The 230,686-nt window shown below is 68.3% G+C and carries 187 protein-coding genes, 7 tRNA genes, 1 pseudogene and 4 riboswitches (1 of these 199 cut by a window edge); of the genes and pseudogenes, 149 read left to right on the forward strand and 46 right to left on the reverse strand.

The window, feature by feature from the left end; all coding sequences use genetic code 11:
- The first annotated feature begins 146 nt into the window (after nt 1-146).
- Genes AA983_RS05530 through AA983_RS05540 form a run of 3 tightly spaced genes read left to right on the forward strand, consistent with a single transcriptional unit; the run spans nt 147 to nt 2,966 of the window.
- Nucleotides 147-749 carry a recombinase family protein gene (locus tag AA983_RS05530; RefSeq protein WP_047311302.1) on the forward strand — a complete coding sequence of 201 codons (603 nt, stop codon included), beginning with the start codon at nt 147-149 and terminating at the stop codon, nt 747-749.
- 1 nt (nt 750) lies between these two features.
- Nucleotides 751-2,151, forward strand: a complete 1,401-nt coding sequence (locus tag AA983_RS05535; protein ID WP_156170228.1) for a Mu transposase C-terminal domain-containing protein — start codon at nt 751-753, stop codon at nt 2,149-2,151.
- On the forward strand, nt 2,148-2,966 hold the full coding sequence (locus AA983_RS05540) for an AAA family ATPase (protein WP_047311303.1): 819 nt from the start codon (nt 2,148-2,150) through the stop codon (nt 2,964-2,966). The genes AA983_RS05535 and AA983_RS05540 overlap by 4 nt, the downstream gene beginning before the upstream one ends.
- A 684-nt stretch (nt 2,967-3,650) precedes the next feature.
- On the opposite strand, the gene mce is transcribed toward AA983_RS05540, so the two are convergent.
- Nucleotides 3,651-4,100 (reverse strand): methylmalonyl-CoA epimerase, encoded by a 450-nt coding sequence (gene mce, locus AA983_RS05545; RefSeq protein WP_047311304.1) that lies wholly within the window; start codon nt 4,098-4,100, stop codon nt 3,651-3,653.
- A gap of 70 nt (nt 4,101-4,170) precedes the next feature.
- Here mce and AA983_RS05550 point away from each other — a divergent pair, with 70 nt between their 5' ends.
- The 4 genes from AA983_RS05550 to AA983_RS05565 all read left to right on the forward strand — a co-directional run bounded on the left by AA983_RS05550 (nt 4,171) and on the right by AA983_RS05565 (nt 8,593).
- Entirely contained in the window at nt 4,171-5,370 is a 1,200-nt protein-coding gene (locus AA983_RS05550) for an acetyl-CoA C-acetyltransferase (protein WP_047311305.1), read from the forward strand.
- A gap of 6 nt (nt 5,371-5,376) precedes the next feature.
- On the forward strand, nt 5,377-6,327 hold the full coding sequence (gene meaB / locus AA983_RS05555; RefSeq protein ID WP_231579544.1) for a methylmalonyl Co-A mutase-associated GTPase MeaB: 951 nt from the start codon (nt 5,377-5,379) through the stop codon (nt 6,325-6,327).
- Between the two features lie 151 nt (nt 6,328-6,478).
- On the forward strand, nt 6,479-8,188 hold the full coding sequence (locus AA983_RS05560) for an FAD-dependent oxidoreductase (RefSeq protein WP_047311306.1): 1,710 nt from the start codon (nt 6,479-6,481) through the stop codon (nt 8,186-8,188).
- Nucleotides 8,189-8,287: 99 nt separating this feature from the next.
- A complete protein-coding gene (locus tag AA983_RS05565; RefSeq protein WP_047311642.1) occupies nt 8,288-8,593 on the forward strand; it encodes a thiamine-binding protein in 306 nt (101 codons plus the stop codon).
- A gap of 38 nt (nt 8,594-8,631) precedes the next feature.
- Here the strand turns inward: AA983_RS05565 and AA983_RS15460 are convergent, their stop codons facing one another.
- The gene (locus tag AA983_RS15460) at nt 8,632-8,772 is read right to left on the reverse strand and encodes a hypothetical protein (RefSeq protein ID WP_156170231.1); all 141 of its coding nucleotides are present in this window, start codon (nt 8,770-8,772) and stop codon (nt 8,632-8,634) included.
- A gap of 288 nt (nt 8,773-9,060) precedes the next feature.
- Between AA983_RS15460 and AA983_RS05570 the strand changes: the two genes are divergently transcribed.
- The 3 genes from AA983_RS05570 (at nt 9,061) to AA983_RS05580 (ending at nt 12,544) form a co-directional block, all read left to right on the forward strand.
- Nucleotides 9,061-9,585 carry an N-acetyltransferase gene (locus AA983_RS05570; protein ID WP_047311307.1) on the forward strand — a complete coding sequence of 175 codons (525 nt, stop codon included), beginning with the start codon at nt 9,061-9,063 and terminating at the stop codon, nt 9,583-9,585.
- A 28-nt stretch (nt 9,586-9,613) separates the two neighbouring features.
- Complete coding sequence (locus tag AA983_RS05575; RefSeq protein WP_082128744.1) at nt 9,614-11,380, forward strand: methylmalonyl-CoA mutase; 1,767 nt, start codon at nt 9,614-9,616, stop codon at nt 11,378-11,380.
- A gap of 99 nt (nt 11,381-11,479) precedes the next feature.
- Nucleotides 11,480-12,544, forward strand: a complete 1,065-nt coding sequence (locus tag AA983_RS05580; protein ID WP_047311308.1) for a co-chaperone YbbN — start codon at nt 11,480-11,482, stop codon at nt 12,542-12,544.
- 153 nt (nt 12,545-12,697) lie between these two features.
- On the opposite strand, the gene pgm is transcribed toward AA983_RS05580, so the two are convergent.
- The 4 genes from pgm to AA983_RS05600 all read right to left on the reverse strand — a co-directional run bounded on the left by pgm (nt 12,698) and on the right by AA983_RS05600 (nt 22,876).
- Nucleotides 12,698-14,341, reverse strand: coding sequence for a phosphoglucomutase (alpha-D-glucose-1,6-bisphosphate-dependent) (gene pgm / locus AA983_RS05585; protein ID WP_047311309.1), 1,644 nt, complete (start codon nt 14,339-14,341; stop codon nt 12,698-12,700).
- 135 nt (nt 14,342-14,476) lie between these two features.
- The gene (gene glgB / locus AA983_RS05590; protein ID WP_047311310.1) at nt 14,477-18,904 is read right to left on the reverse strand and encodes a 1,4-alpha-glucan branching protein GlgB; all 4,428 of its coding nucleotides are present in this window, start codon (nt 18,902-18,904) and stop codon (nt 14,477-14,479) included.
- The gene (gene treS / locus AA983_RS05595; RefSeq protein ID WP_047311311.1) at nt 18,904-20,694 is read right to left on the reverse strand and encodes a maltose alpha-D-glucosyltransferase; all 1,791 of its coding nucleotides are present in this window, start codon (nt 20,692-20,694) and stop codon (nt 18,904-18,906) included. The genes glgB and treS overlap by 1 nt, the downstream gene beginning before the upstream one ends.
- 4 nt (nt 20,695-20,698) lie before the next feature.
- Nucleotides 20,699-22,876, reverse strand: a complete 2,178-nt coding sequence (locus AA983_RS05600) for an alpha-1,4-glucan--maltose-1-phosphate maltosyltransferase (RefSeq protein WP_082128745.1) — start codon at nt 22,874-22,876, stop codon at nt 20,699-20,701.
- Between the two features lie 178 nt (nt 22,877-23,054).
- Here AA983_RS05600 and AA983_RS05605 point away from each other — a divergent pair, with 178 nt between their 5' ends.
- On the forward strand, nt 23,055-23,420 hold the full coding sequence (locus AA983_RS05605) for a hypothetical protein (RefSeq protein ID WP_047311312.1): 366 nt from the start codon (nt 23,055-23,057) through the stop codon (nt 23,418-23,420).
- Entirely contained in the window at nt 23,417-23,878 is a 462-nt protein-coding gene (locus AA983_RS05610; protein ID WP_369798761.1) for a hypothetical protein, read from the forward strand. Before AA983_RS05605 ends, AA983_RS05610 begins: the two co-directional genes overlap by 4 nt.
- A gap of 61 nt (nt 23,879-23,939) precedes the next feature.
- Here the strand turns inward: AA983_RS05610 and glgX are convergent, their stop codons facing one another.
- A complete protein-coding gene (gene glgX, locus AA983_RS05615; RefSeq protein WP_047311313.1) occupies nt 23,940-26,066 on the reverse strand; it encodes a glycogen debranching protein GlgX in 2,127 nt (708 codons plus the stop codon).
- A gap of 33 nt (nt 26,067-26,099) precedes the next feature.
- Here glgX and AA983_RS05620 point away from each other — a divergent pair, with 33 nt between their 5' ends.
- The 21 genes from AA983_RS05620 to ilvD all read left to right on the forward strand — a co-directional run bounded on the left by AA983_RS05620 (nt 26,100) and on the right by ilvD (nt 48,003).
- Entirely contained in the window at nt 26,100-26,627 is a 528-nt protein-coding gene (locus tag AA983_RS05620) for a T3SS (YopN, CesT) and YbjN peptide-binding chaperone 1 (RefSeq protein WP_047311314.1), read from the forward strand.
- Between the two features lie 4 nt (nt 26,628-26,631).
- Nucleotides 26,632-27,420: an enoyl-CoA hydratase/isomerase family protein gene (locus tag AA983_RS05625; protein ID WP_047311315.1), complete on the forward strand. Its 789-nt coding sequence runs from the start codon at nt 26,632-26,634 to the stop codon at nt 27,418-27,420.
- A 5-nt stretch (nt 27,421-27,425) separates the two neighbouring features.
- The gene (locus tag AA983_RS05630; RefSeq protein WP_047311316.1) at nt 27,426-27,953 is read left to right on the forward strand and encodes a hypothetical protein; all 528 of its coding nucleotides are present in this window, start codon (nt 27,426-27,428) and stop codon (nt 27,951-27,953) included.
- Nucleotides 27,954-28,066: 113 nt separating this feature from the next.
- Entirely contained in the window at nt 28,067-28,846 is a 780-nt protein-coding gene (locus tag AA983_RS05635) for an electron transfer flavoprotein subunit beta/FixA family protein (protein ID WP_047311317.1), read from the forward strand.
- A 33-nt stretch (nt 28,847-28,879) separates the two neighbouring features.
- Entirely contained in the window at nt 28,880-29,836 is a 957-nt protein-coding gene (locus AA983_RS05640) for an electron transfer flavoprotein subunit alpha/FixB family protein (RefSeq protein ID WP_047311318.1), read from the forward strand.
- 167 nt (nt 29,837-30,003) lie between these two features.
- A complete protein-coding gene (locus AA983_RS05645; protein ID WP_047311646.1) occupies nt 30,004-31,146 on the forward strand; it encodes a cysteine desulfurase family protein in 1,143 nt (380 codons plus the stop codon).
- Nucleotides 31,146-32,228: a tRNA 2-thiouridine(34) synthase MnmA gene (mnmA, locus tag AA983_RS05650; protein WP_047311319.1), complete on the forward strand. Its 1,083-nt coding sequence runs from the start codon at nt 31,146-31,148 to the stop codon at nt 32,226-32,228. The genes AA983_RS05645 and mnmA overlap by 1 nt, the downstream gene beginning before the upstream one ends.
- A 74-nt stretch (nt 32,229-32,302) precedes the next feature.
- Nucleotides 32,303-33,280, forward strand: coding sequence for a methionine synthase (locus AA983_RS05655; RefSeq protein ID WP_231579545.1), 978 nt, complete (start codon nt 32,303-32,305; stop codon nt 33,278-33,280).
- A 53-nt stretch (nt 33,281-33,333) separates the two neighbouring features.
- Entirely contained in the window at nt 33,334-35,553 is a 2,220-nt protein-coding gene (gene ligA, locus AA983_RS05660; RefSeq protein WP_047311321.1) for an NAD-dependent DNA ligase LigA, read from the forward strand.
- On the forward strand, nt 35,550-35,786 hold the full coding sequence (locus AA983_RS05665) for a glutaredoxin domain-containing protein (RefSeq protein WP_047311322.1): 237 nt from the start codon (nt 35,550-35,552) through the stop codon (nt 35,784-35,786). The genes ligA and AA983_RS05665 overlap by 4 nt, the downstream gene beginning before the upstream one ends.
- A gap of 102 nt (nt 35,787-35,888) precedes the next feature.
- A complete protein-coding gene (gene gatC / locus AA983_RS05670) occupies nt 35,889-36,185 on the forward strand; it encodes an Asp-tRNA(Asn)/Glu-tRNA(Gln) amidotransferase subunit GatC (RefSeq protein WP_047311323.1) in 297 nt (98 codons plus the stop codon).
- Nucleotides 36,186-36,207: 22 nt separating this feature from the next.
- On the forward strand, nt 36,208-37,716 hold the full coding sequence (gene gatA / locus AA983_RS05675; RefSeq protein WP_047311324.1) for an Asp-tRNA(Asn)/Glu-tRNA(Gln) amidotransferase subunit GatA: 1,509 nt from the start codon (nt 36,208-36,210) through the stop codon (nt 37,714-37,716).
- On the forward strand, nt 37,716-39,227 hold the full coding sequence (gene gatB, locus AA983_RS05680; protein WP_047311325.1) for an Asp-tRNA(Asn)/Glu-tRNA(Gln) amidotransferase subunit GatB: 1,512 nt from the start codon (nt 37,716-37,718) through the stop codon (nt 39,225-39,227). The genes gatA and gatB overlap by 1 nt, the downstream gene beginning before the upstream one ends.
- Nucleotides 39,228-39,229: 2 nt before the next feature.
- Complete coding sequence (locus AA983_RS05685) at nt 39,230-39,835, forward strand: class F sortase (protein ID WP_129662797.1); 606 nt, start codon at nt 39,230-39,232, stop codon at nt 39,833-39,835.
- A gap of 154 nt (nt 39,836-39,989) precedes the next feature.
- A complete protein-coding gene (locus tag AA983_RS05690; RefSeq protein WP_047311326.1) occupies nt 39,990-40,661 on the forward strand; it encodes a hypothetical protein in 672 nt (223 codons plus the stop codon).
- 97 nt (nt 40,662-40,758) lie between these two features.
- Nucleotides 40,759-41,493: a class F sortase gene (locus AA983_RS05695; protein WP_052946922.1), complete on the forward strand. Its 735-nt coding sequence runs from the start codon at nt 40,759-40,761 to the stop codon at nt 41,491-41,493.
- A gap of 81 nt (nt 41,494-41,574) precedes the next feature.
- Nucleotides 41,575-42,102 (forward strand): histidine phosphatase family protein, encoded by a 528-nt coding sequence (locus tag AA983_RS05700; RefSeq protein WP_047311327.1) that lies wholly within the window; start codon nt 41,575-41,577, stop codon nt 42,100-42,102.
- A gap of 239 nt (nt 42,103-42,341) precedes the next feature.
- On the forward strand, nt 42,342-44,195 hold the full coding sequence (locus AA983_RS05705; protein WP_047311328.1) for an acetolactate synthase large subunit: 1,854 nt from the start codon (nt 42,342-42,344) through the stop codon (nt 44,193-44,195).
- Entirely contained in the window at nt 44,192-44,704 is a 513-nt protein-coding gene (gene ilvN, locus AA983_RS05710) for an acetolactate synthase small subunit (RefSeq protein WP_047311329.1), read from the forward strand. The genes AA983_RS05705 and ilvN overlap by 4 nt, the downstream gene beginning before the upstream one ends.
- Nucleotides 44,705-44,808: 104 nt before the next feature.
- On the forward strand, nt 44,809-45,843 hold the full coding sequence (ilvC, locus tag AA983_RS05715; protein ID WP_047311330.1) for a ketol-acid reductoisomerase: 1,035 nt from the start codon (nt 44,809-44,811) through the stop codon (nt 45,841-45,843).
- A gap of 321 nt (nt 45,844-46,164) precedes the next feature.
- Nucleotides 46,165-48,003, forward strand: coding sequence for a dihydroxy-acid dehydratase (ilvD, locus tag AA983_RS05720; protein ID WP_047311331.1), 1,839 nt, complete (start codon nt 46,165-46,167; stop codon nt 48,001-48,003).
- A gap of 84 nt (nt 48,004-48,087) precedes the next feature.
- On the opposite strand, the gene AA983_RS14710 is transcribed toward ilvD, so the two are convergent.
- Both AA983_RS14710 and AA983_RS05725 read right to left on the reverse strand, forming a co-directional pair.
- The gene (locus AA983_RS14710) at nt 48,088-49,092 is read right to left on the reverse strand and encodes an acyltransferase family protein (RefSeq protein WP_052946923.1); all 1,005 of its coding nucleotides are present in this window, start codon (nt 49,090-49,092) and stop codon (nt 48,088-48,090) included.
- 9 nt (nt 49,093-49,101) lie between these two features.
- Entirely contained in the window at nt 49,102-50,043 is a 942-nt protein-coding gene (locus AA983_RS05725; RefSeq protein ID WP_052946924.1) for an acyltransferase, read from the reverse strand.
- A 158-nt stretch (nt 50,044-50,201) separates the two neighbouring features.
- Here AA983_RS05725 and AA983_RS05730 point away from each other — a divergent pair, with 158 nt between their 5' ends.
- The 3 genes from AA983_RS05730 (at nt 50,202) to AA983_RS05740 (ending at nt 53,331) form a co-directional block, all read left to right on the forward strand.
- Nucleotides 50,202-51,236, forward strand: a complete 1,035-nt coding sequence (locus AA983_RS05730) for a 3-isopropylmalate dehydrogenase (protein ID WP_047311332.1) — start codon at nt 50,202-50,204, stop codon at nt 51,234-51,236.
- Nucleotides 51,237-51,385: 149 nt separating this feature from the next.
- Complete coding sequence (locus AA983_RS05735) at nt 51,386-52,480, forward strand: branched-chain amino acid aminotransferase (protein ID WP_047311333.1); 1,095 nt, start codon at nt 51,386-51,388, stop codon at nt 52,478-52,480.
- 5 nt (nt 52,481-52,485) lie between these two features.
- Nucleotides 52,486-53,331, forward strand: coding sequence for an HAD family hydrolase (locus AA983_RS05740; RefSeq protein ID WP_047311334.1), 846 nt, complete (start codon nt 52,486-52,488; stop codon nt 53,329-53,331).
- An 11-nt stretch (nt 53,332-53,342) separates the two neighbouring features.
- Here AA983_RS05740 and AA983_RS05745 read toward each other — a convergent pair.
- Nucleotides 53,343-54,231 (reverse strand): annotated as a pseudogene (locus tag AA983_RS05745) (3-methyladenine DNA glycosylase).
- 126 nt (nt 54,232-54,357) lie between these two features.
- Between AA983_RS05745 and AA983_RS05750 the strand changes: the two are divergent.
- The 7 genes from AA983_RS05750 (at nt 54,358) to rdgB (ending at nt 59,709) form a co-directional block, all read left to right on the forward strand.
- Nucleotides 54,358-55,146, forward strand: a complete 789-nt coding sequence (locus AA983_RS05750; RefSeq protein WP_047311335.1) for a fumarylacetoacetate hydrolase family protein — start codon at nt 54,358-54,360, stop codon at nt 55,144-55,146.
- A 127-nt stretch (nt 55,147-55,273) separates the two neighbouring features.
- Nucleotides 55,274-56,071, forward strand: a complete 798-nt coding sequence (gene murI, locus AA983_RS05755) for a glutamate racemase (RefSeq protein ID WP_047311336.1) — start codon at nt 55,274-55,276, stop codon at nt 56,069-56,071.
- On the forward strand, nt 56,068-56,841 hold the full coding sequence (locus AA983_RS05760) for an MBL fold metallo-hydrolase (protein ID WP_047311337.1): 774 nt from the start codon (nt 56,068-56,070) through the stop codon (nt 56,839-56,841). The genes murI and AA983_RS05760 overlap by 4 nt, the downstream gene beginning before the upstream one ends.
- On the forward strand, nt 56,838-57,200 hold the full coding sequence (locus AA983_RS05765; protein ID WP_047311338.1) for a gamma-glutamylcyclotransferase: 363 nt from the start codon (nt 56,838-56,840) through the stop codon (nt 57,198-57,200). Before AA983_RS05760 ends, AA983_RS05765 begins: the two co-directional genes overlap by 4 nt.
- A 52-nt stretch (nt 57,201-57,252) precedes the next feature.
- Nucleotides 57,253-58,284, forward strand: a complete 1,032-nt coding sequence (locus AA983_RS05770) for a S66 peptidase family protein (RefSeq protein ID WP_047311339.1) — start codon at nt 57,253-57,255, stop codon at nt 58,282-58,284.
- A 58-nt stretch (nt 58,285-58,342) separates the two neighbouring features.
- Entirely contained in the window at nt 58,343-59,104 is a 762-nt protein-coding gene (rph, locus tag AA983_RS05775; protein WP_047311340.1) for a ribonuclease PH, read from the forward strand.
- Nucleotides 59,101-59,709, forward strand: a complete 609-nt coding sequence (rdgB, locus tag AA983_RS05780; RefSeq protein WP_047311341.1) for an RdgB/HAM1 family non-canonical purine NTP pyrophosphatase — start codon at nt 59,101-59,103, stop codon at nt 59,707-59,709. The genes rph and rdgB overlap by 4 nt, the downstream gene beginning before the upstream one ends.
- A gap of 6 nt (nt 59,710-59,715) precedes the next feature.
- Here the strand turns inward: rdgB and AA983_RS05785 are convergent, their stop codons facing one another.
- The 4 genes from AA983_RS05785 to bcp all read right to left on the reverse strand — a co-directional run bounded on the left by AA983_RS05785 (nt 59,716) and on the right by bcp (nt 62,490).
- Entirely contained in the window at nt 59,716-60,621 is a 906-nt protein-coding gene (locus AA983_RS05785; RefSeq protein WP_047311342.1) for a hypothetical protein, read from the reverse strand.
- 134 nt (nt 60,622-60,755) lie between these two features.
- Nucleotides 60,756-61,697 (reverse strand): hypothetical protein, encoded by a 942-nt coding sequence (locus AA983_RS05790; RefSeq protein WP_047311343.1) that lies wholly within the window; start codon nt 61,695-61,697, stop codon nt 60,756-60,758.
- 176 nt (nt 61,698-61,873) lie between these two features.
- Nucleotides 61,874-61,955: transfer RNA gene (locus AA983_RS05795), tRNA-Leu, on the reverse strand.
- Between the two features lie 64 nt (nt 61,956-62,019).
- Nucleotides 62,020-62,490, reverse strand: a complete 471-nt coding sequence (gene bcp / locus AA983_RS05800; RefSeq protein WP_047311344.1) for a thioredoxin-dependent thiol peroxidase — start codon at nt 62,488-62,490, stop codon at nt 62,020-62,022.
- An 87-nt stretch (nt 62,491-62,577) separates the two neighbouring features.
- Here bcp and AA983_RS05805 point away from each other — a divergent pair, with 87 nt between their 5' ends.
- Nucleotides 62,578-62,838 (forward strand): DUF3618 domain-containing protein, encoded by a 261-nt coding sequence (locus AA983_RS05805; RefSeq protein WP_047311345.1) that lies wholly within the window; start codon nt 62,578-62,580, stop codon nt 62,836-62,838.
- Between the two features lie 123 nt (nt 62,839-62,961).
- Here AA983_RS05805 and AA983_RS05810 read toward each other — a convergent pair.
- Together AA983_RS05810 and AA983_RS05815 are read right to left on the reverse strand one after the other, a co-directional pair.
- Nucleotides 62,962-63,034 (reverse strand) — tRNA-Lys (locus tag AA983_RS05810).
- A 180-nt stretch (nt 63,035-63,214) separates the two neighbouring features.
- Nucleotides 63,215-63,287: transfer RNA gene (locus AA983_RS05815), tRNA-Lys, on the reverse strand.
- Between the two features lie 211 nt (nt 63,288-63,498).
- Here AA983_RS05815 and AA983_RS14715 point away from each other — a divergent pair.
- The 12 genes from AA983_RS14715 (at nt 63,499) to AA983_RS05875 (ending at nt 76,775) form a co-directional block, all read left to right on the forward strand.
- A complete protein-coding gene (locus AA983_RS14715; RefSeq protein WP_052946925.1) occupies nt 63,499-65,094 on the forward strand; it encodes a YihY/virulence factor BrkB family protein in 1,596 nt (531 codons plus the stop codon).
- An 81-nt stretch (nt 65,095-65,175) separates the two neighbouring features.
- Nucleotides 65,176-65,805, forward strand: a complete 630-nt coding sequence (orn, locus tag AA983_RS05825; RefSeq protein ID WP_047311346.1) for an oligoribonuclease — start codon at nt 65,176-65,178, stop codon at nt 65,803-65,805.
- A gap of 89 nt (nt 65,806-65,894) precedes the next feature.
- Nucleotides 65,895-65,970: transfer RNA gene (locus AA983_RS05830), tRNA-His, on the forward strand.
- A gap of 79 nt (nt 65,971-66,049) precedes the next feature.
- A tRNA-Arg gene (locus AA983_RS05835) sits at nt 66,050-66,123 on the forward strand.
- A 185-nt stretch (nt 66,124-66,308) separates the two neighbouring features.
- Nucleotides 66,309-67,178, forward strand: coding sequence for an iron uptake transporter permease EfeU (gene efeU / locus AA983_RS05840; RefSeq protein WP_047311650.1), 870 nt, complete (start codon nt 66,309-66,311; stop codon nt 67,176-67,178).
- The gene (efeO, locus tag AA983_RS05845) at nt 67,175-68,362 is read left to right on the forward strand and encodes an iron uptake system protein EfeO (RefSeq protein ID WP_047311347.1); all 1,188 of its coding nucleotides are present in this window, start codon (nt 67,175-67,177) and stop codon (nt 68,360-68,362) included. The genes efeU and efeO overlap by 4 nt, the downstream gene beginning before the upstream one ends.
- Before the next feature lie 79 nt (nt 68,363-68,441).
- Nucleotides 68,442-69,704 carry an iron uptake transporter deferrochelatase/peroxidase subunit gene (efeB, locus tag AA983_RS05850; RefSeq protein WP_047311348.1) on the forward strand — a complete coding sequence of 421 codons (1,263 nt, stop codon included), beginning with the start codon at nt 68,442-68,444 and terminating at the stop codon, nt 69,702-69,704.
- 46 nt (nt 69,705-69,750) lie between these two features.
- Nucleotides 69,751-71,466: a dynamin family protein gene (locus tag AA983_RS05855; protein ID WP_047311349.1), complete on the forward strand. Its 1,716-nt coding sequence runs from the start codon at nt 69,751-69,753 to the stop codon at nt 71,464-71,466.
- Complete coding sequence (locus tag AA983_RS05860) at nt 71,463-73,136, forward strand: GTPase family protein (RefSeq protein WP_052946926.1); 1,674 nt, start codon at nt 71,463-71,465, stop codon at nt 73,134-73,136. The genes AA983_RS05855 and AA983_RS05860 overlap by 4 nt, the downstream gene beginning before the upstream one ends.
- Before the next feature lie 163 nt (nt 73,137-73,299).
- The gene (gene ssb / locus AA983_RS14720; protein ID WP_052946927.1) at nt 73,300-73,872 is read left to right on the forward strand and encodes a single-stranded DNA-binding protein; all 573 of its coding nucleotides are present in this window, start codon (nt 73,300-73,302) and stop codon (nt 73,870-73,872) included.
- 122 nt (nt 73,873-73,994) lie between these two features.
- Nucleotides 73,995-75,677 (forward strand): energy-dependent translational throttle protein EttA, encoded by a 1,683-nt coding sequence (gene ettA, locus AA983_RS05870; RefSeq protein ID WP_047311350.1) that lies wholly within the window; start codon nt 73,995-73,997, stop codon nt 75,675-75,677.
- A gap of 375 nt (nt 75,678-76,052) precedes the next feature.
- A complete protein-coding gene (locus tag AA983_RS05875) occupies nt 76,053-76,775 on the forward strand; it encodes a siderophore-interacting protein (RefSeq protein WP_047311351.1) in 723 nt (240 codons plus the stop codon).
- A gap of 1 nt (nt 76,776) precedes the next feature.
- Here the strand turns inward: AA983_RS05875 and AA983_RS05880 are convergent, their stop codons facing one another.
- Nucleotides 76,777-77,376, reverse strand: coding sequence for a GNAT family N-acetyltransferase (locus tag AA983_RS05880; protein WP_047311352.1), 600 nt, complete (start codon nt 77,374-77,376; stop codon nt 76,777-76,779).
- A 76-nt stretch (nt 77,377-77,452) separates the two neighbouring features.
- Complete coding sequence (locus tag AA983_RS05885) at nt 77,453-78,427, reverse strand: acyl-CoA thioesterase II (RefSeq protein ID WP_322612607.1); 975 nt, start codon at nt 78,425-78,427, stop codon at nt 77,453-77,455.
- A gap of 91 nt (nt 78,428-78,518) precedes the next feature.
- On the opposite strand from AA983_RS05885, the gene AA983_RS05890 reads away from it, so the two are divergent.
- From AA983_RS05890 to AA983_RS05900, 3 genes are read left to right on the forward strand one after another with little or no spacing between them, the layout of a single operon-like run.
- Nucleotides 78,519-78,989, forward strand: a complete 471-nt coding sequence (locus AA983_RS05890; protein WP_047311653.1) for a thioesterase family protein — start codon at nt 78,519-78,521, stop codon at nt 78,987-78,989.
- Nucleotides 78,986-79,639 (forward strand): hypothetical protein, encoded by a 654-nt coding sequence (locus tag AA983_RS05895; RefSeq protein WP_047311354.1) that lies wholly within the window; start codon nt 78,986-78,988, stop codon nt 79,637-79,639. Before AA983_RS05890 ends, AA983_RS05895 begins: the two co-directional genes overlap by 4 nt.
- A 20-nt stretch (nt 79,640-79,659) precedes the next feature.
- Nucleotides 79,660-80,706: a Gfo/Idh/MocA family protein gene (locus AA983_RS05900; RefSeq protein ID WP_047311355.1), complete on the forward strand. Its 1,047-nt coding sequence runs from the start codon at nt 79,660-79,662 to the stop codon at nt 80,704-80,706.
- A 100-nt stretch (nt 80,707-80,806) separates the two neighbouring features.
- Here the strand turns inward: AA983_RS05900 and AA983_RS05905 are convergent, their stop codons facing one another.
- The 3 genes from AA983_RS05905 to AA983_RS05915 all read right to left on the reverse strand — a co-directional run bounded on the left by AA983_RS05905 (nt 80,807) and on the right by AA983_RS05915 (nt 83,993).
- On the reverse strand, nt 80,807-82,540 hold the full coding sequence (locus AA983_RS05905; RefSeq protein WP_047311356.1) for a glycoside hydrolase family 13 protein: 1,734 nt from the start codon (nt 82,538-82,540) through the stop codon (nt 80,807-80,809).
- Between the two features lie 68 nt (nt 82,541-82,608).
- Nucleotides 82,609-83,013 carry a globin gene (locus tag AA983_RS05910; RefSeq protein ID WP_047311357.1) on the reverse strand — a complete coding sequence of 135 codons (405 nt, stop codon included), beginning with the start codon at nt 83,011-83,013 and terminating at the stop codon, nt 82,609-82,611.
- A gap of 26 nt (nt 83,014-83,039) precedes the next feature.
- Entirely contained in the window at nt 83,040-83,993 is a 954-nt protein-coding gene (locus AA983_RS05915) for a mechanosensitive ion channel family protein (protein ID WP_047311654.1), read from the reverse strand.
- A gap of 64 nt (nt 83,994-84,057) precedes the next feature.
- Here AA983_RS05915 and malQ point away from each other — a divergent pair, with 64 nt between their 5' ends.
- Complete coding sequence (gene malQ / locus AA983_RS05920) at nt 84,058-86,241, forward strand: 4-alpha-glucanotransferase (RefSeq protein ID WP_047311358.1); 2,184 nt, start codon at nt 84,058-84,060, stop codon at nt 86,239-86,241.
- Between the two features lie 75 nt (nt 86,242-86,316).
- Here the strand turns inward: malQ and pepN are convergent, their stop codons facing one another.
- A complete protein-coding gene (gene pepN, locus AA983_RS05925) occupies nt 86,317-88,887 on the reverse strand; it encodes an aminopeptidase N (RefSeq protein ID WP_047311359.1) in 2,571 nt (856 codons plus the stop codon).
- Nucleotides 88,888-89,102: 215 nt separating this feature from the next.
- Here pepN and AA983_RS05930 point away from each other — a divergent pair, with 215 nt between their 5' ends.
- On the forward strand, nt 89,103-89,567 hold the full coding sequence (locus AA983_RS05930; protein ID WP_047311655.1) for a ribose-5-phosphate isomerase: 465 nt from the start codon (nt 89,103-89,105) through the stop codon (nt 89,565-89,567).
- Nucleotides 89,568-89,675: 108 nt separating this feature from the next.
- Complete coding sequence (locus tag AA983_RS05935; RefSeq protein WP_052946928.1) at nt 89,676-90,806, forward strand: PP2C family protein-serine/threonine phosphatase; 1,131 nt, start codon at nt 89,676-89,678, stop codon at nt 90,804-90,806.
- Nucleotides 90,807-90,930: 124 nt separating this feature from the next.
- On the opposite strand, the gene AA983_RS05940 is transcribed toward AA983_RS05935, so the two are convergent.
- Nucleotides 90,931-91,122: an antitoxin gene (locus tag AA983_RS05940; protein WP_047311360.1), complete on the reverse strand. Its 192-nt coding sequence runs from the start codon at nt 91,120-91,122 to the stop codon at nt 90,931-90,933.
- Between the two features lie 187 nt (nt 91,123-91,309).
- On the opposite strand from AA983_RS05940, the gene AA983_RS05945 reads away from it, so the two are divergent.
- From AA983_RS05945 to clpX, 6 genes are all read left to right on the forward strand, one after another.
- Nucleotides 91,310-91,383, forward strand: a tRNA-Gly gene (locus AA983_RS05945).
- A gap of 114 nt (nt 91,384-91,497) precedes the next feature.
- Nucleotides 91,498-91,571 (forward strand) — tRNA-Pro (locus AA983_RS05950).
- 128 nt (nt 91,572-91,699) lie between these two features.
- Nucleotides 91,700-93,223 carry a trigger factor gene (gene tig, locus AA983_RS05955; RefSeq protein ID WP_082128750.1) on the forward strand — a complete coding sequence of 508 codons (1,524 nt, stop codon included), beginning with the start codon at nt 91,700-91,702 and terminating at the stop codon, nt 93,221-93,223.
- A gap of 283 nt (nt 93,224-93,506) precedes the next feature.
- On the forward strand, nt 93,507-94,094 hold the full coding sequence (locus AA983_RS05960) for an ATP-dependent Clp protease proteolytic subunit (protein WP_047311658.1): 588 nt from the start codon (nt 93,507-93,509) through the stop codon (nt 94,092-94,094).
- A gap of 32 nt (nt 94,095-94,126) precedes the next feature.
- Complete coding sequence (locus tag AA983_RS05965; RefSeq protein WP_047311361.1) at nt 94,127-94,789, forward strand: ATP-dependent Clp protease proteolytic subunit; 663 nt, start codon at nt 94,127-94,129, stop codon at nt 94,787-94,789.
- Nucleotides 94,790-95,021: 232 nt separating this feature from the next.
- The gene (gene clpX / locus AA983_RS05970) at nt 95,022-96,260 is read left to right on the forward strand and encodes an ATP-dependent Clp protease ATP-binding subunit ClpX (protein WP_047311362.1); all 1,239 of its coding nucleotides are present in this window, start codon (nt 95,022-95,024) and stop codon (nt 96,258-96,260) included.
- Nucleotides 96,261-96,351: 91 nt separating this feature from the next.
- Here the strand turns inward: clpX and valS are convergent, their stop codons facing one another.
- The gene (gene valS / locus AA983_RS05975) at nt 96,352-99,033 is read right to left on the reverse strand and encodes a valine--tRNA ligase (protein WP_047311363.1); all 2,682 of its coding nucleotides are present in this window, start codon (nt 99,031-99,033) and stop codon (nt 96,352-96,354) included.
- A 164-nt stretch (nt 99,034-99,197) separates the two neighbouring features.
- Here valS and AA983_RS05980 point away from each other — a divergent pair, with 164 nt between their 5' ends.
- A complete protein-coding gene (locus AA983_RS05980; protein ID WP_047311364.1) occupies nt 99,198-99,785 on the forward strand; it encodes a T6SS immunity protein Tdi1 domain-containing protein in 588 nt (195 codons plus the stop codon).
- 75 nt (nt 99,786-99,860) lie between these two features.
- Here AA983_RS05980 and AA983_RS15640 read toward each other — a convergent pair whose 3' ends face one another.
- Complete coding sequence (locus AA983_RS15640; protein ID WP_082128751.1) at nt 99,861-100,334, reverse strand: excalibur calcium-binding domain-containing protein; 474 nt, start codon at nt 100,332-100,334, stop codon at nt 99,861-99,863.
- A 282-nt stretch (nt 100,335-100,616) separates the two neighbouring features.
- Here AA983_RS15640 and AA983_RS05990 point away from each other — a divergent pair, with 282 nt between their 5' ends.
- Together AA983_RS05990 and glmS are read left to right on the forward strand one after the other, a co-directional pair.
- Nucleotides 100,617-100,877: a hypothetical protein gene (locus AA983_RS05990; RefSeq protein WP_047311365.1), complete on the forward strand. Its 261-nt coding sequence runs from the start codon at nt 100,617-100,619 to the stop codon at nt 100,875-100,877.
- 22 nt (nt 100,878-100,899) lie between these two features.
- Nucleotides 100,900-102,720: a glutamine--fructose-6-phosphate transaminase (isomerizing) gene (gene glmS, locus AA983_RS05995; RefSeq protein ID WP_047311366.1), complete on the forward strand. Its 1,821-nt coding sequence runs from the start codon at nt 100,900-100,902 to the stop codon at nt 102,718-102,720.
- A gap of 76 nt (nt 102,721-102,796) precedes the next feature.
- Here glmS and AA983_RS06000 read toward each other — a convergent pair whose 3' ends face one another.
- On the reverse strand, nt 102,797-103,504 hold the full coding sequence (locus AA983_RS06000; RefSeq protein WP_047311367.1) for an SDR family oxidoreductase: 708 nt from the start codon (nt 103,502-103,504) through the stop codon (nt 102,797-102,799).
- A 360-nt stretch (nt 103,505-103,864) separates the two neighbouring features.
- On the opposite strand from AA983_RS06000, the gene ileS reads away from it, so the two are divergent.
- The 5 genes from ileS to ndk are packed head-to-tail and all read left to right on the forward strand — an operon-like array spanning nt 103,865 to nt 110,393.
- Nucleotides 103,865-107,248, forward strand: a complete 3,384-nt coding sequence (gene ileS / locus AA983_RS06005; protein ID WP_047311368.1) for an isoleucine--tRNA ligase — start codon at nt 103,865-103,867, stop codon at nt 107,246-107,248.
- A complete protein-coding gene (locus tag AA983_RS06010; RefSeq protein ID WP_047311369.1) occupies nt 107,245-108,648 on the forward strand; it encodes a folylpolyglutamate synthase/dihydrofolate synthase family protein in 1,404 nt (467 codons plus the stop codon). Before ileS ends, AA983_RS06010 begins: the two co-directional genes overlap by 4 nt.
- The gene (locus AA983_RS06015) at nt 108,645-109,055 is read left to right on the forward strand and encodes a DUF4233 domain-containing protein (RefSeq protein ID WP_052946929.1); all 411 of its coding nucleotides are present in this window, start codon (nt 108,645-108,647) and stop codon (nt 109,053-109,055) included. The genes AA983_RS06010 and AA983_RS06015 overlap by 4 nt, the downstream gene beginning before the upstream one ends.
- Nucleotides 109,052-109,918: an undecaprenyl-diphosphate phosphatase gene (locus AA983_RS06020; protein ID WP_047311370.1), complete on the forward strand. Its 867-nt coding sequence runs from the start codon at nt 109,052-109,054 to the stop codon at nt 109,916-109,918. The genes AA983_RS06015 and AA983_RS06020 overlap by 4 nt, the downstream gene beginning before the upstream one ends.
- 46 nt (nt 109,919-109,964) lie before the next feature.
- On the forward strand, nt 109,965-110,393 hold the full coding sequence (gene ndk, locus AA983_RS06025; RefSeq protein WP_047311371.1) for a nucleoside-diphosphate kinase: 429 nt from the start codon (nt 109,965-109,967) through the stop codon (nt 110,391-110,393).
- A 66-nt stretch (nt 110,394-110,459) separates the two neighbouring features.
- On the opposite strand, the gene AA983_RS06030 is transcribed toward ndk, so the two are convergent.
- Nucleotides 110,460-111,020 (reverse strand): DUF2087 domain-containing protein, encoded by a 561-nt coding sequence (locus AA983_RS06030; protein WP_047311661.1) that lies wholly within the window; start codon nt 111,018-111,020, stop codon nt 110,460-110,462.
- A 263-nt stretch (nt 111,021-111,283) separates the two neighbouring features.
- On the opposite strand from AA983_RS06030, the gene AA983_RS14725 reads away from it, so the two are divergent.
- The 17 genes from AA983_RS14725 to AA983_RS06115 all read left to right on the forward strand — a co-directional run bounded on the left by AA983_RS14725 (nt 111,284) and on the right by AA983_RS06115 (nt 131,491).
- Nucleotides 111,284-112,318: a putative sugar O-methyltransferase gene (locus AA983_RS14725; protein WP_052946931.1), complete on the forward strand. Its 1,035-nt coding sequence runs from the start codon at nt 111,284-111,286 to the stop codon at nt 112,316-112,318.
- Nucleotides 112,319-112,394: 76 nt separating this feature from the next.
- The gene (locus tag AA983_RS06040; RefSeq protein ID WP_047311372.1) at nt 112,395-113,420 is read left to right on the forward strand and encodes a rod shape-determining protein; all 1,026 of its coding nucleotides are present in this window, start codon (nt 112,395-112,397) and stop codon (nt 113,418-113,420) included.
- A complete protein-coding gene (gene mreC, locus AA983_RS14730) occupies nt 113,417-114,259 on the forward strand; it encodes a rod shape-determining protein MreC (RefSeq protein ID WP_197078969.1) in 843 nt (280 codons plus the stop codon). Before AA983_RS06040 ends, mreC begins: the two co-directional genes overlap by 4 nt.
- A gap of 8 nt (nt 114,260-114,267) precedes the next feature.
- Nucleotides 114,268-114,828 carry a hypothetical protein gene (locus AA983_RS06050; protein WP_156170243.1) on the forward strand — a complete coding sequence of 187 codons (561 nt, stop codon included), beginning with the start codon at nt 114,268-114,270 and terminating at the stop codon, nt 114,826-114,828.
- Entirely contained in the window at nt 114,825-116,906 is a 2,082-nt protein-coding gene (locus AA983_RS06055; RefSeq protein ID WP_052946933.1) for a penicillin-binding transpeptidase domain-containing protein, read from the forward strand. The genes AA983_RS06050 and AA983_RS06055 overlap by 4 nt, the downstream gene beginning before the upstream one ends.
- A 71-nt stretch (nt 116,907-116,977) precedes the next feature.
- Nucleotides 116,978-117,044, forward strand: a riboswitch (cobalamin riboswitch).
- Between the two features lie 121 nt (nt 117,045-117,165).
- A complete protein-coding gene (locus AA983_RS14735; protein WP_156170246.1) occupies nt 117,166-118,566 on the forward strand; it encodes a prenyltransferase/squalene oxidase repeat-containing protein in 1,401 nt (466 codons plus the stop codon).
- Entirely contained in the window at nt 118,544-119,653 is a 1,110-nt protein-coding gene (locus tag AA983_RS14740; protein WP_156170249.1) for a hypothetical protein, read from the forward strand. Before AA983_RS14735 ends, AA983_RS14740 begins: the two co-directional genes overlap by 23 nt.
- Complete coding sequence (locus tag AA983_RS06070) at nt 119,650-120,837, forward strand: energy-coupling factor transporter transmembrane component T (protein ID WP_052946936.1); 1,188 nt, start codon at nt 119,650-119,652, stop codon at nt 120,835-120,837. Before AA983_RS14740 ends, AA983_RS06070 begins: the two co-directional genes overlap by 4 nt.
- A complete protein-coding gene (locus tag AA983_RS06075) occupies nt 120,834-122,546 on the forward strand; it encodes an ABC transporter ATP-binding protein (protein ID WP_231579546.1) in 1,713 nt (570 codons plus the stop codon). The genes AA983_RS06070 and AA983_RS06075 overlap by 4 nt, the downstream gene beginning before the upstream one ends.
- The gene (locus AA983_RS06080; RefSeq protein ID WP_082128754.1) at nt 122,543-123,436 is read left to right on the forward strand and encodes an ECF transporter S component; all 894 of its coding nucleotides are present in this window, start codon (nt 122,543-122,545) and stop codon (nt 123,434-123,436) included. The genes AA983_RS06075 and AA983_RS06080 overlap by 4 nt, the downstream gene beginning before the upstream one ends.
- A 116-nt stretch (nt 123,437-123,552) precedes the next feature.
- Nucleotides 123,553-123,822, forward strand: coding sequence for a 30S ribosomal protein S15 (rpsO, locus tag AA983_RS06085; protein ID WP_047311375.1), 270 nt, complete (start codon nt 123,553-123,555; stop codon nt 123,820-123,822).
- Between the two features lie 168 nt (nt 123,823-123,990).
- A complete protein-coding gene (locus AA983_RS06090; RefSeq protein ID WP_047311376.1) occupies nt 123,991-126,441 on the forward strand; it encodes a polyribonucleotide nucleotidyltransferase in 2,451 nt (816 codons plus the stop codon).
- Nucleotides 126,442-126,575: 134 nt separating this feature from the next.
- Entirely contained in the window at nt 126,576-127,682 is a 1,107-nt protein-coding gene (locus tag AA983_RS06095) for a YihY/virulence factor BrkB family protein (protein ID WP_047311377.1), read from the forward strand.
- Complete coding sequence (locus AA983_RS06100; protein WP_231579547.1) at nt 127,682-129,463, forward strand: alkaline phosphatase D family protein; 1,782 nt, start codon at nt 127,682-127,684, stop codon at nt 129,461-129,463. Before AA983_RS06095 ends, AA983_RS06100 begins: the two co-directional genes overlap by 1 nt.
- Nucleotides 129,464-129,472: 9 nt before the next feature.
- Nucleotides 129,473-130,219: a 4-hydroxy-tetrahydrodipicolinate reductase gene (dapB, locus tag AA983_RS06105; protein ID WP_047311379.1), complete on the forward strand. Its 747-nt coding sequence runs from the start codon at nt 129,473-129,475 to the stop codon at nt 130,217-130,219.
- A gap of 43 nt (nt 130,220-130,262) precedes the next feature.
- Nucleotides 130,263-130,730: an SRPBCC family protein gene (locus tag AA983_RS06110; protein WP_047311380.1), complete on the forward strand. Its 468-nt coding sequence runs from the start codon at nt 130,263-130,265 to the stop codon at nt 130,728-130,730.
- Nucleotides 130,731-130,846: 116 nt separating this feature from the next.
- Complete coding sequence (locus AA983_RS06115; RefSeq protein ID WP_047311381.1) at nt 130,847-131,491, forward strand: DedA family protein; 645 nt, start codon at nt 130,847-130,849, stop codon at nt 131,489-131,491.
- Nucleotides 131,492-131,541: 50 nt separating this feature from the next.
- Here the strand turns inward: AA983_RS06115 and AA983_RS06120 are convergent, their stop codons facing one another.
- The 3 genes from AA983_RS06120 to AA983_RS06130 all read right to left on the reverse strand — a co-directional run bounded on the left by AA983_RS06120 (nt 131,542) and on the right by AA983_RS06130 (nt 134,230).
- The gene (locus AA983_RS06120) at nt 131,542-131,937 is read right to left on the reverse strand and encodes a hypothetical protein (RefSeq protein ID WP_156170252.1); all 396 of its coding nucleotides are present in this window, start codon (nt 131,935-131,937) and stop codon (nt 131,542-131,544) included.
- Between the two features lie 392 nt (nt 131,938-132,329).
- Nucleotides 132,330-133,067, reverse strand: coding sequence for a hemolysin III family protein (locus tag AA983_RS06125; protein ID WP_231579548.1), 738 nt, complete (start codon nt 133,065-133,067; stop codon nt 132,330-132,332).
- A complete protein-coding gene (locus AA983_RS06130; protein WP_047311670.1) occupies nt 133,064-134,230 on the reverse strand; it encodes a CdaR family transcriptional regulator in 1,167 nt (388 codons plus the stop codon). Before AA983_RS06130 ends, AA983_RS06125 begins: the two co-directional genes overlap by 4 nt.
- 133 nt (nt 134,231-134,363) lie before the next feature.
- On the opposite strand from AA983_RS06130, the gene AA983_RS06135 reads away from it, so the two are divergent.
- Nucleotides 134,364-135,482: a ferredoxin reductase gene (locus tag AA983_RS06135; protein ID WP_047311383.1), complete on the forward strand. Its 1,119-nt coding sequence runs from the start codon at nt 134,364-134,366 to the stop codon at nt 135,480-135,482.
- An 88-nt stretch (nt 135,483-135,570) separates the two neighbouring features.
- Nucleotides 135,571-136,734 carry an acyl-CoA desaturase gene (locus AA983_RS06140; RefSeq protein ID WP_047311384.1) on the forward strand — a complete coding sequence of 388 codons (1,164 nt, stop codon included), beginning with the start codon at nt 135,571-135,573 and terminating at the stop codon, nt 136,732-136,734.
- Nucleotides 136,735-136,862: 128 nt separating this feature from the next.
- Here AA983_RS06140 and AA983_RS06145 read toward each other — a convergent pair whose 3' ends face one another.
- The 4 genes from AA983_RS06145 to AA983_RS06160 form a co-directional block, all read right to left on the reverse strand.
- Nucleotides 136,863-137,168 carry an AzlD domain-containing protein gene (locus tag AA983_RS06145; RefSeq protein ID WP_047311385.1) on the reverse strand — a complete coding sequence of 102 codons (306 nt, stop codon included), beginning with the start codon at nt 137,166-137,168 and terminating at the stop codon, nt 136,863-136,865.
- A complete protein-coding gene (locus tag AA983_RS06150; protein ID WP_047311671.1) occupies nt 137,165-137,920 on the reverse strand; it encodes an AzlC family ABC transporter permease in 756 nt (251 codons plus the stop codon). The genes AA983_RS06145 and AA983_RS06150 overlap by 4 nt, the downstream gene beginning before the upstream one ends.
- 101 nt (nt 137,921-138,021) lie before the next feature.
- Nucleotides 138,022-138,504 carry a dihydrofolate reductase gene (locus AA983_RS06155; RefSeq protein ID WP_047311386.1) on the reverse strand — a complete coding sequence of 161 codons (483 nt, stop codon included), beginning with the start codon at nt 138,502-138,504 and terminating at the stop codon, nt 138,022-138,024.
- A gap of 55 nt (nt 138,505-138,559) precedes the next feature.
- Entirely contained in the window at nt 138,560-139,354 is a 795-nt protein-coding gene (locus AA983_RS06160; RefSeq protein ID WP_047311387.1) for a thymidylate synthase, read from the reverse strand.
- 110 nt (nt 139,355-139,464) lie between these two features.
- On the opposite strand from AA983_RS06160, the gene dapA reads away from it, so the two are divergent.
- Both dapA and AA983_RS06170 read left to right on the forward strand, forming a co-directional pair.
- Nucleotides 139,465-140,352 (forward strand): 4-hydroxy-tetrahydrodipicolinate synthase, encoded by an 888-nt coding sequence (dapA, locus tag AA983_RS06165; protein ID WP_047311388.1) that lies wholly within the window; start codon nt 139,465-139,467, stop codon nt 140,350-140,352.
- The gene (locus AA983_RS06170; protein ID WP_047311389.1) at nt 140,349-142,031 is read left to right on the forward strand and encodes a ribonuclease J; all 1,683 of its coding nucleotides are present in this window, start codon (nt 140,349-140,351) and stop codon (nt 142,029-142,031) included. The genes dapA and AA983_RS06170 overlap by 4 nt, the downstream gene beginning before the upstream one ends.
- 407 nt (nt 142,032-142,438) lie before the next feature.
- Here the strand turns inward: AA983_RS06170 and AA983_RS06175 are convergent, their stop codons facing one another.
- Nucleotides 142,439-143,827, reverse strand: a complete 1,389-nt coding sequence (locus tag AA983_RS06175) for an aminotransferase class V-fold PLP-dependent enzyme (protein ID WP_052946939.1) — start codon at nt 143,825-143,827, stop codon at nt 142,439-142,441.
- Between the two features lie 45 nt (nt 143,828-143,872).
- Nucleotides 143,873-143,985: riboswitch (SAM riboswitch) on the reverse strand.
- A gap of 389 nt (nt 143,986-144,374) precedes the next feature.
- Here AA983_RS06175 and AA983_RS06185 point away from each other — a divergent pair.
- The 5 genes from AA983_RS06185 to AA983_RS15160 all read left to right on the forward strand — a co-directional run bounded on the left by AA983_RS06185 (nt 144,375) and on the right by AA983_RS15160 (nt 152,211).
- Complete coding sequence (locus AA983_RS06185; RefSeq protein WP_047311391.1) at nt 144,375-147,110, forward strand: DNA translocase FtsK; 2,736 nt, start codon at nt 144,375-144,377, stop codon at nt 147,108-147,110.
- Between the two features lie 185 nt (nt 147,111-147,295).
- Nucleotides 147,296-147,385, forward strand: a riboswitch (SAM riboswitch).
- Between the two features lie 274 nt (nt 147,386-147,659).
- Entirely contained in the window at nt 147,660-148,205 is a 546-nt protein-coding gene (locus AA983_RS15985; protein WP_225911324.1) for a flavin reductase family protein, read from the forward strand.
- Complete coding sequence (locus tag AA983_RS06200) at nt 148,205-149,338, forward strand: LLM class flavin-dependent oxidoreductase (RefSeq protein ID WP_047311673.1); 1,134 nt, start codon at nt 148,205-148,207, stop codon at nt 149,336-149,338. Before AA983_RS15985 ends, AA983_RS06200 begins: the two co-directional genes overlap by 1 nt.
- A 126-nt stretch (nt 149,339-149,464) precedes the next feature.
- Nucleotides 149,465-150,382, forward strand: a complete 918-nt coding sequence (locus AA983_RS06205; RefSeq protein WP_082128758.1) for an ABC transporter permease — start codon at nt 149,465-149,467, stop codon at nt 150,380-150,382.
- A complete protein-coding gene (locus tag AA983_RS15160; RefSeq protein ID WP_082128759.1) occupies nt 150,379-152,211 on the forward strand; it encodes an ATP-binding cassette domain-containing protein in 1,833 nt (610 codons plus the stop codon). The genes AA983_RS06205 and AA983_RS15160 overlap by 4 nt, the downstream gene beginning before the upstream one ends.
- A gap of 104 nt (nt 152,212-152,315) precedes the next feature.
- Here the strand turns inward: AA983_RS15160 and AA983_RS06215 are convergent, their stop codons facing one another.
- A complete protein-coding gene (locus AA983_RS06215; protein WP_047311395.1) occupies nt 152,316-153,893 on the reverse strand; it encodes a MauE/DoxX family redox-associated membrane protein in 1,578 nt (525 codons plus the stop codon).
- Nucleotides 153,894-154,025: 132 nt separating this feature from the next.
- Here AA983_RS06215 and rimO point away from each other — a divergent pair, with 132 nt between their 5' ends.
- The 4 genes from rimO to AA983_RS06235 all read left to right on the forward strand — a co-directional run bounded on the left by rimO (nt 154,026) and on the right by AA983_RS06235 (nt 157,035).
- Complete coding sequence (gene rimO, locus AA983_RS06220) at nt 154,026-155,498, forward strand: 30S ribosomal protein S12 methylthiotransferase RimO (protein ID WP_047311396.1); 1,473 nt, start codon at nt 154,026-154,028, stop codon at nt 155,496-155,498.
- Between the two features lie 5 nt (nt 155,499-155,503).
- The gene (gene pgsA, locus AA983_RS06225) at nt 155,504-156,127 is read left to right on the forward strand and encodes a CDP-diacylglycerol--glycerol-3-phosphate 3-phosphatidyltransferase (RefSeq protein ID WP_047311397.1); all 624 of its coding nucleotides are present in this window, start codon (nt 155,504-155,506) and stop codon (nt 156,125-156,127) included.
- Nucleotides 156,124-156,651, forward strand: coding sequence for a CinA family protein (locus AA983_RS06230; RefSeq protein ID WP_047311398.1), 528 nt, complete (start codon nt 156,124-156,126; stop codon nt 156,649-156,651). The genes pgsA and AA983_RS06230 overlap by 4 nt, the downstream gene beginning before the upstream one ends.
- Before the next feature lie 90 nt (nt 156,652-156,741).
- Nucleotides 156,742-157,035, forward strand: coding sequence for a helix-turn-helix domain-containing protein (locus tag AA983_RS06235; RefSeq protein ID WP_047311399.1), 294 nt, complete (start codon nt 156,742-156,744; stop codon nt 157,033-157,035).
- 76 nt (nt 157,036-157,111) lie between these two features.
- Here the strand turns inward: AA983_RS06235 and AA983_RS06240 are convergent, their stop codons facing one another.
- The 3 genes from AA983_RS06240 to AA983_RS06250 form a co-directional block, all read right to left on the reverse strand.
- On the reverse strand, nt 157,112-162,061 hold the full coding sequence (locus AA983_RS06240; RefSeq protein WP_047311400.1) for a DEAD/DEAH box helicase: 4,950 nt from the start codon (nt 162,059-162,061) through the stop codon (nt 157,112-157,114).
- A gap of 82 nt (nt 162,062-162,143) precedes the next feature.
- Entirely contained in the window at nt 162,144-162,752 is a 609-nt protein-coding gene (locus tag AA983_RS06245; RefSeq protein WP_231579550.1) for a carboxymuconolactone decarboxylase family protein, read from the reverse strand.
- Nucleotides 162,692-163,582, reverse strand: coding sequence for an SDR family NAD(P)-dependent oxidoreductase (locus AA983_RS06250; RefSeq protein WP_047311401.1), 891 nt, complete (start codon nt 163,580-163,582; stop codon nt 162,692-162,694). The genes AA983_RS06245 and AA983_RS06250 overlap by 61 nt, the downstream gene beginning before the upstream one ends.
- A 111-nt stretch (nt 163,583-163,693) precedes the next feature.
- On the opposite strand from AA983_RS06250, the gene AA983_RS15645 reads away from it, so the two are divergent.
- From AA983_RS15645 to miaB, 4 genes are all read left to right on the forward strand, one after another.
- Nucleotides 163,694-163,927 carry a DUF3046 domain-containing protein gene (locus AA983_RS15645; RefSeq protein WP_182434682.1) on the forward strand — a complete coding sequence of 78 codons (234 nt, stop codon included), beginning with the start codon at nt 163,694-163,696 and terminating at the stop codon, nt 163,925-163,927.
- Nucleotides 163,928-164,211: 284 nt separating this feature from the next.
- Complete coding sequence (recA, locus tag AA983_RS06260) at nt 164,212-165,264, forward strand: recombinase RecA (RefSeq protein WP_369798772.1); 1,053 nt, start codon at nt 164,212-164,214, stop codon at nt 165,262-165,264.
- Between the two features lie 52 nt (nt 165,265-165,316).
- Entirely contained in the window at nt 165,317-166,138 is an 822-nt protein-coding gene (locus AA983_RS06265) for a regulatory protein RecX (RefSeq protein WP_082128761.1), read from the forward strand.
- Nucleotides 166,139-166,150: 12 nt separating this feature from the next.
- The gene (miaB, locus tag AA983_RS06270; protein ID WP_047311403.1) at nt 166,151-167,683 is read left to right on the forward strand and encodes a tRNA (N6-isopentenyl adenosine(37)-C2)-methylthiotransferase MiaB; all 1,533 of its coding nucleotides are present in this window, start codon (nt 166,151-166,153) and stop codon (nt 167,681-167,683) included.
- Nucleotides 167,684-167,712: 29 nt separating this feature from the next.
- Here the strand turns inward: miaB and AA983_RS06275 are convergent, their stop codons facing one another.
- Nucleotides 167,713-168,621 carry a LysR family transcriptional regulator gene (locus AA983_RS06275; protein ID WP_047311678.1) on the reverse strand — a complete coding sequence of 303 codons (909 nt, stop codon included), beginning with the start codon at nt 168,619-168,621 and terminating at the stop codon, nt 167,713-167,715.
- A 64-nt stretch (nt 168,622-168,685) separates the two neighbouring features.
- On the opposite strand from AA983_RS06275, the gene AA983_RS06280 reads away from it, so the two are divergent.
- Genes AA983_RS06280 through dapF form a run of 3 tightly spaced genes read left to right on the forward strand, consistent with a single transcriptional unit; the run spans nt 168,686 to nt 171,857 of the window.
- Nucleotides 168,686-169,945 (forward strand): MFS transporter, encoded by a 1,260-nt coding sequence (locus AA983_RS06280; protein ID WP_082128762.1) that lies wholly within the window; start codon nt 168,686-168,688, stop codon nt 169,943-169,945.
- 55 nt (nt 169,946-170,000) lie between these two features.
- Nucleotides 170,001-170,981, forward strand: coding sequence for a tRNA (adenosine(37)-N6)-dimethylallyltransferase MiaA (gene miaA, locus AA983_RS06285; RefSeq protein ID WP_231579551.1), 981 nt, complete (start codon nt 170,001-170,003; stop codon nt 170,979-170,981).
- Nucleotides 170,982-170,993: 12 nt separating this feature from the next.
- Nucleotides 170,994-171,857, forward strand: a complete 864-nt coding sequence (dapF, locus tag AA983_RS06290; protein WP_047311404.1) for a diaminopimelate epimerase — start codon at nt 170,994-170,996, stop codon at nt 171,855-171,857.
- Nucleotides 171,858-171,958: 101 nt separating this feature from the next.
- Here dapF and AA983_RS06295 read toward each other — a convergent pair whose 3' ends face one another.
- Entirely contained in the window at nt 171,959-172,633 is a 675-nt protein-coding gene (locus AA983_RS06295; protein ID WP_047311405.1) for a class I SAM-dependent methyltransferase, read from the reverse strand.
- A gap of 175 nt (nt 172,634-172,808) precedes the next feature.
- Here AA983_RS06295 and hflX point away from each other — a divergent pair, with 175 nt between their 5' ends.
- From hflX to AA983_RS06340, 9 genes are all read left to right on the forward strand, one after another.
- On the forward strand, nt 172,809-174,293 hold the full coding sequence (gene hflX / locus AA983_RS06300; RefSeq protein WP_047311406.1) for a GTPase HflX: 1,485 nt from the start codon (nt 172,809-172,811) through the stop codon (nt 174,291-174,293).
- Between the two features lie 52 nt (nt 174,294-174,345).
- The gene (locus tag AA983_RS06305; RefSeq protein ID WP_047311407.1) at nt 174,346-177,078 is read left to right on the forward strand and encodes an MGH1-like glycoside hydrolase domain-containing protein; all 2,733 of its coding nucleotides are present in this window, start codon (nt 174,346-174,348) and stop codon (nt 177,076-177,078) included.
- Between the two features lie 119 nt (nt 177,079-177,197).
- Entirely contained in the window at nt 177,198-179,573 is a 2,376-nt protein-coding gene (locus tag AA983_RS06310; RefSeq protein ID WP_047311408.1) for an ATP-dependent DNA helicase, read from the forward strand.
- 127 nt (nt 179,574-179,700) lie between these two features.
- A complete protein-coding gene (gene holA, locus AA983_RS06315; protein ID WP_047311409.1) occupies nt 179,701-180,681 on the forward strand; it encodes a DNA polymerase III subunit delta in 981 nt (326 codons plus the stop codon).
- Nucleotides 180,682-180,885: 204 nt separating this feature from the next.
- Complete coding sequence (rpsT, locus tag AA983_RS06320; protein ID WP_047311410.1) at nt 180,886-181,146, forward strand: 30S ribosomal protein S20; 261 nt, start codon at nt 180,886-180,888, stop codon at nt 181,144-181,146.
- Between the two features lie 229 nt (nt 181,147-181,375).
- Complete coding sequence (leuS, locus tag AA983_RS06325) at nt 181,376-184,240, forward strand: leucine--tRNA ligase (RefSeq protein ID WP_047311411.1); 2,865 nt, start codon at nt 181,376-181,378, stop codon at nt 184,238-184,240.
- 29 nt (nt 184,241-184,269) lie between these two features.
- Nucleotides 184,270-185,196 (forward strand): DegV family protein, encoded by a 927-nt coding sequence (locus tag AA983_RS06330; protein ID WP_052946941.1) that lies wholly within the window; start codon nt 184,270-184,272, stop codon nt 185,194-185,196.
- Between the two features lie 156 nt (nt 185,197-185,352).
- The gene (locus tag AA983_RS06335) at nt 185,353-186,219 is read left to right on the forward strand and encodes a ComEA family DNA-binding protein (protein WP_231579552.1); all 867 of its coding nucleotides are present in this window, start codon (nt 185,353-185,355) and stop codon (nt 186,217-186,219) included.
- The gene (locus tag AA983_RS06340) at nt 186,216-188,594 is read left to right on the forward strand and encodes a ComEC/Rec2 family competence protein (protein WP_047311413.1); all 2,379 of its coding nucleotides are present in this window, start codon (nt 186,216-186,218) and stop codon (nt 188,592-188,594) included. Before AA983_RS06335 ends, AA983_RS06340 begins: the two co-directional genes overlap by 4 nt.
- A gap of 49 nt (nt 188,595-188,643) precedes the next feature.
- Here the strand turns inward: AA983_RS06340 and AA983_RS06345 are convergent, their stop codons facing one another.
- Nucleotides 188,644-189,561 (reverse strand): LysR family transcriptional regulator, encoded by a 918-nt coding sequence (locus AA983_RS06345; protein WP_047311414.1) that lies wholly within the window; start codon nt 189,559-189,561, stop codon nt 188,644-188,646.
- A 69-nt stretch (nt 189,562-189,630) separates the two neighbouring features.
- Between AA983_RS06345 and AA983_RS06350 the strand changes: the two genes are divergently transcribed.
- Nucleotides 189,631-190,470 (forward strand): Sir2 family NAD-dependent protein deacetylase, encoded by an 840-nt coding sequence (locus AA983_RS06350; RefSeq protein ID WP_047311415.1) that lies wholly within the window; start codon nt 189,631-189,633, stop codon nt 190,468-190,470.
- Nucleotides 190,471-190,483: 13 nt separating this feature from the next.
- On the opposite strand, the gene lexA is transcribed toward AA983_RS06350, so the two are convergent.
- Entirely contained in the window at nt 190,484-191,203 is a 720-nt protein-coding gene (gene lexA, locus AA983_RS06355; RefSeq protein WP_047311416.1) for a transcriptional repressor LexA, read from the reverse strand.
- Nucleotides 191,204-191,469: 266 nt separating this feature from the next.
- Between lexA and AA983_RS14745 the strand changes: the two genes are divergently transcribed.
- The 17 genes from AA983_RS14745 to AA983_RS06440 all read left to right on the forward strand — a co-directional run bounded on the left by AA983_RS14745 (nt 191,470) and on the right by AA983_RS06440 (nt 215,351).
- Nucleotides 191,470-191,883 (forward strand): LysM peptidoglycan-binding domain-containing protein, encoded by a 414-nt coding sequence (locus AA983_RS14745; protein WP_197078972.1) that lies wholly within the window; start codon nt 191,470-191,472, stop codon nt 191,881-191,883.
- A 247-nt stretch (nt 191,884-192,130) separates the two neighbouring features.
- Nucleotides 192,131-192,592, forward strand: coding sequence for a transcriptional regulator NrdR (gene nrdR / locus AA983_RS06365; protein WP_047311683.1), 462 nt, complete (start codon nt 192,131-192,133; stop codon nt 192,590-192,592).
- 73 nt (nt 192,593-192,665) lie between these two features.
- Nucleotides 192,666-195,587, forward strand: coding sequence for a vitamin B12-dependent ribonucleotide reductase (locus tag AA983_RS06370; RefSeq protein ID WP_047311417.1), 2,922 nt, complete (start codon nt 192,666-192,668; stop codon nt 195,585-195,587).
- Between the two features lie 170 nt (nt 195,588-195,757).
- A complete protein-coding gene (gene serA, locus AA983_RS06375) occupies nt 195,758-196,954 on the forward strand; it encodes a phosphoglycerate dehydrogenase (RefSeq protein ID WP_047311418.1) in 1,197 nt (398 codons plus the stop codon).
- 190 nt (nt 196,955-197,144) lie between these two features.
- Entirely contained in the window at nt 197,145-199,988 is a 2,844-nt protein-coding gene (locus AA983_RS14750; protein ID WP_052946944.1) for an McrB family protein, read from the forward strand.
- Between the two features lie 8 nt (nt 199,989-199,996).
- Nucleotides 199,997-201,307, forward strand: a complete 1,311-nt coding sequence (locus AA983_RS06385; protein ID WP_197078974.1) for an McrC family protein — start codon at nt 199,997-199,999, stop codon at nt 201,305-201,307.
- A 23-nt stretch (nt 201,308-201,330) separates the two neighbouring features.
- Nucleotides 201,331-202,584, forward strand: a complete 1,254-nt coding sequence (locus tag AA983_RS06390) for a DUF445 domain-containing protein (RefSeq protein ID WP_047311420.1) — start codon at nt 201,331-201,333, stop codon at nt 202,582-202,584.
- 56 nt (nt 202,585-202,640) lie between these two features.
- Nucleotides 202,641-203,801, forward strand: coding sequence for a DUF4185 domain-containing protein (locus AA983_RS06395; protein ID WP_197078975.1), 1,161 nt, complete (start codon nt 202,641-202,643; stop codon nt 203,799-203,801).
- A gap of 75 nt (nt 203,802-203,876) precedes the next feature.
- Nucleotides 203,877-207,731 (forward strand): ATP-dependent RNA helicase HrpA, encoded by a 3,855-nt coding sequence (gene hrpA, locus AA983_RS06400; protein WP_082128764.1) that lies wholly within the window; start codon nt 203,877-203,879, stop codon nt 207,729-207,731.
- 19 nt (nt 207,732-207,750) lie between these two features.
- Nucleotides 207,751-208,188, forward strand: a complete 438-nt coding sequence (locus AA983_RS06405) for an HIT family protein (RefSeq protein ID WP_047311423.1) — start codon at nt 207,751-207,753, stop codon at nt 208,186-208,188.
- A gap of 94 nt (nt 208,189-208,282) precedes the next feature.
- Nucleotides 208,283-209,284, forward strand: a complete 1,002-nt coding sequence (locus AA983_RS06410) for a PAC2 family protein (RefSeq protein ID WP_082128765.1) — start codon at nt 208,283-208,285, stop codon at nt 209,282-209,284.
- 59 nt (nt 209,285-209,343) lie between these two features.
- Nucleotides 209,344-210,036: an EcsC family protein gene (locus AA983_RS06415; RefSeq protein WP_047311424.1), complete on the forward strand. Its 693-nt coding sequence runs from the start codon at nt 209,344-209,346 to the stop codon at nt 210,034-210,036.
- A gap of 102 nt (nt 210,037-210,138) precedes the next feature.
- Complete coding sequence (locus AA983_RS06420) at nt 210,139-210,522, forward strand: YkvA family protein (RefSeq protein ID WP_047311425.1); 384 nt, start codon at nt 210,139-210,141, stop codon at nt 210,520-210,522.
- A gap of 71 nt (nt 210,523-210,593) precedes the next feature.
- Complete coding sequence (locus AA983_RS06425; RefSeq protein ID WP_082128766.1) at nt 210,594-211,580, forward strand: DUF4192 family protein; 987 nt, start codon at nt 210,594-210,596, stop codon at nt 211,578-211,580.
- A gap of 113 nt (nt 211,581-211,693) precedes the next feature.
- A riboswitch (SAM riboswitch) is annotated at nt 211,694-211,803 on the forward strand.
- A 36-nt stretch (nt 211,804-211,839) separates the two neighbouring features.
- Nucleotides 211,840-213,018, forward strand: a complete 1,179-nt coding sequence (locus tag AA983_RS06430) for a homoserine O-acetyltransferase (protein WP_052946945.1) — start codon at nt 211,840-211,842, stop codon at nt 213,016-213,018.
- Between the two features lie 65 nt (nt 213,019-213,083).
- Nucleotides 213,084-213,440 carry a universal stress protein gene (locus tag AA983_RS06435; RefSeq protein ID WP_047311427.1) on the forward strand — a complete coding sequence of 119 codons (357 nt, stop codon included), beginning with the start codon at nt 213,084-213,086 and terminating at the stop codon, nt 213,438-213,440.
- A gap of 258 nt (nt 213,441-213,698) precedes the next feature.
- Nucleotides 213,699-215,351: an RNA polymerase sigma factor gene (locus AA983_RS06440; RefSeq protein ID WP_047311428.1), complete on the forward strand. Its 1,653-nt coding sequence runs from the start codon at nt 213,699-213,701 to the stop codon at nt 215,349-215,351.
- Nucleotides 215,352-215,550: 199 nt separating this feature from the next.
- On the opposite strand, the gene AA983_RS06445 is transcribed toward AA983_RS06440, so the two are convergent.
- The 3 genes from AA983_RS06445 to AA983_RS06455 are packed head-to-tail and all read right to left on the reverse strand — an operon-like array spanning nt 215,551 to nt 219,910.
- Nucleotides 215,551-217,791 carry a DUF3488 and transglutaminase-like domain-containing protein gene (locus AA983_RS06445; protein WP_047311429.1) on the reverse strand — a complete coding sequence of 747 codons (2,241 nt, stop codon included), beginning with the start codon at nt 217,789-217,791 and terminating at the stop codon, nt 215,551-215,553.
- Nucleotides 217,788-218,867 (reverse strand): DUF58 domain-containing protein, encoded by a 1,080-nt coding sequence (locus tag AA983_RS06450; protein ID WP_197078976.1) that lies wholly within the window; start codon nt 218,865-218,867, stop codon nt 217,788-217,790. Before AA983_RS06450 ends, AA983_RS06445 begins: the two co-directional genes overlap by 4 nt.
- Nucleotides 218,868-218,908: 41 nt before the next feature.
- The gene (locus AA983_RS06455) at nt 218,909-219,910 is read right to left on the reverse strand and encodes a MoxR family ATPase (RefSeq protein WP_047311431.1); all 1,002 of its coding nucleotides are present in this window, start codon (nt 219,908-219,910) and stop codon (nt 218,909-218,911) included.
- Between the two features lie 417 nt (nt 219,911-220,327).
- Between AA983_RS06455 and mraZ the strand changes: the two genes are divergently transcribed.
- The 9 genes from mraZ to murG all read left to right on the forward strand — a co-directional run.
- Nucleotides 220,328-220,759 carry a division/cell wall cluster transcriptional repressor MraZ gene (gene mraZ / locus AA983_RS06460; RefSeq protein WP_047311432.1) on the forward strand — a complete coding sequence of 144 codons (432 nt, stop codon included), beginning with the start codon at nt 220,328-220,330 and terminating at the stop codon, nt 220,757-220,759.
- A 152-nt stretch (nt 220,760-220,911) separates the two neighbouring features.
- Nucleotides 220,912-221,883 carry a 16S rRNA (cytosine(1402)-N(4))-methyltransferase RsmH gene (gene rsmH, locus AA983_RS06465; protein WP_047311687.1) on the forward strand — a complete coding sequence of 324 codons (972 nt, stop codon included), beginning with the start codon at nt 220,912-220,914 and terminating at the stop codon, nt 221,881-221,883.
- Nucleotides 221,880-222,584, forward strand: a complete 705-nt coding sequence (locus AA983_RS15650; protein ID WP_052946946.1) for a hypothetical protein — start codon at nt 221,880-221,882, stop codon at nt 222,582-222,584. Before rsmH ends, AA983_RS15650 begins: the two co-directional genes overlap by 4 nt.
- An 82-nt stretch (nt 222,585-222,666) precedes the next feature.
- Nucleotides 222,667-224,478, forward strand: a complete 1,812-nt coding sequence (locus tag AA983_RS06475) for a penicillin-binding protein 2 (RefSeq protein ID WP_047311433.1) — start codon at nt 222,667-222,669, stop codon at nt 224,476-224,478.
- Nucleotides 224,475-225,887: a UDP-N-acetylmuramoyl-tripeptide--D-alanyl-D-alanine ligase gene (gene murF / locus AA983_RS06480; RefSeq protein WP_047311434.1), complete on the forward strand. Its 1,413-nt coding sequence runs from the start codon at nt 224,475-224,477 to the stop codon at nt 225,885-225,887. The genes AA983_RS06475 and murF overlap by 4 nt, the downstream gene beginning before the upstream one ends.
- The gene (gene mraY / locus AA983_RS06485; RefSeq protein ID WP_047311435.1) at nt 225,884-226,972 is read left to right on the forward strand and encodes a phospho-N-acetylmuramoyl-pentapeptide-transferase; all 1,089 of its coding nucleotides are present in this window, start codon (nt 225,884-225,886) and stop codon (nt 226,970-226,972) included. The genes murF and mraY overlap by 4 nt, the downstream gene beginning before the upstream one ends.
- Entirely contained in the window at nt 226,969-228,474 is a 1,506-nt protein-coding gene (gene murD, locus AA983_RS06490; RefSeq protein ID WP_369798765.1) for a UDP-N-acetylmuramoyl-L-alanine--D-glutamate ligase, read from the forward strand. The genes mraY and murD overlap by 4 nt, the downstream gene beginning before the upstream one ends.
- Nucleotides 228,471-229,736: a putative lipid II flippase FtsW gene (gene ftsW / locus AA983_RS06495; protein WP_047311437.1), complete on the forward strand. Its 1,266-nt coding sequence runs from the start codon at nt 228,471-228,473 to the stop codon at nt 229,734-229,736. The genes murD and ftsW overlap by 4 nt, the downstream gene beginning before the upstream one ends.
- Nucleotides 229,733-230,686 carry the 5' portion of an undecaprenyldiphospho-muramoylpentapeptide beta-N-acetylglucosaminyltransferase gene (murG, locus tag AA983_RS06500; protein WP_047311438.1) on the forward strand. Its footprint extends 150 nt past the window's final position, so only the first 954 of its 1,104 coding nucleotides appear in the window; its start codon is at nt 229,733-229,735; its stop codon lies beyond the right edge, outside the window. Before ftsW ends, murG begins: the two co-directional genes overlap by 4 nt.

Below are 230,686 nucleotides of genomic sequence, written 5' to 3' on the forward strand. Positions count from 1 at the left end.
TACAGGTTTATGAGACTTTCAGCGGGTGGTCGGCCTCAGGTTCGCTTCCTGCGTGAACGCGCTCTCGGGATTGTCTTGCGAAGTCGTCTCGACGGAAAGTGCCTCAAGGCGGTGACTTCCAGGACTTTCTGCACCATGCTGGGGGTATGAGGCTTCTGGGATATACGCGGGTGAGCACGGCGACGCAGGACGCGCAGCTGCAAGTCGATGCGCTGGTGGAGGGCGGGGTGCAGAAGCGGGACGTGTTCTCCGATGTGACCTCGGGTAGCCGGACCGCGATCGAGCGACCGGGGATGAAACGTCTGCTGGACTACGCCGAGGACGGCGACACGGTGGTGGTGTGGCGCATCGACCGGCTGGGCCGGTCCCTGCTCGACGTCCTGAATACGGTCACGCTGCTGCGCGGCCAGGGCGTGAAGATCAGATCGGTCTCGGACGGGATCGACCCGGAGACGACATCGGGCCGGATGATGCTGGGCATGCTCGCGACCCTGGCCGAGTATGAGCGCGAGCTGATCACCGAACGCGTCAATGCGGGGATCGCCGCGGCGAAGCAGAACGGCACCCGCTTCGGCCGACCCCCGGTCGACCCGGCCGTGATCGCGGAGAAGCTCGAAATCGCGAGCGATGCCCGCGCGAAGGGCCGCACCGCCGAGGACGCCGCCCGACTCGTCGGCTGGTCCCGGGCGACGCTCTATCGCCATCGGCAGGCGGCCCGTGCCCGCGAGGCCGTCGCCGAGCAGGTGTGAGGTGGACGGGCCGGCGCGGTGGCGCATCCTGCGGCTGCACGTCGAGGACGGTATCCCGCTGAGCGCCCTGGCCCGGGAGACCGGGATCAGCCTGCGCTCCCTGGAGCGCTGGCACGCCCGCTACCGTGCCGACGGGTACGCGGGCCTGGAGACAGGCCAGCGCTCGGACGCCGGCGCCCACCATCTGCCCGGGGAGCTCGTGCGGTTGATCGAGGGCCTGGCGCTCAGCAAGCCCCGGCCCGCGATCGCCACGATCCACCGCAAGGTCACCGACATCTGCGGTACCCGAGGGTGGCCGGTGCCTTCCTACGGGGTGGTCCGCTCGATCGCGGGTGCCCTCGATCCGGGCATGGTCACCCTAGCCCTGGAGGGCGCGGCGTCCTACCGGGACAAGCACGAACTGGTGCTGCGCCGGCACGCCGAGCAACCGAATGCGATGTGGCAAAGTGACCACACGCTGCTCGACATTCTCGTGGTGGGCACCGACGGCAAACCAGTCCGCCCCTGGCTGACGACGATCCTCGATGACTGCTCCCGCGCGATCTGCGGCTACACCGTCTTCCTGGGTGCGCCGTCCGCGATGAACACCGCCCTGGCGCTGCGGCAGGCTATCTGGCAGAAGAGCGACCCCGCGTGGCCGATGTGCGGGCTGCCGGACGTGCTCTATGTCGACCACGGCAGTGACTTCATCAGCCGCCACCTCGCCGGCACCGCTGTTGACCTGCACATCCGGCTGATCCACTCCACCGTCGCCCGTCCCCAGGGCCGGGGCAAGATCGAGCGGTTCTTCGGCACCGTCAACACCGAGCTTCTCGCTGACCTGCCCGGCCACATCACCGAGGGCCATCCCGCGCCGACGCCGAAGCTGTCCCTGGCCGAGCTCGACAGCGCGGTGGAGGGGTTCGTGGCCACCTACAACGACCGGACCCACAGCGAGCTCGGCGCCTCGCCGCGCACCGCGTGGATCGCCGAGGGCTGGCTGCCGCGCATGCCCGAGAGCCTGGAAGACCTCGACGGGCTGCTGCTCACGGTCGCCCAGTCCCGGGTGGTGCGCCGTGATGGCATCCGCTTCCAGGGGCTGCGCTACGTCTCCCCGACACTGGCCGGCTACGTCGGACGGCCGGTGGTGATCCGCTACGACCCGCGCGATATCACTGAGATCCGCGTGTTCGACCACGACGAGTTCCTGTGCAAGGCCGTCAACCAGGACCATCACGACGAGAAGATCAGTCTCAAGGAGATCCAGGCTGCCCGCAACGCGCGCCGTCGCGCCCTGCGCCAAGGCATCAATGAACGCATTGCCGTCGTAGCCGCGCACACCACTGAGACGCCATCGACAGCCGAGCCGCCAGCCCCAGCACCGAAGCGGAAGCTGAAAGTCTACAAGGAGGACTTGAGGTGAGCCAGCGCTTCATCGTGACCAAAGAGCACCGCCGCTTCACCGAGTTCGCCGACGCTGTCCGCCGCGGCCACACCATCGGTCTGTGCTTCGGACCGGCCGGGGTGGGCAAGACACTCTCCGCGCGCCGCTACGCCCACTGGGAGAAGGCCTATGACCTGCTGACCTATTGGGGTCCGCGCGCCGACAGCGACGCCAAGATCTACGCCGCCCTCGCTCGGAGTCGTACCGTGCTCTACACCCCCAGCGTGCTCACCACCCCACGGGTGCTGAAGGATGAACTCGACCAGGCGATCACCCGCACCAATATCTGCATCGAGCAGCATCTGGAGGCAGTCGGTCAGATCACCCCGCAGACGTGGGGCCGACGGCACGGCAGGAACCACGTGCAGCTGGTCATCGTCGATGAGTCCGAACGGCTCCGCCCCACCGCGCTGGAGCTGTTGCGCGATCGCTACGACCGCGACAACATCGCCTCGATCCTGATCGGCATGCCCGGCCTGGAGAAGCAGTTCAGCCACTACCCGCAGTTCTACAGTCGTGTCGGCTTCGCCCACCAATACCGGCCCCTGGGCACGGACGAGCTGCTGTTCGTCCTCCAGCGCCACTGGCGCTCCCTGGGCAAGACCCTCGACCCCGAGGACTTCACCGACGCGCAAGCCATCGCTTCCATCACCCGCATCACCCGCGGGAACTTCCGACTGCTGGAGCGGCTCTTCCCGCAGATCGAGCGCGTCCTGAAGATCAACGAGCTCGACACCATCACCAACGACGTCATCGAAGCCGCCGCCAGCACCCTCGTCATCGGCACCACCTGAACAAAGACCGCCACTGAGCATCGACAGAACACCGCCATTCAACAGCGAAAGTCACACCCTTAGCGATGAGCTCAGGCGTTGCCGTCAGTTGGGACATCCCCCAGCGGCATCAAAAACGACCGTTTTGCTCACCCTGCGCAAGTGAGGGCTTCGGCACAGCCGGCCGTTTAGCCGCCCCACTTCAGTCCGAGCTTTGCCCAGGCCACTTCGGAGTCTTTAGCTCCGAGCCAGGTGACGGCGTAGGGCACCTCGTCAGGCCAACGCGTCACGATCGAGCCTAGGCGTAAACCAAGAAACGATCGCTGCCTGCGCTCCGAAGGGTGAGCGACTGCCACGAAAATTCCGCTCTCGAGCTCTCTGAGGAGTGGCCAGTCCGGACCGTAGTCCTCTTCGGGGGGTTCAGTCGAGCCATCGGGCCATGCCATTAGAAAGAAGGGCCATGGGCGTCCGTTCCACATGGCCCCGACCTCGCAACCAAGGTAGGCACACACGCGGCCATCCCGAGACAACGTGGCAACCCGATGGTGGTACCGGTTGAGGTCTGGGGTGTTGGATGCCGGATCGCTTGTCACAGACCCATTGTGCCGAGCGCCGCTAGCCGTCACGTCCAATGGATGCGCGAGGTAGCTCAAACGAACGTTTTTGATACGACGCCGAGCCTTGGGGTAGAAACGATGGGCTGCCTCAGTGTCCTTCAGCCGCCGGCTCGACGAGTTCGACGAGCACGCCGCCGGCATCCTTGGGGTGGATGAAGTTGATGCGGCTGCCGCCGGTGCCGATCTTCGGCGCGTCGTAGAGCAACCGCATGCCGCGCTCGCGCAGCGTCGCGCTCACCGCGTCAAGGTCTGCGACGCGGTAGGCGAGTTGCTGCATGCCGGGGCCGGAGCGGTCGAGGAACTTCGCGATGCTCGACTCCGGCGACAGCGGCGCGAGCAGCTGGATGTGGCTGTGCGGGGCATCGGCCGGGCCGACGCTCATCATTGCCTCACGCACACCCTGCTCCTCGTTGGTCTCCTCGTGAGCGAGCGTCATGCCGTACGTGTCGCGATAGAAGGCGATCGCGTCGTCGAGGTCGACCACCGCGATGCCGACGTGGTCGATCGCCTCGAACAAATGCGTGAAAGAGCCGGTCATGACCCCACCATATGGTTTGCTGGAAACAGCGTCTTTGGTTAATGACGATTAACTCAATGTGGAGGAAGATATGACCGACACCACCGCCGTCATCGTCGGGGGTGCCCGTACCCCCATGGGTCGCCTGCTCGGCTCGCTCAAGGGTTTCTCGGGCTCCGATCTTGGCGGGATCGCCATCAAGGGGGCCCTCGAGAAGGCCGGCGTCACGGGCGATCAGGTCGACTACGTCATCATGGGTCAGGTGCTCACCGCCGGCGCCGGCCAGATCCCGGCCCGTCAGGCCGCGGTCAAGGGCGGCATCCCGATGAGCGTGCCCGCCCTGACAATCAACAAGGTCTGCCTCTCGGGTCTCGACGCGGTGGCGCTCGCCGCGCAGCTCATCCGCGCCGGTGAGTTCGACGTCGTCGTGGCCGGTGGTCAGGAGTCCATGACCCAGGCGCCGCACCTTCTCGAGAAGTCCCGTGAAGGCTTCAAGTACGGCGACGTGTCGATGCGCGACCACATGGCCTACGACGGTCTGTGGGACGCCTTCACCGACCAGGCCATGGGCAACCTCACGGAGCAGGCCAACTGCGGTGATGCGCAGTTCAGCCGCGAGGAGCAGGACGCCTTCTCCGCGGCGTCGCACCAGAAGGCTGCAGCTGCCTGGCAGAAGGGCTACTTCGACGACGAGGTCGTCTCCGTCGAGATCCCGCAGCGCAAGGGCGAGCCCGTGCAGTTCAAGAACGACGAGGGTGTGCGGGCCGACACGACGGCCGAGTCGCTCGGCAAGCTGCGCCCCGCCTTCAGCAAGGACGGCACGATCACGGCCGGTTCGGCTTCTCAGATCAGCGACGGTGCCGCGGCGCTCGTGGTCATGAGCAAGGCCAAGGCGGAAGAGCTGGGCCTGGAGATCCTCGCCGAGATCGGTGCGCACGGTGTGGTCGCCGGGCCCGACTCCACGCTGCAGAGCCAGCCCGCGCGTGCCATCGCGGCTGCCTGCGAGAAGGACGGTCTCGCGCCCACCGACCTCGACGTCGTCGAGATCAACGAGGCGTTCGCGGCCGTCGGCCTCGCGTCCACCAAGGAACTCGGCCTGGATCCGGAGAAGGTCAACCCGAACGGCGGCGCCATTGCCATGGGCCACCCGATCGGCATGTCCGGAGCCCGTCTCGTTCTCACGCTCGCGCATGAGCTCAAGCGACGTGGCGGCGGTGTCGGCGCCGCTGCGCTCTGCGGTGGCGGGGGACAGGGTGACGCGCTCGTCCTGCGCGTGGCCGCGGAAGGCTGATCAGCCGTGCCGCGCGAGATCGACGTGCCCCAGCTCGTCGCGCAGATGCGCGACGGCAGCAGGCGTGCGCTCGCGCGGCTGCTGACCTGCGTCGAGAACGGACACCCCAAGCTCGAGGAGATCGGAGCAGCCATCGCGCCGCACACGGGCGAGGCGCAGATCATCGGTCTCACGGGGCCGCCCGGGGTCGGTAAGTCGACGTCGACGAACGCGCTCGTCGAGGCCTACCGCAAGGACGGCAAGACGGTGGCCGTCCTTGCGGTCGACCCGAGTTCGCCGTTCTCCGGAGGAGCTCTGCTGGGCGACCGAATCCGGATGGTCGGCCACTCAGGTGATGAGGGCGTGTTCGTCCGCTCGATGGCGACGCGCGGCCACCTCGGTGGTCTCGCGGCCGCCGCTCCGGCGGCCCTGCGGGTGCTCGACGCAGCAGGCTTCGACATCGTGCTCGTGGAGACCGTGGGCGTCGGACAGTCGGAAGTGCATATCGCGGGCCTCGCGGACACGACGATCGTCCTGCTCGCGCCCGGTGCCGGAGATTCCATCCAGGCCGCGAAGGCCGGCGTCCTGGAGATCGGTGATCTCTTCGTCGTCAACAAGGCCGACCGGGACGGTGCGCCAGCGACGGTGCGCGATCTGCGGCACATGATCTCGCTCGGCATGTCGGGTGAACCCGGTGAGTGGCGCCCGGAGGTCGTCTCCACGGTGGCCGAGAAGGCGCAGGGAGTCGAGGACGTCGTCGCGGCCGTCGAGGCACACCGGGCGTGGATGCTCGAGCACGACGAGCTGAGCGTGCGCCGCCGACGTCGGGCCGCGGGCGAGATCGAAGAGCTGGCGGTGCGGCGACTGCGCGAGCGCTGGGAACGCCCCAACGCCGAGGTGAAGCTCGACGATCTCGCTGAGGCTGTCGCTCGAGGGGTTCTGGACCCCTACGCCGCGGCGCAGGCCGTCGCGGGTTGAGGGTGAGGGGCTCGATGCGCGTCCGAAACCGCGCGAGAGCCCATGGCGGCGAGGCGTCTCCAAAGCGAGTTCTGACGTGCGTCGCCTGCCGGTATCAGCTCTGATTCCGCGGAATACCGGGGTTGTCGGCGCCGGTGCCTAGACTTGGAGGATGAAGCCTCGTACGCCCGTCATCATGCTCATCGCGGCCGCTGAGCACGCCGAAGAGATGCGGGACGAATTCGCCCACCGCTACGCTGCCGAGTACGACCTGCAACTCGCCACGACGCTCAGCGAATCGATGACGATGGCGCAGGGCCTCAACGCGCGCGGCATCCCGGTCGCGATGTTCGCCGCGACGACGCAGGTGGGCGACGCGACGGGCCTCGTCACGCTGCAGTGCCTGCATGCCGTCATGCCGGCGGCCAAGCGGGTCATGGTGCGCCTGCGCAGCGAACCGTGGGCGGTGGAGGAGCAGCGCGTCGCGCAGATCAGCGGCCAGATCGAGGCCGCACTCCTGCTGCCGAGCGGCCCGCGCGACGAGGAGTTTCACACCGCCGTCACCGAGTTGCTCTCGGACTGGGGGTGGTCGGCGGGTGGCCCCGAGATCGAGCTCGTCAACATCGTGGCGCCCCCAGGCGACCCCAACGTCGGGGTGCTGCGCGACTTCCTCGACCGCCAGGGCATCCCGATGGGGGTCTGGCCGCCGGAGGCTCCGCACGCAGCCAAGACGCTCGAGATGGCGCGTTCGCAGGGCATCGAGATCGCCTATCCGCTCGTGCGCATCGCCGAGCGCGAGGTTCACGCCAACCCTGACGTCCGTGTGCTCGGGCGCGCCTTCGGCGCCACCGTCGACGAGTTGGGCGAGGGCCACGTCGTCGACCTTGCGATCGTCGGTGCGGGCCCGGCCGGCCTCGCTGCCGCGGTGTACGGCGCGAGCGAGGGGCTGAGCACAGCCGTCATCGAGGCCGATGCCGTGGGCGGCCAGGCCGGCACGAGCTCGATGATCCGCAACTACCTGGGCTTTCCCCGCGGCATCTCGGGCATGCGCCTCGCGCAGCGCGCGCGGTTCCAGGCCACCCGGTTCGGCGCGGGCATCTACTCGGCCACCGAGGTCACCGGTTTCACGCCCGGCTATCGCGGCGAACCGCACGTGCTCGAGACCGACGACGGGCCGGTCCGCGCGCGCGCCGTTCTCATCTCGACGGGCGTGGCCTACCGTCGCCTCGGCGTCGAGGAGGTCGAAGGCTTCGTCGGACGCGGCGTGTACTACGGCGCGGCGTCGTCGGCTGCCCGCGAGTGCGAGGGCGGGCACGTCCTCGTCGTCGGCGGCGGCAACTCGGCGGGCCAGGCCGCCATCCACCTCTCACGCTTCGCGCGCTCCGTAAGCATCGTCGTGCGTCGCGACGGGCTCGCGGAGACGATGTCTGACTACCTCATCCGCGAGATCGAGGCGAACCCGCGAATCGTCGTCAAGACGAATGCGGAGATCGTCGGGGCGAGCGGCACCGATCGGCTGCAGCACGTGACGATCCGCTTCAACGAGAAGGACCAGGAGCTGACGGTTCCTGCCTGCGGGCTGTTCCTCCTGCTCGGCGCGCACCCGTGCGTCGACTGGCTCGACGGCACCGTGGCGCGTGACGCCAAGGGTTTCGTGCTCACCGGTCGTGACGTGCCGCAGGAGTTCTGGCGTGACGGGCTGCCCCCGGAAGCGCTCGCGACGAGCGTGCCTGGCGTGTTCGCCGCAGGCGACATCCGCGCCGGGTCGATGAAGCGCGTCGCCGCGGCGTCGGGTGAGGGCGCGGGGGCCGTGACGCTCGTTCACCACTGGCTCGAGGCCGTCGTGACGGGGACCTGCGACCCGGACGCCTGCGCGAGCTGATCCTGCCGGGCCCAAGACGCGACGCTCGTCGCACGCCGCGCGGGGTGGCCGACGTGCGAACCTGACTGCATCGGTCCCATCACCTTCGAGGAGATCATGATGCTCGTCGCTTTCTCCGTCGCACCGTCGACGACGGACGACCCGGACGGTTCCGTCAGTGAGGCGGTGGCCGCAGCCATCCGCGTGGTGCGTGAGTCGGGCATCCCGAACCGCACCGACGCGATGTTCACGACCCTCGAGGGGGAGTGGGACGAGTGCTTGGACGTCGTGAAGCGGGCCTGCGAAGCCGTCGGAGCCGTTTCGCCCCGGGTCTCACTCGTGCTCAAGGCTGACATCCGGCCCGGTTTCACCGGCCAACTCGACGCCAAGGTCGCGCGCGTCGAGGAGCGACTCACGGGCGAGTGACACCTCGTCGCGCGTGGTGTGCGCCAAGCTCCCGGGCGTCAGTGGCCCGCCTTCGCGAGAACCACCGTGAGGATGGCGGCCTGATGCCGCAACCGCGCGACCGACTCCGGCTGACCGTAGCCGAGAAGACTTGCGGCCCGGGAGAGTTCGTCGATCTCGTGCTGGACGATGTCGAGCACATCGCGTGAGGTGAGTCACACCGTTCGGCCTCTGTCGAGCCGACGCCGATGTCGGGCAACTCGCCCGATCGGACTCCGCGCTTCGTGAGCGGTACGGCCTCGGCATTGTCGATCGCTGCCAGCGTAGAACCCGGAACGTTCGTGGTATCGCAGTCGCGCATTCGCATGGCTGACGTCAGCCTTTCGCGCAATGTCGTGCGCAGATCACTCGTCATGTCGCCAGGCAACGCCCCTCGCGTGAGTGGATGCAAGCTCTTTCGTCAGGGGTTGAGACGTTAGCGTTCTGCCATGAACGACTACTGCGCCGTCGCTGATCGCTACGCCATCCGCCGTCTTACGGCTGACGACGCCGCGGACATCGCGGCCGTGCACATCCGCGTCTGGCGCGAGACCTACCCGGGACTCATGGCACAGGCGGCTCTCGATGCCCTCGACGTCGAGCGCTCCACCGTGAAGTGGCGCCAGATCCTCGGTGGTGACGACTCACCCCGAGTCGTCGGGGCGATCGAACGCGCCACGGGTGCCCTGGCTGGATGGATCACCGTCGGGCAGGCGCGCGACGAGGACGCTCCCGCGCCCACGGAGCTCTGGGTGCTCAACCTCGCCCGCGAGCACCAGGGGACGGGCGTCGCCCAGGAACTCATGAGGCTCGAGCTGGCGGATCGGCCCGCTTACCTGTGGGTGGTCGAGGGCAATGAGCGCGCCATTGCGTTCTACCGCCGCCACGGTTTCGATATCGACGGCGTCAGGAGGGAACAGGACGACGAGGGCAACCGCGATCTGCGGATGACGCGCCCAACTACCGTGAAGTAGGTCACACTCGTGGCGTACCGTGGTCGCCATGAACGCCTACATCGATGCCGACACATCCCACGGCAGCGGCGCGGACGGCGGTGCCACCACCCCGAGCACCGGACGCAGCGCCTGGCAGAAGCGTTATGACGACGCCGTCGCGAAGGGTCTCGTGCGCGACGCCGACTTCACGACCCTCTCGGGCGAGGAGGTCGACCCCGTCTACGGCCCCACCGACGGTGAGGTCGACCCACGGATCGGGTGGCCGGGTGAGTACCCGTACACGCGTGGTCTGCACTCGACCGGGTACCGCGGGCGCCCCTGGACGATCCGTCAGTTCGCCGGCTTCGGCAACGCGAAGCAGACCAACGAGCGCTACCGGATGATCCTCGGCCGCGGCGGTGGCGGTCTCTCCGTCGCATTCGACATGCCGACGCTCATGGGACGCGACTCCGACGAGGAACTCTCCCTCGGCGAGGTCGGCCACTGCGGTGTCGCCATCGACTCCGTCGCCGACATGGAGATCCTCTTCGACTCCATTCCGCTCGGCGACGTCACGACGTCGATGACCATCTCCGGCCCTGCGGCTCCGATGTTCTGCATGTACGTCGTCGCGGCGGAGCGTCAGGGTGTCGACATCGGCACGTTGAACGGAACGTTGCAGACGGACATCTTCAAGGAGTACATCGCGCAGAAGGAGTGGCTCTTCGCTCCGGAGCCGCATCTGCGCCTCATCGGCGACCTCATGGAGTACACCACCGCGAACATGCCGGCCTACAAGCCGCTCTCGGTCTCGGGTTACCACATCCGCGAGGCGGGAGCGACGGCCGCGCAGGAACTGGCCTACACGCTGGCCGACGGGTTCGGCTACGTCGAGCTCGGTCTCTCGCGTGGTCTCGACGTCAACACGTTCGCGCCCGGCCTGTCGTTCTTCTTCGATGCCCACGTCGACTTCTTCGAGGAGATCGCGAAGTTCCGTGCGGCCCGCCGTATCTGGGCGCGTTGGATGAAGGAGGAGTACGGCGCCACGTCCGAGAAGGCGATGTGGATGCGGTTCCACACGCAGACGGCGGGTGTCTCCCTCACGGCGCAGCAGCCGATCAACAACGTCGTCCGCACCGCGGTGGAGGCGCTTTCCGCCGTGCTCGGCGGAACGAACTCGCTCCACACGAATGCCCTCGACGAGACGCTGGCGCTGCCGACGGACGAGTCGGCCGAGATCGCGCTGCGTACGCAACAGGTGCTCATGGAGGAGACCGGCGTCACGAACGTCGCCGACCCGCTCGGCGGCTCGTGGTACGTCGAGGCACTCACCGACAAGATCGAGGCCGAGGCCGAGAAGATCTTCGCTCAGATCCGTGACCTCGGGGAGGCAGGTGCACCGCGTGACGAGGACGGCGCGGTTCGCCACGAGGTGGGGCCGATGACAAGTGGTCTGCTGCGCGGTATCGAGGAGGCGTGGTTCACCGGCAACATCGCCGATTCGTCCTTCCGCTACCAGCAGGCGCTGGAGAAGGGCGACAAGCGCATCGTCGGCGTCAACGCTCACATGGAGACGAACGCCAAGCCGCTGGAGATCCTGCGCATCAGCCACGAGGTCGAGCGCGACCAGGTCGCGTCACTCAAGGAGCGCAAGGCCGGACGCGACGGCGCCGTCGTGCAGGAGAAGCTCGACGCCCTCGTGGCGGCGGCGAAGACCGACGCCAACCTCATCGAGCCGATGCTCGAGGCGGCCCGCGCCGAGGCGACCCTCGGCGAGATCTGTGGGGCTCTCAAGGAGCTGTGGGGCGAGTACCGAGAGCCTGCCGCGTTCTAGTCGAGCCGCCCACGGTGGCACTGTGGCACACCGAACGGACCTCCGTCGCTGGTGCGCCCGAGGTAGGTACGAACCACGTGTTCCTGCAAGAATGCCGGTATGACGAATCAGCCGCTGAACGCCGCGTCACTGCGCGGTGCCGTCGACCTTTCCTCCCTGAAGAAGCCGGTGGGCGCTCCTGCGGGTGCCGCTCGGACGAGCGACACCTCCGGCGCTACGTCGGCGCCTCTGCCGGGCGCCGCTGAGGCGCCTGCGGCGTCGCCTGATGCGCAGGCTGCCGACACGTTCCGTCACGACGGGCTGGTCGTCGACGTCACGACGGACAACTTCCAGGCCCTCGCTCAACAGTCGGTTGCGCACCCCGTCATCGTGGCGATCTGGGCGCGCTCGCAGCCTGCGTCGCAGCAGCCGATCGACGTTCTTGCCCGCGCCGTCCGCAAGCAGGAGGGACGCGTTCTCCTCGGTGTGGCGGATCTCGACGACAGCCCCGAGATCGGGCAGGTCTTCGCGCAGCTGTCACAGCAGGCTGCGCAGCAGGGACAGCCCGGTCAGATCCTCGCGGCGGCCTTCGTGCAGGGCCAGCCGATCCCGATTCCGCCCGTCGTCGAGGACGCCATGGCTGACGAGATTCTCGGCCAGATCGTCCAGATCGCCGTGCAGAACGGCGTGACGGGGCGTGTGCAGGGGTACGACCCGAACGCTGCGCCTACAAGCGACACTGACGAAGGCGCGGACGAAGCCGAGCCGGAACTGCCGCCGCTTCACCAGTTGGCGTACGACGCTATTGAGAAGGGCGACTACGAGGGGGCGCTCGCAGCCTTCGACCAGGCCCTCGAACAGAATCCGAAGGACGAGGAAGCTCGCCTGGCCCGCGGTCAGGTCAAGCTCATGCAGCGCACCCAGGGTGCCGATCTCAACGCTGCGCGCGAGGCTGCGGCGTCGAATCCGGCCGACATCGAAGCGCAGATGACCGTCGCGGACCTCGACCTGCTCGGCGGGCACGTCGAGGACGCTTTCGCGCGCCTCATCGATGTCGTCAAAGCCACGCGTGACGACGAGCGCACCACGGTGCGCGAGCACCTCATCGAGCTTTTCGACGTCGTCGGGTCGACCGACCCACGCGTCAACAAGGCCCGCACCGCGCTGATGTCTGCGCTGTACTGACGACAGCGGGATTGCGCTTGCATGGAGGGAAACAGTGGCACTATTCGTAGACCGGTCCTGTACTGCACAAATGGTGGGGGTCTGGTGAGGGAGATCACCACACACCCACCATTCGTGCGGTCATGCCAGGTGCGACGTATGAATCCGCGAGAGTCAGCTTCCGAGCGCTGCTGACACCACGTCGCGGGCTTCGGCCTGCACCTGGGCGAGGTGCTCCTCGCCCTTGAACGATTCGGCGTAGATCTTGTACACGTCCTCGGTGCCCGAGGGGCGCGCCGCGAACCAGGCGCTGTCGGTGACGACCTTGAGGCCCCCGATCTTCGCACCGTTGCCCGGCGCCTCCGTCAGCTTCGCCGTGATCGACTCGCCGGCGAGCGTGTCCGCGGCGACGGCGTCGGGCGTCAGTGCGCCGAGCTTTGCCTTTTCCTCACGCGATGCGGGTGCGTCCACGCGGGCGTAGGCGGGGGCGCCGTGCTTCGCTGTCAGTTCGCCGTAGAGCTCCGACGGGGATTTGCCCGTTGTCGCCTTGATCTCCGACGCGAGCAGGGCGAGCAGGATGCCGTCCTTGTCCGTGGTCCACACGGAGCCGTCGACGCGGACGAACGACGCCCCGGCCGACTCCTCACCGCCGAAGGGGCCCGAGCCGTCGAGCAGGCCGGGCACGAACCACTTGAAGCCGACGGGCACCTCGACGAGCTTGCGGCCGAGGTCGTCGGCCACACGGTCGATCATCGAGCTGCTCACGAGCGTCTTGCCGATGAATCCTTCGCCCCACTGCGGGCGCGCGCCGCCGTAGAGGTACTGGATCGCGACGGCGAGGTAGTGGTTCGGGTTCATCAGGCCGGCGTCGGGCGTGACGATGCCGTGGCGGTCGGAGTCGGCATCGTTGCCGGTTGCGATGTCGTACTTCTCGCGCTGGGCGATGAGGGAGGCCATGGCGTTGGGGGAGGAGCAGTCCATGCGGATCTTCTCGTCCCAGTCGAGCGTCATGAAGCGCCACGTCGGGTCCACGAGAGGATTGACGACCGTGAGATCGAGCCCGTGCCGTTCGGCGATCTCGCCCCAGTAGGCGACGGCAGCGCCGCCGAGCGGGTCGGCGCCGATCCTCACGCCGGCGTGCTTGATCGCCGCCAGATCGACGACGTTGGGCAGGTCGTCGACGTACGTACCGAGGAAGTCGTACTTCTGCGCCTTCTCTGACGCCTTCGAGAAGGCCACCCGCTTGACACCGGAGAGCCCACCACGGATGTACTCGTTGGCGCGTGCCGCGATGACCTTCGTGGCATCCGAGTCGGCCGGCCCACCGTGCGGCGGGTTGTACTTGAAGCCACCGTCGGCCGGCGGGTTGTGTGACGGCGTGACGACGATGCCGTCGGCCAGGCCGGATCCGTTCGTCAGATCCTTGCCCTTGTTCGCGCGCAGGATGGCGTGGCTGACGGCGGGCGTCGGCGTGTAGCCGTCACGGTGGTCGACGAGCACCGTGACGTCGTTCGCGACGAGCACCTCGAGTGCACTCGCCCACGCAGGCTCGGACAGCGCGTGGGTGTCGCGGCCGAGGAACAACGGGCCGTCGAAGCCCTGCGAGCGGCGGTAGTCGACGATCGCCTGCGTCGTCGCGAGGATGTGCGCCTCGTTGAACGCGGTCTTGAGGCTCGAACCGCGGTGCCCCGACGTGCCGAACGCCACCTGCTGGTCGACGTTCTCAGGGTCGGGCGTCAGCGTGTAGTACGCCGTGACGAGGTGGGGGACGTCGATCAGGTCACGAGGTTCGGCCAACTGGCCCGCGCGGTTGCTCATGCCTTCATCCTGCCCTCTTTGAGCGGCGACGTAAACGCCCGAACCGATGCCCCGAGCGAGGCGGGGCGGACGCGATGAGGCCGGCCGCACCCCTGGCGGGTACGGCCGGCCTCATGCGCTCGATCGAGCGGGTCGTCAGTCGCGCTGACGCGTCTGGCCGGCGGCGTCGCGAGCCTCGTCGTCGGGGCCCCAGCGGCCACCCTCGACGTCCTCGTCGAGGCCGCCACCGGGCGTGCCGGTGATGTCCTTGAGGTGCTCGACGGGCTCGTCACCCGTCTCGTCCTCGCCGGCCGGCGTGAAGGCACGCTCGTGCGCCTTCGACTCGGTCTGCTCGACGTCGAAACCACCCTCGTCCGCGTGGTCGACGGGGTGCGTCGCCGGGACGCCGGTACGCGAACGCGCCTGCTGGTCGTCGGCCGCTCCCTGAGCGTCCTCGGCCTGCGCGCCGCCACGCGAACCGTCGAGCGGCTGATCGAGTGCGCCCGGGTTGCCTGCGGCGTCCTCGAGCGGCGCGCCCGCGATGAGGGCCTCGGACGGCTGCCTGTCGGACGAACTCGTCGCTGCGTTCTGGTCACTCATCGTGTTCTCCTGTCGTGCCGTTGCGGTGGACGATGAATCGGCGCCACCGGCCTGCTCGGTAGCGGTGTGCGCAGGCACCTGGGTCATGTCGGGGCGCGTCGCTGGCTCGAACCACACGACACCGAGCGGCGGCATGGTGATCTCGGCCGAGTACGGCTGACCGTCCCACGGAATTTCCTCCGCGACGACGGAACCGAGGTTTCCGACTCCGGAACCACCGTACGCCTGGGCATCGGTGTTGAGGATCTCGTTCCAGGTGCCCGCGTGTGGCAGACCGACGCGCACGTTCTCGTGCGGCGATCCGGCAAAGTTGGCCGCCACAGCGACGACGGGGCGGTAGCCGTCGGACTCCGCCTCGGCGAAGCGGAGCCACGTGTAGGCGTTGCGGTCGGCGTCGTCGGCGTTGATCCAGCGGAAACCTTCACCCGAGTGGTCGAGAGCCCACAGGGCCGGGCGCTCGCGGTAGGCGCGGTTGAGGTCCTTCATCATCGCGTGCACGCCGTAGTGCGCGGGCTGGTCGAGCAGCCACCAATCGAGGCTGCGACCGTCGGCCCACTCGGCCTCCTGCGCGAACTCCGAACCCATGAAGAGCAGCTGCTTGCCGGGGTGGGCCCACATGTACGCGAGGTAGGCGCGCACGTTGGCGAGCTGCTGCCAGCGATCACCGGGCATCTTGCGCAGCAGGCTGCCCTTGCCGTGCACGACCTCGTCGTGGCTGACGGGAAGGACGAACTGCTCGCTGAACGCGTAGACGAGCGCGAACGTCAGGTCGTGGTGATGATGCTGACGGTAGATCGGCTCACGCGCGACGTAGTCGAGCGAGTCGTGCATCCAGCCCATGTTCCACTTGAGCCCGAAGCCCAGGCCGCCGGTGTCCGTCGAGCGGGTGATGCCCGGCCACGACGTCGACTCCTCGGCGATGATGACGGCTCCCGGCGTGCGCTTGTACGCCGTCGCGTTCGTCTCCTGCAGCAGCTGCACGGCTTCGAGGTTCTCCTGGCCGCCGAACTTGTTCGGCACCCATTCGCCGTCCTTGCGGGCGTAGTTGAGGTACAGCATCGAGGCGACACCGTCGACGCGCAGACCGTCGGCGTGGAACTCCTCGAGCCAGTACAGCGCGTTGGCGACGAGGAAGTTGCGCACCTGCGGGCGGCCGTAGTCGAAGATGTTCGAACCCCACTCGGGGTGCCAGCCCTTGCGCGGGTCCGGGTGCTCGTAGAGCGCCTGGCCGTCGAAACGGGCGAGGGCCCACTCGTCGGTGGCGAAGTGACCTGGCACCCAGTCGAGGATGACCCCGATGCCCTCCTGGTGGAGGCGGTCGACGAGGAACTTGAAGTCGTCCGGGTCGCCGAAGCGACTGTTGGGCGCGTAGTAGCTCGTGACGTGGTAGCCCCAGCTCGGCGGGTAGGGGTGCTCCATGACGGGCATGAACTCCACGTGCGTGAAGCCAAGGTCCTTGACGTAGTTGACCAGGTGTTCGGCGAGGTCACGGTAGCTCTGCCCCTGACGCCAGGAGCCGAGGTGGACCTCGTAGGTCGACATCGGGCCGTGGTGGGGGTCGGTCTCCGCGCGCTTCGTCATCCAGGCCGAGTCGTTCCACTCGTAGTGCGAACTCGTCACCTTCGAGGCGGTGGCGGGCGCCGTCTCGGCGAGGCGGGCCATCGGGTCGGCCTTGGCGCGACGGACGCCGTCGCTGCACAGGATCTCGAACTTGTAGGCGGTGCCCTCGTGCACGTCGGGCACGAAGAGCTCCCACACACCGGAATCGGAGAGCGTGCGCATGCCGTGGCCGACACCGTCCCAGTGGTTGAAGTCGCCGACGACGCGCACGGCCTTGGCGTTGGGCGCCCAGACCGCGAACGACGTGCCGGTGACGTCACCCATGACGCTCGGGTAGGTGCGCACGTGCGCACCGAGCACGTTCCACAACTCCTCGTGACGACCCTCACCGATGAGGTGGAGGTCGATCTCGCCGAGCGTCGGCATGAAGCGGTACGGGTCGTCCCCGCGCTGCTCCGCGCCGTCCTCGTAGGTTGTGAGGATGCGGTAGTCCGGCATGTGCTCGCCCGCGGTGGCGCCCACCCAGATGCCCTCGTGCTCGTGTGTGAGCTCGACGCGCTGATCGCCCATCTCGACGGCGACCGTGCGTGCCATCGGACGCACGACACGGAACGTGATGACGCCGTCGGCGACGTGAGCACCGAGGACGCGGTGCGGGTCGCGGTGTTCACCGGCGAGGACGGCGTTCAACTCGTTCGTGTCGACCGATGCGGGACGCACCTCGCCGCCGGAGCGTGCGGTGTCCATCCCGAGAGCCGAACCGGCCTGAGTCGCCAGCTCCTTGGTTGCACCGACGACGCTGCTCACGACCCCGGTTCCTGCGGCGTCGGGCTTGCTGCCCGGCTCGGCGACGGTGGCGTCATCGGTTGCGGGGACGCCGCGCGTCGTGACGGGCGGGGGAGTGTTCTCGGAGTTCATGGTGCTCCTTTCGTCGGTGCCCGCAGCCGCGTTGCCGATGTGGGCGAGCGGCGTGACGGGGTGCGCGCTCATGGCGTGCACTTCGGAGGCCTGCGGTGCGGCCTCGAGGATCCGGACGACGGCGTTCGCGGGGATGCTGAGCCAATCCGGACGGTTGCGGGCTTCGTAGGAGATCTCGTAGAGCGCCTTGTCGAGCACGAACAGATCGAGCAGGTCGCGGGGGACGGAGGCGCCGGCCTCACGCTCGTAGCCTTCGAGGAACGCCGCCTGCGTCGCGTCGACCCAGGCGCGGCGGTCGCCGTCGGCGCCCGGCTGCTCGTTCTCGATCGTGCCTCCGGCGTAGTCGAAGGAACGCAGCATGCCCGCGACGTCGCGCACGGTGACGTCGGGGTTCGTTCGTTCGTCGAGCGGACGCAGCGGCTCGCCCTCGAAGTCGAGCAGCACCCACCCGCGCTCGGGTACGTCGAGCACCTGACCGAGGTGGTAGTCGCCGTGGATGCGCTGGAACGCCGGCCACGTCGCGCCGCGGCTCGCCTCGATGCGGGCGGAGACGGCCGTCGTGTGCTGCGCCAGGTGCTCGGCCTCGTGGAAGGCAGCGGCCGCGCGCTCGTGCATCTCGTCGACGAGGTCGCTGATGCGGTTCGCGTCGGGCTCGGCCGTCGGCAGAACCTCGGCGAGGGTGCGGTGGACCTCAGCCGTCGTGCGGCCCAGGGCGCGGGCTCCCTCGGTGAAGTCACGGTTGTCACGAGCGGCTTCGAGGGCCTCGCGCCATGCGTCACGCACGTTCGGCAGGAACTCCTGCGCGAACGCGAGGTCGGCCGTCACGCGCTCGCGGCTGTGGCGACCCTCGCTGTACGAGCCGGCCAGCGACGCGTAGAGGGCCGGCACGTGCTGGTTGCCCGCCGCGGTGAGGGCGTTCGTGATCTCGATGTCGGGGTTGGAGCCGACGTGGAGCACGCGGAAGAGCTTGGCGATGAGCTGCGAGCCGTCGTCGAGCGTGTAGATGATCGACGTGTTCGACTGCTCGCCGCTGAGCACCTTCGCGCTGCGCATGCGGGGCAGCCCTGCCCCGCGGGGGCTGGGGCGGCCCTTGACGGTCATCTCGACGACGCCGTCGCTGCGCTCCTCCTCCGTGCCGGCGTTGACCATGACGTCGAGCAGAGCCGCCGCGAACACCGGGTCGTGCGGGCCGTCGTAGAAGTACCGCGTGCCGAGGACGGAGTGCTCGGACGTGCCGATGAGGGCGTGCTCCAACTCCGGTACCCGCTCGCCGCGGTAGGTGACGGGGATCTGGTAGGTCGTGTTCTCGCCGGACGTGACGTCCCGCAGGAACATGATCTCGACGCCGACCTGACCGCTCGGGTCGGCCAGCCGGAAGGCGCTCGTCCGGTGGAACTGCGGCGTGCCCCCCTTGCCCTGGAACCAGCGCTGCTTCGCCGCCCATGGGCCGACGAGGTCGATCTTGCCGGGCTCCATCGAAGCGTTCGAGTGGATCTCGGCCACCATCAGCCGTCCTCCTTGAGCACGTCGAGCAGTTCGGAGGCGTCGGCCTCGGCGCTGCCCTTGGCGGCGGGCAGCTCGGCGTCCGCGCTCACGTCGGACTCGATGGCGAGCCAGTAGAAGCCGCGCGAACCGAGCATGACCTCGAGGGTGCCGTCCTCGCGGACCGCGCCGAAGCCCTGACCGCCGAAAATGTCGGTGAGCTCGGCGCCGGCGAACTTCTCACCGACCGTGATGCGAGCACCCTGCGGGCGCGACGACAGGTTGTTGACGCACAGCAGGTGCTTGGCCGAGTCCTCGGACTTCGCGTCGTCGTCCGACATCGAGCGGGTGTAGGCGAGCACGGCCTCGTTGTCGGCCGGCGTGACGACGAAGTCGCCCATGCCGAACGCCGCGTGGCGCGAGCGTACGGCGAGCATGCCGCGCGTCCAGTGCAGCAGCGAGGAGTTGCTGGCCATCTGCGCCTCGACGTTCACCGTGGAGTAGTTGTGCACGAGGTTCTGGATGACGGGCAGGTACAGCTTTCCCGGGTCGGCCGTCGAGAAACCCGCGTTGCGGTCCGGCGTCCACTGCATCGGCGTGCGGACGGCATCACGGTCGTCGAGCCAGATGTTGTCGCCCATGCCGATCTCGTCGCCGTAGTACAGGCACGGCGAGCCCGGCAGCGACAGCAGGAGCGCGTTGATGAGTTCGATCTCGGCGCGGCTGTTGTCGAGCAGGGGAGCGAGACGGCGGCGGATACCGACGTTCGCGCGCATGCGCGGGTCCGGTGCGTACCAGCCGTACATGGCGGCGCGCTCCTCGTTCGTCACCATCTCGAGGGTCAACTCGTCGTGGTTGCGCAGGAAGGTGCCCCACTGCGTGCCCTTGGGGATCGGCGGGGTGTCGGCGAGCACGTCGATGATCGGCGCGGCCTTCTCCTCGCGCAGCGAGTAGTACAGGCGCGGCATGACGGGGAAGTGGAAGCACATGTGGCACTCCGGATCTTCCTCGGTGCCGAAGTAGTCGACGACCTCGTGCGGCATCTGGTTGGCCTCGGCGAGCAGAACGCGTCCGGGGTACTCCTCGTCGACCATCCGACGAAGGCGCGCGAGGAACTCGTGCGTCTTCGGGTGGTTCTCGCCGTTATGGCCCTCTTCCTCGAAGAGGTACGGCACGGCGTCGAGACGGAAACCGTCGATGCCCATGTCCATCCAGTAGCGGACGATGTCGAACATCTCCTCCTGAACGGCCGGGTTCTCGAAGTTGAGGTCCGGCTGGTGGGAGAAGAAGCGGTGCCAGAAGAACTGGCGGCGCACGGAGTCGAAGGTCCAGTTGGACTCTTCGGTGTCGACGAAGATGATGCGCGCCTCGGAGTACTTCTCGTCCGTGTCCGACCACACGTAGTAGTCGCCGTACGGACCTTCCGGATCCTCGCGGCTCGCCTGGAACCACGCGTGCTGGTCGCTCGTGTGGTTCATGACGAAGTCGGTGATGATGCGGATGCCGCGAGCGTGGGCCTGCGCCACGAGCTCCTGGAACTCGGGCAGCGTGCCGAACTCGGGCAGCACCTGCTTGTAGTCACTGATGTCGTAGCCGCCGTCGCGCAGCGGCGAGGCGTAGAACGGGGGCAGCCACAGGCAGTCGACGCCCAGCCACTGCAGGTAGTCGAGCTTGCCCATGAGGCCGGAGAAGTCGCCAGAACCGTTGCCGGTGGAGTCGCTGAAACCGCGCACGAGCGCTTCGTAGAAGACGGCCTTACGGAACCACTGGGGGTCGTGCTTGAGCCCGGGCTGGTGGAGTCCAAGTCCCTGCATGTCTTCAGAACCGCCTTACGTGGATGATGTGAACGTTTTCGGCGTCCGGTCCGAGCCGGACGAAGTTGTGCTCGCCCCAGTGCCAGGTGGCATCGCTGAGGAGGTCGTGGGCCACGAAGCCCTCGTCGCCGCGCAGGCCGAGCGCTCCCATGTCGAGGTGCACCCAGGTCTCACGCGTGGCGTGCGGGTCGGTGTTGGCCACGACGAGGATCGTGTCCTCGCTGCCGTCGGTCAGCACACGGCGCTTGGAGAAGACAAGGAAGTTCTCGTCGTCGACGCCGTGCCAGCGCAGGTTACGCAGGTGTTCGAGGGCCGGGTGCGCGCGGCGGATCTCGTTGATCCGGCGCAGGTACCAGTCGATCGACTGCCCTTCCTTGGGCCCGCCTGGCAGGTAGTCGTCCCACCCGCGGTTCTTGAACTGGTACTTCTCGTTGTCGATCTGCTCTTGGGCACCCGGCCGGGCGACGCTTTCCATGAGCTCGTAGCCGGCGTAGATGCCGTAGGTGGGCACGAGCGTCGCGGCCAGAGCGGCGCGCAGCTTCCACGCTGCCGGGCCGCCGAACTGCATGTACGGCGTGAGGATGTCGTGCGTCGTCGGCCAGAAGCTCGGACGCATGTAACTCGCGGTATCGCCGATGAGCTCGTCGAGGTACTCGCGGATCTCCCACGGCTGGTGGCGCCACGCGTAGTACGTGTAGCTCTGCTGGAAGCCGATGCGCCCGAGGTTGTGCATCATGGCGGGCTTCGTGAACGCCTCGGCGAGCCAGATGACGTCCGGGTGGTTCTTCGCGACGTCGGCGATGAGCCACTGCCAGAACTCGACCGGCTTCGTGTGCGGGTTGTCGACCCGGAAGATCTTGATGCCGTGGTCGATCCACACCTGCATGACGCGGCGCATCTCGGCGTAGATGCCGGCCGGGTCGTTGTCGAAGTTCAGGGGGTAGATGTCCTGGTACTTCTTCGGCGGGTTCTCGGCGTAGGCGATCGTGCCGTCGCTACGCGTCGTGAACCACTCGGGGTGCTCGGTGACCCACGGGTGGTCAGGCGCGCACTGCAGCGCGATGTCGAGCGCGACCTCCAGGCCGAGCTCCTCGGCGCGGGCGACGAAGGCGTCGAGATCGTCGAAGGTGCCCAGCGACAGCTCGATGGCGTCGTGGCCACCGTCCTTGCTGCCGATGGCGTACGGCGAACCCGGATCCTCGGGGCCGGCCGTCAGCGAGTTGTTCGGACCCTTGCGGTTGATCGCGCCGATCGGGTGGATCGGCGTGAGGTAGACGACGTCGAAGCCCATGTCGGCGACGGCCGGAAGGCGCTCGGCGGCCGTACGCAGCGTTCCGGAGACCCACTTGCCCGTGGCCTCGTCGAAGTAGGCGCCCTCGGAGCGCGGGAAGAACTCGTACCACGCGCCGGACAGGGCGAGCTTGCGCTCCACCAGCCACGGGTAGTCGGGGCTGGGAGAGACGAAGTCACGCAGCGGCAGGCGCTCCATGACCTCCTTGACGCTGAGCGACGTGCCCGCGGCGAGGCGCTCGTCCTGCGGCAGGCTCGTGTCGCGCATCGTGGCGGCCGCGTGCTCGAGCACGCGGGCGTCGTCGTCCGGGTGGTCGTTCGTGGCGAGCGAGCGGTCGAGAACGCGGGCGCCCTCCTCGAACATCACCTCGACGTCGATGCCGGCGGGCACCTTGATCGTGGCGTCGTGCTCCCACGTGCCGTACGGGTCGCTCCAGCCCTCCACACGGAAGTGCCACACCCCCTCGTGGTCGGCTTCGGCCTCGGCGGTCCACAGGTCGAGGCCCGGGTTGACGCAGGTCATGGTGACGATGCGCTCGGCGCCGTGCGGCGAGACCATGACGAGCGAGGCGTTGACGGCGTCGTGACCTTCACGGAAGACGGTTGCGCGCACGGTGAACGGCTCGTCGACGACCGACTTGGTCGGCAGGTTGCCGCCGTCGACGATCGGCATGACGTCGGTGACCGGGATGCGGCCAATGCCTCGCACTCCACCGACCTCGACGTGCGCGGTGGTGGGGGCGTTCGCGGCCGGTTCGGGGCGGTGCTCGGCGGTGTCGGGCGTGTACCGGCCGGTTTCCGGCTCGGCGCTCGCCGGGTTGGCGGCGAGGTCGACGTCGTCGCGCGTGGCGGCGTTCGACGCGCCAGTGGTGTCGGGGGTCGGTTTCGGCATGGGCGATCGGCCCGGCTGAGAAACAGTCACGTGCGTCACGCTACCCAATACCACTGACAACCGCTTCTCGCGCGAGTGGCGGCGAGACGGCCAGCCGCGTGAGACCGGCCTCACATGGGCATTAGCGGAGCTTGCGCCCGGTTCGCGGGCCGAGATGAGGCCCGCCTACGATGACGGGGTGTTCGTCCCCCTGACTGTCGTCGTCCTCGGCGCCACCACCCTGCTCGCGCTGCTCGCCGCAGTCGCGACGGTTCGCGGGCGTCCCATCGACAACCCGATCTTCTATCTCATGATCGCGGTCGAGGTGCTGCTCGTGCTGCAGCTCGTCGTCGGCATCGCGACGTCGGGTTCGGCCGATCCGCGGATGAACACCGGAATCTTCATCGCCTACCTCGTCGGGCTGCTCATCGTCCTGCCCGTCGCAGGATTCTGGGCCATCGCCGAGCGGGAATCGCGCTGGGGGACGGCGGTTCTGCTGCTCGCCGCTGTCGGCCTGGGCATCATGGGCGGCCGCATTCTGCAGCTGTGGAACGGTCACCCGTGACCCCGAGCGACAACGACCCCGCACCGAACGAGACGAAGGACGCGCGCGACGTGACCAGCCGGAACGCCCGAACCGTGAACTCGGGACCGGGACGAATGCTCGTGGCCGTGTACGGCCTGTTCGCGCTCGCCGCGACGGGGCGCTCGATCATGCAGTTGTCCCAGAGCTTCTCGAAAGCGCCGGCCGCCTACCTCCTCTCGGCGCTCGCGGCGATCGTCTACATCGTCGCGACAGTGGCCCTGGCACGCGGTGACCGGACGTCGGTGCGTCTCGCCCGGGCGACGATCGGTTTCGAACTCGCCGGTGTCCTGATCGTCGGGCTGTGGAGTGTGCTCCAGCCCGACGCGTTCCACGACAAGACCGTGTGGTCGCACTTCGGCCAGGGCTACGGGTTCGTGCCCCTTCTGTTGCCGATCATCGGTCTGCTCTGGCTGCGCCGGAGCGCGCCGACCCGCTGACCTGACGCCCGGCGCTCGTCTCAGTCGAGTCGCGAGGGCTCGCCAGTCCGCGGCCGAGCGGTCAGCTCGTCGGAGTGAGGACCAGCATCGTCGGCCCGTTCACCGGCCTGGCAGAACCAGCTGGGATCGTCTCGGGTGCGAGCTGGGCGGGGTCGGGCACACTCGAATCCCACAGCACCTCCCACGCGTTCGCTCCCGCCGATTCGGGCAGGGTGACCTCGTCCCCCGGCCCGTTGTGCAGCACCAGTAGGAGCGACTCCTCGTGCTCGCGTGAGCCGTCGAAGTGGGCCTGCACCGTGTGGACACTCGGGTCGTTCCACTCGTCCGCCGTGAGCGTGCGGCCGTGCGCTCCGAACCACCGCAGGTCCGCCACGTCACTGGCATCGCTCGCGCCGGGGAAGAACGTCGTGTGTCGCAGGACGGAGAAGCGTTCGCGCAGGCTTGTGAGATGACGGGTCGTTGCCACGAGCTGACGCTGGTCGGCGTCGTGATCCCAGGAGAGCCAACTGGTTTCGTTGTCCTGGCAGTACGCATTGTTATTACCGCCCTGGGTGCGGGCGAACTCGTCGCCGGCCGTCATCATCGGGACGCCGGCCGACAGCAACAGAGTGCCGAGCAGGTTGCGCACCGTCCGCAGGCGCGCAGCCCGTATCGACGGGTCGTCGCTCTGGCCCTCGACGCCGTGGTTCCACGAACGGTTGTCGCTCGTGCCGTCGTGGTTGTGCTCGCCGTTGGCCTCGTTGTGCTTCGAGTCGTACGCCGTGAGGTCGGCCATCGGGAAGCCGTCGTGTGCCGTGACGTAGTTGACCCCGGCCTGCGAGCGGCGTAGCGGGCCGGCGAACAGGTCGCGTGATCCGGCGAGGCGCGTCGCGAGATCGGCGATGCCGTGGCCGGGTTGCCCGGCGCCGGCGCGCGCCACGTCCCCGAGCCAGAAGTCACGCACCGTGTTGCGGAACCGGTCGTTCCACTCGCTGAAGCCGGGGGGGAACTGGCCGGTCCGCCAACCGTTCGGGCCGATGTCCCACGGCTCTGCCACGAGCTTGACCTGCGAAAGGACGGGGTCGGTGCGCATCGCCATGAGCAGGGCAGCGTTCGGATCGAAGTCGTCCCCGGGCGCGCGACCCAGGGTCACGGCGAGGTCGAAGCGGAAGCCGTCGACGTGGTAGGTCGTCACCCAGTGGCGCAGCGAATCGAGCACGAGCCGCATCGCGGCCGGGTGTCGGACGTCGACGCTGTTGCCGCAGCCGGTGACGTCGATGTCGCGCCCGTGCTCGTCGAGGCGGTAGTACGCACGGTTGTCGAGGCCGCGCAGTGAGAACGTGGCGCCCTCGTGCCCGCCCTGCTCGGCGGTGTGGTTGTAGACGACGTCGAGGATCACCTCGAGACCCGCGGCGTGCAGGGCCTTGACCATGTCCTTGAACTCGCGAGTCACGGCCTGGGGATCGGTTGCTGACGCGTACGCCGCGTGCGGGGCGAGGAATCCCAGCGTGTTGTAGCCCCAGTAGTTCGTCAGACCGAGCTTCACGAGGTGCGGTTCGTCCGTGAATGCGTGCACGGGCAGCAGCTCCACCGACGTGACGCCGAGCGAGCGCAGGTGTGCGATCGAGGCGGGGTGAGCCAAACCGGCGTAGGTGCCACGCAGGTGCTCGGGCACCTCGGGGTTGAGGCGTGAGAACCCGGCCACATGGGTTTCGTAGAAGACCGTGTCGGCCATCGGCACACGGGGGCCGGACGCATCGTCACCCCAGTCATAGGTCTCGTCGACGACGACCGAGCGCGGCACGTAGGGCGCCGAATCCCGTTCGTCGCGCACGGCGTCGTCGCCGTGGAACGCCTCGTCGACGACGTGGCCGAAAACCTCGGGGCGCCAGGTGACCTCACCGTCGACCGCCTGCGCATAGGGGTCGAGCAACAGCTTGGCCTCGTTGTGGCGATAGCCCTGATCGGGGGCCCAGCGACCGCGAACGCGGTAGCCGTAGCGGGTGCCCAAGCCCGCGTCGTCGCGGAAGATCGCCCACAGGCCACCGCCGACGTCGCTCATCGCGTGACGCGTCTCGTTCTCGCCGTCGAAGAGACACAGCCAGACCCGCTCGGCGTGGCCTGCGTAGACGCAAAATGTGACGCCGCCGCGCTCGAGTGTGACGCCGGGCTTGGGGGGATGAGCGAAGACTCGTGGCGGGGCAGTCATGCGAACAAGGATAAGAGTGGGTAGGTTTGCCGTATGACTGATCCCACAGCGCTTCCGAACTTCGGCCAGCCCACCCCCGCAGCCGGTGGTGACGGCGCGTCCGCATCCCTCACCGACAAGGTCGTCGGTGTGCTGAACGGCTTCGGCTTCAACCCGCAGATCGACTCCGACGGCGACGTCATGTACACGGTCGAGGACCAAAACCTCTTCGTGCGCGTCATGGAGGGCGAGATCGACCTCGTCCGCCTCTTCGGCCAGTGGCAGATCACGGACGACATCACGTCCGACCTCGCCAAGCGCCTCAACGCGGCCAACGACGTCACGCTCAGCCTCAACATCGTCAAGGTCGGCATCGCCCGCGACATGGTCGTTGTCTCCGGTGAGCACCTCGTCACGCCGGACCTCGACCTGCAGATGGTTCTTCCCTCGACGACGCAGATGATCCTGCAGGCCACCCAGCTGTGGCACCAGAGCGTCAACTCCGACGGCCCGCACGCGGCCGAGGGTGGCGTGCCCGCGTTCGCGCAGACGGACGGCGAGCAGCCCACGCCGGAGGCCTGATCGCATGAGCGAGTACGGCCAGTGGATCAAGGTCACGATCGAGGACGGCATCGCCACGATCCGCCTCGACCGACCGAAGATGAACCCGATCGATGCTGACGTCCAGGAGAGCCTGGGGCGCGCCGCGGTCGACATCGGTGCCGACGAGAGCGTGCGCGCCGCGATCATCACCGGCGGCGACAAGGTCTTCGCAGCGGGCGCCGACATCAAGGAGATGCAGGCGTTCGACTACGTCGACATGGTCGAGCGCGCGCACCTCATCCAGGACGCCTACCGCGCCCTGGCGGAACTGCCGATCCCGACGATCGCCGCCATCGAGGGTTACGCCCTCGGCGGCGGATGCGAACTGGCCATGACGTGCGACTTCCGCGTTGCCTCCAAGGAGGCCACGCTCGGCCAGCCCGAGATCCTCCTCGGCCTCATCCCGGGTGCCGGCGGTACGCAGCGCCTCGTCCGGCTCGTCGGGCAGTCCAAGGCCAAGGACCTCGTCTTCAGCGGCCGCTTCGTCAAGGCAGACGAGGCCCTCGAGATCGGCCTCGTGGACGAGCTCGTCGACGCCGGCACGGCGTACGAGGCGGCCCTCGAGCGTGCTCGTACCTACGCGAAGATGCCGCGGATCGCGCTGCGCTTCGCGAAGGAACTGATCAACCGCAGCGCCGACGTCGACCTCGCCACGGGCCTGGCCACTGAGTCGCAGCTCTTCGCCGGTCTCTTCGCCACGAAGGACCGCGAAATCGGTATGGCGTCGTTCGTCGAGCACGGGCCGGGCAAGGCCCGCTTCGAGGGTCGCTGACGGCGATGATCAAGCAATGGAAGGTCGAGCGTGAGTGGCAGGAGCCTTTTCTCGAGGCCCTGCGCGCCCGCGGCGCCTCCCCGCAGGCCTGCGACGCCGCGCTCGGCGAGGTGGACGAGGCCTGCATCCGTGAGAACGCCACGGCGAAGGAGCTCTTCGGAGACCCGGTCGCCTACGGAAAGGAAATCCCTGTGTCCGAGCCCATGACGGCACGCGAGGCGGGCCTTTCCCGCACCCGAGCGCTGCTGCTGGCGATCGCCGGCCTCGTCGGCATGTTCTTCGCTCTGCTCGGCTGGACCGGCATGGTGACCGACGCGACGAAGGTCTGGGGCGCGAACCCCACGATCTGGTTCGTTCTCGGCCTCATCATCGCGGTTGCCGCGGCGGTCGGTGACACCGTTCTCGGGCGTCACGCCGACTTCACGCAGGGCCGGGCCGACGCGGGCTGGACTCTCCTCAACCGGCTCCTGCCGTGGATCATCGTCGCGCTCACCCTCGTCGGCATGCTCGTCGTGAAGCTGACGCACGGCTGAGGCCGCAGGTCTCAGTCACCAAAATCACCTCAACCCAGGACTCGACGATAACGTTACTGATGGGTAACGTGTCGCGAGACGGACCAAGCTCCTACGAAAAGGACGGTAGACGCATGAACATCGTCGTCTGTGTCAAGCACGTTCCCGACGCTCAGGGCGAGCGCGGGTTCTCCGATGACAACACCACCGACCGCGAGAACGTCGACGGTCTCCTCTCGGAGCTCGACGAGTACGCGGTCGAAGCTGCGCTGAAGATCACCGAGGCCGAGGGCGGCGAGGTCACCGCGCTCACCGTCGGCCCGGCCGATGCCGTGGACGCCGTGAAGAAGGCTCTGCAGATGGGCGCCGACAAGGCCGTCCACGTCAGCGACGACGCCATCGCCGGCTCCGACGCCCTCGCGACGTCACTCATCCTCGCCGAGGCCATCAAGAAGGTCGGTCAGCCCGACATCGTCCTGTTCGGTCTGGCTTCCACCGACGGTGGCATGAGCGTTGTTCCGGCCATGGTCGCCGAGCGCCTCGGCCTGCCGCAGGTCACGCAGGTCTCCACCCTCGAGGTCGCCGACGGCAACGTCACCGGTCGCCGTGACTCGGACGTCGCCTCCGAGACGCTCGTCGCCTCGCTCCCGGCCGTCGTCTCGGTCACCGACCAGATCAACGAGCCGCGCTACCCGTCCTTCAAGGGCATCATGGCCGCGAAGAAGAAGCCGGTCGAGGAGATGAGCCTCGGCGACCTCGGTGTCGACGCCGGCCAGGTCGGTCTCGACAACGCCTCGACGAAGGTGCTCGACACGACCAAGCGCCCGCCGCGTGAGCAGGGCGAGGTCATCACCGATGAGGGCGACGGCGGCAAGAAGCTCGTCGAGTTCCTCGCCGGTCAGAAGCTCATCTGATCATCGACCCCACTGACTTAGGAGAAACACACCATGGCTGAAGTTCTCGTCCTGGTCGACCACGTCGATGGCCAGGTCCGCAAGGTGACCGCCGAACTGCTGACGCTCGCTCGTCGCATCGGCACGCCGTCCGCCGTCTTCGTCGGCTCGAACGTCGACGCCGCTCGTCCGCGTCTGGCCCAGTTCGGCGCCGAGAAGGTCTACGTCGTCGACAACGGTGACCTCGACGGTCACCCGGCTCCGCTCGCCGAGGCGCTCGCCGCCGTCGTCGAGCAGGCCTCGCCGTCCGCGATCCTCCTGCCCTCCTCGGGCACGAACAACGAGGCCGCCGCGCGCCTCGCCGTCAAGACCAACTCCGGTCTGACGACGGATGCCGCGAACGTCGAGGCCGGCGACGGTGACGCCCCGGTCACGACGCAGTCGGTCTTCGCCGGTTCCTGGACCCTGAGGTCGCAGGCCACGACGGGCCTGTCGATCATCACGGTCAAGCCGAACTCGACGCCGCCGCAGGCCTCGCAGGCCCAGGCCGCGCCGGTCACGGTCGACGTCTCGGTCTCCGACGCCGCCAAGGGCGCCAAGATCACCGAGCGCAAGGAGAAGGAGAAGTCGGGTCGCCCCGAGCTCACCGAGGCTCCGATCGTCGTCTCCGGTGGTCGCGGTACGAACGGTGACTTCTCGCCGGTCGAGGCGCTCGCCGACGTTCTCGGTGCTGCTGTCGGTGCCTCCCGCGCCGCCGTCGACGCCGGCTGGTACCCGCACACGAACCAGGTCGGTCAGACCGGTAAGCAGGTCTCGCCGCAGCTGTACGTCGCGGCGGGTATCTCCGGTGCCATCCAGCACCGCGCCGGTATGCAGACGTCGAAGACGATCGTCGCCATCAACAAGGACGAGGAGGCGCCGATCTTCGAGCTCGTCGACTTCGGCGTCGTCGGCGACCTGTTCAACGTGCTCCCGCAGGCCACGGACGCGGTCAAGGAAGCCAAGAACTGATCGTCTGATCGTTCTCACCGAGAGCGCCCGGTTCCCCTCGAAAGGGAGCCGGGCGCTCTCGCGTGATTGGGCCCATTTGCACCGAGGCCTAGACTTGTACGGTGCCGAACCGCGTCTACCTCGACCATGCCGCCACCTCGCCGATCTACGCCGAGGTCATCGAAGCGATGGCGAAGCAGATGGCCGTCGTGGGCAACGCCTCGAGCCTGCACACGAGTGGCCGCAACGCCCGCAGCGTCGTCGAGGAATCGCGGGAGCGCATCGCAGCTGCCCTAGGAGCTCGTCCGTCCGAGGTGATCTTCACCTCCGGTGGCACCGAGGGCGACAATCTCGCGATCAAGGGCACCTACCGCGCCACGCGCCGCATCGACGCCGCCCGTGACCGACTCATTGTGAGCGGCATCGAACACCATGCCGTGCTCGACGCTGTCGAGGCACTCGTCGCGACCGAGGACGCCCGCGTCACGTGGGTGGAGCCCGACGCTGACGGGGTAGTCACAGCGCATGCCGTCCGCACGGCGCTCGAAGCCGACGGGGGAGCGGGCACGGTCGCCCTCGTCAGCGTCATGTGGGCGAACAACGAGGTCGGCACGGTGCAGCCCATCGCCGAGATCGGCGCCGTCTGTGCGGAGTTCGGCATCCCGTTCCACACCGACGCGGTGCAGGCCGTAGGTCACCTCGGCGTCGACTTCGGCGCCTCCGGTGCCACGATGCTCGCCCTGAGCGGTCACAAGGTCGGCGGTCCCCAGGGCGTCGGCGCGCTACTCCTGGCGCGCGACGCACGGCTCGATCCGTTGACGCACGGCGGCGGGCAGGAGCGTCAGGTGCGCAGCGGCACCCTGGACGTCGCAGGCATCCTCGGCCTCGCCGAGGCCGTCGAGAAGTCCTGCGCCACGCGTGAGGGTGAGGCCGCGCGCCTCGCGAAGCTGCGTGATCGACTCGTCGAGGGTGCGCTCGCACTCGACCTCGGCGTCTCGGTGAGCGGCTTCTACGAGGCGGGCGACGTGGAGCGTCGCCTGCCGGGCAACGCCCACTTGCGCGTGCCCGGCTGCGACGGCGACTCGATGCTCTACCTCCTCGACGCGGCGGGCGTTGAGTGCTCCACCGGTTCGGCCTGCCAGGCCGGCGTGCCGCGCCCGAGCCACGTCCTGCTGGCCATGGGTATCCCCGAGGAGCAGGCTCGCGGCGCCCTGCGACTCACGCTCGGGCATACATCGACCGATGACGACGTTGACGCCTTCCTGCGGGAGTTGCCGGCGGTCGCCGAGCGTGCCCGCCGTGCCCAGGAAGCAACCCGGAAGGTGTCGTGATGCGCGTCGTCGCTGCAATGAGCGGGGGAGTGGACTCGGCCGTCGCCGCCTCGCGCATGCTCGAGGCCGGACACGAGGTCGTCGGGGTACACCTCGCTCTCTCCCAGTCCGCCGCGACGCTCCGTGAGAGTGCGCGCGGCTGCTGCACGATCGAGGATGCCGGTGACGCGCGCCGTGTCGCCGACAAGCTCGGCATCCCGTTCTACGTGTGGGACATGGCCGAGCGGTTCAAGGCCGACGTCGTCGAGGACTTCGTCGCCGAGTACGAGGCGGGCCGCACCCCCAACCCGTGCCTGCGCTGCAACGAGAAGATCAAGTTCGCCGCCCTGCTCGACAAGGCTTTGGCTCTTGGCTTCGACGCCGTCGCGACGGGCCACTACGCCCAGATCGTCGAGGGTCCGAACGGGCGCGAACTGCACCGCGCCGTCGACATGGCGAAGGACCAGTCGTACGTGCTGGGTGTGCTCGATGCCGATCAACTCGCGCACTCGTTCTTCCCGCTCGGTGACACGACGAAGCCGCAGATCCGCGAGGAAGCCGCCTCCAAGGGCTTCTACGTCGCCAACAAGCCGGACAGCCACGACATCTGCTTCATCGCCGATGGCGACACACAGGGTTACCTCGCGAAGCGTCTCGGCAAGCAGCCCGGCGACATCGTCGACAGCGACGGCGAGGTGGTCGGCCGGCACGACGGTGCCTACGGCTTCACCGTCGGTCAGCGTCGTGGCCTCGGCCTCAAGGTGCCGCGTGAGGACCACGCCAAGCGGTACGTCGTCGATGTCCAGCCGAAGACGAACACGGTCGTGGTCGGCACGGCCGACCTGCTCGGCGTCGACGTCATCGAGGCCGAGCACGCGCGCTGGCCGGGCCCGCCGCCCAGCGGTGAGGTGCGCCTCGGAGCGCAGTTGCGCGCCCACGGCGAGGAGTTCCCCGCGTGGGTCAGCGCTGATGGGGAGCGCGTCACCGTCCGCCTCGACGAGCGCACCCGTGGTGTGGCTCCGGGGCAGTCGGTCGTGCTCTACGAGGGCACGCGCGTCGTCGGGTCGGCCACGATCACGGCGACTTCCCGAGCGCCTCGATGACGATGAGGGCGACGCAGGGCAGCGCGCGCGAGACTGTGTTTCCTCTCGCGAGCGGTGTCGGTTCGTTGCCCGAGATGGGTGCACGCGACGCGGTACGCGCCGTGCGTGATCTTCTCGTCGGCGACGTGCCCGACGGCACCGGCATCCCGTACGTGCCCGAGCAGCCCACCCGTGGGCCCGGCGCGGACATGGTCGGGCGCGGCGCCGATCTGCTCGTCGAGATGTCCGCCGACCTCCAGCCGAGCGGGTGGCGACTGACGCCTCCCGGATCGTCGCGCAGCCGTGACCTCCGCCGCGCCGGGGGATACCTGGGCGAAGACCTCGACGAGGTGGCCGAGGCCTACGACGGATACACCGGACCGCTCAAGACTCAGGTGGTCGGGCCGTGGACGCTCGCCGCTTCGCTGTGGCTGCCGCGCGGCGACCGCGTTCTCAGCGACCACGGGGCGACCCGCGATCTCGGGCAGTCGCTCGCGGCGGGACTCGTTGCTCACCTCGAGCACGTTCGAACACTCGTGCCCGGTGCATCGCCGATCGTCCAGCTCGACGAACCGTCCCTTCCTGCCGTGTTGTCCGGCGGACTCAAGACACTGTCGGGCGTGGGGCGCCTTCGACGCATCGACGACGGTGAAGCGCGTGATGTTCTCGGCCACGTCGTTGACACGGTGAAAGCAGCGGGTGCTCAGGTGGTCGTGCACTCGTGCGCGCCGGACGTACCGGTGTCGCTGCTGCACCGCCTCGGTGTCGACGGAGTGTCCCTCGACACGTCGTTGCTCACGGAGGCGGCCTTCGAGCCGCTGGGCGAGGCGATCGACTCCGGTCTGACGCTCTGGGCCGGGCTCGTTCCGACGTCGACGGCCGAGCGCCACCCGCGCGCCCATGTCGAGGCCTTCGAGCGGATGTGGCGCCGCATTGGCTTCGGGGCGGGCGAGTACGACCGTATCGTCGTCACCCCTGCGTGCGGCCTCGCCGGCTTGGCTCCGAAGCAGGCCGTCACGGTGCAGCGCCTCGCCGTCGAGGCGGTCCAGATGCTCGCCGACACGTCCGACTGAGCATCACGCCCCGCCGTTCCGGCCCTGTCGGTGACATGAGGCAGGATTGACCCGTGAGCGAGAAGACGACGAAACAGGCTCCCGACGCCCTGCGCAGTGAGGTGCCCGACGAGGTGCGTCGGCGCGCAGCCGAGCTGACCGAGCAGATCGACGCCCACCAGTTCGCGTACTACGTCAAAGACGCTCCGACCGTCAGCGACGGCGCCTACGACGCGCTCCTTCGTGAGCTGCAGCAGATCGAGGACGAACACCCCGAACTGCGTTCACCGCAGAGCCCGACCCAGCGTGTCGGGGGCACCTACTCCACGGAGTTCACCCCCGTCGACCACGTCGAACGGATGCTCTCGCTCGACAACGCGTTCAGCCCCGAGGAACTGGCCGAGTGGGGTGAGCGCGTCGCCCGAGAGGCGAACACCACCTACCACTACCTGTGTGAACTCAAGATCGACGGCCTCGCCATCAACCTGCTCTACGAGAACGGCAAACTCGTGCGCGGCGTGACCCGCGGTGACGGACGCACCGGTGAGGACGTCACGCTCAACGTCCGTACGATCGACGGCATCCCGCACGAACTCACGGGTGAGGACGTGCCGGCGCTCGTCGAGATCCGCGGTGAGGTGTTCTTCCCCGTCGCGGCATTCGAAAAGCTCAACGAGGGCCTCGTCGAGGAGGGGAAGTCGCCGTTCGCGAACCCGCGAAACGCGGCTGCCGGATCCCTGCGGCAGAAGGATCCGGCGAAGACGGCACGACGGCCGCTGCGGATGCTCGTGCACGGCATCGGCGCACGCACCGGTTTCGACATCACACGTCAGAGCGAGGCCTACGAACTGCTCGCCGCATGGGGTCTGCCGACGTCGCCCTACGCCAAGGTGCTCGACACGATGAAGCAGGTGCAGGAGTTCGTCGCGGCTTACGGCGGCGAGCAGCGTCACTCCGTCGAGCACGAGATCGACGGAGTCGTCGTCAAGGTCGACGAGGTCGCCGTGCAGCGTCAGCTGGGCAACACCTCGCGTGCGCCGCGCTGGGCCATCGCGTACAAGTACCCGCCCGAGGAGGTCAACACGAAACTCCTCGACATCGCCGTCAACGTCGGGCGCACCGGTCGCGTCACGCCGTTCGGCGTCATGGAGCCGGTCACCGTGGCGGGCTCGACCGTCGAGATGGCCACCCTCCACAACGCGTTCGAGGTGAGGCGCAAGGGCGTTCTCATCGGCGACACGGTCGTCCTGCGCAAGGCAGGGGACGTCATCCCCGAAATCGTCGGGCCGGTCGTCGAAGCGCGCACCGGTGACGAGCGTGAGTTCGTCATGCCCACGCACTGCCCCTCGTGCGGCACGGAGCTCGCCTACGAGCGTGAGGGCAACAAGGACATCCGCTGTCCGAACGCGCGCACCTGCCCGTCGCAGTTGCGCGAGCGGCTCTTCTCCCTCGCCGGTCGCGGTGCGTTCGACATCGAGGCGCTCGGGTGGGAGGGCTCCATCGCGCTGCTCGAGTCGGGCGTGCTCACCGACGAGTCCACCCTCTTCGACCTCACCTACGACGACATTGCGCGGGTAGGCATCTACACGCGGGCCGCGAAGAAGAACGACCCCGAGGAGAAGGTGCGCGACGGGCGCGTCGTCTCCGCCACGGGGCTCAAGCTCCTCGACAACCTCGAGAAGGCGAAGGGCCAGCCGCTCTGGCGGGTCATCGTCGCCCTGTCGATCCGGCACGTCGGCCCGACGGCCGCCCGCGCACTGGCTACGCAGTTCGGCTCGATCGACGCCATCCGTGGGGCCGACGAGGAGGCGCTCGCAGCTACCGACGGCGTGGGCTCCGTCATCGCCCGTTCCGTGAAGGAATGGTTCGGCGTCGACTGGCACGAGAACATCGTCGCGTCGTGGGCGACGAGCGGCGTGCGCATGGAGGACGAGACCGACGCGTCGATCACGAAGACGCTCGACGGTCTCACCATCGTCGCCACCGGTTCCCTCGACGACTTCACGCGTGACGGCGTCAAGGAGGCCATCATCGCGCGCGGCGGCAAGGCCTCCGGAAGCGTGAGCAAGAAGACCGACTACGTCGTTCTCGGAGCCAACGCCGGCTCCAAGGCGACGAAGGCGGAGGAGCTGGGCCTGCGCATCCTCGACGAGGAGCAGTTCAAGATTCTGCTCGAGGGCGGTCCCGCAGCTCTGGGTGCTGGCGCCGACGACACCGATGACGATGTGGACGCCGCCACCGCGCAGCCCATCGCCGACAACGACAACACGACCTACGAGAAGGACGACGCATGAGTGACGTGACGATCTACTGGCGCCCCGGCTGCGTGTTCTGCATGCGCCTGGAGAACGCCCTCGGCGCGAGCAGGAACAAGGCCACCTGGCGCAACATCTGGGAGGACGACGAGGCCCGCGAGTTCGTCGCCATGGTCAACGACGGCAACGAGGTCGTGCCCACCGTCGTCATCGACGGCCGCCCCCACACCAACCCCGACCCCGCGCTCGTGGCGCGTGCTCTCAAGGGCTGACGACCGCCCGGCTCGGCCCGCCGTCGGCGCCTGGCTTCACGAGCCGAACGCCCGGCGGCACCGGGCCGATTCCACGCACGACAACCACCTAGAATGAGGCTCATGTCTTCTCTCTCCCGTGACGAGGTCGCGCACGTCGCAGGCCTGGCGCGCATCCATCTGTCGGACGAGGAACTCGACACCTTCGCCGGGCAGCTCGACTCCATCGTCGGCTTCGTGGCCAGTGTCAATGAGGCCGCGGCCGACGACATCCCGCCCATGTCGCACCCGTTGCCCCTGACGAACGTGACGCGACCGGACGAGGTGCGCCCGTCGCTCACCGCGGACGAGGCGCTCTCCGGCGCCCCCGCGAGCGAGCAGCAGCGCTTCTTGGTGCCGCGCATCCTCAGCGAAGACTGACACGACGAGCAAAGGTTCGATTTTGAGCGACATCATCCGCCTCAGCGCCGCCGACATGGCGGCCCGGCTCGCCGACGGTTCCGTCAGCGCCGTGGAGCTGACGCAGGCCCACCTCGACCGCATCGCTGCCGTCGACGGTGACGTGCACGCCTTCCTCCACGTCAACACCTCCGGGGCGCTCGCCGCGGCGAAGCAGGTCGACGAAGACCGCAGCGCGGGCAAGCCGGTGCACGCACTTGCCGGCGTGCCGGTGGCCGTCAAGGACGTCGTCACGACGAAGGGCCAGCCCACGACGGCCGGTTCGAAGATCCTCGAGGGCTGGGTGCCCCCGTACGACGCCACCCTCGTCACGCGCCTTCGTGCAGCGGGTATGCCGCTGCTCGGAAAGACGAACATGGACGAGTTCGCGATGGGCAGTTCCACCGAGCACAGCGCCTACGGCCCCACGCACAACCCGTGGGATCTCGAGCGCATCCCGGGTGGTTCCGGCGGTGGCTCCGCCGCGGCTGTCGCCGCCTTCGAGGCGCCGCTGGCCGTCGGTACCGACACCGGTGGTTCGATCCGTCAGCCCGCTTCGGTGACGGGCACCGTCGGCTCGAAGCCGACGTACGGCGGCATCAGCCGCTACGGCCTCATCGCGATGGCGAGCTCGCTCGACCAGGCGGGCCCGTGCACGCGCTCCGTCCTCGACGCAGCGCTCTTCCACGAGGTCATGGCCGGTCACGACCCCATGGACTCCACCTCGATCGATGCTCCGGTGCCGCCGGTCGTCGACGCGGCCCGTCGCGGTGACGTCAAGGGCATGAAGATCGGCATCATCTCCCAGCTCGACGGCGAGGGGTACCAGCCTGGCGTCAAGGACCGCTTCGACGAGGCCGTCGCCGCGCTCACCGACGCCGGCGCCGAGGTCGTCACCGTCTCCTGCCCGAGCTTCGAGCAGGCGCTCGCTGCCTACTACCTCGTCATGCCGTCGGAAGTCAGTTCGAACCTGGCCAAGTTCGACGCCATGCGCTACGGCCTGCGCGTCGCGCCTGAGGGGGTCGACGCGCCGTCGGCCGAGCAGGTCATGGCCGCTTCGCGTGAGGCGGGCTTCGGCAACGAGGTCAAGCGCCGCATCATCCTGGGCACCTACGCCCTCTCGAGCGGCTACTACGACGCGTACTACGGGCAGGCGCAGAAGGTGCGCACGCTCATCGCGCGCGACTTCGCCCGTGCCTTCGAGTCGGCCGACGTGCTCGTCAGCCCGACGAGCCCCACCACCGCGTTCAAGCTGGGCGAGAAGCTCGAGGACCCGATGGCGATGTACCTCAACGACGTCGCCACCATCCCGGCCAACCTCGCCGGTCTGCCCGGTATGTCGCTGCCTGCGGGTCTCTCGGACGACGGCCTTCCGGTCGGCTTCCAGATTCTCGCCCCGGCAACGAAGGACGAGCGCATGTACGGCGTCGGTGCCGCGCTCGAGCGCGCACTCGAAGCGAAGTGGGGCGCACCGCTCCTCGCGCAGGCACCGGCACTGAAGGAGAACAACTGATGGATGCCGTTGTCGACTACGACGAGGCGATTGCCACGTACGACCCCGTCATGGGTCTCGAGGTGCACGTCGAGCTGAACACCGAGACGAAGATGTTCTGCGGCTGTGCCACCGAGTTCGGCGCCGAGCCGAACACTCAGACCTGCCCGGTCTGCCTGGGCCTGCCCGGCGCACTGCCGGTGGTCAACGCGAAGGGCGTGGAGTCCGCCATCCGCATCGGCCTCGCGCTCAACTGCGAGATCGCCGAGTGGTGCCGCTTCGCCCGGAAGAACTACTTCTACCCGGACATGCCCAAGAACTTCCAGACCTCGCAGTACGACGAGCCCATCGCCTTCGAGGGTTACCTCGACGTCGAACTCGAGGACGGTACGCCGTGGCGTGTCGAGATCGAGCGTGCGCACATGGAGGAGGACACGGGTAAGTCGCTGCACGTCGGCGGTGCCACGGGTCGCATCCACGGCGCCGATCACTCGCTGCTCGACTACAACCGTGCCGGCATCCCGCTCATCGAGATCGTCACCAAGCCGCTCGTGGGTGCGGGGGGGCGCGCGCCCGAGATCGCGAAGGCCTACGTCGGTGCGCTGCGCGAACTGATGCGTGCGCTCGACGTGTCCGACGCCCGCATGGAGCAGGGCTCGATGCGTTGCGACGCGAACGTCTCGCTCATGCCGAAGGGCGCCGAGAAGTTCGGTACCCGCACGGAGACCAAGAACGTCAACTCGCTGCGCTCGGTCGAGCGAGCGGTGCGGTACGAGATCACGCGCCACGCGGCCGTCCTCAACGAGGGCGGATCGATTCTGCAGGAGACGCGCCACTGGCACGAGGACACCGGCGTCACGACCTCCGGTCGCCCGAAGTCGGACGCCGACGACTACCGCTACTTCCCGGAGCCCGATCTCGTGCCGGTCGCTCCGAGCCGTGAGCTCGTCGAGCAGCTGCGCGCCACACTGCCCGAGCCGCCCGCCGAGCGCCGCAAGCGTCTACAGGGCGAGTGGGGCTTCTCCGACCTCGAGATGCGCGACGTCTACAACGCGGGCGCGGTCGAGACGATCGAGGAGACCATCGCGGCGGGTGCGAGTGCCGCGGGCGCGCGCAAGTGGTGGACGGGCGAGATCGCCCGCCTGGCCAACAAGGCCGGTGAACCCTTTGTCGAGTTCGCTGCCCAGCGTCACGTCACGCCGAAGACGATCGCTGAGCTCGACGGGCTCGTGAAGTCCGGTCGTCTCAACGACTCGATGGCGCGTCAGACGCTCGAGGGCGTCCTCGCCGGCGAAGGTACTCCGACCGAGGTTGCGGACGCCCGCGGTCTCGAACTCGTGCAGGACGACGGTGCGCTGGAGGCCGCAGTGACGAAGGTCATCAAGGCCAACCCGGACGTCGCACAGAAGGTCCGCGACGGCAAGGTTCAGGCCGCTGGTGCGCTCATCGGTCAGGTGATGAAGGAGATGAAGGGCCAGGCCGACGCGGCCAAGGCGCGTTCCATCATCCTCGAACAGCTGGGCCAGGCCTGACGATGAACGAGGTGGGCCGCCGCAGCGCGCTGACGTTGGCCGGGGTCGGTCTGCTCGGCGTGGCCGGTTGTTCACGCAAACGTGACTTCGACGACGAAGCGAGCGACGTCGAAACGGCACAGGCGCCGACAACGACACCTGCTCCGACGGCGACTGCACCCAAGGGGGGCGGCAGCGTGCCCGTGTCGCTCGCGATCCCGTCCATCGGCTTCGACCGCAAGGTCACGGGTATGGGCCTGACCAAGAGCGGCGAGATCTCGCCGCCCCCGGGTGTGACGCAGTGGTACAACGCCACGGTCAGCCCAGGGCAGGTCGGCATCTCGGTCATCGCGGGGCACGTGACGTTCAACGGCCCCGACGTCTTCGCCAAACTGCCCGAGGTCAAAGTGGGGCAACGCCTCACCGTCCGCTTTGCCGACACGTCGTCGCAGAAGTTCCAGGTCACCCGAGTCAAGTCGGTCGACAAGGAGGAACTGCGCCACGACCAGAGTGTGTGGGGCTCCTCGAAGACGCCGGTGCTCGCCCTCATCACCTGCGATTCGGCCTCCGAACTCGTCGGAGTGCACCACGTCAACAACTTCGTCGTGTGGACGAAACCTGTTAACTGACCGTTCCTTAAAATTACCCCCGGGTATTGCTGTGTGATCCCTGAATGTGCTCTAGCCTCGATGTGAGGCGGGGAGGGAGTCTCGGTCGTGTGGGTGTGAAGCCCCGACCAGGGCTTTCCGCCGATCGGGAAAATCACACGAGAGGGACGACACGATGAAGAAGTTCGCAGGCCTTGCTCTGGTCGGAGTCGGCGCCATGGTCGCCACGACCGCAGCCCCGTCGCAGGCGGCGTTCCGGACGAGCATCAGCGGCAACTTCCAGTACACGAACATGCAGTACTGGTGCGACAACGGCACCCCCAACTTCTCGTTCAGCTACCGCACGCTGAACAAGACCGAGGCCAAGGTCACGTTCACCGCGTCGGGCTACCGCCCGCTCGAGCGCACGAACGTCAGCCCCTATACCTCGGGTGGCTCGATCAAGTCGCTGACGCGCGTTCCGGGTCGCTCGATCACGGTCCACGCCGCCGGCTCGACCACGGGCTCGTCGTTCAACGTCTCGGGCAAGGTCCCCACGTCCTGCGCCGGTCTGCCGACGACGCAGCCCGTCTTGAACTGGGCTTCGGCCGGTACACCGACGGCTGAGCCCGTTCCGACGTCGACGTCGCCGTCCCCGACGAGCACGACGACGACCCCGGCTCCGACCTCGACGACCACGTCGCCGATGCCGACCTCGTCGGCCCCGACCTCGACGGCCGGCCCGAAGGTCGAGACCGACCGCGTCGCACCGCAGTCGGACAACACGGCCGCTCTGGCCGCGGGTCTCGGTGCGTTCGCGATCGTCGCCGCCGGCGGCACGATCGCCGTTCGCCGCGGCCGTAAGTGACCCGCTGACACCGTCCCGAACCGGACGCTCGTTATGCCCCACCGGAGTTCGCTCCGGTGGGGCATCACGCGTCCCGCTCACCCGTAGGATGATCGCCATGAAGAACTCTCGGGGGAAGTTCCTCGCCTCGCTCGCCCTTGTCTGCGCTGTCGGCCTGTCCGGCTGTGGCGGCAGTGACGACTCGTCGTCCGAGCCCGTGGCGGCGTCCACCTCGTCCAGTGCGTCCAGTTCGTCGACGAGGAGCGGGCCGTCTGCGAAAACGTCATCGTCATCGTCGTCCGGATCGCGCTCCGCCTCGAGTCCCGCATCGAAGAAGGCTGCTTCCACCTCGGCCGCTGCGCCGAAGGCTTCCGGCACGCAGACGCCGAACGGAAAGTCTGTCGGTGTGCCGCGAGCCGCGGCCGTTCGCATCTCCATTCCGAGCATCGGCCTCAACAACGCGATCACACCGGGAGGCCTCAACAACGGTGTTCTCAATCCGCCCGGGGGCGTCATCCAACAGTTCACGGGATACGGGCGCGTCAAGCCGGGCATGCCGGGCATCGCCGTGCTCGCCGGGCACGTGACGCTCAACGGTCCGGACATCTTCTACTCCCTGCACCGCACCCCCGTGGGCGGCAAGGTGACGATCAGCTACGCCGACGGCACCCACAAGGATTTCGTCGTCACGAACAAGGCGAGCGTCGGCAAGACGGCTCTGCAGAACGACATGCGCGTGTGGGGTGGGAGCTCGACTCCCGTGGTGGCCCTCGTGACCTGCGACGCCGACAGCCAGTGGGTCAACGCGCAACACCGGTCGAACAACTACGTCGTATGGGCGAAGCCCGTCTGATCGACGCGTCGGCCGACATCGGCGGTGTTGCGTCAGGGTTCCGGTTTCCACTCGGGCGGTAGAAGGGGCGATGATGGGCGCATGTCCGAGAATGTGCGCCGACTCGTCCTCCTGCGTCACGCCACCGCCGAACCCGACGGCCGGGAAGGTGACGAATCCCGAGAGCTCACGGCCCACGGCCTCGACGAGGCTGCCCGAGCAGGGGAGTGGCTACGCGAGAACGGCCTGCTCGGCGAAGCCGTTCTCTGTTCGCCGGCCGCGCGAACCCGTCAGACTTGGGCCGCCATCCAGGAAGCCACCGGACATGGCGTCCTCATCACCATGGAGCCGGCGATCTACGAGGCGGATGTCGATTCGCTTCTGAGCGTCGTGCGCGATCTCGACGCGACGGCCCCCGAGGCGCAGACTGCGGTCATCGTCGGCCATGCACCCGGGATCCCCGCGCTGGCGTACGAGCTGGTGGCCGGTGCTGGTGACGCCGGTGATCTCGAAACGTTGACGCGTGGGTTCGTCCCGGCGTCGGCTGCCGTTGTCGCGTTCGAGGGCGGCTGGGGGGACGTCGCGCGGGGCGCAGGCGATCTCCTCGATGTGCGAGCCGGTGGCCTGTGACCAGATGTGAGACACCGATCTCACTTAGTGAGATCGGTGTCTCACATCTTTGACTCGCTCTGCTCACCTCGACAAAATGTTCCGCATGGCACAGATTCTCGTACTCACGCAGCGTGCGTCCTGAGCAGTCGAACACGACTCACGACGCACGCTGATCCCTCATCGCTCCCACAGAGCTGAGGGATTTTTTGATGTTCGAGACCGGTGCAGCTACCAACAGCCGAAAGTGGTGACAACAGATGAGCGACGCGGCAACGACCGATCGCACGCCTTCGCCGGGTGATCTGGCGCGGCGAGAGCCCCAGAAGCCCAGCGTGACCGGTGCTCAGTCACTCGTCCTCGCGCTCGAGGCGCAGGGTGTCGAGACGGTCTTCGGCTTGCCGGGCGGGGCCATCCTTCCCGCGTACGACCCGCTGCTCGACTCCGTCAAGGTTCGTCACGTCCTCGTTCGCCACGAGCAGGGCGCCGGCCACGCCGCCCAGGGGTACGCCGCGGCCACCGGCAAGGTGGGCGTGTGCATGGCGACCTCTGGGCCGGGCGCCACGAACCTGGTCACTCCGCTGGCCGATGCCTACATGGACTCGGTGCCGATCGTCGCCATCACCGGACAGGTCAACTCCAAGACCATCGGTACGGACGCCTTCCAGGAAGCGGACATCCGCGGCATCACGATGCCGATCACGAAGCACAACTACCTCGTCACCTGCGCCGATGACATCCCGCGCGCCATCGCCGAGGCGTTCCACATCGCCTCCACCGGCCGACCGGGCCCCGTGCTCGTCGACATCACGAAGGACGCACTGACGGCGAAGACGACGTTCTCCTGGCCTCCGGCGATCGATCTGCCGGGCTACCGCCCGGTGACGAAGCCGCACGCGAAGCAGATCAAGGCTGCGGCCGAGCTCATCCGCGAAGCCGAGCGTCCCGTGTTCTACATCGGCGGCGGTGTCATCCGTGCCGGTGCCCACGAGGAACTGCGCGCCCTCGTCGAGCAGACGCAGATCCCCGTCGTGACGACGCTCATGGCGCGCGGCGCCTTCCCGGACAGCCATGAGCTGCACCTCGGTATGCCTGGAATGCACGGCAGCGTGCCGGCCGTGACGGCGCTGCAGCGCGCGGACCTGCTCATCACGATCGGTGCCCGCTTCGACGACCGCGTCACCGGCGCACTCGACAGCTTCGCCCCGTTCGCCAAGGTCATCCACGCGGATGTCGACCCTGCGGAGATCGGCAAGAACCGTGTCGCCGACGTGCCGATCGTGGGGGACGCCAAGGAGGTCGTCGTCGATCTCGCGAAGGCGCTCGAGAACGTCGAGCTGGGCAGCTACGACGCCTGGCACGCGACGACGGCGGAGTGGAAGGACAAGTTCCCCCTCGGTTACACGCCGCCGGAGGACGAGTCGCTCCTCGCGCCCCAGTACGTTATCGAACGCCTGTCGGCCCTGACCGGTCCCGAGGGTGTTTACGTGGCCGGCGTCGGTCAGCACCAGATGTGGGCCGCGCAGTTCGTGCAGTACGAGCGTCCCAACAGCTGGCTCAACTCCGGTGGCCTCGGCACGATGGGTTACTCGGTGCCGGCGGCCATGGGCGCCAAGGCCGCCGAGCCGGAGCGCACCGTGTGGGCCATCGACGGCGACGGCTGCTTCCAGATGACGAACCAGGAGCTCGCCACCTGCGTCATCAACAACATCCCGATCAAGGTCGCGATCATCAACAACTCGAGCCTCGGCATGGTGCGTCAGTGGCAGACGCTCTTCTACAACGAGCGCTACTCGAACACCGACCTGCACACCAGTCACGGCGGCAGCCGGGTGCCCGACTTCGTCAAGCTCGCCGACGCCTACGGCTGCGTGGGGCTGCGCTGCGAGCACCCGGACGATGTCGACGACACGATCAAGAAGGCGCTCGAGATCAACGACCGCCCCGTCGTCATCGACTTCGTCGTCGAGCGTGACGCCATGGTGTGGCCGATGGTGCCCGCCGGCGTGAGCAACGACCTCATCACCATGGCGCGGGACATCACGCCGGTGTGGGACCGCGACGACGACGACGCCGACGACGAGCAGATTCCCAACGAGGAGGAGCAGGCATGAGCCGCCACACACTGTCCGTGCTCGTGGAGAACCGGCCCGGTGTGCTCGCCCGCATCTCCGGCCTCATCTCCCGACGCGGCTTCAACATCTACTCGCTCGCCGTCGGTGAGACGGAGTCCGAGGAGATCTCGCGCATGACGGTCGTCGTCGACGTCGACGACGAGGTGCTCGAGCAGGTGACCAAGCAGCTCAACAAGCTCGTCGAGGTGCTCAAGGTCGTCGAACTCGACCGCAGCTCTGCGGTGGAACGTCAGCTCGTGCTGTTCAAGGTGCGCGCCGATGCGGCCACCCGTTCGCAGATCATCGACCTCGTGACGATGTTCCGCGCGAACATCATCGACGTGACGAACGAATCGGTCGTCATCGAAGCCACCGGCACGCTAGAGAAGCTCGAGGCATTGCTCGCGACGCTGGAGCCGTTCGGCATTCGTGAACTCGTGCAGTCGGGTGTCGTCGCCCTGGGCCGTGGGCCCAAGGCGATCGCCGCCCGTGACAAGAAGAAGGCCTGAGCCTTCCCTCAACCCACTGCCCGGGCCGAAGGCGCGTGCGGGCAGAATCGAACCAACAGACGTCACCCCGCGAGGTGACGACCAGGATGAATAGGAGCGATCCCGTGGCTGAAATGTTCTACGACGACAACGCCGACCTTTCGGTGATCCAGGGCAAGAAGGTGGCCGTCATCGGCTACGGCTCGCAGGGTCACGCCCACGCGCTCAACCTGCGCGACTCCGGTGTCGACGTGCGCGTCGGCCTCGCCGAGGGCAGCAAGTCCAAGGAGAAGGCGGAGAACGAGGGCCTCAAGGTTCTCTCGGTCGCCGAGGCCGTCGCCGAGGCCGACGTCGTCGTCATCCTCACGCCGGACCAGGTGCAGCGCACCGTCTACTCCAACGACATCAAGCCGAACCTCAAGCCGGGCACGACCCTGCTGTTCGGTCACGGCTTCAACATCCGCTTCGGCTACATCACGCCCGAGTCGGACGCGGACGTCGTCATGGTCGCCCCGAAGGGCCCGGGTCACCTCGTGCGTCGCGAGTACGTCGACGGCCGTGGAGTGCCGGTCATCGTCGCCGTCGAGCAGGACGCCTCGGGCAACGCCTGGGACCTTGCAGCCTCCTACGCCAAGGCCATCGGTGGTCTGCGCGCGGGCGGCATCAAGACGACGTTCACCGAGGAGACCGAGACCGACCTGTTCGGTGAGCAGGCCGTCCTCTGCGGTGGCGCGTCGCAGCTCGTCATGTACGGCTTCGAGACGCTGACCGAGGCCGGCTACCAGCCGGAGGTCGCCTACTTCGAGTGCCTCCACGAGCTCAAGCTCATCGTCGACCTCATGGTCGAGGGCGGTATCGCCAAGCAGCGCTGGTCGGTCTCCGACACGGCCGAGTTCGGTGACTACGTCTCGGGCCCGCGCGTCATCGACGAGCGTGTCAAGGAGAACATGAAGGGCGTTCTCGCCGACATCCAGAGCGGTGCGTTCGCCAAGCGTTTCATCGAGGATCAGGACGCCGGTGCGCCGGAGTTCAAGCGTCTGCGCGAGAAGGGTGCCTCGCACCCGATCGAGAAGACGGGCAAGGAACTGCGCGGCCTCATGAGCTGGCTCAAGGACGCGGACACGGACAGTGACTACGTCGAGGGCTCTGCCGGCCGCTGAGGATCAAGCGCACGGAGGTAGGACCGCAACGCAGTGAGGATCCTGCCGAAGTAAGCGTTGACGAGGCGGCCCAGAAAAGGTGCCGCTGAGGATCAAGCGCACGCAGGTAGGACCGCAACGCAGTGAGGATCCTGCCGACGCAAGCGTTGCCTGACAAGCCGATGACGCGAGGCGAGGTCGATCTGGGGACGTCCTCGCCGCGCGTGCATCACTCACGACACACCCGGTTCCTTCTCTCACGCAGGGGAAGGAGCCGGGCACGTCGCTTTCATCTGACGAACGCCGCTTCGGCGACACGACGAAGACTGGGAGAATAGGGACATGCCCGAACTTCGCTCACGCACAACAACCCACGGACGCAACATGGCCGGCGCTCGCGCGCTCTGGCGCGCCACCGGAATGGGGGAGGGCGACTTCGGCAAGCCGATCGTCGCCATCGCGAACAGCTTCACCCAGTTCGTGCCCGGCCACGTCCACCTCAAGGACATGGGTCAGCTCGTCGCCGGCGCGATCGCCGAGGCCGGCGGTGTCGGCCGCGAGTTCAACACGATTGCGGTTGACGACGGCATCGCCATGGGTCACCACGGCATGCTCTACTCGCTGCCGAGCCGCGAGATCATCGCCGACTCGGTCGAGTACATGGTCAACGCCCATCAGGCCGACGCGCTCGTGTGCATCAGCAACTGCGACAAGATCACGCCCGGCATGCTGCTGGCCGCATTGCGCCTCAACATCCCGACGGTGTTCGTCTCCGGTGGGCCGATGGAGGCCGGTAAGGCCGTCATCAAGGACGGCGAGGCCGAGTCGCGCCTCGACCTCATCGACGCCATGATCAAGTCGGTCGACGACAACGTCTCCGACGAGGAGATCACCAAGATCGAGCAGAGCGCGTGCCCCACGTGTGGTTCGTGCTCGGGCATGTTCACGGCCAACTCGATGAACTGCCTCACGGAGGCTCTCGGCCTTTCGCTGCCCGGCAACGGTTCGACTCTCGCGACGGCGTCGGCTCGCCGCGATCTGTTCCTCAACGCGGGCAAGCTCGTCGTCGAGCTGTGCAAGACGTACTACGAGGGCGACGACGACTCGGTGCTGCCGCGCGCCATCGCCGGCAAGCCGGCCTTCGAGAACGCGATGCGTCTCGACATCGCGATGGGTGGTTCGACGAACACGATCCTGCACCTGCTCGCCGCGGCCCACGAGGCCGGGGTCGACTTCGATCAGCACGACATCGACGCCCTGTCGCGGGAGACGCCGTGCCTCGTCAAGGTGGCGCCGAACAGTGCGCAGTTCTACATGGAGGACGTGCACCGGGCCGGCGGTATCGCTGCCATCCTCGGTGAGCTCGACCGCGGTGGCATGCTCAACCGTGACGTGCGCGCGGTGCACAGCCCGTCGCTCGAGCAGTGGCTCGCCGACTGGGACATCCGCGGTGGCAAGGCCACCGAGGTGGCACGTGAGCTCTTCCTCGCGGCGCCCGGTGGCGTGCGCACCACGGAGGCGTTCAGCTCGACGAACCGGTGGAAGTCGCTCGACGAGGACAGCGAGAACGGCTGCATCCACTCCGTCGAGCACGCGTACACGAGCGAGGGCGGCCTTGCGGTGCTCACGGGCAACCTCGCGCCCGACGGCTGCATCGTCAAGACCGCGGGCGTGCCCGAGCACCAGTGGAACTTCTCCGGCCCGGCCAAGGTGGCCGAGAGTCAGGAGGAGGCCGTCGAGATGATCCTCAAGGGCGAGATCGACGCCGGTGACGTCGTCGTCGTCCGCTACGAGGGCCCCAAGGGTGGCCCGGGCATGCAGGAGATGCTGTATCCGACGAGTTACCTCAAGGGCGTCGGCCTCGGACCGAAGTGTGCGCTCATCACCGACGGTCGCTTCTCCGGCGGTTCGTCGGGTCTGTCGGTCGGCCACGTGTCGCCCGAGGCAGCCGCGGGCGGCGCCATCGGTCTCGTGCGCACGGGTGACGTCATCGAGTTCGACATCCCGAACCGTCGCGTCAACCTGCTCGTCGACGACGAGGAACTCGTGCGCCGTCGCGCGGCGCAGGACGAAAAGGGCTGGGAGCCGGTGAGCCGTCACCGCCCCGTCTCGGCTGCGCTCAAGATCTTCGCGCGCTTCGCGCAGAGCGCTGACAAGGGCGCCGCACGAGTCGTCGACTGACACCCCGGAGCGCCCTCCGTAAGCTGCTGCCCGCCTCAACCTTTGATCGGTCGGGGCGGGCAGCGGCGTGTGTGGGCGTCAGCGTCACAGATGGCTCTTGAGCTGCGGCATGAGCCACGCCCAGAACTTCTTCGCGCCGTCCGAGGTGTAGTGGACGCCGTCCTCGCGCATGACCTTGCCGTCGATCTTCTCGATCGGCTTGCCGTCCTTGCACAGCCACGACGACGGGTCGACGGCGTGGGCGCGATCGGGGTGCGCCTTCGCGAAGTCGTCGATGATGGCGTTGAGCGCCTTGGCGCGCGCCGGGTCGTTGCGGTCGAGCGCCAGATCCTGGCCTTCGACCTCGAACTTCGGCTGGTCGTAGCAGGCGACCTTCGGGATGAAGACCTGCGTCTTCGGGCCGAACGCCGCGAGGCCCTTCTCGAGGCGCGAACGGTAGTAGCGCGCGTACTCGGGCGACTGCTCCTTGAGCACCTTGCCGTCGACGTAGTGGTCGTAGACGTCCCAGCCGCCCATCGACCAGACGACGACCTTCGCGTTCGAACTCTTCACGGCGTTCTCCCACCCGGAGAACACGTCGCGGCACTCGGGGTTGTCCTGCGATTGACGCACGCCGTTGACGACGAGCCACTGCTCGGCGGTACCACACCCGATTTTCGCGCTACCCGTGACGGAGACACCCGGGTAGGAACCGGCGGGGAACTGGAAGGCGAGGCCGTAGCCGACCGAGTCACCGACGACCGCGATCTTCTTGTCGCCCGAACCCGTCGTCGTGTCGAGCTGCGAACCCGACTTGGCGTCGGTCACCGGCTTGATGCCGAGCGTGGCGAGGACGACGACGGCGACCGTCACCGGCAGGGCGAGGCTCCACGCCGCGATCGACTTCGTGTGGCCGAGGCGCTTCTGCAGCTTCTGCGTGCGGATCGGCTGCTCGATGAAGTAGTAGGAGATCGTCGCGAGCCCGACGGTCAGCGTTAGGCGGACCACGAGCAGGACGAGCTCGTTCCAGCCCGTTCGCTCCTCGTTGAGGAAGACGAAGATCGGCCAGTGCCACAGGTAGATGCCGTACGACAGCTCACCGATCCACACGATGGGCTTCTAGCTGAGGAACTCGGCGAAGACCGACCCGGGCCAGACCTCGATGGCCACGATGATGAGGCAGATGAGGATCGAGAAGAGCACGCTGCCGCCGAGGAAGACCCAGGCGGACGTCTCGTTGGGGCCGAAGAAGAAGGCCAGCATGCCGCCGAACGAGGCGATGCCGATCCACGTCAGCTTCTCGGCGTTCGCGCGCAAGGTGCGCTTGCGCCAGTACGTCATGGCCACGGCGAGCGCTGCGCCGAGCAGCAACTCGTTGGCGCGGGTGTCGGTGCCGTAGTAGATGCGCGACGGGTCGGGCGTCGGCATCGGCTTGATCTGCGAGGTGTAGATCCAGGCCTGGACGATGGCCGACAGCACGATGAGGACGACGAGCCCCTGCGTGATGCGCCGCCGGCGCCCGTTTGCCATCGTCATGAGGCCGAGAAGGAGGATCGGGAAGACGAGGTAGAACTGCTCCTCGATGGCCAGCGTCCACATGTGGCGGAACGGGCTGGGGTCGCCGGTGCTCGCGAAGTAGGACTCGCCCTCGAGAATGAAGCGCCAGTTGGCGACGTAGAAGAGGGTCGCGAGACCGTCGCCGCGCAGGTTCGCCTTGGCGCTCTCGGTGAGGATTCGCGCCCCGATGAGCGTCACGACGGCCACGACGACGAACAGCGCCGGAAGGAGGCGCCGGGCGCGGTTCTTGTAGAAGCTCACGAGGTCGATCGAGCCCCAGCGCGACGCCTCCTTGAGCAGCAGCCCGGTGATGAGGTAGCCGGAGAGCACGAAGAAGACGTTGACCGAGAGGTAGCCGCCCGGAATCCACTCCGGGTTGGCGTGATAGATCATCACGGCCACGACGGACAGCGCGCGGATACCGTCCAGCGCGGGACGTCGCTTGCTGCGCGCCAGAGCGGGCACCTCGTGGTGCTGTTGCCCGGTGGTGGTCGGCTGGGTCACGCGGTTACCTCGAAGTAAGGGGAAGAGCTACGTCAGCATAGGTGCGCAGGCGGGCTCGGCGGGGCCGTTCGTCGTTTCGCGAGGCGCCACTCCCGCCTTGTCTGCTCATATTGCGAGATTTGCGTTTCACACTGCAAGACGTTCGCTACTCTGCTCGTATGAGCGCGATCGATCTGGCAGTCATTGCAGGTGACGGAATCGGCCCCGAGGTGGTGGCCGAAGGGCTGAAGGTGCTCGACGCCGTGACGAACGGTGACGTCGAGCGAACCGAGTACGACCTCGGAGCCCGTCGGTGGAACGCCACCGGTGAAACGCTCCCGGATTCCGTCCTCGAGGAACTGCGCGGCCACGACGTCATCCTCCTCGGCGCCATCGGCGACCCGAGCGCCCCCAGCGGCCTGCTCGAGCGCGAGCTGTTGCTGCGCATCCGCTTCGAACTCGACCACTACATCAACCTGCGTCCGTCCAAGTTGCTGCCGGGCGTGACGACGCCGCTCGCCGAGAGCGTCACAGCCAAGGGAATCGACTTCGTCGTCGTGCGCGAAGGCACCGAGGGTCCGTACACCGGCAACGGCGGCGCCCTGCGTGTGGGTACCCCGCACGAGATGGCGACGGAGGTGAGCGTCAACAGCCGATTCGGCATCGAGCGCACGGTTCGTGACGCGTTCGAGCGCGCGAACAAGCGTGAGCGCAAGAAGGTCACGCTCCTGCACAAGCACAACGTGCTCTCCTACGCGGGCCACCTGTGGCGCCGTACGGTCGAGGAGGTCGGGCGCGAGTACCCCGACGTCACGCACGACTACGCGCACATCGACGCGGCGATGATCTACATGGTCACCGACCCGTCGCGCTTCGACGTCATCGTCACGGACAACCTGTTCGGCGACATCGTCACGGACCTAGCGGCCGCGGTCACCGGCGGCATCGGCCTTGCGGCCTCGGGAAACATCAATCCCGAGGGCGCGGCGCCGAGCATGTTCGAGCCCGTGCACGGCTCGGCCCCCGACATCGCGGGTCAGGGCAAAGCCGACCCGACGGCCACCATCCTGTCCACGTCGTTGCTCCTGGCTCACCTCGGCCGGGAGGACGAGGCCCGACGCATCGAGGAGGCCGTCGTCGCCGACCTGGCGGCCCGCGGCTCGCAGCCGCGCTCGACCACCGAAATCGGCGACGCGATCGCCGGGCGGCTCTGAGCGACATCACCATCCGCGGACGGCGGCGGGCGGGGCACCTCGGACGAGGCGCCCCGCCCGCCGTTGCACGCGTTGCCCGTTGTCCGCACACCTCCCGTGCGGCGATATCCTGATCCGCAGTGACCCGGACCACTTTCTCTGGAGGAACCATGGCTCTGACCTTTTCGATGACGCCCAACCCGAGCCCGCGCGCTGACGCGGAGCGGGCCGAGATCCTGGGCAACCCGGGTTTCGGGCAGTCCTTCACCGACCACATGGTCGTCGCGACGTGGCGTGAGGAGTCGGGCTGGGGGGATGGGAAGGTCAAGGAGTACGGCCCCTTCCAGATCGACCCGGCCGCGGCCGTTCTGCACTACGCGCAGGAGATCTTCGAGGGTATGAAGGCCTATCGCCACGAGGACGGTTCGGTCTGGACCTTCCGCCCCGAGAAGAACGCTCAGCGTTTCAACCGCAGCGCCGACCGTCTCGCGCTGCCGAAGATCGACGAGGCCGACTTCGTCGAGTCGCTCAAGGCCATCGTCGCGGCTGACGAGTCGTGGGTGCCCGCGTTCGAGGACGGCGAAGCGAGCCTCTACCTGCGTCCGTTCATGTTCGCGTCCGAGGCCTTCCTCGGGGTTCGTCCGAGCAAGGAGGTGACCTACTCGGTCATCGCTTCGCCGGCCGGTGCGTACTTCAAGGGCGGCGTGAAGCCCGTGTCGCTGTGGCTCTCGCGTGACTACGCGCGCGCCGGCGTCGGCGGCACCGGTGCTGCCAAGTGCGGAGGCAACTACGCCAGCTCCCTCGCGGCGCAGATCGAGGCGAACGAGCGCGGCTGCGACCAGAGCGTCTTCCTCGACTCGGTCGAGGGCACCTACATCGAAGAGCTCGGCGGCATGAACCTCTTCCTCGTGACGAAGGACGGCGAACTCATCACGCCGGCGCTCACGGGCACCATCCTCGAGGGCGTCACGCGTGACTCCATCCTCGAACTCGCCACCGACCTCGGCCTTAAGCCGGTCGAGCGTCGCATCAAGATCGACGAGTGGATCGACGGCTGCAACGACGGCACGATCACCGAGATCTTCGCCTGCGGCACCGCGGCCGTCGTCACGCCGGTCGGTCGCCTCGTGTGGGCCGACGGTGAGGTGACGTCCGGCCCCGAGGGCGAAGCCGGCCCGATGGCCACGAAGATCCGTGAGGCGTTGCTCGCCATCCAGAAGGGCAAGGTCGAGGACAAGCGCGGCTGGATGACGCGCCTGGCCTGATCGGCATGGCAAGTTCACACGACGACGAGCGACCGCATCTCGTCGCGAGCGATCTCGACGGAACGTTGCTGCGCAGCGACGGCTCCGTCAGCGCGCGCACCGGCGAGGTGTGGTCGGCGCTCGCGGGTGCGGGCGTGGAGACGGTCGTCGTCACCGCGCGCCCGCCGCGATGGCTCCATCACCTGAGCGACATCGTCGGCGGTACGCGTGACGCGCACAGCGTCGCGATCTGTGGCAACGGCGCCTTCGTCTACGACGTCGCCGATCGCGTCGTGCTCGAGTCGCACGGCTTCGAACCGGGCGTGGCGCGCGGCCTCGTCGGTGATCTGTTGCGGGAGTTCCCGAACGCGGGTGCTGCCGTGGAGACCGACCGGGGCATGTATCGCACGCGCGCCTATCCCGATCAGCACGTCGGTGAGCCCGGCCATGACACAGCCGTTGGTGACGTCACCGACTGCGAGCTCGCGGAACTGCCCGACGACCTCGTTGTCGGCAAGATCCTCATTCGCGACGAGGCCTGGAGCGACGACGCGTTCGTCGTCGACGTCACGCAGTGTCTGGGGGAGCGTGGCGTGCTGGCCTACTCCGGTGCGGGCGGGCTTGCAGAAATCTCGGCGCCCGGGGTGACGAAGGCCGTCCGGTTGGAGGCGTGGTGCCTCGAGCGCGGCATCGGTCGTGAGACGGTCTGGGCGTTCGGCGACATGCCCAACGACCTACCGATGCTCGACTGGGCGGGCCGCGGCGTGGCCGTGGCCAACGCGCACGAGGACGTGCTCGCGGCCGCCGACGACAGGTGCGCTGCGAACGACGAGGACGGCGTGGCCGAGTACCTCGCCCGCCGCCTTCTCTGAGTGACGCGAGATCAGGCTTGGGCGCGGCCGCTGGGAAGGGCTTCGCGCAAGCGACGCCGCAGAGCTTGTGACCTGTCGGCGAACTCCCTCTGGCGACGCACGTATTCGGCTCGACCGCGAGGGGTTTCGATCGGCACGACGCCATAGCCGAGGTCGCACGTCGTACGGGCTCGCCTCCATGTCGAGGGCGCGGATCTCCTTGGCCAACTCGAAGGCATCGACGACGAGTTCGCTCGGCACGAGCGGCCACAGCTTGTGCGCCCACTTGTAGACGTCCATGCCGGCGTGCAGACAGGCGGGCTGTTCGAAGTCGACCTGACGTTCGCGGGTCGGGCGCTCGCGGTTGAGGTCCACGGCGTCCGGCGTGAAGAAGCGGTAGGCGTCGAAATGGGTGCAGCGGATGTCGGCGGCGTCGACGACAGCGTCGGTCGCGGCCTGGCTCAGACGCAGGGGGAGCTGTTCGTGACGCTGCTCGCCGGGCTGCAGCTTGTAGACCATCGCCCACTCGTGCATGCCGAAGCAGCCGAGGTGCGCAGGGCGGTCGAGGGTGGCCGTCAACAGTGAGCGGACGAACGCGATGGTGCGGTCGCGCGCCTGCGAGAAAGCACCGACGTCGAGAATCTCGGCGGGGCCGTTCGCCAGGTCGACACGACGGGTGTACTTGTCGTCCGTGATCGGGGTGCGTCCTGCGTCGTCGACGAGGAGCGCAACGCCGGCGCCGGGATGCCAGCGGCGCAGCTTGCCTGGGGAGTGCGAGTAGTAGACGAAGAGGAAGTCCTCGACCGGGTGTTTGCGGTTCTCCTTGCGGCGTCCCAGGTGCGGGGCGATGTGCGGTTCGACGCGCGCGAGGTGGGCCGCTTCGGAGGCGCTCCATTCGTCCGGGGTGAGAACAGCTCTCACGTCCTGGGAGTCCACTTGCGTGGGGCGGGTGGTGGCTGAGTCCTGCACCGGACCATCGTAGGGACGCCGCCGTTGCGCGACTACGGCGGACGTGGGCAACCGGCGCCGCGTCGATAGGATGACCGCATGCGTATCGCGAGGTTCACCACGGGCGACGACCCGATGTTCGGTCTGGTCGACGGGGCCGGCGAGAAGATCGCCGAGATCACCGGAGATCCGCTCTACACGAAGATCGAGCTGACCGGCACGGTGCACCAGGTCGAGGACGTTCGCCTGCTCGCACCGGTCATCCCGCGCAGCAAGATCATCGGCATCGGCCGCAACTACGCCGACCACGCCAAGGAAATGGGCAACGAGGTGCCCGCCGAACCCCTCATGTTCCTCATCCCGAACACCGCCGTCATCGGCCCGGGTGACCCCGTCGTCATGCCGGAGATCAGCGAGCGCGTCGACTACGAGGGCGAACTTGCCGTCGTCATCGGCCGGATGTGCAAGGACGTCTCGCCCGAGGAGGCGAAGAAGGTCGTTTTCGGCTACACGATCAGCAATGACGTCACCGCGCGCGACCTGCAGAAGAGCGACGGTCAGTGGTCACGGGCCAAGGGCTTCGATACCTTCTGCCCGCTCGGCCCGTGGATCGAGACCGACCTCGACCCGGCCGACAGCCGAGTCACCACCCGCCTCGACGGCGAGGTCGTCCAGGACGGCCCCACCTCCGACATGATCTTCGGCGTCGCCGAACTCATCTCGCACGCGAGCCGCGCGTTCACCCTCCTGCCCGGTGACGTCATCCTCACCGGAACGCCGGAGGGTGTCGGTCCGGTCAAGGCCGGTCAGCGCGTCGAGGTCGAGGTGCCGGAGATCGGGGTCCTGGCCAACACCTACGTCGCGCTCGAGGAGTCGGAAGAAGCCTGACGAAACCGCTGGCCGGGCGCGAATCCGCCTGTGACGGAGGAAAGTCCGGCGCTATGGCGGCGAACATGAGTGTTGTCACATGCCTGGGTTTTCGCTGGGCGCTCGTTCTGGACTTACGCTGAAAGACGTGAATGACGCACCGATCGGCATCTTCGACTCCGGCTACGGCGGCCTCACGGTGGCCCGCGCCGTGCTCGACCAGCTGCCGCACGAGAAGATCATCTACCTGGGTGACACCGCCCGGGCGCCCTACGGTCCGCGTCCCATCGCCGAGGTTCGCCAGTACGCGCTCGAGTGCCTCGACTCGCTCGTCGAGCAGGGCGTCAAGGCCCTCGTCATCGCGTGTAATTCGGCGAGCGCCGCCGTCCTGCACGACGCCCGCGAACGCTACGACGTTCCCGTGGTGGAGGTGATCCGCCCCGCCACCCGCCGCGCCGCCGCTGCGACGCGCAACAACCGCGTCGGCGTCATCTCGACGCAGGCCACTCACCAGAGCGCGGCCTACGTCGACAGTTTCGCCGCGGCACCGCAGGTCAACGTTGCCAGCGTTCCCTGCCCGCGCTTCGTCGAGTTCGTCGAGGCCGGCACGACGTCCGGGCCCGAACTCCTCACCGTGGCGCACAAGTACCTCGACGGTCTCGTCGACCAGGGCGTCGACACCCTCATCCTCGGTTGCACCCACTACCCGCTGCTCACCGGTGTCATCAGCTACGTCATGGGCTCGACGGTCACGCTCGTCTCCTCCGCCGAGGAGACGGCGAAGGACGTCTACCGCGTGCTGGCCGACATCGGTCAGTTGCGTGAGGACGACACTCCGCCGCAGCACCAGTGGACGACGACGGGCGATCCGCAGGTCTTCGAAAATCTCGCCCGACGCTTCCTCGGCCCCGAGGTGAGCGCCGTGACGCACGGGGCGGTGCTGTGAAGCTGACCGTCGTCGGCTGCTCGGGATCGTTCCCGGGCCCCGATTCCCCCGCGTCCTGCTACCTCGTCGAGGCCGAGAGCGAGGGCCGTACCTGGTCGGTGTTGCTCGACTTCGGCAACGGTTCGCTCGGCGCCTTGCAGAACTACCGCGAGGTCGATGACATCGACGCCGTCGTCATCTCCCATCTGCACCCCGATCACTGCCTCGATCTGTGTGGTTACTTCGTCGTGCGCAACTACGACCCGCACGGCCGCTTCGACTCGCGTCTGCCCGTGTTCGCACCGCCCGGCGCCGAGGAGCGCATCACGCGCGCCTACATGGTGGACAAGTACGAGGACCTCTCGGGCGCGTACAAGTTCGTCGATCTCGCCGACCGCGCCACGTTCTCGGTCGGACCGATGAACATCACCCCGTTCCTCGTCAATCACCCCGTCGAGGCCTACGGCCTGCGCGTCGAAGCCGACGGAGCCGTGCTCGCCTACACCGGCGACACCGACGCGTGTGACGCCCTCGTCGACCTCGAGCGCGACGCCGACCTCGTGCTCACGGACTCCGCCTTCGTCGACGGACGCGACGACGACCTCAAGGACGTCCACCTCACCGGGTCACGCGCTGCGAAGGCCGCCCAGGACGCCGGAGCGAAGCGACTCGTGCTCACGCACATTCCGGCCTGGACGCCCGTGGAGGACTGTGTGCGCGACGCCAAGACCGTCTGGGCGGGCGAGGTCGAGGTCGCTCGCGCGGGCCAGCGCTACGAGCTGCGCGCATGACGAGTTCGTCCGCGACGCCAGAGGAACTCGACGTCGAACACCGCCTCGTCGTCTACGGGACGCTCGCGCCCGGCGAGCCGAACGAGCACGTCATGGCGGATATCCCCGGCAGATGGACGCCCGCCGTTGTTCGCGGCACGCGCGTCGACTCAGGCCGGGGCGCAGCGTTCGGATACCCGGGGCTGACGCTCGACGACGCCGACGACGTCAACTGTGTCCTGTTCGAGTCGGCCGAGCTGCCGCGCCACTGGCCGCGCCTCGATCACTTCGAGGGGCCGGGGTATCGCCGCGTCGTCGTCGAGGTACGCGCCGAGGGGCGCGTTGTCGAGGCGTACGTCTACGAGTTGTCCGGCCTCTGAGCCGACCGGAAAGTCGGGTGACCGCGCCCGCCCCCTCTGACAGGGTGAAAGCATGAACGGTCCCCCTTCCGGCATCGCCTATCCGCGGCCCCTGCGTCCCGGCGACACGATCGCGGTGACGGCATCGTCCGCGCCCGTGCGCCCCGAACACGAGGGGCGCCTCGACTTCGTCATCGGGTGGCTTCGTGACCGTGGCTACCGTGTCGTCGAAGGGGAGTGTCTGCGCGGCGAGAGCGTCGTGAGTGCGCCCGCGCAGGATCGCGCGGACGAGTTCAACGCCTTCGTGCGCGATCCGTCGGTGCGCGCCGTCGTGCCACCGTGGGGTGGGGAGACAGCCATCGACATCGTCGATCTGCTCGACGCCGACGCGCTCGCAACCGACCCCACCTGGGTGGTCGGGTGGAGCGACATCTCGACGCTGCTTCTGCCGCTGACGCTCCGTTCGGGCGTGGCGACCCTCCACGGCCAGAACCTCATGGACACGCCCTACGACCTGCCGCGCGGAACGGCGCACTGGCTCGATGTCGTCGCACGCGAGCGCGGCGAGGAGTTCGTGCAGCAGGACCCGGGTGTGCGCCGTCGCGGTGGTTGGGACGACTGGTCGAGGCTGCCCGCCGTCACCCGCGTCGACCTGAGCGAACCCGCGAGCTGGCGCTATGACGGCGGAAGCCTCGACGTCACGGGAAGGCTCATCGGCGGGTGCCTCGACGTCGTGTGTCACCTGGCCGGCTCGCCGTTCGGCGACGTGCCACGGTTCGCCGAGCGGTGCCCGGAAGGCACGATCGTCTACCTCGAGAACTGCGAGGCCCCCGCTCTCGACGCGGCACGCATGCTGCACGGCCTGCGGCTGGCGGGCTGGTTCGACGGCGCTCGTGCCGTGCTGCTCGGCCTAACGGGAGCGAAGGCGAGTGGCGACTTCACCCAGGACGACGCCGTGGAGGACGCCCTGGGACAGCTGGACGTTCCCGTCGTGCGTGACGTCGACTTCGGCCACGTGCCGCCCGGGAACGTCCTCGTCAACGGAGCACTCGCCCGCGTGACGATGGACGGCCCGCGTCACGAGATCCGGCAGAGCTTCGTCTGACCCCGTCCGCCCGTCGAGGGCGTCGGCAGCTTCGCGTCCTCTCGATAGGGTGGTGCCCATGACTGACGCCAGCTCACCCCGCCACGACGGACGTACCCCCGACCAGCTGCGCGAGGTGCGCATCACCCGCAACTGGCTCGACCACGCCGAAGGCAGCTGCCTCGTCGAGTTCGGTCGCACGCGCGTGCTGTGCGCCGCCTCGTTCACCGAGGGCGTGCCGCGCTGGCTCAAGGGCCAGGGCACCGGCTGGGTGACGAGTGAGTACGAGATGCTGCCGCGCTCGACGAACACGCGCAGCGACCGTGAGGCCCGCAAGGGCAAGGTCGGCGGGCGCACGCACGAGATCTCGCGCCTCATCGGCAGAAGCCTGCGCGCCGTCATCGACACGAAGGCCCTGGGCGAGAACACCATCGTCATCGACTGCGACGTGCTCCAGGCGGACGGCGGTACCCGTACCGCGTCGATCACGGGTGCTTACGTGGCGCTCGCGGACGCCATTCGCGACGCGCAGGAGCGCGGTCTCATCAAGAGCTCCGCGAAGCCGCTCACCGACTCGGTCGCGGCCATCAGCGTCGGCATCGTCGAAGGGCGCCCCGTCCTCGACCTCGACTACCCAGAGGACTCGACGGCCGAGACGGACATGAACGTCGTCATGACGGGTTCGGGCGGCATCGTCGAGGTGCAGGGAACTGCCGAGGGCGCACCGTTCAGCCGTGACGAGCTGAACGCGCTCCTCGACCTCGCGGCGGGTGGCATCACGACGCTCACACAGAAGCAGAGCGAAGCCCTCGAGGCCGACGCGCGGGAGCGCATCCAGTGACGGGGGAGCGCACGCGCATCGTTCTCGCGACGCGCAACGTCGGCAAGATCGCCGAGTTCCAGCACCTGCTCGACGACGCCCGCCTGGCCATCGACGTCGTCGGCGTGAGTGAGTTTCCCGATCTCGTGGACACCGTGGAGAGCGGCGTCACCTTCGAGGAGAACGCTCGTCTCAAGGCCGACGACGTCAGTCGAGCCACGGGGCTGCCGGCGCTCGCCGACGACTCCGGGCTCTCCGTCGATGTGCTCGGCGGCTCACCCGGGGTGTTCTCGGCGCGCTGGGCCGGACGCCACGGTGACGACGAAGCGAACCTGGAGCTCCTGCTCGCACAGACAGGCGACGTGCCCCTCGAGAGGCTGACCGCGCGCTTCCACTGCGTCGTTGCGCTCGCGGTGCCCGGTCAGGCGACGCAGGTGGCCGACGGCGCCGTCGAGGGACGCCTCACGCGTGATCGTCGCGGTGAGGGCGGTTTCGGGTACGACCCGATCTTCGAGTTGCCCAGCGGGCGGACCATGGCCGAGCACAGCCCCGAGGAGAAGGCGGCCATCAGTCACCGCGGCGTGGCGTTCCGTTCCATCCTTCCGGCAGTGGCAGCGCTGGGCTGACGGCCGTCACCGGTTCGGAACGGGCGCGAAGGCGGCGTCGACACGGGGCTCGGCGCCGGGTACGCCGGTGGTCCGTGTGGCCATCACCTGGGCGTTGGCCAGTCCGGTGACCTTCATGCAGTCCATTCGGTACTGCAGGGTGCGGATGTCGGACCCCGGAGCCTTCTGAGCCGGGCCAGAAAGGCGCGTCGTGCAGCGCGTCGCGTAGCTCGAGAGTGTGAGCACCGATCCCTCCGTGGCTCGCACGACGAGTGTGGCGCGGTTGCCTTGGTGCGTGGCCGTGACAACTTCGATCGTCGGGCGGGTGGTCGAATCGGGTCCTGCTGCGGGCGTGGGCTGTCCCTGTGCCTCAGGGCCACCGATTCCGACGACCGCCTGAGTCTGATGCGTGGAGCCTCCACCGCTCCACGTTCCGGTGAGGATGGGCAGGTTCATCGCGCCACCGGCACAGTGCAGGACGTAGAGGGTGTCGGTCGTCGAGGCGGCACCCCGGACAGGAGCCGCGAGAGGACGTTCGCTCATGATCCGGCAGGATGGTCGCCCCGGCGGGTCGAAGGGAGTGGTCGCTGTCGTCGGCCGCCCGTCCGTGAGGGAGAACGATCCGTTCGCAGCGGATGCGACGATGACCGTGTGGGCACGACCGCGTGACGTGAGGTGCACGCTCCGCACCCGCAACTCGGTGCGACGATCGGCGCGAGTCCGCGGTTCGGCGACGGGGCGCTCGAGGAAGCCCTCGTCCAACCGCGGTACCTCGCTCGGGACGACCATGCGAATGGTGCTGGATGACGAACGGGGGAAGCTCGGTGCAGAGGTGCAGCCCACAAAAGGCACGAGGCCGACGAGCCCGACAAGTGCGGCGAGGAAGACTCCCGTGCGCGGGAACGTGCGCTTCGTGTGCCCTGACCACGTCATACGCGCCCCGTCTGCCGAAGTGTCACCCGAGGGGCCGACGGTTCGAGCGTGACCGTGGTGCCTCGATGCGCTCAGCGTAGGCACGTTCGGAAGGTCCTGTCAGGGACGGCGCCCGTCCACCCGCGACGACCGGCCTATCGCGTCGACGCCGTCGAGGAAGCGGTCGACTTCCCTTCCTTGGCGGGTGGCAGCGATACCTGGGCGGCTTCGTAGCTCGGAGGCTCACCGACCTTGGCCCTGGTTCTCATCGCCGTCAGGGTGAGGTCGAGGCGTGTGTACCCGGCGGAGCACTCGATCTCGTAGAGGTTCTCCTGAGCCCCGGCGCGCTTTCGGGAAGGTCCGAGGCGTTTCGACGTGCAGGTTCCCTCCTGAGGCGCGCTCGCCTCGGGCTGCGCCGGGTCGACGCTCAGGGTTGCACCGGCAGGAGCCCAGGCACGAACGACGAGTGCCTTCGCGGTCCGCGAGGTGGAGACGACGGTGGGCGGCATCGTCACGTCGGTGATGGTTTGTGCGGTTTCCGTGGTCGGGGGTCGCCCTTGCGCGGAGGGGCCACCCAGCGTGAACACTGCTTCGCTGCCGCCGCCCGACGTTTCGCTCCGCGTCCACGACCCTGCGAGGGAGGGGGCTCGAAGTGCGGCGCCGGTGTGACAGGTGACGCTGTATCGGGTGTTCACCCCTGCAATTGCACCGGGCACCTTCGCCGAGAGGGGAACTCGACGTTGCACCGCGCACGGATACGTCACCACGGTATTGCCGTCGTCGGACCAGGTGTCGGCGATGGCGAATTCAGTGCCCGGCATCGACAGGGCGGTCAAGGAATACTCCCCTCCGGAGTAGTCGGCCTCGCGCACCCAGATTTCGCCAGGGATGTCGGTCCACTCGATCGAGTGGTCGGTGTCCTCCACACTCGGCTCTTCGCCGGTGGGATCCATGCCGTCGACGGCGACGTCTTCGGTAGCGGTCGGCTTGACCATGCGGCTCGTCGACGAGGCACTGAAGACCTGGGCGTCATGGCACCCGGTCACGAGGCCCACACAGGCGAACGTGGTGGCGAAGGCGGTGAGCGAACGGCGCACGTCGTCTCCCTCGACTGCGGGTGACGCCCGCGCGTGCCGGACTCGAGCACGGGCCGGTGATTCACCTTAGGGCCGACATTCCGAAGGTTCCATGGATGTTCGGTCTCGGTGCGATCTCGATTGTGCCGAGCCACGCGTGGGCGCGGCAACGCTGCCCTCGCACGGGCGGGGGAGAGTGCGCCTGGGGAGACTTGAACTCCCACGTCCTAAGACACCAGAACCTAAATCTGGCGCGTCTGCCAATTCCGCCACAGGCGCAGCGCGCACGAGTGTACGCGAGCGGTGGTGACCGTCACCGGGGCCGCCACCGCTCGTGGTCATCTCACTCGGAGAGGCCGAGAGCCTTCTTCAACGAGGCGACGTGGCCCGTTGCTTTGACGTTGTACCGAGCCACCTCGATCTTGCCCTCCTCGTCGACGACGAACGTCGAGCGGATGACGCCGACGACGGTCTTGCCGTACAGCTTCTTCTCGCCGTAGGCGCCGTACGCCTCGAGTGTCTCCTTCGACTCGTCGGAGAGCAGCGGGTACGTGAGCGATTCCTTCGTCACGAACTGGGCCAGCTTGGCGGGGGAGTCGGGGCTGATCCCGACGATGTCGTAGCCAGCAGCGCGCAGCGGCTCGAGAGAGTCACGGAAGTCGCAGGCTTCCTTCGTGCACCCCGGCGTCATGGCGGCCGGGTAGAAGAAGATGATGAGCTTGCGACCGGAGAAGTCGCCGAGGCTGACGGTTGCACCCTTGTCACTCGTGAGCGTGAACGACGGTGCAGGGGTGCCGGTCTCGAGGCGGGTCATGGGAAGTCCTTCCGGTGAAGATGCCGCGGTGCGTTAACCTGTGGGTCAAGAGCCTAGTTTTCCGCACGTGGCAAGGAGATCCACACCATGGCACCCAAGACCGCCAAGCAGATCGAGGCCGAGCTGGCCGCGTCGCGTTCGCGTCTCGCCGGCACGATCGACGAGCTGGCCTTCCGCGCCCAGCCCAAGGAGATCGCGAAGCGTCAGACGGAGAGCGCTCGTCTCGCTCTGACGGACGCTACGCGCACCGCCGACGGCGACCTGCGTCAGGACCGCGTCGCGATGGGTCTCGGTGGCGTCGGCGCGTTCATGCTTCTCGTCGGCCTCGCGAAGCGTCTGCGTTCCTGATTCGTATCGCATGACGAAGGCCCGGTCTTCCCACGTGGGAAGACCGGGCCTTCGTCATGCGCGCTCAGGGGCCGCCTGAGGGCAAAGCAAAAGGCCCACCGTTGCCGGTGGGCCTTTCTTCGGTGCGCCAACAGGGACTCGAACCCCGAACCCGCTGATTAAGAGTCAGCTGCTCTGCCAATTGAGCTATTGGCGCGCAACGAGGTGAAACATTACCTGAACGCACGATGAAACGTGAAATCCCCGCAATGGCGGCGATCCACGGCGTGCTGACGCCGGGTCTCGACGCACGCCGTGCCCTCCCGGCGGGCGATTCGACGTGGAGGTTCGCCGGGCAAAGCGAAAGGCCCACCGTTGCCGGTGGGCCTTCCTTCGGTGCGCCAACAGGGACTCGAACCCCGAACCCGCTGATTAAGAGTCAGCTGCTCTGCCAATTGAGCTATTGGCGCGCAACGAGGAGAAACCTTACCTCAGGGCCGTCTGGTGGCCAAATCGGTTGCCGCAGAGGGGGCGTGGGCCGGTTCGACCCCACCTCCCGAGGGGTGGGCGCCGCGGGTCATCGGGGGTCTTCACCTCTACGGGCGCACTGCACAGGTGGCGTCGGGACGATAGATTCTGGCGAGAACCTTTTCGATCATCGAGATCTCGGAGACGAACGACATGACCGACCTACCTGACACCGGGGTCGAGCGTCCGTACGGCGAACCGCCCGTGCTCGACGCCAAGCCCGACTACAAGGTGGCCTTCAAGCGCACCCTCGCGAAGTTCTCGCAGGATCAGTGCACCGACCTCGCCGCCGCGCTCACCTACTACTCCATCCAGGCCATGGTGCCCGCGATGATCGCCGGCGTCTCGCTGCTCGGGCTGTTCGGCGACGGCAAGGAGACGACGAACAGCGTCGTCACGTCGATTGCCGCCATCGCCGGCATGGACGAGAGCGAACTCGGCGGCATCCGCAACTTCATCGACGGCCTGCAGACGAGTGGTGGCGCCGGCTTCGCGTTCTTCTTCGGCATCCTGCTCTCGCTCTGGTCGGCCTCCGGATACGTAGGGGCCTTCGCCCGCATGCAGAACCGCATCTACGACGTCGCGGAAGGTCGTCCCGTCTTCAAGCTGCGCCCGTGGCTGTACCTCGTGACGATCATCCAGGTCATCCTGCTCGTCATCGCCGCGATGGCGCTCGTCATGACCGGCCCGGTGGCGAAGGAAGTGGGGTCGCTGATCGGACTCGGCGACACCGCCGTCATGGTCTGGGACATCGCGAAGTGGCCCTTCGTCGTCCTCATCGTCATGTTCATCATCGGCCTCATGTTCTGGGCCACGCCGAACGTGCGACGCCCCTTCAAGCAGGGCGTCTTCAACCCTGGCGCCGTGCTGGCGTTCTTCGTGTGGGTCATCGGCTCCGCGGCGTTCGCCTGGTACGTGTCCAACATGGGCAACTACGGCAAGTACGGCCAGCTCGCCACGGCGATCATGGTGCTGCTGTGGCTGTGGATCACGAACCTCGCGATGCTGTTCGGCGCCGAGTTCGACGCCGAGACGTTGCGTACCCGTCAGCTCAAGACGGGCTACCCGGCCGAGGAACTCGTCCTTCTGCCCGTGCGCGACGAGAGTGGCATCGACAAGAAGGCCGAGAAGTACGACGACCTCGTGGAGGCGGCGCACCAACTGCGCGTCGACTCGGGCGTCCCGGATGAAGCGGTCGAGAACATGATGCCGGTCGTGCCGGCAGAGCGTTCGAACGAGCGCACCACCGCTGCGCAGAGCAGCTCCCCGGAGAAGCAGCCGGTCACGCCGTCGACGCGCACGCTCGAGGGCGCGCCCAAGATCGCTGCCGCGACGAAGGACGAGGCGCCGGACCTCAGCGACGACGCCACCGTCACCAAGGCTCAGCGTCGAGCCGACGCCAAGCCGAGCCGCGACGCCGCGGCGCAGGCCGAGCGCGAACGTGCCGAGGTGGCCGCCGACCGTGAGCAGCGCCGTCGCCGTGCGCTCGCCGAGGGCCAGCACAAGCGCGCCGTGCGGGAGCGTCTCGCCGCGCAGGAGGCGAAGGTCAAGGCCGAGCAGAAGAAGGTCGAGGCCGAGCGCCTCAAGGAGGCCAAGAAGGCGGAGGCGGAGCGTCCGCTGGAGGAGAAGTGGGCTGAGGTCGAGAGCAACCGTGCTCGCTACGACCACCCGAACACGCGTGAGTTCCGTGCCGTGAGCGCCGAGCGTGAAGACCGCCGTCGTCGGTGGTTCGAGGGCAAGCGGGGCTGATCTCCCGACTCGAAATGCGTGCACCCCACCCCGCCACGGGGTGGGGTGCACGCATTTGGCCATTCTGAAGGCTCGCTTAGGATGTGGGGCGTGACTGACTCCGACCGCGCCCACACCGACCGCATCGTCTGGATCGACTGCGAGATGACGGGCCTCGACCTCGAGAACGACGCCCTCATCGAGGTCGCCGCGCTCGTCACCGACTTCGAACTCAACCAACTCGGTGACGGCGTCGACGTCGTCATTCGCCCCGAGCCGGAGGCTCTGGAGCAGATGGGCGACTTCGTGCGGGAGATGCACACCAAGTCCGGTCTGCTCGAGGAACTCGAGCACGGGGTGAGTATGGAGGAAGCCCAAGCCCTCGTCCTGGAGTACGTCATGACTCACGCTCCGGACGCTGGAAAGGCGCCGCTCGGCGGCAACACGGTGAGCACCGACCGTGGCTTCCTGGAGCGCGACATGCCCCAGCTGGCCGGCCACCTGCACTACCGCACGATCGATGTCTCCTCCATCAAGGAGCTCTCGCGCCGCTGGTACCCGCGGGCGTACTTCAACGCCCCCGCCAAGAACGGCGGTCACCGCGCTCTCGCCGACATCCGTGAGTCGATCGCGGAGTTGCGCTACTACCGTGAAGCGGTGTTCGTCGAGCAGCCCGGGCCGTCGTCCAACGAGGCCCAGGTCATCGCGAAGAAGTACCAGGTCGAGGGCTGACCTTCGGCCGCGCGCGATTAGGGGTTCGGCGGCGCGTCGGGTATATTCGTCCGCGCTGCCTGACCCGGGGTTCCCCGGTCGCGCACATGGTGGGTATAGCTCAGCAGGTAGAGCACCTGGTTGTGGTCCAGGATGTCGCGGGTTCAAGTCCCGTTACTCACCCCAGACGCGAAACCCCCTGACATTTCAGGGGGTTTTGTGTTTTCGCAGGGCCTTCGCCTCGTGAGGCGCGGGTGCTGCGTGAGCCCCCGTAGCTCAGTTGGATAGAGCAAGAGCCTTCTAATCTCTAGGTCGCAGGTTCGAATCCTGTCGGGGGTACTCGTCGGTGCGGCGTCGGCCCGAGCGAAGCGAGCGGTCCGCGCCGCACCAACAGATGGCTGGCCAGGAGCCGTCGCGCGAACGTGACTTTGGTCCTGAACTGAGGGGCTGGCGGCGGAAAATTCACGGGGATAGGTTAGGTTTACCTCGCTCAGGTATACCTAACCCGCTCCTTGGGGGTGCTCGTGTTCGGCAACTATCTCGTCGGTCTTCGCGAAGGCCTGGAGGCGTCGCTCGTCGTCGTCATCCTCGTCGCGTATCTCGTGAAGTCGGATCGACGACACCTCCTGCCGAGGATCTGGCTCGGTGTGGGCGCAGCTGTGGGCGTTTCCCTCGCTTTCGGCGCACTCCTCACGTACGGCCCCAACGGCCTGACGTTCGAGGCGCAGGAGGCCATCGGTGGTGGCCTGTCGATCGTCGCCGTCGGCTTCGTCACCTGGATGATCTTCTGGATGGCGCGTTCGGCGCGCACCCTCTCCGGTGACCTCAAGAGCCACGTCGATCGTGCGGCCGAGGCTTCGCGTGCCTCCCTCGTCGTCGTCGCGATGCTCGCCGTCGGCCGCGAAGGGCTCGAGACCGCGCTCTTCCTCTGGGCCGCGACGCAGGCTGCCAGCTCTGGCTCGTCGTCGTCCACCGCGCCGCTCGTGGGTGCCGCGCTCGGTATCGCGACGGCCGTCGTCCTCGCCTTCGCGTTCTACAAGGGCGCGCTCAAGCTCAACCTGTCGAAGTTCTTCACGTGGACGGGTGGCTTCCTCATTCTCGTCGCCGCGGGTGTTCTCGCCTACGGCGTCCACGACCTGCAGGAAGCGCGCATCCTGCCCGGTCTGCACAACCTCGCCTTCGACGTGAGCGACACCATCGAGCCCACCTCGTGGCTCGGCACGCTCCTCAAGGGCACCCTCAACTTCTCGCCGGCCACGACGTGGCTGGAGCTCATCGTGTGGGTCAGTTACGTCGCCGTCGTCATGACGATCTTCGTCAAGCGCGTGCGTGCCTCCCACAACCCCAAGGCCGCGACGCCGGCTTCGACCACTCCCCAGAAAGTGACGGCATGACCACCCGACCCACCCTCGCTCGCAGCGGCGCCCTGCTCGCCGTCGCCGGCCTCGCACTCGCAGGCTGCACGAGCAACTCGTCCTCGTCCGACTCGAAGTCCGGCGACGGCAAGCTGACCGTCTCCTCGACCGCCTCCGAGTGCAAGGTCTCCAAGTCCGAGGCGCCGTCGGGCAACGTCGTCTTCAGCGTGAAGAACGAGGGCGACAAGGTCACCGAGTTCTACCTCCTCGGTGAGGACAAGCTACGCATCGTCGGCGAGGTCGAGAACATCGCTCCGGGTCTCACGCGTGAACTCGTCGTCAAGGCGGCGCCGGGCGACTACTACACGGCGTGCAAGCCGGGCATGGTCGGCAAGGGCATCGCCGCCAAGTTCAAGGTCACCGACTCCGGCAAGGACCTCGCGCCCAGCGGAGCCGACAAGCAGCTCGTCGAGACCGCCGACAAGCAGTACCAGTCGTACGTCAAGGACCAGGCCAGCTCGCTCACGACGCAGACGACGAAGTTCGTCAACCTGTACAAGGCCGGTAAGGACGACGAAGCCCGCGCCCTCTACGCCAAGGCGCGTCTGCACTGGGAACGCATCGAGCCCGTGGCCGAATCCTTCGGCGACCTCGACCCGAAGATGGACCTGCGCGAGGCCGACCTCGAGAAGGGCCAGGAGTGGACCGGCTGGCACCGTATCGAGAAGGACCTGTGGCCGCCGAAGACCGGCTACACGGCCATGTCGAAGGCTGATCGCACGAAGATCGCCGACCAGCTGCTCAAGGACACCAAGACCCTCGAGAAGCGCACGAAGACGACGACGTTCTCCGCCGACAAGATCGGCAACGGCGCGAAGGCGCTCATGGACGAGGTTGCCACCGGCAAGGTCACCGGCGAGGAAGAAGCCTGGTCGCACACCGACCTGTGGGACTTCCAGGGCAACGTCGACGGCGCCCGCATCGCCTGGGAGAACCTGCGTCCGCTGCTCAAGAAGAAGGACGCGTCGCTCGATTCGAGCATCGCGACGAAGTTCGCCGCGCTGCAGAAGCTGCTCGACAAACACAAGGTCTCGGGCTCGGGTGACGACGTCGTCTTCAAGACGTACGACAAGCTGAGTGACGCCGAGGTCAAGGAACTGTCGAATGCAGTCAACGCCCTGAGTGAGCCGCTGTCGAAGCTGACCGCAGCCGTCACGTTGTGAGGTGTGCCTTCGCCCCCGTGCTCGGCGTGGGGGCGAAGGCAAACGCGCGGGAAGCCGCGCGCGAAGGAGGAGAGTGAGCATGGCGAACGTCTCGCGCCGCGGGATGCTCGGCTTCGCCGGTGGTGGAGCGGCACTCGGTGCTGCCGGTTTCGCGGGGGGGTGGGGTGCCTCTCACGCTGCAGCCGATGAAAAGCCGTCGCCGGGGGAGCGCACCTACGACTTCTTCGGGGAACACCAAGCGGGCATCGTGACGCCCGCGCAGGACAGGCTCTACTTCGCGACGTTCGACGTCACTGCCACGACGCGCGACGAACTCGAGTCGCTCCTGCGGGCGTGGAGCCTCGCCGCCGCACGCATGATGCGCGGCGAGACGGCCTCCGACGAGGCCACCGCCTACGACGCGCCACCCGCCGACACGGGTGAGGCCGAAGACCTTCCGCCGTCCGGCCTGACGATCACCTTCGGCTTCGGCCCGACGCTGTTCCGCGACGAGAAGGGCAAGGACCGGTTCGGGCTCGCGGACAAGCAGCCCAAGGAACTGCGCGAACTGCCGCACTTCCCGGCCGACAAGCTCGACCCGCGCCGCAGTGGCGGCGACATCGCCGTTCAAGCCTGTGCCGACGACCCGCAGGTGGCCGTGCACGCCATCCGCAACCTGTCTCGCATCGCCTTCGGACTGGCCGCCATCCGGTGGGCGCAGCTCGGTTTCGGGCGTACCAGTTCGACGTCGACGAGCCAGGCCACGCCGCGCAACCTCTTCGGCTTCAAGGACGGTACGGCCAACATCAAGGCCGAGAGCCGTGACGTTGTCGACGACCACGTGTGGGTCGGCCGCGGTGACGACCCGAAGGCCGACTGGATGACAGGCGGCTCCTACCTCGTGGCACGTCGCATCACGATGCACCTCGAGACCTGGGACCGATCGAGCCTGCGCGAGCAGGAAGCCATCATCGGGCGTGACCGCCCCGAAGGTGCGCCGCTTTCCGGTGGCACGGAGTTCGACGAGCCGAAGTTCGATGTGAAGGGACGCGGGGGCGAGCCGCTCATCGCGAAGAACTCGCACGTCTTCCTCGCCCACCCGAAGAACAACGGCGGCGCGCAGATGCTACGACGCGGTTACAACTTCACCGACGGAAACGATGCCTTGGGACGACTCGACGCGGGGCTCTTCTTCCTCGCCTACGTGCGGCGGCCGTCACGCCAGTACATCCCCATGCAGATGCGGATGTCGCGTGAGGATGCGCTCATGGAGTACCTCAAGCACACAGGTTCCGGCTTGTTCGCCGTGCCGCCGGGAGTGCCCAAGGGCGGCTTCGTGGGTCAGCAACTCTTCACATCCTGACGCGTTCCGAGTTGAGTGCGCGCCAACGGCATACGAGACTGTACGGGTGAACGAAGTTTTCGACGGTGCGCGCCTGCACCGCGCCGTGGGCGAGTTGCGTGCCGCTGTCGCCGCCAACGCCCTCCCTTTCGAGACGGCTGACGTCGCCAAGCAGCGCCGCGAGCAGGGGGAGCTCGTGTCGCAGCTCGACGACTACGTCCTGCCGCGCCTCGAATCCCTCGACGCCCCGCTGCTCGCCGTCATCGGTGGCTCGACGGGCGCAGGCAAGTCGACGCTGGTCAACTCCATCGTGCGTGAGCAGGTGACACGCTCCGGCGTCCTGCGCCCGACGACGCGAGCCTCGGTGCTCATCCACCACCCCTCGGACGCTCAATGGTTCACCGGCGAGCGCGTCCTGCCGGGTCTCTCGCGCATCACCGGCGCTGCGACGCAGGGTGACGACCCGTCGTCGCTGCGCCTCGTCGCGTCCGCCTCCGTGCCCCGCGGTCTCGCGCTGCTCGACGCCCCTGACATCGACTCGGTCGTCTCCGCCAACCGCGACCTTGCGCGCCAGCTGCTTTCCGCGGCTGATCTGTGGCTCTTCGTCACGACCGCTGTCCGCTACGCCGACGCCGTGCCGTGGGAGATGCTCGAGCAGGCCATCGACCGCGGGACGTCCGTGGCCGTCGTGCTCGACCGCGTGCCTCGTGACGCGATGGAGGAGGTGCGCGCCGACCTCGCGCGCATGCTCGCGGCGCAGGGCCTCGGCCAGTCGCCGGTGTTCGCCGTCGCAGAATCGCCGCTCGAAGAGAATGGCATGCTGCCGCACATCGAGGTCGAGCGTATCTCCAGCTGGCTGCACTCGCTGGCCAACGACGCCCTGTCGCGTCAGGTCGTCATCCGTCGAACGCTCGACGGGGCACTCGACTCCCTCGACGGGCGCGCCCGCGGTGCTGTCGCCGCCGGACGCGCGCAGCACGAGGCGGCGACGACGTTGGCCGGCGCCGCGTCCGAGGCTTACTCCGAGCAGCTGCGCGCGGTCGAGGAAGGCCTCAAGGACGGCACCCTGCTGCGCGGCGAGGTGCTCGCGCGCTGGCAGGAACTCGTCGGTACCGGCGAGCTGCTCAAGCAGTTCGAGGCCGGCGTGAGCAAGCTCCGCGATCGTGTCACCGGCTTCTTCCGCGCCCGCACCGAGACCGCTGCTCCGGCTCGTGATCTAGGGGAGGCCCTCCAGTCCGGTGTCGCACAGCTCGTCACGTCGCACGGAGAATCGGCTGCCCTCGACGCGGGCCGCGCCTGGCGACTCGACCCTGCGGGCAAGCCGATCATGGCCCGCCACCCCGAACTGAACGCCGCGAGCCCCGAGCTCACGTCCACGGTCGAACGTCTCGTCCGCGACTGGCAGGGCGATGTGCTCGACCTCGTGCGGGAAGAGGCAGGCGACAAGCGCACGACAGCGCGCTTCCTCGCCTTCGGCGTCAACGGCATCGCCGTCATGCTCATGCTCATCACGTTCGCCTCGACGTACGGTCTGAGCGGTGCGGAGGTCGGCATCGCGGGAGGCTCGGCCGTTCTCGCGCAGCGCCTCCTCGAAGCGATTTTCGGCGACCAGGCCGTTCGTACCCTGGCGAACCGGGCCCGCGGCATGCTGCTTGAGCGCATCACCGAGCTGTTCGAGCGTGAGGAGCAGCGCTACGACGCAGCCCTCGCAGAGGTCGCGCTCGCTCCAGGCGCCCCCGAGCGCATCGAGAAGGCCCTCGCGGCCGTGAAGGACGCACGATGAGTTGGAACCCGTTCGCCCGCGGTAAGCGCGAGGAGCGCCCCGTCGTGGCCCCGGTGTCGCGCGAGGAGGTCGACGGCCGCGCCGGCGCTCTCCAGCGCGCGCTGACGCTCGGCGGGGCGGCTCTGCCCGCCGACGACGTCGCAGTGGCTCGCAAGCTCCTGGCGCGCGTCGCCGAACGTTCGCGCCTCGGGGGCGACCACACCGTCGTCGCCTTGGCCGGCGCTACGGGCTCCGGCAAGTCGAGCTTGTTCAACCTCCTCGTCGGGGAGCCCGTCTCCCGCATCGGTGCGCGACGTCCGACGACCTCGCGCGCCTCCGCCGCCATCTGGGGCGAGAGCGTGCCGGGAGAACTGCTCGACTGGCTCGACATCTCCGCACGTCACCAGGTGCACCCGAGCATGCCGCGCTACGTCGAGCTCGACGGCCTCGTGCTCCTCGACCTTCCCGACTTCGATTCCCGCGTGCGCGAGCACCGTGCCGAGGCCGACCGCGTGCTCGAGATGTGTGACCTGTTCGTGTGGGTCACCGACCCGCAGAAGTACGCCGACGCCGTCCTGCACGAGCAGTACGTGCGCCAGCTGGCCGTCGCGAAGGCGACGTCCGTCGTCGTCCTCAACCAGGTCGACCGGCTCACGCCCGAGGCCGCGCAGAGCTGCCTCGCCGACCTCACGCGTCTGCTCGAGGAGGACGGGCTGACCGATGCTGTCGTTCTGCCGACCTCGACGATCGCCACGGGTGGCGGCGAGTTGCTCATCGACGCCCTCGCCGACCTCGTGCAGTCGAAGAACGCCTCCGACCGACGTCTGGCCGGCGATCTGCGGCACCAGGCACAGCGCCTCAACTCGCACGTCGGAGCCGTTCGTCCCCAGCGGGTCACCGGATCGAACGACGAACTCGTCTCGGCGCTCGCAGACTCCGCCGGTGTCAACGTGGCGCTCGACGCTGTGGAACGCGACTACCGGGTCGAAGCGGCCCGCCGCACCGGTTGGCCGTTCACGCGCTGGACGCAGAACCTCAAGGCCAAGCCGCTCTCCCGTCTGGGTCTCGATACCCAGGCCGAAGCGAACCTCAGCCGTGCGGACCGCCGCATCGCTCTCGGAAAGTCGTCGCTGCCGCCGGCGAGCCCCGCTGCCCGCGCAGCCGTCGATCTCGCGACGCGGCGCCTCGGCGAGCGGGCCTCCGACGGGATGCCTGCTCCGTGGGCCGACGAGGTGCGCGCCGCCGCCACGCCGCGGGACGGCTCGATGGCCGACGCGCTCGACCAGGCCGTGATGCGTACCCCTTTGCGCGGACGTTTCCCCGCGTGGTGGGGCGTTGCCGCCGTACTCCAGTGGATCTTCGCCGCGGTGGCGCTCGCGGGGGCCGTGTGGCTGCTCGTGCTCTTCGGCTTCAGCATGATGCAGATCCATGTCGGAGTGCCGACGCTCGGTGGCGACTGGTTGCCGATTCCGCTCGTCATGCTCGTGGTCGGGCTGTTGCTCGGCTTCCTGCTCGCCCTGTTGGCGCGATCCCTTGCCCGCGCCGGTGCGGCGCGTGCTCGCGACGACGCTCGTGAGCGCCTGTACGCGGCCATCACGGAGGTTGCCCAGGAGCGCATTGTGGCGCCGGTCGCCGCAGTCGTGACGCGTCACGACGACACGGCGAAGGCGCTTGCACAAGCCTCGGAGTAACTCTCACCTGTGGAAAGGCCTCCCCGGACACGTTCCGGGGAGGCCTTTCCACACCCTCGAAGGCTCTGCCCTGGTCAGGTGACGGGCGACGTTCCTAGCGTCGTCGGCGTGGGTGAGTGCCCGTCGCCGAACCCGGTTCGGTGCACACGAGGAGGAGAGAGTCATGAACGAAGTGAAGGTCGATGTCAGCGGCACCGTGGTGAGCGACCCCGTCCTGCGGGAAACGCGGGCCGGTGATCCCTTCGTCAGTTTCCGCATCGCGGTCAACCCGCGCCGCTGGAACGCCGAGGACGGTTCGTGGAGCGACGGCGAAGCGCAGTTCTTCAGCGTCACGGCCTTTCGGGCGCTCGCGGGCAACGCCTACCACTCGCTCACCAAGGGCCAGCACGTCATGGTCACCGGGCGCTTGCGGCTCACGCAGTACGAAGCGCGTGACGGCGAACTGCGCACGAGCGCACAGATCGACGCCCACGACATCGGGCCGTCGTTGCGGTTCGGTCATAGCACGTTCACCAAGAGCGTCCGGCCGGTCATCCCGAGCAATGACCGTCTGGCCGACGACGCCGTCACCCTCGCCATGCGTGAGCTGGAGGGTGACCTCGCGCCGGATGAGGGCGACAGCGATGCGCGGCAGGACGCGGTGACCGAGGGCAAGGAGGTCGGTGCGGCCGACATGAACGGCCAGGCGGACACCGGCGACGCCGCGACAGAACAGGGAGAGCGGCTCGCCTCGTGAGCGAACGCGACGGCGTGCGTGTCAGGAGCCCGGACCCGTGAGCCCGGTCTCCGGCGTCGGAACAGGGCGGGTGCGCAGTGACGAGTCGCGCCGTGCCGCGCGAAACAGATAGCCTCTGAGCCATGGCAGAGTTCATCTACACCATGACCAAGGCGCGCAAGGCCGTTGGCGACAAGGTGATCCTCGACGACGTCTCGATGTCGTTCTACCCGGGAGCGAAGATCGGCGTCGTCGGCCCGAACGGCGCCGGCAAGTCGACCATCCTCAAGATCATGGCCGGCCTCGACCAGCCGAGCAACGGCGAAGCACGCCTGTCGCCCGGCTACTCGGTGGGCATCCTGCTGCAGGAGCCGCCGCTCAACGAGGACAAGACCGTGCGCGGCAACGTCGAAGAGGGTCTCGGGCAGATCAAGCAGGATCTCGACCGCTACAACGAGATCTCCGCCGAGATGGCCGAACCGGACGCCGACTTCGACGCCCTCATGGAGGAGATGGGCAAGCTCCAGGAGAAGATCGACGCGGCTGACGCGTGGGATCTCGACAGCCAGCTCGAGCAGGCCATGGACGCCCTGCGGTGCCCGCCCGGTGACGCAGACGTCAGCGTGCTCTCCGGTGGCGAGAAGCGCCGCGTCGCCCTGTGCAAGCTCCTGCTGCAGAAGCCCGACCTTCTCCTGCTCGACGAGCCCACCAACCACCTCGACGCGGAGTCCGTCCTCTGGCTCGAGCAGCACCTCGCCTCCTACGCCGGCGCTGTGCTCGCCGTGACCCACGACCGGTACTTCCTCGACAACATCGCCGGCTGGATCTGCGAGGTCGACCGCGGCCGCCTCTACCCCTACGAGGGCAACTACTCCACCTACCTGGAGAAGAAGCAGGAGCGCCTCACGGTCCAGGGCAAGAAGGATCAGAAGCTCGCGAAGCGCCTGAAGGACGAGCTCGAGTGGGTCCGCTCCAACGCCAAGGCTCGCCAGACGAAGAGCAAGGCCCGCCTCGCCCGCTACGAGGAGATGGCTGCCGAGGCCGAGCGCACGCGCAAGCTCGACTTCGAGGAAATCCAGATCCCGCCGGGCCCGCGCCTCGGCGCCCAGGTCATCGAGGTCACCGACCTCAAGAAGGGCTTCGGCGACCGCGTCCTCATCGACGGTCTGTCGTTCACGCTTCCGCGTAACGGCATCGTCGGCGTCATCGGCCCGAACGGTGTCGGCAAGACGACGCTCTTCAAGACCATCGTCGGCCTCGAAGAGCCCGACGGGGGCACCGTCAAGATCGGTGACACGGTCTCGATCAGCTACGTCGACCAGAACCGCGGCGGCATCGACTCCGAAGCCACCCTGTTCGAGGTCGTCTCCGAAGGAAACGACCACATCCAGGTCGGTCAGGTCGAGATCCCGGCCCGTGCGTATGTCTCGCAGTTCGGCTTCAAGGGGCCGGACCAGCAGAAGAAGGCCGGTGTCCTCTCCGGTGGTGAGCGCAACCGCCTCAACCTCGCGCTCACCCTCAAGCAGGGCGGCAACCTGCTCCTTCTCGACGAGCCGACCAACGACCTCGACGTCGAAACCCTCGGCTCCCTCGAGAACGCGCTGCTCAACTTCCCGGGCTGCGCCGTGGTCATCAGCCACGATCGCTGGTTCCTCGACCGCGTCGCGACGCACATCCTCGCCTACGAAGGCACCGACGAGAACCCCTCGGCGTGGTACTGGTTCGAAGGCAACTTCGACGACTACGAGAAGAACAAGATCGAGCGCCTCGGTGCCGAAGCCGCACGCCCCCACCGCGTGACGCACCGCCGCCTCACGCGCGATTAGCCGATCATTGGCCCGTCTTCCGGGTTGAGTTCCTCGGTGCGACAGGCAGCCTCTCCCTTGCGCCGTCTTCCGGCGAACTGACCTCGCAAGCTCGCTCAGTTCGCTCGGTGCGACAGCGCGTCGGGCGTCGCTTCACGAAAGCCCACGGTGTGACCCTCGCAAGCTCGGTCACACCGTGGGCTTTCGTGCGCTCCGAGTCCGCTTCCAGCGTGGTTCCGCTTGTGTTGTCGGGGCGGCTCCGAGGGTGTTGGGCTCGTGGCCTCTCAGGTTCAGGCGAGGGGGAGCCGCCGAAATTGGGTCAGTGACCCTGCAGACGGCTGTGTGAGGGTTACCTAAGTTAGGGTGGCTGCGTCCTACCCCGTGCGAAAGGGAACCATGTCACCCTCGTTCGAGCGCCTCGTCGTCAACGCCTTCGGCGCCAAGAACACCGAGCTGGTCGTGCTCGGAAGCGAACCCCTCACGCCTCACTACCACCGCGTGCACGTCGACTGCGGCGACTTCCTGCGCAGCCACGGGGTGCACCCGTCGATGTGGCTTCGCCTGTGGTTCGACGACGACGGCAAGGACCACCAGCGTGCCTTCACCCTCGTCGACGCCGACGAGGCGAGCGGCCGCGCCACCCTCGAATTCGCGCTCCACGACGGCGTGGCCGCTCGTTGGTCGCAGAACGTCACCGCCGGCACCCGCATTCGCGCGTCCTTGCTCGGCTCCAAGTGCCCCTGGCCGTCCGAGAAGCCGGCGCCCGGAACGTCCTGGGAGCGAACGGTCCTCATCGGCGGTACGGCGTGCGTACCTGCCATTCGGTCATTGCTGGATCACTGGTCCGAGGCTCCGGCAACGGTGCTCCTGCACAGCGAGTACGACGACGACCGCGACATTCCACTCGGCCTAGCGGCCGCTACAGACGTCGAGTGGTTCGCCATGGGCGACGAGGCGCTGCTCACTCGCACGCACGACTTCGCGGGCGAAGCCACGACGCGCTTCTGGGTCACGACTGAGGCCTCGGCCACGCGAGCCGTCGTGCGAGCCCTGCGCAAGGATCACGGTGTCGGTAAGGAACGGATCCACGCCCAGGCCTACTGGAGCGCCGCCGGCTGACTCAACCGCAGTGGCGGGCGAGGCGCAACTCCAGGTTGGCCTTCGCGCTCGGCCACTCGTGGGAGAGGATCGAGTAGACGACGGTGTCGCGCAGCGCGCCGTTGCTCTCGAGGCGATCGGCGCGAAGGACACCGTCGAGATGTGCGCCGAGTCGCTCGATGGCGGCGCGTGACTGCTGGTTGGACCAACTGGTCTCGTACCGGACGGCCGCACACCCGGCCGTCTCGAAGGCGTAGGTCATGAGCAGCAGCTTGCTCTCGACGTTCGTTCCGCTGCTGTGCGCCGACACGCGATTCCACGTGTAGCCGATCGACACGCGCGGTACCTCGGGGCGGATGTCGTAGAACGCCGTACTGCCCAGCACGACGCCGTCGGACGTGCGCACCGCAGCGAACGGCACCATCGAACCCTCGTCCTTGAGGCGCAGACGGTCGTCGATCATCTGTCCGACGGCGTCCGGGCGCGGCACGGACGCGTACCACCGGGTCCACATCTGCCCGTCGTTTGTCGCCTCGACGAGCCCGTCGTGGTGATCGTGGGAGAGGGGCTCGAGGCGCACCAGGGAGCCGGAGAGGGTGATGTCGCGATCGATGTCCGTCATGGCCCCACCTCACACCCTTCCTCGGCGAAAGTCACGCGCGGTCCACCGTGTGGGTGCGACGAGCGCGTCCAGGAGGTCAGTTCAGGACCGACAGATCCTTGATGCGCATCATGCCCTCCTGCGCGACCGTCGCGATGAGCGTGCCGTCACGGGTGAACATCCGCCCCGTGCCGAGCCCGCGTCCGCCCTGGGCCGACGGCGAATCCTGCGCGTAGAGGATCCAGTCGTCGAGGCGCACCGGGCGGTGGAACCACATCGCGTGGTCGAGGCTCGCAGCGCGGAAGCCCGGCGTCACCCAGGCAACCCCGTTCGCGCGCATCGCCGACTCGAGCATCGTGTAGTCGGAGGCATACGCGAGCACGGCGGCGCCGAGCAGCGGGTCGTCCGGGATGGCGCTCAACGTGCGCATCCACAGGTGCTGCTGCGGCGTGCGTTCGGATGCGGGCTGCAGGTAGAGCGCGCCCTCGACGTGACGGACGTCGACCGCCCGCCCGTGCGCCCAGTGCTGCGCGATCGGGTGGTCGATGTCGCCGACGACGTCCGCTGTCGTCGGGAGGTCGAGCGGGTCGGTGACCTCGGGCATGGGGACCTGGTGGTCGATGCCCTGGGCCTCCTCCTGGAAGCTCATGATGACGCTCATGATCGGCGCGCCGTTCTGGATGGCGTGGACGCGGCGCGCGGAGAACGAACCGCCGTCGCGCAGCCTCTCCACGGCGAAGTGTACGGGCTGCATCGAGTCGCCGGGGCGCAGGAAGTAGCCGTGGAGGGAGTGGATGAAGCGGGGCGGCTTCCCGTCTCCGGGTGTCACCGTGCGTCCTGCTGCGATGACGCACTGGGCGAGAACCTGCCCCCCGAAGATCCGGCCGTGTGGCTGCGGCTGGGACTCACCGACGAAGACGTCGGCGCGGCTCTGACCGAGGTCGGCGAGGCTCGTCTGGGCGCTGAACGTGGCGCTCACGGTTGCATTTCCGACCGGCTGCAGGTCGAGTACGTGCAGCAGCGAAGCCATGGGGTCGACCGATTCCTGCGTTTCATCCTTGTTTTCGCTCACCCGCAGAGGTTACCCACCGGAAACGAGGCTTAGTGAACGTTTGGTGGACGGCGGCTGCACGGTTCGTCACCCGACGCGCCACAATGCAGGTATGAGTTTCGCTCCCGAACGCTGCTCCGTCGTCCCCGTGCCCTTGCGCTGGTCCGACATGGATGCCTACGGGCACGTCAACAACGTGCAGTTCCTGCGGCTCCTCGAGGACGCCCGCATCCTCGCCTTCGCCGAATGGTTCGGGCGTGCTCGATCGGTCGTCGGTGAGGGAATCATCGTGGCGCGCCACGAGATCGAGTACCGCGCGCCTCTCGTGTTCCGCATCGAACCGATCGAGGTCGCCATGTGGGTGACCCGGCTGACCGGCGCGTCGTACGACATCGGCTACGAGGTGCGCGACGCAGGTGCCGGCTCGACGACGTACGCCCTCGCGGAGACGACCCTCGTCGGCTACGACTTCGAGGCCGAGCGCCCGCGTCGGCTCGATCCGATCGACCGTGAGAGCCTGTCCAGCTTCCTCGGCCCGGCGGTGACGTTCCGCCACAGCAGCGCGAAGCGCTCGTCATCATGACGGAGGTGCTGCACCTGGCCGATGGTGAGACGGCGGGTGACCTCGCCACTTTCGTCTCACGCGCCCTCACTCTCGAGGACGACGGCGCCATCCGCCTCCAGGCAGACGGCACGACCCTCGCCACCTGGGTGGGTGTGCGCAAGGGACGCGGGCTCATGGGCGAAGGAACCGTCGTCGGGCTGCGCGTGCTGCGGTTGGCGCAGCCGGTCGCCCGCCCCCTCGACACCGTGGTGCCGCTTCGCGCGATCAGTGACCGGCTGGCGCGTCGGCACAACGCGGACCCCCGCGTCCTCGACGTCCCTCCGACCACCGTGCGCACGACGTGGGCCGCGGTGACGCCGCCGCGCGCCGGGTGGGCGCCACTCGCTCGGTTGCCGCTCGCGGATCTCGTCCAGGTCGCCCGTGACGGTATCGCCGAGGTGGCCGAGGGCACGCCGCAGGGGGCGGGAGCGGCCGCCGTCGAGCAGCTGCGCGAGAAGGTCTGGAACCGGCCCATCGCGGGAGATCTGGGGGGTGCCGACGGGCTTCCGGCGGGCGCGGCGCTCGGCATCTACGCACTCGGCTTCGCCATCGGTTCGGAGGCCCACGTGTTCGGCACCGCGCGCTGGCACCGGGTGTCGACGTCCGTCGGCCACGTGCTCGTGCGCTGACGCCTCGATAGGGTCGTCGCATGACGCGTACATCCGACGACCGCCGCCTTCCAGCTCCGTCCACGCCCGACCCTCAGGAGGCTCCCGGCCTCGCGTGGGGCGTCATCGCACCCGGCGGCATCGCGCGGACATTCGCCTCCGCCATCGGGGCCGAGACGCAGCAGCGCATCGTGGCCGTGGGATCGCGCAGCGTGGAGCGAGCTCAGACCTTCGTCGACGAACTCGCTCCGGGAGCAACTGCGTACGGCTCGTACGACGCGTTGGTCGCGGACTCCTCGGTCGACGTCGTGTACGTCGCTTCCCCTCACAGCGAGCACCGCGATCACGCACTGGCGGCCATCCGCGCCGGCAAGCACGTGCTCGTTGAGAAAGCCTTCACGCGCAACGCGACCGAAGCGCGTGAGGTGTTTGATGCGGCGCGCGAAGCGGGGGTCTTCTGCATGGAGGCCATGTGGTCACGCTTCCTGCCCCACTACGACGTCGTTCGTCGTGCGGTGGACACCGGACTCATCGGCGACCTCAAGTGGATCGCCGCCGACCATGGCCAGGCTCTCCACCCCGACGGCCCGCAGCGGCTGAGCGATCCTGCTCTCGCCGGAGGGGCGCTGCTCGACCTCGGGGTCTACCCCCTGTCGTTCGCCGCGATGCTCGTACCCGAGTTCACCACGGTGAGCGCCCGGGGGACGCTCACCGATGAAGGCGTCGACGAGTCCGAGGTCATCGTGCTCACGGCTGCCGACGGCGTCGTCGCCCAGGCTGCGACGACGATGGCCACCCAGACACCGAACACGGCCGTCGTCGCCGGCACGAAGGGACGCCTCGAGATCGACGGCTGGTTCTACTTCCCGACGCGAGTGCGGCTTCTCGCGAACGATGGGCAGCTGCTCGACGAGTACCGCTCCGCCGACACGATCCACGCCCTCCACTACGAGGCCGCCGAGGCGGCGCGCCTCATCGCGGCGGGGGATCGCGAGTCGCCGCTCATGACCCACGCCGAAACGCTGCGTGTCATGGACCTCATGGACGAGGTGCGTCGTCAGCTGGGCGTCGTCTACCCCGGCGAGTGACCTCACGGACTCGTCGCTTCGCCTCTGGACGGAACTGAGTGAGCGTTGCCCCGGTGGAGAACGGTCTCGGCCGGGGCAACGTTCGTGAGGGATGGGTCGGTCAGGCGCGGGTGAACCACACCGTGACGTCGGTCGGCACCGTGAGGTCGTCACGCTCGTCGCTGCGCACGACCACGACAGCACCATCGGGCAGCGTCGTGTCCGCACCGAAGTTCGTCACACACCACAGGTCCTCGTGGCCATCACGCGAGTTGACGAAGACGACCGTGTCGGCTGGCCCCTCCACCCACGTGAGGGTGCCCTCACCGAGGCGACGGGCGCGGCGTTCGCACAGCATGTGGCGGTAGAACTCGAGGGTCGATCCGGGCACGCCGTCCTGCTGGTCGACGGCGAGGTCGCCGTAGACGTCGGGCTGCGGCAGCCAGGGGGCGTCTGCGGAGCCGAAACCGAACGACGGAGCGTCCTTGACCCAGGGCATCGGGACGCGGCAGCCGTCGCGGCCGGCTTCGGTGTGACCCGAACGCTCCCACGTCGGGTCCTGACGGGCTTCGTCGGCCATCGTCGTGTGCTCGGGCAGGCCGAGCTCCTCACCCTGGTAGAGGTAGGCGCCGCCGGGCAGGGCCAGTTCCAGAGCCGTGGCGGCCTTGGCGCGACGCAGGCCGAGCGCGGCGTCCGGCTGCGGGTCCTCGGCACGAATGCCGTTGGGGCGCGGTTCACCGATCGGCAGTGCCAAACGCGTGGCGTGACGCACGACGTCGTGGTTGCTCAGCACCCACGTCGTCGGTGCCCCGACGGCGTCGTTCGAGGCGTACGAGGACGTGATGCTCTCGCGCATGTCGGCGGCGCGCCACGGCGTTTCGAGGAAGGCGAAGTTGAAGGCCTGGTGGAACTCGTCCGGGCGTACGTAGCGCGCGAGACGCTCCGGCGGGTTGACCCAGGCCTCCGCGCACATCGCCCGGTCGCCGGCCGAGTCGTAGCCGTCGGCGTCGACGGGGTTGTAGGAGTCGAGCACCTCACGCCACGCGCGGTAGATCTCGTGGACGCCGTCCTGATCCCACATCGGGCCGCCGTTGTCGTGGTTCGCGTCGGAAAGTCCGGCCATCTTGGCGTGAGCGGAGTGGTCGGGCAGGCCATCGGCCTTGACGAGGCTGTGGGCCACATCGACGCGGAAACCGTCGACACCCCGATCCAGCCAGAACCTCAGGATGGAGAGGAACTCGGCTCGCACGGCCTCGTTGTTCCAGTTGAAGTCGGGCTGCTTGGGGTCGAACAGGTGCAGGTACCACTGCTCCGGGTTGCCGTCTGCGTCCGTGACGCGCGTCCAGGCGTTGCCGCCGAAGATGGCCTTCCAGTCGTTCGGCGCCTCCTCGCCGTTCTCGCCCTTGCCGTCGCGGAACATGTAGCGCTCACGCTCCGGCGAACCGGGGCCGGCCGCGAGGGCGGCCTTGAACCACTCGTGCTCGTCGGAGGAGTGGTTGGGCACGAGGTCGACGATGACGCGCAGGTCGAGTTCGTGGGCGCGTGCGATGAGGTCGTCGGCGTCGCTGAGCGATCCGAAGAGCGGGTCGATGTCGCGGTAGTCGGCGACGTCGTAGCCGGCGTCCGCCATGGGCGAGCGGTAGAAGGGGGAGATCCACAGGGCGTCGACACCGAGGTCGCGCAGGTAGGGCAGCTTCGAGGTGATGCCCGGCAGGTCGCCGACGCCGTCACCGTTCGAGTCGACCCACGAGCGCGGGTAGACCTGGTAGATCGTCGACGAGCGCCACCACTCGGCCTCTGGCGTCTGGTCGTGGGCGGGTGCGGACTGGCTGTTCCAGGTGGTCGTTTGGCTCACCGACCCAGTGTGCCAACCGAGGTCTGCCCACGCGAAACGCGTTTCACCGTTGGGCGGCAGGGCCAGACTCAGCGGATCGGGTTCTCCGGTTCAGGGCCGGGGGTGTTGACGAGGCTGTACGCAGCACGCACGAGGTAGTCGCGCAGGAGCGCATCGAGTTCCGGCTCGAGATCGACGGCGTCGCAGGCAGCCATGATGTGGGTGAGCCAGCGGTCACGCTGCTCCGGTGTGACGGCGAACGGCATGTGACGCATCCGCAGGCGCGGGTGCCCGCGCTCCTCGGAGTACGTCGTCGGGCCGCCCCAGTACTGCTCGAGGAACATCTCGAAACGGTGCTTCGCCGGTTCGAGATCCTCCTCGGGGTAGAGCGCGCGCAGTTTCTCGTCCGAGGCCACGCCGTCGTAGAACACCTCGACGAGACGGTGGAACGTCGCGTGGCCTCCGAACCTCTCGTACAGGGTTGCCTCACTCATGTGCCCAGTCTTTCACCCGCCGCCGATTACTTGACCGGCGGCAGGTTCGGGTTGACGCCGACGTAGCCCGGCACGAGCGGTGGAGCCTTCACCCCGGCGTTCTCCAGCGCGATGACCGCGCGGCGTCGCAGTTCGCGCGTCACACCGAAGTTCTCGTTCGGTGCCGTCTTGGCGATGATCCGGAAGGTCATCGCGCCTCCTCCGACCGATTCGACACCCGCGACGTCGGGGCGCTCGATGAGCTTGGCGCTCCACGTCTCGTCCTGCCACAGCGCGTCGACGACCTCGTCGAGCACCGAGGTGACCTTGTGAATGTCCGCGTCGTACGACACCGGGACGTCGACGAGCGATGTCGACCACCCCTGGGAGCGGTTCGCGACGCGGATGATCTCGCCGTTGCGCACGTACCAGACGACGCCGTTGGCGTCGCGCAGCCGAGTGATGCGCAGCGTCACCTCCTCGACGGTGCCGACGGCTTCTCCGGTGTCGATGACATCGCCGACGCCGTACTGGTCCTCGAAGATCATGAAGATGCCCGACAGATAGTCCTTGACGAGCGACTGCGCACCGAAACCGACGGCGACACCTGCCACGCCGGCGCTCGCCATGAGCGGGCCTAGCTGGATGCCGAGCTGCGCGGCGACCGTGAGGGTGGCGACGGCGAGGACGACGACCGTCGTCACCGACCGCAGGAGCGAGCCCATCGTTGCCGCGCGCTGTCGGCGGCGTTCGTCGTCGAGGCCAGCGGCGGCCCGCAGACGGGCCCTCGCGGGGGAGAGAGCGCCCTCCTCGCCGACGACCTCCGGCGTGGTGCTTCGCGTCTCCATCGCGTGGACCGCGCGGGTGATGGCCCGGTGCAGGATCCAGCGCACGGCCAGGGCTCCCAGGACGACCACGACGATCTGCAGCGGAGTGCCGACCAGCCACTCCCATCCCTCGGGCAGGGAGGCGGCGTGGGGGACGAAGGACGGTGCAGCCATGCCTGCCATCCAACCATCCCGCCGAACGTCTGGAACGGCCAGGAGCGTCTGCCAGAATTGCCCTATGCCCGGCACTCCTTCCCTCAACGAACTCGCGAACGCCCACGGCGTTGCCACCCATGTCCGCGACGGCTCGGGACGCGCCCGAGCGGTCGCGCCGGAGGTCGTCGAGGCGGTGCTCACCTCGCTGGGCGTCGAATGCAGCGAAGACGCGGCGCCGAGTGCCGATCGCCATGGAGGAGGCACGCCTTCCGTGGTGGGCCTTCCTGACGCACTCGTCCTGCGCGAGTCCTGGACCCCGAGTGTCACGCTCACCGTGCCCGCGACCGCTGAGTTCGAGGCGCGCATCGTGCTCGAGGACGGCAGCATCGTCCCCCTCGAGCGTGACGATGAACTCGACGCTCCATCGGACACCGGCAGCGAGTCCGAAGGTGAGGACGAGGACAAGAGCGAAGATGGGGAGGACGAGAGCGACGCAGCCGGCGAGAGCGACAGCACATCTCCTCAGGTCGTCGACCTCGACCTGCCCGGCGATCTTCCTCTGGGCTACCACGAACTTCAGGTGAGCGCAGGGGGCCGTCGTCACGTCCGTCCGGTCGTCGTCACGCCCGCGACGATGACCCTGCCGCCCGATCTGGCCGCCAAGCGCGGCTGGGGAGTGGCCGGCCAGCTCTACGCCGTGCGGTCCGAGCGCTCGTGGGGCATCGGCGATGCAGCAGACCTCGCCGAACTCGGCACATGGGCCGCCCGAAGCGGTGCGGACTACGTCAACGTCGGCCCGGTGAACGCGGCCGATCCCGTGCCCACGATCGACCCCAACCCGTATCGCCCCGCGAGCCGTACGGCGCTCGACCCTCTCGCGATCCGCGTCGAGGAGGTGCCCGAGATCGGTTATCTCTCGGCCGCGGAGCACCAACTCGTCGAGTGGCACGGCGACGACGCCCGCCGTCTCAATCTCACGGACGAGGTAGACCGCGACGCGGTCTGGGAGTCGAAGCGAGCCGCGTTGCGGATGATCTTCAACGTCGAGCGTTCCCACCGCCGTCGTCGCGACTTCGGGCACTTCGTCGAGTCCGAGGCGGGTTGGCTGTTCGACTACGCGACGTGGTGCGTCATTGCGCTGAAACACGGTCTTCCGGCGAGCACATGGCCCGAGGAACTGCAGAATCCGCGCAGCCCCGAGGTAGCCGCCTTCCGCGAGGAGCACGCCGACGACGTCGAGTTCGAGGCGTGGCTGCAGTGGGTCGCCGGCGCACAGTTCGCTGATGCGCAGCGTGAGGTGAAAGCGGCCGGCATGCGCATCGGTGTCATGCACGACATCGCTCCTGGCATCATCGACGGTGGCTTCGAGGAGTGGGCCTGGCCGGAGGCGTTCGCCGCCGACATGCGTCTCGGAGCGCGCGCCGCGGACGGCACGGTCGTCGATCTCGGCCTTGCTGCGATGAAGCCCTCGGCGCTCGCCGAGAACGGCTACGCACAGTGGCGTGACGTCGTGCGTCGCACCCTCGCTCGCAGTGGCGCACTGCGGGTGGAGCGCATCGGCACCCTGTTCCGCCAGTGGTGGATACCGCAGCCGTCGGCGGCCGAGAACGCTGCGGACGCGGGTACCTACGTTCAGTTCGACCACGAGGCACTCATCGGAATTCTGCTGCTCGAGGCGCATCGGGCGGGCGCGCTCGTCGTGGCCGGTGACGAGGACGAAACCGAGCCGTGGATCCGCGACTACCTCGCCGAGCGCGGTGTCGTTTCCTCGGCCGTGCTCCTCGACGACACCGAGGGGAGCGGCTCGCGAGACCCGAAGAAGCTGCCCGAGCTCGCCATGACCTCGCTCGGCGCCAAGGACGCGCCCCCGAGCGCAGCACTGCTCACGGGATCTCACCTCGAGGAGGCACGTCGATACGGTCTGCGCGACGACCACGCTGCCTACGAGGAGCGCGCCGGGAAGCGTCGCAAGGCTCTCGTCGAGGCCCTCGCGGCGCGCGGTCTCATGACGCCGCGCGCGAGTGTGGAGGACCAGGTGGGGGCCCTGCACCGTTATCTGGCATCGGCCCCGAGCCTGCTGCTCACGGTCCGTGTCGCCGATCTCGTGGGCGATCAGCGCATCGTGGGCGAGCACGGCGTCACCCACGTGCATGCCCTGTGGCGTCGCCCCGTCGCGGGCCCTGACGAGTCGGGGGTGAGCTTGGACGATCTCATGACCTCGCGTCGTGCCAAGCGGGTCATCCGGGTGGTGCGGGCGCGCAGCTGAGCCTCGAGCACGGCTCGACGAAGGGGCCCCCGACACGAATCGTGTCGGGGGCCTCCTTCCGGTAATCAGTCCGGATCAGGCGCGAGCGTCGAACTCCTGCGCCGTGACGGCTCGGGCGACGGCGTCACGGTTCTCGGCGACCGTGCGCACGAGACCCGCGGGGGAGTCGCTGTGCGACGAGAGCCACTGCTGCGCGGCGTCGAGCAGCTGCGGTCCGGCCAGCGCCATCGGGAACAGCGACGAGATGCCCAGCTCCGCGATGTGGTGGGTGCGCCCTGCCCAGTAGTCCTCGGCCATCGCGAAGTACTTCTCGACATACGGCTCGAGCAGGCTCACGTCGTGAACGTGTCCGAATCCCGCCGCCGTCTCGGCGATCGTCTGGTTGGCCAGCTCGTCGGAGTCGACGACGGACGACCATGCGGCCGCCTTCGCCTCGGACGTCGGCAGCGACGCGCGAGCTCGTGCCGCGCGTTCGGCACCCGTGGCCGTGTTGTCGCGGGCCAGTTCGGCGTCGATCTCCGCGGCGTCGGCGGCACCTGCAGCGGCGAGCGACGTGAGCAGCGTCCAGCGCATCTCGGTGTCGACGGTGAGACCGTCGAGGGTGCGCTCACCCGAGAGCAGCGCACGAACGAACGCAACATCTTCCTCGCTCTGGGCGAAGGATGCGAACGTCTGCACGAGCTGCAGCTGGGCGTCGCTGCCGGCTTCGGCTTCCTCGGCCAGGGAGCGCAGCCCGCCCGTCGCGTCGGCGACGAGCTTCTCGCGCTTGGCGGGCGCCGAGTACGTGAGTGCGGCGGTGGACATCTGGCCGAGCAGGGTGCGCAGCAGCGTCGAGTCGTCCTCGCCCGGCAGGGTCGCAAGCGCCATGCGGACGAAGTCGCCCGCCGGCATCTGCGCATCGCGCGTCATGTCCCAGGCCGCACCGAGCACGAGCGCACGGGGCAGCGAGCTGGTGAAGGCGCGCGGGTGAGCAATGGCGGTGGCGAGGCTGCGCTCGTCGAGACGGATCTTGGCGTAGGCGAGGTCGTCGTCGTTGACGAGGAGCAGATCCGGCTGCTCCACCCCGACGAGCTCGGTGACCTCGGTGCTCTCACCCGTGACGTCGAGCTCCACCCGCTGCGTACGCACGAGGGTGTCGCCCTCGAGGCGGTAGCACCCCACGGCGAGACGGTGGGGGCGCAGCGTCGGCAGTTCGTTCGTCGCGCTCTGTTGGATGAGCACGCGCGTCATGACACCGGAGCCGTCGACCTCGACGACCGGGCGCAGCGTGTTGACGCCGGCCGTTTCGAGCCACTGCTTCGACCAGGACGACAGGTCGCGGCCACTCGTCGATTCCAGCTCGCCGAGCAGCTGGGGCAACGTCGTGTTCTGCCACGCGTACTTCGCGAAGTACGCGCGCAGGCCGGCGGTGAACGACTCGCGCCCGACGTAGGCGACGAGTTGCTTGAGCACCGAGGCGCCCTTGGCGTACGTGATGCCGTCGAAGTTCACCTCGACGTCGGCGAGGTCACGGATCGGGGCGACGATCGGGTGTGTGGAGCTCAGCTGGTCCTGGCGGTACGCCCACGCCTTCTCCGAGGTGCCGAACGTCGTCCAGGCGCTCTCCCAACGGGTGGCTTCGGCCTGCGCCGTCGTCGAGGCCCACTCGGCGAACGACTCGTTGAGCCACAGGTCGTTCCACCACTTCATCGTGACGAGGTTGCCGAACCACATGTGGGCGAGCTCGTGCAGCACGGTGAGGGCGCGGCGCTCGATGATGGCCTCGCTCACCTTGGCGCGGAAGACGTACATCTCCGTGAAGGTGACGCAGCCCGCGTTCTCCATGGCGCCCATGTTGTACTCGGGCGTGAAAATCTGGTCGTACTTAGTGAACGGGTAAGGCTGGTCGAACTCGTTCTCGAAGAACGCGAAGCCGCGCTTGGTGATGTCGAAGATCTCGTCGGCGTCCATGTGGGGCGCGAGCGACTTGCGGCAGTAGACGCCGAGCGGCACGGTGCCCGCGCGGGACGTCACTTCGTCGGTGTACTTCTCGTACGGGCCGGCCACGAGGGCCGTGATGTAGCAGGAGATGCGCGGCGTCGCCCCGAAGCGCCACGTGGCCGCCGGCTCGGTCTCACCGTTGGGGCCGGTGTAGGTCGTCTCCGCCGGCTGCGGCTCGGGCGTCGGCTCGTTGGAGAGCACCTGCCAGCGGGCCGGGGCGGTGACGGTGAAGGTGAAGCTCGCCTTGAGGTCCGGCTGTTCGAACACGGGGTACATGCGTCGCGCGTCGGGTACCTCGAACTGGGAGTAGAGGTAGACCTCGTTGTCAGCCGGGTCGACGAAGCGGTGGAGGCCCTCACCCGTGTTCATGTACCGGCCGACGGCATCGACGCGAACCTCGTTCTCGGCCGCGAGGTTCGGCACGCGCACGCGGGCGCCGTCCCACTCGACGGCGATGTCCTCACCGCCGACCACCACGCGGTCCACGCTCTCGCCGAGGAAGTCGAGCCAGGTCTCACTGCCCGGCGTGGCGCTGAAACGGACCGTCGACGACGTCGTGAACGTCTCGGCTCCCGTCGTGAGGTCGAGCGTGATGTCGTAGGAGTCGACAGCGATGTTGGCGCTGCGCTCCAGGGCTTCCTCGCGTGTGAGGTTCGAGCCGGTCACGGCGTCGGTTCCTTCCTGAAGGCGATGGGGGGAGGCGACGCAGTTCGCTGAGGCGCGCTCGCGCCCGAGTGGTCGCCGTCGACCATCCTTGCACGGGGGTGAAGGTGGCAGGATGGATTGCACGAGCGTTTTTCGCGGTACGACCCGCGGGCCGAGGCGTGCCGCGCTCGAACGTGCTCGACCAGCTCCACGACCCGCTCGACCGAGAGAGAAACATGCGCATCCACGTCGGTGGCGACCACGCCGCCTTTGAAACCCAGCAGGCCCTCGTCGACTTCCTCACCGCTGAGGGGCACGACGTCGTCAACCACGGGCCCACCGAGTACGACGCGGAGGACGACTACCCGGTGTTCGTGCTGCGCGCGGCCGAGGCGGTGCGTGACGACGCCGACTCGCTCGGCTTCGTCCTGGGCGGTTCGGGCAACGGCGAGCAGATGGCGGCGAACAAGGTCGAGGGTATTCGTGCGGCCTTGTGTCTGACGCCGGAGTTCGCCTCCTTGGCGCGCGAGCACAACGGTGCGCAGATCGCCTCGATCGGTGGCCGCTTCGTCACGATCGAGCAGGCGAAGGAGATTGCCCGCACCTTCATCACGACGCAGTTCACCGGCGTCGAGCGTCACGCGCGCCGCATCGCCATGGTCGAGGCCTACGAGACGGACGGCACGCTGCCGCCGCTGTGAGTCACTGACACCCGAGCGCCGGGCCCCGCATGCCGTGCGGGCCCGGTGCTTGCGCTTTGTCCACAGGCGCCTCGTGAGACGTTTGTCACCCCGGATAGAATGGCATCTGTGGTTCTTGACGTCACGAGCGAGCGGGTGCGCCCCCAGCGGTCGGTGCGCCGCATCGTGACGCCCCGGCGCAACTCCTCGCGCCTGCTCGCGGCGGTCATCACGTTCCTCACCCTCGTCGCGACACTGGCCGGTATCAGCTTCCCCGGCACGGTTTCCCAATCGGTTTTCGTGCCGCTCATCGTGTGCGCCGGGTTCCTCCTGTCGGGGCGCACCCTGGCTCGGGCCATCGCCGTCGTCGTGGCGGGTTACCTCGTGGTCGTCGCGTACGCCTGGGGTGATCGCGCCGTCGAGTGGTCGGTGGCGTGCGTCGTCCTCGCCGTCGTCGGCCTCGTGTTCTTCGTGACGCGCAACGTGCAGGCACTCGGTGTGCCACTCAGCGTGGGTTCCGGCATGCTCAAGGACCTTCGCGAGCGGCTCGACCGTCAGGCACTCGCCCCCGAACTTCCCGACGACGTGCGTATGGAGCACTGCGTCCTGCCCGCGAAGGGTGGGGCGTTCAGCGGCGACTTCGTCGTCTGCGCCCGACACGGCGACCAGCTCGACGTGGCTCTCACCGATGTCTCCGGCAGTGGCCACTCCGCAGGGATGCGCGCGCTGCTCCTCTCGGGTGCACTGAGCGGGTTGCTCGGGGAAACGGATCCGGCCGGCTTCCTGCCGGCGGCCAACCGCTACCTCATTCGTCAGGGCTGGCGTGACGGTTTTGCCTCCGCCATCCACATCGCCCTCGACCTGCGGACCGGCTCGTACAGCATCGGGACCGCGGGCCACCCCAGTGCGGCGCACTACCACGCGGACTCGCGCCGCTGGGAGATGGTCACCGGTGCCGAGGGGTTGCTCCTCGGCCTCTTCGAGCAGGGACGGGACGACTTCTCCCGTGCGGCAGGGATGCTCGCGCCGGGTGATGTCGTCGTGTTCTACAGCGATGGCGTCGTCGAGGGTCCCGGCGGCGACATCACCGCCGGGACGCAGCGCCTGCTCGCCATGACGCAGTCGGCAATCAGCGAGGGTCTCACGGGCGGCGCTCATCGCATCTGCACGACCTCCGCCGCCCTGGGCGGCGACGACGACCGCTCCGTCGTCGTCATCTGGCGCGACGGCAACCGCCGCTACCGACGTCCGATGCTCTGAGCCACGCAGGAACGTTCGCCGCAAAAGGGCGTGGTCGGGCGCGCTCGCCCCGGCGCACAGCAAAAGGGCCCCTCGGACGCGTTGTCCGAGGGGCCCTTTTGAAGTTTCAGGCGTCAGCCCGAGATCACTGACCGCCGCCGAGGCCGTCGAGCTTCTCGTTGGCGAAGTCCTGACCCTTGTCGATCTTGTCAGCGTGCTCGCCGCCCGTACGGTCGTCGGCGAAGTCACCCGCCTTCTCGACGCCCTGGTCGAGCTTGTCGGGGTTCTGCTCGGCGAAGTCGCTGGCCTTGTCCTTGGCGCTGTCGAAGATTCCCATGCTGATCCTCCTGTGTAGTCGGAACACTGTGCCGGGGGTTCCCGGACTTGGTTCCCACCCCAACACAAATTCAGGTCGGAGTCGAGAGTTCGCGTTCACCATGTGGCGCAAACTGCGACCTGACGCGGCGCGGGCAGCTGCGGTGCGCGAGGCGCGCATCGAGTGCGCTAGCATGTGGGCCGAACATGCGGGCGTAGCTCAATGGTAGAGCCTCAGTCTTCCAAACTGATTACGCGAGTTCGATTCTCGTCGCCCGCTCCACACCGCGAACGGCGGCCCTCACCACGAGGGCCGCCGTTCGTCGTTCCTGGCAGGTGCCAGAGCCGGTGAGGCCGCGGCTTGTGCGAGAATGCGGTGTTCACACGAGGTTGTGAGCGGGGTATGGCGCAGCTTGGTAGCGCGTCCGCTTTGGGAGCGGAAGGCCGCAGGTTCGAATCCTGTTACCCCGACCGTTAGCATGGACAGAAGTTCATGTACGGCGAGCCGCGCCGTGCAATGAGGCGCCAGGACGCAGCAGGCGTCCCGCCTCGCCGGTCGCGGCTCGTGACCCATCCCATCGACTACTGGAGTACACGCTGTGAAGAGCGCTGTCGAGACCCTCAACCCGACGCGGATCAAGCTGACCGTCGACGTGACTGCCGAGGAGCTCAAGCCGAGCCTGGACAAGGCGTACAAGACGATCGGCGAGCAGGTTCAGATCCCCGGCTTCCGCAAGGGCAAGGTTCCCGCGAAGCTCATCGAGCAGCGCTTCGGCCGTGCAGCCGTCGTGCAGGAGGCCGTCAACGAGGCGCTCCCCGAGCTGTACACCAACGCGATCGTCGAGAACGACATCAAGCCGCTCGGTCAGCCCGAGGTCGACATCACCGACTTCCCGCTCGACGAGGGCCAGGGCCTGACGTTCACCGCTGAGGTCGACGTCCGCCCCGAGATCAAGCTCCCCGCCTTCGACACCCTCGAGGTCGAGGTCGACCCGATCGAGGTCAGCGACGCCGACCTCGAAGAGCGCATCACCGAGCTGCGTGAGCGCTTCGGCACGCTCAAGGGCGTCGAGCGCAAGGCCAAGAAGGGCGACTTCGTCTCCATCGACCTGTCCGCCACGATCGACGGCAACGAGATCGACTCCGTCTCGGGCGTCTCCTACGAGATCGGCTCGGGCACGATGCTCGAGGGCCTCGACAAGGCGCTCACCGGCCTCAAGGCCGGCGAGGAGACCACCTTCACGTCGCCGCTGGCCGGTGGCGAGCACGAGGGCCAGGACGCCGAGTGCACCGTCAAGATCGAGTCGGTCAAGGAGCGCGAGCTCCCCGAGCTCGACGACGAGTTCGCCCAGCTGGCCTCGTCCTTCGACACGCTCGACGAGCTGAAGGCCGACCTGCGCTCCGAGGTCGAGCGCACGAAGCGCTTCGAGCAGGGCGTCCAGGCCCGTGACAAGGTGCTCGACGCGCTTCTGGAGGCCATTGACATCCCCGTCCCGGACGGCGTCGTCAACGAAGAGGTGCACAACCACCTCGAGGGCGAGAACCGCCTCGACGACGACGAGCACCGCGCTGAGGTCACCGAGAGCACCCGCAAGCAGGTCGCCACGCAGCTCCTGCTCGACGAGATCGTCGAGTCCCAGGAGATCCAGGTCGGCCAGGAGGAGCTCATCGAGTACCTCATCATGTCGGCGCAGCAGTACGGCATGGACCCGAACACCTTCGCCCAGGCGCTCGACGCCCAGGGCCAGGTGCCGGCCATCATGGGTGAGGTCGCTCGCCGCAAGGCGCTCGCCACGGTCCTCGAGTCCGCCAAGGTCAAGGACACCGCGGGCAACGTCGTCGACCTCAACGAGGCCGTCGACACCGGTGACGACGAGGCCGACGCGGACGAGAAGCCCGCCGAGGAGAAGCCAGCCAAGAAGGCAGCTGCGAAGAAGAGCACGGCCAAGAAGGCCGCTGCCAAGGACGGCGACGAGAAGCCGGCCAAGAAGGCTGCCGCGAAGAAGAGCACGGCCAAGAAGGCCGCTGCCAAGGACGGCGACGAGAAGCCGGCCAAGAAGGCAGCTGCCAAGAAGAGCACGGCCAAGAAGACCGCGACGAAGAAGGCTGCCGACGACAAGTGATGTCGCCGCAGGCCTGAACGCCAGCAGGAGCGCGGCTCCGCACGCACACCCGGTGCGAGCGGAGCCGCGCCTCGTCATCGGGCCGCAGTTTTGCGTGTGCCTCGCGGGAGTCGGTCAGCGCCCGCGCTTGCGCCCAGGGCGAACACCGGCCGGGACGGGGACGAAAGTCGCGGGCCCGCGCGTTAGGGTCAGTGAAGAGTTCAAGCATGGTGTCACCCGCGTGCCGGGTGGCAGATTCGGATGGAGTGATCCCTTGACGACAGCCAAGTCCTCGGACGTGGTCATGGCGAGCCAGCAGATGGCTGCCGGTCTCGACGACCAGATCTACAACCGCCTCCTCAAGGAGCGCATCATCTTCCTCGGATCGGACGTGCGCGACGACAACGCGAACGCGATCTGCGCGCAGCTTCTCCTGCTGGCTGCCGAGGACCCGGAGAAGGACATCTGGCTCTACATCAACTCCCCGGGTGGTTCGGTGACGGCCGGTATGGCCATCTTCGACACGATGCAGTGGGTGCCGAACGACGTGTGCACCGTGGCCATGGGCCTCGCTGCCTCGATGGGCCAGTTCCTGCTGTCCGCCGGCGCTCAGGGCAAGCGCTACGCGACGCCGCACGCGCGCATCATGATGCACCAGCCCCTCGGTGGCATTCAGGGAACGGCGTCCGACGTCAAGACCCAGGCCGAGCAGCTGCTGCACATCAAGGAGCAGATGGCCGAGCTCATCGCAGAGCACACGGGTCAGCCGGTCGAGAAGATCGAGGCCGACTCGGACCGCGACCGCTGGTTCACGGCGAACGAGGCCAAGGAGTACGGCTTCGTCGACCACGTCTTCGAGCGTTCTTCGGACGCGACGAAGTCGTCCAACTGATCGCCGCCCGCGACTACTGACGGAGTAATTCAATGAACTACACGAACCCGACGGGCGCTCACGGCGGCGTGACGGCGCCGATGCCCACGAGCCGCTACATCCTGCCGCAGTTCGAGGAGCGCACCTCCTACGGCACGAAGCGCCTCGACCCGTACACGAAGCTGTTCGAGGACCGCATTATCTTCCTCGGCGTCCAGGTCGACGACGCGTCGGCCGACGACATCATTGCGCAGCTCATCGTCCTGGAATCGCAGGACCCGGACCGCGACATCCTCATGTACATCAACTCGCCCGGTGGCTCGTTCACGGCCCTCACGGCGATCTACGACACGATGCAGTACATTCGCCCGGACGTGCAGACGTTCGTGCTCGGCCAGGCCGCTTCGGCCGCCGCTGTGCTGCTGGGTGCCGGTGCGCCGGGCAAGCGTTTCGCGCTGCCGAACGCTCGCGTTCTCATCCACCAGCCGGCCATGGAGGGCTCGGGTGGCCAGGCCTCCGACGTCGAGATCCAGGCCAACGAGATCATGCGTATGCGTGACTGGCTGGAGGAGACGCTGGCGAAGCACTCCGGTCGCAGCCTCGAGCAGGTGCGAGCCGACATCGACCGCGACAAGATCCTCACGGCCGAGATGGCCAAGGAGTACGGTCTCGTCGACGAGGTGCTGCAGAGCCGCAAGGCCTCGCTCGAGCAGTGATGCCTCGCGCTGTGAACGCGACGTGACGACACGAACGCGCCGGTGCCCTTCGGGGGTGCCGGCGCGTTCGCGTAGGTGACGCGGGCTTTCCGCCGGTGGCGAACAGGCTCGCGTCGAGCCGCCACGCGCGGTTCAATGATGGGGGAGACGTGCGCGGTGAACTACCGTCGTACGGTGCACTTCACGGGGCGATCCCCGTGTTGTCTAGGTAGGACGACGAAGGGAACGACCGGTGGCACGAGTGGGCGAGAGCAGCGATCTGCTCAAGTGTTCGTTCTGTGGCAAGAGCCAGAAGACGGTCAAGAAGCTGATTGCCGGCCCCGGCGTCTACATCTGTGACGAGTGCATCGACCTGTGCAACGAGATCATCGAGGAAGAGCTGACCGACTCGGTCGATCTCGGCCTCGAGAAGCTGCCGAAGCCGCGCGAGATCTTCGACTTCCTGCGCGAGTACGTCATCGGCCAGGACGCCGCCAAGCGCGCCCTCGCCGTCGCGGTCTACAACCACTACAAGCGCGTCCAGGCGTCCGACTCGACGTCGAAGGACCCGGTGGAGATCGCCAAGTCCAACATCCTGCTCATCGGCCCCACCGGCTGCGGCAAGACCTACCTCGCCCAGACGATGGCCAAGATGCTCAACGTCCCGTTCGCCATCGCGGACGCCACGGCGCTGACGGAGGCCGGCTACGTCGGTGAGGACGTCGAGAACATCCTGCTCAAGCTACTGCAGGCCTCCGATTTCGACACGAAGAAGGCCGAGACCGGCATCATCTACATCGACGAGATCGACAAGGTGGCCCGCAAGAGCGAGAACCCGTCGATCACGCGCGACGTCTCCGGTGAGGGCGTGCAGCAGGCGCTGCTCAAGATCCTCGAGGGCACGGCCGCCTCGGTGCCGCCCCAGGGTGGGCGCAAGCACCCGCACCAGGAGTTCATCCAGATCGACACGACGAACGTGCTGTTCATCGTCGGTGGTGCGTTCGCGGGCCTCGAGAAGATCATCGAGGACCGCAACGGCAAGAAGGGCCTCGGCTTCGGCTCGCAGCTGCACACGCCCGCCGGTGGCGATGCCTCGATGGCCGAGGTGCAGCCCGAGGACCTCATGAAGTTCGGCCTCATCCCCGAGTTCATCGGTCGTCTGCCCGTCATCACGACCGTCGAGCCGCTCGACCGTAAGGGCATGGTGAGCATCCTCACCGAGCCGAAGAACGCCCTCGTCAAGCAGTACAAGCGCATGTTCGAGATCGACGGTGTGAAGCTCGAGTTCACTCCCGATGCCCTGGACGCCGTCGCCGAGCAGGCGATGAGCCGCGGCACCGGCGCTCGCGGTCTGCGCGCCATCCTCGAAGAGGTGCTCCTGCCGGTGATGTTTGACGTGCCAAGCGAGGACGACATCGACAAGGTCGTCGTCACCCGCGAGGTCGTGCTCGACCGCGTCGACCCGACGATCGTGCGTCGCCGCGCCGCCTGATTCACGCGCTCGCCGTCACGCCTGAGTGCGAGAACGAACGAAGCGGCCCTGACCTTGTGAAAGGTCAGGGCCGCTTCGTCGTGTCACTGCGTCACTTCTGCTTCGGCGGGGGAGGCGTGAGCTCTGCGTCGCGCACGACGAGCGTTGCGCCCTCGGTCTCCTCGACCGCCGTCGTCATACCGGTGATGCGACCTGCAGCGCGCAGATCGGCCTCACCCTTCTCGGCGGCTGCGAGAGCGTCAGCCGGGCCCGCGAGCGTCATCGACGTGACCTCGGCACGCATGCCGAGCTTCGCGTCCGACTTGGCGCGGCGCACACCCGCGAGAGCCTGCGAGACCGCCGTGAGAACCTTCGGGTCGGCGTCGGCCGGGAGCGTCGAGCCTGTGACCGACGGCCACGGCGCGCGGTGGATCGAGTCCGCGTGCGTCCACGACCACACTTCCTCCGTGGCGTACGGCAACACCGGCGCGAAGAGGCGCAGCAGCACGTCGAGAGCGATGCGGACCGCAGCCTGGGCCGAAGCGGCCTCGGCGTCGCTGAACTTACCGTCACGGTTGTTGGCGCGCTCCTTGACGAGCTCGATGTAGTCGTCACAGAACGTCCAGAAGAACGTCTCGGTCAGCTCGAGGGAGCGGGTGTAATCCCAGGCCTCGAAGCCCTTCGTGGCGCGTTCGACGACGTCGTGCAGCGTGGCCAGCATCGACGTGTCGAGCGGCTGCGTCACGAGCGCGAGCAGGTCACCGTCGGCGGCGCTCGGCTCCGGCGTCAGGTACGCGAACTTCGAGGCGTTGAGGATCTTCATCGCGAGGCGACGGCCGACCTTCATCTGACCCGTGTCGTACGCGGCGTCGGTGCCGAGGCGCCCGGAGGCGGCCCAGTAGCGCACGGCGTCGGCGCCGAACTCCTTGACGACGTCCTCGGGCGTCTGCGCGTTGCCCTTCGACTTCGACATCTTCTTGCGGTCCGGGTCGAGGATCCAGCCGGAGATGGCCGTGTTCGTCCACGGCACCGAGCCGTTCTCGTGGTGCGCGCGCACCGCCGTCGCGAACAGCCAGGTACGGATGATGTCGTGGCCCTGCGGGCGCATGTCCATCGGGAAGATCTTGGCGAACAGCTCGGCGTCGCTGCCGTGGTCGCTGCCGTCGGCGATCGGCCAGCCGGTGGCGATCTGCGGCGACAGCGACGACGTCGCCCAGGTGTCCATGACATCCGGGTCGGCGACGAAGCCGCCCGCCTGACCGCGCTGGGACTCGTCGTAGCCCTTCGGCGCCTGACCCTGCGGGTCGATCGGCAGGTCGGCCTCGTCGGGCACGATCGGGTTGTCGTAGTCGGTCTCGCCCTGCGCGTCGACCGGGTACCAGATCGGGAACGGCACGCCGAAGAAGCGCTGGCGCGAGATGAGCCAGTCGCCGTGCAGGCCCTCGATCCAGTTCGTGTAGCGGCTCTGCATGAAGCCCGGGTGCCAGGTCATCTCATTGCCGCGTTCCACGAGGGCAGCGCGCAGGTCGGCGTCGCGGCCACCGTTCTTGATGTACCACTGGCGGCTCGTGACGATCTCGAGGGGCTTGTCGCCCTTCTCGAAGAAGTTGGCCTTGCGCTGGGTCTTCTTTGGCTCACCGTCGAGGTCGCCGGAGGCGATGAGCGCCTTGACGACGTTCTCGCGTGCCGTGAACGTCGTCTTCGTCGCGAGCTCCTCGGCGAAGAGCTGCTCGCCGGGACCGCCCGCGATCCACTCCGGGGTCTCGGCGGTGATGCGGCCGCTGCGGGTGATGATCGAGCGGGTCGGCAGCTGCAGTTCGCGCCACCACTGCACGTCGGTGAGATCACCGAAGGTGCAGCACATCGCGATGCCGGCACCCTTGTCCATCTCCGCCATCGGGTGCGAGAGGACCGGGATCTCGACGCCGAACAGCGGGCTCGTGACCGTGGTGCCGAACAGCGGCTGGTAGCGCTCGTCGTCCGGGTGCGCGATGAGCGCGACGACGGCGGGCAGCAACTCGGGGCGCGTCGTCTCGATGTAGACGCGGCCGTCGTCTGCGGCGTCGCTGTGGAACGCGACGCGGTGGTAGGCCCCCGGGTAGTCGCGCGCCTCGAGCTCGGCCTGGGCCACGGCCGTCTGGAACGTCACGTCCCACAGACCGGGAGCCTCTTGCTGGTAGGCCTCGCCGCGCGAAAGGTTGCGCAGGAAGGCCTGCTGGGCGACGGCGCGGGAGCGCTCGTCGATCGTGCGGTAGGAGACGTTCCAGTCGACGCTGATGCCCAGGCGACGGAAGAGGGCCTCGAAGGTTTCCTCGTCCTTGACCGTGAGCACGTCACACAGTTCGATGAAGTTCTGACGCCCGATGGGCTGCTGGTCGGCGGCCTTGACGCTCTTGCCCTCGGCGCCCTCGAGCGGCGGCGTGTAGTTCGGGATGTACGCCTTGGTCGCGTCACCGCGCACGCCGTAGTAGTTCTGCACGCGACGCTCGGTGGGCAGGCCGTTGTCGTCCCAGCCGATCGGGTAGAAGACCTCGCGGCCCTGCATGCGCTGGTAGCGCGCCATGCAGTCGGTGTGGGTGTAGCTGAACACGTGACCCACGTGCAGTGAACCGGACGCCGTCGGCGGGGGCGTGTCGATGGCGAAAACCTGCTCGCGCGGCAGGTCGAGGGCGCGCTCGCGGTCGAAGGTGTACGTGCCGTTCTGCTTCCATACCGCGCCCCACGTGTCTTCGAGTCCGTCGACGGTGGGCTTGTCCGGCATGGGACGAGCGGTGGGCGTGGAGTCAGCAGTCATGGGGCCATGTTTTCATGCCCTTTCACCTCGATGCGACAACGCCCGCGCCGTCCGCCTAGTCTTAGAAGGAATGGGCGTGCCCCGCGACAGCACGGGCGCGCGACGATGAGGCGTTCGCGCAGTGGCTGCGAGTCGGTGCGTGAACCCGAGAAGGAGTAAGTCCGATGAACTTTGACTCGCGTGGGTCCTTCGCGCTGGAGCCGTTCGTCTCGCGGTACGCCCCCACCCAGGTGACGCCGGTCGGGGAGGGCTTCCTCGAGTACGCGCAGGGCAAGCTGCCCTCGTCGCTCGTCGAGCTGTACCGCCGCCACGGCCTCGGCTGGTACGGCCAGCAGGAACTGTTGCTCGTCGACCCGAGCCGGTGGATGCCGGTGCTCGTCGAGTGGTTCGGCGCCGACGTGTCGAGCATTCCGTTCGCCGTGACGAGCTTCGGGCACGTGTACCACGTGGCTCCGTCGGGCCAGGTCGAGTGCCTCGACCCGCACTTCCTCACGAACATGGTGGTCGCCGGTTCTGTCGAGGAGTTCTTCACCGAGCACCTGCTCTCGCAGAGCTCACACCTTTCCGACCTGCGAGGCCCGCACCAGGGTGCGCGATCGAAGCTCGGCCCGCTGGGCGACGGCGAGCTGTACTACTTCACGCCGATGCTGCCGCTCGGCGGCTCCGTCAGCCCCGAGTCGCTGACGAAGGGCGACGGCGTGCAGCACGCGCTGCTGACCCACCGCATGGTCCGCGAGCAGCGCGGGCGCTGAGGCGCCTGCCGTACAGCAAGGGCCGGGTGCCAGTTCGAACTGGAACCCGGCCCTTGCTGTACGGGGTCGGTGAGGTCAGCGCTTGGCGGACCGTCGAGCAGCGACGGCGCCCGCTGCAGCTGCCGCTGCGACACCGGACAGGATCGTCAAGCCGGAGTTGCCCTTGTCACCACCCACGTGATCGGTTTGAACAATCGGGCCCGCAGCGCTGGCGGTCGAGTTCGACGGGGGCGGCGTCGACGTCGCGGGGGCCTCGCTTGCCGGGGTCGGGGCTGTCGTCGACGTTGCGGGAGCGGGAGCTGGCGTGGACGGGGCACGCTTGACGTATCCGTCGGGCAGGCCCCGGTCGCAGGCGACGCCATCGCGGTCGCGATCGAGTCCGAGGCGGTAGCCGGGCTCACTGGCCGAGATGGGGGCGGCGCGCGCTGCGATGGCCGCCGCGCAGTCCTTGTAGTAGACGCCGGGGACCGCCTGTGCTGGAGCGGCGACGCCTACGAGCACTGTCGCGCCTGCGCCGAGGACGGCAAGAGTGGAAAGTCGAGCCTTCATGGGGGCTCCTTCGAGAGAGAAGTGTGAATCAGGTCACATCAGACTAGTTGCGGACGGGGCGGGGGGAGCTGTTTTCGCAGAACATGTACGCCCCGCTGTGGGTGGACGCGGTTCCGCCTCCATCGCTTGAGCGACGAGACGGATTCGGTGCCAGAGCTACGTGCCGCATGCGTTGCCGACGAGGGGCGGTGCGACGGCACGAGGCGGGGCTGAACGTTGAGGAATCTGCCCGATTTCGGGCAAATAGTTGGTCTTCGTTCGCCTTGGCCGCACTCTTGAGACGTGCCCGATGAGGAACTCGTACAGCGCATCGCGGTGAGCACCGGCTTGCCGACGAACGAGGCAGCGCGCGTCATCGACGACGTACTCGCCTTCTACGACGAACCGGTCGAGGAATACGTGCGTCGTCGGCACGCGCATCTTCAGCTCTACGGCACCCGCAACGCAGAGGCGTTTCGCGTCATCGCGGACGAACTGCGAACCCGACCCGTCAAGGCTCCGCAGCTGAGCGAGCGGCAACTGCGCCGCATCGTCTACGGCTGAGCCCCTCGCAAAGGAATACGAAATGTGTGGAATCGTCGGCTACGTGGGCAGGAAGGCCGCCGCCCCGTCCCTCATCGAGGGGCTTACCCGTCTCGAATACCGCGGCTACGACTCGGCAGGCGTCGCGGTTCTCGGACCGAAGGGCACGACACGCGTACGGACCGTTGGTCGTGTGCGCGCGCTCGAAGCCGCGCTGCCCAAGCGCCTCTCGGGCAGGATCGGCATCGGACACACCCGTTGGGCCACCCACGGACCGGCTGAGGAGCGAAACGCCCACCCGCACTCGAGCGCGGACGGCCGTATCAGCGTCGTCCACAACGGCATCATCGACAACGCCGCCAATCTGCGCTCCGCCCTCGAAGCAGAGGGCGTGCGCCTGAGCAGCGACACCGACACCGAAGCCGTCGCGCACCTCATCGCCCGCGCCGAGGCCGAAACCCTCGAAGATGCAGTTCTGGACGCCCTCGGGAGGCTGAGCGGCACCTACGCGCTGGCCGTACTGGACGAGCGTCATCCCGATCGCATCGTGGTCGCTCGCAGTGGCTCGCCACTCATCGTGGGGGTGGGCGAGAAGGAGATGTTCGTCGCCAGCGACGTCGCGGCGCTCGTACAGCACACGAATCGTGTCGTCCACCTCGACGACGGAGAGTTGGCGACCGTCACCGCCGACGGATTCGTCACGTTCGACCGTGATTCGAACGAGACCGGGCGCGTTCCGGTGGAGATCAGCGTGGCGGCCGAGGATCTGGAGCTGTCCGGTCACGAGCACTACATGCTCAAGGAGTTGTGCGAGCAGCCTGAAGCTGCGGCGACCTGTCTGCGCGGACGCCTCGACGAGCGATTCGCCACTGCTCGCCTCGACGGTCTTGCGCTCGACGCCCGCGAACTTCGCTCGTTCCGACGGGTCAAGATCCTCGGCTGTGGTTCGGCGTACTACGTCGGTCAAGTGGGGGCTCAGCTGATCGAGGACCTGGCACGCATCCCTGCGGACGCCGAGGCTGCGTCCGAGTTCCGCTACCGCCGCCCCATCATCGAGTCGGACACTCTTTACGTCGTCGTGTCGCAGAGTGGTGAGACCGCCGACACTGCGTTCGCCGTCAACGAGATCAAGCGCAAGGGCGGGCGCGTCATCGGGCTCGTCAACGTCGTCGGTTCGAGCATCGCGCGCGAAGTCGATGGGGGCGTCTACCTGCACGCCGGCCCCGAGATCGCCGTGGCCTCGACCAAGGCGCTGACGAACATGGCGTTGTCATTCGCCATGCTCGCGTTGCACCTCGGTCGTCTGCACGACCTCTCCTTCGCGGACGGCAAGCGGATCATCGCCGGTCTTGAGCGGATTCCTGCGCAGATCCAGGACATCATCGATGCCTCCGACGGTTTCGCGCCCATCGTGGGCAAGCTCGCCCAGTCGACGAGCGCCTTCTACATCGGCCGTGTGCGCGGCTTCCCGGTCGCTCGCGAAGGCGCCCAGAAGCTCAAGGAGATCAGCTATGTGCACGCCGAGGCGTATCAGACCAGCGAGCTGAAGCACGGCCCGCTCGCCCTCATCAACCCCGACATGCCCACGGTGGCGATCGTGCCGGACGATGAACTCACGCAGCGAAACATCGCTGCGTGTGAGCAGGTCCTGGCCCGCAAGGGTCCGCTCGTAGCGATCACGCATCCGGGTGTCGACCTCGCCCACCTCGGCGTGGACACCGTCGTCGTGCCCAAGAACGAACCGGAGCTGGATCCGATTCTTCTCACCATTCCGACCCAGATCCTGGCCTACCGTGCGGCCGTGGCGCTGGGCCACGATGTCGACAAGCCGCGAAACCTGGCGAAGTCGGTCACCGTCGAGTGATTCGAGCGGACGCTGGTCGTTGGCCGGAGTGCTGCTCGTGGTGTCCTCGGAAGTGTCCTACCGCGAACGCTTCACGTCACGAGCGGTTGGACGCAGCCGGGCCGGGGCGGACCGAGACCATGTCGAAGTTGGCGTCGGGCGTCGCGGTGAGTGCGGCGCGAACGGCGCTCGCGACCGACTCCGGGCGCAGGTAGTTCTCCGCGTCGTACTCGCGGCCCTCGAACTCGTTGAGTTCGACCTGCATGTCCGTCGCCACGCGGCCCGGGTGCACCGACGAAACGCGGATGCCGGCGGGGCGCAACTCCTCCCGCATCGCGTCCGTCAAGGCGCGGGCCGCGAACTTCGAGGCCGAGTAGACGCCGCCCGGCCCGTTCGCGGTCAGGCCCGAACCCGAGTTGATGACGACGACCGTGCCGGGCGCCGCCTCGAGTGCGGGCAGGAGCAGGCGCGTGAGGTCGGCGACGGCAAAGACGTTGACCTCGAAGGTGCGTCGCCAGTCGTCTCTGGTCAGATCCCGGAAGGCTCCGCTGCCCAGCAGGCCCGCTGAGTGAACGAGCCCGTCGAGACGTTCGAGGCCGAGTTCGTCGACGGCCCGTTCCACGGCGCTCGCGTCCGTGAGGTCGGCCGTGAAAGGGCGCGCCGACGGATAGCGGTTGCATACGGCCGCGACCGCATCGGCGTTCGTGCCCCCGACGACGAGATCGTGGTCGTCGGCGAGCGCGTCGCAGACGGCGGCTCCGATGCCGCGGGTGGCTCCGGTGACGAGGACGACGGGTCGAGTCATGCCTCCACCGTATCGCCGTGCGCGATCCCGGGGATTCTGTAGACATTCCGCGTCGTATATGACGCCGAACGTCTACAGAATCCCCTTTGAGGGCGCCTGTCGCCGGTTTCTCTGACAACGCTCACCCCGGTAGCATGGCGCCAACGACGTTCGAGCCGTCATCAGCGGCGAGTCCCCGGAAGAACAGCCCCCTCGGGCCCAGTAGAACCGGGCGGGAGTGGCCCGTCACAGCCGGCATGAAGCGGTCATGTCGCTCCCCGTGCACGCGGGTTCGAGATGGCAAGCAAGGTGGTACCGCGGCCACCGGCACACGCCGGAGGGTCGTCCTTGTTCCCCGATGTGACCGCAAAGGATGCCGCCATGACCTATCCCAAGGTCGACCTCACCCAGCCCGCGAACGATGCCGGCCACACCGGCGAGGCCTTTGGCATCAAGGGCGTGCCGAGCTCGCCCAACTTCCCCGACATCGAGAAGTCGGTGCTCTCCTTCTGGGAGGCCGACGACACGTTCCGCGCCTCCGTCGAGCAGCGTGACGCCGGCGAGAACGGCGAGAACGAGTTCGTCTTCTACGACGGCCCGCCCTTCGCCAACGGTCTGCCGCACTACGGCCACCTCCTCACGAGCTACGTCAAAGACCTCGTGCCGCGCTACATGACGATGCGCGGAAAGAAGGTCGACCGCGTCTTCGGTTGGGACACCCACGGCCTTCCCGCGGAGCTCGAAGCGATGCGTCAGCTCGGTCTGAAGACCAAGGACGAGATCGTCGAGATGGGCATCGAGCAGTTCAACGACGCCGCCAAGGCGAGCGTCATGAAGTACGCCGACGAATGGGTCGACTACGTGGGCCGCATGGGCCGGTGGGTCGACTTCGACCGCGGCTACCGCACGTACAACGCCGGCTACATGGAGTCGGTCATCTGGGCGTTCAAGTCGCTCTTCGACAAGGGCCTCATCTACGAGGGCCTTCGCGTGCTGCCGTACTGCTGGAACGACGAGACGCCGCTGTCCAACCACGAACTGCGCATGGACGAGGACGTCTACCAGAACCGTCAGGATCCGGCCGTGACGGTCGGCTTCACCCTGGAGACGGGCGAGAAGGCCCTCATCTGGACGACGACGCCCTGGACGCTTCCGAGCAACCTGGCCGTCTCCGTCGGCCCCGACATCGACTACGTCGTCGTGGAGGCTGACGCCCCGACCGGCAGCGACGAGAAGTACGTCATCGCCGAGGCGCGGCTCGCGGCCTACAGCAAGGACCTGTTCGGCGAGAAGCTCGACGCCGACGCGCTTGCCGCGAAGGTCGTGCGTCGCATGAAGGGCTCCGAGCTCGTCGGCCTCACCTACACCGCGCCGTTCACGTACTTCCTCGACGACGAGCGCGTCGTGGGCAAGGCGTGGCGCATCCTGTCGGCCGACTACGTCACGACCGATGACGGTACGGGTCTCGTCCACATGGCCCCCGCCTTCGGTGAGGAAGACAAGGTCGCAACGGACGCCGCGGGCATCCCGCCGGTCGTCCCCGTCGGCCCCGATGGTCGCTTCACCTACCCGGTGAGCGACTACGAAGGCATGCAGGTCTTCGACGCGAACCCGCACATCATCGACCACCTCAAGGCAGCGACGAAGGGTGCCTCGGACGGGGCCGCCACGGGCCACGTCAGCGACGGCACGGTTCTCGTGCGCCGCGAGAGCTACGACCACTCCTACCCGCACTGCTGGCGTTGCCGCCAGCCACTCATCTACATGGCGGTGAGCTCCTGGTTCGTCGAGGTGACGAAGATCAAGGAGCGCATGCTCGCGCACAACGACGAGATCACGTGGGTTCCCGGCAACGTCAAGCACGGCCAGTTCGGTAAGTGGCTCGAGAACGCGCGCGACTGGTCGATCACCCGTAACCGCTTCTGGGGCAGTCCCGTTCCGGTGTGGAAGTCGGACAACCCCGCCTACCCGCGCATCGACGTCTACGGTTCGTTCGCCGACCTCGAGCGCGACTTCGGCACGCTGCCCAAGAACGCGGCAGGCGAGCCCGACCTGCACCGTCCGTTCATCGACGAGCTCACGCGTCCGAACCCGGACGACCCGACGGGCAACTCGACGATGCGCCGCGTCAGCGACGTGCTCGACGTCTGGTTCGACTCGGGTTCGATGAGCTACGCCCAGGTGCACTACCCGATGGAGAACGAGGCCTGGTTCGAGAACCATTTCCCGGCCGACTTCATCGTCGAGTACATCGGCCAGACGCGCGGCTGGTTCTACACGCTGCACATCCTCGCCACGGCGCTGTTCGACAAGCCGGCGTTCAGCTCCGTCATCTGCCACGGCATCGTGCTCGGCAGCGACGGGCAGAAGATGAGCAAGTCGCTGCGCAACTACCCGGACGTCTCGGAGGTCTTCGACCGCGACGGCGCCGACGCGATGCGCTGGTTCCTCATGTCGAGCCCGATCCTGCGCGGCGGCAACCTGTCCGTCACCGAGCAGGGCATCCGCGACGGCGTGCGTCAGGTCATGATGCCGCTGTGGAACGCGTGGTCGTTCTTCGCGCTCTACGCCAACGCGGCCAACGGCGGCGAGGGATACGAGGCCAAGTGGACGACGAGCTCGACCGACGTTCTCGACCGGTACCTGCTCGCCAAGCTGCGTGACCTCGTCGAGACGATGCAGGCGCAGCTGGACGCCTACGACATCGCCGGTGCCTGCGAGAGCGTGCGTGGCTTCCTCGACGTCCTGACGAACTGGTACATCCGCCGCAGCCGCGAGCGCTTCTGGGGCACGGGCGCCTCGGCGCAGACCGGTGAGTCGCACGAGTCCCTGTCGGCCGAGGCCTTCGACACGCTCTACACGGCCCTCGAGGTCGTGACGCGCGTCGCCGCACCGCTGCTGCCCTTCGAGACGGAGCAGATCTGGCGCGGTCTCACGGGTGGCCGCTCCGTGCACCTCAGCGACTGGCCGGTCGCCGACGACCTGCCGGCGAACGACGAGCTCGTCGCCGCCATGGATCGTGCCCGTGAGGTCTGCTCGGTGACGCTCGGCCTGCGCAAGGCGGAGCGCCTGCGTGTGCGTCTGCCGCTCGCGAGCGTCACGGTGGTCGGTGAGAACCCGCACCAGCTCGAGGAGTTCGCGAGCCTCGTCTCCGACGAGGTCAACGTGCGTCACCTCGTCCTGGCCGACTCGGCCAGCGCCGACGCCGACCGCTTCGGCGTGAGCCAGCGCCTGTCGGTCAACGCTCGCGCTGCCGGCCCGCGCCTGGGCAAGAACGTCCAGCAGGCCATCAAGGGCAGCAAGTCGGGTGACTGGTCGGTCGACGCGAACGGCGTCGTCACCGCCGGCGGGCTCGAACTCGTCGAGGGCGAGTACACGCTCGACATGGCTGTCGACGCCGACAAGGCCGGCGCCAACACGGCGGCAGCGATGCTGCCGAGCGGCGGTTTCGTCGTCCTCGATACCGAAGTGAGCCCAGAGCTCGCCGCCGAGGGGCTCGCCCGTGACGTCGTGCGCGCCGTCCAGCAGGCCCGCCGCGACGCCGGACTCGACATCTCCGACCGCATCTCGCTCACCGTCACCGGTGACGACGAGGTCTGGGGCGCCACCGTCGCGCACCAGGACCTCATCATGCGCGAGACGCTCGCCGTCCAGTTCGGTTCGGCCGGTGCCGCACACCAGCTGCCCGAGGGCGTCGGTACCGAGGCCGAGGTCGGCGACAAGCAGAAGGTCCGCATCGTCGTGAAGAAGGTGGAGGGCAAGTGACGCCCACGAAGCGAAGCGGCGCTCCTGACGCCGAGGCCCGCGAGGCCGAGCACCAGGCCGCGCTGCGGCTGCGGGTGCGCGAGATCGAGGACTCGATCCTCGCGCGCACCCCGGAGAACAACCCGGAGCCCTCGCTCGAGCGCGTGCGCCGGGCGATGGAGTTGCTCGGCGACCCGCAGAAGACGTTCCCGATGATCCACCTCACGGGCACGAACGGGAAGACGACGACGACGCGCATCGTCGAGCGGGTGCTGCGCGAGCACGGCCTCAAGACAGGCCGGTTCACCTCGCCGCACCTGCACGACTTCCGTGAGCGCATCGCGCTCAACGGGGAGCCGGTCGACCCGGAGCGCTTCGTCGCGGTCTGGGAGGACGTGGAGCCATTCATCGCGATGGTCGACGCCGAATGCCTCGCCGCCGACGAGCCGACGATGACCTACTTCGAGGTCCTCGTCGTCCTCGCCTACGCCGTGTTCGCGGACGCGCCCGTCGACGTCGCCGTCGTCGAGGTCGGCCTCGGCGGCGTGTGGGACGCCACGAACGTGGCTGACGGCGTCGTCTCCGTCATCGCACCCGTGGCCATCGACCACACGCGCCTGCTCGGCGACACCCTCGAGGACATCGCGGGGGAGAAGAAGGGCATCATCAAACCGGGCGGCATCGCCGTCGTCGCCGAACAGGCCCCCGAGGTCGACGAGATCGTGCGCGAGTACTGCCTCGAGGTCGACGCCACGATGCTGCGCGAGGACGACGCCTTCGGCGTGACAGCCCGCGAACCTGCCGTCGGCGGACAGATGATCTCCGTGCGTGGCCTCGCCGCCGAGTACGCCGATCTGTTCCTGCCGCTCTTCGGCGAGCACCAGGCGCACAACACCGGGCTCGCGATCGCGGCTGTCGAGGCCTTCCTCGGCGGGGGCGAGCAGAAGATCGACGACGACGTCCTGCGCGCAGCGCTCGAAGGCGTGACGTCGCCCGGTCGTCTCGAGATCGTGCGCCGTTCACCCACGGTCGTCGTGGACGCCGCGCACAACCCGGCCGGTGCGGCCGCGTTGCGTGAGGCGCTCGCCGACTCGTTCCAGTTCAACCGCCTCGTGGGTCTCGTCGCCGTGCTCGCGGACAAGGACGCCGAGGCCATCCTCACGGCCCTCGAGCCGACGCTCGACCACGTCGTCGTCACGCGCAACACCTCGCCGCGCTCGATGGCGCCGCGGGAGCTGGGCACGCTGGCGGCCGAGCTGTACGGCGACGACCGTGTCACCGTCATCGAGAACCTGCCGGACGCGCTCGACCACGCCGCACAGCTGGCCGACGAAGAGGGCGTCGGCGGTGGTGTGCTCGCCACCGGGTCGGTCATCACGGCCGCCGAGGTGCGCATGCTCCTGGGGGTGACGAACTCGTGACCGCCGAATGGATCCGGCGCCTGCGTTTCACCGGCATCGGTGAGCGCAAGACGCGACAGCTCGCCGGCGCGACGATCGGCTGCCAGGCGTTCATCCTGTTCTTCTTCGCCCTCACGGCGTGGGGTCTGGAGAACGCCGAGCACCCCGACGGCGGCGGCAACCAGAGCCTCTACCTCTGGGGTGGCCTCGGTCTGGCTGTGCTTTGTCTGTACGCCTCCGCGTCGATGCGGAAGTCGATCGGCATCCCCCTAGGGTGGGTGCTTCAGGTGGCTACGTTGCTCACCGCGTTCATCGCACCACTGATGCTCATCGCCGGGTTGCTCTTCCTCGCGCTGTGGATCACCGCGCTCGTGCAGGGCGACAAGATGGACGAACTGACGCGCAACTTCGTTGGGAGTAATACATGAACTGGCTCGAGGCGATCGTCCTCGGCGTGGTGCAGGGGCTCACCGAGTTCCTGCCGATCTCGTCATCGGCGCACCAGCTCCTCGTCGGGCGCGTCTTCTTCGGCAACGACGGTGGTGGCGCGGCCTTCACGGCGATCAACCAGCTGGGCACCGAGGCAGCCGTCCTCGTGTACTTCTGGAAGGACATCGTCCACATCGTCAAGCAGTGGTTCGGGTCGCTGACCGGCAAGGTCGAGAAGAACGACCCGGACGCTCGCATGGGTTGGCTCGTCATCATCGGCACCATCCCGATCGCCCTGCTCGGCATCCTGTTCAAGGATGCGATCGAGGGCACGCTGCGCAACCTGTGGATCACCGCGACGATGCTGCTCGTCTTCGCGCTCGTCATCATGGTGGCCGACATCCAGTCCGACAAGCGCCTCGAGAACAAGCAGACGGAGAAGGACCTCGAGCACCTGTCGTGGGCCGACGGCCTCAAGTTCGGTCTCTTCCAGGCGCTCGCGCTCATTCCGGGTGTCTCGCGTTCGGGCGGCACGATCGCCGGTGGTCTGTTCATGGGCTACTCGCGTCCGGCGGCAACGCGCTACGCATTCCTCCTCGCCATCCCGGCCGTGCTCGCCTCGGGCGCGTTGCAGGTCGTCGAGGTCGCCTCGGCCGGTAAGGACGCCGACTCGGGCAGTTGGGGCATGATCGGTATCGCCACCATCATCGCCTTCGGTGTCGGCTACGCCGTCATCTCGTGGCTGATGAAGTACATCTCGACCCACAACTTCCGCCCGTTCGTCATCTACCGCATCGGGCTCGCGCTCGTCATCTACGTGCTGCTCGCCACCGGCGTCGTCGACGCCGCCGTGCACGCCTGACATCATCCGAAGCAAGCACTCGAAACTTCCTCTGGAGGAACCCGTCATGACCGCACAGACCGAGCGTTCGCTCGTCATCGTCAAGCCCGACGGCTACCGTCGCGGCCTCACCGGCGAGGTCCTGCGCCGCATCGAGGCGAAGGGTTACAGCCTCGCCGCGCTGCAGGTCACCGAGGCCACGCGTGAGCAGCTCGCCGAGCACTACGCCGAGCACGAGGGCAAGCCGTTCTACGAGCCGCTCGTGGAGTTCATGAGCTCCGGCCCCGTCGTCGTCGCCGTCATCGAGGGCAACGACTGCATCAAGGGCTTCCGTTCGCTCGCCGGCGCCACCAACCCGACGGAGGCCGCCCCCGGTTCGATCCGCGGCGACCTCGGCCGCGACTGGGGCCTCAAGGTGCAGCAGAACATCGTCCACGGCTCCGACTCCACGGAGTCGGCCGAGCGCGAGATCGGCATCTGGTTCCCCAACCTCTGATCGACCACGTGACGTGAAGGAGCGGCGCGCCCCGGTGGGCGCGCCGCTCTGTTTGCTTTTGATGGGTCACCCGGGGTTGACCCCGGCTTCGGCCAGGTACGCCGGGAGCCACAGCCGCTCCCACTCGGGAAACTCGTGTGCCCAGCGCACGTCACGCTCCGGCACTCGCTCGGCCAGCCGGTAGATGCCAGCCGAGCGCGTCAGGTAGCCGACGTTGACGAGTTCGCGGCGCAGGTACGCGACGTCCTCATGGACCGGTGCGAGCACAGCGCCCACCTCGGCTTCGGTGTACTCGCGATTTGGCTCGAAATGCCGCACGAGATCGAGAAGCACGGCCATGCGGGTGCTTCGTTTGGTCGGGATGGAGAGCAAGCGGCGCCCCTCGGCGTCGAAGAACGGGCGAATCGTGCGGCGCTGCTGTGCCGCCGCGCGCTCATGGGCCGTTGCGCCGGCGGTGGACGATCGGACGTCTGCGGATGCGTCGGCGCTCGCTTCGTCGTGTGGAGCGTCGTTCCTGGCGGAGTTGCGCGAAGCGTTCTCGAAGTGGCTTCGTGCGAGGGTGTAGTTCTCACCCGTCTCGCGCATCCGAGCTCGCACGAGTCGCTTGAAATCCTGGTCACGTGTCATGTCACACCTCACGGTCTGCGTCATCCCCAGCATGAACCGCAGCCGAACGTGTGCATGTGCGGTGAAGGCGTTGCTCGGCTCGAGAATCTGCTTCCCTTCACGCCGTCCGCGTGAGCTGGGGTCACGCGGTGCGCTGGGCGCGAGCCTGCGCCGACCCTCATTCTGCCCGTGGCAGGGCGAACGGCGCGAGTGGTTTTCGAGAAGACGAACGGCAGACGTGAGACCCTGAACGCGGGCGCCCGAGTTCACCTCGAGGAGGCATCGTGAGCGCATCGTGGAACGACCTGACCGAGCGAACCTTGCGTGAGATCGAGGGCGTGAACGAGCAGTTCCGCCCGACGAACTTCTGGGGGCCCGGCCTGCGTGAGCTTCTCCACGACCTGCAGGAGCGGGGCCTCGAGGAATTCAAGCGCTGGCCAACCGCGTCGTTCTGGTTCTATCCGCTCTACGGAGACGGTTATTCCCCGGCGTTGAGCGAAGAGCTCCTCGACGTGGCACGAACGAGCCGGGAGGGCGTCAACCCGGGATACTTTCGGGCCGCACTCAGCGGCAGTCGCGACGCGTGGCGCGATCACGACGTCGCGAGCGCGTGGTGGAACACCGAGCGGTGGCCGTTCGATCTGCGCTCGCACGGTGAGAGTCGCGTGGGCCGTCCGCCGCAGGCGTTCCCCGTGACGAAGGACGATTCGGCGGTCACCGTCGGACGCGCCTACAACAACTACCTTCTCGTTCTCGCCGCGCTGTCGCAGCACGTCGACGCACCGCCTTCGAGCTTTCTCGAGATCGGCGGCGGCTTCGGCGCCCTCGGCGAGATCCTGATGAGCCGCGACGAGAACGTGCGGTACGTCGATGCCGACATCCCACCCCTCCTGACCGTTGCGTCCTGGTACCTCACCGAACTGTTCGGTGATCGTGTGACGACGTACCTCGACCGGCCGGATGCCGGCCCGCTCACCGTGCCGGACAGCGGCGTCGTTCCGAACTACCGTCTGCCGGACCTCGAGGAGGATTTCGAGGTCTTCGTCAACTCCTTCTCGTTCCAGGAGATGGAGCCCGACGTCGTCGAGAACTACGTCGATCTCGTCTGCGGCAAGGGTATTCGCTATGCCGTCTCGCTCAACTCGCGCGAGGGCAAACAGCGTGCCGCCGCGCCGGGCGAGCACGGGGCCCTGGATCCGGTGACCTCCGAGCGCATCGCCACGATGTTCGCTCGTGCCGGGTTCGAGGTGGCCGGTCGCTACAACGACCCGTATGTGCGCAGCGCCGGGGAACTGCTCATCATGAAGCGGCGCGGGTGAACACCGCTGCCGCGTCGAGGTGTCGACCGCGTGGACGTGCCGCGAACGTCCAGCCGAGTTTGAAATACTCGGCGGCGTGTTCGAGCGCCTGAGAAACCCGTCCCGCGACCTCGCGATCGACCTCGGCACCGCGAACACCCTCGTCTACGAAGCGGGGGAGGGCATCGTCGTCGACGAACCGAGCGTGGTCGCGCTCGACGCTGCCACGGGCCAGCTCCTCGCCGCAGGGTCCGATGCCAAGGAGATGCTCGGGCGAGCTCCGGCGAAGGTGCGCATCGTGCGTCCGCTCGCCGCGGGCGTCATCAGTGACGCCGACGCCGCCGAGCGGATGTTGCGCTACTTCATTGCCCGCTCCCGACCGTCGCGCCTCATCCGCCCGCGCATCGTCGTCTGTGTTCCTTCCGAGGTGACGGGCGTCGAACGTCGCGCGCTCGAGGACGCGGCGATGCGCGCCGGGGCGCGGCGGGTCGACGTCATCGAAGAGGCGGTCGCAGCTGCCCTCGGTGCCGGCCTGAACGTTCACGGGACGGCCGGCGCGATGGTTGTCGACATCGGCGGCGGCACGAGCGATGTCGCGGTCACGAGCCTCGGCGGCGTCGTGCGTGCCCACTCCGTGCGCATCGGGGGCCACGACCTCGACGAGGCCATAGCGAACCACGTCAAGAACGAGTACGCGCTCCTGCTCGGCGAGCGCAGCGCGGAGACGATCAAGATGGCCATCGGCTCGGCTTTCCCCATGAGTCACGAACTCACCCACGAGGTGCGCGGTCGCGACCTCATCACGGGCCTTCCGCGCGCGGTCACGCTGACGAGCGGGGAGATCCGCCGAGCCCTCGAACCGCACCTGCTCACGATCTGCGAGACGGTGCGCTCCACCCTCGACTCCTGCCCTCCCGAACTGGCCGGCGACGTCCTCGACGGCGGCATCGTCCTCACCGGCGGGGGAGCGATGCTGCGCGGCCTGGACGTGCGCATGAGCCACGAGTTGGGCGTTCCCGTCCGGTTGGCCGAGGATCCACTGACCGCGGTCGTCACGGGCGCGGGCACGTGCGTCGAAGATCCAGCAGCGACGCGGTCGCTGCTGTCGCAGGTGGAGCGTTGAGGCGAGATTCGGGTGCGTCCGCGGCGGTGGCTGCGCCGGGACGCGGTACCCGGTCGCGCGCCGGACGCAGGCGCATCGGTGTTGCCGTCCTCCTCGTCATCGCGCTCGTCGTCAACCTCGTTCCGCCGGTGCGCGACGGCGTCAGTTCGCTCCTGTCACGTGGCGTGACGTCTCTCGTCTCGTCCCTCACCGGGCGCGACGCGGAGGTGAAGCGCCTGACGAAGGAGAACCTGGCCGTGAGCGAACGCGCTCGATCGGCCGAGGAGCGACTCGCAGCGGTCGAGGAATCGGCAACGCTCTCCGAACGATTCGGGGGCGGCAAGCACGATGTTGTCGTCGGTCATGCCGTCGCCTTCACGCCGGCACCTTCAACGGGTAGCGAGCGGAAGGTCGAACTCGACATCGGCTCGCGCGACGGCATCTCACTCTCGCAGGCCGTCGTGGGCGATCGCGGCCTCGTGGGGCGCATCACCGCAGTCCGGGCCGACTCCTCCACGGTCACGCTGCTCGCCGACCCCTCGTCCGTAGTGGGGGCGCGCGTCGAGCGCACCCGTTCCCTGGCCCGACTCAGCGGGAGCGCGCCGGCGGGTGTGGCCAAGCGAAGCGGCAGCGAGGTTAGCCTCGTCGTGGCCGACGGAGGTTCGGTACGCATCGGCGACACCGTCGTCACGGCAGGCAGCCCGAACGGGTTCCCGTACCCCGCCGGTATTCCGCTCGGGAAGGTGAGCCGCGTCGAGGCCGACCACGGTCAGGCGGAGCGCAACGCCGCCGTGCGTCCCTTCGTCGACCCCGGTGCGCTCGAGGTCGTGGGTGTTCTCGTGCCGCAGGAGAACCACTGATGGCGCGCGTGGCTGCTGAAACCCCCGGTGCTCCCGGTCGCACGCCCCTGCGCGAGCCCACGACGATCGTGGCTCGGCCCTCCGCGGTGGCGTGGAGCCGGGTTGCGTGGCTCGTTCTGACTCTCCTGCTCGCCGTCACCGTGTTGCCCCTCGTTCCCACCTGGGCGCCGTGGATGCTCGTGCCCCTGCTCGTCACCGCAGGCGTGACCGGCGGTGCGTGGTCCGCCGTCGCGTGGGCGATCGCCGGGGCGCTCCTGCTCGACCTCGCGCCGCCCGCGTCGTCGGCGCCGGGCCTCGCGCTCGTTCCCGCGGTTGCGGCGGCGCTCGTCGTCACCAGGGCCGCGAGGTCGTGGAACAGCGCCGCGTGGGTACCGGCCATCGTGGGCGGCCTCGGAGCCCTCACTGCCTCCCTTGTCGTTCTCGCCCTGCGAGTGGTGGCGTCCGGTTCGGTTCAGGTCGATCCGTACTCGCTGCTCGGCTCGACGGCCACGACGGCCGTTCTCACCGCAGCCCTCGCTCCGACCTGGGTGCGGTGGACGTTGCGCGAGCAGGAACGAGGACGCGCATGACCCGGCTGCGCCGAGGCGTGCCGAGGGAACGCCGTCCGTTCGGACCGTTGCTCGTGCCGAGCTTCCGTGGGGCAGGTTCGCGTGGTGCGCGAGGGGCGTCGGGACGTGCGCGGTTGCTCGTCATGGCTCTTGTCGTCGCTCTCGTCGCGACGGTCATGGTGGGTCGTCTCGTCCAACTGCAGATCGTCGACGGCGCGGAGAACGCGCGCGCTGCGGCGGACATCAACACGCGCCACGTCGTCGTGCCCGCGCAGCGCGGACGAATCCTCGCGGCAGACGGCACCGTGCTCGTAGGCAACGGCTCGACGACGACGCTGACCATCTCCCCGCAGGCTCTCGCACGTGATGATGCCCCGAAGCTCCTCGCGCGGGTCGCCTCGGCCATCGGCCGTGAACCGCAAAGCCTCTTGGCGCGGACGAAGGCGTGCGGGACGAAGGGCGCCGCGCCGTCGCCGGTCTGCTTCGCCGGGCATCCCTTCGAGGCGGTGCCGATCGCCTCCGACGTCGAGGCGTCGGCTGCGAACGCGCTGCTCGAGCGCCCCGAGGCCTACCCCGGCATCGCGGTGCGACCGACAGCGACCCGAACCTACGGCTCCCGCGGCGACTCCCTCGCCCAGGTGGCCGGTTACCTCACGGCAGCGACAGCCGATGACACCGGCGTCTCGAGCTCGGGGTCGGGTGTGCCGACGCTGCTCGGCCGCACGGGTGTCGAGAAGCAGTACGACGCCGTCCTGCGCGGACGCGACGGCAAGCGCTCCACCGCCATCGGACCCGACGGAACGGCGCAACGTCAGGTGGCGGACGTGCCGCCGGTGGCGGGCCAGGACGTCGTCACCTCGATCCGCCCCGCCGTGCAGGACGCCGCAGCGAAGGCCCTCGCCGACGGCATCGCCGCAGCCCGGAAGCGCGGGCAAAAGGCCGGTTCGGGAAGCGTCGTTGTCCTCGAGGCGGACAGCGGCAACGTCGTCGCCATGACGAACCAGCCCACCTACGACCCGTCCGTGTGGAACGGCGGCGTGACGCAGGCCGAGTACGACTCACTGCTCGACACCAGGGCCGGCGACCCGCTGACCAACCGCGCCATGTCCGTGGCCGGCCCACCCGCGTCGACGTTCAAGGTGTTCTCCCTCTTCGCCGCGGCTCAGACCGGCGTGGACCCGAACGGCTCGTACTCCTGCCCGTCGTCGGTCATGATCGGCAACCGCTCCTACAGCAACTTCGAGTCGCAGGCGCACGGCACGATCGACATCCCGAAGGCGCTCGAGGTCTCCTGCGACACGGTTTTCTACCGGTGGGCGTACGACGCCTGGGTCAAGGCCGGGGGAGTGAAGGCGTCCACCGACGCTCCCGACCCGTACGCCAGCGTGGCCCGCGAGTTCGGCTACGGCGCGCGAACCGGGGTGGACCTGCCCGCGGAGGCGAGCGGCTCCATTCCCGACCGCGCGACGAAGCGCCGTGAGTGGGAGGCGACGAAGGCGGCGTCCTGCCGGCGGGCGAAGAGCGGGTACCCGGAGATCGCCGACAAGGACCGTGCCTCGTACCTCACGCAGGTGGCCAAGGAGAACTGCACGAGCGGCTACGTCGTGCGCGCAGGTGACGCGGTGAACTTCGCCATCGGCCAGGGTGACGTCGCCGCGACGCCGATGCAGGTGGCCACGTCGTTCGCCGCGCTCGCGACGAACGGGCGCGTACCGACGCCCCGCGTCGCCGTGGCAACCGCGCGTTCGGACGGCAGCTCCCAGACGGTGCTCCCGACGCCCGAGGCGCGTGTCCTCGGCCTCGATGCCCGGATGTACGCCCGCGAACTCGAGGGCCTCAAACGGGCGGTCTCGACGGGAACGGCCTCCGAGGCCTTCCGAGGCTTCGACCTCGACGCGCACCCCGTCTACGGCAAGACAGGGACGGCCGAGGTCTACGGCAAGCACGCCACCGCGTGGTTCGCCTCGTTCGGCGGGGCGGACGAGGACGGCAAGCGCTACGTCGTCGTCGTTCGGGTCGACGAAGGAGGCGAGGGTGGACGGACCGCCGCACCCATCGCGCGCTCCGTCTGGGACGCGCTCGTCAGGCGCTCTCGCTGAGACGAGGGCGCACGGCGGCTGGTGATAGCCTGCATGCGATCTTCGGCTCGTGCCGGAGAGCCGAGAACGAGGGGAAGCCGGTCGAATTCCGGCGCTGACCCGCAGCCGTAGATCAGTTCGCTGATGAGCCGGAATGCCTCGTCTCGGCTGTGTCTGATCACATCTGCCTAACACACCCGTCGAGGTCAGCGGGAGGGGCCCGGCTCGTCGTTCGAGCAGGGTGTCGACCACCGGCCACGCACCTGCCCGGAAGGTCATCATGACGACCCACCTGCGTCGCGCCGGATTCACCAGCGCCGCCCTCGTCGCTCTCGTTGCCGCAGCTTCGGCCCCCGCCACCGCAGCTCCGGCGACGGGAACCGACGCCGCGGCGTCCTTCCTCGCCGGGCAGTTCGCGGCGGGCGGGCACCAGCTCAGCTCCACCTACGCGGGTCAGACCTACCTCGACGCGGGCCTTTCCGCGGACGGCATCCTGGCCCTTACGTCGGCCGGCGTTGCGGGCAACGAAGCCGGTGCCGCCACGACAGCGTTCGCCAAGGGTGTGGGTGACTACGCCATGCCGGGCACCGACGTGTACGCCGGAGCTGTGGCGAAGTCCCTCATCGTCGCGAAGGCACAGGGGCAGAACCCGCGCGCGTTCGGCGGCGTCGACCTCGTCTCGAAGCTGCAGGGCCTCGAGAAGCCGAGCGGCCGCTTCTCCGACGTCTCGGCCTACGGCGACTACTCGAACGCCGTCACCCAGTCCCTCGCCGTCATCGCGCTGCAGAAGGCCGGCGCGCCCGCTGACGCGAAGGCCACGAACTACCTCCTCTCGCTGCGCTGCAATGACGGCGGATTCCGCTTGGCCGACGACGGTTCGGCGTGCGTCTCCGACCCCGACGCCACGTCGTTCGCCGTGCAGGCGCTCGCCGCCGCCGGCGGTCACGGCGCCGACGTGACGAAGGCCGTGAACTTCCTCGCCACGAAGCAGAACGCCGACGGTGGCGTCGCCGGCGGAACGGGCACGACCACCCCCAACGCCAACTCGACGGGCCTCGCGGCGGTGGCGTTCACCCTCGGCGGTCAGGGCGCGCGCGCTGTTAAGGCGCAGTCGTTCGTCGCCTCGCTGCAGTACGGCTGCTCGTTCCCTGCCGCTGTGCGTGGCGCCATCGCCTACGACCGCACCGCGTTCGCGGCGATGAAGAGCGCCGGTGCCTCCGGCAAGCTCGCCGGCAACGAGACCCGCGCCACGTCCCAGGGTCTCTACGCGTTCACGAGGGCGCCCCTCGTCTCGTTGACGAAGGGTGGCGCCACCACGACTCCCGCCATCTCGTGCTCCTCCGAGCCCACGTCGTCGCCCAGCACCTCGACGTCCACGACGAGCGCGCCGAAGCCGACCACCACCTCGTCGAGCAACTCGACGTCCACCTCCGCCACGCCGGCTCCCACGAGCACCACGAGCGCCACGAGCACGGACGCCACCGCAGCGCCGACCTCGACGACGAGCCCGAGCGAGCCGTCCACGTCCACGGTGCCGCAGTCGACGTCGACGACGCCCGCCACCGGCCCGATCGTGAACACCGACAAGGTCTCGGACAACACCGTGCCGTTCGGCTTCGCCTTCGGCGCGGTCATCCTCGTCACCGCGGGAGGTGCCGTTGCGTACGCGCGTCGCCGCTGATCTCGCGCGCCTCGGCGCACCGGTTCTCGTCGGCGCCTCGGCCCTCGCGGGCCTCGGTGCGGTGACGACGGGTGCCGCAGCGCCCGCGTCCGCTGCGGGTGCGTGCACGAGTGCGACGAGCGGCGTGACCGTCGTCGTCCAGTTCCCGAGCGGCTCGGCCACTGGCTGCGCGCCGGGTAGTCCGGGCACGGCGCTCCAGGCGCTGCGGGCCGCCGGGTTCTCGACGACCGGTTCCACGCAGTACCACGACGGCGTGCTCTGCGGCGTCAACGGGTACCCGTCGAGTTCGCCGTGCCGGATGCCTCCGACGAACGCCTACTGGGCGGTCTTCAGCGCCAAGCGCGGCGGCTCGTGGAACTACTCGAACCTCGGTGTCGCCTCGCTGCCCGCCACCCCGGGCGGAGTCGTCGGATTCCGCTTCGGCAACGGCACCGCGCCGTCCGTGCCCGTGCCTGCTGCGATCACGTCGCCGAAGCCGAGCACGACGAAGCCCACGACATCGACTCCGAGGCCCAGCTCGCCCAAGCCGAGCAGCACGAAGCCGACCACGTCGCAGCCGAAGCCGTCGAGTTCGAAGCCCTCGACCGCCAAGCCGTCCTCGACGAAGGCCGGCTCCACGTCGGCTGCGCCGAAACCGACGCCGAGCAAGCCGTCGTCGACGGCTGGTTCGACGAGCAGCCCCCAGCCGACCACCTCGGGGTCGAAGCCGGGCCAGGGCGCCACGTCGACTCCCACGGTCAAGGCAACGGCCCTCGTAACGAAGGACGGGAAGCCACTCAAGGTCATCACCTTCAGTGACGGCTCGTCGACGACGCTCGATGCGAACTCGAGCGATGCCAAGAAGTACAAGGTCGGTGTGAAGAAGAAGGGCGCCACGCCCGCCGCCACCAAGATGACCGGTACGAAGGTGCCCCAGCCGAAGAACACTGCTCACCCGAGCATCTCGACGTCGGGCAGTGTGCCCGGTCTCGCCGTGCCGGAGAAGAAGAGCTCAGGCAGCAACAACCTTCCCGGCATCATCGCCGGTGTCGGTGTGCTCGGCGTCGCAGCCGTGGGAGGCGGATACGCGGCACGTCGTCGCGGATGACCTCGGCCTCCGGCCATCGCCGTCGCGTCGTCCACCCCGGTGCGTGGTGGATGTGGGCGACGGCGATGGCCGTTGCCATCGCCACGACGACGAATCCCGTCCTGTTGGCCCTCGTGCTCGCCGTCGTGGTGCTCACGGTCGTCGCTCGGCGCCCCTATGCGCCGTGGGCCCGTAGCCTGCGCCTCTACGCGGCGCTCGGAGCCTTCGTCGTCGTGAGCCGCGTCGTTCTGCATGTCCTCGTGGGCATGAAAACGAGCGACACGATCGTCCTTCCGCTGCCGCACGTGGAGCTTCCCGAGTGGGCTCGCGGCATCACTCTTCTCGGCCCGGTCGGTCTTGGCGGCCTCGTCGGTGCCTTCCTCGAGGGCCTGCGCCTGGCCACGATGCTGTTCTGCTTCGGCGCAGCCAACGCCCTCGCCAACCCCAAGCGCCTGCTCGCGGCCACCCCGCCGGCCGTCCGTGACATCGGGACGGCCACCGTCATTGCGTTGTCCGTGGCACCCCAGCTGGTCGAGAGCGTCCAGCGGGTGCGCAAGGCGCGCGTGCTGCGTGGCGACGCCCGCCGCGCCACGCGCGTCAAGCAGGTGGCCCTTCCCGTGCTGCACGACACGCTTGACCGCTCCATCTCCCTCGCGGCCTCGATGGAGGCACGCGGTTATGGCCGTCGGGCCGAGCGGCCCTTCGTGACGCGCTTCGTCATCGGCGTGCTCATGCTCGGCGGTGCGCTGCTCACGTGCGTCGGCGTCTACGGCACGATGCAGGGCTCCGGAGCCGAGGGAGTCGTGAGCGACGTTCCCTGGTGGACGACGGCGCCCGTGCTCGTCGTCGGCATCGTGGCGAGCGTGGTCGGGGTGGCATGCGCGGGACGTTCGATGCGTCGCACTCGCTACCGGCGCGACCCGTGGGGCCTGCTCGAGTGGGCCGTCGTTGCCTGCGGCATCGTGACGCTTGTGGCCGTTCGTGCGGTTCTCGCGGACCAGCCCGACGCGCGCAACCTCTCGGTTTCGCCCCTCGCCATGCCCGTGGTACCCCTGTGGCTCCCGCTCGCGCTCGTGCCCGCGCTCCTGCCGGCGTTCTTCACACCCGAACCGGAACGCCCGCGGCGTACGAGCGCGCCCGAACGCACCCTCGACGACGCAGCGCCCGGACGCGACGCCCGGGCCCTGCGAGGAGCCACCTCATGACCGAAACACACGACACAACTACCGCGGGGGACGTGGGAGGGCGTGACGCTGCCACCGTCTGGACTAGAGAACCCGCCGTCGTCATGGACGCCGCGACGCTGACGTACGACGGGGCCGAACACCCCTCGCTGCGCGACGTCGACCTGCGCATCGAACGCGGTGAGCTCGTCGCCGTCATCGGCCGCACCGGCTCGGGCAAGTCGACGCTCCTCGGGCTGCTCACCGGGCTCGTCCCGCACTTCACGGGCGGACTCCTGCAGGGCAGGGTCGTCATCGGCGGGCTCGACATCTCCGAGAACAAGCCCAGCGAACTCGCCTCCGTCGTCGGGTACGTCGGGCAGGACCCCCTCGCCGGCTTCGTCACCGACACCGTCGAGGAAGAACTCGCCTACGGCATGGAACAGCTCGGCATAGCGCCGGAGGTCATGCGTCGGCGGGTCGAGGAGACGCTCGATCTGCTCGGTATCGCCGAGCTGCGCGAGGCTCCGTTGCGCGACCTTTCGGGCGGCCAGCAGCAGCGCGTCGCCATCGGAAGTGTGCTCGTCATGCACCCGCAGATCCTCGTCCTCGACGAACCGACCTCGGCGCTCGACCCCACGGCCGCCGAGGACGTTCTCGCCGTACTCACGCGCCTTGTCCAGGATGTCGGTTCGACCGTCGTCGTCGCGGAACACCGCATCGAGCGCGTGCTCCCGTTCGCCGACCAGGTCGTGCACGTCGGGGCGAACGGCGTCGTCACCTCCGGCGCTCCCGGCGAGGTGCTCGGGGCATCCGACGTCGCACCGCCGGTCGTCGAACTCGGTCGTGCCGCCGGTTGGTCGCCGCTGCCGCTGACGATCCGCGACGCGCGGCGGGTGCTCGTGGAGCGCGCCGCGAGTGCGCCCTTCACGGTCGAGGCACCGCCCATCCGCGGGACAGACGTGCCCTCGACTGCGCCGGTGCTCGAGGCGCGGGGCGTACGCGTTCGCCTGTCCGGCCTCGACGTCGTCGCGGGTGTGGACCTCGACCTTTGCGCCGCCACGGTGACGGCGCTCATGGGCCGCAACGGCTGCGGCAAGTCGACGCTCATGTGGGCGCTTCAGGGAAGTGGCCGGCGTGACGGCGGCAGCATCGGCGTGGTCTCCGCACGAGGCGAATCGCTCGACCCCGCGAAACTGAACCCCGCGCAGCGCCGCGGTCTCGTCGGCATGGTGCCGCAGACCGCCGGGGACCTCCTCTACCTCGACACGGTGCGGGAGGAACTCGCGCAGGCCGATTCCGACGCCGGCCGCGAGCCCGGTGCTGCCCAGGCGTACCTCGCGAACCTGGCCCCGGGCATCGACCCGGCCATGCATCCCCGCGACCTGTCCGAAGGGCAGCGCCTCGCGCTCGTCATCGCCGTCCAGCTCGTGGCCGAACCTCAGGTGCTCGTGCTCGACGAACCGACCCGCGGTCTCGACTACGCCGGCAAGGAGGCCCTGCGGGCGATCCTGCGCAGGCGCGCCGACGAAGGGCGGGCCGTTCTCGTGGCGACGCACGACGTCGAGTTTGCCGCTGCAGTGGCCGACGAGGTCATCCAGATGGCCGGGGGAGAGTTCATCGCCACCGGCAGTGCACGCGACGTGCTCACGGCGTCGCCCGCCCTGGCCCCACAGATGGCGAAGGTGCTCGCGCCCGTTCCCGCACTCACCTTGAGCGATGCGCTGACGGTGCTCGGAGTGCCGTCATGAGTCCGCAGGCTTCTGCGAACCCGGAAGAGCGCGCGGGCACCGCCCGGCCGGTGAAACGCGCCGCCCGCTCGAAGGCAACGAGCGCCGTCCGTCTGAAGCCGCGCAGCGCCGCCACGATCCTCGTCGTCAGCCTCATCGGGTTGCTCGCGAACCTGTGGCCCCTCCTCGTCGAGGAGCACTCGGCCGTCGCCGGCCACAGCCGTGACGCCCCGATGCTCTTCGCCATCCTCCTGCCGCTCATGCTCGTCGTGGTCCTGGCCGAGATCGCGGACGGCGGGATGGACGCGAAGGCCGTCGCGATGCTCGGCGTCCTGTCTGCCGTGGATGCCGTCCTGCGCCCCCTCGGTGCGGGGACCGGCGGTATCGAGGTGATGTTCTTCCTTCTCGTCCTCGGCGGCCGCGTCTTCGGAGCAGGCTTCGGCTTCGCGCTCGGCGCGACGAGCATGTTCGCCTCCGCCGTGCTCACTGCGGGCATCGGCCCGTGGTTGCCGTACCAGATGCTCGGAGCGGCCTGGGTCGCCATGGGCGCCGGCCTTCTGCCGTGGCGGCGCGGGCTCAGGTGGCCGCTCGAACTGCTCCTGCTGTGCGTCTACGGCGCCTTCGCGTCGCTCGCCTACGGGTTCGTGCTCAACATGTCCCTCTGGCCGTTCGCCACCGGCGACGACCCGGCCATCATGCCGGTGCCCGGCGCGCCGCTGGGCGACAACCTCGCACGCTTCGTCGCCTACACCCTGGCCACGTCGCTGGGTTGGGACCTCGGGCGCGTCATCACGAACGTCGCCCTCATCCTCGTCGCGGGTCGACCGATCATGGTTGCGCTGCGCCGTGCCTCGCGTCGTGCCGCGTTCGACGCGACGCCGCGCTTCGCCGAGGGCTCCCGCGCTGATTAGGTCGGCACCCGGCCCCGCTGATAATCTGAACTCTGCCGTCGATCGGCCGCGGACCAAGAGCGCCCCAGTGAACAGGCCTGGGAGCACCGCGCAACGATGTGTTGAAGGAGTTGGGCATGGCCCTGAATGCTGAGACGAAGAAGAAGATCATCGCCGAGTACGGCACGTCCGAAGGCGACACGGGCTCGCCCGAGGTGCAGGTTGCCCTCCTCACGGAGCGCATCAAGGGCCTGACGGAGCACGCTCGTCAGCACCCGCACGACCACCACACGCGTCGTGGTCTGCTCCTGCTCGTCGGTCAGCGCAAGCGCATGCTTCGCTACCTCGAGTCGGTCGACATCGAGCGTTACCGCTCGCTGATCAAGCGCCTCGGCCTGCGCCGTTGATCGCATTGATCACCATGATTTGACGCCGGACGGCGGTCACTCGTCTACGAGTGGCCGCCTTTCGGTGTTTCGAGGGGCCCGGACGGGTCGCTCGGCAGCAAGAAACGGGTCGCACACAACGACGATGTGCGCATCCGAGACGTAGATGAAACAAGAAGGAGGGCCCAAATGGAGGGTCCCGAGATCCAGTTCGCCGAAGCCGTCATCGACAACGGCTCGTTCGGCACCCGCACGGTTCGCTTCGAGACGGGACGTCTCGCGAAGCAGGCCAACGGCGCAGTCCTCGCCTACCTGGACGACGACACCTGCCTGCTGAGCACCACCACCGCCAGCAAGCAGCCCAAGGAGCACTTCGACTTCTTCCCCCTCACGGTGGACGTCGAGGAGCGCAGCTACGCGGCCGGCAAGATCCCCGGCTCGTTCTTCCGTCGTGAGGGTCGTCCCTCCACGGACGCGATCCTCACCTGCCGCCTCATCGACCGCCCGCTGCGCCCGGCCTTCAAGAAGGGCCTGCGCAACGAGGTCCAGGTCGTCATCACGGTTCTCGCGCAGAACCCGGACGTGCAGTACGACGTTCTCGCCATCAACGGCGCGTCGGCCTCCACGCAGATCTCCGGTCTGCCGTTCACCGGCCCGATCGGTGGCGTGCGCGTCTCGCTCATCGACGGCCAGTGGGTCGCCTTCCCGAACTTCTCCGACATCGAGCGCTCGGCGTTCGACATGGTCGTCGCCGGCCGTCTCGTCGGTGACGACGTCGCCATCATGATGGTCGAGGCCGAGTCCACCGAGTCGACGTGGAACCTCGTGGCCGAAGGCACCCAGGCCCCGACCGAAGAGGTCGTCGCCGAGGGCCTCGAGGCTGCGAAGAAGTTCATCCGCGTGCTCTGTGAGGCTCAGGTCGAGCTCGCGCAGCAGGCCGCCAAGGAGGTCCAGGACTTCCCGGTGTTCCTCGATTACCAGGACGACGTCTACGGTGCGGTCGAGAAGTCGGCCAAGGATCAGACGTCCGCTGCGATGACGATCGCCGGCAAGGCCGAGCGCGAGGACAAGCTCGACGAGATCAAGGACGCGCTCAAGGCCGAGCTCGCCGGCGAGGGCCGCGAGTTCGAGGGCCGCGAGTCCGAGGTTTCCGCCGCGTTCCGTTCGCTGCAGAAGCAGCTCGTGCGCGAGCGCATCCTGCGCGAGAAGGTCCGCATCGACGGCCGTGGCCTGGCGGACATCCGTGCGCTCTCGGCCGAGGTCGAGGTGCTGCCGCGCGTTCACGGTTCCGCGATCTTCGAGCGCGGCGAGACCCAGATCATGGGTGTCACGACGCTCAACATGCTGCGCATGGAGCAGCAGATCGACTCCCTGTCGCCGGTGACGCGCAAGCGCTACATGCACCACTACAACTTCCCGCCGTTCTCCACGGGTGAGACGGGCCGCGTCGGTTCGCCGAAGCGCCGCGAGATCGGTCACGGTGCTCTGGCCGAGCGTGCGCTCATGCCGGTGCTGCCGACGCGCGAGGAGTTCCCCTACGCCATCCGTCAGGTCTCGGAGGCTCTCGGCTCCAACGGTTCGACGTCCATGGGTTCGGTCTGCGCCTCGACCCTGTCGCTGCTCAACGCCGGTGTGCCGTTGCGCGCCCCGGTCGCCGGTATCGCGATGGGTCTCGTCTCCGCCGAGATCGACGGTCAGACGCAGTACGCAGCCCTCACCGACATCCTCGGTGCCGAGGACGCGTTCGGTGACATGGACTTCAAGGTTGCCGGTACCCGTGAGTTCGTCACGGCCATCCAGCTCGACACGAAGCTCGACGGCATCCCGGCCCAGGTTCTCGCCGGTGCACTGACGCAGGCGCGCGACGCCCGCCTGCACATCCTCGACGTGATGAACGAGGCGATCGACGCTCCCGACGAGATGTCGCCGTTCGCCCCGCGCGTTCTCGCGGTGAAGATCCCGGTCGATAAGATCGGTGAGGTCATCGGCCCGAAGGGCAAGATGATCAACCAGATCCAGGAGGACACGGGCGCCGACCTGTCCATCGAGGACGACGGCACGGTCTACATCGGTGCCACGGACGGCCCGAGCGCCGAGGCTGCGCGCGCCGCGGTCAACGCGATCGCCAACCCGCAGATGCCCGAGGTCGGCGAGCGCTTCCTCGGCACGGTCGTCAAGACGACGACGTTCGGTGCGTTCGTCTCGCTGCTTCCGGGCAAGGACGGCCTGCTGCACATCTCCGAGGTGCGCAAGCTCGTCGGTGGCAAGCGCATCGACGCTGTCGAGGACGTGCTGAAGATCGGCCAGAAGGTCCAGGTGGAGCTCAAGGAGGTCGACCCGCGCGGCAAGCTCTCGCTCGCCGTCGTCGAGGAGGCCAAGGCCGAGTCCGCGAACACGCCGGAGAACACGGACGCCGCGACGGCCGAGGCTGCTGCCGAGGTCGCCGACTCCGCCGGTCACATGGACCCGCACTCGGGTTCCGAGGACGAGTCCGGTGACAAGAAGCCGCGTCAGCGTCGCCGTGGCGGTCGCGGTCGTGGCCGTGGCGCCGAGCAGGGCGAGGGCAACGCCGCCGCCGACCAGCTCGTCGACGCAGGCTCCGACGGCAACGAGGCGAAGGCGACCTCCGAGGACGCCTGAGCCACACCGGTTCGAGCATGAAGGCTCCGCTCCCGACGTTCGTCGGGGGCGGAGCTTTCCGCATGCGTGGAAGACGTTCCCTTTCACGGCCACGACGTTCCGGCGGGATTCGGGCTTCGTGGGAGGATGGGCGGGTGAGAGCAGTCGACCGGGCGGACGCGTTTCAGCGCCGTCACCCCGTGCTCGGGTACCCGATCGGTGTCGTGTACAAGTTCATCGACGACCAGGGCGCGTATCTCGCGGCGCTCATCACCTATTACGGCTTCCTCTCGGTCTTCCCGCTCATCCTGCTGCTGCAGTCGGCACTCGGCTTCTTCATTCACGGCAACGAGCGGCTGCACAAGCAGATCCTCGACTCGGTGCTCGGCCAGATTCCCGTGCTCGGCAACACGCTGAGCAACGCCGCGCCGAGCGCGTTGCGCGGCAGCGTCTCCGGCATCGTGCTCGGTTCGATCGTGGCCCTCTACGGTGGCCTCGGGGTGGCTCAGGCGCTTCAGCACACGAGCAACACGTGTTGGTCGGTGCCGCGCAACGCGCGCCCCAACCCCATCCTCATGCGCGTGCGCAGCGCTGCCGTGCTGCTCTTCCTCGGAGCCGCACTGGTCGCGCTGGGCTGGTTGCCGCAGATGTGGCACGTACCCGGCCCGCTCATGCTCGCGCTCAACCTCGTGTTCGGCACCGTCATCTTCCTGCTCCTCATGAAGATGACGACGGCTCGCGGGCAGGGGTGGGGTCGTCTGGCTCCTGGCGCGCTGCTCGTGACGGTCGTGTGGCAGCTGTTCATGGCGGCGGGCAGTACCTTCACCAAGATCTTCGGCGCGCGTTCGAGCGACATCTACGGCACGTACGGCAGCATCCTGACGATTCTCGTCGCCTGTTACATCATGGCGGTCGCGTTCGTCGTGGGGTGCGAGGTCAACGTCGTGCTCCACCGCCGTCTGTACCCACGCTCGCTCATGACGCAGTTCACGGACGACGTCGACCTCACCCTGGCCGACCAGCAGGCGTACACCCTGCAGTCCACGATGCAGCGCTTCAAGAACTACCAAGCGATCGACGTCGTCTTCGACAAGGACAACGACGGTGTTGCCGATCAGCCCTCGGACCTCGACCTGCGGTGGCACGATGCAGTGGACGCCCACGAGCAATGGTTGAAGCGTGGGCATCCGACGCGGCCGTCCGGGATGTGGGGACTCACGGCCGAAGTGGAAGACAACCGCAGTGTCGACGGAAGCGAATGATGACGAACGACCTCAGGACGAACGAGCCGATCCAGCTCGGCCCCATGGTGCGCTATGCGGGGGAGCGCGAGGCGACGCTCTGGGCGCAGACGCGTGACGCGGGCGAGCTCACGGTGCGCATCGGCGAGAAGTCGTGGAGCGCACGCACGTTCGCGGCGCACGGGCATCACTACGCCCTCGTCCTGCTCGACTGCCTCGAGCCCGGCCAGGTGTACGAGTACACGGTCGAGGTGAACGGCGAACACGCGTGGCCGCAGCCCGATTCGCCGTTCCCCGCGCCGGTCGTCAAGATGCTCAAGGCCGATCGTCCGACGAAGATGGCCTTCGGCAGCTGCCGCACGAGCGTGCCGCACGACGCCAAGCACAACCGCACCAACGGCATCGACTCGCTGCGCGCCTACGCGCACGAAATGGCGCGTCACCCCAGGGACGAGCGGTGGCCCGACCTCGTCGTCCTGCTCGGTGACCAGGTATACGCCGACATCACGTCGGAGGCCATGCAGGAGTTCATCGAGGAGAAGCGCGGCCTCGACAGCGAACCCGGCGAGGAACTCAAGGACTACGTCGAGTACGCCCACCTCTACCGCCTCGCCTACAGCGAGCCGGCGGTGCGCTGGATGCTCTCGACGATGCCGAGCGCGATGATCTTCGACGACCACGACGTGCGCGACGACTGGAACACCTCGCTCGCGTGGCACGAGGAGATGAACAAGACCTCCTGGTGGCACGGTCGCATCGTCGGCGCGCTCTCGTCGTACTGGGTCTACCAGCACTGCGGCAACCTCTCGCCCGAGGCGCTCGCCGAGGACGAGGTCTGGCAGAAGATCACCGCGCACACCGGCAGCGACGAGCTCGACATCACCGACATGATCGAGGCCTTCGCGGAGAAGGTCGACCGGGACGCCCAGTCGTACCGCTTCTCGTACACGCGCGATCTCGGCGAGAGCAAGCTCATCGTCCTCGACTCGCGCGCCGCGCGCGATCTGCGCCCCGGCCACCGCGCGATGCTGGACGCCGAGGAGCTCGACTGGCTCGACGGTGAACTGCGCGGGGACGTGGAGCACCTGTTCATCGGTACGTCGCTGCCGTTCTTCATGCCCGAGGGCATCCACATGCTCGAGGCGCTCGACGAGGCCGCGTGCGACGGCGCGTGGGGCAAGACGATGGCGAGCCTCGGCGAGAAGATGCGCCAGACGATCGACCTCGAGCACTGGGCCGCGTTCAGTGACACGTTCTTCAAGGTCTCCGACATGGTGCTCGAGGTTGCGCGCGGTGAGCGCGGCGTGGCCCCGCGCACGGTGACGTTCCTTTCGGGTGACATCCACAACTCGTTCCTCTCCGAGGTCCAGGACGCCGACGGCACGAAGTCGCGCATCTTCCAGGCCGTGTGTTCGCCGATCCGAAACCCGCTGCCGCGGCACGTGCGCGCGGGGCAGTCGATCATCGGTCGCGGACTCGCGTGGCCGCTGCGTGAGGTCGTCGAGCGGACGAAGGCCGTGCGCACGCCGCACTTCACCTGGCGTACGACGCACGGGCCGTGGTTCGACAACAACCTCGCCACGGTGGAGGTCACCGAGAAGGGCCTCGACTTCCGTTGGGAGGCGGGTGAGATCGTCGACGGCGACCTCGAGCACCCGCGCCTACGCGTCGTCTCCGACATCCGCCTCGACTCCGACGGCGATGGCGACAACGTCGAGCGCAAGGGCGATCGCGGGCGCCTGCACGCGTGGCAGCCACTCGCCATGCGGATCGTCGAGCGGGTCAAGAACCTGCGTCGCTAGGCTCGGGCCATGAGCGAGACGATCAAGGTTGCAGTGATCGGCGCCTGTGGGCGCATGGGCAGCGAGGCCGTCAAGGCGGTCGAGGCGGCCCCGGACATGGAACTCGTCGGCCGGTTCGACGTCGGTGACGACCTCGGTGATCTGGGGGGCGCCGACATCGCGATCGAGTTGACCGTGCCCGACGCGTCGCCCGGCAACCTCGCCCACTGTGTCTCTCGGGGCGTTTCGGCTGTCGTCGGTACGACGGGGTGGACCGAGGAGAAGCTCGCGACGCTGCGCTCGCAGGTGGACGCAGCCGACGGCGTCGGTGTGCTCATCGCGCCGAACTTCTCCATCGGGGCCCTGCTCATGATGAAGTTCGCGCGCGAGGCGGCGGCCTTCTACGAGTCGGTCGAGGTCGTCGAGATCCACCACCCGAACAAGGTCGACGCGCCCTCCGGCACGGCCGCGCACACAGCGCGCGCCATCGCCGAGGGCCGCCGCGAGGCCGGTCTCGGCGACGTTCCGGACGCCACGGAACACGACCCGGACGGCGCGCGTGGAGCCCGCGTCGACGGCATCCCGGTGCACGCCATCCGCATGCGGGGGCGCGTCGCGCACCAGGAGGTGCAGTTCGGCGCGGAGGGTGAGGCCCTCACGATCCGTCACGACAGCTTCGAGCGCGTCAGCTTCATGCCCGGCGTGCTCACCGGCGTTCGCAACGTGGTGACGACGCCCGGCCTCACCGTGGGCCTGGAGAACTTCCTCGGCCTCTGACCCGAACTGCCTGGAACCCGCACCGGTACCCTAGGCTCGTCCCATGACGTACGAACTCTCCGACGACATCCGCATCGACGCCACGCCCGAGGCGGTGTACGCCGTCATCAGCGACGTCACACGCACCGGTGAGTGGAGCGAGCAGTGCCGCCGTGTCGAATGGGAGAACGACGCCCGCGACGTCGGCGCACGCTTCACCGGCCACAACGAAACGCCCGAGCGCGAGTGGACGACGACCTCGCAGGTCGCGGTGGCCGAGCCCGGCGTCGAGTTCGCCTGGGACGTCGTGCCCGCCGAGGTGCGCTGGAGCTACCGCATGGAGCGCGAGGGTGATGGCACGCGCCTCACGCACTCGACGACGTTCACCGAACAGAGCGAGCGCACGTTCGCCGAACGTTTCGGTGACGACGCCCGGGCCCAAGCCGAGAAACGTCGCCTTGCCGCGCGCGAGGGCATCGGCGCGACGCTCCCGCGGATCAAGGACATCGTCGAGGCGGGCTCCGCGCGCTAGGACTCGCTGGCCCTGTCCACCTTGAGGCGTGGCCCGCGGCGGGCCGTCGCCGGGTGAGGTGCCACCGTTCACCCTCGGGTCAGGTGCCCGTCATGTCGACCTCCTAGGTTCGGGCAATGACCGACGCGATCCTGGGGCCGCTTGAGCACCTCATGACCTCGTGGTGGGTGTATGCGGCACTGTTCGGTCTGTGCGCCGTTGACGCGCTCGTTCCGGTCTTCCCCAGCGAGGCGCCACTCATCCTTGCCGGGGTGTACGCCGCGTCGGATCCGCACGGGCCCAACGTCGTCCTCGTCGTTCTCGTCTCCGCACTCGGTGCGTGCCTCGGTGATCACCTGTCCTACGGGCTCGGGCACCTGCTCGGCACGTCGTGGCTCGAGAAGAAGCCGAAACGCCGACGCACCGTCGAACGCGTGAGAGGCGTGCTCCACCAACGCGGTTCGTGGGCGCTGCTCGTCGTGCGCTTCATCCCCGGTGGCCGCTGCGTCGCGACGCTCTCGCTCGGCGCGACCGGCTACCCCCTGCGCTCGTTCACGCCGTACGACCTTCTCGCGACGCTCGTGTGGGCCGTGCACGGCACCGTCATCGGCTACATCGGCGGGCACGCGTTCGAGGACAACCCGATCGCGGGCATCGCCACCGGCATGGGCATCGCGATCGTTCTGGCCGGGCTGCTCGAATGGCGCCGCCACCACGCCGAAAAGCGCTCGGAGAGGTCGCAGGACGAGAAGGAGCCCTCGTCGGCCGGGGCATGGGGGTGACGCGAGGTGCCGCTGATGGCGGCCCGGTCACCACCGAGGTGGCGAGACGCTCAGTCCTGTGAGGTGGGCGCCTCCTCGTCGAGTGACACGGGCGTGACATCGCCGAACGCGCGAATCGCCGCGGCCGCCGCGTCGAGGTCGCATTCCTCGAACACCATCATGGCGAGCAGCGCCTCGCGGCTGGGGAGGTAACCCTCATCGAGGACGCGGGCAATCGTCGCGTCGTCCGCCCGCGCTTCCTCACGGGGGTCGTCATCCTCAAGATGGTCCATTGCGGCACTGTCGAGGAAGTCATCGATGAGTTCACGGCGTCCCTGCGTCGTGCCGAACGCGGTGTTCCCCGCCCAATCCGCCATGCCGTGCTCGGCAGCGTGCTCGTGCGCGCGCCACCGGCCGCCCTCGAACCAGGCAACGAATCCGACCCCGGGCTGCGGGAAAGCAGCCACGCTCGCGGAGCGACGCACCCAACCGGGGCTGTCTCGAGGACGTCAATGCCCTCGTCGGTCGTGCGCGTGAAGTCGCGATCCCACCCGAGAAGCACGGCTCGACCACCGTCGACGAGGATCATGCGGGCCGAGGTGCCGCCCCCATCGTCGTAGAACCACCCGTGCCGTTCGGCGCGCGTTGGCTCGTCCGGTCCGAACGCAGCGGCTGAGCAGGCAGCCGCGAGGCGCCAGCCCAGCTCGAGTTGAGCAGGAGGCGCGAGGTCAGATGTACGTTCGATCGGCATGAGTGGACCTCCGGGGTGAGCCTGGGAGTGAGAGTCGTCACGCTAACGAGCAGAACGACGACATGGTTGACATTCGTGCCACGACAAACCGATCTGACTCCGGCCTCGTCAGGCCCGCAACACGACGAGGCACGCCGCGACGAAGTGGACGACGAACGCGGCCACCGTGCACGCGTGGAAGATCTCGTGGAAGCCGAACACCGTGGGCCACGGGTCGGGCTTCTTGAACCCGTAGACGACGGCGCCGATGGTGTAGAGGATGCCTCCCACGGCGATGAGCGTCATGACGGCGGTGCCGCCCGCGGCGTGCAGCGGGGCGGCGTAGAAGACGGCGACCCAGCCGAGGGCGACGTAGATCGGGGTGTAGAGCCAGCGCGGCGCGCCGACCCAGAACGTTCGGAACAGGACGCCGGCAACGGCACCGATCCACACGATGAGCAGGAGCGACAACCGCTGGTTGCCGCGCAACAGGACGAGAGCGAACGGCGTGTACGTGCCCGCGATGATGAGGTAGATGTTCGAGTGGTCGATGCGACGCAGGACCGCGTCGGCGCGCGGGCTCCAGTACCTGCGGTGGTAGAGCGCCGACGTGGCGAACAGCTGTGTTCCCGTCGCTCCGAGGACGAGGGCGCCTACGCGCCCGGCCGTCGTCGGCGCGAGGATCGCGAGCGCGAGACACCCCACGAGGCAGATCGGCGCGAGGACGAGGTGGAACCACCCGCGCAGCAGCGGCTTGGCCACGCGCACGACGTCCGCGTCGACGCCTTCGTGCGAGACGGGAGGCATCTCACCGGCATGCTGGCGCAGCGAGTCGCCGAGCGGCGTGCGCCGACGTTCGGTGGTCATCGTTCGTCCTTCGTGTCAGAGGTGGGTTCGGTGCGTGCCTCGACGAGGAGACCGAGCGTCAGTTCGAGCACGCGCCGCGGGTCGGTGAGGGCGTCGCCGTACAGTTCGCGCACCGTGTTCATGCGGTAGCGCACCGTCTGCGGGTGGACATGCAGGCGGCCGGCGACCTCGTCACGACGGCCCTGGTGCAGGAGCCAGGCGAGCAGCGTCTCGGCGAGCACCTCCCGTTTGGCGGGGGAGAGGTCCTCGAGGGGAGCCACAGCACGTTCGCGAAGTCGGGTGGCAACGAGAGGCGCTGAGTCCAGAGCGAGTTCGGGCAACAGCTCGTCGCAGTCGGCGCCGTCATCGGCGCTCGCGAAACGCAGCGCGCGCAGTGCCTGACGGACTGATTCGCCGGCGTCGGTCCACGCCACGGTCGGCCCCAGAGCGGCGGGCGTACCGACGCAGCGCTGGAGAAGGCCGTTCCGAGCGTTGCTTCGCACGCCGGGGACGAGCACGACGGTGGGACCGTCGGCAACGGGAGACCACAGGGCGCGCTCGCCGAGGGCCGTGGCGAGCGCCGTGCGCGGTTCGCCGTCGACGACGAGGGCGGTGAGCGTTTCGGGCGCCTTCCACCGGGCCGATTCGGCGAGGTGCTCGAGGGCCGGGCGGGCCTCGCCCGCGACGAGGGCCGCCGTCAGCTGATCCCGGCGACGGGCCAGTTCACGGGTGCGGGCGGTGAGGGCCGCCGTGTGACCGGCGAGGCTCTGGGCGGACAACTCGTCGATGAAGGCGAAGGTCTTCTCGGCGAGGGCCGCGACGTTCGCCGCCGGCTCCTCGGCGGCCACGGCGCTGCCGGCGAACTGAGCCCACGCGACACGAGCACCCACGCGGTAGGCGGCGAGCAGAGCGTCCGTGGAGCGACCGCTCGCCGCCTCTCCCTGTCCCAGCCGGTAGGCGCCGTCGAGGGTGGAACGGGAGGTCGCGCGGTCGCCCTCGATCTGGGTGGCGACGAACCCCGAGAGGGCCTGTTCGACGGCGCGCTCGATGTTGCTGCGTAACGCAGGATCGAAGGCGCGGTCGTAACCGGGAACCTCCTCGACGATCGCCTCGACGCAGGCGCTCGCCGTCTCGGGCAGGGACGCCCGAAGCTCGGCCAGGGTGCGGTCGGTGAGAATCGGCATGTTCACACTCTACGAACAAATACCTCGAGAAACACGTCGGGTCCGAGCCAAGAATTACGCCGATAGGGCTAGATAAACTGTCGATATGGCCGTAACCTCGCTTTCGCCCACTCGGACGACCTCGCTGCCGAGCGTGGCACGAACCTCTCCGGCGGGCTCGGCAACCCGCCTCGCCTGGCGTGCGGTGCGCGCCCTCACGACGCCTCTCGTGCCCGAGGACTACGTCGACCTCGTCGACCCGCTTCGCTCGCGCCGGTATCTGCGCGCCCGCGTCGTCGACGTCACGCCCGAGACGGCCGACGCCAGCACCGTGACGCTCCAGCCCGGCCGCGGTTGGCTCGGGCACCGCCCGGGCCAGTACATCCGTATCGGCGTCGACATCGACGGCGTGCGCCTGTGGCGCGCCTACTCCGTCACCTCCGGCCCGCGCGGCGACGGGAACATCTCCATCACGGTGAAGGCCCTCACCGGCGGGGTCGTGAGCGCGCACCTGCAGGAGAGCCTGCGTCCCGGTCAGATCGTCCAGATGGAGCAGGCCGACGGCGCCTTCACCTGGAACGGCGGCGCCGAGCCAGTTCTCTTCGTCACCGGGGGCTCCGGCATCACGCCCGTCATGGGCATGCTGCGTCACCGCATCGACGCCGAGGAGGCGTTCGCCGCCGACACCGAGCACGCCGAGAGCGCGCACGACATCGTCGTCCTGCACTCGGCGGCCCACCCCGAGGACGTCATCTTCGCCGACGAACTGCGCTCGCTCGACGCGACGGGCCGCATTCGCCTCGTCGAGCGTCACACCCAGGCCGAGGGGCGACTCGAGCCGCGCGAGCTCGACGACCTCGTGCCCGACTGGCGCGATCGCATCACCTACGCGTGCGGACCTGCGGGCATGCTGCGCGCGTTGCGGGAGTACGCCGACCTCAACGGCGTCGCCGATCACCTGCACACCGAGGAGTTCACCGTCGAACTGGCCGAGCCCGGCGAGGGCGGCGCGCTCACCCTCCACGACGGTTCGAACACGCTCGAACTCGACGTCGCCGGCGACACCGCCATCCTCGACGCCGCCGAGGCCGCCGGGGCCCTCGTGCCCTCCGGCTGCCGCATGGGCATCTGTTACGGCTGCGTGCTGCCCCTGCGCTCGGGAAACGTGCGCGATCTGCGCACCGGCGAGATCACCTCGGGAAGCGAAGGCGACGGCGTCATGGTGCAGACCTGCATCTCCAGCGTCGCCGGGGCTTGCGAGATCGGGCGATGAACCCCACACCCCACCACGCGAGCGACAACCGCCCCGGCGCCCACCGAACCCTCACGACTCACACGTCACCCCGACGAAAGGACGCACGATGACCGCGATGCAGAAGAAGGACGTCAACCCGGTCGCACACCTCACGCGCAGCGACATCGAGCGCCTCGGCGAGGAGCTGGATGCCGTGCGCGCCCGCATCGTCGAGAGCCGGGGCGCGAAGGACGCCGCGTACATCCGCGGCGTGATCAAGGGCCAGCGCTACCTCGAGATGGGCTCGCGCGCCCTGCTGCTGTTCTCCAAGAAGAAGCCGGTGTTCGTCGTCGGCACGGTCGGCCTGGCCGCCGCGAAGATCCTCGAGAACATGGAGATCGGCCACAACGTCATGCACGGCCAGTGGGACTGGATGCGCGACCCGAAGATCCACTCCTCGACGTGGGAGTGGGACAACGCGTCGCCGTCGGACCTGTGGAAGCACTCGCACAACGAACTGCACCACACGTACACGAACGTCATCGGCCGCGACAACGACCTCGGCTACGGCATCATGCGCGTCGACGAGGACCAGAAGTGGGTGCCGTTCTACCTCGGCCAGCCGGCGTGGAACTTCATCAACGCGTGCTTCTTCGAGTACGGCATCGCCGCGTACGACCTCGAGCTCGGCAAGTACCTCAAGGGCCGCAAGGACAAGGCCGTCTTCCAGCGTGACAGCCGCAAGGTGCTGCACAAGATCCGCGAGCAGTTCACGAAGGACTACGTCGCCCACCCGCTCCTCGCGGCGCTCACCGGTTCGGGCAAGCAGACGATCAAGGCCAACTTCATCGCCAACCTCACGCGCAACCTGTGGACGCACTCCGTCATCATGTGCGGTCACTTCCCGAGCGGCGTCGAGACCTTCACGAAGAAGTCGATCGTCGGCGAGAGCCGCGGCGACTGGTACCTGCGTCAGATGCTCGGCTCGGCGAACATCTCGGGCTCGAAGGCGATGCACGTGGCCACGGGCAACCTGAGCTACCAGATCGAGCACCATCTGTTCCCGGATCTGCCGAGCAACCGCTACGAGGAGATCAGCAAGGACGTACAGGACATCTGCGAGCGCTACGGCCTGTCGTACGTCACGGGTTCGCTGCCGCGCCAGGTCGCCTCGGCGTGGTGGACGATCATCCGTCTGTCGCTGCCCAACGACTTCGCCGCGAAGCTCGAGCGCAAGCCGCAGAACGTCACCGACCTCGTGCAGCGCCAGGTGCAGCCGAAGGCGGCCTGACGCCTGTCGACTCCCGTCAGCGGTGACGCCGAAGAAAGAACCCGGCCTTCCCTCCTTGGGGGGAGGCCGGGTTCGTTCGTTGTGTCGTTCCGTCGCCGGGCCCGTTCGTGACCGGGCCGGTCGACGGGTCAGATCAAGCGGATGAGCGCGGCCGTCGCGGCGGCCACGAGGACGACGACGATGAACGGCGCGCGCAACAGGAGCGCGACGACCGCGGCGAGCGCGGCGGCGGCGCGAGCGTCGAGCACCAGCTTGCCGTGGTCACCGACGAACGCCTGAACGCACACGAGTCCCGTCAGCAACGCGACGGGGAACAGGGCGACGACGTTCGACGTCTTCTTGCCTTCGAGGTACTTCGGCGGCACGAGGTAGCCGATGAACTTGAGGACGAACGACAGGCCGCTCGCGAGCAGAACGGTGGCCCAGGTGCTCATGCGCCCGCCCCTTCCTCGGTGGCGTCGTCACTCGGCAGCGTCGGCACCTCGTCCGTGCGTGTCGACCACCACAGGCCGACCGCGATGGCCGCGACGACGGTGGCGAGCACCGGCAGGCCGGCCTGGGTGACGGGGGAGAGGCCGAGGGCGATGACGGCCGCGAGCCCGGCCGTCAGCTTGCCCTGGAGCGTGCCGAGGCGCGGCCACAGCAGGGCGAGGAACGCACCGACCGCTGCGGCGTCGAGGCCGTACTTCTTCGGATCGCCCATGGCGTTGCCCGCGATGGTGCCGACGAACGTCATGAAGTTCCAGAGCAGGTACACGCCGAAGCCGGTCCACCAGAAACCGATGCCCGACAGCTTCGCCGTCGGGCGACCGACGGCCATGGCGGCGGATTCGTCGATTGTCAATTGCGCAGCGACGACACGCTTGAGACCGCGGGGGCGCAGGATCGCGTTCAGCTGCAGGCCGTAGATGGAGTTGCGCACACCGAGGAGCGTCGAGGTCGCGACGGCGGATGCGCCCGTGCCGCCGGCACCGAGAACTCCGACGACGGCGAACTGCGAACCGCCCGAGAAGAGCAGGAGCGACAGCGCCATCGCCTGCCACGTGTTGAGGCCCGCCGCGATGGCGAGAGCCCCGAAGCTGATGCCGTAGACGCCGGTGGCGACGGCCAGTGAGATCGAGTCCTTCTTGACCGCACCCTCGTCCTCGTGGAGCGCGTCCACGGGGCCGTCGTGTCGGCCGTCCACGTCGTGTTGCCCACCGCCGTGTTGTCCATTGCCGTGTTGTCCGTGGCCGTGTTCCCCATGACCCACGGCCGGCTCGACCTCGTCGCGCCGCTCGTCGGGCGTCATGCTTCGCGCCGTTCGTACGTGACGACGGTGAAGCCATCGCGCGGGTCGCGGTCGCTCTCGCGCCAATGCTTCGGGTCGATGGTGGGGAAGTGGGCATCGCCCTCGGGCTCGAGGGGGATCTCGCTGATGAGCAGGTGTGTCACCTCGTCCATCGCGGCCTCGTAGATCTGTGCGCCACCGACGACGAAGGCGTCCTCGCCGGCGACCTCCTCGAGCGCCTCGTCGAGCGAGTGCACGACGACGACGTCGTCGCCCTTGGTGAGGTTCGGTGCGTACTCCGGGTTGCGCGTGACGACGATCGAGCGGCGGCCGGGCAACGCACCCATGCCCTCGAACGTGGTGCGCCCCATGATCATCGGGTGCCCCATCGTCGTGCGCTTGAAGTGTTTGAAGTCCTCCGGAATGTTCCAGACCATGTCTCCGTCGGCGCCGATGACGCCGTTGCGCGCGACGGCGGCGATGGATGTCAGGTGGCTCATGTCGGTTCCTTCGAACGCGCCGGGTCGGGAGCCGGCGAGGGGTGTTTCGGTGCGGTCAGACCGCGATCGGTGCCTTGATCGTGGGCTCGGCCTCGTAGCCCTCGAGGCGGATGTCGTCGAGGTCGAAGCCGTCGATGTCGCGAATCTCGGGGTTGAGCACGAGGCGCGGCAGCGGCTTCGGCGTGCGCGTCAGTTGCAGCTGCGCCTGCTCGAGGTGGTTGGAGTACAGGTGCGCGTCGCCGAGGGTGTGGACGAAGTCGCCGACCTCGAGGTCGGTCACCTGCGCCACCATGTGCGTGAGCAGCGCGTAGCTCGCGATGTTGAACGGCACCCCGAGGAACACGTCGGCGCTGCGCTGGTAGAGGCCGCACGAGAGCTTCCCGTCGGCGACGTAGAACTGGAACATCGTGTGGCACGGCGGCAGGGCCATGTCGTCGACGTCGGCGACGTTCCACGCGGAGACGATGTGGCGACGGCTGTTCGGGTTCGTCCTGATCGCCTCGACGACCTGCGCCAACTGGTCGACCTGCCGGCCGTCCGGGGTGGGCCAGCTGCGCCACTGGTGGCCGTAGATCGGGCCGAGGTCGCCGAACTCGTCGGCCCACTCGTCCCAGATCGAGATGCCGCGTTCGTGCAGCCAGCCGACGTTGGTGTCACCGCGCAGGAACCACAGAAGTTCACCGAAGACCGAACGCAGGTGAAGCTTCTTCGTCGTGGTGACGGGAAAGCCCTGCGACAGATCGAAGCGCATCTGGTGGCCGAACACGCTGCGGGTGCCGGTACCGGTGCGATCGCCCTTGACGGCGCCTTCGTCGAGGATGCGCGTGAGGAGGTCGAGATACTGCTGCACCCGGCCACTGTACGGCGCTGCCCCCACACAGCCGTGCCCGTGTCGAGTGCCGGACCGCCTCGCGCGAGGCTTCGGGCCACAGCCGGAGGCCGTGCATTAGCCTGGGGCGCATGACGACGACACCTTTCGGACGCATGGTCACGGCCATGGTCACACCGATGAAACCTGACGGCTCCATCGACTACGAGGGTGTGGCTCGCCTCGCGAACCACCTCGTCGACAACGGACACGACGGCCTCGTCGTCAACGGCACCACCGGTGAGTCCGCGACGACCACGGACGAGGAGAACGTCGAGACCGTCCGCGTCGTCGTCGACGCCGTCGGCGACCGCTGCGCCGTCACCGCAGGCGTCGGAACGAACGACACCGCACACTCGGTGCGCGCGGCCAAGGCGCTCGCGGCCGTCGGCGCCGACGCCGTGCTCGTCGTGACTCCGTACTACAACAAGCCGACGCAGGCCGGCATCGTCGAACACTTCAAAGCCGTTGTCGGTGCCACCGATCTGCCCGCGATGGCGTACGACATTCCGGGCCGCACGGGCACGCCGCTCGCGAGCGACACGATCCGTCAACTGGCCAAGATCGACCAGATGCTCGCCGTGAAGGACGCCAAGGGCGACTTCTTCGAGGCGACCAAGCTCATGAACGAGACCGACCTGCTCTGGTACTCCGGTGACGACGTCTCCAACCTCATCTGGCTCAGTCTCGGCGCCGTCGGTCTCGTCTCCGTCGTCGGACACGTCGCCGGTAACGAGTTCCGCGCCATGATCGACGCCGTGGACGCCGGCGACATGACCCGCGCCCGTGAGCTGCACACCCGGCTCATCCCGGCCATCGACGCCCTGATGAACACCTCGCAGGGCGCCATCATGGCCAAGGCCGCCATGGCCGACAAGGGTGTCATCGACAGTGACTTCATCCGCCTTCCGCTGCTGCCCGCCACGGACGACATGCGTGCGCGCCTGCGCGAAGGCCTGAGCGAATCGGGACTTTCGTGAACGACACCGCACTCGAACTGAGCGCACCGCCCGCCCTGGCCAAGAACGGCGTCCGCGTCGTCGCCCTCGGAGGCCTCGGCGAGGTCGGGCGCAACATGACCGTCGTCGAGTACGAGGGTCGACTGCTCATCATCGACTGCGGCGTGCTCTTCCCCGAGGACCACCCCGGCGTCGACCTCATCCTCCCGGACTTCGAGTACATCAAGGATCGCCTCGACGACATCGAGGCCATCGTGCTCACGCACGGCCACGAGGACCACATCGGCGCCGTGCCGTACCTGCTGCGCATGAAGAGCGACATCCCGCTCATCGGCTCGACGCTGACCCTCGCGCTCATCGAGGCGAAGCTCAAGGAGCACCGCATCCGCCCGTACACGATGGCGGTCAAGGAAGGTCAGCGCGAGCAGATCGGCCCGTTCGACTGCGAGTTCGTCGCCGTCAACCACTCCATCCCCGACGCCCTGGCCGTCTTCGTGCGCACCGGCGGCGGAACGATCCTCGGCACCGGCGACTTCAAGATGGACCAGCTGCCGCTCGACGGGCGCATCACCGACCTGCGCGCCTTCGCCCGCCTCGGTGAGGAGGGCGTCGACCTGTTCCTCACGGACTCGACGAACGCCGAGGTGCCCGGCTTCACCACGCCGGAGAAGGACATCACGCCCGCCATCGAGCGCGTCTTCGAGCGCGCCGAGCGCCGCATCATCGTGGCCTGCTTCTCCTCGCACGTGCACCGCGTCCAGCAGGTGCTCGACGCCGCCGAACTGTACGGCCGTAAGGTCGCCATGGTCGGCCGCTCCATGGTGCGCAACATGACGATCGCCGCCGACCTCGGCTACCTCAAGGTGCCCGACAACGTGCTCGTCGACGTCAAGAAGCTCGACCAGCTCGAGGACGACAAGGTCGTTCTCATCTGCACCGGCTCCCAGGGTGAGCCCATGGCCGCCCTCGCCCGCATGGCCAACCGCGACCACCGCATCGACGTCGGCCCCGGCGACACCATCCTCATGGCCAGTTCGCTCATCCCCGGCAACGAGAACGCCGTCTACGGCCTCATCAACGGCCTCATGCGCCTCGGCGCCAACGTCGTGCACAAGGGCAACGCCATGGTGCACGTCTCCGGTCACGCCTCCGCCGGCGAGTTGCTCTACTGCTACAACATCGTCAAGCCGAAGAACGTCATGCCGATCCACGGCGAATGGCGCCACCTCGTGGCCAACGGCAAGCTCGCCGCAGCCACCGGAGTGCCCGCCGAGCAGGTGCTCCTCGCCGAGAACGGCGTCGTCGTCGACCTCGTCGACGGCAAGGCCGCCATCACCGGCGCCGTGCCCGTCGGTTACGTCTACGTCGACGGCTCCCTCGTCGGCACCACCGACGAAGACATGCTCAAGGACCGCCGCGTCCTGCGCGACGAAGGCTTCATCACCATCACCGTCGTCCGCAACGCCTCCACCGGAGAGATCGTCGCCGGCCCCGACATCCGCACCCGCGGATTCGCCGAAGGCGACGAGGTGTTCGAACGCATCCGCCCCAAGATCGAACAGGCGCTCGCCGACGCCCGCGGCAAGGGCATCACCGACACCCACCAGCTCCAGCAGGTCATCCGCCGCACCGTCGGCGGCTTCGTCGGCGGCAAGCTGCGCCGCCGGCCGATGATCATTCCGATTGTTCTGAACGCGTAGCCGGCACTTCGCGCCGGCGGAGCGTTCAGAACAATCGGTCGCGGTGTGGTGTTCGCGCGCAGGGTTGGGCCTCGCAAGCTCGGCCTTCCCTGCGCGTGAAACCACACCGCTGCATTGTTCGGTGCGCCTTCCGGCCAGGCCCTGGCGGGCCTGTCTCGGTGCGACACACGGCCGTCCACTTCTCGGGGTGGGCAGCTTTCGTATGGCTGTCACCAGCCCGTGGTCGGCGCAATTTCCGCCCGCCAAGCCATGGCGGCGTCTGGGTAGTCACTTGACGGTCGGACGCGGGCCCGGGCAACCGGGCGTGTTGGTGCCCTTCTCGGCACTCCTTCCGGGCACCCTCCGGGCAAGGCCATTGCGAATGACTCGGGCCGCCGGTCCCCAGAACCGGCGGCCCGAGCCGTCCGTCACCAGGGGCGGGGCTCGCTCAGATCCCGCTCGTCACCCACCGGTGCCCAGCCGATGCCCGGCGTGTGCACGTACTCGAACGCCGGCCCGCGCTCCACGAGCGCACGCACCGCCGCGACGAGACGGTGCGCATGCTCCACCGTCGTCGCGAGGCCGATAGAGGCGCGCACCGCCGTAGCGCCCTTGCCGAGCCGCTTGTCACACAACAGATGCGCACAGAAGCGGCCGTCGCGCACCGCAATGCCGTGCTCGTCCGCGAGCACCTGAGCCACGAGCGTCGGATCGTACCCGTCGACCGTGAACGTCGTGACGCCGACACCGTCGACAGGCTCCTCGTCGGAGCCGAGCACGTGAAGAATCTCCACACCTGGCAGCGCGCTCAAGCCGTCGCGGATGATGCCGTGAACGCGGTGCTCGTGGTTCTCGATCGCGTGACGGTGAGCGCGCAGCTTCGCCGCGGCCGCCGCGAGAGCGATAGCGCCGACGGCGTTCGGCGTGCCGCCCTCGTGCCGTGCCGGGCCCTCGGACCACACGACGTCGTCCGTTGTCACCCGCTTGCTCGCACCGCCGGCCGGAAGGTACGGATCGGCTGCATCAAGCCAGTCTGCGCGACCCGCGAGAACGCCGGCGCCGTACGGGGCATACATCTTGTGACCCGAGAACGCGACGTAGTCGACGCCCCACGCGGCGACGTCGATGACGCGGTGCGGAGCCAGCTGCGCCGCATCGACGACCGACCGTGCCCCGTGGGAGCGCGCGACGGCGGCCAGTTCACCGATCGGCCAGATCTCCCCGGTCACGTTGCACGCGCCCGTGATGACGACGAGCGCGGGCGCATCCGACGTCGCGCGGAAGCGGGAGAGCGCGGCGTCGACGGTGGCGATCGCAGCCTCGGGGGAGGACGGCACCGACAGTCGCGTCGTGCGCTCGGCGGGCCAGGGGAGGAGCGCCGCGTGGTGCACGGATTCGAAGACGAAGACCTGAGCGTTGTCGGGCAGGACGTGGGCGAGCAGAGCCAGCGCATCCGTGGTGTTGCGCGTGAAGACGACGTGGCTGTCCTCGCCGAGACCGACGAAGTGCGCCACCTCCGAACGCGCCTCCTCGAACCAGCCGGTCGTCAGACGCGAGGCGTACCCCGCCCCGCGATGAACCGAGCCGTAGGTGCGCAGGATGCGCTCCGCAGCCTCGGCAACGCCCACGAGGGCCGGAGCAGTGGCACCGTGATCGAGGTTCGCGAACTCGACAACCGTGTGGTGCAAGGTCGGCACACCGACGCCGTCCGAGACGGTTGCAGGGGTGGCCCGGGCGCTCGCCCGAACAGCAGAGAGGGAAGCGGGCAACGACTTCGGCTGACGGGTCGCAGCGAGCGTCGAAAGGACAGAACTCATGAGGAGACTCCTTCGTCAGGGGTCCGCCCGACGAGAAGCGTCGCGAACCCGCACTTGCTGCGTGCGGTCGCACGCAGCCAGGTCGTCACCCGGAGCACCCCACCGCGGTGGAGGGTTGCCGTCCAGCAAGCCGGGGCTGTGCGCTGGAACTCGTGACCAGGCAACACCGTGACACGCGACTCCTCGAACCGTCCACGAATGTGCCCGAGGTCGCCCGGATGGTGAGATGCGACTCGCTGTTCACGCCGCCCCTCGGGGCCGCCAGATCGTCGCGAGGTCCCCGGCGTGGGGCCGAAGAACTGCGCGCCTTCTCCCGTAATCTGGCCGGGTGGCGACACGGAAAACACCCCCGAACGACAGCGTTCTCGTAGCGAAGAAGAGTGCCCCGAACAGTCGGAGCACCACCTCCTCGCGCGCCCGCACCACCCCGGCGAAGAACGCGCCCCGCAAGCAGGCGCCCTCCAAGAGCGCGCCCGGCAAGGGGCGCGGTTCGAGCTCGGCTCAGCAGGGCCCGTCGGCCTCCAGCCGTGCCGCTCGTGGCGCCTGGATGGGGGTTTCCCACGTCGCCGGAGGCGCCGTGCGTCGTGTCGGCGCCAGCGCCGCCGAACTCGAGCCGGAGCACCGTCGCGACGGCATCGGCTTCTTCCTCCTCGCCCTCGGCATCGTTGTCGCGGCGCGCGAGTGGTGGAACCTGCCCGGCATGTTCGGTGACATCGTCCACGCCGTCGCCGCGGGAACGTTCGGTGTCATCGCCTACGTCCTGCCTGTCGTGTTCATCGGCATGGGTCTGCACATGTTCCGCCACCCGCGCGGCCACCAGCCCACCCACCGCATGTCGATCGGTCTCGGCATCCTCGCCCTCGGCTCCACCGGTATCGCTCACCTCGTCGGCGGACGCCCGGCCGCGGGTGACGTCGACGCCGTGCGTGACGCCGGCGGAGTGCTCGGCGTCATCTCCGGTGGCCCGCTGGCCGCAGGCCTGACGCTCTGGGGCGCCGGCGTCATCCTCGGCCTCGTGTCGTTCTTCGGTTTCCTCGTGCTGACGCGCACGCCGGTCAACCGCATCCCTCAGCGTCTGCGTGAGGTTGAGGCCACGATCTTCGGCGGTCACGCTCCGACCGAGGAGCGCGACTACGCCCAGCGCGACGCCGTCGCCGACGACCTGCACGGCGCCGACATCGGCAACCGTGCGCGCGGCGGAGCACCCCGCCGCGCCGCCGACGTGCACCACGGCGACGAGCCGTACGAGCAGGCAGCAGAGGTCGTCGGCCGCGGTCCGCGCGGTCGCGGGCGTGGCTCGCGCAAGACCCTCGGTCGTCAGCGCGGCGAGCAGCAGATCTACGACATCGACACGATCGAAGGCGGCGACCCGGCGGACGGCTCCGCCGACGAGGGCGAGCGCGCCACGTCGGCCGGCGCGGCAGCCCTGGCTCGGGCCCGCGGCTCGCGTGCGACCACGTCACGCCCGGCCACCACGGACGAGGCCGACACCGCCACCGTCGAGACGGCCGGTGGCTCCAAGCAGCGTCCGGGCGAATCGCCCAAGGCCGCCGCAGCCCGCCAGGAGACGGCGCAGCGCCCGGCCGCCGAGGTGCCTCAACGTCAGGTCGAGGCTCAGCCGACGGAGCAGCTCCCACAGCGCGTCGAGCAGCTCGCCCTCGCCGGCGACATCACGTACACGCTGCCCGAGTCGACCCTCCTCGAGGAGGGCACGCCGCCCAAGGAGCGTTCGGCCGCGAACGACCGCGTCGTCGACGCGCTCACCGAGGTGCTCGACCAGTTCGGCATCGACGCCGTTGTCTCCGGTTTCACCCGCGGCCCGACGGTCACGCGTTACGAGGTCGAGCTCGGCCCCGGCGTGAAGGTTGACCGCGTCACGGGTCTGAGCAAGAACATCGCCTACGCCGTGGCCAGCGCCGACGTGCGCATCCTGTCGCCCATCCCGGGCAAGAAGGCCATCGGTATCGAGATCCCGAACGCCGACAAGGAACTTGTCAGCCTCGGTGACGTGCTGCGCAGCCAGGCGGCCCGCAACAATCACCACCCGATGGTCATGGGTGTCGGTAAGGACGTCGAGGGTGGCTACGTCGTGGCCAACCTCGCGAAGATGCCGCACATGCTCGTCGCCGGTGCCACCGGTGCCGGTAAGTCGAGCTTCGTCAACTCGATGATCACCTCACTCCTCATGCGGGCCACGCCCGAAGAGGTGCGCATGGTGCTCGTCGACCCCAAGCGCGTCGAGCTGACGGCGTACGAGGGCATCCCGCACCTCATCACGCCGATCATCACGAACCCGAAGAAGGCCGCCGAGGCTCTCGAGTGGGTCGTGCGCGAGATGGACGCGCGCTACGACGACCTCGCCGCGTTCGGCTACAAGCACATCGACGAGTTCAACAAGGCCGTGCGTGCGGGCAAGGTGACCCTCCCGCCGGACAGCAAGCGCAAGCTCGCGCCGTACCCGTACCTCCTCGTCGTCGTCGACGAGTTGGCGGACCTCATGCTCGTCGCGCCGCGTGACGTCGAGGCCTCGATCCAGCGCATCACGCAGCTCGCGCGTGCCGCCGGTATCCACCTCATCCTCGCGACGCAGCGCCCGTCGGTCGATGTCGTCACCGGCATCATCAAGGCCAACGTGCCGTCGCGTCTGGCGTTCGCGACTTCGTCGCTCGCCGATAGCCGCGTCGTGCTCGACCAGCCCGGCGCCGAGAAGCTCCTCGGTCAGGGTGACGCGCTCTTCCTCCCGATGGGCACGAGCAAGCCGATGCGTGTGCAGGGCGCGTGGGTCAACGAGTCGGAGATCCACGGCGTCGTCGCGCACGTCAAGGCTCAGCTCGCGCCCAACTACCGCGAGGACGTTCAGCAGACGGCGCCCAAGAAGGAGATCGACGAGGACATCGGTGACGACCTCGACGTCTTGCTGCAGGCGGCCGAGCTCGTCATCACGACGCAGTTCGGTTCGACCTCGATGCTGCAGCGCAAGCTGCGCGTCGGCTTCGCCAAGGCCGGTCGCCTCATGGATCTGCTCGAATCGCGAGCCATCGTCGGCCCGTCCGAGGGGTCGAAGGCGCGCGACGTCCTCGTCAAACCCGAGGATCTGCCGACGACGCTGGCCCTCCTCAAGGGCGAGGACGTGCCGGAGCCGGACGGTGCTGGCGACGGCCCCGTCGACCTTGTGGCCCAGTCACAGGACGCGATCCCCGCCCAGGGGGAGCAGTACTACGACGGGCACGACGGCGGTGACGGTAGTGAGGACGCCTGGGAGCTGACGCAGCACGGTCGCTGAGGTCGCCAGGTCGGCGGCGCCAGCCTGATGGAGGAGTCCCTGCATCCCGGATCATCGGGATGCAGGGACTTTTGTGTCCCGGACGGTCCCGTGTGGCGTCCGAGGTGGTAGTTGCGATACAGGTGTCGTGTCCCAGTATGTGGATTCTGCTTGTGGGTGGCGCGACCAGCCAGTTGACTGCATTCATCCCATCCAGAGCGGCCGAGAGATCTGGCTCGTCGACGCCGCAGCAACCGACCCTCGCGGAACGGTGCTCACGCCAGAAGCGATGGAGTTGATTCTCATGTCGGAACACCGCGTTTCGTCTTTTCGTGCCTGCCGACGTCGGACGGTTGATTTGATGCGCCGTCGCGTCAGTGCATGTCGCTGAAGAACGCACGACGATCTCAACGCCTCCGTGGGCGCGACCCTCGCGACTTTCGACTCTCGGGTCGTAGCCCGCCCATGCCCGAGATGCCGTCCGGTCGGATCACCGATTGTCGATGTGACCCGGTACGTCGTACGCGCGCTAGACGCCCTTCCCCGCTCACTGATCAAGAGATGAGTTTCATGTTGCCCACAGCACCACCTCACACCGAGATCGTTGTCTCGGTGGTGAAGCCCGATCTTCGTCCCGTGTTTCGCCGCGCGGTCTCGAGCGTCTGGGTCATCACGACTGCCGGGGAGGCAGGGCCGGTCGGCTTGACCGCTTTGTCTGTCCACTCGGTTTCGGTCGACCCACCCCTCGTGTCCTTCAACATCAGTCGCACGTCTCACTCGCTGGCTTCAATCGTGCGAACCGGACGTGTCGCCCTCCACCTTCTCGACGAGAACCAAGGGCAGCTCATGACCCGATTCGCCGGCCCGCGTGAGGCCCGGTTTCAGGACGACGGTCTCTGGTCGTGGGACAGGACCGGTCTGCCGCGACTCACGGACGTCGCAGCTCGATTGACAGCCACGGTCCGTGATGCCCATGAGGCGGGAGACAGCTGCCTCATCGTCGCCGAGGTGGATAGCGCCGAGCACGTCGCAGATCGCGGTCCGCTTGCCCACCACAACGGAGCGCATCACAGCGTCTCGCCCTCAGTGTCACGAACGACGAACGGAGTCCGATGATGAGCACGTCCACGAACCAGCCGACCTTCCACTGGTTCCTACCGACCTCCGGCGACTCGCGTGGAATTGTCTCTGGAGGTCATGGGGCCGCGGTCGAGGGCACTGATCGAACCCGTGAACCGTCCGCGGGCTACCTGCGTCAGGTGGCACAGGCGGCGGAGGCCAACGGTTTCGAATCCGTCCTGACGCCAACGGGTCTGTGGTGCCAGGACTCCTGGCTCATGGCCGCTGCGCTTTCCCAGCACACTGAGCGGCTGAAGTTTCTCGTCGCCTTCCGCCCAGGGTCCGTCTCGCCGACTCTGGCAGCGCAAATGGCCACCACCTTCCAGACCATCACTGACGGTCGACTCCACGTCAACATCGTCACCGGGGGAGAATCGTCCGAGCAGCGGGCGTTCGGCGACTTCCTCGGCAAGGACGCCCGATATGCGCGGACCGGAGAGTTCCTCGACGTCGTGAGTCGGTTGTGGGATTGCGAGGATTCGTTCGACTATCGCGGCGAACACCTGGTGGTGGAACAAGCGCGACTCTCGCGGACGCCGACCCCGCGTCCCGAGGTCTTCTTCGGCGGATCTTCGCCAGCCGCACTCGAGATCGCGGCCCGCCACGCCGACGTGTACCTCACCTGGGGGGAGCCGCCGGCACAGGCCAAGGAGAAGATCGACCGAGTCCGCGAACTGGCCGCCCGGCAGGGCCGCACTGTGCGATTCGGTATTCGGTTGCACACGATCTCCCGAGACACATCCGCCGAGGCCTGGGCGGTCGCGGAAGGGCTACTCAAGCGCATCCCCGCGGAACTCATCGAACGTCAGCAGGACGCGCTGCGTCGGTCGGAATCCGAAGGGCAGCGGCGCATGCTCGCGCTGAACGGAGGGACCACTGCCGATTTGGAGATCTACCCCGGGCTCTGGGCTGGCGTGGGGCTGGTGCGCGGTGGAGCCGGAACGTCGCTGGTCGGTTCACATGCTGAGGTCGCAGACCTGATTCGGCAGTACCGCGACGTCGGCTTTGACGATTTCGTGTTGTCCGGATACCCGTGCCTGGAGGAGGCCTACTGGTTCGGTGAGGGGGTGCGCCCACGGGTGGAGGCGGTCCCGGCGGAAGAGCATTCGCACGACCGAGCCGTGAGCTGAGGATCTTTCTCGAATTCGAGGGTTTGCACCGGCCAGGTCGTGGCCACTGACCTGGCCGGCATTCTTTCCGCAATTGCATAAGCAAATGTTTGACAAATCATAATGAAAACCTATGAGGAGTGACTCATGAACGTGACGAGCAGCACAGCTCGGGCGTCGACGGCGGCAGCTGTTGCTTCGCCGGGATCGGCCGACGACACCTTGCCTGCCCGAGTGCGCTTAGGCAGCGCTGGCTCCAACGCGCGCCGTAGGAGGCGGCGGAATCTCATCCGCAGTGATCACGAGCCGCCGAGTTGGGAGGTGCGGGCTCTGAGCCCGCTGGCAATCATCGCGGTGTGGCAATCCGTGAGTGTCATCGGTTGGTTGCCGCAGGACGTTCTCGCACCGCCATCCCGGGTCCTCTCAACGCTGGGGTCGCTGATCTCCGACGGCACGCTCACAACTGCCCTCAGCGTCTCGGTGCAGCGTGCCGGGTTCGGATTCGCACTGGGGTCGCTCATTGCCTTGGGTGCAGCGCTCCCGGTGGGCCTGACGCGTACCGGTGAGGCGATTATCGATCCGCCGATGCAGATGCTCAGGACTCTGCCCCTGCTGGGGCTGGTTCCGTTGTTCATCGTCTGGTTCGGGATCGGGGAAGCGCCGAAGATCCTCCTGGTGGCGCTCGGGGTGTGCGTGCCGTTGTACCTCAACGCGGTAGGTGCGCTTCGATCCATCGACTCCGATCTGTACGAGCTCGCCGACGCGCTGGACCTCACGGCGTGGCAGCGCTTTAGGCACGTCATTATTCCCGGTGCCCTGCCCGGAACCCTGGTGGGCGTCCGGCAAGCTCTCGCCTTCGCTTGGTTGGCCCTCATCGTTGCAGAGCAGATGAGCGCGACGGCCGGACTCGGCTTCATGATCAACAACGCCCGCGACTTCATGCAGACCGACACCATCGTCGTGGGCCTGCTCACCTACGCCGCCCTCGGGCTCATCACGGACGCCGCCGTCCGGGTGGCGGAACGCCGCGCCCTGCGGTGGCGAACGGAAGGAACGTCACAATGAGCGACAACCAGTCGAAGCACCCTGGTGGGCCCACCGATCGGTGGACGTCCCCGGGACTGGACGGCCGAAAGGGCCTTGCCGTCCATCTCGAGTCCGTCTCGAGGCGATTCGGGGACAACGTCGTCCTTGATGACCTCGACCTCGACATCCCCGCCGGGCAGTTCGTTGCGGTCCTGGGACGGTCGGGCGCGGGCAAGTCGACCCTGCTGCGCCTCCTGGCCGGTCTCGATCGCGGCGAGGTCTCTGGGGCGGTGGGCACGAGCGAGCGTGTGTCCGTCGTGTTCCAGGACGCGCGGTTGTTGCCGTGGGAGGACGTCGCTGCGAACGTGCGGCTAGGCGCACAAAGTATGGGTGTCAACGGGGCGGAACTGGACGCGAGGATCACGCAGACGCTCGCAGAGGTGGGGCTCGGCGACAGGGCCCGCGCCTGGCCGCGTGCCCTGTCGGGTGGACAACGACAACGTGTCGCTCTTGCGCGGGCACTCGTCACCGCACCCGACCTCCTGCTCCTCGACGAACCGTTTAGTGCCCTGGACGCCTTCACGCGTCAGGAGGCGCAGGATCTGGTCGTCCGCCTCTGGCAACGTCACGGACCGGCTGTCGTGATGGTTACGCACGATGTCCGTGAAGCGGTGCTCTTGGCCGATCGGGTCGTTGTACTCAACGAGGGCACAGTGGTTGCGGATCGCACGGTGGACCTGCCCCGTCCGAGGCGACGTGAGGACGCGGAAGTCAACGCCCTCGTCGCGGGTCTGACGGCGGATCTCGACAAGGCTCGAGCTCTGACCGCGCAGGCCCAGCCGCAGGGGAGTTCCTCCTCGGCTGCGGGCGACCGTTCGAGTTGGACACGGCGTGGCGTCTTGGCCGGGGGTCTTCTGGGAGCGTCGGCGCTGGTGGGATTCACCCGCCCCTCGGATGCTTCCCGCACCGCGACGGTGCGTGTCGCACAAGGCGGATCGGCGCGTGGCGCCACGCTCCGAGTCGCCGTCCAAACCGACGGAGTACGATCCCTGCTGCGCGCGTCCGGCCAGCTCGACGACACGCCGTACACGATCGAGTTCTCGCAGTTCACCTACGGGATGGCCATCGTCGAAGCTCTCCAGGCTGGCAAGGTGGACGTCGGCGGAGTCGGGTCGACCCCGCCAATCTTCGGAGCAGCGGCGGGCTCGGGATTCCGCATCGTGGCAACGACCGCGTTGCGGAACCATCGCGACTCATCCGTCCTCGTGAAGAAGCACTCGGGTTTGTCCACCGCCGCCGATCTGCGGGGCAAGCGGATCACGGTGCCCAAGGGCAGCTCGGCTCACGGGTTGCTTCTGAATTTCCTGCACCGAGGTGGTGTGAAACCGTCCGAGGTCACCTTTGTCTACCTTCCGCCGGCCGACGGTGCGGCCGCTTTCACCCGCGGAGATGCGGACGCGTGGGTCATCTGGGAGCCGTTTGTCACCCAACAGCTCCGCAGCGGGGCGCGGGCCATCGGAGGCGGTCCCCCGGACGAGGCTGGGCTGAACTTTTCGCTCGCGTCGACCGATACGCTCGGGGACGCCGATCGGGTGGCCGCCTTGCGCGATTACCTTCGACGTCTGCAGAAGGCCTATGCCTGGGGAGCAACACACCTCGACGCCTACGCCCGGGCCTGGTCCCAGGAATCCCGGCTGCCGCTGTCCGTCACCCGATCCGCGATCTCGCATAAGAAGACCGATCAACGTCCGGTCACGGCAGCTGACATCCGGCTCGAACAGACGCTCGCCGATCGGTTGTTCGAGGACAAGGTCATCCCGAAGAAGGTCCATTTCACCGACATCGTCGAAACGGGTCTGATGCGGTGAGCTCAGGCGTGTCGACCACCTGACTCCCGTGACCGCGCGAATCGCGTGACCGCGGGAGTCAGGTGGCGTGTCGACCGCTCACTACACTCCGTTGTCACGCTCCGTTATTCGCGCGCCGAGTCGGTGAGGGCGTCGGCCCGATCACCGTCTCCAGCCTCAGGCCGGGCCGCGGCCACCTCAGCGATGATCTCCTCCATCGCCTCGGTGATGGCCTGCGAGCCGCTGACCGGACCCGCCAGCAGGTACCGGTCCGGCCCGAGCGCGACCAGGGTCGGCGTGCCGGATCCGAACATCTGCAGCAGGGCGTTGTGCTCGTCGATGAGGATGCTCTTGGGCGCGTAGCCCTGCTCCTGCAATGGCTGCAGATGGGATTCGTGCGTGACGACAAGTCGGACGGGGATGCCGCGCAGCTGCGCCTCCCAGCCCTGCGCCTGCTCGATGACGGGCAGGCAGGAGCCGCAACCAGGGCTGACCATGAGCAGGACGACCGGGCCGGAATCGGCCATGGAGATCATCGAGACGCGGTTGCCCTCGCCGTCGGCCAACAGGGCGAAGGGGGTGGGGCGCCGCTCGTAGTCCTCGATGCCGTCGTCCGCGACCTCAGCCAGCGGGGTGGTCGTCAGGGAGGTGCTGGTGTAGTCGAAGGTGGGGTCTTCCGTCACCATCGTGCCGGTCGTGACGGTAGGCGTCGCCACCTTGTTCATGGCGGGCTCCTGATGGGCAGCAATGTCGTCCATGAATGACGCGACGGCGGGGCCGCCGATGGCCGGCCCAGCGGCGATCAGGTCGTCGGTGCCGAGGAGGAGGGCCGTCGGCGTCCCGCCTCGAACCATCTGCGTGAAGGTGGCCTGTGGGTCGAAGTAGACCTCGAAATCCTGCGGGTCGATGAGGCCGTGGTAGGTATCCGTGGCGAACGAGGGCAGGACGATCACCGTGCGCACGTGCGGCACGGTGTGCTGCCAGGCGCGGACCTTTTCAATGACGCTGACACAGGATCCGCAGCTGGGGGACACGACGAAGACTGCCGCGGGGCGCCCTGTCGGCAGGTCTCGCAGCGCGATCGTCGTGCCGTCTACCGTCTCGAGCGCAACGAAGGGCGTAGGCGCGCGGAGGTACTCGCCGTCCGCGGACGGCGCAGCCGCGTTGACGGCACCGGCCTCTCCGCGGTGCCCAGCAATAAGCCACGTGAGGACGACGGCGGCGAGGACGCCCGCCAGCCAACACCACTGGCCACCGTCGAAGTTGGCGAGCCGGGCCGCGATGCTGCGGTGCACCGCGGCGTCCACCAGCGTCAGGGCTGCGAGGCCGACCAGGAGGAGGTTACGGACGGCGGTGAAAACATCGACGCCACCGAGGCCGAGTTTGCCGAAGCAGGAGCACTGCACGGGCTCGCCAAACGTCAGGGCGCGAACAATGACGACCGTGTATGCGATGAACAGCAGGACGGCGGCAACGGCGGCAAGCAGCTGCAGCCAGCCCCAGGCGAACACCAGCACGACGGCCAACGCGAGTTCGCCGAATGGCAGCAGAGCGGGCGCCTTGATCTTCCGCAGGATGACAGGGAGACGGAGGCTGATGAAGGCCTCATCCGCCGTGGAGCGGGCAGCAAGCTTCGCGCAACCGGAGACGGTGAGCACGAGCACGAGCAGGATCGCAGGGACAGTCGAGGGGGCGTCATACACGTCATTCATGGTAGGCGTCACCACTGACAGGCCCCTCTCACCGAATGGCCGATGTGATGCCTCGTCATCGTTGGCCGCACCGCAGCCAACGATGGCGGCAGGGTGGGCCCCGGGCGCCACTAGACTGACGCCATGACTTCAGCCCCGTCCCGCAGCGTTGCCGTCGTCACCCTCGGGTGCGCTCGAAACGAGGTCGACTCCGAGGAGCTGGCCGGGCGCCTCGCGTCTGAGGGGTGGACCCTCGTCGACGATGCCGCGGACGCCGACGTGGCCGTCGTCAACACCTGCGGTTTCGTTGAGCAGGCCAAGAAAGACTCAATCGACGCACTACTCGAGGCCAACGACCTCAAGGACACCGGCCGCACCCAGGCCGTTGTCGCCGTCGGGTGTCTAGCCGAGCGCTATGGCAACCAGCTCGCCGAGCAGCTGCCGGAGGCCGACGCCGTCCTCGGCTTCGACTCATACCAGGACATGTCGAGCCACCTCACAGCGGTGCTGGCTGGGCACAAGCCCGAGGCGCACGTGCCTGGGGATCGCCGCAAACTGCTGCCCATCTCTCCCGCCAAGCGCCAGGACGGCGCCGCTGGTCTGGCACTCCCGGGTCACGGCGCAGCGCCGGTGACGTCGCAGCCCGCCGACGTCGAGGTCGCTTCGCCGGTGAGTACGCCGCGCGTCATTCGGGCTCGTCTTGACGGACGCCCGTGGGCCCCGCTCAAAATCGCGAGCGGTTGCGACCGACGGTGCGCGTTCTGCGCCATCCCGGCCTTCCGCGGCGCGTTCCTGTCCCGCCGTCCCTCCGACGTTCTCGCCGAAGCGCGTTGGCTCGCGGAGCACGACGTCAAGGAGGTCTTCCTCGTCTCGGAGAACTCGACGTCGTACGGCAAGGACCTCGGCGACCTGCGTCTGCTCGACACCATGCTTCCCGAACTCACCGCCATCGACGGCATCGAGCGTGTGCGTGTGTCGTACCTGCAGCCTGCGGAGATCCGACCCGACCTGCTCGACGTCATGGCGAACACGCCCGGTGTCGCGCCGTACTACGACATCTCCTTCCAGCACGCCTCCGGGCCGCTCCTGCGCACGATGCGCCGCTTCGGTGACCGCGAGTCGTTCCTCACGCTCCTCGACGACGTGCGCCGCCGCACGCCGAACGCCGGCATCCGCTCGAACGTCATCGTCGGCTTCCCCGGCGAGACCGAGAAGGATCTCGAGGAACTCGAGCAGTTCCTCGTCGCCGCGCGTCTCGACGTCGTCGGTGTCTTCGGTTACTCCGACGAGGACGGCACCGAGGCCGAGAGCTACGCGGACAAGCTACCCACGGACGAGATCGAAGCCCGCCTCGAGCACTTCCGTACGCTCACCGAGGAACTCAACCTCCAGCGAGCCGAGGAGCGCGTCGGAGAACGCCTCGACGTCCTCATCGAGGCGGAGGAGGACGAGGACGGCGAACTGCGCTTCGTCGGCCGCGCCGGACAGCAGGGCCCCGACGTCGACGGCGTCACCTACGTCGAGACGAGCAACGAGCGCCCCCTCGCCATCGGCGACATGGTGAGCGTCGAGGTCGTCGCCACCGACGGCATCGACCTCGTCGCCGAGGTGCGGTGAAGCGGATGAGCGATCTCGAGACCGAGACGCCCACCGGGGCGCGCAAGCCCGTCAGCACCTGGAACCTCGCGAACGTTCTCACGATGGGCCGTATCGCCCTCGTACCGTTCTTCGCCTGGTTCCTGCTCGCCGACGGCGGTGAGAACACCACCCACCGCATCATCGCGTTCGTCCTGTTCGTCGTCGCCTCGATCACCGACCGCATCGACGGCCAGATCGCCCGATCCCGCGGCCTCGAGACCGAGTTCGGCAAGCTCATGGACCCGATCGCCGACAAGGCGCTCATGGGCATGGCCTTCATCGGGCTGTCGATCATCGACGTGCTGCCGTGGTGGGCCACGATCGTCGTGCTCGCCCGCGAGCTCGCCATCACCGCGCTGCGCTTCGTCGTCATCCGTCACGGCGTGATCCCCGCGAGTCACGGCGGCAAGCTGAAGACGGCCCTGCAGGCGCTCGCCGCTGGACTCTTCGTCCTGCCGCTTCCGGACTGGGGCCACATCGGGGCGTGGGTCGTCATGGCGGCCGCCATCGTCGTCACCGTCGCGACTGGCATCGATTACTTCTTCCGCGCGGCCAAGCTGCGACGTGAGAGCGCCCGGACGGCGCGGGCGCGCTCGACGCAGTCATGAGCGAGCAGGACCGACGCGCCGTGACCGAGAACGACTCGGCCGATCTCGCGACGCGTCTCGTCGAGCAGCTGCGTGACCGTGGCCTGACGATCGCCACGGCCGAGTCCCTCACCGCCGGCCTCGTGAGCGCGGGTATCGCCGACGTTCCCGGCGCCAGCGCCGTGCTGCGCGGGGGAGCCGCGACCTACGCGACGCCCACCAAGGCCGCGGTGCTCGGCGTCGATGCCGACCTGCTGCGTGAGCGCGGTGCTGTCGACGCCGACGTCGCTCTCGAGATGGCTCACGGTGCCGTACGCCTCTTCGCGGCAGACCTCGCCGTGGCCACCACTGGCGTCGCAGGACCCGCCATCCAGGACGGCCAGGACGTCGGAACCTGTTACGTCGCCGTCGCGTTCTCCGGGGAATCTCCGGGTGAGCGAGGGCGTTGCCATGTCGACAGGTTTCAGTTCGTGGGGGATCGCGCCGAGATCCGTCGGGCAGCCGCCTGGGCGGCCTGGCAGATGGCGCTCGACCACACGCGGTGAACACCCGTTGGGGTTGTCACCCCTCAGCGCTATGTTGGAACCTGACATCGCCAATCGCGCGCACCGATGCGCCGTCGCCAGGAGGAAAGCATGATCTTGCTTCGCGAACAGCTCGGTGACGTGCTGCGCCAGCAGCGCCGCGCACAGGGGCGCACCCTGCGCGAGGTTTCGAAGACGGCCCGCATCTCGCTCGGATACCTCAGCGAGATCGAGCGCGGCGAGAAGGAAGCCTCCTCGGAGCTGCTCGCTGCGGTTTGCGAGGCTCTCGAGCTGCCCATGTCCGAGACGCTGTCGCTCGTCGCCGCGAGCGTTCAGGCCGCGGAGAAGGCCAGCGCCCCGGTTGTGCTGCACCCGCAGCGTGACGCGGTGGCCCGCGCCGCCTGACGCATCACGCCAGGACGAGGCCCGTCACCCACTTCGAGCGGGTGGCGGGCCTTCGTCATGCTCGGACCGCGGAACGTCAGCGGCGTTTGCGGATGCCCTGGGGTGAGGAATGGAAGCCCGCCTCCAGCAGCGCCGCGACGAGGGGAGCCTCGTTGCCGAGGGCGGTGAGGCCGTTGACCGTGCGCACGGTGAGCGACGAGAGCGCACCACGCGTCACGAGGTCGGCGAGGGCGCGGGCTACGGGTGCCCAGGCGGCGTCGTCAGCCGGCCACGTGAGGGCGGTTCGACCGCCACGTTCGAGATAGGTGACGAGCTCGCCGTCGGCGATGACGACGAGGGCACCCGCCTTACGGCCAGGACGATGCCCGGCGTGAGCATCCTGGGCGGCCGGCCACGGCAGGGCCGCGCCGAACGGGTTGGCGGGATCGCAGGCAGCGAGCACGAGGATCTCCGGTTCGCGTCGACCCCACGGATCGGGTTCGGGCGCTCGTGTGGCACGCAGCGAGTCGACGGCGACGGCGGCACCGAACTGGGACGCCCCGAGGCCCTCGACGAAGTAACCGCGGCGCACGAGGCCACGCTCCTCGGCGCCGGCGAGCACCCGGTAGACGGCGGAGAACCCGCCGGGTATTTCTTCGTCCACGACGGCGCCGCGCGTGACGACCCCGTGTCGGACGAGCAGGAGTTCAGCAGCCATGAACGTGCGCTCGGTGAGGTCGTCGTGGGCCTCCGGCAGGAGCCGCCACCGGCCCGCGCCGTGCGCCGGTCCACGACCCGTCGCGAGACCGGCGGCGGTCGGTCGCGAGCGGGTGGAGAGCGACGGGCCACGCAGGCGCGCGTACCGAGAACCGCGGTTACTCGGAACTCGCGGCTTGTGGGCACTGGCGCCGCCGCTGAGCAGGGCCCGAACCGGCGCGAAGGTGTCACCGCTCGCGGCGCCCTCCCACACGAGTTGCCAGAGGGCTGTCGCGACGGCGGTGTCATCGTGTGATCCGAGAGCTCCCGCGATGTCACGGAACAGGTGACTTCCGCCGCGGGCGAGGACGTCGCGCACCGAGCGCGACGTGACGCGCTGCGCAGCGACAGCGGTCTCGTGGCTCGTGGTGGTATCAGTGTCGGTGGTGTGCGCTTCGGTGTGATCGGTGGTCTCGTCGTGGGCGCGCGGCGCAGGAGCGTGAGCATCGACTGAATCGCCGGCCGGTGCGTCGCCGGCGCCCGACCGAAGCGTCAACGGTGCCGAGTCGGGCGTGTGGAAACTGATCCATCCGTCGTCGGCCGAGATACTGCCGTGGCCCTGCCAGAGCAGTTCACCCGAGGCGAGCAGTTCGTCGAGGTCGGCGGGCCGGTAGCCGCGAACTCGTGCGGGCAGGACAAGGCTCTCGATCGCGGACGCCGGCATGGGCACACCGAGCAGGGGTTCGAGCGCGGCCAGCACGCCGTCGGCACCGCGCAACGTGTCGCCAACCTGCTGCCAGCGGGGCAGGAACCGGGCGTACTGCGTGGCGGACACCGGTTCGATCTCGGCGCGAAGAGCCGCGAGGGACAGCCGACGCAGGGAACGCAGGACGGCGTTGTCGCAGTATTCGCCGGAGGTATCGCCGCCGCCCAGCGCGTCGGGCAGCAGCGCGCCGTGCGTGAGGCGTCCGGCTCGTGTGAGGCGCGTGAGGGCGTTTCGAACGACGGACACCCCGAGGGCGAAGGCCTCGGCCGCCTGTTGCGCCGTGAACGGTGCGTGGCACGCGGCGTACCTCGTGAGCAGATCGTCGAGGGGCGTGTCGCCGGGCTCGAGGAAGGCCTGCGGGACGCCGGGCGGCAGGGCGACACCGAGCGCATCGCGCAACCGAGCTGCGTCCTCGACGGCTGCGAGCCTCGTCCGAGAGCCCCACCGAACCTCGATGGCGCGGCGCTCACCGACGAGGGCGTTCCACCAGGCACGGCACTCGTCGGAACTCAGATTCGGGGCGGCATCGCTGTGCGGTGAGGCATCAGGTTCCCCGGGATCCCGGCTCCCGGAATCATCGTCAGCGGAGTCGTGACGCCCCGAGCGCGCAACGATCTCGTCGAGCGTCAACGGGCCGAGGGTGCGCAATGCGTCCGCGAGGTCTTCCGCGTGACGCATCCGGCGGCTCGGATCGAGCAGTTGCAGTCGGCGTTCGTGGCGACGGACGACGTCGGGGTCGAGCAGTTCCGCGATCGACAGGCCACCGGCCGAGCCGAGCAGGTCGGCGAGCAACTCCGGGTCGAGGGACAGAGCGGCGGCGCGGCGTTCGGCGAGCGGCGAGTCGCCCTCGTAGAGGAACTGGGCCACGTAGCTGAACAGCATGGCCTTGGCGTACGGACTGGGTGACGTCGTCTCGGTGTGCACCACCTGGATGGCGCGGCGCTCCACCGAGCGCATGAGCTCGACGAGGCCCGGCACGTCGTAGACGTCCTGGAGGACCTCGCGCACGGCCTCGAGCACGATGGGAAAACTCGGATAGTCGCTCGCCACCTCGAGGAGCTGGGCGGCCCGCTGGCGTTGCTGCCACAGCGCCTGGCGGCGTCCCGGGTTCTGACGCGGGAGCAGAAGCGCCCGGGCGGCGCACTCCCGGAAGCGGGAGGCGAACAGCGCGGTGCCACCCACCTCGTCCGTGACGCGGGCGGTGATCTCGTCGGGGTCGAGCACGATCGCTTCGAGCAAAGCCGCGGTGAGGGTGTCGTCGTCGCCCTCGGTGTCGAGCAGCCGGAAGACGAGTCCGTCGTCGGTGTGCATGGCCTGCACGTCGGCGCCGAAGCGTTCGCGCATCCGCGCGCCCACGACGAGGGCCCAGGGCGCGTGGACGGCTGCGCCGAAGGGGGAGTGGACGACGACCCGCCAGTCGCCCATCTCGTCGCGGAAGCGCTCGACGACGATGGTGCGGTCGCTGGGGAGGCGTCCGGTGGACTCCTGCTGCTCGCGCAGGTACGTGACGAGGTTGCGGGAAGCGAGGTCGTCGAGACCGACGGCGCGAGCCCGGGCGGTGGCTGCGTCGTCGTCGAGGTCGCCGAGTTCGCGGGCGAACGCTCCGATGGCCCGCCCCAGTTCAAGCGGACGACCGAGGGAGTCGCCCTTCCAGAACGGCAAGCGCGCTGCCTGGCCCGGAGCCGGCGTCACGAGCACCTGGTCGCGCGTGATGTCCTCGATGCGCCACGTGCTCGTGCCGAGCGTGAAGACGTCGCCGACGCGGCTCTCGTAGACCATCTCCTCGTCGAGCTCACCGACGCGACGGCCGGGGCCGTCACCGCCCGCGAGAAAGACTCCGTACAGCCCACGGTCGGGAATCGTGCCGCCGGACGTGACCGCGAGACGTTGGGCGCCCGGGCGTGAGCGCAGGACGTCGTCGGTGCGATCCCACACGATGCGTGCGCGCAGCTCGCGGAACGAGTCGCTCGGGTAGAGGCCCGACAGCATGTCGAGGACGGAGTCGAGCACCCCGGAGGTGAGCGAGGCGAACGGCGCGCTGCGCTGCATGAGCGCGAGCAGATCGGCGCGGGGGACGTCGTCCATCGCCACCATGGCGACGACCTGCTGGGCGAGGACGTCGAGGGGGTTGCTCGGCACCCGCAGAGGTTCGATCTCACCCGAGCGCATGCGCTCGACGACGACAGCTGCCGAGAGGAGATCGCCACGGTACTTCGGGAAGAGCACACCGTGGCTCGTCGCACCCACCTGGTGGCCCGCGCGTCCGATGCGCTGCAGGCCGCTCGCCACGCTCGGCGGCGACTCCACCTGGACGACGAGGTCGATGGCGCCCATGTCGATGCCGAGTTCCAGCGAACTCGTGGCGACGACGGCCGGCAGGCGGCCGGCCTTGAGTTCGGTCTCGATCTCGGCGCGCACGTCCTTGCTCACGGAGCCGTGGTGCGCGCGGGCCAGGACCGCCGGAGCGCCTCGGCTCGTGCCCGCCCCACCGATGAGTTGGGCGGCCGGCTTGCTCGCCCGGGGGTCGTACCCGTGCATGAACTCCCCGGAATCAGCGTCGGCTTCCGGCTCGTGCGCGTCTGCGGGGTCACCGGGGCCCTCGGATTCCCCTGCGCTCATGGCACGCTCGGCCTCGGCCGCCTCGAGGCGTTCGCTCCAGATCTCGTTGAGTCTCGCCGTGAGGCGTTCGGCGAGGCGCCGAGAGTTGGCGAACACCAGCGTCGAGGTGTGCGAGGCCACGAGGTCGACGATGCGCTCCTCCACGTGAGGCCAGATGGAGGCCGTTGCCTCGGGCGCGTGATCGTCGTACGAGGCCTCGGCGTCCGGTGTGGGCGTCGTCGCGAGGTCGGCCATGTCCTCCACGGGCACGACGACGTCGAGCTCCCAGTTCTTCGTGCTGGGCGGCTGCACCGTCGTGACCGGGCGGCCGCCCGCGAGGAAGCGCTCCACCTCGCTCACCGGGCTGACCGTCGCCGACAACCCGATGCGCTGCGCCGGAGAGTCGAGCAACGCATCGAGCCGCTCGAGCGTCACGGCGAGGTGCGCTCCGCGTTTGGTGCCGGCGACGGCGTGGATCTCGTCGACGATGACGTACTCGACGCCCCGCAGGCGCTCGCGGGCGCTACTCGTGAGGAGAAGGAACAGCGATTCCGGCGTCGTGATGAGAACGTCCGCCGAGCGCGACGAGAACGCGCGGCGCTCCGCCGGCGTCGTGTCGCCCGAGCGGACGGCGACGCCGAGATCCGGCTCCTCGAGGCCGAGGCGCGTGCTGGCGTGCCTGATGCCGACGAGCGGTGAGCGCAGGTTGCGCTCCACGTCGACGGCGAGGGCCTTCATCGGCGAGACGTAGAGCACTCGGCAGCGACGGTCGACGTCGTCGGGGCGCGGCGTGCTCGCGAGCCGATCGAGCGCCCAGAGGAACGCACTGAGGGTCTTACCCGAACCGGTCGGGGCGACGACCAGCGTGTGCCGACCTTCACTGATGGATTCCCACGCGCCCTCCTGCGCGGGAGTGGGCTCGCCGAACGTTCCCGTGAACCACTCACGCGTGGCAGGGGAGAAGCGCTCGACGACGGAACTGCTCATGACGGCAGCCTCCCACGAGCCGCCGACAACCCCGTCGTCGCGGTGTTTACCCGAAGCGTCACCGGCGTCGGTGGGCTCTCAATCACGCCGTGCGTCGGGGCGCATCCGGTTCGACGCGCAGCACACGCAGCGTCGTGGCGAGCATGACGTAGTGGTTGGTGAGCTGGACGAGTTCGATGGCCTCGCGCTCACTGAGCTGACCGCGCACTCGCTGCCAGGTCGCGTCGGTGAGGTCACCCGTGCGGGCCAACTCGTCCGCGGCTGCGAGCACTGTGAGTTCCCGCTCGCTCCACAGCGCCGGGCTGAGGTCGCCCGTGTCGTTGGCGTCGTCGACCTGGGCCGCGCTCAAGCCCGCGCGCTCGCCGAGGTGACGGTGGTGGGCGCTCTCGTAGGCGCACCCCGAGACGGCCGCGACGCGCAGGATGACCGACTCGCTCTCGCGCCGCGTCAGCGTGCCGAAGGGCATGAGTGAACCGGCGAACGCGAGCCACCCCCAGAACTGCCGCCGTCCCCGCCCGAGCGTCGTGATGAAGGCCGGTGGCTCGGTTCCTGTGACCCGACCCGCGATCCGCGAGCCCAGCCAGGCGACGGCTCCGATCTCGCGACGGCCGCCGGGTGCGATGCGCGCCGTCATCGTGCGTGCTCCCCGTGACGTGCGCTCGGCCTGCCGTCGGGCTGCGGAGTCGTCCACGGGGCGTCCTCGCTGCGGGCCAGCTCGAGGGCTTCGCGCAGGTTGGGAAAGCCCCGCAACTCGACGGCACGCTGGGCCAAATGACGCAGCGGGACGACAGGGCGCACCCACGCCGGGGCGCAGACGGTGCGAGAACGGCGGGCGATACCGCGTTCGATGCGGTCGACGGCCTGGGGCAGGGAGCCGAGGCCACTCAACGTGCCCCGGGACCCGAGCAGGGCGTGCGCTGCTCCCGTGTCGAACCCGCGGGAGGTCATCTCCGTGTCGAGTTCGGCGAAATAGGCGACGCCGACGCGGGCTCCGTCGGGGCGCAGTTCGATGCGTAGGGTGTCGCCGACCGCCTCGACGGCCGCCTTCGACGCCGAGTACGCACCGAGCAACGGTAGGTGCACCGCCGCCGCGAGCGAGGACGTCATGAGGAGGTAGCCGCCGGGGTGCGCCACGTGTCGCGCGGCCGCGCGGGCCGTGTAGTACGCGCCGAGGGTGTTGACCTCGAGCATGCGCTCCATGACACTCGGGTCGCCGCCCGTCATCGGCAGTTGCCGTGCGATGCCGGCGTTCGCGACGACGACGTCGAGGCCGCCGAAGTCGGCTGCGACGCGATCGACGACCTCGTCGACGGCGTCACGGTCGCTGACATCGAGTGCGTACGAAGGGCTGTCGGCGGCCGAAGCAGCCGCTTCGAGCGCGTCGGGCTCGATACCGGTGAAGGCGACACGTGCGCCGTGGGAGGCGAGTTGCGTGGCCAGCGCGGCTCCGATGCCACGTGCAGCGCCGGTGACGAGCACTCGGGTTCCGGGGCGGACATGGGCGGGCGTACGTTCCAGCATGTTCTCCACCCTGGCACGCAGGGACGTGGCGCGTCCGCGGAGTCGGGGAGGTCGGCCGTCAGGCAAGGCGCTCGTTTGGCGAACCGAGTGCGGGCGGGAGAGTCTGGGGGAGTGCGTGAGAGTGAGTTCAATCGTCTGATGCTCGGCGAGTTCGGTGATGCCTACGGCCCGATGGTCGCCTCGAGCCACGTGCTCACCGACCTCGGCGGGCGCACCGCGAACGAGGCGCTCGCCGAGGGGGTACCCGCGCGCCGCGTGTGGGAGGCCGTGTGCGACGCCTTCGAGGTGCCGGAGTCGCGCCGTCTGGGTGAGGATCTCCCCATCGTCGAGCGCCCCTTCGAGTAGCCGGGACGCCTCCCGCCACGCCACGCTGCACGTGATCGAACGCGTGTTCTAACTTTCGTGTATCGTCATCCACAGATGCGACGCCGGGGAACCCCCGTCCACAACGTGCGTGGGCTGCCATTGCGGGGTTGTCGGTGTTCGCCTCTAGCGTCTGATTCGACACCAGGTCACCCGCACGTGGACCGAGGGCTCGATCGTCTGTAGGCGCGCTCATCCACGATTCGACGAAGGAGAACGCCATGGCCAAGTCCCAGGCTCCCACCACTTCCCCAGGCGGCGACAAGATGAAGTCGCTCGACACCGTGATGGCTCAGATCGAGAAGGCTCACGGCAAGGGCTCGATCATGCGCCTCGGTGAGGACGTGCGCCCGCCCATCGAGGTCATCCCGACCAGCTCGATCGCGCTCGACGTCGCGCTCGGTATCGGCGGTCTTCCGCGTGGTCGTGTCGTGGAGATCTACGGCCCGGAATCGTCCGGCAAGACGACCGTCGCGCTGCACGCCGTGGCCAACGCCCAGAAGTCCGGCGGCATCGCCGCCTTCATCGACGCTGAGCACGCGCTCGACCCGGAGTACGCCCGCAAGCTGGGCGTCGACACCGACTCGCTCCTCGTCAGCCAGCCCGACACCGGTGAGCAGGCGCTCGAGATCGCCGACATGCTCATCCGCTCCGGTTCGCTCGACATCATCGTCATCGACTCGGTCGCCGCACTCGTGCCCCGCGCCGAGATCGAGGGCGAGATGGGCGACAGCCACGTCGGTCTGCAGGCGCGCCTCATGTCCCAGGCACTGCGCAAGATCACGGGTGCGCTCAACTCCACCGGCACGACGGCGATCTTCATCAACCAGCTGCGCGAGAAGATCGGTGTCATGTTCGGCTCCCCGGAGACGACCACCGGTGGTAAGGCGCTCAAGTTCTACGCCTCGGTTCGCATCGACGTGCGCCGCATCGAAACGCTCAAGGACGGTTCGGAGCCCGTGGGTAACCGCACCCGCGCCAAGATCGTCAAGAACAAGGTCGCTCCGCCGTTCAAGCAGGCCGAGTTCGACATCCTCTACGGCCAGGGCATCTCCCGTGAGGGTGGTCTCATCGACATGGGTGTCGAGCAGGGCTTCGTGCGCAAGTCCGGTGCTTGGTACACGTACGAAGGAGACCAGCTCGGTCAGGGCAAGGAGAACGCCCGCAACTTCCTCAAGGACAACCCGCAGCTCACCGACGAGCTCGAGCTGAAGATCAAGCGGAAGCTGGGCATCCTCGTCGACCCGGACGCCGAGGACGCGGCAGGCGTTCTCGACCCGGATGCGCCGATCGACGCCGAGGTTGCGGTCGACTTCTGATCGACGCCGGCGCGCGACCGGTAACCCGGCGCGCGCCGGGTTGTGCACGCGCATGAACCACCGACCTGACGACGTCGGGCAGTCTCTGGGGCTGCCCGATTTCATCGACCCCTCCGACGTCGTCGAGGCGAGCTTCGACGCATCGACCACCTGGGGTGAGGAGCGCTCAAGCCCGACATCGGGTGGTTTCGAGCCTCGCGATGACGAACCGTCGTCTTCGGCCGGTCGGCGAGGCTCCTCGGGTTCGTCCTTCGGCGAGGGCGCACGGTCGTCGGGCCGTGGCGCCAAGGGCAAGGGGCGTAAGAAGAAGCAGCTCACGTGGGCCGAGAAGGCCGAGCGCCGGGAGAAGCGGGCGCAGAAGCGCCGCGAGGAGGAGGCGGCCGAGCGCGAGAAGGATCCGCTGGGGTTTGCTCGCGAGATCGTTCTGCGTCAGCTCACGGCCGCCCCGAAGAGTCGAGCGCAGCTCGCGGACAAACTGCGCGAGAAGGAGGTCGACGACGACGTGGCGGAAGCCGTGCTCGACCGCATGGAGGACGTGAAGCTCGTCGACGACGAGGCCTACGCGGGCATGCTCGTGCGTTCACAAATCGCCTCCCGCGGACTGGCGCGCAAGGCGCTCGCGCAGGAGCTCAAGCGCAAGGGCATCACCCCCGAGGTGGCCGAGGGCGCCCTCGAACAGGTCGACGACGACGCCGAGCGCGCCGTCGCCCTCCAACTCGCGCGCAAGAAGATGACAACGATGTCGCGCCTCGACGAACAGACGCAGACGAGGCGTCTCGCCGGGCTCCTCGCCCGCAAGGGATATCCGCCTTCGCTCGTGTGGTCGGTCATCAAGGAAATCCAGGGTTCGGCCGCACCCGACGAGGCGCACTAGAATCGATGGGCCATGGCTAAGACGTATGAGGTGCGCACCCACGGGTGCCAGATGAATGTCCACGACTCCGAGCGCATCTCGGGGCTGCTCGAGCAGGCCGGGTACACCGACTTCGCTGCGGTGCCCGACACCGAGCGCCCGGAGAACCCCGACCTCGTCGTGTTCAACACGTGCGCGGTGCGTGAGAACGCCTCGAACAAGCTGTACGGCAACCTCGGCCACCTGCGCCCGGTCAAGGACAAGACGCCGGGCATGCAGATCGCCGTCGGTGGCTGCCTCGCGCAGAAGGACCGCTCCGACATCGTCAGCCGCGCCCCCTGGGTCGACGTCGTCTTCGGAACACACAACGTCGGCTCCCTGCCGGTGCTGCTCGAGCGCGCGCGCCACAACGCCGAGGCGCAGGTCGAGATCCTCGAATCCCTCGAGGTCTTCCCCTCGACGCTGCCGACGCGCCGTGACTCTGCCTACTCGGGCTGGGTCTCCATCTCGGTGGGCTGCAACAACACCTGCACGTTCTGCATCGTGCCCGAGCTGCGCGGCAAGGAGAAGGACCGCCGACCCGGCGAGATCCTCAACGAGGTCAAGGCACTCGTCGACCAGGGCGTCGTCGAGATCACCCTGCTCGGCCAGAACGTCAACACCTACGGCGTGGAGTTCGGCGACCGCCAGGCCTTCAGCAAGCTGCTGCGCGCCTGCGGTGAGATCGAAGGCCTCGAGCGGGTCCGGTTCACGAGTCCGCACCCGGCCGCCTTCACCGACGACGTCATCGAGGCCATGGCCGAGACGCCGAACGTCATGCCGAGCCTGCACATGCCCCTGCAGTCGGGCAGTGACAAGGTGCTCAAGGACATGCGTCGCAGCTACCGCAGCAAGAAGTTCCTCGGCATCATCGACAAGGTGCGCGAGCGCATGCCCGACGCTGCCATCACCACCGACATCATCGTCGGCTTCCCCGGCGAGACGGAGGAGGACTTCCAGGGCACGCTCGACGTCGTCGAGAAGTCGCGCTTCAGCTCCGCGTTCACGTTCCAGTACTCCATTCGCCCCGGCACCCCGGCGGCCACGATGGACGGCCAGATCCCCAAGGAAGTCGTGCAGGAGCGCTTCGAGCGCCTCATCGAGCTCCAGGAGCGCGTCTCCTGGGCGGGCAACCGTGAGCAGGAGGGCCGCACGGTCGAGGTGCTCGTCGCCCCGGCCGAGGGCCGCAAGGACGCCGAGACCAACCGCATGTCGGGCCGTGCCCGCGACAACCGTCTCGTCCACTTCGCCGTTCCCGAGGGAGCCGAGCGCCCTCGCCCGGGCGACATGGTGACGGTCGAGGTCACCTACGGTGCGCCGCACCACCTCGTCGCGGACTCCGGTCTCGACGGGGGCACGTACGACGTGCGTCGCACTCGCGGCGGCGACGCCTGGCAGGCTCTGCAGGACGCGGCCTCAGCGGGAACGCCGGCCGGCGCGGCCAAGCCCGCCGTCGCGCTCGGCATGCCGTCGATCGGCAAGCCGGATACCCCGGCGCCGAGCGCCCCCGCCTGCGGCATCGGCTGACGCCGCTCCTCATCCCACGCCACGCGCCCCTACTGCCCGAAAGGTAGTGGGGGCGCTTCCGCGTCGGCGAGCGAACGTGCCACGGCGGGGAGCACCCGATCGGCGGCGCGCACGATGCCGATCTCGCGCGTGAGTGCCGGGTCGCACAGAGTCACGAGGCGCACACCGTCCGCGCCTGATCGACGCTGTTCGCGGGGGAGCAGGGCTACGCCCAGCCCCGCTTCGACGAGCCCGCGCACCGTACCCAACTCCTGGCACTCGGTCCCCAGACGCGGGCGGAATCCGGCCTCGGCGCAGGCCTCGTCGAGCACGCGTCGCATGCCGTAGTGAGCCGGCATGGTGACGAAGGTTTCCTCGGCTGCGTCGCGTAGCGTCACTTCCCCGCGTGAGGCCAACGGGTGGTCTTCGGGAACGGCCAGGGCGATGGGCTGCTGGATGAGCGAGCGCCACTGGGGGCCTTCCTCCACGCGCGGCTTCGGAGAGACGATCCCGACGTCGAGGTCGCCCTCGCGGACGAGGCGACAGATCGTCTCGGCGGCGTCCTGCACGAGTTGGAAGCGTGCGTGCGGGTGACTCCGACGCACGTGGCCCAGCAGGTGGGGCACGAGCCAGGGGCCGAAACTGTGGAGGAAGCCGAGGCGCAGTTCGTCGTCGCCCCCGTGCATCTCGGCGATGCGCGCGCGGGCGACGGCCATCGTGAAGTCCGCGCGGCGGGCCGCGTCGACGTAGATGCGTCCGGCGTCGTTGAGGCGCAGCCGCCGCCCCGGTCGATCGAACAACGACGCTCCGAGCGCTGATTCGAGCGTCGCAAGCCTCCGGGAGAGGGTCGGCTGGGTCGTCCCGAGCATCGCCGCGGCATCGGTGACGTTCTCCACCTCGGCCAGGGTCACGATCCAGTTGTGACCTGAGAGAACCTCCGGATCCTGTTCATGCGTCATGTGCATCAGTGTGGCATTGAGAACGTATTTCCGTATGTGGGCCGCCCGGCGCAGAGTGAGGGACATGACAGCGACAGCGGAGACCGAGCAGCCCGGAACGACACAGCACGCCGATGCACCGCGGGGCTATGTGCGCGGCGACGCCGGCTATACCCGCATCACGACGGCGCTCTTCGCGGCCGGTATGGCGACCTTCGTGTCGATGTACTCGGCGCAGGCCGTCCTGCCCGACCTCGCGCGTGAGTTCGATGCGTCCCCGGCCGTGGCGGCCCTCGCCGTCAGCGCGACGACCGGTGTGCTCGCCTTCGCCATCGTTCCGGCCAGCATCCTCTCGGAACGCTTCGGACGCAGCCGCGTCATGGTCGCCTCGGCGTTGCTCTCCGCGATCATCGGCCTGCTCATTCCTCTCGCGACCTCGCTCGAGGTCGTCCTCGCCGGCCGTGCCCTCCAGGGCCTGACCCTCGCCGGTGTGCCCGCCGTCGCCATGGCCTACCTCGCCGAGGAGGTGGACGGAGCGTCCCTCGGAACGGCCATGGGCCGCTACATCGCAGGGACGACGATCGGTGGGCTGGCCGGACGCATCGTGGCCTCGTTCGCGCTCGACGTCACGACGTGGCGGTGGGCACTCGAAGCGGCTGCCGTCGTCGCGCTGGTGTTCACCGCCCTCTTCGTGAAGCTCGCTCCGGCGAGCCGATTCTTCGAACCCAAGCGGATCGGTCTTCGCGCGTCGAGCGCCAATCTGGCCCGCCACCTGCGCAACCCGCGCATCATGGCACTCGTGGCTGTTGCCTTCCTCCTCATGGGCGGCTTCGTCTCGATCTACAACGTGCTCGGGTTCCGCCTCCTGCGCGAGCCGTTCGCTCTGCCGCAGGCCGTGGTCGGCCTCGTGTTCTGCCTCTACCTGTCGGGCACGCTCACGTCCGCCTGGGCCGGACGCTTGGCCGACCGGTACGGTCGCGGGCCGGTACTCGTCGTCTCGACCCTGACGATGGCTCTCGGCCTGCTCCTCACCTGGTTCGACAACCTCGCGACGCTGCTCGTCGGCATGCTGGCGTTCACCGGTGGCTTCTTCGCCGCCCACGCGAGCGCCAGCGGGTGGGTGACGGCCCTCGCAACGCGCCATCGCGCCGAGGCGAGCTCGCTCTATCTGTTCGGTTACTACACGGGCTCGTCCGTCATCGGTGCGCTGGCCGGGTGGCCCTTCGCCACGCTGGGATGGGGCGGGACGCTCGTCCTCGTGCTTGCCGCCGTCCTCGCGGCGCTCGGTCTCGCCCTCACCCTGTGGCGTCGCGCGGGCCAGGCGCCGACTCCCGCCGCGGCGTAAGCACCGCCGTGCGCGGCTGGTGCAAGCGTGCTCCGAGCTTTGGGAGAATAGGCGCGTGAACACCCCCGGTTCCGATCGAGCGCTCGTGCGACCGCGCGTCATCGCCGTCGTCGGCCCGACGGCAACCGGCAAGAGCGTTCTCTCGCTCGACCTTGCCGAGCGACTCGGCGGCGAGATCGTCAACGCGGATGCGTCGCAGTTCTACCGCGGTATGGACATCGGTACGGCCAAGCTGCCTGTGGAAGAGCGGCGCGGCATCCCGCACCACCAGATCGACACCCTCGACATCCTCGACGAGGCGACGATCGCGCGCTTCCAGCGCGAGGCTCGGGCCGACATTCAAGGGGTGCTGGCTCGTGGCAACGTTCCGATCGTCGTGGGTGGCTCCGGCCTCTACCTGCGGGCCGCGCTCGACGTCCTGGAGATCCCGCCGACAGATCCGCAGGTGCGCGCCCGCTTCGAGCGGCGCCTCGAGGACGAGGGCTCTGGCGCCCTTCACCGGGAGTTGGCCGAGCAGGATCCCGCGGCGGCTGCCGACATCCTTGCGAGCAACGGGCGCAGGGTCGTGCGCGCGCTCGAGGTGATCGCGTTGACCGGACGCCCCTTCAGCGCCACGGCGCCGACGAAAACCTTCCTCGAACCGACGATCGTGCTCGGCCTCCAGGCCGACCCGACGGAACTCGTGACCCGCATCGAGCGACGTGTCGACCTCATGTGGGAACGCGGGTTGCTCGACGAGGTGCGTGAACTCGACGCCCGAGGCCTGCGCAACGGGCGGACGGCGAGCCGGGCCATCGGCTACTCCCAGGCGCTCGAGCACCTCGACGGCCTCCTCGACGAGCGGGCCGCGAAGGAGGCGACGGCGATCGCGACGCGCCAGTTCGCCCGTCGTCAGCGCGCGTGGTTCCGCCCGGATCCGCGGCCGGTGTGGCTGCCCTACGACGCACCCGATCTCCTAGATCGCGCCCTGGCGGAAGTAGACGGCTACAGCCCGGCGCGGCACGGAAGGGTCGCGGCTGCGTCTGACGCCGTGTGACACGATGAGCGCGTGACGCGCATTCCATTCACCAAGGGCCACGGCACGCAGAACGACTTCGTCCTCGTGCCCGATCATGACGGCACCCTCGACCTCAGCGTCGACGACGTCGCCTTCCTGTGTGACCGCCGCGCCGGCATTGGCGGCGACGGCATGATCCGCGTCGTGCGCACGGCTGCGGTGCCCGAGGTCGCGGCGCTCGCCGGAGTGGCTGAGTGGTTCATGGACTACCGCAACGCCGACGGGTCGCTCGCCGAGATGTGCGGCAACGGAACGCGCGTCTTCGCCGAATACCTGCGCTCGCGCGGACTCGTCGCGAGCGAGCAGTTCGCCATCGCGACGCGCGCCGGCGTCAAGGAGATGGTGGCCGTCCCGCACGGCTGGGCCGTCGAGCTCGGCCAGTGGCGCCTCGCCCGGGAAGAGGAGGCCGAGCGCCGCGGTATGGACTCCGTCGTCCAGGTCCACGGTTCGCCCGACCCCTTGCCCGCGCTCAGCCTCGACCTCGGCAACCCGCACACCGTCGTCGCGCTACCTCCGTCGGTGCACCTGGGCTCCCTCGAGCTGCACGAGGCACCGCACGTCGACCCTCACCCGGAGCACGGCAGCAACGTCGAGTTCGTCCATGCGATCGAGCACGCCCACATCAGCATGCGCGTGCACGAGCGCGGCAGCGGCGAGACGCGCTCGTGCGGCACCGGCGCTGCGGCCGCGGCCATCGCGACGTGGTGGTGGGGCGGCAAGCCTGAGGGCCAGCTCGACTGGAAGGTCGACGTTCTCGGCGGCACGCTCGGCGTGCACATCAAGGGCGACGAGGTTGCGCTCTCGGGGCCGGCTCAGCTCGTCGCCGACGGTGAGGTCGACCTGCCGCAACGCTGAGTCGCCCGGTCGGACAACGCTCGACGTGTGGTCGGCGAAACGGTGTGTGTCCCAACGAAAAACGTCGTCAGTGAACGTGAACCTGAGCGATACTCAATGGCCTAGACGTCCGCGTTTGGCGCCGGTGCGCCAGTGTCCTCCGCAGCCTCCAAGGGCGTGGGTCCGCCGTCGGACGTGCGCACCACTTCGAGAATGCGGAACCCCTTGACCGATGTCAGGCGCGTGACCTCGTAGGCGTCGCCCAACTGCTCCACGAGCCACTTCGCCAGTGAGTCCGAGCCGAGGTTGCGCTGGACGACGAGGTAGGCGCGCCCGCCGACGACGAGGCGGGGTAGCCAAGTGAGCAGCATCGAATGCAGCACCTTCTTGCCCACCCTGATCGGCGGGTTGGACCAGATGAGATCGAACCGAACGTCGGCCGGAACCTGCGACGGGCGAGCGGTCGTCACGTTCGAACACCCCTGAGCCGCAACGTTCGTCGCGCACAGATCGAGGGCGCGTTCGTTGACGTCCACCGCCCACACGTGTGCGCTGGGGCTCTCCAGGGCGAGCGTCGTCGCGATCGGACCCCAGCCGCAGCCCATGTCCATGAAGGTGCCCGCCTCGGGCGGCGCCGGTGCGTGGTTGAGAAGAACAGCAGTGCCCGAGTCGAGACGGTCGGGGCAGAAGACACCGGGTGCGGTCTGCATGGCGACGCTGCGCCCGGCCAGGCGCAAGGTGAGGGTGCGCCGTTCGTCGGGTGACGCCGGCTCCGCAGTGAAGTAGTGATCGCTCATCACGGCACAGCCTACGACCGCCGCATTGGCTCGAGAACCGGCGCGGGAGCGGAGAACTCCGCCCGGGCGAGTCGCAACCGCGGGAGTAAATCGCTGGCCTCGCTCGTTGAACCCTGCAACGATCGAACTCTGCGCGTCACCTCGACCGCAACGACGTACAACGTGAGGATCAGCCCTGAACGAGCGCAACCCCGCCGACTTCCTTTCCCGCCGAGCCCAGGCGCTTGCGGACGGCGACGACGCGACGGTCGTCTACGACGACCGCGGATTTGTCGTCGACTCCTACGATGGTGACCAGATCGAGCGCGAAGAGCGCGCCGCTCTGCGCCGTGTGCACGGCCTGTCGACGGAGCTCGAGGACGTCTCCGAGGTCGAGTACCGCCAACTGCGCCTCGAGCGCGTCGTCCTGGCGGGCGTCTGGTCCGAGGGTTCGAGCGAGGACGCCGAGAACTCCCTGCGTGAGCTCGCCGCTCTCGCGGAGACGGCTGGCTCCCAGGTGCTCGCGGGCGTCGTCCAGCGTCGCCTGCGCCCCGACCCGGGCACCTGGCTCGGTAAGGGCAAGGCCGAGGAACTCAAGGAGATCGTCGTCGCCGAAGGCGCCGACACCGTCATCGCCAACGGCGAGCTCGCCCCGAGCCAGCGCCGCGCTCTCGAGGACGTCGTCAAGGTGAAGGTCATCGACCGCACCGCGCTCATCCTCGACATCTTCGCCCAGCACGCGAAGAGCAAGGAGGGCAAGGCCCAGGTCGAGCTGGCTCAGATGCAGTACCTCCTGCCGCGTCTTCGCGGTTGGGGTGAGTCGATGTCGCGTCAGGCCGGTGGTCAGGCCGCGGGTGGCCAGGGCATGGGGTCGCGCGGTCCCGGTGAGACGAAGATCGAACTCGACCGACGTCGCATCAACACGCGCATGGCCAAACTGCGCCGCGAGATCGCGGAGATGAAGACGACTCGCGACACCAAGCGCAGCGGGCGCCGCAACAACAACGTGCCGAGCGTCGCCATCGCCGGCTACACGAACGCCGGCAAGAGCTCGATCCTCAACCGCCTCACCAACGCCGGTGTGCTCGTGCAGAACCAGCTGTTCGCCACGCTCGACCCGACGGTCCGCCGCGCCGAGACGCCGGACGGGCGCGGTTACACGCTGGCCGACACCGTCGGCTTCGTGCGCGACCTGCCGCACCAACTCGTCGAGGCCTTCCGCTCGACACTGGAGGAAGTGGCCGACGCCGACCTGCTCCTGCACGTCGTCGACGGCTCCCACCCCGACCCGGAGTCGCAGATCTCCGCGGTGCGCGAGGTGCTCGCCGACGTCGACGCGAGCGATGTCAAGGAAGTCATCGTCATCAACAAGGCCGACATCGCCGCCCCCGACGTCATCGACCGCCTGATGCGCCACGAGAAGCACTGCATCGCCGTGTCGGCTCGTACGGGCGAGGGGTTGCCCGAACTGCTGCAACTCATCGCGGACGAACTGCCCCACCCCGACGTGCGGGTCGAACTCCTGCTGCCGTACGAGCGAGGTGACCTCCTCAGCCGCGTGCACGCCGACGGTGACGTGCTCGGCGTCGAGCACCGCCCCGAAGGCACCCACGTGCACGCCAAGGTGACGAAGGAACTGGCCGGCGAGTTGGAGCCGTATCTGACGTCCAGCGTCGCCTGAGCTTCGCGCCACGGATTCGTCCGTCCACAGCGGGCCTCAATAGGATGCGCTCGTGAGTTCGTCTTCCCGCACCACGGCCACCGCCGAACACCGCCGTCTGGCCCAGGCACCGAAGGACAGCGACCCGTGGCGTCTGTGGGGGCCGTACATGGCCGCTCGCCAGTGGGGCACGGTCCGTGAGGACTACTCTGCCGACGGCAACGCGTGGGCTTACCTGCCGTTCGACCACGCCCACCAGCGCGCCTACCGCTGGGGCGAGGACGGACTGGCGGGTCTGTGCGACCGCTTCGGGTTCTTCAACGTCTCGCTGGCGTTGTGGAACGGTGAGGACGACCGCCTCAAGGAACGTCTGTTCGGCCTGACGAACTGTGAAGGCAACCACGGCGAGGACGTCAAGGAGGTCTGGTGGCCCACCGACGCCACCCCCACCCACTCCTACGGCACGTGGCTCTATCGCTACCCCCAGGCCGCGTTCCCGTACAACCACCTGCGCGCCGAGGCCGCCTCGCGCGGGCGAACCGACGACGAGTACGAGCTCATCGACACGGGAGTCTTCGACGAGAACCGCTTCTTCGACATCGAGGTCACGCACGCCAAGGCGAACCCGACCGACATCTGCCTCGAGTACACCGCGACCAACCACGGCCCCGACGCCGCGCCGCTCGACCTCGTGCCGCAGGCGTGGTTCCGCAACACGTGGTCGTGGGGACGAGACGAGCGTGAACCCTCGATCTCCCTCGTCACGGAGAACTGCGTGCGCGCCGAACACGGCTGGCTCGGCGACTACGAACTGCACGCCGACGGCGAGCCGCGCATCATCTTCTGCGACAACGAGACGAACGAGATCGCCGTGTTCGGCGCGGAGACCAACCCCCGTGAGCTGACGAAGGACGGCATCAACCAGCGCATCGTGGCGGGGGAGAGCGACGGCATCCGCCTCGACCACGGCACGAAGGTCGGCTTCTGGTACCACTTCGAGGCCATCGCGCCGGGTGAGAGCGTCACCGTGCGGCTGCGTCTGCGCGGCGTCGGGCGCTCGAGCGCCCACCAGCCCAAGGGAACCGCCCACCAGGAGCCGGTGCCCGGCGACCCGGCCTTCGGTGAGGGCTTCGACATCGTCCGTCGGGTGCGCGCCGAGGAGGCCGACGAGTTCTACGCCGCGGTCATCCCGGCCACGGTGAGCGACGACGACCGTCACATTGCCCGTCGCGCTTTCGCGGGCCTCTTGTGGGGCAAGCAGCTCTACCGCTACTACGTCGAGGAATGGCTCGAGGGCGACCCGGCCGTCAAGGCGCCGCCGCGTGAGCGCGTCACCGGCGTCGAGGGCCGACACGGACGCAACGTCGGCTGGCGCCACCTCGCCCTGGCCGACGTCATCTCGATGCCGGACGAGTGGGAGTACCCCTGGTTCGCCGCGTGGGATCTGGCGTTCCACACCGTGCCGCTCGCGCACATCGACCCCGAGTTCGCCAAGCACCAGCTCGTGCTCATGTGCCGGGAGTGGGCCCAGCACCCCAACGGTCAGGTGCCCGCGTACGAATGGGCCTTCGAGGACGTCAACCCGCCCGTCCACGCGTGGGCCTGCTGGCAGGTCTACGCCATCGACGGCGGACAGGACCAGGCCTTCCTCATCCAGGTCTTCAACAAGCTGCTTCTCAACTTCTCGTGGTGGGTCAACCGCAAGGACGCCGAGGGCTCCTACCTCTTCGAGGGCGGCTTCCTCGGCATGGACAACATCGCGCTGTTCGACCGCTCGACCGCCGTGCCCCCGGGCTACAAGCTGGAACAGTCCGACGCGACGAGCTGGATGGCGTTCTTCTCGCTGTCGATGCTGCGCATGGCCCTCGAACTCGCGCGCCACGAGCGGGCCTACGACAACACGGCCACGACGTTCCTGCAGTACTTCATCAACCTTGCCCACGCGATGGACCGCACGACGCCGGAGAAGGTGTCGAGCCTGTGGAACGAGGAGGACGGCTTCTTCTACGACGCCCTCCAGCACGGGGACGGCGAGATCATCCAGCTGCGCGTTCGCTCGATGGTCGGCCTGCTGCCGCTCATGGCCGTGCTCATCGCCCCGAGTTGGGTGCAGCACGAACTGCCCGACTTCGTGCGCGAGGTCGAGTGGATGATGGAGCGCGAGCCGGCCATGATGAAGGCCATCACGCAGGCCGAGGCCGACTCCGGCGGCGAGAAGCTGACGATGACGCTCATCTCCAAGCGACGCCGCGGCCTGCTGCTCGAACGACTCTTCGACGAGAACGAGTTCCTCTCCGAGTTCGGTATCCGTTCGCTGTCCGCGGCCTACCGCGAGGAGTACACGGCGGAGATCGGCGGACGCTCGATGTCGATCCGCTACACCCCCGGAGAGTCCGACATCGACCTGTTCGGCGGCAACTCCAACTGGCGTGGGCCGGTGTGGTTCCCGGTCAACTTCCTCGTCGTCGACTCGCTGCGTCTGTACGCCGCGTCGGCGGAGGGCGACGTCGAGTACGAGTACCCGACCGGATCGGGGCGGATGGTCAAGCTGTCCGAGATCGTCTCCGACCTCGAGGACCGGCTCGTCAATCTCTTCCGTCTCGGACCCAACGGCCGCCCGGGCGACCAGCGTGAGTACCCGAACGGGCCGCTGTGGGACGAGCACGTCACGTTCAGCGAGTACTTCCACGGCGACACCGGCGTCGGCCTCGGCGCCGCGCACCAGACGGGGTGGACGGCGCTCGTGGCGCACTACATTTGCTCCGATCACGCGCCGCACCTGCCGGGGGTTCTGCCCGGCGAGTGAGCCGCATGCGGTGGCCTGTGCGGGCGTCGTCCACAGTGACGACGCCCGCACAGGCGTTTCCACAGCCGTGCCCGCGTCGCGACTCGGAGGGCGTCCCGGTGCTGCCATAGGGTGGGCGCATGCCCGAACTGCCCTCGCTCGACGAACTCATGTCCGCGGCCGTCTCCGGCGTCGGCGGCGTCCCGCGGCCGGGGCAGTCGACGATGGCGAACGCCGTCCAGGAGGCCATCGAGCGCGACGAGCACCTGCTCGTGCAGGCGGGTACGGGCACGGGAAAGTCGCTGGCCTACCTCGTGCCCGCGATCCGTCACGCGTTCGAGGTGAACAAACCGGCCATCGTGGCCACGGCCACGCTCGCCCTCCAGGCGCAGATCGTCGATCGCGACATGCCGCGCCTCGCCGACGCGCTCGAACCGCTACTCGGGCGCCGGCCCACGTACGCGCTCGTCAAGGGGCGGCGTAACTACCTGTGCCAGCACAAGCTCACCGGTGGCTACCCGGACGACGACGAGGGCGCGCTCATGGGCGTCGGCCAGGTCGACGAACACGCCGGACGCACCGGCCGCGAGGTCGTGCGCCTGCGGGAGTGGGCCGACGAGACCGAATCCGGCGACCGCGACGAACTCGTGCCCGGCGTGTCCGAGAGGGCGTGGCGCCAGGTCTCCGTCTCGAGCCACGAGTGCCTCGGCAGCAAGTGCCCCGTCGTCGAGGACTGCTTCGTCGAAATGGCGCGCGCCGACGCGAAGGAGGTCGACGTCGTCGTGACGAACCACTCCTTCATGGCGATCGACGCCTTCGAGGGGCGCCAGATGCTGCCCGAGCACGACCTGCTCGTCGTCGACGAGGCCCACGAGCTCGTCGACCGCGTCACCGCGACCATCACCGACGAACTGACGACCGGAACGATCAACGCGGCCGCCAAGCGCTGTGGCCGCCTCGCCGAGACCGACGACCTCAAGCGCGGGGCCGAGGTGCTGGGCGAGGCACTCGAGCAACACCAGGAAGGGCGGCTGCTCGGAGTCTCCGACGTTCTCGAGGCGGCCCTGCGCACGATTCTCGACGCCTCACGTTCCATCGCCTCGGAACTGAAGCCGAAGAACCCGCAGGACAACGACGGCGTTCGCCAGATGGCTCGAGCCGCGATCGACGAGATCTTCGAGACGTGCGAACGCATCCTCGAGGAGCGGGAGCTCGACGTCCTGTGGGTCTCCCACAACCAGCGCACCGGCGTCTCCGCGCTGCGTGTCGCGCCGATGAGCGTGGCCATGCTCATGCGGGACAAGATCTTCGGTGAGCGATCGGTCGTCATGACGTCGGCCACCCTCGAACTCGGTGGCTCGTTCGACGCCGTGGCCGGAACCCTCGGCCTGCGCGGAGCGGGCGGCCCGCAGTGGAAGGGCCTCGACGTCGGCTCGCCGTTCGACTACCCCAAGCAGGGCATCGCCTACGTCGCCCAGCACCTTCCTCCGCCCGGGCGTGACGGACTCTCACCGCAGGCCCTCGACGAGATCGAGACGCTCGTGCGCGCGGCCGGTGGACGCACGCTCGGCCTCTTCTCCTCGATGCGCGCCGCCCAGGCCGCCGCCGAGGCGATGCGGGAGCGCTTCGGCGACGAGATCCCCGTGCTGTGCCAGGGCGAGGACCAGATGGGCACCCTCGTGCGCACCTTCGCCGCCGACGCCCGCACGTGCCTCTTCGGCACGCTGACGCTGTGGCAGGGCGTCGATGTGCCCGGAAGCAGCCTCCAACTCGTCATCATCGACCGCATCCCGTTCCCGCGACCGGACGACCCCCTCGCCTCGGCTCGCTCGCAGGCCATCGCGAAGATGGGCGGCAACGGGTTCATGGCCGTCTCGGCCACCCACGCCGCGCTGCGCCTCGCGCAGGGCGCCGGGCGCCTCATCCGGCACACCGACGACCGTGGCGTCGTCGCGTTCCTCGACTCGCGCATGATGACGGCCCGCTACGCCGGTTTCCTCCAGCGCTCGTTGCCGCCGTTTTGGCCGACCACCGATCGTGCGCTCATCCTCAAGGCGCTCGCTCGTCTCGACGAGAACGCCCCGGACGTCACCCCTCCGCCGGCGGCCGGTACGCGCTCGACGAAGCAGCCGTCGGTTCCCAGCCCCTCGTCGAGTTCCGTCCGCTCGTCGGGCGCTTCGTCGGCGTCCTCGGCAGCGTCGTCGGGGTCGTCGGCAGGTTCCTCGGCGGACGCGAAGGAGCGGGCGCTCGCCGCCGCAGCGGCAGCCGGTGTCAGCGGAATGGGGACGGCCAGCGCCATCAAGGCACCGACCAAGTCGACGCCGCCTCCGGTCGACGACACGGCCCGAACCGCCGTCACCGGCGGCGAGGCGTGGACGGCGGAGTCCGACGAGGAACTGCGCGAGGGCGTCAGCATGGGCCTGTCAGCCGAAGAGCTGGCCGACCACCTCGAACTCTCGGCGGAGTCGGTGCTCGCCCGTTGCGCGCAACTCGGCATCCGCCCGGCGGGGGAGTGACGTTCGCTGTGAGCAGCACGACGATCGGGGTGTTCGTCTCGCGAGGTGTGCTTGCCTCAGCGCACACGCAGCGGTCGCTGATCCGGTCGGCGCCCCGGTTGTCGGTGGCCGATGAGAGGCTGACGCCATGAACGAATCGTCGGCGCTGCCTCAGCTGGTGCTCATCACCGGCCCCGAGCGCGTGCTCGCGCAACGAGCGCTCTCGCACGTGCTCGAGGCCCTCGGTTCGAGCCACCCCGACGCGGAGGTCATCCGCCTCGACGCGCTCGAGTACGAGCCGGGCCGGCTGACGATGGACCTGTCGCCGAGCCTGTTCGGCGGGCACCGCGTCGTCGTCGTGCGCGACCTCGACGAGGCCACCGATCCGCTCGTCGACGAACTCTCCGACGTACTCAAGCACCCGCTCGACGACGCGCACCTCGTCGTCCTCCACAAGGGTGGTAACCGCGCCAAGCGTGTCCTCGACGCGATGAAGAAGGCGAAGGCGCACGTCATCGAGGCGCCGGCCATGAAGTCGGACCGCGACAAGTCGGCTTTCATCACGAACGAATTCCGGATCGCGCGCCGCAAGATCACCCCCGAGGCCGTGCGGGCGTTGCTCGAGGCAGCGGGCAAGGACACGTCGGAGCTGGCCGCGGCGTGCAAGCAACTCGTCGACGACACGACGGGCGTCGTCGACGAGAACGTCGTCGCCACCTATCACTCGGGCAAGGTCGAGGCCACGGGCTTCCGGGTGGCCGACGCCGCTATCGCCGGCAATGCTCCTGAAGCGCTTCGTCTCCTGCGTCACGCGTTCGCCTCCGGGCTCGACCCGGTTCCGGTCGTGGCGGTCCTCGCCTCACAGCTGCGGCAGGTTGCCAAGGTGGCCACCGCCGGGGGAGGACGCAGCGCTGAACTCGCCAAGCAGCTCGGTATGCCCCCGTGGCAGATCGATCGTGCCCGCGGCGCGTCGCGCGGCTGGGACGGCGTCAGGCTCGGCCGGGCGATCCAGACCGTGGCGGCGGCCGACTTCGCTGTCAAGGGCGGCGGGCGCGATCCGCAGTACGCCGTCGAGCACGCCGTGCTCGAGATCTGCAAGCAGCGTCACGCGCCGCCCGAGCGAGGCTGAAGCTGGTCGGACGCCGAGCGCTTCGGCCGATTGCGTGCCCGCGGGTTCCGGCTGGTAAGTTTGGACGAGTGCGTGTGGGCTCAGGTCGTGCGCACACGCAAGCAGTAACCAGCGGTCTCTCATCGCCAGGTGTCCCCACGCCATATCCGAGAGGCCGACTGTCGCCCTCACGACAGAATCATTCGACCGAAGAAGTGAGTTTTCGTGGCAAACATCAAGTCGCAGATGAAGCGGATCAAGACGAACGCTGTTCGTACGGAGCGCAACAAGTCCTACAAGGCTGAGCTGCGTACCTGGATCCGCAAGTTCCGCGCCGAGGTCGAAGCCGGTAACAAGGACGCCGCTACCACGGCCCTTGCTGCCGCTTCGAAGAAGCTGGACAAGGCTGTCTCCAAGGGAGTCATCCACAAGAACCAGGCCGCCAACAAGAAGTCGGCCATGGCGAAGCAGCTCAACAACCTCTGAGTTCTTCCATGAGTCCTCACGAGGACTCAGCACGACGAAGGGTCGTCACCGTCCGCGGTGACGACCCTTCGATGTTGAGCGGGGACCGCGGCACAGGTGCCGCGTTTCCGAGGCAACATCGAAGGTCGCCAGAGCCCGGTGCCCGGGCGGCGACGGCGGCTGCTGACATAATGACGGGCGAACAATCCGGCGTCGCGCTGACGCCGTACGACGCGAGTGAGGTACTTCCTTGAGCGACACCGAGCACGGCCACCGCTACACCGCCGAACTGGCGGGGCAGATCGAGAAGCAGTGGCAGGACGTGTGGGAGGAGCAGGGAACCTTCGAGGCCCCCAACCCCACGGGTCCGTGGGCCGACCCGCAGGGCGTGGCCGAGCGCGAGAAGGTCATGATCCAGGACATGTTCCCCTACCCCTCCGGTGCGGGACTGCACGTCGGGCACCCGCTCGGCTACATCGCCACCGACGTCTACGCGCGCTACCAGCGCACCCAGGGCAAGAACGTCCTCTACACCCTCGGTTACGACGCGTTCGGCCTACCGGCGGAGCAGTACGCCGTCCAGACCGGCCAGCACCCGCGCAAGACGACCGAGGACAACATGGTCAACATGCGTCGCCAGCTGCGTCAGCTCGGGCTGTCGCACGACATGCGTCGCACCTTCGCCACGATCGAGCCGTCCTACTACAAGTGGACGCAGTGGATCTTCCTGCAGATCTTCAACGCCTGGTACGACGAGGACGCGGGTAAGGCCCGTCCGATCGACACGCTCGTCGAAGCCCTCGAAAGTGGTCGCGTCGCCACGCCGGACGGCCGCGCATGGGCCGAACTGGACGCCACCGAGCGCGCCGCTGCCGTCAACGCCCGTCGCCTCGCGTACAAGTCGGACGCTCCGGTCAACTGGTCGCCCGGCCTCGGCACCGTCGTGGCAAACGAGGAGGTGACGGCCGACGGCCGCACCGAGCGCGGCAACTTCCCGGTCTTCAAGCGCAATCTGCCGCAGTGGATGATGCGTATCACCGCCTACGCCGACCGCCTCGTCGACGACCTCGAGCGCCTCGACTGGCCGGAGTCGATCAAGCTGCAGCAGCGCAACTGGATCGGTCGCAGCAACGGCGCGAGCATCCGCTTCGACGTCGAGAACCACGAGGGCGCTCAGCTCGAGGTCTTCACGACGCGCCCCGACACGATCTTCGGCGCGACGTTCATGGTGGTCGCCCCGGAGCATCCGCTCGTCGACACGCTCGTGCCCGACACGTGGCCCGAGGGCACGAAGGACGCATGGAGCGGGGGCGCGACCAGCCCGCGCGAGGCCGTCGACACCTATCGTCGTGAGGCCTCCCGCAAGAGCGACCTCGAGCGTCAGACCGGCGAGAAGGGCAAGACCGGTGTCTTCACCGGTGCCTTCGCCACGAACCCGGTGACGGGTCGACGCATGCCCGTCTTCGTCGCCGACTACGTCCTCATGGGCTACGGCACCGGCGCCATCATGGCCGTGCCCGCGCAGGACGAGCGCGACTGGGACTTCGCGGCCGCGTACGACCTCGACGTCATCCGCACCGTGCAGCCGTCCGAGGGCCACCCGGAGAACAAGCCGTTCACCGGCGCGGGCGTCGCCATCAACTCGGCCACCTCGGGCCTCAGCCTCGACGGGCTCGGCATCGAGGACGCCAAGGTCAAGATCATCGAGTGGCTCGAGGCGAACGAGCGCGGAAGCGGCACGACGACCTACCGCCTGCGCGACTGGCTGTTCAGCCGCCAGCGCTACTGGGGCGAGCCCTTCCCGGTGGTCTACGACGAGAACGGCGAGGCGCACGCCCTGCCGGAGTCGATGCTGCCGGTCGAACTGCCCGACGTCGCGGACTACTCGCCGAAGACCTACGACCCGGAGGACGCCCAGTCCATGCCGGAGTCGCCCTTGTCGCGTGCGAGCGAGTGGGTGAGCGTCGAGCTCGACCTCGGTGACGGTCGCAAGACGTACACGCGCGAGACGAACACGATGCCCAACTGGGCCGGTTCGTGCTGGTACGAACTGCGTTACGCAGACCCCGCAAACGACGAACGATTCGTCGACGCGGGCTGTGAGGAGTACTGGCTCGGCAAGGGCCGCGGCTTCGGCAAGGGCGTCGCGAACGACCCGGGCGGCGTCGACCTCTACGTCGGCGGCGCCGAGCACGCCGTCCTGCACCTGCTGTACGCGCGTTTTTGGCACAAGGTGCTGTTCGACCTCGGCCTCATCTCGAGCGAGGAGCCATTCCGCAAGCTCTACAACCAGGGCATGGTGCAGGCCTACGCGTACCGTGACGGGCGCGGCCAGCCGGTGCCGGCTGCCGAGGTCACCGAGCGCGAGGTCGACGGCGAGACGGTGTTCGAGTGGCAGGGCGAGCGCGTCACCCGTGAGTACGGGAAGATGGGCAAGTCGCTCAAGAACGTCGTCACGCCGGACGAGATGTGCGACGCGTTCGGCGCCGACACCTTCCGCGTCTACGAGATGTCGATGGGCCCCCTCGACGCGTCGCGTCCGTGGGAGACCCGTGCCGCCGTCGGCTCGCAGCGCTTCCTGCAGCGTCTGTGGCGCAACGTCGTCGACGAGGGCAGCGGCGAGGTCACCGTCACCGATGCGCCGATGGATGACGCCACGAAGCGCGCACTCCACCAGACGATCGACGCGGTGAGCGCCGACTTCGAGAACCTGCGTTTCAACACGGCGGTCGCTCGACTCATCGAGCTCAACAACACGCTGACGAAGCTCGACGCCGTGCCGCGCGAGGCGGCCGAGGCGCTCGTGCTCATGACGGCGCCGCTGGCCCCGCACATCGGTGAGGAGCTGTGGAAGCGCCTGGGTCACGACACGACGCTGGCGTTCGAGCCGTTCCCGGTCGCCGACCCGGCGTTCCTCGTGCAGGACACCGTTGTGGCCGTCGTCCAGGTGGCCGGCAAGGTGCGCGATCGCCTCGACGTCGCCGCCGACATCAGCGAGGCCGACCTCGAGGCCGCAGCCATGGCGAGCGAGCGAGTGCAGTCGTTCCTCGAGGGCAAGACGGTTCGCAAGGTCATCGTCCGAGCTCCCAAGCTCGTCAACATCGTCGCGAACTGATGGCTGCGCGACGGCGGGACGCCCCTCGCGTGGGCGTCGTCACGGACTCGACGGCGTGCCTGCCGGACGAGCTCGTGGCGGCGCTCGGCGGAACGCTCGCCGTCGTGCCGCTGACCGTGACGATCGACGGGCGCGCGCTCGTCGAGGGTGAGGGCGTCACCGGGGAGACGGTGGCCCAAGCCGAACAGAACGAGCGGGAACTGTCGACGGCCCGGCCGGCGCCTGCGCGCATGGTCGAGGCGTACGAGTACCTCGCGGGTCAGGGCTGCACCGAGATCGTCTCCGTTCACGCGGCGGCCCAGCTGTCGTCCACGGTGAGTTCGGCGCGCCTCGCGGCGGCCGAGTCGCCGGTGCCCGTGTCCGTCGTGGACTCCACGACGATGGGCATGGCGATGGGTTTTGCGGCGCTCGCGGGGGCCCGTTCGGCCGTGCGCGGGGAGGGCTTCGCCGCGGTCGAGGAGGTCATCCGTTCCGTGGCGACGACGTCGCGCACGGCGCTCTACGTCGACTCGCTCGAACCGCTGCGTCGCGGTGGCCGCGTCGGTCGCGCCGGTGCTCTGTTCGGCTCCGCGCTGTCGATCAAGCCGCTGCTGCGCCTCGAGGACGGGGTGATCGAGCCCTTGGCACGCGTGCGAACGACGGGCAAGGCCATCGAACGCCTGGGGCGGTGGGCGCTCGCGGAGGCGCGGGCCCTCGGACCGGGCCCGGTCGTCTGCGCCGTGCACTCCGTGACGCGACAGGACCTTGCCGAGCGACTCACGGGGCTCCTCACGGAATCGGCGGAGAAGGACACTGACGGAGCAGAGCCGGTGACCTGGGCAGAACCCATCGTGCAGGCACCGCTGGCCGCCGCCGTCACGGCGCACATCGGCAGCGGGGCGATCGGCGTGGCCGTGGCGCGGATGCCGGAGGATTCGTCGGGGGCCGACCCGGACGGGGACACCGACGCCGCGTGACGGGCTGATTCCGTCGTGAGCCGGGCGGGCAGCGTCCGAGCTTTCATCCACAGGCGTGATGCCTGCGCATGCCCCCGAACTGTCGCTGCAGGCGCTTCCACAGGCTCAAGCGGCGCAGGATGGTGTTCACTCCGGAGGCCTTCGTAGCGTCACGCCATGACGACTCGACACGATAGTGACGACCGGCTCGACGAAGTGCTCGCGGAGATCGAACGGGCACGTCGCGAACCCGCGTGGACCCCTGAGCCGGAGCGCACGCCCCGACGGCTCATCCGCCCTCCTGCTCCGCTCGACGAGGCTCGCTGGGCGCCGTCACGCACGGCCGTTGTCGTGGTTGCACTGTGTGCACTGCTGGCTGCTCTCGTGTTCGGGGTGCGTGTCATGCTCACGCCGGACACATCGAGCGCCGCAACAGGCTCTTCAGCCAAACCGCTGCAGGTCGCGGGGCGTGCCACGGTGTCGAGCACCTCATCGGGCGCTGCCGCGGCGCCCACGAACCCTGCCTCGACAGCGGCCACCCCCGCCGCGGCGGCGTCGCCGTCGGCGCTCAACATCCACGTCGTCGGGGCGGTGCGCACTCCCGGCGTCGTCACGGTCACACCGGGCGCCAGGGTCGAGGACGCCGTCAGGGCAGCCGGTGGGCTGAAGGGAGCCGATGCTTCCGGCATCAATCTCGCGCGGCCACTCGCCGACGGAGAGCAGGTCATCGTGCCGAGGCCGGGGGAGTCCCCGCCGGTTCCCAGCCCGCCCGCGGCTCCGGCGGGTGGTCAACCGTCATCGGGTGCAGCGGCCATCACACCGGGAACCCCGGGGGCCTCTGCAGGGGCGTCCGCCCTCGTCAATCTCAACACGGCCGACGCGGCCGCGCTCGACACCCTGCCCGGAGTGGGGCCGGTCCTCGCGCAGAGAATCCTCGACTGGCGCACGGAACACGGCCGATTCTCGAGCGTCGAGGAGTTGGGTGAGGTCAGCGGCATCGGTGACAAGGCCCTGGAGCGGCTGCGCTCCAAGGTCACGGTGTGAGGAGCGAGCACGACCTCCGGCTGCTCGGCGCGGCATGTTGTGGCTGGGGCGTGCTCGCCGTGTTGCTCGCGCTACGAGCCTCGGCCACCGAGGTCGTCGTGGTGGCGCTCGCCGCCGCAGCGCTGGGGGGAGCACTGTTCCTGTCGCGGGTTCGGCGCGCGCTCGTCGTGGGCGTTGCCTTCTGTGCGGTCGTCACGGCGCTGATCGCCACGGCGGCCGGAGGACAACTCGCTCACCAACGTCAGGGGCCGCTCGCCGAGTTGGCGGCCGAACGAGCCAGCGGAACGTTCGAGGCCGTCGTCACGGGGCAACCCCGCGCCCTTGAACCTAAGGGGCCGGGCGCTGCGGAGACGCGGTATCTCGTTCCCCTCACCGTGCACCGAGTCCAGGCCCGCGGAACGCGGGTCGACGTGGCGACGCCGGTCGTCCTGATCGGTGACGGACGGTGGCGGACCGTGCCGTGGAGAGCTCGGCTCGATGTGAAGGGCAGACTCGCGCCCTCGGAACGGCTCGGGTCTGCCCAGGCGCTGCTCGTGGCGCGCGGTGGACCTCATGTCCTTGACGGGTCGCCACCGGTCATCGCACAACTCGAAGTCTTGCGCCGGGGTCTGTCGCACGCGGCTCGAAACCTCCCGGACGACCCGGGCGGCCTCGTGCCGGCTCTCGTCGTCGGTGACGTCGCCGCGATCCCGGCCGAGTTGAACGACGACATGAGCGTCACGGGCATGTCGCACCTCAACGCGGTGAGCGGGTCGAACGTCACCATTGTGCTCGTCGCGGCGTCGTGGTGTCTGTCCTGGTCTGGTCTGCGTCGGCGCGCCCGCACAGTGGCGGCTCTTCTTGTCGTCCTCCTCTACGTGCTCGTGTGCCATCCGGATCCGAGCGTTGTCCGTGCCGGAGCGATGGGCATCGTCGGGTTGCTCGGCACGTCGTGGGGCAGACCGAAAGCTGCCTGCCCGGCGCTCGGGGCGGCCATCACGCTGCTCCTCATGTGGGATCCGTGGCTCGCCGTGAGTGCGGGGTTCGCGCTCTCGGCGCTCGCCACGCTCGGCCTCGTGCTCTTCGCGAAGCGATGGGCGAACGCCCTGATGGAACGGTTGCCGCAAACGCCGTCGTCGAAGCTGACCCACGCGATCGAACTGTGTCTCATTCCCGTCGCCGCCCAGGCGCTGTGCTTGCCCATCCTCGTGGCGCTGAGTGGTGCCGTGTCGCTCGTTTCCCTGCCGGCGAACGTTCTCGCGGAGCCCTTCGTCGCACCGGCCACGCTCGCGGGGATGGTCGTTCTGCTCGTGGCACCACTCGTCCCGGCTCTGGCCGATCTGCTCGTGTGGGCGGCGGGTCTTCCCGCCTGGGTCATTTCCACGATTGCCCACGTCGCCGCGTCCGTGCCAGGGGGCTCGTTGCCGTGGCCGAGCGGGGCGCCCGGCATCGTGCTGGCCGTCGTCCTCCTCGCGGCGCTCCTGTTCGGGTGGCGAATCGTCCCGTGGCTCGGCCTTCGAGGGTGGGCATCCGTCACGTTGGTGGCGCTCGTCCCCGCGGCCCTGTGGCTTCCGATCCCCGGAGAGGGACGCGCAGATCCGGGGTGGCTGTATGCCCAGTGCGACGTCGGGCAGGGAGATGCCGCCTTGGTACGCACCGGTGAGCAGGCGGCGATCCTCGTCGACACCGGACCCGAGGAAGGGGACGTCACCGGGTGCCTCGATCGTCACGGCGTGACGCGTGTGGACGCCGTCGTGCTCACGCACCTGCATGCCGACCACGTCGATGGTCTCGGGGCCGTACTCGAGCGGCAGCCGTCGGTCGAGGTCTTCGTGACGTGGCTGACGAGCCACAGCTCGAGCCCTCGTGGTGGCCGAGGGGAGAGGGATGCCGATGCCCAGACGAGGCAGGTGTTGCGCCGTTACGGGAAGGTTGCGCAACGCCTCGCACCGGGTCAGCAGGTCCGTGTCGGTGACGCCGTGCTCGACGTCCTCTGGCCACGCCGAGCGTTGGCGGCGGGTTCGCCGGTCAACAATGCTTCCCTCGTGCTCGATGTGGCGACGCCGAGCGTGCATGCGCTCATGCTCGGCGACGTCGAACGGGAGGCGCAGGCCGCGTGCATCGGGGAGGTGACGCGCCGAGCAGCGTCGCGTCCCTACGACCTCGTCAAGATAGCTCACCACGGCAGCGCGAACCAGAGTGCCGGGCTCTATCGGGCGGCTTCGGCGCGGGTCGGCCTCATCGGGGTGGGGGAGGGCAACGATTACGGACACCCGAAGGAATCGCTCCTGTCGTTACTCGCCCAGAGCGGAACAGCCGTCTACCGAACGGACCTTTCAGGAGACCTCGACGTCGTACCCGTCGGTAGATCGCTCACGGTCGAACCGCAGAGATGACACCGGTGAGAGTCGCAGGAGATTCCACTCGCGAGCCGGAGGGAACCGGCTACAGGTTCGGCAGAGCGTCGGTTGCTTCCCGCAGCGCGTCGAGGGTGGCCTTGACCGCCGGCACACGCTGGAGGTCGGGCGTGGTGACAGCCAGAACCGAACGACGGCTCGCCGGCTCGATGGCGATGGTGGCCACGCGGGGGTGCTGGGTCGAACGCAGGATGAGCTCCGGGATGAGGGCCACGCCCAACCCCTCGGCCACGAGTCCGAGCACGGTGACGTAGTCCTCGGTCTCGAACGCGACGTCAGGGGTGTAACCCGCCGAGGTGGCGAGCGAGAGCAGGTGGCCCCGGCAGCGCGGGCATCCGGCGATCCACGACGCGGACTCGAGCTCCTCCATCGACACGGAGCCCCTTCCGGCAAACGGGTGATCGGCCGGTACGGCGAGGCGCACCTCGTCCTCGAGCAGGTCGAGCGTGGTGAGCCCCTCGAGATCCTCCGCGTGTGCCGCGATCTCGTCGCCGTCGTAGGAGAACGCGACTGCAACATCGCAATCTCCCGCCCGAAGCGCCGCGAGTGACTCCGGCGGCTCCGCTTCCGCGAAGGTGACCTGAACGTCGGGGTAGCGCTGCTTGACGAGCGACAGCGCTCGTGGGACGACGGTCGACGAGGCCGAGGGGAAGGCCATGAGGCGCACTCGTCCCGCCCTCAGGCCGGCGATCGAGGCCACTTCGCCCTCCGCCGCCTCGAGAGCGGCGAGCACCGGAGTGGCTGTGCGGGCGAGCACGTGGCCCGCCTCGGTCAGACGCACCGAACGTCCGAGGCGCTCGACGAGAGCCGTGCCCGTCTTGTCCTCCAAGCGGCGCACCATCTGGGACACGGCAGGCTGGGAGTAGCCCAGGGAAGCAGCGGCAGCGGTGAAGCTACCCTCCTGGGCAATGGCTTTCATGACCCGAAGGCCGGCGGCGTCGATCATCCGTAGAGAATAACCCGGCGTTATCGGATGTTGTAGTTTCTATCGATTCTCGAATGAGAGGGGCCACCTGTGACTGCAGCGTTGGCGGAGTTCGTCGCGCAGGGCGACCTGTTCGTGCTCACCGGGGCGGGTCTCTCGACCGAGTCGGGCATTCCCGACTACCGCAAGCCTGACGGCACCCGCCGAACGGTTCCCATGACGTTCCAGCAGTTCCTCAGCGGGGACGACGCGCGCCGACGCTACTGGGTTCGCAGCGCCGTCGGGTGGGAACGTTTCGCCGCGGCTCGGCCCAACGGCGGCCACCACGCTGTTGCAGCCTTGCAGCGCGCAGGTCTCGTGCAACACCTCGTGACGCAGAACGTCGACGGTCTTCATGCGGCCTCCGGAGCGGACGCCCTCGAACTGCACGGTTCGCTCTCCTCGGTGCAGTGCGTCGAGTGCGGCAGCCGCTCGGATCGAGCCGAGTTCCAGGGGCGCATCCGCGACGCCAACCCGAACCTCCCGCGCGACGTGGCCCTGTTGGCCGACGGAGACGCCGAGGTTGCCCGGAGTGCAGAGGATGCGTTCGTTCTCGTGGCCTGTCCGCACTGTGATTCGCTCGTCGTCAAGCCCGACGTCGTGATGTTCGGCGAGAGCGTGCCCACCGCGACGGTTGAGCACTGCTACGCGCAGCTCGAACTGTCACGGGCGGTTCTCGTTCTCGGAAGTTCGCTCAAGGTGATGTCGGGCTTCCGGTTCGTCTCGGCGGCGCTCAAGGCGGGCAAGCCCGTGGCCCTGGTCGGTCTGGGAAGCATGCGCGGTTCGGAGCGCGCCGATCTCGTGCTACACGAACCGCTTGGTGCCACCCTCACCGCGACATGCGAACGCCTCGGCCTGCAGGTGCAGACCGAGGCGAACGCGACGACGTGAGGGTGGGCGAGAGTCAGACGCTGCGCAGCACCGCCGTGACCTTGCCCATGATGCTGGCTTCGTCGCCGTCGATCGGCTCGTAGTTCTCGTTCGCGGGCAGGAGCCACGTCTTGCCGTTCGTGCGCTTGAACGTCTTCACGGTGGCCTCGCCGTCGAGCAGCGCAGCCACGATCTCACCGTTGGACGCCTCCGGCTGCTGGCGCACGACGACCCAGTCGCCGTCGCAGATGGCGGCTTCGATCATCGAGTCGCCGACAACCTTGAGCAGGAACAGTTCGCCGTCACCGACGATCTGACGGGGGAGGGGGAACACGTCCTCGACGGCCTGCTCGGCCAGGATCGGCCCGCCGGCGGCGATGCGTCCGACGACGGGGACGAAGGAGGCCTGCGGACGCTCGTTGCCCGAGTCGGTCTCGTCGTACGTGCTCTCGGACGCTGCACGCACCGAGGTGCCTCCGCGGTAACCGCGGGTGTCGGCGCCGTCGTCGGGGGAGACGACCTCCATGGCGCGAGGGCGGTTGGGGTCGCGACGCAGGTAACCCTTGCGCTCGAGCGTGGCGAGCTGGTGTGCGACGGAGCTCGGGCTCGTCAGCCCGACGGCCTCACCGATCTCGCGCAGACTCGGCGGGTAACCGCGCTCGTCGACCGAGCGCCGGATGACGGTGAGCACTTTCTGCTGTCGCGGGGTCAGTTTGCCCTTCGCGCGGTTGTTCATGGAGTGGACCTCACCCATGGCGTCTCCTCACATCGACGAAAACAGTGATCTCGCGGACGCGGACCTCGGTGCGGAGCCCTGATTCTCCCCGGAATTCCGGGGTTGTCGGTGGCCGCTGATTCGGTGTGAGCGTTCGGGATCAACGTAGGCACCACCGTACACAGTTTTCGCAAACATGTACGAGAAACACGCCGCCGACGGCCTTGCTTTCGAACGTTTGTGTCGTACAGTTGTTCTATCGCACGGATGTTCGATGCATCCGCGCCGAGTCAGGAGGAATGAACATGAGTGCTGTGCCCAGTCTGGACGTCCCGGCGGTCGCGCCGAGCCCTCGTCGTCACCTGCACCTCGTTCCGTCGGGGCCTGCGGTCGTCGATTCCCTCGAGGGTGGTCGTAGCACGCGGCGCGCCCCGTTGACGCGTCGTGCCGTTCTCGCTCGCCGTCGCTTCGCTGCCCTTCTGGCGCTTCTGGTTCTCGTCGGCGGTGGCCTCCTTGCGGCCAAGGCCGTGGCCGAAGCTAACCCTGCCGGTGGCGCGACGTCGGTCACGGTGAAGGACGGGGAGACCCTTTCTCAGATCGCCGCCCGTGAGCTGCCGTCCTTGCGTAACGACCGTGGTGTGGTGGCCATCCAGGAGGCCAACAACATGAGCTCGATGCACGTTCAGGCCGGCCAGCGAATTCTCGTTCCGGCAGGCTGAGCGGCCCCCTCGGCGTGTCGCTGGGGCGAGCCGCACATCTTTTCCGCGTCATTGCTGGGGTTGGTGCGCCGGGTTTGCCGACACGGTTGCGAGCGGTCGCCAACGCAACCTAGGATTCCTAGATGTAGGGCACAGGCGCCCTAATGCCCCCAACATGTGGTTGTTTGCGGAAGAATTCCCGCGATGCCGGTGTTGGGGTTCATACCGTCACGAGGCGGTGGAATCCTGCGATCGAGAGGCGTGGCACGTGCACTGTCCCTTCTGCCGCAACGCCGACTCCCGTGTGGTCGACTCCCGTTCGACCGAGGACGGCACCTGCATCAAGCGTCGCCGCCAGTGCCCCGACTGCGGCAAGCGTTTCTCCACCGTCGAGACCGCGAGCCTCACGGTCGTCAAGCGCTCCGGTGTGAGCGAACCCTTCTCTCGCGACAAGGTCATGTCGGGCGTGCGCAAGGCCTGCCAGGGCCGCCCGGTTTCCGACGATCAGCTCGCCGTCCTCGCTCAGCAGGTGGAGGAGTCGATCCGCTCCAAGGGGGCTGCGGAGATCGACGCCCACGATGTCGGCATCGAGATCCTCGGCCCGCTGCGCGAACTCGACCACGTCGCGTACCTGCGGTTCGCGTCCGTCTACCAGGCCTTCGAGTCACTGACTGACTTCGAGGACGCCGTCGCCGACCTGCGCAGGCACGCTCTGCGCGACGCCGGCTGAGCTCCACCGGCTCACCCCCTACTTCACGACACACCACACCAAACCCACGAGAAGTGCCAGGAGGCATGCGGTCATGACCGAGACCACGAAGGCTCGAGCCAAGTCGGGTCGCCGGAACAACGGCGTCACGATCGAGCGGATCTTCACCACCCCGGGCGTCCACCCCTACGACGCGGTGACCTGGGAGCTGCGTGACGTCGTCCAGCAGAACTGGAAGACCGGCGAGACGATCTTCGAGCAGCGTGGTGTCGAGTTCCCCGACTTCTGGTCGCTCAACGCCTCCACCATCGTCACGACGAAGTACTTCCGTGGCGCGCTGGGGTCGGACGCTCGCGAGAAGTCGCTCAAGCAGCTCATCGACCGCGTCGTGCTCACGTACACGAAGGCCGGCAAGGACAACGGCTACTTCGCGTCCGACGCCGACGCCGAGATCTTCGAGCACGAGCTCACGTACGCCTTGCTGCACCAGGTCTTCTCGTTCAACTCGCCGGTGTGGTTCAACGTGGGTACGGCGAGCCCGCAGCAGGTCAGCGCGTGCTTCATCCTGTCCGTCGACGACTCGATGGACTCGATCCTCAACTGGTACAAGGAAGAGGGCTTCATCTTCAAGGGCGGCTCCGGTGCCGGCCTCAACCTCTCGCGTATCCGTTCCTCGAAGGAGCTGCTGTCCTCCGGTGGCACCGCCTCCGGCCCGGTCTCGTTCATGCGCGGCGCCGACGCCTCGGCAGGCACCATCAAGTCCGGCGGCGCCACGCGTCGTGCGGCCAAGATGGTCGTCCTCGACGTCGACCACCCGGACATCGAGGAGTTCATCGAGACGAAGGCGCGCGAGGAGGACAAGATCCGTGCGCTGCGTGACGCCGGTTTCGACATGGACCTCGGTGGCCGCGACATCGTCTCCGTGCAGTACCAGAACGCGAACAACTCCGTTCGTGTCAGCGACGAGTTCATGAAGGCCGTCGTGGACGGCACAACCTTCGGCCTGCGTGCCCGTGACACGGGTGAGGTCATCGAGTCGGTCGACGCCCGCGAGCTGTTCGACAAGATCAACAAGGCCGCGTGGGAGTGCGCCGACCCGGGTGTGCAGTACGACGACACGATCAACGCGTGGCACACGAACCCGGAGACGGGCCGCATCACGGCGTCCAACCCGTGCTCGGAGTACATGTCGCTCGACAACTCCAGCTGCAACCTGGCCTCGCTCAACCTCCTGAAGTTCCTCAAGGACGACGACACGTTCGACGCCGTCACCTTCCAGAAGGTCGTCGAGCTCGTCATCACGGCGATGGACATCTCCATCTGCTTCGCCGACTTCCCGACGGAGTCCATCGGCAAGACGACGGTCGACTACCGCCAGCTCGGCATCGGTTACGCCAACCTCGGTGCGCTCCTCATGGCCACCGGCCACGGCTACGACTCGGACGGCGGCCGTGCGCTGGCCGGTTCCATCACGTCGCTGCTCACGGGTGCCGCCTACAAGCGCTCCGCCGAGATAGCTTCCGTCGTCGGACCGTACGCCGGTTACGCCCGCAACGCCGACGCTCACAACCGCGTCATGCGCAAGCACCGTGCCGCGAACGACGAGCTCGCCTCGCACAAGGACATGGGCGCCATGGCCAGCGACATCCACGCGCTCGCGACGAAGGCCTGGGCCGACGTCGTCGAGAACGGTGAGAAGGGCGGCTTCCGCAACGCGCAGGCCTCCGTCCTCGCGCCCACCGGCACCATCGGCTTCATGATGGACTGCGACACCACCGGTATCGAGCCGGACTTCTCGCTCGTGAAGTTCAAGAAGCTCGTCGGCGGCGGTTCGATGCAGATCGTCAACCAGACGATTCCGCGCGCGCTGAAGAAGCTCGGCTACCAGGAAGAGCAGATCGAGGCGATCGTCGAGCACATCGCCGACAAGGGCCACGTCATCGACGCTCCCGGCCTCAAGCCGGAGCACTACGAGGTCTTCGACTGCGCCATGGGTGCGCGCGCCATCTCCCCGATGGGCCACGTCCGCATGATGGCCGCCTGCCAGCCGTTCCTGTCGGGTGCTATCTCCAAGACGGTCAACCTGCCGGAGTCGGCCTCGGTCGAGGACATCGCCGAGGTGCACCTCGAGGGTTGGAAGCTCGGTCTCAAGGCCATCGCCGTCTACCGTGACAACTGCAAGGTCGGCCAGCCGCTCTCGTCGGGCAAGAACGAGAAGAGCTCCGAGCCCGCGACGGCCACGGAGACCGTCGCCGAGACGCCGGTCGAGAAGATCGTCGAGTACCGCCCCGTGCGCAAGCGCCTGCCGAAGCGTCGCTCGTCGCAGACGACGTCGTTCGCCGTGGGTGGCGCGGAGGGTTACCTCACCGCCGGCACGTACGAGAACGGCGATCTCGGTGAGCTTTTCCTCAAGTTCGGTAAGCAGGGTTCGACGCTCGCCGGTGTCATGGACGCGTTCTCCATCGCCGTGTCGATCGGCCTGCAGTACGGCGTGCCGCTCGAGACGTTCGTCGAGAAGTTCACGAACCTGCGCTTCGAGCCGGCCGGTATGACGGACGACCCGGACGTGCGTATGGCGCAGTCGATCATGGACTACGTCTTCCGCCGCCTGGCGCTCGACTACCTCGACTTCGACACGCGTTCTTTCATGGGCATCCACACGGCCGAGGAGCGCGCTCGCCAGCTCGAGACCGGCTCCTACACGCCGATCGAGAGCGACGACGAGCCGTTCGACGCCGAGTCCAACTCGCAGTCCGTCGCCCCGGCGGCGGCACGCGGTGAGCGTCCGGTAGCTGCCACCTCCACGGAGGAGCACGCCGACGAGGTGAAGTCCGGTTCCGGTGCGGCCTCCGCCCGTGAGGTCGGCTCCGAGATCCACAGTTCGGCCGAGCTCATGGAGAAGTTCCAGGGCAAGGCAGCCGACGCCCCGATGTGCATGACCTGCGGCACGAAGATGCGTCCCGCCGGCTCCTGCTACGTCTGCGAGGGCTGCGGAAGCACCTCCGGCTGCAGCTGATCGCTCAGCCCTGATCGAGTGCGGGGCGTCGTCCTTCGGGGCGGCGCCCCGCACTCGTCTTATTTCGTGAGATGCGTCGGCGTCCGCGGCGCCCGGTGCTGTCTCATGATGTGAGCAGCCCGCGACCTCATTGGCGGGCGCAACCGCCACACCGGAAAGGAACTCTCCCTGTGAAGGCACTGCTGCTCGAGAACGTCCACCCCCTCGGTGAGTCCTTGCTCCGTGATGCCGGTTTCGAGGTCGAGACCCGCGTCGGGGCTCTCGACGAGGACGAGCTCATCGAGGCGCTCGAGGGTGTTCAGCTGCTCGGCATCCGCTCCAAGACCGAGGTGACGGCCCGCGTCCTCGAGAACGCGCCGAGCCTCGAGGCCATCGGAGCCTTCTGCATCGGCACGAACCAGATCGACCTCGCCGTGGCAGCGCAGAAGGGCGTCGTCGTGTTCAACGCGCCGTTTTCCAACACGCGCTCGGTCGTCGAGCTCGCCATCGCCGAAATCATCATCATGGCCCGCCGTCTCACCGAGAAGGACCGCGCGCTGCACGACGGAGTCTGGTTCAAGGACGCCAAGGGCAGCCACGAGGTGCGCGGTCGCCGCCTCGGCATCGTCGGGTACGGCAACATCGGTTCCCAGCTGTCCGTCGTCGCCGAGATGCTCGGTTTCAAGGTCTACTTCTACGACACCGACGACAAGCTCGCGCTGGGTAACGCCACGCGCTGCAGCTCCCTCGAGGAACTGCTGTCCGTTGCCGAGGTCGTCACGTTGCACGTCGACGGTCGCTCCGGCAACGCCGGCTTCTTCGGCGCCGAGCAGTTCGCAGCCATGCGTCCGCGGGCGCTGTTCCTCAACCTCTCGCGCGGCTTCGTCGTCGACTACGACGCGCTCAAGACGCACCTCGAGTCCGGTCACATCGCCGGTGCGGCCGTTGACGTCTTCCCCGAGGAGCCCAAGTCGAAGGGCGAACCGTTCAGCTCGCCCCTGCAGGGCCTCGCGAACGTCGTCCTCACACCGCACATCGGCGGCTCGACCGAGGAGGCGCAGGAGGACATCGGTCGCTTCGTCGCCGCGAAGCTGCGCGACTACATCCAGCGCGGTTCGACGACGCTCAACGTCAACCTGCCCTCGCTCAACCTGCCCGAGCGTCCCGGCCAGCACCGCCTCATCCACTTCCACCAGAACGTCCCCGGCGTCCTGGCCCGGATGAACGGCATCCTCGCCGAGCACGGCGTTAACATCGAGGGCCAGATGCTCGACACCTCGGCCGAGAGCGGCTACGTCGTCACCGACGTCGTTTCCCAGCTGCCCGAGGCGCTGCTCGACCAGCTGCAGTCGATGCCGGAGACGATCCGTCTGCGCGTCGTCAACTGAGGGGCCTGACGAGGCGCCCCGGGCCTTCCGCCGTGCGGCGAAGCGCCCGGGGAACGCCCGAGGACCGGAGGAGTCGGACGGGCGTCCCATGTCGTGCTGCGACGTAGGATGGATTCCGCTGCCTCGGTGACGAGACCTCACCTCGAGGCCGCGTACGAAGCCTTCACGACGAACGGACGACAGGTAACCGATGGACGTGCACGCGCCGCAGCCTGACGAAGCGGAAGCCGCTCAGCGTCGGCTCGACCTCGCCCGGTGGGCGAGCACGTTCGACCTCATGCGAGCTCGGGCCGAAGCGGATCCGGTGTTCGTCGGGTCCTGGCACCAGCTCGACGCCCTCGCTCCCGTGCGGTGCGGCGAGGCGCGTGAGTTCATCGCCGACATGATGCGCTCGCCGGACGTCGACCTCTTCACGTCCCGTCTGGAGGAGTGGGCCGCTCGTCCCGGCCCGTACTCGGCTGCCGTGTCGCTGGCACGGCACTGGCTGCCGCGCGTCGTGGCCCACTGTGAGGGCCGACGCAGTGAACTCGAGGCGGCTCTGGCCTGGGCGCTGCACACGCCCACGTCCTACGACGAAGCCACGGCCGCGATCCGTCTCGTCGAGGAGACCGTGGGGGGAGCAGGCCCGGACCTTTCACGCATTCCGTCGTTGCTGTCGCTCATGTGGGCCACGGACACGGAGGCCGACTGGCCGATCCTGTGGCCGGGTGGATCGGACACGTTCCAGACCCTGGGATGGATGGGCCGTCATCTCACCCATGCGGAGCGCTACGTCGCGTTCGTCGACCTCGCACGTGCCTTCGCGCCCGGGCAGTCGCACATCGCCCAGCGTGTCGTCAGCCACCTCGGTGACGACCCCTCGTTCGTCGGCTTCGGCGAGGCACTGCCCGCCCTCACGGAGGAAGCCGCTCGCCTGCACGCCACGTACACCCCCGGTGTCGGCTACGCCGCCGCCGAGGACGAGGCACGCGCTGCATCCCTTGCGCTGCAGCTGCGTGGTCACGCCGCCCTCGTCGCGCGCACCCTGCACAAGGCGCTCGAGCGTGTCACCGGCGTCGACCTCGCGGAGACGAGCCTGCAGACCCGTACCGAAACGACGGCACGCGCCGCGTACCGCTGTGACTCGCACACGACGTGGCTGCTGCCTGCGAGCAGCGGTGGCGCACCCGGCATCCGGGTCTGGCTCACGCGCTCCGGCATCGCCGTCGGTCTGGTCTCCGGGTGGGAGGGCGCCTCGAGCTCCGCGCGTCACGAAGCGCTCGGCACGCGCCTCGACGATGACCTTCCCGAAGGCCTCGAGTTCATCCACGTGGCGCCCAGCTCGTCGTCGGACCGTCTGCGTCCGACGGGCGACACCTACGAGGGCGGCGACGTCTTCGTGGGGTGTTGGTTCCCGCATCCCAAAGGAGTGGGACGCATCGACTTCGGAGACGAGATCGAGGAGACGGTTCGTCGCCTCATGCCGCTCGTCGACATGATGCGTGGCGCCGACACACGCGGCGCCGGCGTCGACGAGGAACTCGCCGTCGCCCTGCGCACGTTCCTCGCCGAGCGTCCGTACCCGGCCGAGCGCGACCAGTGGCACATCGAACGACGCCGTGAGTTCGCCGCGTCGTTGGAGCCCGAGGCGCTCGCGGCGTTCGACCTCACGACGTTCCGGCGCATCATCGCCGGGGGAGCGTACGGCTCCACCGGCACGCACTCGGTCCTCGACGCCCGCCTCGCCGCGCTGGACGCGCAGGGCCTGGAGAACCTCTCGCGCACCCTGACGCACCTGCTGTGGGGCGAAGGTGACGACGCCGACCGCATCGATGCGGCCCTCGCGCCCACGAACTCCGACGACGTGGCACTCGACGAGTCCGTCGTCATGAAGCTGCTCGCCATCGCGCACCCGCACCGCTACCTGCCCGTCTACGCGATGGCCGGACGCGACGGCAAGGTGGCCATGGCGCAGGCCCTCGACGTGTCGCTGCCGCGCCGCCGTGAGCTCTCGCGCGGACGCCTGCACGTCCTCGCGGGCGATCGTCTGCGTGCCAAGCTCGAGCCCCTCCTGCCCGCCGATCCGTGGGGTCAGGCCCAGTTCGCCCACTGGCTGCTGCGCACTGGTGAATCGAGCATCGACCCCGAGCGCGACCTGCTCGCCGAGGCCGCCGCCGACCTGCTCGTCGACGAGGAGTTCGTGCGCGAGATCGACGGCCTGCTCAAGGACAAGAAGCAGGTCATCTTCTACGGCCCGCCCGGTACCGGCAAGACGTTCATGGCGCAGCGCTTCGCCGCCGCGCTCCAGCCGGACCCCGCCAAGCGCGCCATCGTCCAGTTCCACCCCTCGACCTCCTACGAGGACTTCTTCGAGGGCTATCGCCCGCGCCTCGACGCCGGCGGCGCGATGGTCTACGAACTGCGCAAGGGCCCGCTGGCGCTGCTCGCCGAGGCGGCCGAGACCGACCCGACGACGCCGCACGTCATGATCATCGACGAGATCAACCGCGCCAACCTGCCGCGCGTCTTCGGTGAACTGCTCTTCCTGCTCGAGTACCGCTCCCACTCGGTCATGACGAGCTACCGCCCCGACGAAGGCTTCCAGCTGCCGGCGAACCTGTACTTCATCGGCACGATGAACACGGCCGACCGGTCCATCGCGCTCGTCGACGCGGCGCTGCGTCGTCGCTTCCACTGCCTGCCGTTCATGCCGCACGAGGGTCCGATGGAGGGACTGCTCGCGCGCTGGCTCGCCAAGAACGACGGCCCCGTGTGGGTGGCCGGTCTCGTCGACCGCGTGAACGACGAACTGCGTCAGATCCTGCGCGGCCCGCACCTGCAGATCGGTCACAGCCATTTCATGTCGACCGATCTCGACGACGAGAAGCTGCGCCGGGTGTGGCAGTACGGCATCTACCCGTTCATCGAGGACCAGCTCTACGGCCGCGAGGATGTGCTCGCCACGTTCACGTGGGACGCCGTCGAGGCGCGCCACAGCGAAGCCGCTCGTGCGGAGGCCGCCTCCGACAGCGCCACGGCGCGCGACGGCGGATGACCGAGGCGGTGGCCGGCGAACAGGTGCAGACGGTCGTCGTCGGTGAGCATGCCCGCTCCGCACCGGTCCGCCTGAGCGCCGAAGGGCGCAGCGCCCTCTTCGCCGTCGCCGACGACAAGGTCAAGGTGCTCGCCACCGCCGACCCGCAGACGGTCGTCCTCGAGACGACGTCATGGGTCGGATCGATCAGCGTGCCGGGCCTGCAGATCCGTATTACTCCGGCCGCGCCGATGCACTCGCTCTTCGCGATGCTGGCCGGCCTCGGCGACGAGGTCGTCTGGGGGCAGGGCACGAGCGGTTTCGCGAGTGACGAACTGCTCGACGGGTCAGCGCTCGCGGTCCTGCGGGCCATCGAAGCGGCCACCCGTCGCGGCCTTCTGCACGGTTACCAGTCGCGTCAGGAACCACTCGCCACGATCCGGGGGCGCCTGCTCGTCGAGGAGATCGCCCGACGTCCGTGGACCGCTGCGCAGCCCGAGTGCCGCTACGACGACTTCACGGCCGACATCGAGGAGAACCGCGTCCTCGCCGCCGCGGTGCGCGTCATCCTCACGGGTCACGGCTTGTCGCCGTCCACTCGGCGTCGAGCCGTCGAACTGCTCGCCCGCTTCGAGGGCGTCGGCTCGCCGTCCGCCGCCGAGCGCGCAACCGACATCGTCATCACGCGACTCAACGAGCACTACGAACAGGCGCTCGACCTCGCGCGTCTCGCGCTCGACGGTTTCGCCATCCGGCACGAGGAGGGCGTACAGCAGGCGCACGCGTTCCTGCTCGACGTCGAGTACGTCTTCCTGCGCTTCGTGGCCGGTGAGCTGCGCTCGCGTCTGTGGCCCGGGCTGCGTGTCGAACAGACCGAACAGCTCGACCCGGGGGAGTCGAGTGGGGTGCAGGCCAACGCCGACGTTCTCGTCAGTGGCCCGCGCGGTCCGGTGCTCGTGCTCGGCACCTGCTACCACCTCGGCACGCCGGACGCCGTCACCTCCGACGTGACGGCCCGCGCCCTGCAGCGCAGCGCGATGCCGACGTCGTTCGGCGCCACGACCGGCACCCGATCCCGCGGAGCGGCCGCTTCGGCGATGACGGCCATCGCGAACGACGCCGCCACGTTCTTCCCCGTCGTTGTCCAGGCCTCGTCCCTCGGTCTCGCGAACGCCCTCGTCGTCTACGCCCACGCGGCGCGCCGTCCGGCCTCACGCATCCGGATGCCCGGCACCGGAACCGACGTCCACGCGCGCCACATCGACCTCGAACAGACCTGGCCCGAGATCCAGCAACAGCTCGATTCCCTCGCCGATACCGTGAGGCGTCTCGCCGCCTGACGCACGCTCGCTATTCTGTCGGGGTGTCGACGAGCCTCGCCCTTCCCGAATCCGACGAACAGCGCCGAGCCGCCCTGCGCCGCATGCGCTTCGTGGCCACGGGCCTGCTGGCGTTCGCGGCGCTCGTCTTCGTCCTGACGCACGGCCGAGACGGCGTGTGGGGCTATGTCAACGCCGCCTCCGAGGCCGCGATGGTGGGTGCCGTCGCCGACTGGTTCGCCGTGACGGCGTTGTTCCGTCACCCGCTTGGCCTCAAGGTGCCACACACCGCCATCATCCCGACGCGCAAGGATCAGCTCGGCAAGAGCCTCGAGGAGTTCGTCGGCTCGAACTTCCTCACGCCCGAGCTCGTCACCGAACGTATCGGTCAGGCCGAGATTCCACGCCGCCTCGGTGAGTGGATCGAGCGTCCCGGCAATGCGGAGCGTGTCGTCGCCGACGCGGCCCCGGCCCTCTGTCGCGCCGTCGAAACCCTCGACGACGACGAGGTGCGCCACTTCCTCGACACCGTCCTCCTGCCGCGACTGCGCCGCGAACCCATCGGTGAACTCGCCGGTCACCTGCTCGAGGGCATCGTCGCCGACGGCACCCACCACGGTTTCGTCGACGTGTGTGTCACCGAGATGCACGTGTGGGTGAGCGAGAATAAGGAAGCCGTCTCCCGCATCGTCGGCGCCAAGGCCCCCTGGTGGTCACCGCAGTGGCTCGACGACGCCGTCGTCGATCGCATCCACCTCGAGATCGTCAAGTGGCTCGCCGAGGTGCGCGACACCCCGAACCACAACATGCGCAAGGCCATCGACGCCTTCCTCGCCCGCGCCGCCCACGACCTGCAGCACGACGAGCGCACGCAGGAGCAGGCGGAGAACATCAAGGAGCGTTTCCTCGACCACCCGAGCGTCGCCGACTCGGCGATCGCCCTGTGGGGGTCGGTACGCCGCATGCTCACTGACGCGCTCCTCGACGAGCAGGGTGCCCTGCGCGAGCGGATGGTCGAACACCTGCGCGCCCTCGGCGACCGGCTCCAGCACGACGAGGCATTGCGCGCCACCGTGGAGCGACGCCTCGAGTCGGGCGCGGCCAGCTTCGTCACGAGTTACGGCCACGAGATCACGACCCTCATCTCCTCGACGGTCGAGCGCTGGGACGCCCAGGACGCGTCGGATCGCATCGAGACGTTCGTCGGGCGCGACCTGCAGTTCATCCGCATCAACGGCACCGTCGTCGGTGGCCTCGTCGGCCTCTTCATCCACGCCGTCTCGCAGCTGCTTCCCTGACGATGACGCCGCGCCGGAGCAGGCCAACACGAGTGCGACGTCGCCGTGTCGCACTCGTGGGTGCCACCGGCCTCACGCTCGCCTTCGGTGGCTGTACGCTCAGCGTCCCCGATTCCACCGATCGCATCGGGTCGCGACCCTTTCTCGACAGGGCCGACAAGGCGCTCGCGGCCGCACCGAACGCTCTCGTGCGCAGCGAGTGCAGTGCCGTGAAACGTGCAGTCACACGGGCGTCGTCCGCCGAGCGGGAAAGCGACATGGCCTCGTTGTCGCTCGCGACCTGGCGCAGCGGCGACGTCGGGGTGACGACCCCGCTCAGCGATGGACGGGTGCTCTGGATCTTCGGCGACACCACACGGGCGAAGGGCACGACCCCGCGTGTGGTCGCCAACAGCATGCTCGTCGGGACGGGGCGGTGCTTCGACGAGGTGCGCGCTCCGGGAAACGGCCCGGTCATCGGCGGATTCGAGGGACGCCGCGTGTGTTGGCCCAACAGCGCGATGACGGTGCCGATGCGCGGTGCAGACATCGTCCTCGTCGGATGCTCCCGGATCGAACCGGGAAAGGAGGGCCTCTTCGACTTCTCCTACCGCGGCATGACGATGGCCGTCTACGCCGTCGAGCGTGGCGGCGCGCCGCAGCCCGTCACCCGTTTCGACGTGACGCCCGACAACGCTGATGCCGAGCAGATCAACTGGGGTTCGGCGCTCGTCGGCGACGAGGGCTGGGTCTACGTCTACGGCAGCCAGCAGCCCAAGGGCAGCACCGGAAAGGGCGCGTACGTGGCGCGAACCCGACTTGCGCAGCTGTCCGACGGCCCGGAGTGGCAGTTCTGGAACGGCCGCACGTTCGTCACCGACGCGGGGGCTGCCCGTCCGTTCCTTCTCGCGCACGAGGGTGTCTCACAGACCTTCTCCGTCGTGCGCCGAGGCGAGCGCTTCGTGCTCGTGTCGAAGCAGGGCGGTGAGTTCGGGCAGAACATCGGGGTGTGGAGCGCGCCCACCCCGTCGGGGCCCTGGCGGGGCGAACGGGCCGTGGCCGAACCGTACTCCCAAGGTGACGGCGTCGTCGCCTACCAGCCGCTCGCGCATCCGGAACTCGCGACGCCGAGTGGAGACCTCCTCGTCACGCTCTCGCGCAACACCGAGTCGTTCGCCGACCTCCTGGCCGATCCGCGTAAGGGACGCCCGAAGTTCCTCGAGGTACCGGCGCACTGAGCGGTGCTCTGACGGTTCTGCCGCAGGGTTGACCACCGAAATCTCCTTGCCGAGCCGTGAGAGACTGGAGGGACTGTGACCAGTTCAGTGAATCCGTCCCCGTCCGCCGTACCCGAGGCTCCCGCAGCTGACGCGCAGGAGAGCGCTCCGTTCGTCCTCAACTACCCGGCGCACCTGCCCGTCGCCGAGGCTCGCGAGGAGATCATCGAGGCGATCCGTGACCACCAGGTCGTCGTCGTCGCGGGTGAGACCGGATCGGGCAAGACGACCCAGTTGCCGAAGTTCTGCCTGGAAATCGGTCGCGGCCTCGGCGGCGCCATCGGGCACACGCAGCCACGACGCATCGCTGCCCGCTCGGTCGCGGAACGTCTCGCCGAGGAACTCGAGGTCGAGCTCGGTGACGTCGTCGGGTACCAGGTCCGCTTCGTCGACGAGTCGTCGAAGAAGACGCGTGTGCGCGTCATGACCGACGGCATCCTCCTGTCGCAGATGCAGCGCGACCGCGACCTGCGTCAGTACGACACCCTCATCATCGACGAGGCGCACGAGCGCAGCCTCAACATCGACTTCATCCTGGGCTACCTTAAGCAGCTGCTTCCCCGCCGGCCCGACCTCAAGGTCATCATCACGTCGGCGACGATCGACCCGGAGCGCTTCGCGGAGCACTTCGCCAGCGACAAGGGCCCGGCGCCCATCATCGAAGTCTCCGGGCGGACGTTTCCGGTGGAGATGCGCTACCGCCCACTCGTGCGCGAGATCGCGCCCTCGTCACCCAAGGACGAGCCCAAGGTCGAGGACATCGACCAGGTCACCGGCATCGTCGAGGCCGCCCAGGAGCTCTGGCGTTCCGGCAGTGGCGACGGTTCGAGCCAGGACATCCTCGTCTTCTGCTCCGGTGAACGTGAGATCCGCGACGCAGCCGACGCCTTGCGCGGCGCCGACTGGGGTCGCGCCCGGCACGACGTCGAGATCGTTCCGCTCTACGCCCGACTCTCCGCGGCCGAGCAGCACAAGGTGTTCGCGCCGCACAACGGCCGACGCATCGTCCTCGCGACGAACGTCGCCGAGACATCCCTGACGGTGCCGGGCATCCGCTACGTCATCGACACCGGCACGGCTCGCATCTCGCGCTACAGCCAACGCACGAAGGTCCAGCGGTTGCCCATCGAGCCGATCTCGCAGGCGTCGGCCCGGCAGCGCGCCGGACGCTGCGGACGTGTGGCCGACGGCATCTGCATCCGCCTCTACTCGGAGGAGGACTTCGAGTCGCGTCCGGAGTTCACCGACCCGGAGATCCTGCGCACCAACCTCGCGAGCGTCATCCTGCAGATGACGTCGCTCGGACTCGGCGACATCGCGCGCTTCCCCTTCGTCGAGGCGCCCGACGCCCGTCAGATCAAGGACGGCCTGGCGCTCCTCGAGGAGCTGCACGCGCTCGACACGAAGGCGAGCGGGCAGCGCAAGAAGCTCACACCGACGGGCCGCACCCTCGCGCGCCTGCCCGTCGACCCGCGCATGGGGCGGATGCTCGTCGCCGCCGCGGCCAACGGGTCGCTGCGCGAGGTGCTCATCATCGTTGCTGCCATGTCGATCCAGGATCCGCGGGAGCGACCGGCCGACGCGCAGGCCCAGGCCGACCAGCAGCACGCCCGGTTCAAGCACGAATCGAGCGACTTCCTCGGCTACCTCAACCTGTGGAACTACGTGCGTGAGCAGCAGCGGGAGCTCTCCTCGAGCGCCTTCCGCCGCCTCGCCAAGCGCGAGTACCTGCACTATCTGCGCCTTCGGGAGTGGCAGGACCTGCACACGCAGCTCAAGGCGGCCTGCAAGCAGGCGAAGCTGTTCATGAGTGACAACGCCGCGAGCGAGAACGCCATCCACGAAGCGCTGCTCACGGGACTGCTCAGTCACGTTGGTGTGCGTGATCGGGAGAAGCGTGAGTACCTCGGTGCCCGCAACGCGCGCTTCGCCATCCAGCCCGGATCGACGCTCTTCCGCCGCCAGCCCGACTGGGTCATGGCGGGCGAACTCGTGGAGACCACCCGGATGTGGGCGCGCACCAACGCCGTCGTCGACCCGCTGTGGGTCGAGAAAGCCGGCGCGCATCTCGTCAAGCGTTCGCACGCGGAGCCGCACTGGGAGCGCAAGCGGGCGTCCGCCGTCGCGCTCGAACGCGTCACGCTCTACGGCGTCCCGCTCGTCGTCGGGCGCCGGGTGGCACTCGGACCGCTCGAACCCGAGACGGCCCGGGACCTGTTCATCCGTCACGCTCTCGTCGAGGGTGACTGGGATGCGCAGCACGCTTTTCTCAAGGACAACGCCCGCCTCATGGCCCGCATGGCCGACCTCGAAGCGCGCGCTCGCCGCCGCGATCTCGTCGTCGACGACGACACGCTCTTCGACTTCTACGACGAGCGCCTGCCCGCATCCATCGTCTCGGGTGCGCACTTCGACAGGTGGTGGAAGGAGAAGCGGCGCACCGAGCCCGAGCTCCTCACCTTCACCGAGGACTTCCTCGTCGCCGACGACGCGAAGGCCGTGGACGAGACGGCCTACCCGAAGTCGTGGCGCCAGGGGAAGCTCAAGCTGAGGTTGACGTACCAGTTCGAGCCGGGCGCGGACGCCGACGGGTTGACCGTTCACATCCCACTGCCGGTGCTCAACCAGGTCAGTGACGAGGGCTTCGACTGGCTCGTGCCCGGTATGCGTGAGGAACTCGCCACCGCCCTTGTGAAGTCGCTGCCGAAGAACGTGCGCCGCAACTTCGTGCCCGCGCCGGATCATGCGCGCCGGGCGCTCGCACTCATGGACGCGGGTGGCGCGGCGGGCGAGCGTCCGTTCACCGACGAGCTCGCCGACGCCCTGTTCGACCTCGCCAAAGTGCGTGTGCCCGAGGGGAGTTGGGACACCGACCGCCTGCCCGATCACCTCAAGGTCACCTTCAGGGTGGAGGACGCTCGGGGCAAACGACTGCGTGAGGGCAAGCACCTCGCCGAGCTTCAGGACGCGCTCGCGGGGCGTCTGCGTCAGTCGATGTCCAAGGCCGCCGGCGACCTCGAGAAAAAAGGCCTCACCGCCTGGACCCTCGACGACCTGCCGTCCACCTTCACGAAGACCACGGGGCGCCAGCGCATCACCGGCTACCCGGCCCTCGTCGATCACGGCGAGAGCGTGGCCGTCGAGGTGCTCGGAACGCGCTCCGAAGCGACGCAGGCGAGCCGCCTCGGCACGCGTCGACTTCTGCTGCTCAACACCCAGGTGCCGTGGAAACGGATCCTCGGTCTGATGTCGAACCGCCAGAAGCTGGCCCTGGGCAACAACCCGCACGGTTCGATGACGGCCCTCATGGACGACGTGCTCGCCGCGGCGGTCGACTCCGTCGTCGCGGGGATGCCGAACCACGAGGTGCGCACGCCCGAACAATTCGAGGAGGCGCTGCGCACGGTCCGTCAGCAGGTGGCACCGCTCGTTCTCGAGGCGTCGGAGAGGCTCGCCCCGGTGCTCGAGCACGCGCACGAGGTGGAGCTCGCGCTGGGCAAACTCACGTCGCCGACTGCCAAGGCGTTGCACGACGACGTCGCAGCCCACCTCGTCGCGCTCATCCATCCGGGTTTCGTCGCGCAGACCGGCATGGCTCGCTTGCCGCGCCTCGACGTCTACGTCCGCGCGCTGCTCGAGCGTGTGACGAAGGGCGTCACCGACACCGCGCGGGACGCCGACCGAGCCGATCAGCTCGCCACCGTGCGCGCCGAGTACGAGGACATGCTCGCGGCGCTGCGCCCCGAACGCCGCACCGACGCCGACGTCGTCGACATCCGCTGGATGATCGAGGAACTCGCCGTGAGCCTGTTCGCGCAGCGTCTCGGCACGGCTCATCCTGTCTCGCCCCAGCGCATCTACAAGGCGATGGACGCTGCCGAAGCGCTCTGATCTCCTCTAGGTTGGAGATATGGCGAGCATCTTCACGCAGATCATCGACGGCAACATCCCCGGTCACTTCGTCTGGCAGGACGAGACGTGCGTGGCCTTTCTCGTGATCGACCCGATCACCGACGGGCATACCGTCGTCGTGCCCCGCGAGGAGATCGAGGAGTGGACGGCCGCGGACCCGCAGGTGCTCTCGCACCTGATGGACGTGGCGCAGAAGATCGGGCAGGCACAGCAGGAGGCCTGGTCGGCCAAGCGCATCGGCCTGCTCGCGGAGGGCTACGAGGTGGCCCACCTGCACCTGCATGTGTGGCCGACGCAGTCGCCTGCGGACTTCGACCCGCACGACGTCGTTCACGGCCAGGACCAGCAGATCCTCGCAGCCAACGCGCAGAAGCTGCGCGAGAGCCTGCGCAGCGCCGGTCACGGCGAGCACGTCGTGGACGCGGCCGCGAACTGAGCGTCCCGCGAGTCGGTTGTTCGCCCGCACGCTGCGGGAATCTTCCGTGTGACGGGGACGTTGCACCAGGCACATCGAATCGAAGGAGAGGCCAGTGCTCGACCCGGCTCAGCTGTTTCGTCTGGAGACGGACACGACCTCGCACGACCTGCGTGCGAGCACGATGGTCGTCGCCCTCGGCGGCTTCATCGATGCGGGCTTCGCTCAGAAGCTCATGTCCCAGCACATCCTCGGCACCCTCGAGCACACGGTCGTCGCGTCGTTCGACCTCGACCAGCTGCTCGACTACCGCGGCCGTCGTCCGGTCATGACGTTCGACCGCGACCGCTTCAGCGAGTACGACGACCCGTCGCTCGTGCTCTACCGCGTCATCGACGCCGAGGGCACGCCGTTCCTCCTGCTCACCGGCCCTGAGCCCGACTACCAGTGGGAGCGCGTCGCCGAGGCCACGCGCATGCTCGCCTCGATGTTCGGCGTCAGTCTCATGGTGAGCGCGCACGGCATCCCGATGGCGGTGCCGCACACGCGTCCCATCGGCTTCACGCGCTACGCCTCGAACCAGCGCTACCTCACCGAGAACGAGCCGCTGTTCGGCAACGTCCAGATCCCGGCCAGCGCCGAGGGGCTGCTCCACATTCGTCTCGCCGAGGCCGGCATCGACACGGCCGGATTCGCCGTCCACGTGCCGCACTACCTCGTGCAGGTCGAGTACGGCGACGCCGCCATCGCGGCTCTCGAGTGCGTCACCGGGCTCACCGGTCTCGCGATTCCGGCGCAGGAGCTGGCCGCCATCGCTGGGTTGCACCGGGCCGACATCGCCAAGCAGGTCGGGGAGAACGACGAGGTCACCGAGGTGGTCTCCGGCCTCGAGCAGCAGTACGACACGTTCACCGAGGGCCGCCGGCGCCGGTCGTTGCTCGCGGCCGAGATGAACGAACTGCCCAGCGCCGACGAGATCGGCGAGGAACTCGAGCAGTTCCTGCGTTCGGGCAGCGACGAGAACGAGGACACGCCCGGCGGCGAGCGTGGCGCCGCCCACCACGCCGACGACTCGGACGACTCCGACGGTTCGCCGAATCGCCCCCAGGCCGACTGACGAGGCCCGCGTTCGCGGTACCGGTTGCCCAGTCATCGGTGCGCTGCAAGGATCAGCCCATGTTCGGATTCGGTAAAGACAAAGACGACAAGCAAATTGAGCCGGCTCAGGGCTCGAACGGCACCTTCGATCGCGCCGCCAACTCCCTGGCCCAGCACCTCATCTCCACCGGCATCGACGGCGTCGCCACCTTCGACTCCGCGGCGAAGGTGGCCGACGAGGCGTTGAAGAAGAACGGTTCACGCGAAGCCGCGGTCGACGCCATCGTGCGTTCACACACGAAGCTCGCGGGTGCGAACGGGTTCGTCACCAACCTCGGTGGCTTCATCACGATGCCCGTGGCCCTGCCCGCCAACATCGTCGGCTTCTACACCGTTGCCACGCGCATGATGGCCTCCATCGCGCACCTGTACGGCCACAACCTGCGCGACGAGTCGGTCCGTTCGGCCATCCTGCTCGACCTCATTGGCGCCGATGCCACGCAGGTTCTCAAGGGCATGGGTGCGTTCAGCGGCGGTGTCGCGACGAATGTTGCGACCCGTCGTCTGCCCCCGGCGGCGCTCGCGGTCGTCAACAAGTCCGTCGCGTTCCGCCTGGGCACGCAGGTCGGGCGCAAGTTCCTCTCGCGCATCCCGCGCGTCATCCCGGTTGCGGGTGGCTTCATCGGTGCGGGGCTCGACGTCATGCTCCTGCGCAAGATCGCCGACGCGGCGCGCAAGGACTTCATCGCGGCCGTGCCGCCCACGGCCTGACGCTCCGCCGATCGTGACGACGCCCGCGCTCGCGGAATGCACCGCGTGGCGTCGGCGTTGTCGCTTTGTTCACCTGAACGCTCGTCAACCGGAGGCACTTCGATGGCACGTCCCACCTCGCTCGGTCGCCGCGTCACCCGACTCGCCGGCCTGAAATCCCTCGCTGCCGCAGTGACGGCGGCGTCCGCCGCCGGAGGTCCCTCGCTCACGACCCGCCTCAGCGCACTTCCGCGCCTGGCTCGCGCTGTGCGCTCCGGTTCGTACCGGGGCGTGAGCACCGCGCAGCTCGCGCTGCTCACGGCTGCTGCGGCCTACGTCGCCTCGCCGGTCGATCTGCTGCCCGAGGCGCTCCTGGGAGTCGTGGGTCTTGCGGACGACGCCGCCGTCCTCACGTGGCTGGCGAGCTCGCTCGTGCACGTCACCGACGACTTCCTCGACTGGGAGAAGCGCACAGGTGTGACGCTGGCGGGGGAGCGCGTGCGCTGAGGACGCCCTTGTCCACAGGCGCCAGCGCCTCGCACTGGTCGTGAGAAGTGTGGTCATGGCTTCGTGAAGCCATGACCACACTTCATCTCTCGGGCATGGGCCCGCTGCTCGCCCTCATGCCGTACGAGTTCGGCTTCGCTCCGACGGCGTCCCTCGTCGTCACGTTCATGGACGGCGGGCGAGTTTCGGGGGCTGCCCGCTTCGACGAGGCCGTCGTCACCCCGGAGCACGTTCACCACGTGCGCGATCGCGTCGTCGAGGCGTCGAATCGTCTCGGCACGAGTGGCGTCGCCGTCACGGCCTACCAGTGCAGTCCCGGCGTCGATCTCGACCTGGTCACGCGGGCTCTCGCACCGGCCGTCGAGGTGGAGCACGCCCTCGTCGTGGCCCCTGACGTCTGGTGGGCAACGACGTGCACCAAAGGCTGTTGTGACGGTGCACTGGCCCCAGTGCCGACTGCCGCCGATGTGCCCTCCCTCGCATCGGCCCTCGAGGGACGCCTCGAACCGGCGTCATCGCGTGACGAAGCCGTGGCCTCCCTCCACGCGGTTTCGCCACTGGCCCAACGGGCCGTCGCCGACCTGCTCGTCGGGCTACCGGGCGAGACCGGCCGGGTGCGCGCGGCCTGGCGTGAGGTGGCCTCAGGCTCCGGGCACCCCCACAGCACTCGCGAGCGTGAGGCTCTGGCGCTCGTCGTCGACGCCATGCCCGATCCACTCCTGCGCGACGAGATGGTGTGGAGCGTCGTGCCCGAACTGGCCGCGGGAGCCCGTACCACGCGGCAGTGCTGGTCCGAGCCGGTGAGTTCGCAGCGCCTGTTGGAGATCCTCGTCGCCGTGCCCGAGCCGGCGCGAGCCCATTGGCTGTGTCTCGTGGCGCTCGCGCGCTGGCGGGAAGGGGAGCGGCCCAGCGCTGTGCTCGCCGCCGCCGAGGCCCAGGAACGGGGCGCGCGCCTACCTCTCGTCGACCTCGTCGTGAGGATGACCTCCTCCGGCATGGCGTACGAGGACTTCCTGCGGCCGGCGAGGCCGAATCGTGCGGCGCGGCGCCGTCGCTGACGTCGTGGCGACGAGGCGAGAGAGTGCGGGCAGCCACCGGGCCGGCGCTTCACATCGTGGACATCAGCAGGGGCCTTCCTGGCGCCTTCGCTGCACTCGCCCTAGTGTCAAAGCGTCAAGAGTCTCAGTCACACAAGCCCCGGCTGACTGAGCGGCAACCCTCCACCGCGGTGGGGTGCCCCGGGTGACGACAGGGCCGTGAACGCTGCGGCAAGCGCGGACTCGCCAGTCGCTTCGGCGAGTCCTTCGAGGAGGACATATGGCGAGCTCTCATTCAGCGCACGTCGCACCGGCCGCTACGCGTCCTGTGCAGGCGCCGAGTGGGTTCAACGCGCAGGCACGAGCCGTCGCTCTGGGAGACGTCGTTCTCGAAAGTGGCCGCACGCTGCCGGACGTCGTCATGACCTACGAGTGCTGGGGCGAGTTGAACGACGACGCGTCGAACGTCGTCCTCGTCGAGCACGCGCTCACGGGTGATTCGCACGTCGTCGGCGATACTGGCGACGGGCAGCCCACCCCGGGTTGGTGGCCAGGAATCATCGGCCCCGGCGCAGCACTCGACACCGACGAGTACTTCGTCGTCGCCATCAACGTTCTCGGTGGATGCCGTGGCAGTACCGGCCCCATCTCGCTCGCTCCGGACGGCGAGCCCTGGGGCGGACGTTTCCCGCAGGTGACCGTCCGAGACCAGGTCCGCGCCGAGGCGGCGTGCCTCGAAGCGCTCGGTGTGCGACGTCTGCACGCCGTCATCGGAGGCTCCTTCGGGGGGATGCGCACGGCCGAGTGGGTCGCGGGGTTCCCGGACCGCGTCGAGCGGGCATTGGTCGTGGCGAGCAGTGGCTGCGCGACCGCGGACCAGATTGCCTGGGGTCACACCCAGGTCGTCGCCATCACGTCCGACCCGGAATTCCGCGACGGCGACTACCTGCGTCACGGCACGTTTCCCACGAACGGCCTCGCCTTGGCCCGCCAGATCGCTCACGCCTCGTATCGCAGCGCAAGCGAGTTCGAGGCACGGTTCGGCGCCGAGCCCCAGCCAGGTGAGGACCCGCTCGAGGGCGGTCGCTTCAGCGTCGAGGGCTACCTCGACCACCACGGGGCCAAACTCGCGCGACGCTTCGACCCGCTGGCCTACGTGCGCCTGACGCAGGCCATGGCGACCCACGACATCGGGCGAGGACGCGGCGGGCTCGACGCGGTGCTGGAGGCGTACGAAGGAGAACTCCTCGTGGCCGCAGTCGACTCCGATCGACTCTTTCCCGTGAGCGCATCGACGCGGATGGTGCGCGCCTACGGTCGCGGACGACTGCGCATGATCCACTCGCCCTACGGCCACGACGGATTCCTCATCGAGGCCGACCAGATCGCGTCGCTCGTGCATGAACTCGTCCAGCGACCGTTGCGCGGAACACCGCGGCTCGTGCGCGGCGTCGCATGAGTGGCCCACCGCAGGGGCCTCGGGTAGCGTGACGGCAGATTCCGAATTTCGCGAGTGAGGTCGCCATGTCCGTCATCGTCAGTTTCGCGCCCGGCCCCGAGGGCGAAGCCGCCCTCGCCGAGGCAGCTCGCCAGTCGAAGGATCTGGGTCGCCCGCTCATCGTGGTGTGCACGGTGCCCTCGGACGAGGCTCGCACCGCGGCCCGCAAGGCGGCCGAGGAGTACACCGGCGCACAGGTCGTCGATGTGCAGGACGGCGCCGACGCCGTGGAATCCATCCTCGAGGAGATTTCCCGAGTGCAGCCCGCCCTGCTCGTCATCGGGCTGCGCAGGCGCACCCCTGTCGGCAAGTTGATCCTGGGCACGAGTGCTCAGCGCTTGTTGCTCGACGCCCCGTGCCCCGTGCTCGCCGTCAAGCCCTGAGGCTCCCGAACGGCCTTCAGTTGCTGAGATGGCGGCCGATCCGGGGCAGGGAATGAACGTCAATCGAAGCTCGTTGAACCCCGTGATTCTGCGGTTTCGTCCGTCGAGTTTTATAATGGGTGAAGAAGCGGTCACCACCCGGAGCGCCAAGCGCGGGGTTTCGTGATCGCACTCCTCGTTCCGGTGTCGCTTCGATCGTCGCTGCCCTGCGGCCGACGACGGCGACGCATTACTTTCGGAAGGTAGTTGGTGACGACAGTGTCGAAGACCACGCAGCCCCCCGCACTTCCCGCGGATGTCGACCACCCGGCTCTGGCAGCTCTGTTCGAATCGGGTCGTGAGACGGGCTCGGTGGACAGCGTCGCATTGAAGGACGCGATCGAAGAGGCACAGGTGTCGTCCGCCAAGCAGAAGTCCGTGTTGAAGGCGCTGGCCGCCGAGAACATCGAGGTCGTCCTCGACCAGGCCCACGCCGAGCAGGCCGTGGCCACCACAGCCGGACGTCGTAAGGCGGCCGCGAAGAAGACGACGGCCAAGAAGGCCACCGCGAAGTCCGCTGCGGCCAAGACCACTGCGGCCAAGAAGACCACCGCCAAGAAGGCGACGGCGAAGACCGCGACCGCGAAGGTTGCGGCTGTCGAGGAGTCGAGCGAGGCGGACGAGACCGCCAACGAGGCTCCCGCCAAGAAGACGACGGCCAAGAAGGCTGCCGCCAAGACGGCCACGGCCAAGACCGCGACGGCGAAGACCGCGACGGCGAAGAAGGCTGCTGCGAAGAAGGCTGCTGCGAAGAAGGCAGGTAAGGCCGCCGACGAGCCCGAGGTCGACGAGGTCGAGCCGGTCGACATCGCGGCCGAAACCGGTGACGATGTCGAGACGCCCGAGCAGGCCTCCGACAGCAAGGCCGGCGACACCTCCGAGCCGGAGGACGAGAAGGGCGGCTTCGTCCTGCGTCAGGGCGACGAGGACGACGCTCCTGCTCAGCAGGTCGTCACGGCAGGCGCCACGGCAGACCCGGTCAAGGACTACCTCAAGCAGATCGGTAAGGTCGCGCTGCTCAACGCCGAGCAGGAGGTCGAGCTCGCCAAGCGCATCGAGGCCGGCCTGTTCGCGGAGCAGAAGCTCGACTCCGGCGACAAGATCGACATGAAGCTCAAGCGTGAGCTGTGGTGGATCGCCTCGGACGGCAAGAACGCCAAGAACCACCTCCTCGAGGCCAACCTGCGTCTCGTCGTGTCGCTCGCCAAGCGCTACACCGGTCGCGGAATGCTCTTCCTCGACCTCATCCAGGAAGGCAACCTGGGCCTCATCCGTGCGGTCGAGAAGTTCGACTACACCAAGGGCTACAAGTTCTCGACCTACGCGACGTGGTGGATTCGTCAGGCCATCACCCGCGCCATGGCCGACCAGGCGCGCACCATCCGCATCCCGGTGCACATGGTCGAGGTCATCAACAAGCTGGCCCGCGTCCAGCGCCAGATGCTCCAGGACCTGGGCCGCGAGCCCACCCCGGACGAGCTGGCCAAGGAACTCGACATGACCCCCGAGAAGGTCGTGGAGGTCCAGAAGTACGGTCGCGAGCCGATCTCCCTGCACACCCCGCTCGGCGAGGACGGCGACAGCGAGTTCGGTGACCTCATCGAGGACTCCGAGGCCGTCGTCCCGGCCGACGCCGTGAGCTTCACGCTGCTGCAGGAGCAGCTGCACTCGGTGCTCGACACGCTGAGCGAGCGCGAAGCGGGCGTCGTCTCGATGCGCTTCGGTCTCACCGACGGTCAGCCGAAAACGCTCGACGAGATCGGCAAGGTCTACGGCGTGACGCGCGAGCGTATCCGTCAGATCGAGAGCAAGACGATGAGCAAGCTGCGTCACCCGTCGCGCTCGCAGGTTCTGCGCGACTACCTCGACTGAGTAGCGGCGTGTGCACGTCGTCGGAACCCTTCACGCCGAAGGATGGTGGGTTTGGCTGAAGGTGGCAGGGATATCGGTCGCATCTTCGGCCAAACCCAGCACCAGCGTTCGCCCGCGCGGCGTCGGACGGAGGATCGGCGCGAAAACGGACGAACCCGGCTCCACCCGTCAGGGAGAGCCGGGGTCATCTCGTGTGGCGTCAGGTGCGGTTCCGGCGGCCGAGTGCCGTGAGGTAGGCGCGACCCGAGGCAGGGACGAGGAGGGCCTTCACCCGCGCACCCCACGATGCTTCGTCCCGTGCAGCCCGGACCACCCGGTCACACGCTGACGCCTGGGACCGGCCCGTCGTCGGCGCGTAGCGCGAGGCTTCCATACCTGAACACGCTCGCTCGAGCGCCTCACGCACCGTGGTGCCCGACTCCGGGTTGTCCCGGGCGAACGCCTCTGCGGTGGCTCGTGGCGACAAGCCCTCCGGCGTCGTGTAACCGAGATCGCGCAGCGACCAGAGCATGGCGTGCCACGCTCCCTCGTCACGTTCGCGATCCGTCGATGCCGTACGGGTGACCTCCTGCCGCTTACGTCGACCCGCCAGGGGCAGGACCGACGCGAGCAGCGCGACCAGGGCAAGACCCCCCAGCACCGCGAGCAGGCGGGCCCAAGGGAAGGAGTCCGAGTCGGGCTCGGCCGGCTGGGTCGTGCTCGACGAGGTGCTCGTCTCGCTCGACGGGCGCACGCTCGAGGTGGACGAGGACGTGCTCGTCGAGCTCGTGGGCGCACTCGAGGACGAGGACGCCGACGAGTCGCCGGTGGGGGTGTCCGGCGCGTAGGGCGGCGGCGCACCCGAACGCAGGCCGGGCGTCGGGTCGAAGCGCGTCCACCCCATACCGGGGAAGTAGACCTCCGCCCAGGCGTGGGCGTCCGCAGCTCGCACCTCGTACGTGCCGCTGCGCTCCGTGCCGGGCAGGAAGCCGATGGCCACACGCGCGGGCAGCCCCATCTGCCGCGCTCCCATGACCATGGCCGTCGCGAACTGAGTGCAGTAGCCCCGTCGCGTCTCCAGGAAGTTCGACAGCGGATCGAGCTCGCGACCGTTCTCCGAACGGGTCGGGGCCAACCTGAGCGAGTACGTGAACGACGGGTCGGTACGCAGATAGCGCTGCAGCGCGACGGCCTGCTCGAACGGTGTTCCCGCGTCGGCGGCCCCGGAGGCCTGATTGAGCCGAGTGATGCGCTGCTTCGCCGCCTCCGGGAGCGTTGCGGTGTCGAGATCCTTCGCCGTGACACTGCCACCGACTCCCGCGCGCTCGTTGCTCGTGGGTCGTGCGGCCGCCGTGTACTCGCGGTAGAGCACCGAGTAGGCCGGCGCGGGCTGCGACAGGAACGGCACACCGTTGTTCGTGCCGACACGGAAGGTCGGGTTCGCGGAACCGAAGTTGGCCGCACGCAGCTGAGCGGGCGCCGCGACGAACGGCGGTTGCATGCCGTTGAGGGTCACGGACATGCGTTCCGTGCGCGCCGGCATCGAATCCTCGGCGCCGGGGTTCGGCAACTCGGTGTTGGGGCGGGCATCGGTGAACGGGCCCGACGACTCGGCGCGCCAGACGCCGTCAGCGTAGGAAGAGCTCGTCGTGGCACGCAACGGCGCAGGAGTGGTTGCCTGGGTCGTGTAGGTGAGCACGGGCGCGGCATTGCGAGAGTTCAGGCTCTTGCTGAGGTCGAGCGTCTCGGAGAAGTCGACCGAGTTGTTGACGCCCTGTGCTCCGCCCTCGGCGAGCGCGGGGGTGGCTCGCTGTGGCACTGAGGGGGCCAGGACGAGAGCCGTGAGTACGGCGACCGCCGTCATGGCGGCGAACACCGGCAGGGAGCGCATGAGGCCGGTGCGCAAGCTCGAGCCTTCGGCGAAGGACGCTGCGAGGACGACGAGGGCCCAGGCGATCGCCGCCGCGACGAAGTAGCGCGCGCGAAGGGTGTCACCGAGTGCGGTGGTGGCCAGGATGAAGGGCGCCGCCACCGGGAGGACCGTGAGCATGGGCATACGTGCGGTGCCGCCCACGTAGTCGACGACGAGCGTGACGAGACCCGCGGCGAGAGCCAGCATGACGAGGACGCCGAGCATCGCCGGCAACGGAGCGACGGAGGTGTTCGCCGCTTCCTGGGCAGAGGCGGCCGTTGCCTTCACGGACGCCGCAGTGAGTGACCCTCCCTTGGCGACGAAGACTCCCAGGGTGGCGACGGCGAGTGCGACGAGCTGTGCCGTCACGATGAGAGCCGGCGTGCGGTGTGTGAAGCGGCACAGAGCGCCGACGAACCACACGAGAGCGACGACGGCGAGTGCGGGCCCCACGAGGGCAGAGCTGCTCGTCAGTTCCACCAGCGGCCAACTCGCGGCCAGCGCCAGGAGCAGGAGGGCGACGTCGGAGGGGAGTTGACGACTCTTCATCGAAGATCACCTCCGGACATCGCGGGGTACAGGGACTCGGCGATGGAGTCGTAGGGGGAGATGGCGACGGCGTCCCAACCCAACCGGGTCAGTTCGTTCGCGCCGTGCTCCGCGCTCGCGCCGCCCACCCAGGCGAACGCCGGGGAGTGGTGTGGGGCCGGGGGGAAGTGATCGGCGCTCGTGTGCAGGAAGAGCAAGGTGGGGCTCTCCTCGATGGTCAAACGGTCGGGCAGACTCTCACCAGCGCGAGCCAGGGCGTCGAGGATGTCGTCATGGTTGTCGTACTCGCGCTCGCCGACGGTCGCAAGGGTTGCGAGGTTGTGGTTCTCGAGCTCGGTGCATGCCGAGGCCGCTGCGCTGATCAGCCACTCCCACGACTCGTTGGTACCGGGTCGTGGCACGTTGCCGAGCACGACCACATGGATGCGGGGCTCGGCCGGCGGGTCGAACTGACGCACCATGAGCTCGCCCCGGTGCGCCGTGGCGGGCCAGTGCACGGTGCGCAGGTCGTCGCCCTGGACGTACTCGCGGATGCTGGCGCCGGGTCGCCCGGCGTGGGTCGCGTGAGCGGAGATGACGGTGTCGTCGCCGTCACCCTGAGCGACGGTTTGCGGCGTCTCGAGACTCACCGTGTGGGCGCGCACGAGCCAGGTCGAGGCACGGCCCTGCTCGAGCGACGTCTCGAAGAGGCCGAAGGGATCGGACGCGACGAGTCGCGCCGGTCCACTCGTGAAGGAGCCACGGTGACGTGCGGTGACGTCGTAGGCCGCCCGACCCCCTTGAACCTGCGAAAGGGGCCACCTCGCCACGCCGTGGCGGGTGAACGTGTGTGGCTCCTCGAGCGTCGTCTCGATCCATCCCGCACGCCGGGCCTTCACGCCGAGCGTGATCTGCCCCTCGTCACCGACGCTGAGGCGCTCCGGGGGGCCGTGACGGGTCACGTCGACCCGACCGGTCCGAGCGGCGACGGCGATGAGGAAGGCCAGCAGCGCCAGCACCAGGACGAAGATGCCTGCACGCACCACATCGGTGAAGCCTGAGGCCGCCCCCACGACGACGAGGAGTGCCCCCGCCACGAGGACGAGCAAACCTCGGCGGGTGGGGCGCGGCAGCGACTTCACCGAGAGGCGCGCTGGGTCGGCACGCGCACGCCGGCGATGACGTCGGCGACGACCTCGCTCGCGCTGAGGTCGTTGCGGCCGCGGCGCAGAAGCACGCGGTGGCCGAGCACGGCCGGTGCCATCGCGGTGACGTCCTCGGGGATGACGTGGTCGCGGCCGGCGAGTGCGGCGTGGGCGCGCGCGGCGCGCAGCAGCTGCAGGGACGCACGCGGGCTGGCGCCGAGGCGGACGCTCGGGTGCTCGCGCGTGGCGGAGACGACATCGACGACGTACTGCCGCAGTGCGTCACTCGTGTGAAGACGGGAGATCGCACCCACGCAGGCGGCGATCTCGGCGGCGCTCGTCACCGGACGCAGAACGCTGAGGGGATCGGTGACACCGTGGTGCTCGAGCATGTCGAACTCGGCTCGGGGCGAGGGGTAGCCCATGCTCACCTGCGCCATGAACCGGTCTCGCTGCGCCTCGGGCAGCGGGAAGGTTCCGTCCATCTCGACGGGGTTCTGCGTGGCGACGACCATGAACGGGTCGGGCAGCGCACGCGTCGTGCCGTCGATCGTCACTTGGTGTTCTTCCATGGCCTCGAGCAGCGCAGCCTGCGTCTTGGGGGACGCGCGGTTGATCTCGTCGCCGATGACCACGTTGGCGAAGACGGCGCCGGGACGGAAACGGAACTCGCCGCTCGTCTGGTCGTAGATCGTCACGCCGGTGATGTCGCTCGGAAGCAGGTCGGGCGTGAACTGGATGCGGCGCAAGGATGCGTCGACAGAACGGGCCAGGGCTTTGGCCAGCACCGTCTTGCCGACGCCGGGCACGTCCTCGACGAGCAGGTGCCCGCCGGCGAAGAGCACCGTCGTGGCCACCCGGACGACGTCCGGCTTGCCCTCGATGACCTGCTCGACGTTGCGTCGCACAGCGTCAGCCGTCGCGATGACGTCGACGCCCGAGCGGCGGCGGGAAGCGGGGGCGGGGTAGCCGTGATCGCGTGACGAGGTGTCCATACAAACCGATCTTGCCAAATACGGCGGCCCCCTGTCCTGCACAGGCACGTGGGGATGGTCGAAGGTGAGCCTTCCACGCCACTCCACCCTGCTCCACCCCGTCCTCCACCGCGCTCCCCACTTCGCCCCACGAGGCGTGAGTCCGCTGTGGAGCGCGCTTCGTCCTTGGTGGAAAATCGCGGAATTCCGCGGAAGTCCGTGCGGTCCATTCGCCGTGGAGCGTCGTGGGGCAAGCTTCTGCCGGGTCTGGCGCACGATTCTCCTCCACCGCACTCCACTCGTGAACTTCCTTGCAATCACTGGGGCGCTTCACCAACTCGCCGGTCGATTCCGGGCAAGGGGGGAGACTTTGTGGGGTGAAGTGGAGTAGAGTGGGGGACATCGGATCGACGTGTCGGTGACGGGAGGTGCCCAGCCGTGTTTCTGGGTACCCACTCGCCTCGACTCGACGACAAGGGCCGCATGTTCCTTCCGGCGAAGTTCCGCGAACGTCTCGTCGGCGGGCTGGTCATGACTCGAGGACAGGAACGCTGCCTCTACGTCTTTCCGATGGCCGAGTTCGAGCGCATCGCCACGGCGATGAACACGACGCCTGTCACCTCGCGTGCGGTGCGTGATTACCAGCGCGTCCTGCTCTCGGGGGCCTCCGACGAGATCCCCGACAAGCAAGGACGCGTGACGATCCCGCAGCTGCTTCGTGACTACGCAGGTCTGTCGAAGGAATGCACGGTGATCGGTGCGGGTAACCGCATCGAGATCTGGGACACGCAGGCGTGGAACGACTACCTCGCCGGCGCGGAACAGCCGTTCGCCGACCAGGCGGAAGAGGTCGTTCCGGGGCTGCTGTAGCCCTCTGCGTCCAGGTCTCCGGCCGCTGCTTTCCGGCACACCTTCCCCGGTGCCGGAGCGCAGCGGCGGGGGCCCTGGACGCAGAGTCGCAGCGGCCCGACCACCACGCACGAGGACCGACGTCCGACGACCCGAGCACTGAGGGAGTGAACATGCGAGACGAGTTCGCGCCCGCCGCCGATCGTCACGTTCCCGTCATGCTCGCCGAGATTCTCGACGTTCTCGCCCCGGCCCTCGAGCGTCCGGGAGCTCTGTACGTCGACGGCACGCTCGGGATGGGCGGCCACGCCGAAGCCGTCCTCGAACGCTTCCCCGAGGCAAGCGTCGTCGGAATCGACCGTGACGCGCAGGCCCTTGAACTCGCCGGCGAGCGTCTGGCTCGCTTCGGTGAGCGCTTCCGCGGCGTTCACGCCGTCAACACGGAGCTCGCAGACGTCCTCGACGGGCCGGCCGACGCGATGCTCTTCGACCTCGGCGTCTCCAGTTTCCAGCTCGACGAACTCGAGCGAGGCTTCTCCTACCGCGCTGACGCGCCCCTCGACATGAGGATGGACCAGTCGAGCGCGGGGCAGACGGCGGCCGACGTCCTCAACACCTACTCGCAGGACGAGCTCGAGCGCATCCTGCGCGTCTACGGCGAGGAACGCTATGCGCGCAAGATCGCCCACGCCGTCGTCAAGGAACGCGAGAAGCAGGCGTGGACCACCTCCGCGCGGCTCGTCGAGATGCTCCGCTCCGTCATTCCCTCTGCCTCGCAGCGTCAGAGCGGTCACCCCGCCAAGCGCACCTTCCAGGCTTTGCGCATCGAGGTCAACGACGAACTGCGTGGCTGGGAGAACACGGTCGAAACCGCGTTCGACACCCTCGCCGTCGACGGTCGACTCGCCGTCCTGTCGTTCCACTCCCTCGAAGACCGCATCACCAAGCAGGCCTTCGCTCGGGCGTGCCGTTCCACCGCACCGGCAGGGCTTCCGGTGGAGCTGCCCGAGCACCTTCCCGAGTTCGAGCTGCTCCTGCGTGGCGCCTCGACTCCCTCAGCAACCGAACTGGAGCACAACTCGCGTTCCGCCTCGGTGAAACTCCGTGCCATCCGTCGTACCCGACCGAAAGGAAGCCAGTCATGAGCCAACTGGCCGCCCCCTCCCGCGCACCCCGTTCCACGCGCGCGGGTTCCCGACCGGCACGCACGACGAGGCGCCCGGCGCCCGCGTCTCGCGCGGCGGCCGTTCGTCCGGTGCGTGCCCGGACGGAGACCGTCGCTGGCAAGCGTCCGGTCTCGGGTTTCATGGCGCTCGTCTTCGTCTTCGCGTTCGTTTCGGCGCTGTCGTTGCTCCTGCTCAACACGATGCGCGCGGAGCAGTCCTTCACGCTCAACAAGCTGCGCAGTGATGTCGCGACGCTCGACGACCGTCAGCAGGGTCTCGACAGCGAGATCTCCGCGGTCTCGGCACCCGAGCACCTTGCGGTGAAGGCCGAGGAGTACGGCATGGTCCGGGCCGAGCAGGTGCGCTACGTGAACCGCACCACGGGCAAGCAGGTCGGCGTGGCGACTTCGAACCAGGCAGGTCAGCGTCTTAGTGTGAACACGCTGTCGACGACCCCCGCGAGCAAGGCGGCGGCCGACGTGCTCGACAGCGGCACCATCGGACTGCACATCACGGATCCGGTGGCCAAGGCGAAGGCCGCGGCGGACGCGAAGGCCAAGGCCGACGCCGCCAAGGCGAAGGCTGAAGCGGATGCGAAGGCCAAGCAGGCCAAGTCCAAGGACGCCAAGGCGAAGGGCAGCGACGCGAAGTCCGACGCCACGAGCACGACCGGGAAGTAAGAGCAAGAGCTTTCGTCCGCGACGAGGGGAATCCGTGGAACAACGTCGCAGGCCGGCGCCCTCGAAGGCGCGTCCGGTGCGTATGTCGCGACCGGCCGAGGCGCGTCTGCGCGCCGTCGGTCACCCCCGTCGTCGTACCCGCACGATGCTGGCCGTCTTCGCCGTCATCCTGTCGTTGTTCACCTGGCAGCTCGTCAAGGTTCAGTGGATCCAGGCGGACGAGATCGCGCAGAAGGCCACCAACAACCGTCTGTCGACATCGAAGGTCCCCGCAGCCCGTGGTGAGATCACGGATTCTGCCGGGACGGTGCTCGCACGCAGCGTGGAGCGTCGCGACGTCGCCGGTGACCCGGTGGCCGCGAAGTCGTTCCGGGAGCGCTCGACCAACGGCAAGCCCAAGGGCATCGACGGCGTCTCCCAGGAATTGGCTCGCATCCTCGGGGGAGACGCAGCCGAGATCCGGGCCACGTTCGAGCGCGCCGATGCCCGCGGCAGTCGGTTCGTCTATCTCGCCAAGGACATCAGCCCCGCTCAGTGGAGCCAGATCCGGGCGCTCGACCTGCCCGGAATCACGTCCGAGCAGGTGCAGAAGCGCGAGTACCCGCAAGGCACGGCCCTCGCTCCGTTGCTCGGTTCGGTCAACGCACAGGACGTGCCCAGTGGCGGTATCGAGCAGATGCTCAACACGACCTTGCAGGGCAAGGCCGGCCTGCACCAGGTCGAGCGTGCACGCAACGGCTCCGAGATCGCGACGGGTGAGAACCTCGACCGCAAGCCGGTTGCGGGCCGTGGTGCCAAGCTGACGATCGACAGCGACCTGCAGTGGTTCGCGCAGAACGAACTCGCCGCACAGGTGAAGTCGTCGAAGGCGGTCTCGGGCGAGATCGTCGTCGCGGACAAGGCGGGCAACATTCTCGTGGCGGCGAGCTATCCGAGCTTCGACAACAACGACATGTCGACGGCCAAGTCCGAGAACCTGCAGAACCGTGCCTTCACGGACACCTTCGAGCCCGGCTCCACGCAGAAGATGGTGACTGCCGGCGCCGTCCTCGAAGAAGGCATCATGACGCCGAAGTCGCATGTCGAGGTGCCGCCGAGCCTGAAACGCGCGGGACGTCCTTTCCACGACTCGCACCCACACCCCACCGAGTACCTGACGCTTGCCGGTGTCATCGCGCAGTCCTCGAACATCGGCACGATCCTCGCGGGGGAGAAGCTGCCCAAGGAAAAGCTGTACACCTACATGAAGAAGTTCGGGCTCGGGGAGGCCACCGGGATCGGTTTCCCCGGCGAGTCCACGGGCATCGTGCCGAAGGTCTCGACCTGGAAGGGCGACACCTGGTACACGATCATGTTCGGTCAGGGGCTCGCGAGCAGCGCTGTGCAGCAGGTCGGCCTGTTCCAGGCGATCGCCAACGGTGGAGTGCGTGAGCCGCTCAAGCTCGTCTCCGAGGTTCAAGGCGGCGACGGTGCGATGCAGCCCTACACGGACGAGCGGAAGTCGACGCGCGTTTTCAGCGCGAAGACCTCGAAGGAACTCGTCGGCATGATGCAGGGTGTCGTGACGAAGGACGGCAGCGCGCCGAAGGCGGCCGTCCCGGGCTACGACGTCGCCGGCAAGACGTCGACGGCCGAGCGCTACGACTCGGTGAAGGGTGGCTACGACGGTGTGACCGCAGGTTTCATCGGTATGGCGCCGGCCAAGGATCCGCAGCTCATCGTGTCGGTGACGCTGCAGCGTCCGCAGGCGGGAACGTTCGGTGGTGACCTAGCGGCCCCCGTGTTTTCCAAGGTGATGGCCGAGGCGCTGCGCCAGCGTAAAATACCGCCGAACAAGAGCGACAAGCTTCCGTTCCCGATCAAATACCGCTCAGAGGAGTCGACGTCCAAGTGATCGAATTTTCGCTCGACGAGATCGCACGCATCACCGGAGGTCACCTCGTCGGTGCCGACGCCACGGTGAGCGCATCCGTCGTCACGGACTCCCGCGAGTGCGTGCCGGGCAGCCTGTACGTCGCTCGCGTCGGTGAGCACGCGGACGGGCACGATTACGCCCCGGCCGCACGGGACGCCGGTGCCGTCGGCGTGCTCGGTGAGCGTGCTGTCGACATCCTGCCGACCGTCGTCGTCGAGAACTCGGAGCTTGCCTTCGCCAAACTGGCACGCGGCGTCGTGGATGCGATTGCCGACCTCGAGATCGTGGGCATCACGGGGTCGTCCGGCAAGACCTCGACCAAGGATCTCCTCGGGGCCGTCCTTGCCCGGTTCGGCCCGACGGTGGCACCCCACGGCTCGCTCAACTCGGAGGTCGGTGTTCCCCTCACGGTGTGCCGGCTCGGTTCGAACAGCCGTTACCTCGTGGCGGAGATGGGTGCCTCCGGCGTCGGTCACATCGAGTACCTGACGAAGATCGCCCCGCCGAAGGTGGGCATCGTCCTCAACGTCGGCAAGGCGCACATGGGCGAGTTCGGCTCCGTCGACGCGATTGCGCAGACCAAGGGTGAACTCGTCGAAGCCCTGCCCGAGGACGGTTTCGCCGTGCTCAACGTCGACGACGAGCGCGTGCGCGCCATGGCGTTACGGACGAAGGCCACGGTGGTCCTCGTCGGTCTCGGAGAGGACGCCGACTACCGCGCGACGAACGTCGAGGTCGACACCTCAGGTCGCGCCTCCTACGACCTCACGTGCCCGGCCGGTACGGCGCGTGTGCGCCTTGCCGTGTTCGGTGAGCACCAGGTCGGCAACTCGCTCAGCGTCATTGCAGCGGCTGTCAGCCTGGGGCTCGATCTCGACACCGTGGTGGAGGCGCTGGCCGCCGCCGGAGCGACCTCTCGCTGGCGCATGGAGGTTCACGAACTGCCGGGCGACATCACGCTCGTCAACGACGCCTACAACGCCAACCCCGACTCGATGCGTGCCGCGATGCGCTCGCTGGCCCACATGGGACGCGAGCGTCACAGCATCGCCGTGGTCGGCGAGATGCGTGAGCTGGGGGAGAGCTCCTTCGACGAACACGCCGGTGTTGGTCGTGAGATCGCGGCCCTCGGGATCGACGAGGTCTACGTCGTCGGCGCGGGTGCCGCGCCCATCGCCGTCGGGGCACGTGAGGCCGGAATGGCGGCCGAGCGCGTCCACGAGGTCGAGAACGCGGACGCGGCGCACGACGCACTCGTGCGCGATCTGAGCGCGGGCCGCATCCTGCTGCTGAAGTCGAGTCGTGACTCGGGTTTGCGTCTGCTGGGCGATAGGTTGGTCGAGGAAGCCGGAACGTCCGCGTTTCCCGCAACGGAGGTGACCGCATGAAGGGCGTCCTCATCGCGGCCATCGTGTCGCTCGTCGTCGGGCTTTTCGGCACCCCCATGTTCATCAAGTTCCTGGTGCGCAAGGGGTACGGCCAGTTCATTCGTGACGACGGCCCCACGACGCACCACACGAAGCGTGGAACGCCGACGATGGGTGGAGCGGTCATCATCGCCGCGAGCCTTCTCGCCTACGGAATGGCCCACCTCGTCACCATGACGCCCGTGACGGCCAGCGGCATGCTCGTGCTGTTCCTCATGACGGGCCTCGGGCTCGTCGGTTTTGCAGACGACGCGATCAAGATCACCAAGCAGCGATCTCTGGGTCTGACGTCCGTGCAGAAGCTGCTCGGCCAGACGCTCGTGGCGGTCATCTTCGCGGTGTTGGCCCTTCAGTTCCGCAACGACGCCGGCCTCACCCCCGCCAGCTACAACATCTCCTTCGCGCGCGACTCGAACGTCTCGCTCGCCCTCGGCGGCACGGTCGTCAGTCTCATTCTGTTCGTCATCTGGGCGAACCTGCTCATCGCAGGGACGTCGAACGGCGTCAACCTCACGGACGGGCTGGACGGTCTGGCCACCGGCGCCAGCGTCATGGTGTTCGGCGCGTACGTGCTCATCGCGATCTGGCAGTTCAACCAGAACTGCCAGAACGGCCTCGCCTCCAACGCGGCCAAGTGTTACGACGTGCGTGATCCCCACGACCTCGCCGTCGTCGCCGCAGCCCTCATGGGTGCCTGTTTCGGCTTCCTGTGGTGGAACGCGACACCGGCCAAGATCTTCATGGGTGACACCGGCTCGCTCGCCCTCGGTGGCGCACTCGCCGGCCTGGCCATCACGACGCGCACCGAGTTCCTCGTCGTCATCCTGGCGGGTCTGTTCGTCCTCGAAACCCTCTCGGTCATCCTTCAGGTCGGGTCGTTCAAGTTGCGCCGCAAACGCATCTTCCGGATGGCGCCGTTGCACCACCACTTCGAGATGGTGGGCTGGAACGAGATCACCGTCGTCATCCGCTTCTGGATCATCGCCGGCCTGTGCGTGGCCTTCGGCCTCGGAATCTTCTACGCGGAATGGAACGTCAACCAGTGACCGACAACGAGCTGTGGCCGCTCGACCCGAGTTACGAACCGTTCGGGGGCGAGCGTGATCTGACGCATCGTGACGCCGACTGGTCCGGCCTCTCGGTCCTCGTCGTAGGACTCGGCGTCAGTGGCTTCGCCGCCGCCGATGCGCTGCTCGAACGAGGGGCGAACGTGCGCGTCGTCTCTCGCGACAAGACCGACGTCATGGCCGAACGGGCCCAGATCCTCGAGGTGCTCGGCGCCGAGATCGCGTTCGGTGCGGAACACATGACGAGTGCGCCCCAGGGCACGCAGCTCGTCGTCACCTCGCCCGGCGTCCCTCCCACCGATCCGCTCATGACGGACGCCGCGGATCGCGGCATCCCCGTCTGGGGAGAGGTCGAGCTCGCGTGGCGCATGCGCCCGCGTGAGGGCGCGGCCCCGTGGATCACCATCACGGGGACGAACGGCAAGACGACCGCCGTCACGATGCTGGAGTCGATCCTGCAGGCCCAAGGTCTGCGCGCTGTGGCCGCGGGCAACGTCGGCATGCCGATCATGGAGGCCATCCTCGATCCGCAGCCGTTCGACGTCATCGCCGTCGAACTGTCGACGTTCCAGTTGCACTGGTCGCGCAGCGTCTCGCCGTTCGCGTCGTGCCTGCTCAACGTCGCGCCCGACCACCTCGACTGGCACGGCTCGTTCGAGGAGTACCGCCGGCAGAAGGGACGCGTTTTCGAGCGCACCCAGGCTGCCTGCGTCTACAACGTCGACGACCCGACGACGGAGGCGCTCCTCGAGGAGGCCGAGGTCGTCGAGGGCTGTCGTGCCATCGGCTTCACTCTCGGCACACCGGCTCCGTCGATGGTCGGAATCGTCGAGGACGTGCTCGCCGACCGCGCCTTCGTCGAGGAACGCCGCACGAGCGCGGCGGAACTGGCCGTACTGCGTGATCTCGGCCCGAACGCGGCGGCGCCGCACTACGTCGCCGACGCACTGGCCGCAGCGGCGCTCGCCCGTAGTTACGGCGTCTCACCCGCCGCCGTGCGCAAGGGGCTCATGGACTACTCGCCGCAGCCGCACCGTATGGCGCTCGTCGCGACGCTCGACGGCGTGCGGTACGTCAACGACTCCAAGGCCACCAACCCGCCGGCCGCGGCCGCGTCGCTGACGGCGTACGAACCTGTCGTCTGGATCGCCGGCGGCCTGCTCAAGGGCGCCGATGTGAGCGAACTGGTCCGCGACAACGCGACGCGTCTTCGCGGGGCTGTGCTCATGGGACGTGACCGGGACGCCATCGCGCGTGCTCTTGCCGAGCACGCCCCCGACGTTCCCGTGGAGATCGTCGAGGAGAGCGAACCCGAGGCCGCGATGACGCAGGCGCTCGAACACGCGCGAGGCATGGCGCAGTCGGGGGACACCGTTCTGCTTGCCCCTGCTGCAGCTTCGTTGGACATGTACGCCTCCTACGGTGCGCGCGGTGAAGCGTTCACCCGCATCGTCGAATCCCTGGGTGGCGCTGACGCATGACGACCCGCACACCCTGGCGTGAGGAGACCTCACAGGACGTGTGGGGTGAGCGACTGCGACGGCGACTAGGCTGGCTCGAGTCGCCTCTCGCGACGTACTACCTGCTGCTCGGCTCCACGTCGGTGCTCGTCGTGCTGGGCCTCGTCATGGTGCTGTCCGCCTCGAGTGTCCAGTCGTACATGCGCGGTGGATCGGTTTTCTCGCAGTTCACCAACCAGTTGATGTTCGCCGTCATCGGCCTCGTGGCTGCGGCGGTGTTCAGTAGGCTGCCGACACCGTTCCTCAAGAAGGTCGCCGGCATCTTCTTCCTGCTCGCCGCAGCGATGCAGGCCGCCGTGATGATTCCCGGCGTCGGAGTCGAGGTCCTGGGCAACCGGAACTGGCTTCAGGTCGGTGGGCTGCGAATCCAACCGTCGGAGATCGGCAAGATCGCCATGATCCTCGTCGTCGCCGTCATCCTCGACAACCGTCGGGCTCAGCTGTACGACTTCAAGAAGTCGGTGTTGCCGACGTTCTGGTTCGCAGGTCTGCTCGCCGGTCTCGTCATGGTCGGGCGCGACCTCGGCACGACGATGGTCTTCGCCGTCATCTACCTGGGGATGCTGTGGGCCGCGGGTGCCAAGGGATCCTGGTTCGCCTGGCTGGGCCTGGGTATCGCGGTGCTCCTTCCCGTCGCGGTCATGACGAGCGGTAACCGCACCTCGCGCATCGGTGCGTGGCTCGGTGGCTGTGACGCTCCGAGCGACATCGATGTCGCTGCTTGCTACCAGAAGATCCACGGCTCCTGGGCTCTGGCCGACGGTGGTCTGTGGGGCCTCGGCCCCGGCGCCTCGCGCGAGAAGTGGGGCTGGCTGCCGGAGGCGCACAACGACTTCATCTTCGCGATCATCGGCGAGGAGCTGGGCCTGCCTGGCACGCTCGCCGTCCTCGCGCTGTACCTCGTCTTCGCGTACGCCTGCTACCGCCTCATCGCGCAGTCCACCGACATGTTCGTGCGCGTCGCCACCGCAGGCATCATGATGTGGATCTGCTTCCAGGCCGTCGTCAACATCGGCTCCGTTCTCGGCCTCCTGCCGATCGTGGGTGTGCCGTTGCCCCTCGTCAGCGCCGGTGGTTCCGCTCTCGTCATGACGCTCGTGGGCATCGGGATCCTTCTGTCGTTCGCACGCTGCGAACCACGGGCTGCCGAAGCCCTGCGCGCCAAGCCCCGTCTCGTCCGCCGCACGATGGCGGTCCTGCCCAACCGAAAGGGTCGCTCATGACCACCCTCGATCGCGTTCTGCTCGCCGGTGGTGGCACCGCCGGTCACGTCTCTCCGTTGTTGGCCACCGCGGAGGAGATCACCCGCCGTCACCCCGATGCGGTCGTCACGGCTGTTGGCTCGCCGGGTGGGCTCGAGGAACGCCTCGTGCCCGAACGTGGATTCGCGCTCGCGTTCGTGCCGAAGGTGGCCTTCCCGCGCCGCCCGAACGGCGCAGCCCTTCGCTTCCCGGCCGCCTTCCGTGGCGCACTGCGCGAGGCCGATCGTCTCGTCGAGACGCACCGCCCCCAGGTGATCGTCGGGTTCGGCGGGTACGTCTCGACGCCGATGTACCTCGCGGCTCGCAAGGCCGGCGTGCCCTTCGTCATCCACGAGCAGAACGCCCGCCCGGGTCTGGCGAACAAGCTCGGCGCGCGCTGGGCCGAGCACGTCGCGGTGACCTTCCCCTCGACGCCGATGAAGGACGCCGAGATCGTCGGTATGCCGCTGCGCCGAGAAATTACCGAGATCAAGCCGGCCATGTTGCGTGCGGAGGGTCTCGAGCACTTCGGCCTCGAGCCGGGCCGCCCGACCGTGCTCGTCACCGGTGGCTCGCTCGGTGCAGTGAGCCTCAACGAGGCCTTCCGCGCTCGTGTCGAGCAGCTCACCGGCGCCGGCATCCAGATCCTCCACGTCACCGGACGGGGCAAGGGCTTCGAGGTTCCCGAACAGACGGGCGGTGCCCGTTACGTCGTCGTCGAGTACGTCGACCGCATGGATCTCGCCTACAGCGTCGCCGATCTCGTCGTGACGCGCAGCGGCGCCGGCATGGTGAGCGAACTGACGACGGTCGGCCTGCCCGCCGTCTACGTGCCGCTTCCCATCGGCAACGGAGAGCAGAAGCTGAACAGCCGCGACGTCGTGGCGGCCGGCGGCGGCATCGTCGTCGACAACGACGACTTCACGCCGGCC

The sequence above is a fragment of the Dermacoccus sp. PE3 genome (assembly GCF_001021715.1).
Classification (GTDB): domain Bacteria; phylum Actinomycetota; class Actinomycetes; order Actinomycetales; family Dermatophilaceae; genus Dermacoccus; species Dermacoccus abyssi.

Bases quoted from the DNA above. Each gene is read 5' to 3' on its own strand.
- AA983_RS05530 (WP_047311302.1), top strand. From the start codon at position 147: ATGAGGCTTCTGGGATATACGCGGGTGAGCACGGCGACGCAGGACGCG.
- mce (WP_047311304.1), bottom strand. From the start codon at position 4,100: ATGACCGGCTCTTTCACGCATTTGTTCGAGGCGATCGACCACGTCGGC.
- AA983_RS05550 (WP_047311305.1), top strand. From the start codon at position 4,171: ATGACCGACACCACCGCCGTCATCGTCGGGGGTGCCCGTACCCCCATG.
- AA983_RS05560 (WP_047311306.1), top strand. From the start codon at position 6,479: ATGAAGCCTCGTACGCCCGTCATCATGCTCATCGCGGCCGCTGAGCAC.
- AA983_RS05565 (WP_047311642.1), top strand. From the start codon at position 8,288: ATGCTCGTCGCTTTCTCCGTCGCACCGTCGACGACGGACGACCCGGAC.
- AA983_RS05570 (WP_047311307.1), top strand. From the start codon at position 9,061: ATGAACGACTACTGCGCCGTCGCTGATCGCTACGCCATCCGCCGTCTT.
- AA983_RS05575 (WP_082128744.1), top strand. From the start codon at position 9,614: ATGAACGCCTACATCGATGCCGACACATCCCACGGCAGCGGCGCGGAC.
- AA983_RS05580 (WP_047311308.1), top strand. From the start codon at position 11,480: ATGACGAATCAGCCGCTGAACGCCGCGTCACTGCGCGGTGCCGTCGAC.
- pgm (WP_047311309.1), bottom strand. From the start codon at position 14,341: ATGAGCAACCGCGCGGGCCAGTTGGCCGAACCTCGTGACCTGATCGAC.
- glgB (WP_047311310.1), bottom strand. From the start codon at position 18,904: ATGGTGGCCGAGATCCACTCGAACGCTTCGATGGAGCCCGGCAAGATC.
- treS (WP_047311311.1), bottom strand. From the start codon at position 20,694: ATGCAGGGACTTGGACTCCACCAGCCCGGGCTCAAGCACGACCCCCAG.
- AA983_RS05600 (WP_082128745.1), bottom strand. From the start codon at position 22,876: ATGCCGAAACCGACCCCCGACACCACTGGCGCGTCGAACGCCGCCACG.
- glgX (WP_047311313.1), bottom strand. From the start codon at position 26,066: ATGACTGCCCCGCCACGAGTCTTCGCTCATCCCCCCAAGCCCGGCGTC.
- AA983_RS05620 (WP_047311314.1), top strand. From the start codon at position 26,100: ATGACTGATCCCACAGCGCTTCCGAACTTCGGCCAGCCCACCCCCGCA.
- AA983_RS05625 (WP_047311315.1), top strand. From the start codon at position 26,632: ATGAGCGAGTACGGCCAGTGGATCAAGGTCACGATCGAGGACGGCATC.
- AA983_RS05630 (WP_047311316.1), top strand. From the start codon at position 27,426: ATGATCAAGCAATGGAAGGTCGAGCGTGAGTGGCAGGAGCCTTTTCTC.
- AA983_RS05635 (WP_047311317.1), top strand. From the start codon at position 28,067: ATGAACATCGTCGTCTGTGTCAAGCACGTTCCCGACGCTCAGGGCGAG.
- AA983_RS05640 (WP_047311318.1), top strand. From the start codon at position 28,880: ATGGCTGAAGTTCTCGTCCTGGTCGACCACGTCGATGGCCAGGTCCGC.
- AA983_RS05645 (WP_047311646.1), top strand. From the start codon at position 30,004: ATGGCGAAGCAGATGGCCGTCGTGGGCAACGCCTCGAGCCTGCACACG.
- mnmA (WP_047311319.1), top strand. From the start codon at position 31,146: ATGCGCGTCGTCGCTGCAATGAGCGGGGGAGTGGACTCGGCCGTCGCC.
- AA983_RS05655 (WP_231579545.1), top strand. From the start codon at position 32,303: ATGGGTGCACGCGACGCGGTACGCGCCGTGCGTGATCTTCTCGTCGGC.
- AA983_RS05665 (WP_047311322.1), top strand. From the start codon at position 35,550: ATGAGTGACGTGACGATCTACTGGCGCCCCGGCTGCGTGTTCTGCATG.
- gatC (WP_047311323.1), top strand. From the start codon at position 35,889: ATGTCTTCTCTCTCCCGTGACGAGGTCGCGCACGTCGCAGGCCTGGCG.
- gatB (WP_047311325.1), top strand. From the start codon at position 37,716: ATGGATGCCGTTGTCGACTACGACGAGGCGATTGCCACGTACGACCCC.
- AA983_RS05685 (WP_129662797.1), top strand. From the start codon at position 39,230: ATGAACGAGGTGGGCCGCCGCAGCGCGCTGACGTTGGCCGGGGTCGGT.
- AA983_RS05690 (WP_047311326.1), top strand. From the start codon at position 39,990: ATGAAGAAGTTCGCAGGCCTTGCTCTGGTCGGAGTCGGCGCCATGGTC.
- AA983_RS05695 (WP_052946922.1), top strand. From the start codon at position 40,759: ATGAAGAACTCTCGGGGGAAGTTCCTCGCCTCGCTCGCCCTTGTCTGC.
- AA983_RS05700 (WP_047311327.1), top strand. From the start codon at position 41,575: ATGTCCGAGAATGTGCGCCGACTCGTCCTCCTGCGTCACGCCACCGCC.
- AA983_RS05705 (WP_047311328.1), top strand. From the start codon at position 42,342: ATGAGCGACGCGGCAACGACCGATCGCACGCCTTCGCCGGGTGATCTG.
- ilvN (WP_047311329.1), top strand. From the start codon at position 44,192: ATGAGCCGCCACACACTGTCCGTGCTCGTGGAGAACCGGCCCGGTGTG.
- ilvD (WP_047311331.1), top strand. From the start codon at position 46,165: ATGCCCGAACTTCGCTCACGCACAACAACCCACGGACGCAACATGGCC.
- AA983_RS05730 (WP_047311332.1), top strand. From the start codon at position 50,202: ATGAGCGCGATCGATCTGGCAGTCATTGCAGGTGACGGAATCGGCCCC.
- AA983_RS05735 (WP_047311333.1), top strand. From the start codon at position 51,386: ATGGCTCTGACCTTTTCGATGACGCCCAACCCGAGCCCGCGCGCTGAC.
- AA983_RS05740 (WP_047311334.1), top strand. From the start codon at position 52,486: ATGGCAAGTTCACACGACGACGAGCGACCGCATCTCGTCGCGAGCGAT.
- AA983_RS05750 (WP_047311335.1), top strand. From the start codon at position 54,358: ATGCGTATCGCGAGGTTCACCACGGGCGACGACCCGATGTTCGGTCTG.
- AA983_RS05765 (WP_047311338.1), top strand. From the start codon at position 56,838: ATGACGAGTTCGTCCGCGACGCCAGAGGAACTCGACGTCGAACACCGC.
- AA983_RS05770 (WP_047311339.1), top strand. From the start codon at position 57,253: ATGAACGGTCCCCCTTCCGGCATCGCCTATCCGCGGCCCCTGCGTCCC.
- rph (WP_047311340.1), top strand. From the start codon at position 58,343: ATGACTGACGCCAGCTCACCCCGCCACGACGGACGTACCCCCGACCAG.
- AA983_RS05785 (WP_047311342.1), bottom strand. From the start codon at position 60,621: ATGACGTGGTCAGGGCACACGAAGCGCACGTTCCCGCGCACGGGAGTC.
- bcp (WP_047311344.1), bottom strand. From the start codon at position 62,490: ATGACCCGCCTCGAGACCGGCACCCCTGCACCGTCGTTCACGCTCACG.
- AA983_RS05805 (WP_047311345.1), top strand. From the start codon at position 62,578: ATGGCACCCAAGACCGCCAAGCAGATCGAGGCCGAGCTGGCCGCGTCG.
- AA983_RS14715 (WP_052946925.1), top strand. From the start codon at position 63,499: ATGACCGACCTACCTGACACCGGGGTCGAGCGTCCGTACGGCGAACCG.
- orn (WP_047311346.1), top strand. From the start codon at position 65,176: ATGTGGGGCGTGACTGACTCCGACCGCGCCCACACCGACCGCATCGTC.
- efeO (WP_047311347.1), top strand. From the start codon at position 67,175: ATGACCACCCGACCCACCCTCGCTCGCAGCGGCGCCCTGCTCGCCGTC.
- efeB (WP_047311348.1), top strand. From the start codon at position 68,442: ATGGCGAACGTCTCGCGCCGCGGGATGCTCGGCTTCGCCGGTGGTGGA.
- AA983_RS05860 (WP_052946926.1), top strand. From the start codon at position 71,463: ATGAGTTGGAACCCGTTCGCCCGCGGTAAGCGCGAGGAGCGCCCCGTC.
- ssb (WP_052946927.1), top strand. From the start codon at position 73,300: ATGAACGAAGTGAAGGTCGATGTCAGCGGCACCGTGGTGAGCGACCCC.
- ettA (WP_047311350.1), top strand. From the start codon at position 73,995: ATGGCAGAGTTCATCTACACCATGACCAAGGCGCGCAAGGCCGTTGGC.
- AA983_RS05875 (WP_047311351.1), top strand. From the start codon at position 76,053: ATGTCACCCTCGTTCGAGCGCCTCGTCGTCAACGCCTTCGGCGCCAAG.
- AA983_RS05880 (WP_047311352.1), bottom strand. From the start codon at position 77,376: ATGACGGACATCGATCGCGACATCACCCTCTCCGGCTCCCTGGTGCGC.
- AA983_RS05890 (WP_047311653.1), top strand. From the start codon at position 78,519: ATGAGTTTCGCTCCCGAACGCTGCTCCGTCGTCCCCGTGCCCTTGCGC.
- AA983_RS05895 (WP_047311354.1), top strand. From the start codon at position 78,986: ATGACGGAGGTGCTGCACCTGGCCGATGGTGAGACGGCGGGTGACCTC.
- AA983_RS05900 (WP_047311355.1), top strand. From the start codon at position 79,660: ATGACGCGTACATCCGACGACCGCCGCCTTCCAGCTCCGTCCACGCCC.
- AA983_RS05910 (WP_047311357.1), bottom strand. From the start codon at position 83,013: ATGAGTGAGGCAACCCTGTACGAGAGGTTCGGAGGCCACGCGACGTTC.
- AA983_RS05915 (WP_047311654.1), bottom strand. From the start codon at position 83,993: ATGGCTGCACCGTCCTTCGTCCCCCACGCCGCCTCCCTGCCCGAGGGA.
- malQ (WP_047311358.1), top strand. From the start codon at position 84,058: ATGCCCGGCACTCCTTCCCTCAACGAACTCGCGAACGCCCACGGCGTT.
- AA983_RS05930 (WP_047311655.1), top strand. From the start codon at position 89,103: ATGCGCATCCACGTCGGTGGCGACCACGCCGCCTTTGAAACCCAGCAG.
- AA983_RS05940 (WP_047311360.1), bottom strand. From the start codon at position 91,122: ATGGGAATCTTCGACAGCGCCAAGGACAAGGCCAGCGACTTCGCCGAG.
- AA983_RS05960 (WP_047311658.1), top strand. From the start codon at position 93,507: ATGGCGAGCCAGCAGATGGCTGCCGGTCTCGACGACCAGATCTACAAC.
- AA983_RS05965 (WP_047311361.1), top strand. From the start codon at position 94,127: ATGAACTACACGAACCCGACGGGCGCTCACGGCGGCGTGACGGCGCCG.
- valS (WP_047311363.1), bottom strand. From the start codon at position 99,033: ATGACTGCTGACTCCACGCCCACCGCTCGTCCCATGCCGGACAAGCCC.
- AA983_RS05980 (WP_047311364.1), top strand. From the start codon at position 99,198: ATGAACTTTGACTCGCGTGGGTCCTTCGCGCTGGAGCCGTTCGTCTCG.
- AA983_RS15640 (WP_082128751.1), bottom strand. From the start codon at position 100,334: ATGAAGGCTCGACTTTCCACTCTTGCCGTCCTCGGCGCAGGCGCGACA.
- glmS (WP_047311366.1), top strand. From the start codon at position 100,900: ATGTGTGGAATCGTCGGCTACGTGGGCAGGAAGGCCGCCGCCCCGTCC.
- AA983_RS06000 (WP_047311367.1), bottom strand. From the start codon at position 103,504: ATGACTCGACCCGTCGTCCTCGTCACCGGAGCCACCCGCGGCATCGGA.
- ileS (WP_047311368.1), top strand. From the start codon at position 103,865: ATGACCTATCCCAAGGTCGACCTCACCCAGCCCGCGAACGATGCCGGC.
- AA983_RS06020 (WP_047311370.1), top strand. From the start codon at position 109,052: ATGAACTGGCTCGAGGCGATCGTCCTCGGCGTGGTGCAGGGGCTCACC.
- ndk (WP_047311371.1), top strand. From the start codon at position 109,965: ATGACCGCACAGACCGAGCGTTCGCTCGTCATCGTCAAGCCCGACGGC.
- AA983_RS06030 (WP_047311661.1), bottom strand. From the start codon at position 111,020: ATGACACGTGACCAGGATTTCAAGCGACTCGTGCGAGCTCGGATGCGC.
- AA983_RS06055 (WP_052946933.1), top strand. From the start codon at position 114,825: ATGACCCGGCTGCGCCGAGGCGTGCCGAGGGAACGCCGTCCGTTCGGA.
- AA983_RS14735 (WP_156170246.1), top strand. From the start codon at position 117,166: ATGACGACCCACCTGCGTCGCGCCGGATTCACCAGCGCCGCCCTCGTC.
- AA983_RS06070 (WP_052946936.1), top strand. From the start codon at position 119,650: ATGACCTCGGCCTCCGGCCATCGCCGTCGCGTCGTCCACCCCGGTGCG.
- AA983_RS06075 (WP_231579546.1), top strand. From the start codon at position 120,834: ATGACCGAAACACACGACACAACTACCGCGGGGGACGTGGGAGGGCGT.
- AA983_RS06080 (WP_082128754.1), top strand. From the start codon at position 122,543: ATGAGTCCGCAGGCTTCTGCGAACCCGGAAGAGCGCGCGGGCACCGCC.
- rpsO (WP_047311375.1), top strand. From the start codon at position 123,553: ATGGCCCTGAATGCTGAGACGAAGAAGAAGATCATCGCCGAGTACGGC.
- AA983_RS06090 (WP_047311376.1), top strand. From the start codon at position 123,991: ATGGAGGGTCCCGAGATCCAGTTCGCCGAAGCCGTCATCGACAACGGC.
- AA983_RS06100 (WP_231579547.1), top strand. From the start codon at position 127,682: ATGACGAACGACCTCAGGACGAACGAGCCGATCCAGCTCGGCCCCATG.
- dapB (WP_047311379.1), top strand. From the start codon at position 129,473: ATGAGCGAGACGATCAAGGTTGCAGTGATCGGCGCCTGTGGGCGCATG.
- AA983_RS06110 (WP_047311380.1), top strand. From the start codon at position 130,263: ATGACGTACGAACTCTCCGACGACATCCGCATCGACGCCACGCCCGAG.
- AA983_RS06115 (WP_047311381.1), top strand. From the start codon at position 130,847: ATGACCGACGCGATCCTGGGGCCGCTTGAGCACCTCATGACCTCGTGG.
- AA983_RS06125 (WP_231579548.1), bottom strand. From the start codon at position 133,067: ATGACCACCGAACGTCGGCGCACGCCGCTCGGCGACTCGCTGCGCCAG.
- AA983_RS06130 (WP_047311670.1), bottom strand. From the start codon at position 134,230: ATGCCGATTCTCACCGACCGCACCCTGGCCGAGCTTCGGGCGTCCCTG.
- AA983_RS06140 (WP_047311384.1), top strand. From the start codon at position 135,571: ATGACCGCGATGCAGAAGAAGGACGTCAACCCGGTCGCACACCTCACG.
- AA983_RS06145 (WP_047311385.1), bottom strand. From the start codon at position 137,168: ATGAGCACCTGGGCCACCGTTCTGCTCGCGAGCGGCCTGTCGTTCGTC.
- AA983_RS06155 (WP_047311386.1), bottom strand. From the start codon at position 138,504: ATGAGCCACCTGACATCCATCGCCGCCGTCGCGCGCAACGGCGTCATC.
- dapA (WP_047311388.1), top strand. From the start codon at position 139,465: ATGACGACGACACCTTTCGGACGCATGGTCACGGCCATGGTCACACCG.
- AA983_RS06175 (WP_052946939.1), bottom strand. From the start codon at position 143,827: ATGAGTTCTGTCCTTTCGACGCTCGCTGCGACCCGTCAGCCGAAGTCG.
- AA983_RS06185 (WP_047311391.1), top strand. From the start codon at position 144,375: ATGGGGGTTTCCCACGTCGCCGGAGGCGCCGTGCGTCGTGTCGGCGCC.
- AA983_RS15985 (WP_225911324.1), top strand. From the start codon at position 147,660: ATGTTGCCCACAGCACCACCTCACACCGAGATCGTTGTCTCGGTGGTG.
- AA983_RS06200 (WP_047311673.1), top strand. From the start codon at position 148,205: ATGAGCACGTCCACGAACCAGCCGACCTTCCACTGGTTCCTACCGACC.
- AA983_RS06205 (WP_082128758.1), top strand. From the start codon at position 149,465: ATGAACGTGACGAGCAGCACAGCTCGGGCGTCGACGGCGGCAGCTGTT.
- AA983_RS15160 (WP_082128759.1), top strand. From the start codon at position 150,379: ATGAGCGACAACCAGTCGAAGCACCCTGGTGGGCCCACCGATCGGTGG.
- rimO (WP_047311396.1), top strand. From the start codon at position 154,026: ATGACTTCAGCCCCGTCCCGCAGCGTTGCCGTCGTCACCCTCGGGTGC.
- pgsA (WP_047311397.1), top strand. From the start codon at position 155,504: ATGAGCGATCTCGAGACCGAGACGCCCACCGGGGCGCGCAAGCCCGTC.
- AA983_RS06230 (WP_047311398.1), top strand. From the start codon at position 156,124: ATGAGCGAGCAGGACCGACGCGCCGTGACCGAGAACGACTCGGCCGAT.
- AA983_RS06235 (WP_047311399.1), top strand. From the start codon at position 156,742: ATGATCTTGCTTCGCGAACAGCTCGGTGACGTGCTGCGCCAGCAGCGC.
- AA983_RS06240 (WP_047311400.1), bottom strand. From the start codon at position 162,061: ATGAGCAGTTCCGTCGTCGAGCGCTTCTCCCCTGCCACGCGTGAGTGG.
- AA983_RS06250 (WP_047311401.1), bottom strand. From the start codon at position 163,582: ATGCTGGAACGTACGCCCGCCCATGTCCGCCCCGGAACCCGAGTGCTC.
- recA (WP_369798772.1), top strand. From the start codon at position 164,212: ATGAAGTCGCTCGACACCGTGATGGCTCAGATCGAGAAGGCTCACGGC.
- AA983_RS06265 (WP_082128761.1), top strand. From the start codon at position 165,317: ATGAACCACCGACCTGACGACGTCGGGCAGTCTCTGGGGCTGCCCGAT.
- miaB (WP_047311403.1), top strand. From the start codon at position 166,151: ATGGCTAAGACGTATGAGGTGCGCACCCACGGGTGCCAGATGAATGTC.
- AA983_RS06275 (WP_047311678.1), bottom strand. From the start codon at position 168,621: ATGACGCATGAACAGGATCCGGAGGTTCTCTCAGGTCACAACTGGATC.
- AA983_RS06280 (WP_082128762.1), top strand. From the start codon at position 168,686: ATGACAGCGACAGCGGAGACCGAGCAGCCCGGAACGACACAGCACGCC.
- AA983_RS06295 (WP_047311405.1), bottom strand. From the start codon at position 172,633: ATGAGCGATCACTACTTCACTGCGGAGCCGGCGTCACCCGACGAACGG.
- AA983_RS06310 (WP_047311408.1), top strand. From the start codon at position 177,198: ATGCCCGAACTGCCCTCGCTCGACGAACTCATGTCCGCGGCCGTCTCC.
- holA (WP_047311409.1), top strand. From the start codon at position 179,701: ATGAACGAATCGTCGGCGCTGCCTCAGCTGGTGCTCATCACCGGCCCC.
- AA983_RS06335 (WP_231579552.1), top strand. From the start codon at position 185,353: ATGACGACTCGACACGATAGTGACGACCGGCTCGACGAAGTGCTCGCG.
- AA983_RS06345 (WP_047311414.1), bottom strand. From the start codon at position 189,561: ATGATCGACGCCGCCGGCCTTCGGGTCATGAAAGCCATTGCCCAGGAG.
- lexA (WP_047311416.1), bottom strand. From the start codon at position 191,203: ATGGGTGAGGTCCACTCCATGAACAACCGCGCGAAGGGCAAACTGACC.
- AA983_RS14745 (WP_197078972.1), top strand. From the start codon at position 191,470: ATGAGTGCTGTGCCCAGTCTGGACGTCCCGGCGGTCGCGCCGAGCCCT.
- AA983_RS06370 (WP_047311417.1), top strand. From the start codon at position 192,666: ATGACCGAGACCACGAAGGCTCGAGCCAAGTCGGGTCGCCGGAACAAC.
- AA983_RS14750 (WP_052946944.1), top strand. From the start codon at position 197,145: ATGGACGTGCACGCGCCGCAGCCTGACGAAGCGGAAGCCGCTCAGCGT.
- AA983_RS06405 (WP_047311423.1), top strand. From the start codon at position 207,751: ATGGCGAGCATCTTCACGCAGATCATCGACGGCAACATCCCCGGTCAC.
- AA983_RS06415 (WP_047311424.1), top strand. From the start codon at position 209,344: ATGTTCGGATTCGGTAAAGACAAAGACGACAAGCAAATTGAGCCGGCT.
- AA983_RS06420 (WP_047311425.1), top strand. From the start codon at position 210,139: ATGGCACGTCCCACCTCGCTCGGTCGCCGCGTCACCCGACTCGCCGGC.
- AA983_RS06425 (WP_082128766.1), top strand. From the start codon at position 210,594: ATGACCACACTTCATCTCTCGGGCATGGGCCCGCTGCTCGCCCTCATG.
- AA983_RS06430 (WP_052946945.1), top strand. From the start codon at position 211,840: ATGGCGAGCTCTCATTCAGCGCACGTCGCACCGGCCGCTACGCGTCCT.
- AA983_RS06435 (WP_047311427.1), top strand. From the start codon at position 213,084: ATGTCCGTCATCGTCAGTTTCGCGCCCGGCCCCGAGGGCGAAGCCGCC.
- AA983_RS06445 (WP_047311429.1), bottom strand. From the start codon at position 217,791: ATGAAGAGTCGTCAACTCCCCTCCGACGTCGCCCTCCTGCTCCTGGCG.
- AA983_RS06455 (WP_047311431.1), bottom strand. From the start codon at position 219,910: ATGGACACCTCGTCACGCGATCACGGCTACCCCGCCCCCGCTTCCCGC.
- rsmH (WP_047311687.1), top strand. From the start codon at position 220,912: ATGCGAGACGAGTTCGCGCCCGCCGCCGATCGTCACGTTCCCGTCATG.
- AA983_RS15650 (WP_052946946.1), top strand. From the start codon at position 221,880: ATGAGCCAACTGGCCGCCCCCTCCCGCGCACCCCGTTCCACGCGCGCG.
- AA983_RS06475 (WP_047311433.1), top strand. From the start codon at position 222,667: ATGTCGCGACCGGCCGAGGCGCGTCTGCGCGCCGTCGGTCACCCCCGT.
- mraY (WP_047311435.1), top strand. From the start codon at position 225,884: ATGAAGGGCGTCCTCATCGCGGCCATCGTGTCGCTCGTCGTCGGGCTT.
- ftsW (WP_047311437.1), top strand. From the start codon at position 228,471: ATGACGACCCGCACACCCTGGCGTGAGGAGACCTCACAGGACGTGTGG.